General features: G+C 65.0%; 203 protein-coding genes and 2 tRNA genes (2 of these 205 only partly in view). 87 read left to right on the top strand and 118 right to left on the bottom strand.

The features are described from left to right. The 4 genes from HPT29_RS03175 to yddG all read left to right on the top strand — a co-directional run. A protein-coding gene (locus HPT29_RS03175; protein WP_173949950.1) for an acetyl-CoA C-acetyltransferase crosses the window boundary here: on the top strand, positions 1-507 show its 3' portion. Its footprint begins 672 nt before the window's first position; 507 of the gene's 1,179 nt are visible here — the last part of the coding sequence; its start codon lies off the left edge, out of view; the stop codon is at positions 505-507. A 171-nt stretch (positions 508-678) separates the two neighbouring features. After that, on the top strand, positions 679-1,404 hold the full coding sequence (phbB, locus tag HPT29_RS03170; RefSeq protein WP_173949949.1) for an acetoacetyl-CoA reductase: 726 nt from the start codon (positions 679-681) through the stop codon (positions 1,402-1,404). Positions 1,405-1,493: 89 nt separating this feature from the next. Continuing rightward, positions 1,494-2,240 carry an SDR family NAD(P)-dependent oxidoreductase gene (locus tag HPT29_RS03165; protein WP_173949948.1) on the top strand — a complete coding sequence of 249 codons (747 nt, stop codon included), beginning with the start codon at positions 1,494-1,496 and terminating at the stop codon, positions 2,238-2,240. Positions 2,241-2,306: 66 nt separating this feature from the next. Continuing rightward, positions 2,307-3,182, top strand: coding sequence for an aromatic amino acid exporter YddG (yddG, locus tag HPT29_RS03160; protein WP_173949947.1), 876 nt, complete (start codon positions 2,307-2,309; stop codon positions 3,180-3,182). Here yddG and HPT29_RS03155 read toward each other — a convergent pair. Both HPT29_RS03155 and gloB read right to left on the bottom strand, forming a co-directional pair. Further along, positions 3,154-3,918 (bottom strand): GNAT family N-acetyltransferase, encoded by a 765-nt coding sequence (locus HPT29_RS03155; protein ID WP_173949946.1) that lies wholly within the window; start codon positions 3,916-3,918, stop codon positions 3,154-3,156. The two genes, yddG and HPT29_RS03155, sit on opposite strands and share 29 nt — an antisense overlap. A gap of 33 nt (positions 3,919-3,951) precedes the next feature. After that, positions 3,952-4,719 (bottom strand): hydroxyacylglutathione hydrolase, encoded by a 768-nt coding sequence (gloB, locus tag HPT29_RS03150; RefSeq protein WP_173949945.1) that lies wholly within the window; start codon positions 4,717-4,719, stop codon positions 3,952-3,954. Between the two features lie 117 nt (positions 4,720-4,836). Between gloB and HPT29_RS03145 the strand changes: the two genes are divergently transcribed. From HPT29_RS03145 to HPT29_RS03130, 4 genes are all read left to right on the top strand, one after another. Then, a complete protein-coding gene (locus HPT29_RS03145) occupies positions 4,837-5,631 on the top strand; it encodes a class I SAM-dependent methyltransferase (RefSeq protein WP_173949944.1) in 795 nt (264 codons plus the stop codon). 191 nt (positions 5,632-5,822) lie between these two features. After that, positions 5,823-6,776 (top strand): acetyl-CoA carboxylase carboxyltransferase subunit alpha, encoded by a 954-nt coding sequence (locus HPT29_RS03140; protein ID WP_173949943.1) that lies wholly within the window; start codon positions 5,823-5,825, stop codon positions 6,774-6,776. A 261-nt stretch (positions 6,777-7,037) separates the two neighbouring features. Further along, positions 7,038-8,303, top strand: a complete 1,266-nt coding sequence (locus tag HPT29_RS03135; protein ID WP_173949942.1) for a L,D-transpeptidase family protein — start codon at positions 7,038-7,040, stop codon at positions 8,301-8,303. Between the two features lie 322 nt (positions 8,304-8,625). Further along, positions 8,626-9,147 carry a hypothetical protein gene (locus HPT29_RS03130; protein WP_173949941.1) on the top strand — a complete coding sequence of 174 codons (522 nt, stop codon included), beginning with the start codon at positions 8,626-8,628 and terminating at the stop codon, positions 9,145-9,147. A gap of 59 nt (positions 9,148-9,206) precedes the next feature. On the opposite strand, the gene HPT29_RS03125 is transcribed toward HPT29_RS03130, so the two are convergent. From HPT29_RS03125 to abc-f, 3 genes are all read right to left on the bottom strand, one after another. Next, the gene (locus HPT29_RS03125; protein ID WP_173949940.1) at positions 9,207-9,914 is read right to left on the bottom strand and encodes a protein phosphatase CheZ; all 708 of its coding nucleotides are present in this window, start codon (positions 9,912-9,914) and stop codon (positions 9,207-9,209) included. 5 nt (positions 9,915-9,919) lie between these two features. Next, positions 9,920-10,303, bottom strand: coding sequence for a response regulator (locus tag HPT29_RS03120; RefSeq protein ID WP_173949939.1), 384 nt, complete (start codon positions 10,301-10,303; stop codon positions 9,920-9,922). 211 nt (positions 10,304-10,514) lie between these two features. Further along, a complete protein-coding gene (gene abc-f, locus HPT29_RS03115) occupies positions 10,515-12,137 on the bottom strand; it encodes a ribosomal protection-like ABC-F family protein (protein ID WP_173949938.1) in 1,623 nt (540 codons plus the stop codon). Positions 12,138-12,334: 197 nt separating this feature from the next. Here abc-f and HPT29_RS03110 point away from each other — a divergent pair, with 197 nt between their 5' ends. Both HPT29_RS03110 and HPT29_RS03105 read left to right on the top strand, forming a co-directional pair. Then, positions 12,335-12,775 (top strand): c-type cytochrome, encoded by a 441-nt coding sequence (locus HPT29_RS03110; RefSeq protein WP_173949937.1) that lies wholly within the window; start codon positions 12,335-12,337, stop codon positions 12,773-12,775. A 51-nt stretch (positions 12,776-12,826) separates the two neighbouring features. Next, on the top strand, positions 12,827-13,669 hold the full coding sequence (locus tag HPT29_RS03105) for a DUF1194 domain-containing protein (RefSeq protein ID WP_173949936.1): 843 nt from the start codon (positions 12,827-12,829) through the stop codon (positions 13,667-13,669). An 82-nt stretch (positions 13,670-13,751) separates the two neighbouring features. On the opposite strand, the gene HPT29_RS03100 is transcribed toward HPT29_RS03105, so the two are convergent. Together HPT29_RS03100 and secA are read right to left on the bottom strand one after the other, a co-directional pair. Continuing rightward, positions 13,752-14,174, bottom strand: coding sequence for a GFA family protein (locus HPT29_RS03100; protein WP_173949935.1), 423 nt, complete (start codon positions 14,172-14,174; stop codon positions 13,752-13,754). Positions 14,175-14,389: 215 nt separating this feature from the next. Then, positions 14,390-17,203, bottom strand: coding sequence for a preprotein translocase subunit SecA (gene secA / locus HPT29_RS03095; protein WP_173949934.1), 2,814 nt, complete (start codon positions 17,201-17,203; stop codon positions 14,390-14,392). 262 nt (positions 17,204-17,465) lie between these two features. Between secA and HPT29_RS03090 the strand changes: the two genes are divergently transcribed. Continuing rightward, positions 17,466-18,359, top strand: a complete 894-nt coding sequence (locus tag HPT29_RS03090; protein WP_173949933.1) for a peptidylprolyl isomerase — start codon at positions 17,466-17,468, stop codon at positions 18,357-18,359. 66 nt (positions 18,360-18,425) lie between these two features. Here the strand turns inward: HPT29_RS03090 and HPT29_RS03085 are convergent, their stop codons facing one another. Beyond that, the gene (locus HPT29_RS03085; RefSeq protein ID WP_173949932.1) at positions 18,426-18,638 is read right to left on the bottom strand and encodes a hypothetical protein; all 213 of its coding nucleotides are present in this window, start codon (positions 18,636-18,638) and stop codon (positions 18,426-18,428) included. A 163-nt stretch (positions 18,639-18,801) separates the two neighbouring features. Here HPT29_RS03085 and argJ point away from each other — a divergent pair, with 163 nt between their 5' ends. Then, on the top strand, positions 18,802-20,043 hold the full coding sequence (gene argJ, locus HPT29_RS03080) for a bifunctional glutamate N-acetyltransferase/amino-acid acetyltransferase ArgJ (protein WP_173949931.1): 1,242 nt from the start codon (positions 18,802-18,804) through the stop codon (positions 20,041-20,043). Between the two features lie 10 nt (positions 20,044-20,053). On the opposite strand, the gene HPT29_RS03075 is transcribed toward argJ, so the two are convergent. Then, a complete protein-coding gene (locus tag HPT29_RS03075; protein WP_173949930.1) occupies positions 20,054-20,431 on the bottom strand; it encodes a hypothetical protein in 378 nt (125 codons plus the stop codon). Positions 20,432-20,700: 269 nt separating this feature from the next. Between HPT29_RS03075 and HPT29_RS03070 the strand changes: the two genes are divergently transcribed. Continuing rightward, a complete protein-coding gene (locus tag HPT29_RS03070) occupies positions 20,701-21,066 on the top strand; it encodes a (deoxy)nucleoside triphosphate pyrophosphohydrolase (protein WP_210272470.1) in 366 nt (121 codons plus the stop codon). A gap of 9 nt (positions 21,067-21,075) precedes the next feature. Then, entirely contained in the window at positions 21,076-22,005 is a 930-nt protein-coding gene (locus HPT29_RS03065) for a DMT family transporter (protein ID WP_173949928.1), read from the top strand. Here the strand turns inward: HPT29_RS03065 and HPT29_RS03060 are convergent. The 4 genes from HPT29_RS03060 to HPT29_RS03045 all read right to left on the bottom strand — a co-directional run bounded on the left by HPT29_RS03060 (position 21,989) and on the right by HPT29_RS03045 (position 25,000). Then, positions 21,989-22,423 (bottom strand): acyl-CoA thioesterase, encoded by a 435-nt coding sequence (locus HPT29_RS03060; protein WP_173949927.1) that lies wholly within the window; start codon positions 22,421-22,423, stop codon positions 21,989-21,991. The two genes, HPT29_RS03065 and HPT29_RS03060, sit on opposite strands and share 17 nt — an antisense overlap. A 7-nt stretch (positions 22,424-22,430) precedes the next feature. Next, complete coding sequence (locus HPT29_RS03055) at positions 22,431-23,579, bottom strand: iron-containing alcohol dehydrogenase (RefSeq protein WP_173949926.1); 1,149 nt, start codon at positions 23,577-23,579, stop codon at positions 22,431-22,433. 93 nt (positions 23,580-23,672) lie between these two features. Next, positions 23,673-24,038, bottom strand: a complete 366-nt coding sequence (locus HPT29_RS03050; RefSeq protein WP_173949925.1) for a DUF427 domain-containing protein — start codon at positions 24,036-24,038, stop codon at positions 23,673-23,675. Between the two features lie 77 nt (positions 24,039-24,115). After that, complete coding sequence (locus tag HPT29_RS03045; protein WP_173949924.1) at positions 24,116-25,000, bottom strand: methyltransferase domain-containing protein; 885 nt, start codon at positions 24,998-25,000, stop codon at positions 24,116-24,118. A 98-nt stretch (positions 25,001-25,098) separates the two neighbouring features. Here HPT29_RS03045 and HPT29_RS03040 point away from each other — a divergent pair, with 98 nt between their 5' ends. From HPT29_RS03040 to HPT29_RS03025, 4 genes are read left to right on the top strand one after another with little or no spacing between them, the layout of a single operon-like run. Beyond that, positions 25,099-25,881: a ComF family protein gene (locus HPT29_RS03040; protein ID WP_173949923.1), complete on the top strand. Its 783-nt coding sequence runs from the start codon at positions 25,099-25,101 to the stop codon at positions 25,879-25,881. Positions 25,882-25,932: 51 nt separating this feature from the next. Then, entirely contained in the window at positions 25,933-26,190 is a 258-nt protein-coding gene (grxC, locus tag HPT29_RS03035; protein WP_173949922.1) for a glutaredoxin 3, read from the top strand. Positions 26,191-26,205: 15 nt separating this feature from the next. Beyond that, the gene (locus HPT29_RS03030) at positions 26,206-27,069 is read left to right on the top strand and encodes a carbon-nitrogen hydrolase family protein (RefSeq protein ID WP_173949921.1); all 864 of its coding nucleotides are present in this window, start codon (positions 26,206-26,208) and stop codon (positions 27,067-27,069) included. 44 nt (positions 27,070-27,113) lie between these two features. Further along, on the top strand, positions 27,114-27,560 hold the full coding sequence (locus HPT29_RS03025; RefSeq protein ID WP_173949920.1) for a DUF1178 family protein: 447 nt from the start codon (positions 27,114-27,116) through the stop codon (positions 27,558-27,560). An 8-nt stretch (positions 27,561-27,568) separates the two neighbouring features. Here HPT29_RS03025 and HPT29_RS03020 read toward each other — a convergent pair whose 3' ends face one another. After that, a complete protein-coding gene (locus tag HPT29_RS03020; RefSeq protein WP_173949919.1) occupies positions 27,569-27,892 on the bottom strand; it encodes an ArsR/SmtB family transcription factor in 324 nt (107 codons plus the stop codon). A 46-nt stretch (positions 27,893-27,938) separates the two neighbouring features. Here HPT29_RS03020 and HPT29_RS03015 point away from each other — a divergent pair, with 46 nt between their 5' ends. Further along, positions 27,939-28,406, top strand: a complete 468-nt coding sequence (locus tag HPT29_RS03015; protein ID WP_173949918.1) for an SRPBCC family protein — start codon at positions 27,939-27,941, stop codon at positions 28,404-28,406. 72 nt (positions 28,407-28,478) lie between these two features. Then, positions 28,479-29,012 carry a metallophosphoesterase family protein gene (locus HPT29_RS03010; RefSeq protein WP_173949917.1) on the top strand — a complete coding sequence of 178 codons (534 nt, stop codon included), beginning with the start codon at positions 28,479-28,481 and terminating at the stop codon, positions 29,010-29,012. Positions 29,013-29,021: 9 nt separating this feature from the next. On the opposite strand, the gene HPT29_RS03005 is transcribed toward HPT29_RS03010, so the two are convergent. Continuing rightward, entirely contained in the window at positions 29,022-30,212 is a 1,191-nt protein-coding gene (locus HPT29_RS03005) for an MFS transporter (protein ID WP_173949916.1), read from the bottom strand. A gap of 115 nt (positions 30,213-30,327) precedes the next feature. On the opposite strand from HPT29_RS03005, the gene HPT29_RS03000 reads away from it, so the two are divergent. Both HPT29_RS03000 and nhaA read left to right on the top strand, forming a co-directional pair. Then, positions 30,328-31,233, top strand: coding sequence for a LysR family transcriptional regulator (locus HPT29_RS03000; protein WP_173949915.1), 906 nt, complete (start codon positions 30,328-30,330; stop codon positions 31,231-31,233). 98 nt (positions 31,234-31,331) lie between these two features. Then, positions 31,332-32,552, top strand: coding sequence for a Na+/H+ antiporter NhaA (gene nhaA, locus HPT29_RS02995; RefSeq protein ID WP_173949914.1), 1,221 nt, complete (start codon positions 31,332-31,334; stop codon positions 32,550-32,552). On the opposite strand, the gene ubiG is transcribed toward nhaA, so the two are convergent. Continuing rightward, positions 32,521-33,264, bottom strand: a complete 744-nt coding sequence (gene ubiG, locus HPT29_RS02990; protein ID WP_173949913.1) for a bifunctional 2-polyprenyl-6-hydroxyphenol methylase/3-demethylubiquinol 3-O-methyltransferase UbiG — start codon at positions 33,262-33,264, stop codon at positions 32,521-32,523. The two genes, nhaA and ubiG, sit on opposite strands and share 32 nt — an antisense overlap. 133 nt (positions 33,265-33,397) lie before the next feature. On the opposite strand from ubiG, the gene HPT29_RS02985 reads away from it, so the two are divergent. The 5 genes from HPT29_RS02985 (at position 33,398) to HPT29_RS02965 (ending at position 40,330) form a co-directional block, all read left to right on the top strand. Next, complete coding sequence (locus tag HPT29_RS02985) at positions 33,398-34,636, top strand: aspartate kinase (protein ID WP_173949912.1); 1,239 nt, start codon at positions 33,398-33,400, stop codon at positions 34,634-34,636. Between the two features lie 89 nt (positions 34,637-34,725). Further along, positions 34,726-36,993 (top strand): phosphoenolpyruvate--protein phosphotransferase, encoded by a 2,268-nt coding sequence (gene ptsP / locus HPT29_RS02980; protein WP_173949911.1) that lies wholly within the window; start codon positions 34,726-34,728, stop codon positions 36,991-36,993. Further along, on the top strand, positions 36,993-38,081 hold the full coding sequence (gene prfA / locus HPT29_RS02975; protein WP_173949910.1) for a peptide chain release factor 1: 1,089 nt from the start codon (positions 36,993-36,995) through the stop codon (positions 38,079-38,081). Before ptsP ends, prfA begins: the two co-directional genes overlap by 1 nt. Before the next feature lie 22 nt (positions 38,082-38,103). Then, complete coding sequence (gene prmC / locus HPT29_RS02970; RefSeq protein ID WP_173949909.1) at positions 38,104-38,952, top strand: peptide chain release factor N(5)-glutamine methyltransferase; 849 nt, start codon at positions 38,104-38,106, stop codon at positions 38,950-38,952. A 385-nt stretch (positions 38,953-39,337) separates the two neighbouring features. After that, positions 39,338-40,330 (top strand): DUF4167 domain-containing protein, encoded by a 993-nt coding sequence (locus HPT29_RS02965; protein WP_173949908.1) that lies wholly within the window; start codon positions 39,338-39,340, stop codon positions 40,328-40,330. A gap of 232 nt (positions 40,331-40,562) precedes the next feature. Here HPT29_RS02965 and HPT29_RS02960 read toward each other — a convergent pair whose 3' ends face one another. From HPT29_RS02960 to HPT29_RS02950, 3 genes are all read right to left on the bottom strand, one after another. Continuing rightward, positions 40,563-41,345 (bottom strand): MOSC domain-containing protein, encoded by a 783-nt coding sequence (locus tag HPT29_RS02960; protein ID WP_173949907.1) that lies wholly within the window; start codon positions 41,343-41,345, stop codon positions 40,563-40,565. A gap of 236 nt (positions 41,346-41,581) precedes the next feature. Continuing rightward, complete coding sequence (locus tag HPT29_RS02955; protein WP_173949906.1) at positions 41,582-41,860, bottom strand: hypothetical protein; 279 nt, start codon at positions 41,858-41,860, stop codon at positions 41,582-41,584. A gap of 6 nt (positions 41,861-41,866) precedes the next feature. Next, positions 41,867-42,193 (bottom strand): hypothetical protein, encoded by a 327-nt coding sequence (locus tag HPT29_RS02950; protein ID WP_173949905.1) that lies wholly within the window; start codon positions 42,191-42,193, stop codon positions 41,867-41,869. Positions 42,194-42,370: 177 nt separating this feature from the next. On the opposite strand from HPT29_RS02950, the gene clpB reads away from it, so the two are divergent. Continuing rightward, on the top strand, positions 42,371-44,989 hold the full coding sequence (gene clpB, locus HPT29_RS02945) for an ATP-dependent chaperone ClpB (protein ID WP_173949904.1): 2,619 nt from the start codon (positions 42,371-42,373) through the stop codon (positions 44,987-44,989). Between the two features lie 296 nt (positions 44,990-45,285). On the opposite strand, the gene hpf is transcribed toward clpB, so the two are convergent. Together hpf and HPT29_RS02935 are read right to left on the bottom strand one after the other, a co-directional pair. Next, the gene (gene hpf / locus HPT29_RS02940; protein ID WP_173949903.1) at positions 45,286-45,726 is read right to left on the bottom strand and encodes a ribosome hibernation-promoting factor, HPF/YfiA family; all 441 of its coding nucleotides are present in this window, start codon (positions 45,724-45,726) and stop codon (positions 45,286-45,288) included. A 100-nt stretch (positions 45,727-45,826) separates the two neighbouring features. Then, positions 45,827-46,930 (bottom strand): S1C family serine protease, encoded by a 1,104-nt coding sequence (locus HPT29_RS02935; RefSeq protein ID WP_173949902.1) that lies wholly within the window; start codon positions 46,928-46,930, stop codon positions 45,827-45,829. A gap of 177 nt (positions 46,931-47,107) precedes the next feature. On the opposite strand from HPT29_RS02935, the gene HPT29_RS02930 reads away from it, so the two are divergent. From HPT29_RS02930 to HPT29_RS02905, 6 genes are all read left to right on the top strand, one after another. Next, entirely contained in the window at positions 47,108-48,385 is a 1,278-nt protein-coding gene (locus HPT29_RS02930; protein WP_210272460.1) for a glycoside hydrolase family protein, read from the top strand. Between the two features lie 109 nt (positions 48,386-48,494). Then, a complete protein-coding gene (locus HPT29_RS02925) occupies positions 48,495-49,340 on the top strand; it encodes a DMT family transporter (protein ID WP_173949901.1) in 846 nt (281 codons plus the stop codon). Between the two features lie 80 nt (positions 49,341-49,420). Beyond that, on the top strand, positions 49,421-50,149 hold the full coding sequence (locus HPT29_RS02920; RefSeq protein WP_173949900.1) for a DUF4142 domain-containing protein: 729 nt from the start codon (positions 49,421-49,423) through the stop codon (positions 50,147-50,149). A 117-nt stretch (positions 50,150-50,266) separates the two neighbouring features. Beyond that, the gene (locus HPT29_RS02915; RefSeq protein ID WP_173949899.1) at positions 50,267-50,881 is read left to right on the top strand and encodes a hypothetical protein; all 615 of its coding nucleotides are present in this window, start codon (positions 50,267-50,269) and stop codon (positions 50,879-50,881) included. Between the two features lie 242 nt (positions 50,882-51,123). Next, complete coding sequence (locus tag HPT29_RS02910) at positions 51,124-52,215, top strand: TRAP transporter substrate-binding protein (protein WP_173949898.1); 1,092 nt, start codon at positions 51,124-51,126, stop codon at positions 52,213-52,215. 129 nt (positions 52,216-52,344) lie between these two features. Next, complete coding sequence (locus tag HPT29_RS02905) at positions 52,345-52,509, top strand: hypothetical protein (RefSeq protein ID WP_173949897.1); 165 nt, start codon at positions 52,345-52,347, stop codon at positions 52,507-52,509. 50 nt (positions 52,510-52,559) lie between these two features. Here HPT29_RS02905 and HPT29_RS02900 read toward each other — a convergent pair whose 3' ends face one another. Beyond that, on the bottom strand, positions 52,560-53,426 hold the full coding sequence (locus HPT29_RS02900; RefSeq protein ID WP_173949896.1) for a DMT family transporter: 867 nt from the start codon (positions 53,424-53,426) through the stop codon (positions 52,560-52,562). A gap of 216 nt (positions 53,427-53,642) precedes the next feature. On the opposite strand from HPT29_RS02900, the gene HPT29_RS02895 reads away from it, so the two are divergent. After that, positions 53,643-54,533, top strand: coding sequence for a YihY/virulence factor BrkB family protein (locus HPT29_RS02895; RefSeq protein WP_173949895.1), 891 nt, complete (start codon positions 53,643-53,645; stop codon positions 54,531-54,533). A gap of 23 nt (positions 54,534-54,556) precedes the next feature. Here HPT29_RS02895 and HPT29_RS02890 read toward each other — a convergent pair whose 3' ends face one another. The 6 genes from HPT29_RS02890 to HPT29_RS02865 form a co-directional block, all read right to left on the bottom strand. Next, the gene (locus HPT29_RS02890; RefSeq protein WP_173949894.1) at positions 54,557-54,712 is read right to left on the bottom strand and encodes a hypothetical protein; all 156 of its coding nucleotides are present in this window, start codon (positions 54,710-54,712) and stop codon (positions 54,557-54,559) included. A 143-nt stretch (positions 54,713-54,855) separates the two neighbouring features. Continuing rightward, a complete protein-coding gene (locus tag HPT29_RS02885; protein WP_173949893.1) occupies positions 54,856-55,077 on the bottom strand; it encodes a hypothetical protein in 222 nt (73 codons plus the stop codon). A gap of 188 nt (positions 55,078-55,265) precedes the next feature. After that, complete coding sequence (locus HPT29_RS02880) at positions 55,266-55,490, bottom strand: hypothetical protein (protein WP_173949892.1); 225 nt, start codon at positions 55,488-55,490, stop codon at positions 55,266-55,268. A gap of 209 nt (positions 55,491-55,699) precedes the next feature. Continuing rightward, positions 55,700-56,368, bottom strand: a complete 669-nt coding sequence (locus HPT29_RS02875) for a hypothetical protein (RefSeq protein WP_173949891.1) — start codon at positions 56,366-56,368, stop codon at positions 55,700-55,702. A gap of 396 nt (positions 56,369-56,764) precedes the next feature. Continuing rightward, positions 56,765-58,708: a bifunctional 2',3'-cyclic-nucleotide 2'-phosphodiesterase/3'-nucleotidase gene (locus HPT29_RS02870; RefSeq protein WP_173949890.1), complete on the bottom strand. Its 1,944-nt coding sequence runs from the start codon at positions 58,706-58,708 to the stop codon at positions 56,765-56,767. Between the two features lie 179 nt (positions 58,709-58,887). Beyond that, positions 58,888-60,039, bottom strand: coding sequence for a trans-sulfuration enzyme family protein (locus HPT29_RS02865; RefSeq protein WP_173949889.1), 1,152 nt, complete (start codon positions 60,037-60,039; stop codon positions 58,888-58,890). A 73-nt stretch (positions 60,040-60,112) separates the two neighbouring features. On the opposite strand from HPT29_RS02865, the gene HPT29_RS02860 reads away from it, so the two are divergent. Continuing rightward, on the top strand, positions 60,113-60,622 hold the full coding sequence (locus HPT29_RS02860) for a TspO/MBR family protein (RefSeq protein ID WP_173949888.1): 510 nt from the start codon (positions 60,113-60,115) through the stop codon (positions 60,620-60,622). Here HPT29_RS02860 and hpt read toward each other — a convergent pair whose 3' ends face one another. Then, positions 60,623-61,192: a hypoxanthine phosphoribosyltransferase gene (hpt, locus tag HPT29_RS02855; RefSeq protein ID WP_173949887.1), complete on the bottom strand. Its 570-nt coding sequence runs from the start codon at positions 61,190-61,192 to the stop codon at positions 60,623-60,625. Between the two features lie 373 nt (positions 61,193-61,565). Here hpt and ftsE point away from each other — a divergent pair, with 373 nt between their 5' ends. The 5 genes from ftsE (at position 61,566) to HPT29_RS02830 (ending at position 65,547) form a co-directional block, all read left to right on the top strand. Continuing rightward, complete coding sequence (gene ftsE / locus HPT29_RS02850; RefSeq protein WP_173950210.1) at positions 61,566-62,234, top strand: cell division ATP-binding protein FtsE; 669 nt, start codon at positions 61,566-61,568, stop codon at positions 62,232-62,234. 5 nt (positions 62,235-62,239) lie between these two features. After that, on the top strand, positions 62,240-63,214 hold the full coding sequence (locus HPT29_RS02845) for a cell division protein FtsX (RefSeq protein ID WP_173949886.1): 975 nt from the start codon (positions 62,240-62,242) through the stop codon (positions 63,212-63,214). A 144-nt stretch (positions 63,215-63,358) separates the two neighbouring features. Continuing rightward, positions 63,359-64,063 carry a YdcF family protein gene (locus HPT29_RS02840; RefSeq protein ID WP_247654531.1) on the top strand — a complete coding sequence of 235 codons (705 nt, stop codon included), beginning with the start codon at positions 63,359-63,361 and terminating at the stop codon, positions 64,061-64,063. Positions 64,064-64,137: 74 nt separating this feature from the next. Next, complete coding sequence (locus HPT29_RS02835; protein WP_173949884.1) at positions 64,138-64,905, top strand: lysophospholipid acyltransferase family protein; 768 nt, start codon at positions 64,138-64,140, stop codon at positions 64,903-64,905. A 243-nt stretch (positions 64,906-65,148) separates the two neighbouring features. Then, positions 65,149-65,547: a hypothetical protein gene (locus HPT29_RS02830; RefSeq protein WP_259060439.1), complete on the top strand. Its 399-nt coding sequence runs from the start codon at positions 65,149-65,151 to the stop codon at positions 65,545-65,547. On the opposite strand, the gene HPT29_RS02825 is transcribed toward HPT29_RS02830, so the two are convergent. Next, a complete protein-coding gene (locus HPT29_RS02825) occupies positions 65,535-66,071 on the bottom strand; it encodes a gamma-glutamylcyclotransferase (protein ID WP_247654529.1) in 537 nt (178 codons plus the stop codon). The two genes, HPT29_RS02830 and HPT29_RS02825, sit on opposite strands and share 13 nt — an antisense overlap. Before the next feature lie 72 nt (positions 66,072-66,143). Here HPT29_RS02825 and HPT29_RS02820 point away from each other — a divergent pair, with 72 nt between their 5' ends. Next, a complete protein-coding gene (locus HPT29_RS02820) occupies positions 66,144-67,196 on the top strand; it encodes a DUF2125 domain-containing protein (protein ID WP_173949881.1) in 1,053 nt (350 codons plus the stop codon). Between the two features lie 37 nt (positions 67,197-67,233). Here HPT29_RS02820 and HPT29_RS02815 read toward each other — a convergent pair whose 3' ends face one another. From HPT29_RS02815 to HPT29_RS02805, 3 genes are read right to left on the bottom strand one after another with little or no spacing between them, the layout of a single operon-like run. Continuing rightward, the gene (locus tag HPT29_RS02815; RefSeq protein ID WP_173949880.1) at positions 67,234-68,184 is read right to left on the bottom strand and encodes a prephenate/arogenate dehydrogenase family protein; all 951 of its coding nucleotides are present in this window, start codon (positions 68,182-68,184) and stop codon (positions 67,234-67,236) included. Then, the gene (hisC, locus tag HPT29_RS02810) at positions 68,177-69,277 is read right to left on the bottom strand and encodes a histidinol-phosphate transaminase (protein WP_173949879.1); all 1,101 of its coding nucleotides are present in this window, start codon (positions 69,275-69,277) and stop codon (positions 68,177-68,179) included. Before hisC ends, HPT29_RS02815 begins: the two co-directional genes overlap by 8 nt. A gap of 57 nt (positions 69,278-69,334) precedes the next feature. Further along, complete coding sequence (locus HPT29_RS02805; RefSeq protein ID WP_173949878.1) at positions 69,335-70,174, bottom strand: chorismate mutase; 840 nt, start codon at positions 70,172-70,174, stop codon at positions 69,335-69,337. 877 nt (positions 70,175-71,051) lie between these two features. On the opposite strand from HPT29_RS02805, the gene metX reads away from it, so the two are divergent. Both metX and metW read left to right on the top strand, forming a co-directional pair. After that, positions 71,052-72,224 carry a homoserine O-acetyltransferase MetX gene (gene metX, locus HPT29_RS02800; RefSeq protein WP_432807273.1) on the top strand — a complete coding sequence of 391 codons (1,173 nt, stop codon included), beginning with the start codon at positions 71,052-71,054 and terminating at the stop codon, positions 72,222-72,224. Beyond that, a complete protein-coding gene (metW, locus tag HPT29_RS02795; RefSeq protein WP_173948157.1) occupies positions 72,221-72,862 on the top strand; it encodes a methionine biosynthesis protein MetW in 642 nt (213 codons plus the stop codon). Before metX ends, metW begins: the two co-directional genes overlap by 4 nt. Positions 72,863-72,985: 123 nt before the next feature. Here the strand turns inward: metW and xerD are convergent, their stop codons facing one another. Together xerD and HPT29_RS02785 are read right to left on the bottom strand one after the other, a co-directional pair. Then, positions 72,986-73,918 (bottom strand): site-specific tyrosine recombinase XerD, encoded by a 933-nt coding sequence (gene xerD / locus HPT29_RS02790; RefSeq protein ID WP_173948156.1) that lies wholly within the window; start codon positions 73,916-73,918, stop codon positions 72,986-72,988. Next, positions 73,915-74,064, bottom strand: a complete 150-nt coding sequence (locus tag HPT29_RS02785) for a hypothetical protein (protein WP_036354334.1) — start codon at positions 74,062-74,064, stop codon at positions 73,915-73,917. The genes xerD and HPT29_RS02785 overlap by 4 nt, the downstream gene beginning before the upstream one ends. A 138-nt stretch (positions 74,065-74,202) precedes the next feature. On the opposite strand from HPT29_RS02785, the gene HPT29_RS02780 reads away from it, so the two are divergent. Genes HPT29_RS02780 through HPT29_RS02770 form a run of 3 tightly spaced genes read left to right on the top strand, consistent with a single transcriptional unit; the run spans position 74,203 to position 77,275 of the window. Continuing rightward, positions 74,203-74,835 carry a shikimate kinase gene (locus tag HPT29_RS02780; protein ID WP_173948155.1) on the top strand — a complete coding sequence of 211 codons (633 nt, stop codon included), beginning with the start codon at positions 74,203-74,205 and terminating at the stop codon, positions 74,833-74,835. Continuing rightward, positions 74,832-75,980 carry a 3-dehydroquinate synthase gene (gene aroB / locus HPT29_RS02775; protein WP_173948154.1) on the top strand — a complete coding sequence of 383 codons (1,149 nt, stop codon included), beginning with the start codon at positions 74,832-74,834 and terminating at the stop codon, positions 75,978-75,980. Before HPT29_RS02780 ends, aroB begins: the two co-directional genes overlap by 4 nt. Next, positions 75,977-77,275, top strand: coding sequence for an HlyC/CorC family transporter (locus HPT29_RS02770; RefSeq protein WP_173948153.1), 1,299 nt, complete (start codon positions 75,977-75,979; stop codon positions 77,273-77,275). The genes aroB and HPT29_RS02770 overlap by 4 nt, the downstream gene beginning before the upstream one ends. Positions 77,276-77,356: 81 nt before the next feature. Here the strand turns inward: HPT29_RS02770 and HPT29_RS02765 are convergent, their stop codons facing one another. The 6 genes from HPT29_RS02765 to HPT29_RS02740 form a co-directional block, all read right to left on the bottom strand. Further along, the gene (locus HPT29_RS02765; RefSeq protein ID WP_173948152.1) at positions 77,357-78,226 is read right to left on the bottom strand and encodes an alpha/beta fold hydrolase; all 870 of its coding nucleotides are present in this window, start codon (positions 78,224-78,226) and stop codon (positions 77,357-77,359) included. Next, on the bottom strand, positions 78,223-80,019 hold the full coding sequence (locus tag HPT29_RS02760; RefSeq protein WP_173948151.1) for a glucan ABC transporter ATP-binding protein/ permease: 1,797 nt from the start codon (positions 80,017-80,019) through the stop codon (positions 78,223-78,225). Before HPT29_RS02760 ends, HPT29_RS02765 begins: the two co-directional genes overlap by 4 nt. Positions 80,020-80,136: 117 nt before the next feature. Beyond that, positions 80,137-82,104, bottom strand: coding sequence for an ABC transporter ATP-binding protein/permease (locus HPT29_RS02755; RefSeq protein ID WP_173948150.1), 1,968 nt, complete (start codon positions 82,102-82,104; stop codon positions 80,137-80,139). A 98-nt stretch (positions 82,105-82,202) separates the two neighbouring features. Continuing rightward, complete coding sequence (locus HPT29_RS02750) at positions 82,203-82,700, bottom strand: CAP domain-containing protein (RefSeq protein WP_173948149.1); 498 nt, start codon at positions 82,698-82,700, stop codon at positions 82,203-82,205. Then, complete coding sequence (locus HPT29_RS02745) at positions 82,697-85,231, bottom strand: DUF3772 domain-containing protein (protein WP_259060437.1); 2,535 nt, start codon at positions 85,229-85,231, stop codon at positions 82,697-82,699. Before HPT29_RS02745 ends, HPT29_RS02750 begins: the two co-directional genes overlap by 4 nt. A 225-nt stretch (positions 85,232-85,456) precedes the next feature. Next, a complete protein-coding gene (locus HPT29_RS02740; protein WP_173948148.1) occupies positions 85,457-85,747 on the bottom strand; it encodes a hypothetical protein in 291 nt (96 codons plus the stop codon). A gap of 324 nt (positions 85,748-86,071) precedes the next feature. Between HPT29_RS02740 and HPT29_RS02735 the strand changes: the two genes are divergently transcribed. After that, on the top strand, positions 86,072-88,822 hold the full coding sequence (locus tag HPT29_RS02735) for a glycoside hydrolase family 2 protein (RefSeq protein WP_173948147.1): 2,751 nt from the start codon (positions 86,072-86,074) through the stop codon (positions 88,820-88,822). 89 nt (positions 88,823-88,911) lie between these two features. Here the strand turns inward: HPT29_RS02735 and HPT29_RS02730 are convergent, their stop codons facing one another. The 7 genes from HPT29_RS02730 to HPT29_RS02700 form a co-directional block, all read right to left on the bottom strand. Continuing rightward, on the bottom strand, positions 88,912-91,083 hold the full coding sequence (locus HPT29_RS02730; RefSeq protein WP_173948146.1) for a family 1 glycosylhydrolase: 2,172 nt from the start codon (positions 91,081-91,083) through the stop codon (positions 88,912-88,914). 74 nt (positions 91,084-91,157) lie between these two features. Continuing rightward, positions 91,158-92,309 (bottom strand): UDP-galactopyranose mutase, encoded by a 1,152-nt coding sequence (gene glf, locus HPT29_RS02725; RefSeq protein ID WP_173948145.1) that lies wholly within the window; start codon positions 92,307-92,309, stop codon positions 91,158-91,160. 6 nt (positions 92,310-92,315) lie between these two features. Continuing rightward, positions 92,316-93,518 (bottom strand): glycosyltransferase, encoded by a 1,203-nt coding sequence (locus HPT29_RS02720; protein WP_259060436.1) that lies wholly within the window; start codon positions 93,516-93,518, stop codon positions 92,316-92,318. A 208-nt stretch (positions 93,519-93,726) separates the two neighbouring features. Then, complete coding sequence (locus HPT29_RS02715; protein WP_173948143.1) at positions 93,727-94,038, bottom strand: polyhydroxyalkanoic acid system family protein; 312 nt, start codon at positions 94,036-94,038, stop codon at positions 93,727-93,729. Positions 94,039-94,125: 87 nt separating this feature from the next. Continuing rightward, on the bottom strand, positions 94,126-94,431 hold the full coding sequence (locus tag HPT29_RS02710) for a hypothetical protein (RefSeq protein WP_173948142.1): 306 nt from the start codon (positions 94,429-94,431) through the stop codon (positions 94,126-94,128). 77 nt (positions 94,432-94,508) lie between these two features. After that, positions 94,509-94,865 (bottom strand): hypothetical protein, encoded by a 357-nt coding sequence (locus HPT29_RS02705; protein ID WP_173948141.1) that lies wholly within the window; start codon positions 94,863-94,865, stop codon positions 94,509-94,511. A gap of 58 nt (positions 94,866-94,923) precedes the next feature. After that, positions 94,924-95,343: a septal ring lytic transglycosylase RlpA family protein gene (locus HPT29_RS02700; protein WP_173948140.1), complete on the bottom strand. Its 420-nt coding sequence runs from the start codon at positions 95,341-95,343 to the stop codon at positions 94,924-94,926. A gap of 294 nt (positions 95,344-95,637) precedes the next feature. Between HPT29_RS02700 and crtI the strand changes: the two genes are divergently transcribed. From crtI to ispH, 9 genes are all read left to right on the top strand, one after another. Beyond that, positions 95,638-97,188 (top strand): phytoene desaturase family protein, encoded by a 1,551-nt coding sequence (gene crtI, locus HPT29_RS02695; protein ID WP_173948139.1) that lies wholly within the window; start codon positions 95,638-95,640, stop codon positions 97,186-97,188. An 11-nt stretch (positions 97,189-97,199) separates the two neighbouring features. Then, positions 97,200-97,604, top strand: a complete 405-nt coding sequence (locus tag HPT29_RS02690) for a DUF2141 domain-containing protein (RefSeq protein WP_173948138.1) — start codon at positions 97,200-97,202, stop codon at positions 97,602-97,604. 7 nt (positions 97,605-97,611) lie between these two features. Next, on the top strand, positions 97,612-98,706 hold the full coding sequence (locus HPT29_RS02685; RefSeq protein ID WP_173948137.1) for an SAM-dependent methyltransferase: 1,095 nt from the start codon (positions 97,612-97,614) through the stop codon (positions 98,704-98,706). 81 nt (positions 98,707-98,787) lie between these two features. Continuing rightward, positions 98,788-100,323 carry a phytoene desaturase family protein gene (locus tag HPT29_RS02680; RefSeq protein ID WP_173948136.1) on the top strand — a complete coding sequence of 512 codons (1,536 nt, stop codon included), beginning with the start codon at positions 98,788-98,790 and terminating at the stop codon, positions 100,321-100,323. Positions 100,324-100,418: 95 nt separating this feature from the next. Continuing rightward, positions 100,419-101,159 carry a lysophospholipid acyltransferase family protein gene (locus tag HPT29_RS02675; RefSeq protein ID WP_173948162.1) on the top strand — a complete coding sequence of 247 codons (741 nt, stop codon included), beginning with the start codon at positions 100,419-100,421 and terminating at the stop codon, positions 101,157-101,159. Further along, the gene (locus tag HPT29_RS02670) at positions 101,156-102,268 is read left to right on the top strand and encodes a glycosyltransferase family 2 protein (RefSeq protein WP_173948135.1); all 1,113 of its coding nucleotides are present in this window, start codon (positions 101,156-101,158) and stop codon (positions 102,266-102,268) included. Before HPT29_RS02675 ends, HPT29_RS02670 begins: the two co-directional genes overlap by 4 nt. Next, on the top strand, positions 102,265-103,923 hold the full coding sequence (locus HPT29_RS02665; RefSeq protein ID WP_173948134.1) for a squalene/phytoene synthase family protein: 1,659 nt from the start codon (positions 102,265-102,267) through the stop codon (positions 103,921-103,923). Before HPT29_RS02670 ends, HPT29_RS02665 begins: the two co-directional genes overlap by 4 nt. Positions 103,924-103,936: 13 nt before the next feature. Then, a complete protein-coding gene (locus tag HPT29_RS02660; RefSeq protein WP_173948133.1) occupies positions 103,937-105,220 on the top strand; it encodes a hydroxysqualene dehydroxylase in 1,284 nt (427 codons plus the stop codon). After that, positions 105,217-106,185 carry a 4-hydroxy-3-methylbut-2-enyl diphosphate reductase gene (gene ispH / locus HPT29_RS02655; RefSeq protein WP_173948132.1) on the top strand — a complete coding sequence of 323 codons (969 nt, stop codon included), beginning with the start codon at positions 105,217-105,219 and terminating at the stop codon, positions 106,183-106,185. Before HPT29_RS02660 ends, ispH begins: the two co-directional genes overlap by 4 nt. Here the strand turns inward: ispH and HPT29_RS02650 are convergent. Then, positions 106,164-107,585, bottom strand: a complete 1,422-nt coding sequence (locus tag HPT29_RS02650) for an MATE family efflux transporter (protein WP_173948131.1) — start codon at positions 107,583-107,585, stop codon at positions 106,164-106,166. The two genes, ispH and HPT29_RS02650, sit on opposite strands and share 22 nt — an antisense overlap. Positions 107,586-107,728: 143 nt before the next feature. Here HPT29_RS02650 and HPT29_RS02645 point away from each other — a divergent pair, with 143 nt between their 5' ends. Further along, positions 107,729-108,706 (top strand): amidoligase family protein, encoded by a 978-nt coding sequence (locus HPT29_RS02645; RefSeq protein WP_173948130.1) that lies wholly within the window; start codon positions 107,729-107,731, stop codon positions 108,704-108,706. Continuing rightward, entirely contained in the window at positions 108,703-109,404 is a 702-nt protein-coding gene (locus HPT29_RS02640; RefSeq protein WP_173948129.1) for a gamma-glutamyl-gamma-aminobutyrate hydrolase family protein, read from the top strand. Before HPT29_RS02645 ends, HPT29_RS02640 begins: the two co-directional genes overlap by 4 nt. A gap of 46 nt (positions 109,405-109,450) precedes the next feature. Here the strand turns inward: HPT29_RS02640 and HPT29_RS02635 are convergent, their stop codons facing one another. After that, the gene (locus HPT29_RS02635; RefSeq protein ID WP_173948128.1) at positions 109,451-110,965 is read right to left on the bottom strand and encodes a response regulator; all 1,515 of its coding nucleotides are present in this window, start codon (positions 110,963-110,965) and stop codon (positions 109,451-109,453) included. 134 nt (positions 110,966-111,099) lie between these two features. Between HPT29_RS02635 and HPT29_RS02630 the strand changes: the two genes are divergently transcribed. The 4 genes from HPT29_RS02630 to HPT29_RS02615 all read left to right on the top strand — a co-directional run bounded on the left by HPT29_RS02630 (position 111,100) and on the right by HPT29_RS02615 (position 116,407). After that, positions 111,100-113,355, top strand: a complete 2,256-nt coding sequence (locus tag HPT29_RS02630; protein ID WP_173948127.1) for a glycoside hydrolase family 3 N-terminal domain-containing protein — start codon at positions 111,100-111,102, stop codon at positions 113,353-113,355. 134 nt (positions 113,356-113,489) lie between these two features. Further along, on the top strand, positions 113,490-114,230 hold the full coding sequence (locus HPT29_RS02625) for a YoaK family protein (RefSeq protein WP_315974854.1): 741 nt from the start codon (positions 113,490-113,492) through the stop codon (positions 114,228-114,230). A gap of 176 nt (positions 114,231-114,406) precedes the next feature. Further along, a complete protein-coding gene (locus HPT29_RS02620; RefSeq protein ID WP_173948125.1) occupies positions 114,407-115,495 on the top strand; it encodes an AI-2E family transporter in 1,089 nt (362 codons plus the stop codon). Positions 115,496-115,567: 72 nt separating this feature from the next. Beyond that, positions 115,568-116,407, top strand: a complete 840-nt coding sequence (locus HPT29_RS02615) for a DUF1206 domain-containing protein (RefSeq protein ID WP_173948124.1) — start codon at positions 115,568-115,570, stop codon at positions 116,405-116,407. Positions 116,408-116,431: 24 nt separating this feature from the next. Here the strand turns inward: HPT29_RS02615 and HPT29_RS02610 are convergent. Then, positions 116,432-116,508 (bottom strand) — tRNA-Arg (locus HPT29_RS02610). Between the two features lie 517 nt (positions 116,509-117,025). Between HPT29_RS02610 and HPT29_RS02605 the strand changes: the two genes are divergently transcribed. The 5 genes from HPT29_RS02605 (at position 117,026) to HPT29_RS02585 (ending at position 120,083) form a co-directional block, all read left to right on the top strand. After that, positions 117,026-117,238 carry a sugar phosphorylase gene (locus HPT29_RS02605; protein ID WP_173948123.1) on the top strand — a complete coding sequence of 71 codons (213 nt, stop codon included), beginning with the start codon at positions 117,026-117,028 and terminating at the stop codon, positions 117,236-117,238. 183 nt (positions 117,239-117,421) lie between these two features. After that, the gene (locus tag HPT29_RS02600) at positions 117,422-117,568 is read left to right on the top strand and encodes a hypothetical protein (protein ID WP_173948122.1); all 147 of its coding nucleotides are present in this window, start codon (positions 117,422-117,424) and stop codon (positions 117,566-117,568) included. Then, the gene (locus HPT29_RS02595; protein ID WP_173948086.1) at positions 117,565-117,780 is read left to right on the top strand and encodes a hypothetical protein; all 216 of its coding nucleotides are present in this window, start codon (positions 117,565-117,567) and stop codon (positions 117,778-117,780) included. Before HPT29_RS02600 ends, HPT29_RS02595 begins: the two co-directional genes overlap by 4 nt. Before the next feature lie 53 nt (positions 117,781-117,833). After that, a complete protein-coding gene (locus HPT29_RS02590; protein ID WP_173948121.1) occupies positions 117,834-118,649 on the top strand; it encodes a thermonuclease family protein in 816 nt (271 codons plus the stop codon). A gap of 9 nt (positions 118,650-118,658) precedes the next feature. After that, positions 118,659-120,083 carry a M48 family metalloprotease gene (locus HPT29_RS02585; protein ID WP_173948120.1) on the top strand — a complete coding sequence of 475 codons (1,425 nt, stop codon included), beginning with the start codon at positions 118,659-118,661 and terminating at the stop codon, positions 120,081-120,083. Between the two features lie 76 nt (positions 120,084-120,159). On the opposite strand, the gene HPT29_RS02580 is transcribed toward HPT29_RS02585, so the two are convergent. The 6 genes from HPT29_RS02580 to HPT29_RS02555 all read right to left on the bottom strand — a co-directional run bounded on the left by HPT29_RS02580 (position 120,160) and on the right by HPT29_RS02555 (position 127,261). Further along, positions 120,160-121,032 carry an RNA polymerase factor sigma-32 gene (locus HPT29_RS02580; RefSeq protein WP_173948119.1) on the bottom strand — a complete coding sequence of 291 codons (873 nt, stop codon included), beginning with the start codon at positions 121,030-121,032 and terminating at the stop codon, positions 120,160-120,162. 165 nt (positions 121,033-121,197) lie between these two features. Continuing rightward, positions 121,198-121,782, bottom strand: a complete 585-nt coding sequence (locus HPT29_RS02575; protein ID WP_173948118.1) for a CarD family transcriptional regulator — start codon at positions 121,780-121,782, stop codon at positions 121,198-121,200. 467 nt (positions 121,783-122,249) lie between these two features. After that, on the bottom strand, positions 122,250-122,588 hold the full coding sequence (fdxA, locus tag HPT29_RS02570) for a ferredoxin FdxA (RefSeq protein WP_173948117.1): 339 nt from the start codon (positions 122,586-122,588) through the stop codon (positions 122,250-122,252). A 50-nt stretch (positions 122,589-122,638) separates the two neighbouring features. Then, on the bottom strand, positions 122,639-122,941 hold the full coding sequence (locus tag HPT29_RS02565; protein WP_173948161.1) for an RNA-binding S4 domain-containing protein: 303 nt from the start codon (positions 122,939-122,941) through the stop codon (positions 122,639-122,641). Positions 122,942-122,954: 13 nt separating this feature from the next. Continuing rightward, positions 122,955-126,143, bottom strand: a complete 3,189-nt coding sequence (locus tag HPT29_RS02560; RefSeq protein ID WP_173948116.1) for a helicase-related protein — start codon at positions 126,141-126,143, stop codon at positions 122,955-122,957. A gap of 242 nt (positions 126,144-126,385) precedes the next feature. Beyond that, on the bottom strand, positions 126,386-127,261 hold the full coding sequence (locus HPT29_RS02555) for a DUF3108 domain-containing protein (protein WP_173948115.1): 876 nt from the start codon (positions 127,259-127,261) through the stop codon (positions 126,386-126,388). Positions 127,262-127,496: 235 nt separating this feature from the next. Here HPT29_RS02555 and rpmB point away from each other — a divergent pair, with 235 nt between their 5' ends. Then, positions 127,497-127,787, top strand: a complete 291-nt coding sequence (gene rpmB, locus HPT29_RS02550) for a 50S ribosomal protein L28 (protein ID WP_173948114.1) — start codon at positions 127,497-127,499, stop codon at positions 127,785-127,787. 100 nt (positions 127,788-127,887) lie between these two features. Further along, positions 127,888-128,520, top strand: a complete 633-nt coding sequence (locus HPT29_RS02545) for a queuosine precursor transporter (RefSeq protein ID WP_173948113.1) — start codon at positions 127,888-127,890, stop codon at positions 128,518-128,520. A 94-nt stretch (positions 128,521-128,614) separates the two neighbouring features. Here HPT29_RS02545 and HPT29_RS02540 read toward each other — a convergent pair whose 3' ends face one another. The 8 genes from HPT29_RS02540 to HPT29_RS02505 form a co-directional block, all read right to left on the bottom strand. Beyond that, positions 128,615-129,364 (bottom strand): proteasome-type protease, encoded by a 750-nt coding sequence (locus tag HPT29_RS02540; protein ID WP_173948112.1) that lies wholly within the window; start codon positions 129,362-129,364, stop codon positions 128,615-128,617. A gap of 53 nt (positions 129,365-129,417) precedes the next feature. Next, positions 129,418-130,236 (bottom strand): transglutaminase family protein, encoded by an 819-nt coding sequence (locus HPT29_RS02535; RefSeq protein ID WP_173948111.1) that lies wholly within the window; start codon positions 130,234-130,236, stop codon positions 129,418-129,420. Positions 130,237-130,239: 3 nt separating this feature from the next. After that, positions 130,240-131,184 carry an alpha-E domain-containing protein gene (locus HPT29_RS02530; protein WP_173948110.1) on the bottom strand — a complete coding sequence of 315 codons (945 nt, stop codon included), beginning with the start codon at positions 131,182-131,184 and terminating at the stop codon, positions 130,240-130,242. A gap of 15 nt (positions 131,185-131,199) precedes the next feature. After that, positions 131,200-132,597 carry a circularly permuted type 2 ATP-grasp protein gene (locus HPT29_RS02525; protein ID WP_173948160.1) on the bottom strand — a complete coding sequence of 466 codons (1,398 nt, stop codon included), beginning with the start codon at positions 132,595-132,597 and terminating at the stop codon, positions 131,200-131,202. Positions 132,598-132,802: 205 nt separating this feature from the next. Then, positions 132,803-133,807, bottom strand: a complete 1,005-nt coding sequence (locus HPT29_RS02520) for an esterase-like activity of phytase family protein (protein WP_173948109.1) — start codon at positions 133,805-133,807, stop codon at positions 132,803-132,805. Next, on the bottom strand, positions 133,804-135,714 hold the full coding sequence (gene cobT, locus HPT29_RS02515) for a cobaltochelatase subunit CobT (RefSeq protein ID WP_173948108.1): 1,911 nt from the start codon (positions 135,712-135,714) through the stop codon (positions 133,804-133,806). The genes HPT29_RS02520 and cobT overlap by 4 nt, the downstream gene beginning before the upstream one ends. A 146-nt stretch (positions 135,715-135,860) precedes the next feature. Continuing rightward, positions 135,861-136,850, bottom strand: a complete 990-nt coding sequence (cobS, locus tag HPT29_RS02510; protein WP_173948107.1) for a cobaltochelatase subunit CobS — start codon at positions 136,848-136,850, stop codon at positions 135,861-135,863. 116 nt (positions 136,851-136,966) lie between these two features. Further along, the gene (locus tag HPT29_RS02505) at positions 136,967-137,596 is read right to left on the bottom strand and encodes a J domain-containing protein (protein ID WP_173948106.1); all 630 of its coding nucleotides are present in this window, start codon (positions 137,594-137,596) and stop codon (positions 136,967-136,969) included. A gap of 89 nt (positions 137,597-137,685) precedes the next feature. Between HPT29_RS02505 and HPT29_RS02500 the strand changes: the two genes are divergently transcribed. After that, the gene (locus HPT29_RS02500) at positions 137,686-137,952 is read left to right on the top strand and encodes a BolA family protein (RefSeq protein WP_173948159.1); all 267 of its coding nucleotides are present in this window, start codon (positions 137,686-137,688) and stop codon (positions 137,950-137,952) included. A gap of 123 nt (positions 137,953-138,075) precedes the next feature. Here the strand turns inward: HPT29_RS02500 and HPT29_RS02495 are convergent, their stop codons facing one another. Then, positions 138,076-139,242 (bottom strand): acetyl-CoA acetyltransferase, encoded by a 1,167-nt coding sequence (locus tag HPT29_RS02495; protein WP_173948105.1) that lies wholly within the window; start codon positions 139,240-139,242, stop codon positions 138,076-138,078. Positions 139,243-139,424: 182 nt separating this feature from the next. Here HPT29_RS02495 and HPT29_RS02490 point away from each other — a divergent pair, with 182 nt between their 5' ends. After that, positions 139,425-140,003 (top strand): LOG family protein, encoded by a 579-nt coding sequence (locus tag HPT29_RS02490; RefSeq protein ID WP_173948104.1) that lies wholly within the window; start codon positions 139,425-139,427, stop codon positions 140,001-140,003. Further along, on the top strand, positions 140,000-140,410 hold the full coding sequence (locus HPT29_RS02485) for an NUDIX hydrolase (RefSeq protein WP_259060434.1): 411 nt from the start codon (positions 140,000-140,002) through the stop codon (positions 140,408-140,410). The genes HPT29_RS02490 and HPT29_RS02485 overlap by 4 nt, the downstream gene beginning before the upstream one ends. Here HPT29_RS02485 and HPT29_RS02480 read toward each other — a convergent pair. Together HPT29_RS02480 and HPT29_RS02475 are read right to left on the bottom strand one after the other, a co-directional pair. After that, positions 140,398-141,546, bottom strand: a complete 1,149-nt coding sequence (locus tag HPT29_RS02480; RefSeq protein WP_173948102.1) for a redoxin domain-containing protein — start codon at positions 141,544-141,546, stop codon at positions 140,398-140,400. The two genes, HPT29_RS02485 and HPT29_RS02480, sit on opposite strands and share 13 nt — an antisense overlap. A gap of 71 nt (positions 141,547-141,617) precedes the next feature. After that, positions 141,618-142,520: a DMT family transporter gene (locus HPT29_RS02475; RefSeq protein WP_173948101.1), complete on the bottom strand. Its 903-nt coding sequence runs from the start codon at positions 142,518-142,520 to the stop codon at positions 141,618-141,620. A 190-nt stretch (positions 142,521-142,710) separates the two neighbouring features. Here HPT29_RS02475 and HPT29_RS02470 point away from each other — a divergent pair, with 190 nt between their 5' ends. The 3 genes from HPT29_RS02470 (at position 142,711) to HPT29_RS02460 (ending at position 146,292) form a co-directional block, all read left to right on the top strand. Further along, the gene (locus HPT29_RS02470) at positions 142,711-144,123 is read left to right on the top strand and encodes a D-alanyl-D-alanine carboxypeptidase family protein (RefSeq protein ID WP_173948100.1); all 1,413 of its coding nucleotides are present in this window, start codon (positions 142,711-142,713) and stop codon (positions 144,121-144,123) included. Between the two features lie 98 nt (positions 144,124-144,221). Further along, a complete protein-coding gene (locus HPT29_RS02465) occupies positions 144,222-145,151 on the top strand; it encodes a DMT family transporter (RefSeq protein WP_210272170.1) in 930 nt (309 codons plus the stop codon). Between the two features lie 4 nt (positions 145,152-145,155). Beyond that, the gene (locus HPT29_RS02460) at positions 145,156-146,292 is read left to right on the top strand and encodes a CobW family GTP-binding protein (RefSeq protein ID WP_173948098.1); all 1,137 of its coding nucleotides are present in this window, start codon (positions 145,156-145,158) and stop codon (positions 146,290-146,292) included. A gap of 31 nt (positions 146,293-146,323) precedes the next feature. Here the strand turns inward: HPT29_RS02460 and HPT29_RS02455 are convergent, their stop codons facing one another. From HPT29_RS02455 to HPT29_RS02445, 3 genes are read right to left on the bottom strand one after another with little or no spacing between them, the layout of a single operon-like run. Beyond that, complete coding sequence (locus HPT29_RS02455) at positions 146,324-147,091, bottom strand: ABC transporter permease (protein ID WP_173948097.1); 768 nt, start codon at positions 147,089-147,091, stop codon at positions 146,324-146,326. 7 nt (positions 147,092-147,098) lie between these two features. Further along, on the bottom strand, positions 147,099-147,890 hold the full coding sequence (locus tag HPT29_RS02450) for an ABC transporter ATP-binding protein (protein WP_173948096.1): 792 nt from the start codon (positions 147,888-147,890) through the stop codon (positions 147,099-147,101). A 60-nt stretch (positions 147,891-147,950) separates the two neighbouring features. Continuing rightward, positions 147,951-148,988, bottom strand: coding sequence for an ABC transporter substrate-binding protein (locus tag HPT29_RS02445; RefSeq protein ID WP_173948095.1), 1,038 nt, complete (start codon positions 148,986-148,988; stop codon positions 147,951-147,953). 303 nt (positions 148,989-149,291) lie between these two features. Between HPT29_RS02445 and HPT29_RS02440 the strand changes: the two genes are divergently transcribed. Then, complete coding sequence (locus HPT29_RS02440) at positions 149,292-150,299, top strand: TerC family protein (protein ID WP_173948094.1); 1,008 nt, start codon at positions 149,292-149,294, stop codon at positions 150,297-150,299. Positions 150,300-150,457: 158 nt separating this feature from the next. On the opposite strand, the gene HPT29_RS02435 is transcribed toward HPT29_RS02440, so the two are convergent. Then, complete coding sequence (locus tag HPT29_RS02435; RefSeq protein WP_173948093.1) at positions 150,458-150,919, bottom strand: Lrp/AsnC ligand binding domain-containing protein; 462 nt, start codon at positions 150,917-150,919, stop codon at positions 150,458-150,460. A gap of 114 nt (positions 150,920-151,033) precedes the next feature. On the opposite strand from HPT29_RS02435, the gene putA reads away from it, so the two are divergent. Then, the gene (putA, locus tag HPT29_RS02430; RefSeq protein WP_173948092.1) at positions 151,034-154,132 is read left to right on the top strand and encodes a bifunctional proline dehydrogenase/L-glutamate gamma-semialdehyde dehydrogenase PutA; all 3,099 of its coding nucleotides are present in this window, start codon (positions 151,034-151,036) and stop codon (positions 154,130-154,132) included. 141 nt (positions 154,133-154,273) lie between these two features. On the opposite strand, the gene HPT29_RS02425 is transcribed toward putA, so the two are convergent. The 9 genes from HPT29_RS02425 to HPT29_RS02385 all read right to left on the bottom strand — a co-directional run bounded on the left by HPT29_RS02425 (position 154,274) and on the right by HPT29_RS02385 (position 163,528). Continuing rightward, positions 154,274-154,789, bottom strand: a complete 516-nt coding sequence (locus HPT29_RS02425) for a 2'-5' RNA ligase family protein (RefSeq protein ID WP_173948091.1) — start codon at positions 154,787-154,789, stop codon at positions 154,274-154,276. Between the two features lie 39 nt (positions 154,790-154,828). Beyond that, positions 154,829-155,230: a F0F1 ATP synthase subunit epsilon gene (locus HPT29_RS02420; protein ID WP_173948090.1), complete on the bottom strand. Its 402-nt coding sequence runs from the start codon at positions 155,228-155,230 to the stop codon at positions 154,829-154,831. Positions 155,231-155,346: 116 nt separating this feature from the next. Next, positions 155,347-156,801, bottom strand: a complete 1,455-nt coding sequence (gene atpD, locus HPT29_RS02415; RefSeq protein WP_173948089.1) for a F0F1 ATP synthase subunit beta — start codon at positions 156,799-156,801, stop codon at positions 155,347-155,349. Between the two features lie 22 nt (positions 156,802-156,823). After that, positions 156,824-157,696 carry a F0F1 ATP synthase subunit gamma gene (locus HPT29_RS02410; RefSeq protein WP_173948088.1) on the bottom strand — a complete coding sequence of 291 codons (873 nt, stop codon included), beginning with the start codon at positions 157,694-157,696 and terminating at the stop codon, positions 156,824-156,826. A 55-nt stretch (positions 157,697-157,751) separates the two neighbouring features. Further along, on the bottom strand, positions 157,752-159,281 hold the full coding sequence (gene atpA / locus HPT29_RS02405; RefSeq protein WP_173948087.1) for a F0F1 ATP synthase subunit alpha: 1,530 nt from the start codon (positions 159,279-159,281) through the stop codon (positions 157,752-157,754). Beyond that, positions 159,281-159,853 carry a F0F1 ATP synthase subunit delta gene (locus tag HPT29_RS02400; protein WP_173947412.1) on the bottom strand — a complete coding sequence of 191 codons (573 nt, stop codon included), beginning with the start codon at positions 159,851-159,853 and terminating at the stop codon, positions 159,281-159,283. The genes atpA and HPT29_RS02400 overlap by 1 nt, the downstream gene beginning before the upstream one ends. A gap of 242 nt (positions 159,854-160,095) precedes the next feature. Beyond that, positions 160,096-160,656: a histidine phosphatase family protein gene (locus HPT29_RS02395; RefSeq protein ID WP_173947413.1), complete on the bottom strand. Its 561-nt coding sequence runs from the start codon at positions 160,654-160,656 to the stop codon at positions 160,096-160,098. A 49-nt stretch (positions 160,657-160,705) separates the two neighbouring features. After that, positions 160,706-162,868, bottom strand: a complete 2,163-nt coding sequence (locus HPT29_RS02390) for a primosomal protein N' (RefSeq protein WP_173947414.1) — start codon at positions 162,866-162,868, stop codon at positions 160,706-160,708. A gap of 39 nt (positions 162,869-162,907) precedes the next feature. Continuing rightward, positions 162,908-163,528 carry a class I SAM-dependent methyltransferase gene (locus HPT29_RS02385; protein ID WP_259060433.1) on the bottom strand — a complete coding sequence of 207 codons (621 nt, stop codon included), beginning with the start codon at positions 163,526-163,528 and terminating at the stop codon, positions 162,908-162,910. Between the two features lie 177 nt (positions 163,529-163,705). On the opposite strand from HPT29_RS02385, the gene HPT29_RS02380 reads away from it, so the two are divergent. After that, positions 163,706-164,614: a tyrosine recombinase XerC gene (locus tag HPT29_RS02380; protein ID WP_247654706.1), complete on the top strand. Its 909-nt coding sequence runs from the start codon at positions 163,706-163,708 to the stop codon at positions 164,612-164,614. A 5-nt stretch (positions 164,615-164,619) separates the two neighbouring features. Here HPT29_RS02380 and HPT29_RS02375 read toward each other — a convergent pair whose 3' ends face one another. The 15 genes from HPT29_RS02375 to sdhC form a co-directional block, all read right to left on the bottom strand. Beyond that, positions 164,620-165,243: a thymidine kinase gene (locus HPT29_RS02375; protein ID WP_173947416.1), complete on the bottom strand. Its 624-nt coding sequence runs from the start codon at positions 165,241-165,243 to the stop codon at positions 164,620-164,622. A gap of 9 nt (positions 165,244-165,252) precedes the next feature. Beyond that, positions 165,253-166,653 (bottom strand): dihydrolipoyl dehydrogenase, encoded by a 1,401-nt coding sequence (lpdA, locus tag HPT29_RS02370; protein WP_173947417.1) that lies wholly within the window; start codon positions 166,651-166,653, stop codon positions 165,253-165,255. Between the two features lie 120 nt (positions 166,654-166,773). Continuing rightward, a complete protein-coding gene (gene odhB, locus HPT29_RS02365; protein WP_173947418.1) occupies positions 166,774-168,012 on the bottom strand; it encodes a 2-oxoglutarate dehydrogenase complex dihydrolipoyllysine-residue succinyltransferase in 1,239 nt (412 codons plus the stop codon). Between the two features lie 24 nt (positions 168,013-168,036). Continuing rightward, entirely contained in the window at positions 168,037-168,357 is a 321-nt protein-coding gene (locus HPT29_RS02360) for a YciI family protein (protein WP_259060432.1), read from the bottom strand. 20 nt (positions 168,358-168,377) lie between these two features. Then, positions 168,378-171,338, bottom strand: coding sequence for a 2-oxoglutarate dehydrogenase E1 component (locus HPT29_RS02355; protein ID WP_173947419.1), 2,961 nt, complete (start codon positions 171,336-171,338; stop codon positions 168,378-168,380). Positions 171,339-171,398: 60 nt separating this feature from the next. Continuing rightward, positions 171,399-172,286 carry a succinate--CoA ligase subunit alpha gene (sucD, locus tag HPT29_RS02350; RefSeq protein ID WP_114768157.1) on the bottom strand — a complete coding sequence of 296 codons (888 nt, stop codon included), beginning with the start codon at positions 172,284-172,286 and terminating at the stop codon, positions 171,399-171,401. A 12-nt stretch (positions 172,287-172,298) separates the two neighbouring features. Next, positions 172,299-173,498, bottom strand: a complete 1,200-nt coding sequence (sucC, locus tag HPT29_RS02345) for an ADP-forming succinate--CoA ligase subunit beta (protein WP_173947420.1) — start codon at positions 173,496-173,498, stop codon at positions 172,299-172,301. 110 nt (positions 173,499-173,608) lie between these two features. Then, positions 173,609-174,571, bottom strand: a complete 963-nt coding sequence (gene mdh, locus HPT29_RS02340; RefSeq protein WP_173947421.1) for a malate dehydrogenase — start codon at positions 174,569-174,571, stop codon at positions 173,609-173,611. A 223-nt stretch (positions 174,572-174,794) separates the two neighbouring features. Beyond that, a complete protein-coding gene (locus HPT29_RS02335) occupies positions 174,795-175,424 on the bottom strand; it encodes a TetR/AcrR family transcriptional regulator (RefSeq protein WP_173947422.1) in 630 nt (209 codons plus the stop codon). Beyond that, positions 175,421-176,614: a cell division protein ZapE gene (gene zapE / locus HPT29_RS02330; RefSeq protein ID WP_259060431.1), complete on the bottom strand. Its 1,194-nt coding sequence runs from the start codon at positions 176,612-176,614 to the stop codon at positions 175,421-175,423. The genes HPT29_RS02335 and zapE overlap by 4 nt, the downstream gene beginning before the upstream one ends. Positions 176,615-176,851: 237 nt before the next feature. After that, positions 176,852-177,439 carry an AprI/Inh family metalloprotease inhibitor gene (locus HPT29_RS02325; RefSeq protein WP_173947423.1) on the bottom strand — a complete coding sequence of 196 codons (588 nt, stop codon included), beginning with the start codon at positions 177,437-177,439 and terminating at the stop codon, positions 176,852-176,854. A 167-nt stretch (positions 177,440-177,606) separates the two neighbouring features. Continuing rightward, positions 177,607-178,389 carry a succinate dehydrogenase iron-sulfur subunit gene (locus HPT29_RS02320; protein WP_173947424.1) on the bottom strand — a complete coding sequence of 261 codons (783 nt, stop codon included), beginning with the start codon at positions 178,387-178,389 and terminating at the stop codon, positions 177,607-177,609. A 14-nt stretch (positions 178,390-178,403) separates the two neighbouring features. After that, positions 178,404-180,227, bottom strand: coding sequence for a succinate dehydrogenase flavoprotein subunit (sdhA, locus tag HPT29_RS02315; protein WP_173947425.1), 1,824 nt, complete (start codon positions 180,225-180,227; stop codon positions 178,404-178,406). Between the two features lie 11 nt (positions 180,228-180,238). After that, the gene (gene sdhD, locus HPT29_RS02310; RefSeq protein ID WP_173947426.1) at positions 180,239-180,658 is read right to left on the bottom strand and encodes a succinate dehydrogenase, hydrophobic membrane anchor protein; all 420 of its coding nucleotides are present in this window, start codon (positions 180,656-180,658) and stop codon (positions 180,239-180,241) included. 12 nt (positions 180,659-180,670) lie between these two features. Next, entirely contained in the window at positions 180,671-181,066 is a 396-nt protein-coding gene (gene sdhC / locus HPT29_RS02305; RefSeq protein WP_173947427.1) for a succinate dehydrogenase, cytochrome b556 subunit, read from the bottom strand. 200 nt (positions 181,067-181,266) lie between these two features. On the opposite strand from sdhC, the gene HPT29_RS02300 reads away from it, so the two are divergent. Both HPT29_RS02300 and HPT29_RS02295 read left to right on the top strand, forming a co-directional pair. Then, positions 181,267-182,154: a LysR substrate-binding domain-containing protein gene (locus HPT29_RS02300; protein ID WP_173947428.1), complete on the top strand. Its 888-nt coding sequence runs from the start codon at positions 181,267-181,269 to the stop codon at positions 182,152-182,154. Positions 182,155-182,267: 113 nt separating this feature from the next. Beyond that, a complete protein-coding gene (locus HPT29_RS02295; protein ID WP_173947429.1) occupies positions 182,268-182,939 on the top strand; it encodes a hypothetical protein in 672 nt (223 codons plus the stop codon). A 45-nt stretch (positions 182,940-182,984) separates the two neighbouring features. Here the strand turns inward: HPT29_RS02295 and folD are convergent, their stop codons facing one another. From folD to HPT29_RS02280, 3 genes are read right to left on the bottom strand one after another with little or no spacing between them, the layout of a single operon-like run. After that, a complete protein-coding gene (folD, locus tag HPT29_RS02290) occupies positions 182,985-183,887 on the bottom strand; it encodes a bifunctional methylenetetrahydrofolate dehydrogenase/methenyltetrahydrofolate cyclohydrolase FolD (RefSeq protein WP_173947430.1) in 903 nt (300 codons plus the stop codon). After that, complete coding sequence (locus HPT29_RS02285; protein WP_173947431.1) at positions 183,884-184,201, bottom strand: DUF167 family protein; 318 nt, start codon at positions 184,199-184,201, stop codon at positions 183,884-183,886. Before HPT29_RS02285 ends, folD begins: the two co-directional genes overlap by 4 nt. A 12-nt stretch (positions 184,202-184,213) precedes the next feature. Further along, positions 184,214-184,504, bottom strand: a complete 291-nt coding sequence (locus tag HPT29_RS02280) for a YggT family protein (protein ID WP_173947432.1) — start codon at positions 184,502-184,504, stop codon at positions 184,214-184,216. A 181-nt stretch (positions 184,505-184,685) separates the two neighbouring features. Here HPT29_RS02280 and HPT29_RS02275 point away from each other — a divergent pair. From HPT29_RS02275 to HPT29_RS02265, 3 genes are all read left to right on the top strand, one after another. Next, positions 184,686-184,761, top strand: a tRNA-Ala gene (locus HPT29_RS02275). Between the two features lie 105 nt (positions 184,762-184,866). Continuing rightward, positions 184,867-186,576: a site-specific integrase gene (locus HPT29_RS02270; RefSeq protein WP_173947433.1), complete on the top strand. Its 1,710-nt coding sequence runs from the start codon at positions 184,867-184,869 to the stop codon at positions 186,574-186,576. Between the two features lie 196 nt (positions 186,577-186,772). After that, positions 186,773-188,206 carry a hypothetical protein gene (locus HPT29_RS02265; RefSeq protein ID WP_259060430.1) on the top strand — a complete coding sequence of 478 codons (1,434 nt, stop codon included), beginning with the start codon at positions 186,773-186,775 and terminating at the stop codon, positions 188,204-188,206. 215 nt (positions 188,207-188,421) lie between these two features. Here the strand turns inward: HPT29_RS02265 and HPT29_RS02260 are convergent, their stop codons facing one another. Beyond that, positions 188,422-189,054, bottom strand: a complete 633-nt coding sequence (locus HPT29_RS02260; RefSeq protein ID WP_173947435.1) for a Cap15 family cyclic dinucleotide receptor domain-containing protein — start codon at positions 189,052-189,054, stop codon at positions 188,422-188,424. A 2-nt stretch (positions 189,055-189,056) separates the two neighbouring features. Further along, complete coding sequence (locus tag HPT29_RS02255) at positions 189,057-190,037, bottom strand: nucleotidyltransferase-like protein (protein ID WP_173947436.1); 981 nt, start codon at positions 190,035-190,037, stop codon at positions 189,057-189,059. A 355-nt stretch (positions 190,038-190,392) separates the two neighbouring features. Between HPT29_RS02255 and HPT29_RS02250 the strand changes: the two genes are divergently transcribed. Continuing rightward, positions 190,393-190,947 (top strand): recombinase family protein, encoded by a 555-nt coding sequence (locus HPT29_RS02250; protein ID WP_173947437.1) that lies wholly within the window; start codon positions 190,393-190,395, stop codon positions 190,945-190,947. 91 nt (positions 190,948-191,038) lie between these two features. On the opposite strand, the gene HPT29_RS02245 is transcribed toward HPT29_RS02250, so the two are convergent. The 7 genes from HPT29_RS02245 to HPT29_RS02215 form a co-directional block, all read right to left on the bottom strand. Further along, complete coding sequence (locus HPT29_RS02245; protein ID WP_173947438.1) at positions 191,039-193,000, bottom strand: DUF262 domain-containing protein; 1,962 nt, start codon at positions 192,998-193,000, stop codon at positions 191,039-191,041. Positions 193,001-193,359: 359 nt separating this feature from the next. Then, positions 193,360-193,578 (bottom strand): hypothetical protein, encoded by a 219-nt coding sequence (locus HPT29_RS02240; RefSeq protein ID WP_173947439.1) that lies wholly within the window; start codon positions 193,576-193,578, stop codon positions 193,360-193,362. Positions 193,579-194,048: 470 nt separating this feature from the next. Continuing rightward, positions 194,049-194,969 carry a hypothetical protein gene (locus HPT29_RS02235; protein WP_173947440.1) on the bottom strand — a complete coding sequence of 307 codons (921 nt, stop codon included), beginning with the start codon at positions 194,967-194,969 and terminating at the stop codon, positions 194,049-194,051. Between the two features lie 252 nt (positions 194,970-195,221). After that, positions 195,222-195,860: a phospholipase D-like domain-containing protein gene (locus HPT29_RS02230; protein WP_259060429.1), complete on the bottom strand. Its 639-nt coding sequence runs from the start codon at positions 195,858-195,860 to the stop codon at positions 195,222-195,224. Between the two features lie 166 nt (positions 195,861-196,026). Then, positions 196,027-198,273: a DUF8724 domain-containing protein gene (locus HPT29_RS02225; RefSeq protein WP_173947442.1), complete on the bottom strand. Its 2,247-nt coding sequence runs from the start codon at positions 198,271-198,273 to the stop codon at positions 196,027-196,029. A 10-nt stretch (positions 198,274-198,283) separates the two neighbouring features. Beyond that, a complete protein-coding gene (locus HPT29_RS02220; protein WP_173947443.1) occupies positions 198,284-202,471 on the bottom strand; it encodes a DEAD/DEAH box helicase family protein in 4,188 nt (1,395 codons plus the stop codon). Between the two features lie 38 nt (positions 202,472-202,509). Then, positions 202,510-204,087, bottom strand: a complete 1,578-nt coding sequence (locus HPT29_RS02215; protein WP_173947444.1) for a hypothetical protein — start codon at positions 204,085-204,087, stop codon at positions 202,510-202,512. 1,445 nt (positions 204,088-205,532) lie between these two features. Between HPT29_RS02215 and HPT29_RS02210 the strand changes: the two genes are divergently transcribed. Next, positions 205,533-207,113 carry an Eco57I restriction-modification methylase domain-containing protein gene (locus HPT29_RS02210; RefSeq protein WP_173947445.1) on the top strand — a complete coding sequence of 527 codons (1,581 nt, stop codon included), beginning with the start codon at positions 205,533-205,535 and terminating at the stop codon, positions 207,111-207,113. Here the strand turns inward: HPT29_RS02210 and HPT29_RS02205 are convergent. The 7 genes from HPT29_RS02205 to HPT29_RS02175 form a co-directional block, all read right to left on the bottom strand. Further along, the gene (locus HPT29_RS02205) at positions 207,110-208,120 is read right to left on the bottom strand and encodes a BsuBI/PstI family type II restriction endonuclease (protein WP_173947446.1); all 1,011 of its coding nucleotides are present in this window, start codon (positions 208,118-208,120) and stop codon (positions 207,110-207,112) included. The genes HPT29_RS02210 and HPT29_RS02205 overlap by 4 nt on opposite strands. Positions 208,121-208,746: 626 nt before the next feature. Next, entirely contained in the window at positions 208,747-217,758 is a 9,012-nt protein-coding gene (locus tag HPT29_RS02200; RefSeq protein ID WP_173947447.1) for a hemagglutinin repeat-containing protein, read from the bottom strand. A gap of 89 nt (positions 217,759-217,847) precedes the next feature. Beyond that, the gene (locus HPT29_RS02195) at positions 217,848-218,717 is read right to left on the bottom strand and encodes a tetratricopeptide repeat protein (protein WP_173947448.1); all 870 of its coding nucleotides are present in this window, start codon (positions 218,715-218,717) and stop codon (positions 217,848-217,850) included. Between the two features lie 14 nt (positions 218,718-218,731). Continuing rightward, positions 218,732-220,522, bottom strand: a complete 1,791-nt coding sequence (locus HPT29_RS02190; RefSeq protein WP_173947449.1) for a ShlB/FhaC/HecB family hemolysin secretion/activation protein — start codon at positions 220,520-220,522, stop codon at positions 218,732-218,734. A 92-nt stretch (positions 220,523-220,614) separates the two neighbouring features. Further along, the gene (locus HPT29_RS02185; protein ID WP_173947450.1) at positions 220,615-222,576 is read right to left on the bottom strand and encodes a filamentous hemagglutinin N-terminal domain-containing protein; all 1,962 of its coding nucleotides are present in this window, start codon (positions 222,574-222,576) and stop codon (positions 220,615-220,617) included. Beyond that, complete coding sequence (locus HPT29_RS02180) at positions 222,573-223,094, bottom strand: invasion associated locus B family protein (protein WP_259060428.1); 522 nt, start codon at positions 223,092-223,094, stop codon at positions 222,573-222,575. Before HPT29_RS02180 ends, HPT29_RS02185 begins: the two co-directional genes overlap by 4 nt. Before the next feature lie 478 nt (positions 223,095-223,572). Beyond that, the gene (locus HPT29_RS02175; protein WP_173947452.1) at positions 223,573-223,809 is read right to left on the bottom strand and encodes a hypothetical protein; all 237 of its coding nucleotides are present in this window, start codon (positions 223,807-223,809) and stop codon (positions 223,573-223,575) included. A gap of 299 nt (positions 223,810-224,108) precedes the next feature. Between HPT29_RS02175 and HPT29_RS02170 the strand changes: the two genes are divergently transcribed. After that, positions 224,109-224,336, top strand: coding sequence for a DUF6894 family protein (locus HPT29_RS02170; protein WP_173947453.1), 228 nt, complete (start codon positions 224,109-224,111; stop codon positions 224,334-224,336). 83 nt (positions 224,337-224,419) lie between these two features. Here the strand turns inward: HPT29_RS02170 and HPT29_RS02165 are convergent, their stop codons facing one another. The 3 genes from HPT29_RS02165 to HPT29_RS02150 form a co-directional block, all read right to left on the bottom strand. Then, positions 224,420-224,578 (bottom strand): hypothetical protein, encoded by a 159-nt coding sequence (locus HPT29_RS02165; protein ID WP_173947454.1) that lies wholly within the window; start codon positions 224,576-224,578, stop codon positions 224,420-224,422. A gap of 70 nt (positions 224,579-224,648) precedes the next feature. Beyond that, entirely contained in the window at positions 224,649-225,845 is a 1,197-nt protein-coding gene (locus HPT29_RS28600) for a calcium-binding protein (protein WP_285892602.1), read from the bottom strand. A 722-nt stretch (positions 225,846-226,567) separates the two neighbouring features. After that, positions 226,568-227,081, bottom strand: the 3' portion of a protein-coding gene (locus tag HPT29_RS02150; protein ID WP_259060427.1) for a CDP-diacylglycerol diphosphatase. The gene runs 299 nt beyond the window's last position; only the last 514 of its 813 coding nucleotides appear in the window; its start codon lies beyond the right edge, outside the window; it ends in the stop codon at positions 226,568-226,570.

Below are 227,081 nucleotides of genomic sequence, written 5' to 3'. Positions count from 1 at the left end.
ACCGTCGAGGCCCTCGCCAAGCTGCGCCCCGCCTTCTCCAAGGAAGGCACGGTCACGGCCGGCAACGCCTCGGGCATCAATGACGGCGCCGCCGCCGTGGTGCTGATGACGGAGGCCGAGGCCGAGAAGCGCGGCCTGACCCCGCTCGCCCGCATCGCCTCCTGGGCGACCGCCGGCGTCGATCCGGCCATCATGGGCACGGGCCCGATCCCGTCCTCCCGCAAGGCTCTGGAAAAGGCCGGCTGGAAAGTGTCCGATCTCGACCTCGTGGAGGCCAACGAGGCCTTCGCCGCCCAGGCGCTCGCGGTCAACAAGGACATGGGCTGGGATCCGTCCATCGTGAACGTGAACGGCGGCGCCATCGCCATCGGCCACCCCATCGGGGCCTCGGGCGCCCGCGTGCTGGTCACCCTGCTGCACGAGATGGGCCGGCGCAACGCCAAGAAGGGTCTCGCGACCCTGTGCATCGGCGGCGGCATGGGCGTCGCCATGTGCCTCGAGCGCTAAAGGTCGCCTCGAGGGCTAAAAACGTCGCGAGGCTCGGTGAAATTCCGGAGCCTCGCCCTTCCCCGTTCCGTCAAATAGCCTAAGCTATGTTGTGAGGCGGTCCGTTCCGACCGCCTCACAATGAATGGATCCTTGAGAGATCCGCACGAACGGTCTTGGGAAGGAAACAGCATGGCGCGTGTCGTATTGGTCACCGGTGGCACCCGCGGGATCGGTGCCGCAATTTCAAAAGCCTTGAAGGATGCGGGCTACAAGGTTGCCGCCAACTATGGCGGCAACGACGAGGCCGCCAACCAGTTCAAGAGTGAAACCGGGATTCCGGTGTTCAAATTCGACGTGTCCGATGCGCCATCCTGCGAAAGCGGCATCCGGGCGGTCGAGGCCGAGCTCGGCCCGGTCGACATTCTGGTGAACAATGCGGGCATCACCCGCGACGGCATGTTCCACAAGATGACCTACGACCAGTGGTCGGCCGTCATCCGCACCAACCTCGATTCCATGTTCACCTGCACGCGCCCCGTGATCGAGGGCATGCGCGAACGCGGGTTCGGGCGCATCATCATCATCTCGTCCATCAACGGCCAGAAGGGCCAGATGGGTCAGGCGAACTATTCCGCCGCGAAGGCGGGCGTGATCGGCTTCGCCAAGGCGCTCGCGCAGGAGAATGCCAACAAGGGCGTTACCGTCAACGTGATCGCGCCGGGCTATATCGCCACCGAGATGGTGAAGGCGGTCCCCGAAGAGGTGCTCAAGGCCAAGATCCTGCCGCTCATTCCGGTCGGACGCCTCGGCGAGGCGGAGGAGATCGCCCGCAGCGTGCTCTTCCTGGCCGCCGACGAGGCCGGTTTCGTGACCGGCTCGACCCTGTCCGTCAACGGCGGGCAGTACATGGCCTAATCGGCACGACATCGTCCCGGGCGCGGTCCGACGCTGCGCTCCGGGCTCGATGCGGCGCATCCTTTTTTACAACACGGAGAACTTGAGGCATGAACCGCATCGACATGGCGGGCAAGACCGTCGTGATCACGGGGGGCGCCCGCGGCATCGGCTATGCGATCGGCGAGCGCCTGGTGCAATCGGGCGCTAGGGTCGCTATCTGGGATCTCCGCCTCGAGGAGACCGAGGCGAGTGCCGCAGCCCTGTCCAAGGATTGCATCGGCCTGAGCGTCGACGTCGCCGACAGCGTGTCGGTGGAGCATGCGGCGCAGCAGACCCGCGGGGCCTTCGGGCGCATCGACGGCCTTGTGAACGGCGCCGGGATCACCGGGCCGGTCAAGCCGCTCGCCGATTATTCCGTCGAGGAATGGCGCAGCGTGGTCGACGTCAACCTGACCGGCACCTTCAATTGCTGCCGGTCCATCGTGCCGATCATGCTGGAGAACGATTACGGCCGGATCGTCAATATCGCGTCGGTCGCGGGCAAGGAAGGCAATCCGAACCTCGCCGCCTACAGCGCCGCCAAGGCGGGCATCATCGGGCTCACCAAGTCCCTGGGCAAGGAGCTGGCCAAGACCGGCATCGCGGTCAACTGCATCACGCCCACCACGGCCAAGACGAAGATCCTCGATTCCCTGACGCCGGAATTCATCGAGTACATGCGCGTGCGCATCCCCCGCGACCGCTTCGCCGAACTGCACGAGATCGCCGCCATGGTGGCCTGGATGCTGTCCGAGGAAAACTCCTTCACCACGGCGGCCACCTTCGATCTGAGCGGCGGGCGCACCACCTACTAGAATTTCCGGCAGGACCCGCCGCGGAGCTTCGCTTCCTGGCGAAAGTCGTGATAGGTGGCGGCCACCATGACGACTCGCACCGCCACCACCATCGGCCTCGCGGCCATCCTGCTCTGGTCCATGCTCGCCCTGCTCACGGCGGCGACGGGCACGATTCCTCCCTTCCAACTTGCCGCCATGACCTTCCTGGTCGGCGGGCTGGTCGGCGTGGCGAGCTGGATCGTGCGGCCTCAGGGGCTTAAAGCGCTGCGCCAGAAGCCGGTCGTCTGGGCGCTCGGGATCGGCGGCCTCTTCGGCTATCACGCGCTCTACTTCGCGGCCCTGCGCTGGGCGCCGCCGGCGGAGTCGGGCCTGATCAACTATCTCTGGCCCCTGCTGATCGTGCTGTTCTCCTCGCTGCTGCCGGGCGAGCATCTGCAGCGGTCACATATCGTGGGGGCGCTGCTCGGCTTCGCCGGCGTCGTGGTGCTGATCGCCGGGCGCGGTGCCTTGGACGCGCGCGCCGAATACATGCCGGGCTATCTCTGCGCCTTCGTGGCGGCCTTCGTCTGGGCTGGCTATTCGGTTCTCTCCCGCCGCTTCGGCCAGGTGCCGACCGATGCTGTGGCCGGGTTCTGCCTCATGACGTCGCTCCTGAGCCTCGTCTGCCATCTGGCCTTCGAGACCACCGTCTGGCCCGAGACGACGACGCAATGGCTCGCCCTTCTGGGGCTCGGCCTCGGACCCGTAGGCGCGGCCTTCTATGTGTGGGACATCGGCATGAAGCGCGGCGACATCCGCTTCCTCGGGGTCGCCTCGTATGCAACGCCGGTGCTGTCGACCCTGCTCCTGGTGGTGGCCGGCTATGCGGAACCGACCCTGACGCTGGCGCTCGCCTGCGGGCTCATCGTGGCCGGCGCGCTGGTCGCCACTCTCACGTCGAAGAAGACCGTCCCGGCATGACCCGGTGGGTGTAGCGGTAGGCCGTCTCGAAACCGAGCGTGCCATAGAGCGAGCGGGCGATCTCGTTCTCCTCACGCACCTGGAGGTAGGCGGTGTGTGCCCCCTGCCCGCAGCCCCAGGCCATGAGGCTTGCGACCACGCGGCGGCCGAGGCCGATGCCGCGCAGGTCCGGCGCGACCACGATGTCGTAGAGGCCGACATAGCCGCGCTCCACCACCCCCAGGCCCCAGGCCACCGGCCTGTCGTCGAGGCTCAGCGTGGCGAAGGCCGTCTTCTGACGGATGCGGGAGACGATCCTCATCAGGGTCTCGTCATCGGCCTTGTCGCCGCCGTAGGATTCCGCCGCCGCCCTCACCCAGCGCTTGGAGACCTGGGGGTCGAGATTGACCTCGGGGTCGATCTCGCAATCGCCGCTCGTGATGGGAGCCGCGAGGACATGCGTCGGCTCGACCTCCTTGAAGCCGCGCTGCTTCAGCAGCTCGTCGACACCGCCTGCCTGCACCCCGTTGAGACGGAACGTGGGGCGCACGCTGGCCTCCACGAAGCGCGCGATCATGTAATCGAGCAACTCATCGTCGAGACCGATGTCCGGGCGGAAGGGCGTCGCGGAATTAGCGCGTTTCGAGTAGCCGTTCGCAAGGCGGAGAACCCAGCCGTCATAGAGCTGATAATCGAACGAGGGCCAGGCGTTCAGGAGACGGCTCTCGAGTCCGATGATGAGGCTGTGGTCGTTCATGAGGCTGTCCGCTCCCGCAAGGTCATGCCCCCATCAGAACCTGTTCTTCCATTCACGCAAGGCCTGAAACACCTCCACGGGCGCCGCTCCTTCCTTATGAACGGATTTCGCCAGGGCCGGCTCCCCGGAGCGCAGGAATGGATTGGCGGCCTTTTCCTGTCCGATGGTCGTCGGCACGAGGAAGCGACCCTCGGCCCTGGCTGTCTCGGCCTCCGCGGCCCGTGCCCGCAGCGCCTCGTTGTCCGGATCGGCCGCCAGCGCGAAGCGCGCATTGGAGAGGGTGTAGTCATGCCCGCAATAGACCCGGGCCTCGTCCGGCAGGGCGGCCAGTCGCTGGAGCGAGGCCCAGAATTCGGCGTAGGTTCCTTCGAACATCCGCCCGCAGCCGAGGGTGAAGAGGGTGTCGCCGGCGAACAGCGCCCGGTCTGCGGCGAACCAGTAGGACACGTGATCCAGGCAATGTCCGGGCGTCTCCCAAACATGCGCCTGAAGGCCGCCCACATGCACCGTGTCGCCCTCCCGCACGTAGGCGTCGGCATGCGGCACTGCCTCGCGGGCTTTGACCGGTGCCACCACGCGGCATCCGGTGCGGCGCTTCAGGGGCTCGGCGGCCTGTACGTGATCACCATGCCGGTGCGTGATGAGGATGTCGGTCAGCTGCCAGCCGGTCTGGGCGAGAGCCGCCAGGATTGCACCCTCGTCCGGCGCGTCGACAGCCGCGCAGGCGCCCGTATTGGGATCGTGGATCAGAACACCGATATTGTCCTGAAGGCAGAGAAAGGCGTGGATCTGGGCGGACATCGGGGCACCTTGTCTTGATGTGCTCTGAGCTATCATGGAACAGTCGGCGCGTGAAACCAGACCCGGAGCGCCGCAATGCGCATGCCGGGCCGGAGCAAGAGGCATCCCGTTGAGGCCATGAGCATCGACATCACCGATCTGCGCGGCTTCTACGCCAGTCCGCTCGGGGCTGTGACGCGCCGCTTCGTCGGGCGTGCCATCGACAGGTTCTGGGGGCCGCTGACGGGCCTGCGCGTGCTGGGCCTCGGCTATGCGCCTCCCTATCTGTCGGCCGTCAAGGACGAGAGCGAGCGGACCCTGGCCTTCATGCCGGCGAACCAGGGCGTCGTGAACTGGCCCAGCACCGGGGCCTCGGCCTCGGCTCTCGTCGACCCGCTGATGATGCCCCTGCCCGATGCCTCCATCGACCGGGTTCTCGTGGTCCATGCTCTGGAGACCGTGGAGAGCCCGAGCGAGCTCCTCCACGAGATCTGGCGCATTCTCACACCGGGCGGGCGGATCATTCTGGTGGCGCCCAACCGGCGCGGCCTGTGGGCGCGCATGGACACCACGCCGTTCGGCTACGGCCAGCCCTACAGCCGCTCCCAGCTCAAGAGCCTGATGCGCCAGACCTGGTTCTCGCCGGAAGGCTGGGCGGAGACCCTCTACGTGCCACCCTTGCGCAACCGCCTCCTTCTCCAGAGCGCCCAGGCCTGGGAGCGGGTCGGGGCCGGATTCTCGCTGCCCTTCGCGGGCCTCCACATCGTGGAAGCGACGAAGCAGCTCTACCGGCCGGGCGCCGTCCATGCGGTGCGCCGCTCCCGCCGCCTGTCCCCGGTGTTCGCTCCAGTGCCTGCGGCGCCGGCATCGCGAATGACGCGCTCCTCCTTGATTCTGCCGGGTTTTGAGCGAGTAAGGCAGCGCTTAACTTGACTTGGCCCCTGCGAAACGCCAGTGTCCGGCCGCTTCGGCAGGGCTATACGGTCACGCCGGCCTTCATTTTTCCACCAGAGCATCGTGCGGAAAAGAGGATCCGGTTTCTGCCTGAACGATGTTCTCATAAAGGAGGAAGCATCGGGCCCAAAAGTGCCAATCCACTTTTGGGCCCGATGCTGTAGAGTCTGATGCGCAGTTATCTCGATTTCGAAAAGCCCGTCGCCGAGCTGGAAGCCAAGGTCGAGGAGCTTCGGGCGCTCGGTGAGAACCGCGATGCCGTCTCCATCACGGACGACATCTCCCGCCTGGAGGTCAAGGCCGCCGACGCCCTCAAGGAACTCTATGCCAAGCTCACGCCCTGGCAGAAGACCCTGGTCGCGCGCCACCCCCAGCGTCCGCACTTCATCGATTACTGCGCCGGGCTCATCACCGAGTTCACCCCGCTCGCCGGCGACCGCAAGTTCGCCGAGGACGAGGCGATCGTCGGCGGCTTCGGCCGGTTCCGCGGCCAGCCCGTCTGCGTGATGGGCCAGGAGAAGGGCCACAACACCGAGACCCGCATCCGGCACAATTTCGGCATGGCCCGTCCTGAGGGCTACCGCAAGGCCGTTCGCCTCATGGAGATGGCCGACCGGTTCGGTCTGCCGGTCATTTCCTTCGTCGACACCGCGGGCGCCTATCCGGGCATCGAGGCGGAGGAGCGCGGGCAGGCCGAGGCCATCGCCCGCTCGACCGAGATGCAGCTTTCGCTCGGCGTGCCCAACGTGTCGGTCGTGATCGGCGAAGGCGGCTCGGGCGGCGCCATCGCGATCGCCACCGCCAACAAGGTGCTGATGCTGGAACACGCGATCTACAGCGTGATCTCCCCGGAAGGCGCGGCCTCGATCCTCTGGCGCGATTCCGCCCGCGCCCAGGATGCGGCCACGAACATGAAGATCACCGCCCAGGACCTCCTGCGCCTCGGCATCATCGACGGCATCGTGACGGAGCCCGTGGGCGGCGCCCACCGGGAGCCTGAGGCGGCCATCCAGGCCACCGGCAACGCCATCGAGGAAGCCCTGCACGATCTCGGCAACATGGGTCCGGCCGAGATCCGCGACCACCGTGCCGACAAGTTCCTCAATATCGGCCGCAAACTCTAGGATCTGCCCGAGCGGCTCCGGGACCCGCCTGCAACCGGGCGGGTCTTCGCCCATCCACAGGGCCTCCTTACCTCGGAAGAGATACGCCCGCCCCCGATGAGCGCCGCCCCGGCCCTTTGCAGACGGATTTTTTACCTTCCGTTCATTATAACTCGATTACGGCTCCGCTTGCAGTAAGGGCCAGTTAAGGCTAACGATTTAGGGGTTAAAGGGGAACTGACCGGCACAGAGGCCGGCAGATCAAGAATTGCGGGGTCCCCCATGATGAAGCGTTTCGCATTGGCCGCGAGCCTGGTGCTCGCGCTTGCTGCCTGCCAGGACGACCAGCTTTCCCGTGGCTCCACCCGACACCTCGTGCCGATTCCGTCCGCCACGATGGCCCTGATGTCGACCAAGGGCATGTCCAAGGACGACCCGATCCTGGTCCGGGCCTACAAGAAGGAATCGGAGCTCGAGGTCTGGAAGCGTGGCTCAAACGGCAAATACGCGCTCCTCAAGACCTATCCGATCTGCCGCTGGTCGGGCCAGCTCGGCCCCAAGACCCGCGAAGGCGACCGTCAGGTGCCGGAGGGCTTCTACACGGTCACCCCATCGCAGATGAACCCGAATTCGGCCTATTACCTGTCGTTCGACACCGGCTATCCGAACGCCTACGACCGGTCCTTCGGCCGGAACGGCGGCGACATCATGGTGCATGGCGCTTGCTCGTCGCGCGGCTGCTTCGCCATGACGGACCAGAACATCGCCGAGATCTATGCGATCGCCCGCGAGGCGCTCAGCGCCGGTCAGCGCGGCTTCCAGTTCCAGTCCTATCCGTTCCGGATGACGGCCGAGAATCTGGCCAAGCATCGCCTCGACCCGAACATCGGCTTCTGGAAGAACCTGAAGGAAGGCTCTGACACCTTCGATATCTCCAAGGAGGAGCTGCGCGTGGCGGTCGCCAACCGGCGCTACCTCTTCAACGCCGATGAGAGCACCGTCGCGGCCGTGACGCAGAAACAGCGCCACGACGAGCAGGAGGTGGCCGATCTGATCGCCAAGGGCGAGAAGCCGATCAGGCTCGTCTACAATGACGGCGACACGCACGAATCCTTCCGCGAGGCCCTCGCCAATGCGTCAGGCGTGTCCGACACCAAGCTCGGATTCGTGAGCCGCACGGAAGGCATCTCGTCCGGCCCGCGGCAGATCGCCCTCGACGACAGCGGCCGCGAGAAGATCGACGCCCCGTCGACTGCGCTCGCCTTCGCGTCCCTGAAGGAGGTTCCCGCCTCGCAGCCGGAAACCCGTCAGGCCGTCACCCAGCAGACCGCTCCGGTGGCCGTGGCGGCGGCCTCCTCGCAGGAGACGCCCTTCTACAAGAAGATGCTCGGCGGCGTGGCCGACCTGTTCGGCACGTCGGCGTCGCAGCCCGTGGCCGAGACGGTCCAGGTTGCACCTGCTCCCGCCAAGGCGGCTCCGGCCACGAAGGCCATGCCCCAGAAGCGGGCTCAAGGCTCCGAAAAGGTCAACCTAGCCGCTGCGAACTGAGCGCTCCAGGCACCAAGAATCGCAAGGCCCGCCTCACTGGCGGGTCTTTTTGTTGGGCGATCTCACGGACCGGAAACTTTTCCGCATCTGCCGGGCTTTCCGAGGAGAGGTCCTGCCATGCTCCCGCACCCCGTCGGCATCGCCACACCGAACCTCTCTCAGCACCAAGGTGACGGCTCGGCCTGGACGCCGCTCCCGGGTCGGGCTCGTCATGGCCGCGCAAGCCACTCGGCGGCTTTGCGGGCCCGCCCCATATCTCCCCCATCCTGTCGGATCGGCACCGTGGTGCGGACCCGGCCTCGTGGCCTCAAAGGAGACATTCATGCACCGCCTCGCGCAAGAGCTCTCTCGTGGCGCAGTTCTCTCGCTTTGGGTCGCAGCCGGCAGCGCAGGCGCCGCCCCGGCGGTCGCCGAGCGCTACGCAGGCTCCTTCTGGGGCACAGGAACCATCCTGGAGGGGCCTGATGCCTCCTCCCATCAGGTTAGCTGCAGCTTTGCGATCCAGCAGCAGGGCGCCACGAGCCTTGCGCTCCAGGGCACGTGCCGGGCCTACCTGCTGATCGCGCGATCGGTCAGCGCCCGCCTGTCCTGGGACCCCCGGTCCGGCCAGGTCACCGGCACCTATACGGGGTCGCGGGTCGGAACCGCCCAACTCAGGGGCCGGCAGGTGGGTACGGACTTCGATCTAGCGATCGAATGGCCGAGGCCCCTCTACGGCGACACGACGGCCCAGATGCGGGTCGCCAGCCTCGACCCTGGTCGCTTCAGGATCGTCGTCACGGACCGGATCGGCGAGAATGGACCCGTCCGGGCGACGACCGATCTCACCCTCGTGCGGCAATGACGGGCAGCAAAAAGCCCGGCGAAGGGCCGGGCTCTTGAGCTGTTCGCCGCGCAGGGCGATCACCCGAACAGGGCGTCGATCGCGTCCTGGGACGTGCGTGTCGGATCGCCCTCGAGGGCAGGCCCGTTCAGCAGAGCCTCGTCCCCTTCGCGGTCCGGCATCTTGAAGGCTTCCACGTCGTTGAAGCTCTCCAGGCCGCCCCAGATATGCGCCATCTGGGTCACGCGCTCCTCGATGAACTTCATCGAGCCGACGACCTTGCTGATGCGCTGTCCGGTAATGTCCTGGAAATTGCAGGCCTCGAAGATCGTGATGACCCTGTCGGAGATCCGCTGGGCCATGGCGGCGTCCTCACCGGACAGGCGCGCGGACAGCGTTCCGTTGATTTCGTCGATCTCCTCGGCGGCCGCCAGGATGCTGTTGGTGGCCGCTTCCGTGCCGGACACGACCGCTCCCAGTTCGTCGGTGACGCTGGTCACCTGGCCGCCCGGGCTGCGGGAATGCAAGGTTGCGATCTCCCGTTTCGTGCGCTGGATCGACTCGGTGATGGCGTCGAGTTCATCCTTGAGCCTGAGCGCTTCGCGCAGGTCGGTCCGGATCTGGTCCAGGAGAGCCTTCGACGCTCCGCTGTTCGGCTCGAGCGCCGCATGAATGGCCGCCATGCCCCGCATGAGTTCCGCATGCCGCCGGGCAGCGATGCTCTCGCGGGACTGAGCCAGAAGATCCAGGCTCAATGGGTCGAAAGAGACAGGTGGCGGAAGACGCATGGCGGCTACTCGCCCAGCACGGCGGCGATCTTCGAGCGCAGGGTTTCCGCGTTGAAGGGCTTCACGATGTAGTTGTTGACGCCGGCCTGCTTGGCCGCCACGACGTTCTCGGTCTTGGCCTCGGCGGTGATCATGATGAAGGGAAGTGCGTTCAGATCCGCGTCGGCGCGGACCTTCTGGAGCAGCTCGAAGCCGGTCATCGGCGCCATGTTCCAGTCGGAGATCACGAGCCCGTATTTCTTCTCCTTGAGCTTGCCCAAGGCCTCCGAGCCGTCCTTGGCTTCATCGACGTCGTTGAAGCCGATCTGCTTCAGGAGGTTGCGGATGATGCGCAGCATCGTCTGGTAATCGTCGACGATGAGCACCGGAAGGGACGTATTCAATGCCATGATGTTTCGGCCCGAAATGAGAAAGGGTTGCGAAGAAGGTCCTTTGACAGACCTTTCTTCAAAAATCGTTGTTGTGGTCCCTGCCTTATCGGCCATGATGCTTGCCTCAAGCTGACGTCGCGCTCCCGCTTTCGGAAGGCGGTGTCCCGAGCAGCGAAAAGCCCGGCGCGGTGGCCGGGCTTCCGTCTCGATGACTTCGGGGATCGACCGCTCAATGCCGCAGGCCCGGAGCCTCCTGGCCGGTGCGCGCCACGTATTCGGTATAGCCGCCACCATACTGGTGGATGCCCTCCGGGGTCAGCTCGAGAACCCGGTTGGACAGGGCGGCCAGGAAGTGGCGGTCGTGCGAGACGAACAGCATGGTGCCCTCATATTTGGACAGGGCGTCGATCAGCATCTCCTTCGTGGCCATGTCGAGATGGTTGGTCGGCTCGTCGAGCACCAGGAAGTTCGGCGGATCGTAGAGCATCTTGGCCATGACCAGCCTGGCCTTCTCCCCGCCCGAGAGGACGCGGCACTTCTTCTCCGCATCGTCGCCGGAGAAGCCGAAGCAGCCGGCCAGCGTGCGCAGCGAGCCCTGCCCGGCCTGCGGGAACGAATCCTCCAGGAACTCGAACACTGTGCGGTCGCCCTCGAGCACCTCCATGGCGTGCTGGGCGAAATAGCCCATCTTCACGCTCGCCCCGACGGTGACCGACCCGTCGTCGGGGGCGGCGGAGCCTGCCACCAGCTTCAACAGGGTCGACTTGCCGGCGCCGTTCACGCCCATCACGCACCAGCGCTCCTTGCGGCGCACCGCGAAGTCCAGCCCCTCGTAGATGCTGCGGCTACCATAGCGCTTGTGCACGCCCTTCAGGCTGACCACGTCGTCGCCTGAACGCGGCGCTGGCAGGAAGTCGAACGCCACCGCCTGGCGGCGCTTGGGCGGCTCCACCCGGTCGATCTTCTCGAGCTTCTTGACCCGGCTCTGCACCTGGGCAGCGTGCGAGGCACGCGCCTTGAAGCGCTCGATGAACTTGATCTCCTTGGCGAGCATGGCCTGCTGACGCTCGAACTGCGCCTGCTGCTGCTTCTCGTTCATCGCCCGCTGCTGCTCGTAGAACTCGTAGTCTCCGGAATAGGTCGTCAGCGAACCGCCGTCTATTTCCATGATCTTGTTGACGATGCGGTTCATGAAGGCGCGGTCGTGCGAGGTCATGAGCAGCGCGCCCTCGTAGCCCTTCAGGAATTCCTCCAGCCAGATCAGGCTCTCGAGATCCAGGTGGTTGCTGGGCTCGTCGAGGAGCATGACGTCCGGGCGCATCAGCAAAATGCGCCCGAGTGCAACGCGCATTTTCCAGCCGCCCGACAGGGCGCCCACGTCGCCGTCCATCATCTCCTGGCTGAAGCCCAGTCCGGCCAGAACCTCGCGCGCCCGGCCCTCGAGGGAATAGCCGTCCAGTTCTTCGTAGCGCGCCTGCACCTCGCCGTAACGCTCGATGACCGCCTCGAGGTCGTCCGCCCTGTCCGGGTCCACCATGGCGGCTTCGAGTTCCCGCAGTTCGGCCGCTACGGCGCTCACCGGACCGGCGCCCTCCATGACCTCGGCCACGGCACTGCGGCCGGCCATCTCGCCGACATCCTGGCTGAAATACCCGATGGTGATGCCGCGATCGACCGAGACCTGGCCCTCATCGGGCTGCTCTTCCCTGTTGATCATCCGGAAGAGCGTCGTCTTGCCCGCGCCGTTGGGCCCCACCAGGCCGATCTTTTCCCCTTTCTGAAGGGTTCCGGAGGCCTCGATGAAGAGGATCCTGTGGCTGTTCTGCTTGCTGACATTCTCGACGCGAATCATGGGTCCCAAAAGCCTGGAGGAGTTGCGGCGGCCTTATGGCACGGCGCGCGCCGGCCTGCGAGGGTTCGCGATCGGGCAAAATGTCAGGGGCCCACTCGCGCAAATCTCCGCTGAAAAGCCGGCTCTAATCCTCATTTCCCTATGGTTCCTTCGGGCGGAAGAGGACATCCTGCCCAGGGGGAGAAAGGATGATTGTCATGCGAAAGACCGTCATCGCCGCACTCTGCATGGTGGTCCCGGGTGGGATCGGGGTGCTGGCCCAGTCAGGCGATCCGATCACCCAGCGCCAGAACCTGATGAAGAACAACCAGGAGCAGGTGCGCGCGCTCACCGGCATGGCCCGGGGGCAGACTCCGTTCAACGCCGCCACCGCCCAGACCGCCCTTCAGCGGATTGCCCAGAACGCTCAGCAGATTCCGGCCCTGTTCCCTCCGGGCTCGCATCAGGGCAAGACCGCGGCGCTTCCCGCCATCTGGGAGCGCAAGGCGGATTTCGACGCCCATGCGGCCAAGCTGCAGCAGGACGCCACAGCGGCTCAGGGTTCGATCACCGACCAGGCCAGCCTGCAGGCGGCGATCCAGCGGGTCGGCCAGAACTGCGGCGGCTGCCACGAGACCTATCGCCGCAAGGAAAGCTGACGTAACATCGGGAGATCTGAGGAGACCGAAGATCTTCTGAGGGAGATCGCGATGCGGTATCCCGAGGCTCCATGGCTTCTTTCCGCCCTCGCGGCGGGACTCCTGACCCTCGCTCCGGCCTGGCAGCGGCCGCCCGACGAGGTCGATCTCGCTCTCGTGCTGGCCGTCGACGTCTCCACCTCCATGGATCCGGACGAGCAGGACCTGCAGCGGCAGGGCTATGTGGAAGCCTTCCGCTCGGCCTCGGTGCATCAGGCCATCCATGGGGGCGTGCTGGGGCGCATTGCGGTCACGTACGTCGAATGGGCCGGAGCCCATCCGCATGTTCAGCATGTGGTCGTGCCCTGGACCGTTCTGGACGACGCGAAGGACAGCCTCTCCTTCGCCGACCGGCTGGCTCGCGCGCCGATCCGCCGGGGGGCCGGGACCTCCATTGCGGAAGCCATCGATTTCAGCCTGGGTCTCCTCTCCTCGGCGTCCTTCCGGTCGTCGCGGCGTGTCATCGACATCTCGGGCGACGGCGCAAACAATCAGGGCCCCCTGGTCACCGAAGCGCGCGACAGGGCGGTGGCCCGCGGCGTGACGATCAACGGCCTTCCCATCATGCTGAGGCATCCCGACCGTCGGGACGACGTAACCCTGGATGCCTATTACCGCGACTGCGTGGTCGGCGGCCCGAATGCCTTCATGATCCCGATCCGGGAACGCAGGCAGTTCCTGACCGAGACCCGAACCAAGATCATCACCGAGATCGCCGCCCCGTCCGACACCGCCGCATCGATCGAGCCTGCGGGCGTTGTTCCGAGGGCCGACTGCGATACCAGCGAAAGCCTCTGGGACGACATCGCCCCTGAACCGCATGCGCCGACGGCCGTGACCGGTCAGGAGCTCTAGAGAAGTGCCGCACGCCGGCGCCAGCCTTTGACCTGGAGAGGCGATCATTCCCGAGGGCCCACGACGACGCGCACCCCAAGGGTCACTCGGCCATCATCTCGCCGGAGCCTCCCGCCTCGGCCGGGAAATCCTTCAGCTTCGGCAAGCCGTCCCGCATGGGCAGCACCGTCTCCGCATAGTTGAAGTGGACGGCCGGAATGAAATTGAGGGTGGGAATGGTCGCCGCGAACACGTCGACGAGGCCGAGCGTCGGGTGGTTGTTCATCAGGTGCCCGCCGCATTTCGAGCAATATTGCCGCTGGCTGAACTTAGTCTTCTGATAAGCCGCGAGGTGCTCGGCGCCGGACGTGACCCGCACGGCCTCGGGCTTCCAGAGGCTGAACGCGTTCACCGGCCCGCCGGACCAAGAACGGCAGGACTGGCAATGACAATAACCCATGGCCTCCGGGGATCCGCTCACCTCAAGTTGGATAGCGCCGCAGAAACAGCTTCCGATATGGGACATGGCCCTCTCCCTTGGTTCTCTCGTGGGCCGTCATGCCGCAATCCGGCCGGACGCCGCCCAGAGCTGCGAAACCTTGGCTGACCGCATCTTACCCCTTACGGCTCCGGAGATCCTCTGGCGCAACGGAGGTATTGCGGCGACCGCGCTCTAAACCGTCGGCGCAGCAAAAAGCCCGGCGCGACGGCCGGGCTTTCGATGATGGGAGTTCTGCGGTCCTAGGCCACGAACTGGCCGTGGCAATGCTTGAACTTCTTGCCCGAACCGCAGGGGCAGGGCTCGTTGCGGCTGACCCGGCCCCAGGTGGAGGGGTCGTTAGGGTCGCGGGACGAAGCAGGCTCCGTTCCAGCGGCCGCAGCCGCGAAGCCGAGGGCCGGGGCGGCTCCGAGAGCGTTGCCCTGGGCGAGATCGAACTCGTTCTCCTCGGTGGCCGGATCGAGATGCTGAGCGAACATGGGCGGGAGTTCCTGCGGCTCCGGCTGCTGGAACACCACCTGGATGCGCATGAGCTGGCCCGTCACCTGCTCGCGCAGGTGGCCGATCAGGGCGTTGAACAGCTCGAAGGCCTCGGACTTGTATTCGTTCAGCGGATCGCGCTGGGCTAGGCCGCGCCAACCGATGACCTGACGCAGGTGATCGAGGGTCACGAGGTGCTCGCGCCAGAGATGGTCCAGGCTCTGAAGCAGAACCTGCTTCTCCACGTAGTTCATCACCTCGGACGTATTGGCCTCGATGCGCTGGGCATAGGCCTCGTCGGCCGCCTTGGTGATACGCTCGCGGATCTCGTCGTCGGCGATGCCCTCCTCCTTCGCCCATTCCTCGACCGGCAGATCGAGGTTGAGGAAGTTGGCGACGTTCTGCTTCAGCCCCTCGACGTCCCATTGCTCGGCATAGGCGTTTTCCGGGATGGCCCGGGAGACGATGTCCTCGATGACGCCGTGGCGCATGTCGTCGATGGTTTCGCGCACGCTCTCTTCCGCCATGAACTCCTTGCGCTGCTCGAAGACGACCTTGCGCTGGTCGTTCATGACGTTGTCGTATTTCAGGATGTTCTTGCGGATGTCGAAGTTGCGCGCCTCGACCTTCGCCTGAGCGCGCTCGATGGCCTTGTTGATCCACGGATGGATGATGGCCTCGCCCTCCTTCAGACCGAGCTTCTGCAGCATGCCATCCATGCGGTCGGAGCCGAAGATGCGCATCAGATCGTCCTGGAGTGACAGGTAGAACTTGGAGCGCCCCGGATCGCCCTGACGGCCGGAACGGCCGCGCAGCTGGTTATCGATGCGGCGGGACTCGTGACGCTCGGTGCCGAGCACGTAGAGGCCGCCGGCCGCGAGGGCCTTCTCCTTGAAGGCCGCCACCTCGTTCAGGATCTCCTTCTCGCGGCGGGCGCGGTCCTCGCCCTCGACGCCGGCGAGCTCGCGCTCGATGCGCATCTTGGCATTGCCGCCGAGCTGGATGTCGGTGCCGCGGCCGGCCATGTTGGTGGCGATCGTGATCGCACCCGGCACGCCGGCCTGGGCGACGATGAAGGCCTCCTGCTCGTGGAAGCGGGCGTTCAGGACGGCGAAGTGCTTGGTGCCGCGACCTGCCCGCGCGTCGCGATAGAGCGGCTCGAGGGCCTGCGGGTTCTCGAAGTCGATGAGGGTATAGCCGTCCTTGATCAGCATCTCGGCCAGATGCTCGGACTTTTCGATCGACGTGGTGCCGACCAGGATCGGCTGGCCCTTGGCGGAGGATTCCTCGATGTCGCGGATGACCGCCTGGTAACGCTCCTCCATGGTCCGGTAGACCTCGTCGTCGTCGTCCACGCGGGAGACGGGACGGTTGGTCGGGATCTCGACCACCTCGAGGTTGTAGATCTCCAGGAACTCATCGGCTTCCGTGGCAGCCGTGCCGGTCATGCCGCCGAGTTTGTCGTAGAGGCGGAAGTAGTTCTGGAACGTGATGGAGGCCAGGGTCTGGTTCTCGGGCTGGACCTGGACCTTCTCCTTGGCCTCGAGCGCCTGGTGCAGGCCTTCCGAGTAGCGCCGGCCCTGCATCATGCGGCCAGTGAACTCGTCGATGATCACCACCTCGCCGTTGCGGACGATGTAATCCTTGTCGCGCTGGAACAAGGTGTGGGCGCGCAGCGCCTGGTTCATGTGGTGAACGAGGGTCGCGTTCTGGGCGTCGTAGAGGTCGCCCTCCTTGAGCAGGCCGATCTCCCGCAGCAGCGCTTCGATCTTCTCGGTGCCCGCTTCGGTGAGCGCTACGGAACGCTGCTTCTCGTCGAGCTCGTAATCGCTCTTGGTAAGGCGTGGGATCACCACGTCGATCGCATTGTAGAGCTCGGACCTGTCGTCGAGGGGACCGGAGATGATGAGCGGCGTCCGCGCCTCGTCGACCAGGATCGAGTCCACCTCGTCCACGATGGCGAAGTTGTGGCCCCGCTGGACCATCTGCGCCATCTCGTACTTCATGTTGTCGCGCAGGTAGTCGAAGCCGTATTCGTTGTTGGTGCCGTAGGTGATGTCGGCCGCATAGGCCTCGGCGCGCTCCGAATCGTCGAGCCCGTGAACGATCACGCCGACGGACAGCCCTAGGAACCGGTAGATCTGGCCCATCCACTCGGAGTCGCGACGGGCGAGATAGTCGTTGACCGTCACCACGTGGACGCCCTTGCCGGCGAGCGCGTTGAGATAGACCGGCAGGGTCGCCACCAGGGTCTTGCCCTCGCCGGTGCGCATTTCGGCGATCGAGCCCTCGTGGAGCACCATGCCGCCGATGAGCTGAACGTCGAAGTGGCGCTGCCCCAGGGTGCGCTTGGCGGCCTCGCGGACCGTCGCGAAGGCCGGGACCAGGATGTCGTCCAGGGTCTTGCCGGCGGCGAGCTGGGCCTTGAAGTCCTCGGTGCGGGCACGGAGCTGCTCGTCGGACAGGGCCTCCAGCTCGGCCTCCATCGCGTTGATGGCCGCTACCTTCGGCCGGTAGGACTTCAGACGGCGATCATTGACCGAGCCGAAGATTTTCTTCGCGAGAGAACCGAACATCGAGAGCCTTCGAAATTCCAGAATGCAGGAGAAAGGGGCGTTTGCGCCGCCTTATAGACCTAATTACGCCGGAGCGCATCTTAAAGACTGCGCCTTTAGTGGCGCAGCCCCAGGGCAGCTCCAAGCCGGCCCGGAGGACCCGTTCAAGACCCCGCGAGCGGCGATGCTGTGACATAAATATGCCATCTCTTGCAAACGTAAACACATTCAGCCATCTGATCGTCGCTGTCCGTGGGCGATCACGCTCACCAGAGGAAACCACATGTCTCGCTCACTCAACGTTCGGAAGAGCCTCCTGACCCTCGGGGTCGCCCTGCCGTTCCTGGCCGGGGCCGCCCTCGCCCAGACCCCTCCCGCGCCCGCTACCTCCCCGGCCGCCGTGCCGGCCGTGGAGCCGTCCAAGGTCATCGCCCGCGTCAACGGCGTCGAGATCACGGAAGGGGACCTTGCCCTGGCGGCCGAGGATCCGGCCCTGCAGATGCCGAACGTTCCGGAAGCCCAGAAGCGTGATCTCCTGACCGGCTACATGATCGACCTGAAGCTCGGTGCCAAGGCGGCCGAGGCCGCCAAGGTCGGCAGCGGCGCCGAATTTGCCCGCAAGCTCGCCTATAGTCGCGACAAGACCCTGCTCGACGAGTATCTCGACCAGGAGGCCAAGAAGGCTGTCACCCCGGAAGCCGCGCGCAAGCTCTACGACGAGACGGTCAAGAGCGTCCCGGCCGAACAGGAGGTCCGCGCCCGCCACATCCTTGTCGAGAACGAGGACGAGGCCAAGAAGATCGCGGTCCGTGTGAAGGGCGGCGAGGACTTCGCCAAGGTGGCCGGCGAGGTCTCGAAGGACCCCGGATCCAAGACCGACGGCGGCGATCTCGGCTTCTTCACCAAGGATCGCATGGTCGAGCCCTTCGCCGAGGCCGCCTTCAAGCTCGAGCCCGGCCAGATCTCCGATCCGGTGAAGAGCCAGTTCGGCTGGCACGTGATCAAGGTCGAGGAGAAGCGCACCAAGCCGGCCCCGACCTTCGAGGAGACCAAGGACCAGGTCGAGACCTACCTGGCCCGCAAGGCGCAGCAGGATCTGATCATGGGCCTGCGCAAGAGCGCCAAGATCGAGCGCCTGGACGACAAGGGCAACCTCGTCGAGCAGAAGCAGCAGTAAGCTCGATTCCTCTCGTTCAAAGGGGCGGCCTTCACGGCCGCCCTTTTCATTTCCTGTGCCTGACGACTACTTGTTCGTCCGGCCCATCCGGTTCGGATCGACGCCGCCTTCACGGGTGGTCTGGTTCTCCACGTCGCCCTGGAAGGTCGAGCCGCCATCGAGATCGCGCGGATTCTCGCCCGACATGGTGGTGCCCTTGGAGCGTCCGATGCCGGGATCGACATCCAGATCGCTGCGCGGGCGCTCCTGAGGTTTGGTCTTGGGGTGTTTGCCCGTCATGAAAGCCTCCATCGCTTGCAGACCGGGTCAACGGGGACACACCGGCTGCGTTCCGTGGACCTGACGGTTGCGTCCCAGCACCTTTGACTTGACAAAAAGCCTTAAAAAACCGCAGGTCGCCTTTCCTAAACGGTATTCCATCCGCTCACCCGAGACCCATTGCATGTCCAAGTCCGTGTCTCCGCTCGCCCCCAAATCGTTTCCGACGCTTCCCGCCATCGACGGCGTCCGGATCGCAACGGCGGAGGCCGGGATCCGATACAAGAACCGTACCGACGTTCTTTATGTGACGCTGCCCAAGGACACGAGCGTGGCGGGCGTCTTCACACGCTCCAAATGCCCCTCGGCCCCGGTCGATTGGTGCCGCAAGAACCTTGGCAAGGGCACGGCCCGGGCACTGGTGGTCAATTCCGGCAATGCCAATGCCTTCACGGGCAAGAAGGGTGCGGAAGCGGTCAAGCTCACGGCTGACATCGCCGCCGAGGCCGCTGGCTGCCGGGCTTCTCAGGTCTTCATCGCCTCCACGGGCGTGATCGGCGAACCCCTCGACGCGACGAAATTCGAGAGCGTGCTCACGACCTGCGAGAAGAAGGCGAAGCCCACCGCCTGGCTCGATGCCGCCAAGGCCATCATGACCACGGACACCTTCCCGAAGGTGGCGACCCGCACGGCCACCATCGGCGGCGTCGAGGTGACGATCAACGGCATCGCCAAGGGTGCCGGCATGATCGCCCCCGACATGGCCACCATGCTGTCCTTCATCTTCACGGACGCGCCCATCGCCGCCCCGGTGCTGCAGACGCTCCTGAAGAAGGGCGCCGATAAGAGCTTCAACTGCGTGACGGTGGACAGCGATACCTCCACGTCCGACACGCTGCTCTTCTTCGCCACGGGAACGGCCGCCGCCAAGGGAGCCCCCGCGATCTCCCTGCCGAGCGACCGGCGTCTCAAGGAGTTCCGCAGCGCGCTCGAAGGCCTGCTGTGCGACCTCGCCCAGCAGGTCGCCCGCGACGGCGAGGGCGCGCGCAAGTTCGTGACCGTGAAGGTGACCGGCGCCACGGGCGCCACCTCGGCCAAGCGGATCGCCATGGCGATCGCCAACTCGCCGCTGGTGAAGACGGCCGTCGCCGGCGAGGACGCCAATTGGGGACGCGTGGTCATGGCCGTCGGCAAGGCGGGCGAACCGGCCGAGCGCGACAAGCTCGCGATCTGGTTCGGCGACATCCGGGTTGCCGTCAAAGGTGCCCGCGATCCGGAGTACGACGAGGCCAGAACCACCGCCTACATGACGGGCGACGAGATCACGATCCGGGTCGATCTGGGTCTCGGACGCGGCGAGGCTACGGCCTGGACCTGCGACCTGACCAAAGCCTACGTGGAGATCAACGGCGACTACCGGAGCTAACCCGGGCCTGTCACGGCACGACGACGACTTTCCGCCTCACGGTCACGCGCATCGGGCCACCGTACTGATTCATCCCCACGAAGGTGTAGGCGAACTCGTCCGGCCCCTGGTAACCCGGCTTGGACAGGTAGTAGGGTTTCAGATTGGTGACGCCCGCCTTGCCAACTTTGGGCTTCAGGGAGATCACCGTCTCCGAAATGGCACCCCGGATCCCGTTGAGATTGAAGGTGCAGCCTTTGCCCGACCGGACCGTCATATCGCCTTCGGTCTCGACAATGTCACCGTTGAAGTAGACAGCCTGAGCCGAGCAGTCCTGTGCCCGAACGGCACCGGACCAGAGCCCGCAGGCAAAAACGCACAGTCCTGAGACGATGATCTTTCTTGGCATTGGAGCCCCCGTTCCGCGCCATTTCGGCTGTCGTTGTATGATCCTCTCAGGAGTGCTGATCCTGAAGAGATCGTAACCGATCTCGGAAAATAATCCGGTTCTTCAAAATCCATACGTAATTACGTTTGTCAAGAATACCGAAATCAGTTCGCATCGATCCCAAAGCGCGATAAGAGAGCGATCACCATCCCAATGCTCACCCAACACCCGGCCAAGACCCTGTGCCCCCTCTCAAGCTCACCCTCGTCGTTGCCGTCGCCCTGATCGACATGGACAACCGCATCCTTCTGGCGCAGCGGCCCGAGGGCAAGCAGCTCGCCGGCCTGTGGGAGTTTCCCGGCGGCAAGGTGGAACCCGGCGAGCGCCCGGAGGAGACCCTGATTCGCGAGCTGCGCGAGGAGCTCGGCATCACGGTCAAGGAGCCCTGCCTCGCGCCGTTGACCTTTGCGAGCCATCCTTATGAGACCTTCCACCTTCTCATGCCGCTCTATGTCTGCCGGCGCTGGGAAGGCTTCGTTCAGCCGCTGGAGGGACAGGGGCTGAAATGGGTCAGGGCGCAGGAGCTGCGCTCCTATCCCATGCCGCCGGCCGACGAACCGCTGATCCCGTTCCTCGTCGACCTCCTGGGGCCCTGAAGAACGCCCATGTCGTCCCAGCAAGCAGCCGAAGCGGTTCCAGCCGTGCCTGCTCCCACGGCCGCCTTCGTCATCTCCAACCTGCTGATCTGCTCGTTTCTGTGGGGCAGCGCGCTCGTGCTCGTGAAACTGAGCGGGAACCTGAATCCCTTCGTGCTCGCCGCCATGCGCGGCCTGATCGGGGCCGCGACCCTGGCCCTGTGGTTCATCCTTCAGGGCAAGAGCATCCTGCCGCAGCGCCATGAATGGCGCATCTGGGCCGTGCTCGGGACCCTGAACGGCTGGCTGCCGAACGTGCTGGTGGCCTTTGCCCTGACGCGGATTCCCACCGCTCCCGCCGCCATGATCCAGGCCTCGTCGCCGCTGATCGTCGCTCTGATGTCCCATTGGCTGTTCGCCGACGAGCGGCTGACGCGGCAGCGCCTCGTCGGCGTACTCGTCGGCTTCCTCGGAATGGGCATCCTGATCGGACCCGCCGCCCTGCCGGACAGCGGCATCGACGCCATGGGCGTGCTGGTCATGGTGGCCGTCGCCTGCAGCTATGCGACGGCGAATATCTATGTGCGCAGCGTCCGGCAGGCGGAGCCGGCCAGGATGGCGCTCGGCCAGCAGATCTGCTCCGGCTTCGCCGCGACGGTTCTCGCCCTCGCGTTCGTCGGCCCCTCGGCCTTCGCGGCCGTCCCGGCGCATTGGGAGCCTCTCATCGCGCTCGGCGCCCTGTCCACGGCCCTGCCGATCCTGCTCTTCATGCACCTGATCCGTCGAACGGGTCCGACCCGGGCTTCGATGGTAGGCTATCTCGGGCCGTTCTGGACCACCGTCATGGCCGTGCTGTTCCTCAACGAGAGCATCGGCCTGCGCGAACTCACCGGAGGCGCCGTCGTGCTGGCGGGCGTCGCGCTGGTCTCCTTCACCGGACGGCTCAGGCGAGCTCGCTGAGCGCCGTGCGGGTCCCGTGCGGGATCTCCACCGGCCGCCGGGTGGCCCGGTCCACATAGACATGAACGAAATGGCCCTGGGCGGCGGCCTCATCGGCGCCTGTCTTGAAGATCCCGATCCGGTAGCGCACCGAGGAACGCCCGAGATGCGCGACCGCGATACCGGCCTCCAGCTGGTCGGGAAAGGCGACGCTCTCGAAATAGGTGCAGCCCGATTCCACCACGAGGCCGATGACCGGGCTCTCGGCAATGGCGAGCAGGCCCCTCTCGATGAGCCACGCGTTCACGGCGCTGTCGAAGTACGAGTAGTAGTGGACGTTGTTCACATGCCCGTAGGCATCGTTGTCCATCCAGCGTGTCGCGATGGGACGAAACAGCCGGAAGGCGGAGCGGTCGGGGCGCGTCGGACGATCTGACATGGATCCGTCACCAGGCCGCTTCGTAGATCGCGCGGGCATCCTCGAGGGCGAGCGACCGGGGATTGTTCACGAGAAGCCGCGTCTGCTTCATGGCATCCTCGGCCATCATCGGCACGGCCTCGCGGGGAATGCCCACATCGCGCAGGCGTGGCGGCAGCCCCACCCTCGCGCACAGGGCGGCGAGCGCCTCGACGAAGGTCGATCCGGTGGCCCGTCCCTCGAGGTCCGGAAATGCATGAGGCCCTAGTTCCGCATAGGCGGCCTCGCAGGCGGCCGCGTTGAAGCGCAGCACATGCGGCAGCACGAGAGCGTTGGACAGACCGTGCGGCACGCCGAAATGCCCGCCGATGGGATAGGCGAGCGCATGGACGGCCGCGACGGGCGAGTTGGCGAAAGCCTGACCGGCGAGCATGGAGCCGAGCAGCATGGCCGAGCGCGCCTCGATGTCCTGGCCATGATGCACCGCGCGTTCGATGTTGCGCCCGAGCAGCACCAAGGCTTCCTTCGCAAGCGCCCGGGAGAGTGGATTGTTGTTGGGACTTGTCGACGTATAGGCCTCGATGGCGTGCACCATCGCGTCGATGCCGGTCGCCGCCGTCACGGCCGGCGGGAGGTTTACGGTGAGATCCGGATCGAGCAGCGCGATATCGGGAATGAGGAGGGCCGAGACCACACCCTTCTTTTCGTGCGCCCCGGTGGTGACGATGGAGATCGGCGTGACTTCCGACCCGGTGCCCGCCGTGGTGGGAACGGCGAGCAGCGGCAGCCGCGGGCCCTTCGCGAGGCCGACCCCGTAGATCTCGGGAAGGTTTTCGTCGCTCGCAGCGAGAAGGGCGACGAGCTTCGCCACATCGATGGAGGAGCCGCCTCCGAAGCCGATCACGGCCCGCGCCTCGAACTCCTTCGCCCGGGCGGCGGCCGCCAGCACCACGTCCTCGGGCGGATCGGCAACGACCGCATCGAAGATGTCGACCACGATGCCGGCCTCCTCCAGCACCTGGAGAACGGGCGCGATCAACCCGGCCTTCACCAGTCCCGCGTCGGTTACCAGGAAGACGCGAGGACCGAGACGCTGGGCCGTGATCTCGCCCAGCCGGGTGATGCTGCCGGAGCCGACGATGAGGGACGGAGCGGTGCTGAAGGTGAAGGGCGACATGGATCTTCCCGGGATCGGGTCCTCTGCGCGGGAGATTGCCCCGGCCTCGGCGGGCCAGCAACCCGCCTGCGCTTCAGCCATTAGGACAAGACCCTAATCCTCGAATTCCTCGATGGCGTCCATCTTCTCAGGGTAGAAGGCGAGATGGCCCTTGATGGCCGCAACCGAGGGGGACGGCTCTTCATAGCTCCAGGCGGCGTTTTCCCGCACGAGTCCGCCGCCGTTGACGGTGAAATAGGACGCGTCGCCCTTGTAAGGGCAATGGGTCCTGTGCTCGGTGGGATCGAGGAGATCCATGTGGACGTCCTGACGAGGGATGTACTGGACCGGCGGCAGGGTCGCTTCCTGCAGGGTCAGAGCCTGCGTGGTTTCAGCCACGATGAAGCCGCCGAGCATGACCCGGATTCGGTGGGGGTTCTTCGTGATGGTGATCGGATGATCCGGTCCGGGCTCTTTCATGGGTCCATGGCTTTCCAGAGAGGTCTTCTCAAGAATGAAGATAGGGCAACCGGGTTGCAGCCCAAGGCGAATGAGAATCACTTCTTGTCGACCGGAGGCGCGGGCGCTCCTTCCTTCACGCCTAAGGCATCGGCCAGCCGGGTCTTGGCGGAGCCGGGGCGCAGGGGCTTCTGCTGGCTTCCATGGGGCGCCCAGCCGGAGAGCCAGACGATCTCGAAGGTCGCCGGAATGCGGCCGTCCGCATCCCCGAACCGTTCCGCATAGATCTCCGCCGTCCGCAGCAGCGTCGCGCGCCGCACGGGGGTTCTGCGCCGGTCATGCAGGGCGTTGGTCAGCCCCATCCGGCGCAGATCCTGCATGAGCGCGAAGGCATTGGCATAGCGCACCCGAACCAAGTCGGAATCGGTCACAGGCAGGGCAAAACCCGCCCGCTGCAGCAGACCGCCGATGTCGCGCAGGTCGGCGAAGGGCGCCACCCGCGGACTCACACCACCCTCGATCTCGGCTTCGGCCTGGGTCAGGGACTGGCGCAGTTCGGACAGGGTGGAGCCGCCGAGGAGCGCGCCGATGAACAGGCCGTCGGGTTTCAGCGCCCGGCGGATCTGGATGAGCGTCCCGGGCAGATCGTTGACGCCCTGCAGGGCCAGAAGCGACACCGCGAGGTCGAAGCGCTCGCCCGAGAACGGCAGGCGCTCCTCGTCGCCGAGAATGCTGCCTGCCTCCGGCACCGGCGCCAGACGGACCACCGTCTCGGCGCGTCCGCTCCGGCGCAGGATCTCGGCGGCAGCAGGCGTCGGCGTGCCCACGTCGAGTGCGAGGGAGAATGTCCGCAGCACCGTGGAAAGGCGCTCCTCCAGATCCTCGACGGCGCGGACCAGAAGGAAATCGGCGTAACCCTGATGCAGCGCACGCGCCAGACGGCGGCGGACAAGGGAGCGATCGAAAACGAGAGGCGTGCTCATGAGGCGCTGGATATGGCGTGTGCGAGGCCGGGAACCAAGGATTATTTTGTCTGCCCGCAACGGATGCCAGGAGCCGGTCCATCGGCTAAGCTTGTCCCATGAGCGAGCCAGCCGACCTCCAGCCGATTCCGCTGAGCGCCCGCTTCCGGGCGGGCGCGAAGGAGGCATGGCATTCGGCCCTCGGCCTCTTCTATCCGCCGACCTGTATCGCGTGCCAGGCCGCCACGGGCGAGCCTCACGCCCTTTGCGCCGGCTGCTGGTCGCAGATCCGCTTCATCGAGCGGCCCTTCTGCGAGCGGCTCGGGACGCCGTTCGCGGTGGATTTGGGTCAGCCGCTGATCTCGCCGGCCGCCATGGCCGATCCGCCGGTGTTCGGGCGCGCCCGCGCGGTGGCGGAATACGACGGTGCGGCGAGCCTGCTCGTGCACCGACTCAAATACAACGACCGTCTGGAACTCGCCCGCGCCCTGGGCGGGATGATGGTCCGGGCCGGCGCCGAGCTGCTGGACGAGGCCGACGTGATCGTCCCCGTGCCGCTCCATCGCTGGCGGCTATGGCGACGGCGCTTCAATCAGGCGATGGCTCTGGCTCAGGCTGTTTCGGCACAATGCAGCGTCCCTTGCGACCCGTTCCTGCTCACTCGCGTCAAGCATACCCGCCGCCAGGTCGGGCTCACCAAGGCGCAGCGTCAGGAGAACCTCCAGGGCGCCTTCCGCGTGAGTCCTGAGGCGAAGGCCCGGCTGAAGGGCAGGCGCGTGCTCCTCGTCGACGATGTGTTGACCACCGGCGCCACGGCCAATGCGGCGTCACGGGCGCTCCTGCGCGGGGGCGCGGTCTGCGTGGATATTCTGGCCTTCGCCCGAGTTGTCCAGGAGTTGTGATCCGAGCGCCAGGCTCCCTATATCCTCGCCATCAAAGGAGATCTCTCTGTCATGCCATCCATTACGATCTACACGAAGAGCTGGTGCCCCTATTGCTCGGCGGCCAAGAAGCTTCTCGGCGAGAAGGGCGTCGCCTTTACCGAGATCGACATCGAGAAGAAGCCGGAAGCCAGGGCCGAGATGATCCAGCGGGCCAACGGGCGCTCCACGGTCCCGCAGGTTTTCATCGGCGAAAAGCATGTCGGCGGCTGCGATGACCTGTATGCTCTTGATGACAGGGGCCAGCTTGAGCCTTTATTGCAGGCCTGACGGAGACCAGAATTCATGACCTCGACCCGCTTCACCGCCGCCTGCGTCCAGATGCGCTCCGGACGCGACGTCCTCAAGAACCGCGACGATGCGGTCGCGCTGGTGCGCGAAGCGGCCTCCCAAGGTGCGCATTTCGCCCAGACGCCGGAGATGACCTCCCTGGTCTGCCGGGACCGGGCGGAGCTGTTCGACAAGGTCGGGCCCGAGGCGCAGGATCCGGTGCTTGCCGCCCTGCGCGAGGTGGCGCGGGAGCGGAACATCGTGGTCCAGATCGGCTCCATCGCGGTCAAGGAGGGCGACAAGGTCGCCAACCGGGCGTTCCTCATCGGCCAGGATGGCGAGGTGATCGCCTCCTATGACAAGATCCACCTCTACGACGTGGATCTGCCCAACGGTGAGAGCTGGCGCGAATCGGCCACCTATACGGGCGGCGCCTCGGCCGTGGCCGCCGAGACGCCCTGGGGCTATCTCGGCATGACCATCTGCTACGATGTGCGCTTCGCCGCCCTCTACAAGGCACTGGCCGATAACGGCGCCTCGTTCCTCTCGGCGCCGGCCGCGTTCACCCGGCAGACCGGAGAGGCCCATTGGCATGTGCTGCACCGGGCGAGAGCCATCGAGACAGGGTCCTTCATGATTTCCGCCGCTCAGGGCGGCCTTCACGAGGACGGGCGCGAGACGTTCGGCCATTCGGTCATCATCGACCCCTGGGGGCGGGTGCTGGCGGAAGGCGGCACGGCGCCCGGCGTGTTCCTGGCCGAGATCGACACCGCCCTCGTGGCGGACGTGCGCGGCCGGATCCCGACCCTCAAGAACGCGCGGCCGTTCAGGGTCGAGGTCGTTCCCACCATCGAGACGGATCGGGCGGCCATCGCCTGATCCCCTTCTCATTCCCGGTCTGAATCCTTAAGTCTCACCGAGAGATGATCAAGTATGCCCTGGCCTGCGAGCAGGCCCATGAGTTCGAGAGCTGGTTTCCGTCGAGCGACGCGTTCGAGACGCAGCGCAAGCGCGGCTTCGTGACTTGTCCGTTCTGCAACTCGGCCAAGGTCGAGAAGCAGATCATGGCACCCGCCATAGCGCGCACGGACAAGCCCCCGAAGGTACCGGCGCCCGAAGCCCAGCCCGTTGCGGTTCTCTCCGAGCGGGAACGGGAGCTGCGCGCGGCCCTGCGGGCCCTGCGCGAGCACGTCATGAAGAACGCCGAGGATGTCGGGAAGGGCTTCGTCGAGGAAGCGCGGAAGATGCATTACGGCGAGACGGAAGAGCGCTCGATCTACGGCGAGGCGGATCTCGCCGAAGCCAAGGCGCTGTTGGAGGAAGGCATCCACGTCCTGCCTCTGCCGGTTGTTCCGGACGATCGGAACTAGGCCGCGCCCTACCCCTCCAGATCTGTCTTCAACCGGTCGAGCATCTCTACGGCCCGCCCGGCATAGGCACCGATCCAGCGGTCGTAGATTTGCTTGATCGGCAGCGGATTGAGGTGGTTCCAGCGCTCGCGTCCTTCGCGCTTCGCAATCACGAGATCCGCGCCTTCCAGAACCTTCAGGTGCTGCATCACCGTGCAGCGGTCGAGCGCGGGGAATCGGGCGCACAATGCCCCCGTCGTCTGCGGCCTGTCCTTCAAAGCGTCGAGGATGTCACGACGGATCGCGGCCGATAAGGCTTTGAATACGCGATCATTCTGATCATCGCTTGACATGTTATATTTCTATAACATGATGACAGGACGCGCAAGGAGGCCCGTGATGGATCTGACGTTCAAAGTATCCGCCAGGATTGCCAAGCCGGTCGCTGAGGTGTTCGAGGCCGTGGTCGATCCCGCCGAGCTGTCGCGCTATTTCACCACCGGGGGCGCCAAGGGCCGCCTCCAGACCGGAGCGACCGTCACCTGGGATTTCCATGACTTTCCGGGGGCCTTTCCGGTCTGGGTGGTCGAGGTGGTGCAGGACAAGCGGATCGTCCTGCAATGGGAGGCCGGCGACGAGCCATCCGGCGACGCGCCCGGCCGCTACCGGACGACGGTCACGATGACATTTGAGCCGCTCGATGACGGACAGCGGACCCTGGTCTCGATTTCGGAGGAAGGCTGGCGCGACACGGAGGCCGGCCTGAAATCATCCTACGGCAACTGCCAGGGCTGGACGCAGATGCTCTGCGCTCTCAAGGCCTACAAGGAATATGGCGTCAACCTGCGGGACGGCATGTTCAAGTAGGCACCTGGCGGAACAGGGGTCGGCCTTTTCAGCTTATGCCTCATCTGGAACCACGATGAGGATCAGCTTCCCTTGACGGTTTTCTTCACCAGCGACACCCATTTCGGTGATCCCCGGGTGCTGCGGATCGACAAGCGGCCGTTCAGGACGATCCCCGAGCATGATGCCGCCCTCGTGGCCAACTGGAACGATGTCGTCTCGCCAGAGGACGAGGTCTGGCACCTGGGTGATTTCGCCCTGCATGTGCGCCCGGAACGGGTCGAGGAACTGCTCGGGCTCCTCAACGGCCGCAAGCATCTGATCACTGGCAACAACGACGGACCGGCGACCCTTGCGGCGAAGGGCTGGGAGAGCGTTCAGGCCTATGCGGAACTGATGCTCGACGGCCATGCGCTCGTCATGTGCCACTACGCATTCCGCACCTGGAAGAACATGGGCCGCGGCTGGATCGACCTGCACGGCCACTCGCACGCCAAGCTGAAGCCCCAGACGCGCCAGTTCGACGTGGGTGTGGATGCCTTCGACTACCGCCCCGTCAGCCTGGAGACGATCCTGGCCTCCCGGACGCGACGCCGGAAGGCCAGTGCTGAAATGGTAGACGACTGAACGATGCTGTCAGAGAGGAGCTTTCACAGGCTCCAGCACTGGGGCCGCCTCGGCGCGGTCGAGCCTGCGGCTCCACAGGGCCAGGGCGAGGCCGGAGGCGGGCAGCAGCGCCGCCACCCATGGGATCGAACCGAGGCCCAGCCCGTGATCGATCACGAAGCCGCCGAGCCAAGCGCCAAGGGCGTTGCCGAGATTGAAGGCCGCGATGTTGAGGCTCGAGGCCAAGCTCTGGCCGGCGCCGTCGGCCTTCTCCAGAACCCACATCTGCAGCGGCGGCACGGTCGCAAAGGCGGCGGCGCCGAGCAGGCCCACGAAGGCGACCGCCAGGACCTTGTCGTGAACGCCGAGCGTCATGGCGGCCAGCACTACGGCCAGCAGGCCGAGGGACCCGAGCAGGGTCGCCATCAGGCGCCGGTCGGCGAGCCTGCCGCCAAGGAGGTTGCCGAGCACGAGGCCGCCGCCGAAGACGAGCAGGATCGGCGACACCACCTCCTCCGAGAAGCCGGTGATCTGGGTCAGGATCGGCGCGATATAGGTGAAGACCGCGAACACGCCCGCATAGCCGAGCACCGTGGTAAGCAGCCCGAGCAGCACCGGCCGGCGCGCCAGCACCGTGAGTTCGTCCGCGAGGCTGCCGCCCTCGGCCGTGTCCTGGCGATCCTTGGGCACGAAGAGCGCGATCACGGCGAGCGCCGCGACGCCCACGAGGGTCACGGCCCAGAAGGTAGCGCGCCAGCCGTAGGCCTGGCCGAGCCAGGTGCCGAACGGGACGCCCAGGATGTTGGCCACCGTGAGGCCGGTGAACATCACCGCGATGGCCGAGGCCTTCTTGTCGACCGGCACGAGGCTCGTGGCGACGACCGAGCCGACACCGAAGAAGGTGCCGTGGGCGAAGGCCGTCAGCACCCGGGCCGCCATGAGGGTCGCGTAGTCCGGCGCGACCGCGCAGGCGAGATTGCCCAAGGTGAACACGACCATGGGGGCGAGGAGCACGGTCTTGCGCGACCAGCGGCCGGTCACGGTGGTGAGGAGCGGCGCCCCGACCACGACGCCGAGAGCATAGCCGGAAATGAGCAGGCCCGCGGCCGAGATCGAGACGCCGAGATCGGCGCTCACCTGCAGCAGCAGCCCCATGATGACGAATTCCGTGACCCCGATGCCGAAGGCACCGGCCGTCAGGGCGTAAAGAGCGAGAGGCATGAGAAGCACGTCCTTGAGAGGAGCGGCAAGAGCCGCATGGTGGGCGCAAGATGGACGCCGATCCGCTTATGAACTAGCCTGCCGCCTGGAATAGAATTTGTGAGTTGAAGTCACAATGGCGCGCATGGAGGTCAACCGGTCGGGCGAGATGGAGGTCTTCGTGCGGGCGGTCGATCTCGGCGGCTTCTCGGCCGCCGCGCGCGCCCTGCGCCTCACGCCCTCGGCGGTGAGCAAGCTCGTCGCCCGGCTGGAGAGCCGCCTCGGCGCGCGGCTCGTCAACCGCTCGACCCGCAAGCTCCAGCTGACGCCGGAAGGAGCGGCCTTCTACGACCGCGCCGTGAGGGTCTTGGCCGATCTCGACGAGGCCGAGCGCGGCGCCGCCTCGGGGGCTGTCCCGCGCGGCCGCCTGCGGGTGAACACGAGCGTCCCGTTCGGCACCCACCGCCTGATCCCCCTCCTGCCCGGCTTTCTCGCCCGGCATCCCGAGGTGACCGTGGAGGTGACGCTGACCGACGCAGTGGTCGACCTGCTGGAGGACCGGGCCGACGTGGCCATCCGGGTCGGGCCCTTGAAGTCCTCTCAGCTCGTGGCGCGCAAGCTCGCCGAGAGCCGGATGGTGCTGGTGGCCGCGCCCGCCTATCTGGACCGCCACGGCACGCCGCGGAGCCCGGAGGATCTCGCCCGGCACAACCTGCTCGGCTTCAGCTTCGCCCGCCAGAGCAACGGCTGGCCATTCCGGGACAGGGAGGGCAACGTGACCGTGGTCGTACCGACCGGCAACGCCCAGGTCAGCGACGGGGAGTCGATGCGGCTCCTCGTGCTCACCGGCCTCGGCATCAGCCGCCTGTCCAGGATTCATGTCGGGCCCGACATGGAGGCGGGCCGGCTCGTTCCGGTGCTGGAGGCCTACAATCCCGGCGATATGGAAAGCATCCACGCGGTCTATGTGGGCGGCGGCCACCTGCCCGCCCGGGTCCGGGCCTTCCTGGATTATCTCGTCGAGATCCTGCGCCCGGACTGAGCAGAGTTGCTCCTGGTTTTGTCATTGGACGCTTGCCAGGCGGGGCGCTTTACCCGAACCATTCGCCTCACGCCCGGTTGAGGTTGCAGGAGACGTCCATGGACCAGCCGAAAGCCGACCTGAAGCCTCAACGCCGCGTCTCCCTGATGCGCCGGTTCTTCGACAGCGAGGCCTCCGGCGGCATGATCCTCATGGGCGTCACGGTGATTGCGCTGGCGGTCGCCAACTCGCCCCTGGCTGGGGCCTATTTCGGCGTTCTGAAGACCTACGTGCTGGGCCTGAGCGTCCTTCACTGGATCAACGACGCGCTCATGGCGCTGTTCTTCCTGCTGGTGGGGCTCGAGATCAAGCGCGAGATGCTGGACGGGCAGCTCTCCACCTGGCCGCGCCGGATCCTGCCCGGGGTCGCGGCCTTGGGCGGCATGGTCGTGCCGGCGCTCGTCTATCTCGCGGTCACCCGCAACGAGCCGCAGCTCCACCACGGCTGGGCGATCCCGACCGCCACCGACATCGCCTTCGCGCTGGGCGTGCTGGCCATCCTCGGGTCACGGGTGCCGAAATCCCTCACCATCTTCCTGACGGCGCTCGCCATTCTGGACGATCTCGGGGCGATCATCGTCATCGCGGTCTTCTACACGAGCGATCTCTCGCTTCCGATGCTCGCCGGGGCGGCCCTGTGCCTGCTCGTGCTCGTCGCCCTCAACCGCTTCGACGTCACGTTCCTCCTGCCCTATCTCGTCATCGGCGCGGTGCTGTGGGTCTTCGTGCTGAAGTCCGGTATCCATGCGACCCTTGCGGGCGTGGCGCTGGCCCTCACGATCCCTCTCCATGCGAACCCGAAGAAGACCAGGGCGGAGGATTCGCCCCTGCACAGGCTCGAGCACACCCTGCAGCCCTGGGTCGCCTATGCGGTCATTCCGATCTTCGGCTTCGCCAATGCGGGCGTGTCGCTCTCCGGCCTGTCCCTCGACGGCCTTCTGAACCCGCTGCCGCTCGGCATCGCGCTCGGCCTCTTCATCGGCAAGCAGGTGGGCGTCTATGCCTTCTCCTATGCGGCCGTCCATCTGGGCTTCGCCGACATGCCGGCCGGCGCGACGCGCGCCCAATGCTACGGGGTCGCGCTGCTCTGCGGCATCGGCTTCACCATGAGCCTGTTCATCGGCGCCCTCGCCTTCCCGGACCAGCCGGAACTGGGAGACGCCACCAAGATCGGGGTGCTCATGGGCTCCGCCCTCTCGGGACTGGCGGGCTATCTCGTGCTCCGCGTCGCCCCGCGGGAGCAGCCGCTCAGGCCTTCGCGGCCAGCAGCATATAATTGACCCCCGTGTCGCGGGACAGGGACCAGCTGTCCCGCAGCGGGCTGTACGCGACGCCCGTGAGGTCATGGACGGAAAAGCCCGCCGCGCGGATCGCATCCGTCAGCTCGTCGGGCGTGACGAACTTGTCCCATTCATGGGTGCCCTTCGGCAGCCAGCCGAGGATGTATTCGGCCCCCACGATGGCCGATGCGAAGGAGCGCAGGGTCCGGTTGATCGTCGCCATGGCGAGGCAGCCGCCGGGCTTCACCGCCCGGACGCAGGCCTCCACGAAGGCCTGCCGGTCGGCCACGTGCTCCACCACCTCCATGGCGAGCACCAGGTCGAAGGCCTCCCCCCGGGCCACCACGGCCTCCACCATCTCGTCGCGGTAATCGACCGGAACGCCTGCCCGCTCGGCATGGAGCCGGGCGACCGAGATGTTGGTGGGCGCCGGATCGAGCCCGGTCACCCGGGCGCCCAGGCGCGCCAGGGGCTCGGACAGCACGCCGCCGCCGCAGCCCACGTCGAGAATCGTGATCCCCTCGAGCGAACGGGCCGAGCGCGGGTCGCGCCCGAAGCGGCGGCAGGCCTCGTCCCGGATATAGGCCAGGCGCACCGGATTGAACTTGTGCAGGACCTTCATGGGGCCCTTCGGATCCCACCATGTCTCGGCGATCTTCTCGAATCGAGCGACCTCGGCCGGGTCGATGGTCGTGGATGCGCCGTGGGTCATCGGAACCTATTTCCTCAAGGCAAAGAAATGCTTTCCGCGCGTTGACAGGGCGCGGACCTGCCGTCATGTATACGCGCCTTTTCGCGGCGCGAAGGGGCAAAATTTCAATTTCACATCACGGCCTTCTTCGCCCATGCCCCGTCTTGTCATGAAGTTCGGCGGAACCTCCGTCGCCACCGTAGAGCGCATCCGCAACGTGGCGCGGCATGTCAAACGCGAGGTCGAGGCCGGCTACGACGTGGCCGTCGTCGTGTCCGCAATGGCGGGCAAGACCAACGAGCTCGTCGGCTGGGTCAAGGACGCCTCCGCCCTCTACGATTCGAAGGAATACGACGTGGTCGTCGCCTCCGGCGAGCAGGTCACGTCCGGCCTTCTCGCCATCGCGTTGCAGGAAATGGGCCTCAAGGCGCGTTCCTGGCAGGGCTGGCAGATCCCGATCATGACCTCCGAAGCCCATGGCTCGGCGCGGATCGCCGCCATCGACGGCACGGGGATCCTGAAAGGTTTCACGGACAGCCGGGAGGTCGCCGTCGTGTCCGGCTTCCAGGGCGTCCACCAGCCCACCGGGCGCGTCACGACCCTGGGCCGGGGCGGCTCGGACACGAGCGCCGTGGCGCTCGCCGCCGCCGTCCAGGCCGAGCGCTGCGACATCTACACGGATGTGGACGGCGTCTACACCACTGATCCGCGCATCGTGCCCAAGGCCCGGCGCCTGGACAAGGTTTCCTACGAGGAAATGCTGGAAATGGCCTCGCTGGGGGCCAAGGTGCTTCAGGTGCGCTCGGTCGAGCTCGCCATGATGCATCGCGTGCCGACCTATGTGCGCTCCAGCTTCGACGATCCCGCCGACCCCAAGCTCGGCACCCTCATCTGCGACGAGGAAGACATCATGGAACAGCAGGTTGTCACGGGCATCGCCTATTCGCGCGACGAAGCCCAGATCACGCTGCGGGACATTGCCGACAAGCCGGGCATCGCGGCCTCGATCTTCGTGCCCCTGGCGGACGCCAACATCAACGTGGACATGATCATCCAGGTGGTGTCCGACAACGCCGCCACCACGGACCTGACCTTCACGGTGCCCACGGCCGATTACGAGCGGGCCTGCGCGATCCTCAACACCCATCGGGACGAGATCGCCTTCAAGGAGCTCCAGGGCGCGACCGACGTGGTGAAGGTCTCGGCCATCGGGGTGGGCATGCGCAGCCATGCGGGCGTCGCGGCGCGCGCCTTCAAAGCATTGGCCGACAAAGGCATCAACATCCGGGCGATCACCACCTCGGAGATCAAATTCTCGGTTCTGATCGAATCGGCCTACACGGAGCTTGCCGTGCGCACGCTCCACTCGCTATACGGCCTTGATCAAGCCTGATTGACGAGGGAACTGTCGGGCTGCGACATTCATCATAGGTAGCCGCCGGTTCGCCCTGCCGGCTCGTGAAGGACGGGAACAGTAAGCTCATGCCAAGCGCTCCCGGCGGTCCGCGCCTTCTGCTGCGCCGCCTCCGCGAGATCATGGCGGAGCCGGTCGGGGCGCAGGACCGTCTCGACAAGATCGTCACCCAGATCGCCGCCAACATGGTCGCGGAGGTGTGCTCCGTCTACGTGATGCGCGGCGACGGCGTGCTCGAGCTGTTCGCCACGGAAGGCCTGAACCGGGAGGCCGTCCACCTCACCATCATGCGCTCCGGCGAGGGCCTCGTCGGCCTCATCGCGTCGACCGCCGAGCCCCTGGCCCTGTCCGACGCCCAGAGCCACCCGGCCTTCTCCTACAAGCCCGAGACGGGCGAGGAGATCTACCACGCCTTCCTGGGCGTGCCGCTGCTGCGGGCCGGCAACACGCTCGGCGTCCTGGTCGTCCAGAACCGCACCTACCGGGTCTATGCCGAGGAGGAGGTCGAGGCGCTCCAGACCACCGCCATGGTGGTGGCCGAGATGCTGGCCACGGGCGAGCTGCAGGCCCTGGCGCCCGTCGACACGGGCATTGCGCTCCGCCGCCCCGTCTACCAGAAGGGCGTCGCGCTCGCCGACGGGGTGGGCCTCGGCCATGTGGTGCTCCACGAGCCCCGCGTGGTGGTCAAGAACCTCATCGCCGAGAACAGCGAGGCCGAGCTCAGGCGCCTGGACTCGGCCATCGCCGAGGTGCGGCTGTCCATCGACGAGCTGATCGAGCGCGGCGACGTGGCTCATCACGGGGAGCACCGGGAGGTCCTGGAGACCTTCCGCATGTTCGCCCACGACCAGGGCTGGCTCCGGCGCATGCGCGAGGCCGTGGCCTCGGGCCTGACGGCGGAAGCCGCCGTCGAGCGCGTCCAGTCCGACAACCGCGCCCGCATGCTGCGCCAGACCGACCCCTACCTGCGCGAGCGCCTGCACGACCTCGACGACCTCGCCAACCGCCTGCTGCACCGCCTGGTCGGGCGCGACCTGGTGGCCGAACGGGAGCAGCTGCCGGAAAATGCCATCCTGGTGGCCCGCTCCATGGGCCCGGCGGCGCTCCTCGACTACGACCGCTCGCGCCTGCGCGGCGTCGTGCTCGAGGAGGGCGGACCGACGAGCCACATCGCCATCGTGGCCCGGGCGCTCGGCATCCCGGCCGTGGGCGAGGTGTCGAACGCCACCTCCCTGACCGAGCCGGGGGACGCCATCATCGTGGACGGCGCGGCCGGCGAGGTGCAGATCAGGCCCAATCCCGACGTGGAGGCGGCCTATGCCGAGAAGGCGCGCCTCCGGGCCCGCCGGCAGGAGCAGTATCTCAAGCTTCGCGACGTGCCGGCGGTCACCCGGGACGGGGTCGAGGTCACCCTGCAGATCAATGCCGGGCTGGTGGTCGACCTGCCGCATCTCGCCGAGACCGGAGCGGCCGGCGTGGGCCTGTTCCGCACCGAGCTGCAGTTCATGATCGCCGAGCGCATGCCCTCGGCGACCGAGCAGCAGGCGCTCTACAGCACGGTCTTCGCGGAGGCCGGCGACCGGCCCGTGACCTTCCGCACCCTCGACATCGGGGGCGACAAGATCCTGCCCTACATGCAGTCCGTCGAGGAGGAGAACCCGGCCCTCGGCTGGCGGGCCATCCGGATCGGCCTCGACCGGCCGGGCCTGCTGCGCGCCCAGGTCCGCGCCCTGCTCAAGGCGGCGGCCGGACGGCCGCTGAAGATCATGTTCCCCATGGTGGCAACCTGCGACGAGTTCGAGCGCGCCAAGCAGATCGTCGAGCGGGAGAAGGCGCATCTGGCCAACCACAGCCACCCCCTGCCGTCGGACCTGAAGCTCGGCGTCATGCTGGAGGTGCCCTCGCTCCTGTTCCAGCTCAAGGAGATCTGCGAGAGCGCCGATTTCATCTCGCTGGGCACCAACGACCTGATGCAGTTCTTCTTCGCCATCGACCGCGAGAACCGGCGCGTGGCGGACCGGTTCGACCCGTTGAGCGCCCCCATGCTGCGGGCCCTGAACATGGTGGCCGAGCAGGCGCAGGCGGCCGGCTGCCTGGCGACCGTGTGCGGCGAGATCGGCGGGCGCCCCCTCGAGGCCATGGCCCTGATCGGCCTCGGCTTCCGCTCGCTCTCCATGTCGCCGGCCGCGATCGGGCCCGTGAAGGCCATGCTGCTGGAAATGAACGTCGCGGAACTCAGCGCCCTGATCCGCGAGGAGCTGAAGAACGCCGGGGGCGGCGAAACGCTGCGTCCCAAGCTCGCCCATTTTGCGGGAACCCATGGTATTCCGGTCTGATGTCGATTGCCCCTCCCTCTGATCGCCTGAACGCCATCCTGGCCCGCCATGACATCATCACGGCGACGCTCAATGCCGGCCCGGATCCCGAGACCTTCGTGGCCCTCTCTCGCGAATTGTCCGAACTCGATGGCGTGGCGGACGCCATCCGGGCCTATCGCGCCATGGAGGACAACCTGAACGGCCTCCAGGCCCTGATCGACGATTCCGGGACCGATGCCGAGATGCGCTCCCTCGCCGAGGACGAGCTGCCCCAGGCCCGCGCGGACCTGGAGAAGGCCGCCCAGGACCTGCGCATCATGCTGCTGCCCCGGGACGAGGCCGACGAGAAGAGCGCCATTCTGGAAATCCGCGCCGGCACCGGCGGCGACGAGGCGGCCCTCTTCGCAGGCGACCTGCTGCGCATGTACACCCGCTATGCGGACCTGAAGGGCTGGAAGGTCGAGATCGTGTCCGAGAGTGAGGGCACGGCCGGCGGCTACAAGGAAGTCGTGGCCGAGATCAAGGGACGCGGGGTGTTCGCCCGGCTGAAGTTCGAGAGCGGCGTCCATCGGGTGCAGCGCGTGCCGGACACGGAAACCCAGGGCCGCATCCACACCTCCGCGGCCACCGTGGCGGTGCTGCCCGAAGCCGAGGACGTGGACGTCGTGATCAACGACGCCGACCTGAAGATCGACACCATGCGGGCGCAGGGCGCGGGCGGCCAGCACGTGAACAAGACCGAATCGGCGATCCGCATCACCCATCTGCCGACCGGCATGGTGGTATTCGTCCAGGACGAGCGCTCCCAGCACAAGAACCGTGCCCGCGCCATGGCGCTCCTGCGCGCCCGCCTCTACGACGCCGAGCGCACCGCCAAGGACGCCGCCCGGGCCGCCGACCGCAAGGCCCAGGTCGGCTCCGGCGACCGCTCCGAGCGCATCCGCACCTACAACTTCCCCCAGGGGCGCGTGACCGACCACCGGATCAACCTGACCCTCTACAGGCTGGAGGAGGTAATCGGCGGCCAGGCCCTGGACGAGCTGATCGACGCGCTGGTCACCGAGCATCAGGCGGCCCAGCTCGCCGCCCAGGATCAGGCGGCGTGAGCGCGCGGCCGGGCCCCAGGTCGTGACCACCCGGTCCGAGGCCCTGAGGGAGCTCCGCCGGACCCTCCAGGAGGCCGGATTCGAGACTGCGGCGCTCGATGCCCGGGTCCTGCTTCTGACGGCTCTCGGCATTCCGGCCACGGATCTGATCACCCGTCCGGACGTCCCGCTGTCGCCCGAAGAGGCCGGGACGCTGTCCGGTCTCGCGCGCCGGCGCCTCGCCCATGAGCCGGTCGCCCGGATCGTCGGCACCCGGGAGTTCTGGGGCCTGCCCTTCCGCCTCTCCCCCGAGACCCTGGTGCCCCGGCCCGACACGGAAACGGTGGTCGAGACCGCCCTCGCGTTGCTGCCGGATCGGCAGGCGCCCCTCAGGCTGGTCGACTTCGGCACCGGATCGGGCATCATCCTGGTGGCGCTCCTTCACGAGCTGCCGAACGCCAGGGGGCTGGGAATCGACCTGTCCTTCGGGGCCCTCGTGACGGCCCGGGCCAACGCTGCGGAGAACGGCGTCGGCGGCCGCTGCCATTTCGCCCTCTCGCGCTGGGCCGATGCGGTTTCGGGCCCGTTCGACCTCATCGTGTCCAACCCGCCCTACATCGCCTCGGGGGTCATTCCAACCCTCGATGCGGAGGTGCGCGACCACGATCCGCGGCTCGCCCTCGACGGGGGCCCGGACGGCCTCGATCCCTACCGGGTCCTCCTGGGCGAGGCGGGGCGGCTGCTGGCGTCCGGCGGCCTGCTCGTGGTCGAGATCGGCTACGATCAGGCGGACGATTTAGTCAGCTTGGCAAGGACTTGCGGCCTTGAAATCCTGCGGATCGCCCACGATCTGTCAGGTCATCCCCGCTGCGTCGCCATGAGGCGATCGTGATGAACAGGATGCGGCTTTTGTGTCCAAGAGCGGGATAAAATCGGAATTAGCCCTTGTTGGACCGAGAGGAACCCGCTAGATTCGGGTCTAGAGATCGTCCTCGGTCTAAACAAATCGGCAGCCCCTGAGGGGCATGCCGGAAGACCAAACGATATCAGTCGCGCAGGCAGGGGCTTTTGAAACAGAAACAGCCTGGCGCGATCATCTGAACCCGACACTGAAGGATGGCTTGAGCCTTTGATGGGCTATGGCCGAATGTCAGACGGTTGCCACGCGAACGGTGGGCGTTGAGCCCGTTCGGTGAATATTGGCTTGCATATCGCGTGGGCGTGAAGAACCAGCGAGGCTCGTAGAGCGAACGATGAGACCAGGACAAAACAGGCGTATGCGCGGTCGTAACAACAACAACCGCAACAACAACAAGGGGCCCAATCCCCTGACGAAGAGCTACGAGTCGAACGGCCCGGACGTGAAGATCCGCGGCACGGCTCAGCATATTGCCGAGAAGTACAGCCAGCTCGCCCGCGACGCGCAGTCGAGCGGCGACCCGGTGGCGGCCGAGAACTACTTCCAGCACGCCGAGCACTATTTCCGCATCATCGCGGCCGCCCAGGAGCAGCTGCGTGAGCAGTACGGCTACCAGCAGCAGCGCTCCTTCGACGAGGAGGGCGGCGAGGACGAGGGCTTCGGCCAGGGCGAGCGCCCCGGCTTCGAGCGCGCCGGCGGCCAGGATTTCGGCAATGGCGACGACCAGGATTTCGGCTCCCAGCCGCAGCCCTACGAGAACCGGGGCGAGCGCAACGAGCGTCAGCCGCGCTTCGACCGCAACGATCGTCAGGATCGGGGCGACCGCCAGGATCGCGGCGACCGGAACGACCGCCAAGATCGGGGCGACCGTCGCGAGCGCTTCCAGCGCGACCGCCAGCCGCGCCAGGACTTCCAACGTCAGGATCAGCAGCGCGACGAGCAGCCCTACGAGGCCCGTTCCGAGGGCGGCGAGCGTCCTGCCCGGTTCGAACGTCAGGATCGGCAGGACCGCCAGGAGCGGACCGACCGTCCCGAGCGCAATGACCGCTTCGAGCGTGGGGACCGCCCTGAGCGCCGCGAGCGCTTCCAGCGCGACCGCCGCCGGGACGACGCCGAGGCGCCCGAGCAGGGTACGCTTCCGGCCTTCCTGACGAACCCGGTCCGCACGCCGGCGCCGGCCACCGTCGAGGAGGCTCCCCCGGCTCCGCCCGTGGTGCAGGAAGCGGCCAACGACGAGGAGGCTCCCCGTCCGCGCCGCCGCCGCCGCACCCGCCAGGAGATGATCGAGGCGGCCAATGCCGAGAATGCCGGCTTCACGCCGGATCCGGCCGAGACCCCGGCCGCCGAGTAAGCCTTCACCTCACAAGATGCGAAAAGGGAGAGCCAGGCTCTCCCTTTTTTTTGGCCCGAGAACGGCGGCCGCGATCCTGCGGGGGGAACGGATTCCCGCCCCGTCATGGCCGGGCTTGTCCCGGCCATCCCGATCCGGTGAGGCACCGAGCCCTTACGATCGGGATCAACGGCACAAGGCCGGTGATGACGTGAGGATGTCGTTCCCGGCCGGACCACGGAAGGGAAAGAGATTACAGCGCCAGGGTCGCCTGCTCGGCCTCCAGATCCCCGCCGACCTCGAGCGTTCCGCCGCTCAGCACCTCGGCATAGATGCCGCAATCGAAGTGCCCATACGCCTTCATGAGGCTTTTCGGGATCTCCAGGTCGCGAATGCCCGTGTCCGGGTCCACGTTGGTGGCGGCACAGCGCTCGATCCGTTTGGTGACTTTCAGGCGTGCTCCCGAGGCCGTGGTCAGCACCTGGCCGACGAGACCGAACTCGGCCCAGGGCTCCAGCCCCTCCAGGTGGACGTTGCCGCGAAAGCGCAGGGGATCGACCGGTGCCCCCACCACATTCTCCAGCTCGCGCACGCTCGCCAGGTTGATGAGCGAGACGAAGCCGCGCCGGGAATCGGTGAACCGGAAGCCTTGCGGAGCGGCGAGCACCTTCGGCGGGCCGCGCAGGTCCCTGGGCATGAAGCGGCGGAAGAAGGCCTCGACGGCAAGCTGCCCCTCCCGGGTGGAGAGATCGCCGCGGGCCACCTCGCGCCCGCCCTCCTCGATGAACAGCGTCGTGATCGAATCGAGATAGCGGGTCTTGAGCCGCGCCAGGCTTTCGTTGCGCATCAGCATCAGGAACTTGATCTTGGGCTGATGCTGCGGGTTCTCCGGGTCGAAGCCGGCCGGGCCGTTCTCGATGGCGAACAGCCGGTCGCCGGGAAAGTAATCGCCCTTCGTGAGGGACACGGAGGACAGGGGCTCGGGCGACAGGCCCTTGACCGGATAGCGCTGGAGGGAGGCGATGCGGATGCTCATGGCCTATCGATAGAAGGCGAGCGAGGCAGGAGCAAGGGATCCGCTCACGTCATCGCCGGCCTTGTGCCGGTGATCCCGTTCCTCCGAAACGCTGCGCCCTTCCACTTGGGATGGCCGGGACTGATCCCCGGATCAAGTCCGGGGACGGCTATGACGGCAGGGTGTGTCGTTTCGGGCGGCAAACAGAAAAAGCCCCGCCGAAACGGCGGGGCTTTTCACGAGCGCAGGCGCAAGCCTTACGATGCGTCGCCCGAACGGGCCACCTTGGAGCGCTTGAGCTGGGGCGTGAAGCCGGCCTCGCGGCCGCTCGAACGGTCGAACTCCACCATGTGCGGGTCCTTCTGCATGCCCTCATGGGAGGTCTGGTGCTCGGGGATATGGGTCTGCGGGCCGGCCTCCTGCTTCATGCGCAGGGCCTTCTCGGCATTGGCCTTCAGCTCGTCGCGCGCCTTCTCGGCCTTTTCGGCGCGGCGGCGGCTCGGGCTCAAACGGGCGATCAGATCGGAAAGGGCCATGTCTTGTCACTCCTTGGCGCGGGTGAGCACGCCGTCTTCTTTGTCGCTGCGATGAGTCGGAGGGGCTTTCACGTTCCTGGGGTCGACCGGAATGTCCCGGGACGTGGCGATGGTCCCGGTCGAATCGCCGATGTCGCGGTCCGCCTCGGCCTGCGCCAGGGTCTGGCCGGGCCTTGGGGGCACCTGCCCGTTCTCGGTGGTGTCGCCGAAGGTCTCCGGCGTCACCGAAGGCCCTTCCTCGAGCGGGCTTTCCGGAACCGCCAGGCCGAGCTCCGCATTGCGGGCCAGGTCGGCGCGGGCTTTTTCGGCGTCCGAGCGCGGATCGCGTGACATGGGGGTCTCCTCAAGACTGTTGCAGTGTCAATGCCAGCATCGCGAGCGGGTTCCTCCCCCTTGTTGTGACGAATTGGACACACCACCTAAGGTTCGCGGATGCTCCAGGAGGAGGTCCGACATCGCAGGATCGGCCCGTGCCTCGAGGAGGGCGGGCGGATCTGAGGAGGGATGAGAATGAATTTCGAAAAGTATACCGAGCGTGCCCGGGGATTCGTGCAGGCGGCGCAGAATCTCGCCGTGCGCGAGGGCCATCCGCAGCTGGCCCCCGGCCATGTGCTGAAGGTTCTGCTCGACGATCCGGAAGGCCTGTGCGCCGGCCTGATAGACCGCGCCGGCGGCCGCTCCCGCGACGCCCATGCGGCGGTGGAGCAATGGCTCGCCAAGCAGCCGAAGGTGTCCGGCTCCGCCTCGCAGCCGCAGGCCACCCGCGAGCTCATGCGCTTCTTCGACACGGTCGAGAAGGCCGCCGAGAAGGCGGGCGATTCCTTCGTCACCGTCGAGCGGATGCTGCTGGCGCTTGCGGTCGAGAAGGACACGGAAGCCGGCAAGATCCTGGCCCAGGCCGGAGTGACGGCCCAGGGGCTCAACACCGCCATCAATGCCCTGCGCAAGGGCCGCACCGCCGACAACGCGACGGCGGAGAACGCCTACGATGCGCTCAAGAAATACGCGCGCGACCTCACCGAAGCGGCCCGCGACGGCAAGCTCGATCCGGTGATCGGCCGCGACGAGGAGATCCGCCGCACGATCCAGGTGCTCTCGCGCCGCACCAAGAACAACCCGGTGCTGATCGGCGAGCCCGGCGTCGGCAAGACCGCCATCGTCGAAGGCCTCGCCCTGCGCATCGTCAACGGCGACGTGCCGGAATCCTTGAAGGACAAGCAGCTGCTCGCCCTCGACATGGGCGCGCTGATCGCCGGCGCGAAATACCGCGGCGAGTTCGAGGAGCGCCTGAAGAGCGTGCTGCAGGAAGTGACGTCCGCCGAAGGCGGCATCATCCTGTTCATCGACGAGATGCACACGCTCGTCGGCGCCGGCAAGGCCGACGGGGCTATGGACGCCTCGAACCTCCTGAAGCCCGCGCTCGCCCGCGGCGAGCTGCACTGCGTCGGGGCGACGACCCTCGACGAGTACCGCAAGCACGTGGAGAAGGACGCGGCGCTCGCCCGCCGGTTCCAGCCGGTTTTCGTCAGCGAGCCCACGGTGGAGGACACCGTGTCGATCCTGCGCGGCCTGAAGGAGAAGTACGAGCAGCATCACGGGGTGCGCATCACCGACTCGGCGCTTGTCGCCGCCGCGACGCTCTCGAACCGCTACATCACCGACCGCTTCCTGCCCGACAAGGCCATCGATCTCGTCGACGAGGCGTCGTCGCGCCTGCGCATGCAGGTCGATTCGAAGCCCGAGGAGCTCGACAACATCGACCGCGAGATCGTCCGCCTGAAGATCGAGCAGGAAGCGCTCAAGAAGGAGACTGACACCGCCTCCAAGGACCGCCTCGAGCGCCTCACCAAGGAGCTCGCCGATCTCGAGGAGCAGTCGGACGCCATCACGGCGCGCTGGAAGGCCGAGAAGGACAAGCTCGGCACCGCGGCCGACCTCAAGAAGAAGCTCGAGGAGGCCCGCAACCAGCTGGCGTCCGCGCAACGCAACGGCGACTGGGCGAAGGCCGGCGAGCTCTCCTACGGGGTCATCCCCGGGCTCGAGAAGCAGCTCTCCGATGTCGAGGCGAAAGCCGACGGCGGCGGACTGATGGAAGAGGCGGTCACGCCCGATCACGTGGCGGGCGTCGTCTCGCGCTGGACCGGCGTGCCCGTCGACAAGATGCTCGAAGGCGAGCGCGAGAAGCTGCTGCACATGGAGCAGGATCTTGGGCGTCGCGTCGTCGGCCAAGCCGAGGCCGTCTCGGCGGTGTCGACCGCCGTGCGCCGCGCCCGCGCGGGCCTGCAGGATCCGAACCGGCCCATCGGGTCGTTCATGTTCCTCGGCCCCACGGGCGTCGGCAAGACCGAGCTGACGAAGGCGCTTGCGAGCTTCCTGTTCGACGACGAGACGGCGCTGATCCGCCTCGACATGTCGGAATACATGGAGAAGCACTCGGTCGCCCGGCTCATCGGTGCGCCTCCTGGCTATGTGGGCTACGAGGAGGGCGGCGCGTTGACGGAAGCCGTGCGCCGCAGGCCGTATCAGGTGGTGCTGTTCGACGAGATCGAGAAGGCGCATCCGGACGTGTTCAACGTGCTGCTGCAGGTGCTCGACGACGGACGCCTCACGGACGGCCAGGGCCGCACCGTGGACTTCCGCAACACGCTCATCATCATGACGTCGAATCTCGGCGCCGAATATCTGGTGAACCAGCCGGAGGGCCAGGACACCGATGCGGTGCGCGACGAGGTGATGACGGTGGTGCGTTCGCACTTCAGGCCCGAGTTCCTCAACCGTGTGGACGAGATCATCCTGTTCCACCGGCTGAAGCGCTCGGAGATGGGAGCGATCGTCGATATCCAGATGCGCCGCCTGCAGAAGCTGCTGGAGGATCGCAAGATCGTGCTGCAGCTCGACGAGGAGGCGCGCAACTGGCTCGCCGACAAAGGCTACGACCCGGCCTACGGCGCACGTCCGTTGAAGCGCGTGATCCAGAAGCACGTGCAGGATCCGCTGGCGGAGCTCATCCTGTCCGGTGAGATCCGCGACGGCGAAACCGTGCCGGTGCATGCGGGCCCCATGGGCCTCATGATCGGCGATGTCACGGTCGGCTCGGAGCGTCCGCCGGAAGGCGTGCGGCTGAACTGAGCGGCTTGTCCATAACGATGGACGAAGATGGCCGGGCACGAAGCCCGGCCATTTTTGTTTTCACGACATCGTTCCTGTCATTCAGGCTTGCGGCCGTGGGGAACAACACTCCGACGTCATGGCCGGCCATGTGCCGGCCATCTCGATCGGAAAAGCGCGGCGTTCCGAACCATCGGGATCACCGGCACAAGGCCGGTGATGACGTGGCAGGGACTCCATCGCAGGGACACATGCGGGTGAAACGCCCCTTCGGTGCGACGGGGAGCCAAGGGTGGCGGAAGCCTCAACCTGTCGGATTATTCGGCGGCGGCGCGGTAGTCGCCCTCGTCGTTGGCCGCCGGGACGACGTCTTCGCTGCGCCGTTCCGTGCGGCGCGGCGTCGTGCCTTCACGCAGGAGCATGTCCTTGTCGATGCGCTCGGCCTTGTCCTCGCGCAGCTCGCGCTTGGACCGGCGAAGCTGCTTTCCGGTCTTCTGCAGGGCCGCCCGGAAGGCCGCGTAGAGGTCCTTGTTCTTGGCCTCCCCACTCATCATCTTGAGCGCGCCCATCTGCATGTTCACCGTGCAGCGATAGGTGATGCCTTCGCGCGTCACGTGAACGGAGGCCGAGCTCAGGTGACCGAAGTATTTTCCGGCGACCTGAAGGACGTTGGTCTTCGCATATTCGGGAAACATGTCGCCCAGATCGACTGCCGAGCTTTGCACCAGGATGTTGGGTTCGGTGCTGTCAGGTTTCATTCGCTCCTCCGTTGGTGAAGGTTCGATGGCTAACGGCGGGACTGGATGAAAGTTTCGGTCATCAGGAAACAAATCGGACCCGGCCGAGGTTCTGTTCTCTTTATGGTCTGCGTGCGCGGGGAGTCTGTTCTCCCACGTCGACGACGGTCACCTCGACATTCTGCTGCCGGTTGTCGCGAAGGATCGTCAGCGACACCGTGTTGCCCACGCCGGTGCTCTCGAGCTTGTCCGTCAGGTCCGACAGGTGTCGCACGGGCGCATCCGCGACACCCACGATCACGTCCCCGATGATACCGGCCCGCGTGTCGACGCCGCGAAGCCCGGCGCGGTCCGCCGGCGAGCCCGGCACGACGCCCGCCACGATCACGCCGTTCACTCCGAGCTGGGCCGCAAGGGTCTCGTCACCCGCCAGGATGCCGATGCCGGGCGTCGGCACGCGGCCGCTGCGGATGAGTTCCGGCACGACCCGGTTGACCACGTCGACCGGGATGGCGAAGCCGATGCCCGCGTTTGTGCCGGACGGCGAGAAGATCGCCGTGTTGACCCCGATGAGGCGACCGGCGGAATCGAGCAGCGGGCCGCCGGAATTGCCCGGATTGATCGCCGCGTCCGTCTGGATCACATCGGCGACCTCGCGGCCGCCGCTGGTGGGCAGGCGGCGCTTGAGGGCGCTGATGATGCCGGTGGTGAGCGACTGGTCGAGGCCGAACGGATTGCCGATGGCGTAGGCCGTCTGGCCCACCTTGAGATCGGCCGAGCGTCCCACCGGAACCGGCGCCGGCAGCCCGCCCCGGCGCTCGACCCGCAGCACCGCGAGATCGTAGTTCGGCGCACGGCCCACCACCTCGGCCGGCAGAACCTCTCCGGAGGCCAGGCGCACCACGAAGGAGGAGCCGTTCTCGACCACGTGGTTGTTCGTCACGACGTTGCCGGCCGCGTCCCAGATGAACCCGGTGCCGGATCCCGCCGGCTCCCCGCCCGAAGGCCCGCGGCCCTGCAGGGCCACCACCTGAACCACCGAGGGCGCCACGGTCTCGAACACGCGGATCGTCGACTGCTCGTAGTCCGACAGGTCTCCGCGCGCCGCGACGGGCCGCGGCTCACGGGCCGAGAAGAGATAGCCGGTCACGTAAGGCTGAAGCACGACGAGCGCGAGCAGCACCGCAATCGCCAGCACGATGATCCGTTTCGTCCGTTCCGGCATGGGTCCTCCCGTGTGTGATCCCGCCTTGTCACAACGGACCCGCTTGGCCGAAGTTCATCCCGAAGCCTGGGATCCGCGCGAGGAACCGCGTGTCGTTCATGTGCTTGTCCTGACGGTGGATGGTCGAGCTTGCCGCGCACGCGGCAGGCCGGATCCATGTTTGGAGGAGAATCTGCCGTGCACGAACCGTCGCCGGGAAACGCCGATGCCTCCGCCGTGCAGGCGGGCATCTTCCCGACCTTCTTCCTGTCGGGCTTCGAATGCTCCACCTTCATCTGGAAGGACCAGGGCCGGCGGGATCTCGTCGCGGAGACGCAGCACCGGGAGCACGTGGACGAGGATTACGCCTTCCTGCGTTCGCTCGGCATCGCGGTCGCCCGCCAGGGGATCCCCTGGCCCTTCGTGGACAAGGGCGGCGTGTACGACTTCTCCGGCCTCGACCCTTTCATCGCGGCCATGAACCGACACCAGATCCTGCCGATCTGGGACCTGTGCCATTACGGCTATCCCGACGACCTCGATCCCTTCTCGCCCGAGTTCACGGACCGGTTCGCCGCCTATGCCCGGGCCGCGGCCGAATACGTGACGCCGCGCATCCGCGGCCCGCATTTCTTCACCCCCATCAACGAGATCACCTTCTTCGCCTTCATGGGCGGCGAGTGGGGCTGGACGGCTCCTTTCGGCAAGTCGGACGGCTTGCGGCACCGGCTGCGCCTGTCCCTGTGCCGGGCCGACATCGCGGCGGTCAACGCCATCCGGGCCGTCGATCCCAAGGCCCGCATGGTGCATATCGACCCGCTCATCCTGGTCGTCGCGCCCCGCGACCGGCCCGACCTGAAGGACGAGGCCGAGCGCGAGACCTACACGGACACGTTCTATGCCTGGGACGTGATCGCCGGACGCCGGCACCCGGAGCTCGGCGGGTCGCCGGAGGCGCTCGATATCGTGGGGGTCAACTGCTACTCGTTCGGCCAGATGGAATATCGCGAGAACGGGCCGCACGCGTCCCTGGAGCCGCACGACGAGCGCATTCGGCCGCTGGGGGATCTCTTGTCCTTTGCCTGGGAGCGCTACCGCCGCCCGATGATCGTGGGCGAAACGAGCGGCCTGCGCGAAGGCCGCCCGGACTGGCTCTGCGACATCGTCGAGGAATCGCTGGCGGCGGTGCGCAAGGGCATCGACCTGCACGGCGTGTGCCTGTTCCCGGCGGTCGACATGCCCGACTGGCATACGGGCGAATGGCTGCACAACGGCCTGTGCGATCTGGTCGAAGAGAATGGGCGCCTGAAGCGGGTGCCGTATCAGCCCTATATTGACGAGCTGCGGCGCTGGCAGAAGCGCCTGAACCGGGTGACGGTGCTCGACGAAGATCCGTTCAGCGATCCGGTCGATCTCGCCGATATCAAGCGCGCCGCCGACGAGATGCAGGTGACGTCCGACAAGGATTGGTGCTGACCATCGGGCAGGGAGCCGAACGTCGGTGCGACGCGGCGTTCGACCTTTCCTGGGCGGCCGCCATGATGTAGCAAGTGACGGCCTGTCGCCTCCAAGTGCCCGACCCGAGATGTCCCCTGATGTCTTCGCCTTCGTTCTGGTTGCTGCGTTCCTGCACGCAAGTTGGAACGCCATGGCCAAGTCCGGCAAGGGCGACCCGCTGATCCAGGCCGGCCGGATCGCCGTCGGGTCGGCTGTCGCGGCGGTTCCGGCTCTGCTGGTTTCGGGCCTGCCCGACGCGGCCAGTTCCGTCCACTTGGTGGGATCGGCGCTGATCCACGTGGCGTATTTCGTCCTGATCGGCCTTGCCTACCGGTACGCGGATTATTCCGCCATCTATCCCCTGGTCAGAGGCAGCGCGCCCCTGTTCACCACGCTCCTGGCGATGCTGCTCCTGGGCGAAACGCTCAAGCCCGTGACGTGGCTGGGGATCGGCATCTTGTGCGGTGGCATTCTCGGCCTGGGCATCGATGCCGTGCGGCGCGGCGGATTGAATGTCCGAAGCCTCACGATCGCCGCACTGACCGCCGCCACGGTGGTCGGCTACACCCTGGTCGACGGTGTGGGCGCGCGCCTGTCGGGCAATTCCACCGGGTACCTGCTCGCCATGATGGCGCTCACGGGGGCGTTCATGATCTTCGGGATGATCCGCTTCCAGGGAGCGGCCTTGTTCAGCGCGCCGGCCTCCGTGTGGGGCAAGAGCGTTGCCGCGGGGGCCATCGCCAACATCTCCTACGGGACGGCCCTGTGGGCCATGACGAAGGCCCCGATCGGACTGGTCGGCGCCGTCCGTGAGACGTCAGTTCTGTTCGCCGCTCTGATCGCCGCCGTGGTCCTGAAGGAGCGGTTCGGCATCGCCCGGTGGGCGTCAGCCCTCATGATCGTGACCGGCCTCGCGCTTGCGAAGGCCGGATAGGACAGTCCGCCCGCGCCCGCTGCCCGAACCAAACCCTCCCGCAAACGTTCGCTCTCACGATCCGTTTGCAGGAGCCCTTCATGTCGTCACGCCGTCTTGTCATTGCCGGCCTCATGGCCGCCGCCAGCCTTCCCGCTCTCGCCCAGCAGCAGAACCAGGCCATTCCCCAGTCCACGACGCCGCAGCCCGCGGAAACGCAGGTCAATCCCGCTCTCGGCCAGAACGCGCAGGAGCGCCAGCAGCGCACCCAGCAGGGCGGCGCCCCGCAGGACACGCAGACCCCCGCCCGGCAGGGCCAGGCCAACAGCGCACCAGCCGCCATGGGCCAGCAGCAATCGCAGGCCGACCGCCAATACGTTCAGCAGGTCCTGGCTCTCGGCACCGTGTCGCTGCAGCAGTCGAACTTCGCGCACAGCAAGGCGCAGAACCCGCGCGTGAAGCAGTTCGCCGATTTCGAGATCGGCGAGCAGAACCTCCTCGCGGACATCATGCATTCCTTCGCCGATCCGAATGCGACCGCCTCCACCACGCAGGGCGCGCAGCAATCCGCCGCGACGGCTCCGGAGCTGCCGCAGAAGGACTCGCAGGCCATGGAGCGTCTCTCGAAGGCGCAGCCGGGAGCCGCCTTCGACAAGGATTACGTCGCCCTGCAGATCCAGGGCCACCAGGACCTGCTGAAGCTTCAGGAGAGCTATCTCAAGCAGGGCTCCGGCAACCGTGAGATGGCCAATGTGGCGCGCCTCGCTGGCGGACAGATCAAGGAGCATCTGACGCTCCTGCAGGACATCCAGAAAGAGCTTGGCAAATAAGGAAATCCGGCTCCGTTTTCACGGATCCGGGGCCGGAACACCCTGCTTCGACAGGACGTTGCCTTTGCAAGCCGCAGACATGAGGTCTGCTCGAAACCCCGAGAAGAGGAATACCCCATGGCGCAAGACAAACGTGGCCGCCCCCCGGAGCCGCCGGTCGACGAGGTGCTGAACGAAGTCACCCAGGAAGAGACCGGCGATGACTTCATCGCTGGCCCGACCCAGCGCAACGACGTCGGCAACACCAAGCGCGCCGCCGCGAAAGCCACCGGCATCATGGGCGCCTCGAAGAAGCTCGATCCGGATCTCGACATTGACCACGTGGACGACAACCGCCCGACGAGCGGCTCGAAGGCCGGCATCCACTCCTTCAAGGAAGTGCCGGAAGAGGAAGACGACGAGGCCGGCTTCCAGATGTCGAACGAGGAGATCGCCGAGAGCGTGAACACCACCGCGGCCAAGAGTCCGGCGCCCCGCGGCGCGCAGACCGAAGGCACCACGGGGCCGACCGGGATGAGCGGCGGAGCCACGTCCCGAGCCCGGGTGCCGGCCCCCGGCAATGCGGTGGACGTACCCAAGGGCACCCTGGTGCGCGGCCATCCTACGGCGAGCCAGTCCGGCGGGCGCTCGACCTCCTCGACCGGGGACGAGAAGCCGCCGAAGCGCTCCGCCCGCGCCCATAGCGGCCAGCAGCAGCGTCCGCTCTCCAAGGGCGGCAGCGAAGAGCGGTAATCGTCCCGCGGCCGTTTCGGCCGAAGCGGCGAAGAGCTTCACACGTCATCACCGGGCTTGTCCCGGTGATGACGTCGAGAGCGGTTGCCGGACAGCGGCATCAATGACGCCAACGCATAGCTTGGCCTTTCCCACTGCATATCTGTCCCAACGGAAGGCGGAGTGACAGCGGCCCTCCTCCGGCTTTATGGATTGTTCAGCCAAACCGGCAGTGACGACATAAATCGGTCGAGGAAATGCTCATGGACAGAAGAAAAGTTCTCAAAGGCGCGGGCCTTGCGGCAGCCGCAGGCGCCGTCGCCTCCCCGGCGGTCGCGCAGGCGCAGCCGGAGATCCGCTGGCGCATGAGCTCGGCCTATCCGAAAAGCCTCGACACCCTCTTCGGCGCGGGCGAGATGATCGCCAAGCGCGTGGCGGCCGCGACCGACAACAAGTTTCAAATCCAGGTCTTCGCCGCGGGCGAGATCGTCGGCGCGCTCCAGACCCTCGACGCCACCCAGAACGGCACCGTCGAATGCTCCTACACCCTGTCGAGCTTCTTCATCGGCAAGGACCCGACCTTCATGTTCGAGACCTCCGTGCCCTGGGGCATGAACGTGCGCCAGCACAATGCCTGGATGCATTACGGCGGCGGCCTCGATCTCGTGCGCGAGTTCACGAAGGACTACAACATCTATCCGATCCCGGCCGGTCAGACGGGCGCCCAGATGGGTGGCTGGTTCCGCAAGGAAATCAAGAGCATCGCGGACCTGCAGGGCCTCAAGATGCGCATCGCCGGCATGGGCGGTCAGATCATGCAGAAGCTCGGCGTCGTGCCCCAGGTGCTCGCCGCAGGCGACATCTACCCGGCGCTCGAGCGCGGCACCCTCGATGCTGTGGAGTTCTCGGGGCCGCACGACGACGAGAAGCTCGGCTTCGTGAAGGTCGCCCAGTACTACTACTACCCGGGCTTCTGGGAGGGCGGCGCGCAGCCTTCGCTCTACGTGAACATGAACAAGTGGAATGAGCTGCCGGCCAACTACAAAGCCATCCTCGAAGCTGCCTGCGCGGAAGCCAACGCCATGTGCGTGGCCAAGTACGATGCCCAGAACGCCGATGCGATCCGCCGCCTCGTGGGTCAGGGCGTGCAGCTGCGTCCCTTCCCGCGGGACGTGATGGAGCAGAGCTACAAGGAAGCCTACAAGCTCTACAACGAGCTCGCCGCCTCCAATCCCAAGTTCAAGAAGGTGTACGATTCCTGGAACGCCTTCCGCGAGAAGGAGCTGACCTGGTTCCGCATCGCCGAGCTGCCCTTCGACTATTTCGTCAACCAGCAGCAGGGGCAGCCGCGCTGAAGGCTCTCGACCTGATGAAAACGGCGCCTCGCGGCGCCGTTTTTGTTTGCGGCCGGGAAGAAGGATCGAAGCTTGGCCTGTTGCGTTGTCGTCTCAGCAGGAGCGCCATCCTTCCACAGGAGACACACCATGGCGGACGACAACCGCAAGCAGGACACCCCGAAGGACAAGCCGGAGCGCAAGGACGACAAGGCATCCGAGAACCGGAAGAAGCACCAGGACGAGCTCCTCGACGAAGGCGTGGAGGAGACGTTTCCGGCGAGCGATCCGGTCTCCGTGAAGATCACGAAATAAGACAACCGCGCCATGAAGCCCCGGAGCGTGCGCTCCGGGGCTTTTGCGTTTCAGCTCCGGCTCGCCACAGCGACGCCGAGGGCTGCGAGCCCCATGCCGGCGAGCTGGATCAGGCTCAGGGTCTCGCCGAAAAGCGCGAAGGCCATGAGCGCCGCGACCGGCGGCACCAGATAAAGCAGCGTCGCGACGCCGACCACCGCGCCCTGGCGGATGAGGAAGAGCAGAAGGCCGATGGCCCCGATCGACAGCCCGAGCACGGCCCAGGCCAGGGCGCCCAGAAGCGGCAGGCTCAGCTCCATGTGGCCCTCCTCCGTCAGCAGCACGAGGGGCAGGGTGACGGCAGCGGCGCCGATATACTGGATGGCCGCATTGACCCGCAGATCGAGGCTGCTGCCGGTGCGCTTCTGCCAGATCGTCCCGAAGGTGATCGAGAGCATCCCGAGCACGCAGACCCCGAGCGCCAGCGGCGGCACGCCACCATCCCCGAGCTTGGGGGCGACCACGAGCGCCGCCCCCATGAAGCCGATGCCGATCCCGACCCACCGGCGCGGGGACACCCGCTCGCCCAGCAGGGGCCCGGCCAGCAGCCCGGTCGCCAGCGGCTGGAGGCCGGCCACCAGGGCGGAGATCCCGGCCGGCAGCCCGTGCTTCACCGACCAGAAGACGCCGCCGAGATAGAGCCCGTGCAGGAGGATGCCGGCGATCAGGCTGTTGCGCCAATCATGCCAGGCGCGGGGCCACGACACGCGTGCCGCGGTGACGATGCCGGCCAGCACGAGAGTGGCCAGAACGTACCGGACGAGCAGGAAGGTCAGCGGTTCGGCATAGGGCGCCACGAACCGGGCGACGATGAAGCCTGTCGCCCAGATGAGCACGAAGAGCGGGGGCGCGAGGCGGGCGAAGACGGTGGGGTTCATGGCCGTGGAGGAGCAAGGATCGTCTCCCGGCTTGTAGGCCCGAACCTCGGCCTTTGTCGATCCACGCGGCCTCGTCTAAAAGTCGACCTGCAGGAGCCGGGAGTCAGGAACAGGGACAATGCACTTCGGATTGCACGGCTCTCAGATCCTTGCGGGGGCGGCTTCCTTGCCCTCGGCCCCCGCCGCACCATCTCCAGCAGCCTGGAGACCCGTCTTTTGAACCGCCTTCGCCTCTGGCTCGAACTCGTCGCCATCGCGTCCACCCGCTTCGTGCTGCACGATTCCTGGGCGATCGCGAGCCATATCGCCCTCTCGGTGCTGACGTCGCTGTTCCCGTTCCTGATCCTGGTCACCGCCCTGGCGAGCCTGTTCGGGACCGGGACCCTGGCCGACGAGGTGGCGGACATCATCCTCGAGGCCTGGCCGAAGGAGGTGGCGGGGCCGATCGCCGGCGAGGTGCACAACATCCTGTCGGTCCGGCGCAGCGACGTGGTGACCCTGGGCCTCGTGCTCGCGCTCTATTTCGCATCGAGCGGCGTGGAGAGTCTCCGGGTCGGCCTCAACCGCGCCTATGGGGTGCGGGAAACCCGCGCCTGGTGGCTGACGCGGCTCGAATCGATCGCGTTCGTCATCGCGGGCGCCATGATGCTGCTCGCCCTGGCGCTCCTCGTCGTGCTCGGCCCCTTCGTCTGGCGCGGCGTGCTCTCTTGGGTTCCGGCCCTGAAACCTCTCGATGGTCTGATCGGGTTCCTGCGGGTCGGGGTGGCGACCGTCGTCATCGTGGCGGGGCTGCTTTTCGCCCACAAGCTTGTCCCTGCGGGACGCCGACGGTTTCGCGCCGTGCTGCCCGGCGTGGGCGTGACGCTGGCCCTGTGGCTTCTCGGCGGCTTCGCCTTCAGCTGGTACCTCGAATTCTATCCGGGCGCCTACGCGTCGACCTATGGGGGTCTCGCCACCGCCATGGTGGCCCTGATCTTTCTCTACACCCTCGGGGCCATTTTCCTCTTCGGCGGCGAGCTGAACGGCACCCTCATCCTGGCCAAGCGCCGACGCCTCGGCAAGGAACCGAAACCGGAGACCATGAGCGATCTGATTCCGCTGCCGTGATGCGTCACATCGGCGTGCGATGCCTAGATCAGCGGCATCAGACCCAGTTCATAGGCCCACAGCAGCAGGGCAATCACCACAACCACCGCAAGCCAGTTCAAGGACCGGTCCAGCAGCAGGCTGAACGTGGCCTCGGCGGAGAGAGGGGGCTTCTTGTTCGGCGGCAGATCGACTGGCATGCGTCATTCTCCAAAGCCCGGACAGCTCCGAGACGCCTCATGCGCCCAAAAGGGCAGCGGCCGACTAGGGAACCGCTGATCCATCAAACATATAGCGACAACACGTCATTTGTAAGAACACGCCGCACCCCAGGGCCGACGCCTCAACCGAGGCGCACCGTCCTGCGGCTCACCATGGGAGGGAAGGACCCGACGAGCTGAGCATCATGCCAGAGCTCCACCCGGCACGATTGAGCCAGGCAACGGGCCCACTCATTGGCAAGATCGTGATCATCGCTGTGCAGATGATGCGTTGCGAAGTTCCCTGTCGACCGGTCGACGACGAGCGCTCGATAGCCGCGGATCGGCTGCAGTTGCGTCTTCATGATACACCTCGAAATGACATGGGCTTCGAGGGCAGGATTGCGCCTGAAAGAACAGCAGCCGAACGATGAGCTGCCGATTCTCCTCATCTAGAGCGACAATGCGGCTTTTGAGAGGTCCCCGGCCGGGTTCGGAGAGCATCCTGGCCATACGCCTCGCATGGACGCGGGATCAAGGGTGACCATGAGATCTAGATGATGGTCGATCCGTCCGATCTGACGCGGGCATCCCCGATCTGGCGGCCGAGCTTTTCGGCCTCCTTGTCGCTCACATGGATTCGGACCAGGGTCCATTCCTTCTCCGACTTCCACAGGCGAAACGAGATCATGAACCCATCGCCGTCCTTTTGCGCATCGGCATGGGTTGCGTCGGGCAGGTCGTAGGGCCCGAGGCCGTCGAAGGTCAGCTGTCCCACAATTCTCTCCGATCACGCGCCTTGATCAACGGGCCGGAGCCCGGGCGCTGCTGGCAGTCCCGGTTCTATTTCTTCCCTTCGAGGGCTTTTTCAAGCCATCCGAGGACGGCGTCCTGCTCCTCGGCGGTAAAGATATGCGCCAGAGGTCAGGTTCGGGTCTCGGGGTTCTGCGGTGGAAGGAGCCGGGATCCCCGCGGCGGCTGCCGGCGTCAGAGGTTGGGCGCGATCCGCAGCTCGAGCGTCGCTGACGCGACGGGCCGGGTGTTGGGCGCGACCCCATAGCCGACCCGGACATGGAGGTCCGACCGGAAGCGGTCGGCCGGCGAGGTCAGCCGGGTTCGACCGACGAGTTCCGACACAAGGCCTGTGCTGATGTCTCCGCTGACGCCGTCCAGGTTCATGCTGGGAGCGAGCCGCAGCTCGGTGCTCCATGCCTGGAAGGAGAGATCGAGCGGAATGTCCATGATGCCACTCAGCGATTGCGAATAGGCACTCTGCCCGCTGTCGAGGAAGCCCGCCGTCGTCACGCCGACCGTGACGCCGAGGCGCTCCCAGTCCCGCCTCACGAAGGCCTCCCAGCTCGCCTTCGACGACAGGAGGCTCGTCTCGCCGCCACCACGGACCAGTTCCGTCCCGACCAGAAAATTATACCCCTGGAACGGCTGCATCTTGGCCCCGACCGCGCGATCGACATCCGTCGGCAGGAAGGCCTGCATGTCGGTGCGGGCGATGCCGCTGGCCCAGACCTGCGTGCGGTTCAACCGGGCCGGCGCGCGCGGCCGGGTCGCACGCTTGACCGCCAGATGATCGTCGAGCCAGGACGAGGTGAGGGTCCCGCTCCAGATCTCGACCTCGTTGGCCACGGCGACCGTCGTCATCGCGGGCGATGCCAGGAGAGGAGAAGCCAGAAGGAGCAAAGACGGAAGAAGCGAAACCGAGCGGCGAAGCAGCAAAATCATCAAAACAATCGGTGCAGCAATGGGGATCGAACAGGAGCGATACAGGCATTCGCGACGACGCTGGTTAACGCTGCGTTAAAGTTCTCTCAACCGCTGGATGTGTTGAATTTTACGCCAGAGGATCCTCACTATCAGCCGGGAGAATTGCGATTTGCGTTCAGTGACATGACGCGCGACGATGCCTCTATTCCCGGCCATCCCTGCAATGACGCACGACCGGTCACATCCACGTGATGGGTTTACTGTCCGCAGGATCCTGAAAGCAGAACGGCCGGGCTCGCGCCCGGCCGCCTCCCTATCCTGCTTGCGTGAGGATCAGCTCACGATGCGGTACTTCACGAAACCCTCCGGGGCGTCGCCCATCTTCTCGACCTTGATGCCGGCCGGCTGGTAGTTGGCGGCATTCGGACCGGTGGTAAAGGTCACGGTGACGCCCGCGGGCGCCGCGAGCGACCAGGAGCCGTCGGCTTTCGGGGCCACTTCCTTCTTCTCGACGATGTAGCGCATGATCGCGTCGCGGGTGAGGTCCGGCGCCTCGAACACGATGGTGGTGCCGTCCGCTCCGGGGAAGTTGCCGCCGCCGCCGGCGCGATAGTTGTTGGTCACCACGAGGAACTGCTGATCGTCCGTCACGGGCTTGCCGTTATAGGTCAGGTCCTTGATGCGGTGCGCATCGGCATTCACGACCTTGCCGTTGTCGTCGTAGCGCGATCCTTGAGTCGGATCGATCTTGTACTGCACGCCCGCGATCACGTCGAAATTGTAGGCCGGGAACTTTTGGTTGATGAGCTCCTGTTCGCCGCCCTTGGCCGGATCGATCTGGTTGTAGATGCCGGCCGAGCGCTCCAGCCATTCGCGCACCTGCGCGCCCGTGACCTTCACCACGCGGATCGTGTTCGGGTAGATGTAGATGTCCGCCATGTCCTTGATGGCGAGCGGGCCGGGCTTGATCTCGGTGAAGTAGTTGGGACCGCCGCGGCCGCCGGCCTTGAAGGGCGCCGCCGCCGAGAGGATCGGCAGGTCCTTGAAGGGCGAGGCCTTGAGCTGATCGGCCACGTACCAGGCTTGCGCCTCGGCAACGAGCTTCACGGAGGCGTCGTCCGACACGAGCGAGTAGTAGGAGTGGATCGGAACCGCCGTGGTGCCGACGGGCTCGCGCACGTATTTCAGGGTCGCGTCGTGGCCGGCCTGGGCGGCCGCCATGATGGCCGCGTCCGAATCGACCTTCGCGACGATCTTGCGGTCGACACGGTCGTAGATGGGACGCGCCTCGGTGCGGAAATTCGCCACCTTCCAGGCGTCGCCCTCCTTGGTGAGCTCGAGATCGACAAGGCCGAGATGGCTGCCCCAGAAGCCGGCCATGACGGCCGGCTTGCCGTGGAGCGTGCCGGCCTTCACGTCGACGCCGGGAATGTTGTTGAATTCCTTGCCGCCCGGGAACGTGAAATGCTGATGACCCGTGAGGATCACGTCGATGCCCTCGACCTTGGCGAGGTGCAGCGCGGCATTCTCCTCGCCGCCCTTGCGCTCGCCGCCGGCGATGCCCGAATGGCAGAGCGCCACGACGATGTCGGCGCCAGCCTTCTTGAGTTCCGGCACATACTTGGTGGCCGCATCGACGATGTCGATGGTGGTGGCCTCGCCGTCGAGATTGGCCTTGTCCCACTGCACGATCTGCGGCGGAACGAAGCCGATCACGCCGACCTTGAGCGTCTGCTTGGCGCCGGCTTCATCGACGAATTCGCGATCGAGGACGAGCCAGGGCTTGAGCAGGGTCTCGCCGTTCGCCTTGATGACGTTGGCGCAGACCAGCGGGAATTTTGCGGCGCCGAGCGAATTCTGAAGGAAGTCCAGGCCGTAATTGAACTCGTGGTTGCCCAGGGTGCCGCAATCGTAGTTGAGCTCGTTCATGGCGGCCACCATGGGATGCACGTCGCCCGGCTTCATGCCGCGGCGATAGGCGACGAAGTCGCCCAGCGGCGAGCCCTGGATCAGGTCGCCGTTGTCGAACAGCAGGCTGTTCTTGGCCTCGGCCCGGGCCCCTTTCACGAGCGTCGCGGTGCGCACCAGGCCCACCGTATCGTCGGCGGCATCGCGATAATAGTCGTATGGGAAGATGTTCACGTGGAGGTCGGTGGTCTCCATGACGCGGAGCTTCACGACCGGGCCGGCCGCGAAGGCGAACCGGGGCATGCCGGTAACGGCGGCGGCGGCGACGCCGGTCTGGAGGACGCGGCGGCGGGTGATGGATTGTGTCATGGTCTTCCCTTGGCGTGTCTTTTGGCGAATTGCATTCGCGTCTAGCCGAGAGAAGCACAGGTTTTATGACAGGATCAAGATAGCTGGCTAACGGGGCCGAAGAACGGGGACAAGGCAGCCCGACGCTGGCCCCGTGGCCCCGGCCTCGTGCTAGTGCCGGCCATGACGCGGGAGGACCGTCAGCCCCGCAGAGCCGTATCGAGATCCCGATACAGATCCTCCACGTCCTCGATGCCGGTGGAGAGGCGCAGGAGGTCCGGCGGGCACGGGGTGCCGGGACCTTCGATGGAGGCGCGGTGCTCGATCAGGCTCTCGACGCCGCCCAGCGACGTCGCGCGCTTCCACAGGCCCACGCGGGCGGCCGTGCGGATCGCCGCGGCCTCCCCGTCCGAGACCTGGATCGACAGCATGTAGCCGAAGCCGTTCTCCATCTGCCGGGCCGCGATGTCGTGGCCCGGATGCTGCGGCAGGCCGGGATAGAGCACGCGGGCAACCTTCGGGTGGCCTGAGAACCGCTGCGCCAGGTCGAGCGCGCTCCGCGCCTGGGCGGCCGCCCGGACGTGGAGCGTGCGCATGCCGCGCATCAGGAGGTAGGCCTCGAACGGCCCGAGGATAGCGCCCTGCATCTTGCGGACCGACGCGACCCGCGCCCAGAAAGCGTCGGCCTTGGCGCCCGCGAGCACGCCGGCCACCACGTCGGAATGGCCGTTCAGCACCTTGGTGGCCGCATGCATGACGATGTCGGCGCCGAGCGTCAGCGGCCTGGTATGATACGGCGAGGCCGTAGTCGAATCGACCGCGAGTCGGGCCCCGGCCGCATGGGCGATCGCGGCGGCGGCCGCGATGTCGGTGATGGTCCAGAGCGGGTTCGAGGGCGTCTCGATCCAGACCAGCTTGGTCTCGCCGGGCTTCACGGCTTGCTGCAGGGCATCGAGGTTGTCCGTCTCGACGAAATCGACCTTGAGGCCCCAGCGCACGGCCTCCGTCGTCAGCCAGCTGCGCAGCGCCCAGTACATGACCTTGGAGGCCACGATGTGATCGCCGGGATCGAGCGCCTGGAACACGGCGGTGGCGGCCGCCATGCCGGAGGAGAACAGCAGGGCGCCGGCCTCGGCCTCTTCCAGCATGGCCAGAACCTCTTCCGCCTCCCGGACCGTGGCATTGTCCGGCCGGCCGTAGACGAACCCGGAGGAGTAGGCGTTGTCCTCGTCGCGGATATAGGTGGTCGTCACGTGGATCGGCGGCACGATCGCTTTCGTGATCGGATCCACATGGCCCATGGCCTGAGCGGTCAGGCTGCGCTTCGACCATGGGGAACGCGATGGCGACATGAGGGAACCTCCGCAAGCGTGACAGGTTGCGTCACAGGGACAATGATGCGCACCTCATAGAGGGAATTCGAGCATGCATACAGACCAAACTGCGCCGGGCAGCCATGCAATGCCGCGGCTGCCGCGCTTCCTGGTGAGCGTGCTGCCGGTGGTCGCCGTGGCGGTCTCGGCAAGCCTCATCACGCAGCCGAACATCCCGGGCTGGTATGCGGCCCTGCAGAAGCCCGGCTTCACGCCGCCGAACTGGGCCTTCCCGGTCGCCTGGACCCTGCTCTACGCCCTGATGGCCTATGCGCTCTGGCGCATCCTCAGCCTTCCGGAGAACCGGCCCGGCCGCGGGGCGGCCATCGTGGCGTTCTTCGTGCAGCTGACCTTGAACGGGCTTTGGTCCTTCGCGTTCTTCGGCAGCAAGAGCCCGCTCGCGGGCCTCGTGGTCATCGCGGCCCTGATCGTGGCGATCCTGGCGACGATCCGCGCTTTCTGGAGGCTCGACCGCACGGCCGGCCTCCTCCTCCTGCCCTATCTCGCCTGGGTGGCCTATGCGACCCTGCTCAACGGGACGATCTGGCGGCTCAACGGCTGATCATTCCGGCTTGTCGAACAGGTCGGGGCTCTTGTCGAGGTGGTCGACCACGCCCACGAAGGGGAGCTGGCGGTAGGAATGGGCCACGTCCATGCCGTAGCCGACGACGAACACGTCCGGGCAGGTGAAGCCCACGTAATCCGGGTGGATCTGCACGGCGCGTTTGCCGGGCTTCTCCAGGAGCACCGCGGTCTTCACGCTCTTGGCGCCGCGGGCCATCAGCAGGTCCTTGGCGAAGGTCACCGTCCGGCCCGACTCGAGGATGTCGTCCACGAGCAGCACGTCGCGGCCGCGCACGTCGCTCTCCACGTCCCGCAGGATCGTCACGTTGCCGGTTGAGACGGTGCCGTCGAGATAGCTCGACAGGTGCACGAACTCGACCTGCGGGGCGAGACCGGAGCGGTGCAGGGCACGGATCAGGTCGGCGGCGAACATGAAGCTGCCCTTGAGCACGGCAACGACGAGCAGGTTCTGCGGCTTGGCGGCCGCGATCTCCTGGGCCAGCGCCTCGTTGCGCTTGGCGATCGTGTCTTCGTCGAAGAGAACCCGGATGCGGGGGGCAGTGCTCATCGTCATCAATCCAGCAAAGAATGGGAGGCCCTAGTGCTTTCCCCTTCACGACCATGCTTGGCCCGGGATGTCAAACGGACTCCATGGTTTTCGCGGGTGACGGGCGGGTTTTGCTGTCCTGTCCGGGATCGCCGGCACAGGGCAGGTGGTGACGCGGGAGGGGCTTCTTGAAGCACGATCCCCCTTCCCTCCTGCGGCAATGTCCCGCGAAACCCTCGCTTTGCGTCCAGGGCCCGCAAGTTTATGGCTTGCTAACCATACAGGGGCGATAAGAAGGCGAATCGCGGCCTTCGTCCGCCACAAGAACCGGCAACCTCCAAGGATGGCTAGAGCACGCGTGAGGGCGTTTCACCACGAGGACGACGATGAGAGCATGGTGGCGGCCGTGCATTTCGAGAATGTGGGCGTGCGCTACGGCATGGGGCCCGAGGTCCTGCGCGACCTGACCTTCTCCATCGAGCCGAACTCCTTCCAGTTCCTCACCGGCCCGTCGGGCGCCGGCAAGACGACCCTGCTTCGGCTCATCCTGATGTCGGTGAAGCCGACCCGCGGTCTGATCTCCCTGTTCGGCGAGGACGTCTCGCGGATCTCCAAGGACGAACTGACGTCGTTGCGTCGCCGGATGGGCGTGGTGTTCCAGGATTTCCGCCTCCTCGACCACCTGACCACCTACGAGAACGTGGCGCTGCCGCTGCGGGTGCAGGGCAAGGAGGAATCGAGCTACCGGGCGGAGGTCGTGGAACTCCTGCGCTGGGTGGGCCTGGGCGACCGGATGCACATGCTGCCGCCGGTGCTGTCGGGCGGCGAGAAGCAGCGCGCCGCCATCGCCCGCGCGCTGATCGTGCGCCCCGACCTGCTGCTCGCCGACGAGCCGACCGGCAACGTGGATCCGTCGCTCGCCCGACGCCTGCTGCGCCTGTTCATCGAGCTCAACCGGCTCGGAACCTCGGTGGTTATCGCGACCCACGACTTCAGCCTCATGGATCAGCTCGACGTGCGCCGCCTCGTGCTCGGCGACGGCCAGCTGCATATCGACGAGTGAAGCGGATGAGCGCCGCGTCCCAACCCCGCCCGAGGAAGGCAGCCGCGCCCGACGGGCAGAAGCGGTCTCTGCCCGCATCCTTGAGCCGGAACGCCCCACTCGTCCCAGTGGACTCGGCCGGCGGGCAGGCGCTCGCCGCCGTCATCGCCATCCTGACCTTTCTCGCCGCGCTCTGCGCCGGCGGCGCCGAACTGGTCTCGGCCTCCTCCGCCCAATGGCGCTCGGAGATCGCCCGGGAGGTCACGATCCAGATCCGCCCGAATCCGCAACGCGCGATCGACCAGGACGTGGACCGCGCCGTGGCGCTCGCCCGCCAGGCGCCGGGCGTGGAGCAGGCCCAGGCCTTCTCGAAGGAGGAATCGGAGCGCCTTCTCGAGCCGTGGCTCGGAACCGGCCTCGACTTCAAGGATCTGCCGGTTCCGCGCCTGATCGTGATCAAGATCAAGCAGGACGCGAAGCCCGATTTCGGACCCTTGCGGCAATCCCTGCAGCGGGAGGTGCCCGGCGCGTCCCTGGACGATCATGCCCTCTGGGTGTCCCGGCTCTCGACCATGGCCAACACGATCATCGGCGTCGGGGTCTTTCTCGTCGCCCTGGTGCTGGTGGCCGCGGGCCTTGCCGTGATCTTCGCCACGAGGGGCGCCATGGCGGGCAACCGGGAGGTCGTGGAGGTGCTCCATTTCGTGGGCGCGAACGACGACTTCATCGCCAGGGAGTTCCAGCGCCGCTTCTTCCGCCTGGGGTTGCGGGGCAGCGCCATCGGGGCGGCGGCGGCCCTGGTCCTCACCCTGACCCTGGGCTTCGTGACCCGCTCGTGGCGGGCCAGCCCCACGGGCGACCAGCTCGAAGCGCTCTTCGGCGCCTTTACCATCAGCTGGAGCGGCTACGCGGTGGTGGTCCTCATCGCGCTGCTCGTCGCCCTCATCACGGGCATCGTCTCGCGCTTGACGGTGAGACGTTTTCTTAATGAAAATGGTTGATGGTGACAGTTGACCCAAACCGAAGGGGTTGCCTCTCCATTGCCGCAATCTCCGTTAATGTCGTCCAGGATGACCTCGCGAACGCAGAGTTGGAGTGCGCCGGGCGCCATGGAGTCCACAGATGCCTTGGGCTGGGGCTGGACCATGTCGCCAACGGCTAAGCATCCTGTCCGACGCTCACCGGTGAACCGCCTGCTCGCCTTCGGGTTCTGGAGCTGCATCGCGGTCCTGGTCGCCGGCTTCCTCGGGTTCCTCGGATTCGTCTATCACCTCGACCGGTTCGAGCAGCCCCCCGAGACGCGGGCCGACGGGATCGTCGCCATGACGGGCGGCGCGCAGCGGATCGGCGATGCCATCGACCTGCTCGCCAAGGGCTATGCCAAGCGGCTCCTGATCTCCGGCGTCAACGAGAACACCAGCCGCGACCAGATCGCCCGCCTCAACCCGGGCCAGCGGCGGCTGTTCGACTGCTGCGTGGACCTCGACTACCGGGCCCGGAACACCATCGGCAACGCCATCGAGACCCGGCGCTGGGCCGAAGCGAACGGGTTCGACGCCATCATCGTGGTAACGTCGAACTACCATATGCCGCGCACCCTCGTGGAGCTCGACCACGCCCTGCCGAACCGCCAGAAGATCCCCTATCCGGTCGCGGCCACCATCGATCCGCACGAGTGGTGGCACAATCCGTCCGTGGCCCGGGTGATCTTCACCGAATACCTGAAGTTCCTGGCCGTCTGGGTCCGGACCCGGTTCGAGGGCGATCCGGAGCGCTCCTCGGTGGCGAGAATCATCAGCGGCGGAGCCCCCATCAAGGCGCAGATGCTCGCTGAGCCGCTCTGGCGCTAGAGCCCCGACGAAAAACCCTCTATGGTGCGCGGCCCGCGGAGCACCATGCTCCGCTTTTCGTTTTCCAAGAAGCCATGCTGATCGTCCGCTCCCTGCTGTTCAACGTCGCCTTCTACGCCAACCTGGTCCTGTGGCTGATCATCCTGATCCCGGGCGTCCTGGTGCCCCGCCGCATGTTCATGGAACTGGTCAAGATGTGGGGGCGGACCTCGATCTGGCTTCTGCGCGTGATCGCCGGAACCCGGGTCGTGATCACGGGCCGCGAGAAGATCCCGCCGGGCGGCGCCCTGGTGGCGGCCAAGCACCAGTCGTTCCTCGAGACCTTCGCCCTGGTGACGATCCTCGACGACCCGACCTACATCCTCAAGCGCGAGCTGATGTGGATCCCCTTCTTCGGCTGGTATCTGGCAAAGGCGCGCTGCGTGCCGGTCAACCGCAAGGCCGGCTCGCTCGCCCTGGTCCAGATGACCGCGCGCGCCAAGGACGAGGCCCAGCACGGCCGCCAGATCATCATCTTTCCCGAGGGCACCCGCCGCCCGCCGGGCGCTCCTCCGGCCTACAAGTACGGCGTGGCCCATCTCTACCAGAATCTCGGCTTTCCCTGCGTTCCGATCGGCATGAACTCGGGCCTCTATTGGCCGCGCCGCCAGTTCATCCGCCGCCCCGGGACGGTGCGGATCGAGGTTCAGGATCCGATCGCCCCCGGGCTGCCCCGGGAGGAGTTCTTCAGGCTCGTGCAGGAGCGGATCGAGACGTCGTCGAACCGGCTCCTGGAAGAAGGCCGCAAGGAACTCGGCCTCGGTCCCGCATCCGCCTCCGAGGCATCGCTGTCGAAGGTCTGACGAGGCCGCTGCGGAGCAGCCTTTTGCGAGTTCGGGACCAGGCCCTTGCGCCCTTCGATTCATGGCATTGTTCGTCTCTGAGATCCCCGGCACGGGACCGCTGCCGACAGAGGGGTGCGAAAGCGCACAAAATCGCGCAAACCCAAGCTCAGCCAAGCTTTCAGCAATCTTGACGACTCACGCGTCCGTTCTTACATATAAGAACATATGGCGAACAAACGAACCATATCCTGGAATGCGGCCATGCGGGATCTCCGCAACGACCGAATGCGGAGGGCTGGCGTGCGCGAGGAACGGCTACGGGCGACCGCAGGGCTTCGCTCCTCTTCCACTCTGAGTTCCTGGCGCGGCCGTTCGGGACGCCGCTACATCGTCGGCGTGCATCCGCTGAACGAGACGGAGCTTCTCGACGTCACCGACGCGGTGATCCTTGCCGTGAAGCGGGACTCCGCGGGCATTGGCATCGTGGTCGATGCCGCGATGGCCGCGTCCGATCCGAGCGAGCAGCCCCGGATACGATGGCTCGCCAAGGTCCGCGAGCGGGGCGCCACCGAACTCCACATCCATCGCCTCGCAGCCACCGAGGACGACCGCCGCGCGATCTTCGAGGACCTGCGCGAGAACGAGACTCAGGACTGCTGATCGAGCGCGTCCACGATTCGGTGCAGCAGCGGGTCGACCACGTGCATGCCGATCAGGTGGTCATAGGTGGAGCGGACGTAATCGGGATTGCGTCCGGAAATGCCCTGTCCCTGGCGCACGAGCCGCAAGACCTCCTCATCGGACAGCCGGCCCGCATATTGGCCGTGATTGCGGTCGACCACGTAGGCTAGCGCGCGAACCCGGCGCGCATCGGCCAGCCTGACGGGCAGATGCCTTTCGCGATAGACCGAGGTCACCTGCTCGCGCTCGCGCAGGTACCGGATCGTGGCCTCGGCCTCCTCCGGCGCGACGCGGAACGCCACCCCGTGGCAGCGCCCGCCCCGGTCGAGCCCCAGGACGAGGCCCGGATGCTCCGGCGTGCCGCGGTGAACATGGGAGAAGACGCAGAGCGACCGATGGTAGCCGTAGAGATGGGCGTGGACCCGCTCGAGATGAGGGAAGCCCGGCCGCCACATGAGCGAGCCGTAGCCGAAAACCCATAAATCCTCCGTGAGCTCCTTCATGTCACCCCGCCCGACGCTTGCCTGCATCCGGCGCTACCAGTAACCACACACCAGCACAACAGGAGATGACGCATGGATCAGGCCGCCCCGACGGGGAATGTTCGCCGCAGCCGGTTCTGGCTCTACACGCCCTTCGTTCTGCTGCTGCTCGTCGCCATCGCCTGGAGCGTCGCCTGGTTCGTGATCCGCGGACGCACCGCGGACGCGCTCGACGGCTGGATCGCCGCCGAGGCGCGCAGCGGGCGGCAATGGACCTGCGGCGACCGCACCATCGCCGGCTACCCATTCCGCATCGAAATCATCTGCGATACCCTCGATCTGAAGCGGGGCGCCGTCTCGGCCTCGTTCGGGCGCACCGAGGCGGTCGCGCAGGTCTACCAGCCCCGCCGGATCATCCTGGAGGTCGCCGGCCCGCTGCGGGTGACGGACGGCACGGTGACGGTCAACGGCCGCTGGGATCTGCTGCAGGCCAGCATCAACGCGTCCCAGACGGGCCTGCAGCGCCTGTCGCTCGCCGCCAACGCCCCTCAGGTGACGGTCACGGGCCTCGGCGCCGGCGAGATCGCCGGATCGGGCAAGCACCTGGAGCTTCACGTGCGCCCGAATCCCTCCCGGCGCGCGGAGCTCGCGGGCGATGTCGCGGCCTCGGTCACGGAGGCGCGGATCCCGATCCTCGATGCTCTCGTGGGCGGCCCCGAGGCCACCAACCTGAACGCGGACGTCACCGTGACCCAGGCGGACGGCTTCAAGGGCGGCACCATCGCCGAGGAGCTGGAGCTCTGGCGCAACGCCGGCGGAAAGCTCGACATCCTGATGCTCTCGGCCGCCAAGGGCCCGCGCCAGATCGAGACCAAGGGCGAGCTGCGCCTGGACGAGCAGCACCGGCCGGCCGGCCAGCTCACGGTCGCGGCGGCGGGCCTCGACGGGCTTCTCGGCAACCTGACCGGCGGGCGCGTCGGCGGCAACCTTCTCGGCATGCTGCTGGGCCAGGGGCCCCGGGCCAACGCCGCGCAGCCCAATGCCAAGCCCCAGCTCGCCTCCCTGCCGCCCCTGCGGCTCGAGAACGGCTTCCTGGCCATGGGCCCCTTCGTGATCCCGAACGTCAGGCTGCAGCCGCTGTATTGATGCGCTCCCGCCCCGTCACGGCCGGGCGGAGAACGAACTAACTCTTGTCCTCGCGCCGGCGGCCAAAATCCGGCTCCGGCGTTTCCTGGCCGGACGAGATGATGCCGCGGCGGATGGCGCGGGTGCGGGTGAAGAGGTCGAAGAGCTTGTCGCCCTCGCCCCACCGGATGGCGCGGGCGAGCAGCGCGATATCCTCGTTGAGGCGGCCCAGCATCTCCAGCACGGCTTCCCGGTTGTGCAGGAAGACGTCGCGCCACATGGTCGGGTCTGACGCCGCGATGCGCGTGAAGTCGCGGAAGCCGCCGGCCGAGAACTTGATCACCTCGCCCTGCGTGACGGTCTCGAGATCCGCCGCCGTGCCGACGATGTTGTAGGCGATCAGGTGCGGCACGTGGCTGGTGATGGCGAGAACCAAATCATGGTGCTGCGCCGTCATGACTTCCACGTTGGACCCCATGGCCTCCCAGAAGGCGCGCACGCGCCCAACGGCCGTCTCGTCGGTCCCCTCCGGGGGCGTGAGAATGCACCAGCGGTTGTGGAAGAGCGTGGCAAAGCCGGCATCGGGGCCGGAATGCTCCGTGCCGGCCACCGGATGCGCCGGAACGAAGGACACGCCGCCCGGCAGATGCGGCTGCACCTGCGCGATCACGGAGCCCTTCACGGAGCCCACGTCCGACACGATGCTGCCGGGCTTCAGGCCCGGCTTCATGACCTCGGCAACCTGGCCGCAGACCCCGACCGGCACGCACAGGATCACGAGATCCGCATCGCGCACGCCCGCCGCCGCATCGGCGGTCGCCTCGTCGGCGATCCCGAGCTCCCGGACGCGCTCGACCACGGCCTCGCTCGCATCGACCGCGACGATCGTGCGCGCCAGATTGAGATGCCGGGCCGCGCGGGCGATCGACGAGCCGATCAGCCCGAGGCCCACGAGGGCGACGCGCTCGAAGAGGGGCGTTTGACGGGGCGGGCCGAGTCGCTCAGGCATGGTGGCCACCCAGAAAATCGCGCAGCGCCGCCACCACGAGACCGTTCGCCTCCTCGCTGCCCACGGTCAGGCGCAGGGCATGGGGCAGGCCATAGGCGTCGATCCGGCGCAGGATCAGGCCGCGACCGGAGAGAAAAGCGTCGGCATCCTTCGCGGTCCGGCCCTCCTCCTGCGGAAAATGGATCAGCAGGAAGTTGCCGACGCTCGGCGTGACCTTCAGGCCCAGGGCCTCGATCTCCCGGGTAAGCCAGGCGAGCCAGCGCTCGTTGTGCTCGACGGCCGTCGCGACATGCGCCTCGTCCTGGATCGCCGCGATGCCGGCCGCCATGGCGGGGCCGCTGACGTTGAAGGGGCCGCGGATGCGGTTGACCGCGTCGGCGATATGGGCGGGCGCCACCATCCAGCCGAGGCGCAGGTTGGCGAGGCCGTAAATCTTCGAGAAGGTGCGCGTCATCACCACGTTGTCGGACGTGGCGACGAGCTCGAGGCCGGATTCGTAATCGTTGCGCCGGACATATTCCGCATAGGCCGCGTCGAGCACCAGCACCACGTGCGGCGGCAGTCCCGCGTGCAGGCGCTTGACCTCGTCGAACGGGATGTAGGTGCCGGTCGGGTTGTTGGGATTGGCCAGGAAGACGATCTTGGTCTTCTCCGTCACCCTTGCGAGGATCGCGTCCACGTCCGTGCGCAGATTCGTCTCCGGCGCCACCACGGGCGTGCCGCCGGCGGCCAGGATGGCGATCCGGTAGACCAGGAAGCCGTGCTCCGTGAAGATGCCCTCGTCGCCGGGCCCCACATAGGCATGGGTGATGAGCGCGAGCAGCTCGTCCGAGCCCGCCCCGCAGATGATCCGGTTCGGATCGAGCCCGTACCGGGCGGCGATCGCCTCCCGCAGCCGGGTCGACGCCCCGTCCGGATAGAGCTCGAGGTGTTCGAAGGTCCGGATCGCCTCCATGGCCTTGGGCGACGGGCCGAGCGGGGTCTCGTTCGAGGAGAGCTTATGGACCTTGGCAACCCCTGCGGCCTTGCTCTTGCCGGGCACGTAGGCGTCGATCTGCATGACGCCGGGGCGGGGTTGGGGACGGACGGGCATCGTGACTTCACTTCCTCGCGGTCGGTGGGTGAGACAGGCTCTAGCGCAGGTCGAATTTCATTTCACGTGGAAACGTTCGGCATGGCTGCCGATCTCGGCGAGCTGGGCGAGGCTCGCGCCGGCCTTGGTCAGGGCCTGGCGCAGCTGCGCGGGTTCGACGGCACCGGGCACCGCGATGAGCTCCGACAAGCCGTTGGTGTCGGCCGCGCTCGCCACCACCTCGCCGCCGAGCGCGATCAGGGCCTCGTTGGCGCCCCTGTGCCAGCGCTCGAACTGGGCCGCGTAGAGCACCACGTCGCGCACGGCCGCATCGGTCAGGGGCTTCGAGATGACGAAGACCGGGGTGCCGGCCGGATGGTCGGGCCGCTCGATGAAGGGCAGGCGCGCAATGATTTTCGGACGGCGCCGGTCGGCGAGCGTGCGCCACCAGGCGCCGCTCGTCGCCCCCTGGTCGAGCCGGAAGATGCCGAGATCGCCGCCGGATGCCGCAACCGCCTCGATCACCGCGGCGGCGCTCGGATGGGTCGCGTAGGGCACCGTGAAGCCGAAATGGAACCGTGCGGAATCGCGCATGGGGGCGTCCCCGCCCGAGATGTCCGCATGGACCGTGTAGCTGGACTGGACATAGGTGAAGGTGCCGATGATCACCCGCCAGATGCTCTCCACCGTGTCGAGCGGCAGCAGCCCCTGGTGGCGTTCGGCCAGGGCCTTCATCATCGAGGCCTCTCGGCCGGGACGGAAGGCCGACGCAAGGCCCGTCGCCGAGGCCTTCTTGGACGCGATCAGCCGGTCGATGATGGTGCCGCGCTCCATGAGCAGCCGGTGCATCGCCTCGTCGATGCGGTCGATCTCCTGGCGCAGCTCGGCGAGGGACGGGGCGGGCATCTCGGTCGGCATGGTCGGGATCCTTAAGGGTCGCCGCCCTTCTTTGACGGCTTTGTGCCCCCTTGTCATCACCGGACTTGTGCCGCTGCTTCCGCCGCTGTGGGGCATTGCGCCTATCAGATTAAGATGGCGGGTCTTGGCCTCCCTGCCACCCTCGGTCGTCATCACCGGGCTTGTCCCGGTGATCCCGCTTGTTTGAGGTGCGGCGCTCTTCCGGATCGGGATGGCCGGCACAGGGCCGGCCATGACGGGGCAGGGTCGGATAGACGGGTTTGTGATCTGTGGTGATGTCAAAGAGCAGCACCTGTGGGCCCGCAGCTTGCGCTGCGAGCCTTCAGGATGATCGAGGGTGGCGCGAGTGGCAGCCCGGCTCGATGTCTGAGGTGATAAGCGAGAGCCAAGCTGCTCGTCGCGCACGGTTCTTTTCAGGCGGACCAGCTGGGCAGAGCCCAAGGTCGGCCTCCTGCGCGCCCAGGGGTGCGAAGCCTGTCGCAGGACCGTGCCGGCTCCCACACTTGCGACGCCTCGCGAGCGCGCCCCTCGTCGGAACCGATCTGCCCAACGATATAGCTTAGCTTGCCCCGCCTGTCAAGAACAAAGATGGAACATCATCGCACCTACACCTGTCCACCACTCCCACGTCATCACCGGCCTTGTGCCGGTGATCCCGATCAGAAAGGCACGGCGGGGATGGCCGGGACAAGCCCGGCCATGACGTCGAGGATGTCAGGACAGGCGGAGGGTGCCAGCACGGGCGGAGGGTGGTCGGGACGGGCAGCGGCCTCAGAGCCCAGGGCATCGTCTGCGCGGGCGGACGAGGCGTCAAGTTCGTTGACGCGGCAGCCGCTCCGCAGTACCGATTGTTCGAAAGAACGAACCCTTCCGTTTTATGATGTCATTTGCTCCCCTGTCCTCCGAACCGCGAAGCCAGGTCGACGACCCGTCGAGCCTGGTCATGCGGTTTGGCGCACACGAGCCCCTGATGATGGATGCAGGGATAGCGCTCGCGCCGTGGCAGATCGCCTATCAGACCTACGGCACCCTCAACGCGGACAAATCGAACGCCGTGCTGATCTGCCATGCGCTGACCGGCGATCAGCACGTGGCGAACGACAATCCGGTGACGGGCAAGCCCGGCTGGTGGCTCACCATGGTCGGGCCCGGCAAGCCCGTGGACACGAACCGCTTCTTCGTGATCTGCGCCAACGTGATCGGCGGCTGCATGGGCACCACGGGCCCCGCCTCGACCGACCCGGCGGCGGGCCGGCCCTACGCGCTCGACTTTCCGGTCGTGACCATCCGGGACATGGTGCGCGCCCAGGCGGCGCTGATCGACAAGCTCGGCATCGAGAGCCTGTTCTGCGTCGTCGGCGGCTCCATGGGCGGCATGCAGGTGCTGCAATGGGCCGCGAGCTATTCCACCCGGGTCTTCGCCGCCCTTCCCATCGCGACGGCGGCCCGCCATTCCGCCCAGAACATCGCCTTCCACGAGGTCGGCCGCCAAGCCGTGATGGCTGATCCGGAATGGCGCGGCGGGCGCTACCTGATCGAAGGCACGCGGCCCTCGAAGGGCCTCGCCGTGGCCCGGATGGGCGCGCACATCACCTATCTGTCCGAGATGGCCCTGCACCGGAAGTTCGGCCGCAACTTCCAGGACCGCGCCGCCCCGACCTTCTCCTTCGACGCGGATTTCCAGATCGAGAGCTACCTGCGCTACCAGGGCATCTCCTTCGTCGAGCGCTTCGACGCCAATTCCTATCTCTACGTCACCCGGGCGATGGATTACTTCGACATCGCGGCGGAGCATGGCGGCTCCCTGGCCAAGGCCTTCAAGGGCTCGGCCACGCGCTTCTGCCTGATCTCCTTCACGTCCGACTGGCTGTTCCCCACCTCCGACTCGCGGGCCATCGTCCACGCCCTGAACGCCGCGGCGGCCTCCGTCGGCTTCGTCGAGGTGGAGAGCGACAAGGGCCACGATGCCTTCCTGCTCGAGGAGCCCGAGATGTTCGCCGCGGTCCGCGGCTTCATCGACGCGGCCGCCCGGGTGCGGGGGATCGCATGACCGTCTCGAGCCTTCCGGCGACCGACCTCGAGACCGGCCACCGGCTCGACTTCCTTCTGGTGGCCGACATGGTCGAGCCGGGCTCGCGCGTGCTCGACATCGGCTGCGGCGACGGCTCGCTCCTGGGGATCCTGCGCGACCGCCGGGGGGTCGACGGGCGCGGCATCGAGATCTCCCGCGAGGGCGTGAATGCGTGCCTGGCCAAGGGCCTGCCGGTGATCCAGGGCGATGCCGACACCGACCTCGCCGATTACCCGGACGATGCCTTCGACTACGTGATCCTCTCGCAGACCATCCAGGCCACGCGGCAGCCCCGGGTGGTGCTGGAGCATCTCCTGCGCATCGGCCGCCGGGCCATCGTGTCCTTCCCGAATTTCGGCCATTGGCGCGTGCGCTTCGATCTGGGATTCCGCGGCCGGATGCCCATGACCGAGAACCTGCCCTATTCCTGGTACGACACCCCCAACATCCATTTCTGCACCATCCGGGACTTCGTGGAACTGTGCCGGGAGGTCGGTGCCCAGATGGAGAAGGCCGTGGCCCTCAACGCGGGCGGCCAGCCGATCCGGGTGACCCTGCCCTGGTGGGCGTGGAACCTGCTCGGCGACCAGGGCGTGTTCCTGCTGAAGAGGCGGTGAAGCTCCAACGACGACACCCCACGTCATGGCCGGCCTCGTGCCGGCCATCCCGAAGAGAAGACCGGGGCGCTTCAGTCAATCGACATCATCGGCACAAGTCCGGTGATGACGAGGGGGAGAATGCTATCCCTCCCCGTCCGCCAGCGGGTGCAGATCGCGCACCATGCTCTTCAGGCGCTCGTCGAGCACGTGGGTGTAGATCTGCGTGGTCGAGATGTCGGAATGGCCCAGAAGCTCCTGCACAACGCGCAAATCGGCCCCGTTCTGAAGCAGGTGGCTGGCGAAGGCGTGGCGGAGCACGTGCGGGCTGACCCTGTCGGCCCTGAGGCCCGCCGCCCCGGCCAGGGCCTTCAGGTCACGGGCGAAGGCCTGGCGGGTGAGATGGCCGCTCTCGCTGTCGGCCGGGAACAGCCAGGGGCCAGCGGCCTTCGTCCGCTCCTCCAGCAGAGCGAGATAGGCGCGCGCCGCATCCCGGGCTGCCTCGGTCAGCGGAACGAGCCGTTCCTTGGCGCCCTTGCCGCGCACCACGAGGAAGCGGTCCCGGGTCCTGGCGGCGCTGCGCGGCAGCGCGACGAGTTCGGAGACGCGCAGACCCGTGGCGTAGAGCAGTTCCAGCAGGCAGGCCATGCGGGCCGCGCGAAGGCACTCGGCCGGCGTGGCCTCCGGGTGCTGGATGCCCTCATAGGCGACCTGCAGCAGGCGATCGACCTCGGTGACCGAGAGAACCTTCGGGAGCACCCGGCCGCGCTTGGGTGCCGAAACGGCGGCGGTCGGGTCGGCCGGGGCATAGCCTTCCACGTAGAGGAACTTGTGGAACTGGCGCACCGCCGAGAGCCTGCGGGCGGCCGACGAGGCCTTCAGGCCGCGCTCCTCCAGGCTGGCCATGAAGCCCCGGACGGTGGAGGCGCTCGCGGTATCGGGCTGGCCGCCGGTCTCCTTCAGATAGGCGAGGTAGTCGTCGAGATCGCGCCGGTAGGCCTCGAGCGTGTTCTTGGAGGCGCCCCGCTCGGCGGCCAGCATATCGAGGAAGAGGCTCGCGTGGCGCGCGCCGCTCATGAGGACGAGGGCGTGCGGCTGGTGGGCACCGGGACCGTGATTTCGCGCGGATCGGGGTCGACGAAGGTCGCGAGCGCAAACATGGCCGCGAAGCCAAGGCCTGCGAGAATGGCGACAACGAGGAGGAACCGGAACAGGGTGGGCACGTGAGCCTCTTGATACGTTGAACCGCTAGAACCATGCCAGGGCCGCGAAGGCAAGTCCCTCACTTCGGTTAAGTTTGCCAGGGAAAGGGGAATAACGCCCTTGTGACAGGCCGCCGCGCCCGTGCTAGGACTGGAGCCATGAACAATATCAGCCGCTTCAATTCGCTCGATGAAGTCGGCGGGCAAGACCAGTCAAGCCGGCGCGGCCATCCGATCAGCCGCCAGCTCGGCACGCGATCGCTCGTGCTCGTCGGGCTCATGGGCGCCGGAAAGAGCACGGTGGGCCGCAGGCTCGCACAGACGCTCAAGCTGCCGTTCCGCGACGCCGATCACGAGATCGAGGCCGCGGCCGGCATGACGATTCCCGAGATCTTCGCCATCCACGGCGAAGCCCATTTCCGCGACGGCGAGCGCCGCGTCATCGCCCGCCTCCTGCAGGAGGGGCCGATCGTGCTCGCCACGGGCGGAGGCGCCTTCATGAACGAGGAGACCCGCCACCGCATCGCCGAGCACGGGATCTCGCTCTGGCTCAAGGCCGATCTCGACATCCTCATGCGCCGGGTCCGCAAGCGGGCGACCCGCCCGCTCCTGCAGAACCCGGACCCGGAGGGCACCATGCGCCGCCTGATGGAGCTGCGCTACCCGGTCTATGCCACGGCGAACGTGACCATCGACTCCCACGAGGCCCCGCACGACCGGGTCGTCGCCGACGTCATCAAGGCGCTGAGCGAGTGGTTCGCCCGTGAAAAGCAGGGAAACATCGAACCATGACGCGTCCCGCCTCCCGGAGGGACGATCCGTCCTTCATCACGGTGCCGGTCCCGCTCGGCGACCGGGCCTATGACATCCTGGTCGGGCGCGGGGTGGTCGAGACGGCCGGATCGCGCATCGCGTCCCTCGGCGCCCGCGCGGCCGCCATCGTGACGGACGAGCATGTGGGACCGCTCTATGCCGCGCCTCTGGCCGGAGCCCTGGAAGCCCAGGGATTGCGTGCGTCCGTGATCACCCTTCCGCCCGGCGAGGCCACCAAGTCCTATGCCAACCTGGAACAGGTCTGCGACGCGGTGCTGGCCGCCAGGATCGAGCGCGGCGATCTCGTGGTGGCGCTCGGCGGCGGCGTGATCGGGGATCTCGCGGGCTTCGCGGCCGCGGTGGTGCGCCGGGGCGTGCGCTTCGTCCAGGTGCCGACCACCCTGCTCTCCCAGGTCGATTCCTCGGTCGGCGGCAAGACCGGCATCAATTCCCGCCACGGCAAGAACCTCGTCGGCGCCTTCCACCAGCCGAGCCTGGTCCTGGCCGACACGGCGCTGCTCGACACGCTGCCCCTGCGCGAGATGCGCGCGGGCTACGCGGAGGTGGCCAAGTACGGCCTCATCGACGACGAGCGCTTCTTCGCCTGGTGCGAGGCGAACTGGCAGAGCATCTTCGCCGGCGGGCCCGAGCGGGACGAGGCCGTGGCGCAGAGCTGCCGCGCCAAGGCCGCCGTGGTGGTGCGCGACGAGCACGAGAACGGCGACCGCGCGCTGCTCAATCTCGGCCACACCTTCGGCCATGCGCTCGAGCGGATCACCCGGTACGATTCGGCCCGTCTCGTCCATGGGGAGGGCGTCGCCATCGGCCTGTGTCTGGCGTTCCGCTTCTCGGCCGCGCTCGGCCTGTGCCCCGAGAAGGATGCCGAGCGCGTCGAAGCGCATCTGTCGGCCGCTGGACTTCCCACCCGCCTCTCCCATGTTCCCGGGGGCTGCGGCACGGTCGACGCGCTTCTCGACGCCATGGCCCAGGACAAGAAGGTGAAGGGCGGCGCCCTGACCTTCATCCTGGCCCGGGGCATCGGGCAGAGCTTCATCGCTCCCGGCATCGGGGCCGACAAGGTCCGCAGCTTTCTGGACAGCGAACTCGAACCGTCACGGTCATGATCGAAGACTCCTCCGGCGATCTCTGGTTTGCGGCCCTGGTCGTCGTCTTCTGCCTTCTGCTCTCGGCCTTCTTCTCGGCCGGTGAGACGGCGTTTACCGGCGCATCGCGCTCGCGCATGCTGGTCCTGGAGAAGGGCGGCGACCGGCGCGCCAAGCTGGTGAACCGCCTGCTCGAGATGCGAGAGCGCTTCATCGGCACGGTGCTGATCGGCAACAACATCGTCAATATCGGCGTTTCGGCCTTCGCCACCAGCGTGCTCGTGGCGATCTTCGGCCAGGAGGGCGCGATCTACGCCACGGTCATCATGTCGGTCCTGGTGATCGTCTTCGCCGAGGTGCTGCCGAAGACCGTCGCGATCTCCTCACCCGAGACCGTGTCGCTCGCCCTCTCGCGGCCCATGACCTGGGCGGTGGCGTTTCTGGGGCCGCTCGCAATCGCCATCGAGGGGATCGTGCGGCTCATGCTGCGCCCCTTCGGCATCCGGATCGGGGCGAACACGCCGATCCTCTCGGCCAGCGAGGAGATCCGCGGACAGGTCGCCCTGCTGCACAAGGAGGGCGGCGTCGCCAAGGTGGAGCGCGACATGCTGGGCGGCCTCCTCGACCTCGAGGACCTGACGGTCTCGGAGGTGATGGTCCACCGCACCAAGATGCGCACCATCAATGCGGATCTCTCGTCCGAGGAGATCGTGCGCGAGGTGCTGTCCTCGCCCTATACCCGCATGCCGCTCTGGCGCGAGAGCCAGGAGAACATCGTCGGCGTGCTCCATGCCAAGGACCTGCTGCGGGCCCTCGATGCGGTGGGCGGCGATGCGGGCAGGCTCAAGGTCGAGGCGATCGCGCTGGAAACCTGGTTCGTGCCCGACACCACGTCGCTGCGCGACCAACTGAAGGCTTTCCTCGCCAAGAAGACCCACTTCGCCCTCGTGGTCGACGAATACGGCGAGGTGATGGGCCTCGTGACCCTTGAAGACATCCTCGAGGAGATCGTCGGCGACATCAAGGACGAGCACGATCTCTCGGTCCAGGGCGTGCGCCCCCAGCCGAACGGCTCGGTCAATGTCGACGGATCCGTGCCGATCCGCGACCTCAACCGAGCCATGGACTGGAACCTGCCGGACCAGGAGGCCACCACCATCGCGGGCCTCGTCATCCACGAGGCGCAGACCATTCCCGACACGGGCCAGATCTTCACCTTCCACGGCTGCCGCTTCCAGGTGCTGCGCAAGTCGCGCAACCGGATCATGGCGCTCAGGATCACGCCGCTCACGACGGTCCGCGCCAGGGCGGAGTAGAATTGACCCGGTGAAACCTTCCCGTCATGACCGGGCTCGTGCCGGTGACGACGGGAGCGGATCGGAGAAGCGTTCGATCGACTAACCCGTCAGAAATTCCACCAGCGCCGCGTTGACGGCTTCCGGTTCCTCGTGCTGGACCCAGTGGGTGGCGGTCTCGATCCAGCGAATGTCGCCCGACCGGCACAGGGCGAGGCTCGCCTCCGCCAATCCTCTTTCGAGAAACCGATCGCGTGCGCCCCAGATGACGAGCGTCGGTGAACGGACCGTGGGATCCTTCATGTCCGGCCGGAACGGGAGCGCCCGGTACCAGTTCAGCATGGTGGTGAGCGCCCCGGGCCGGGACCAGGCTTTCACGTAATGCGCCATGTCCTCCTCCGAGAACGTGCCGGGACGGCTCGTGCGCAGGAGGGCATCCTTAAGGCTGCGATGGCCATTGGCCGAGAGCATGGCCTCGGGCAAACGCGGGATCTGGAAGAACCCCACATAGAGGCTTCTCAGCATCTGGCTCGGATGCGAGCGGATGTAGGATCCGGCGACGCTCGGATGGGGCGCGTTGAGAACCGCGAGCTTCGCGATGCGGTCCGGATACCGCGAGGCCGTCCACCAGGCGACGAGCCCGCCCCAGTCGTGGCCGACCACGGAAAACGTCCTGCGCCCGAGCGCATCGGCCAGCCCGACCACATCCTTCGCCAGGACGTCGAGATCGTAAGCGCGCCGTCCGTCGGGCTTGTCGCTGAGATTGTACCCGCGCTGATCCGGCGCGAGCACGCGGAACCCGGCCTCCGCGAGCGAGGCGATCTGATAGCTCCACCCCCACCAGAACTCGGGAAAGCCGTGGAGCAGGATCACGAGCGGCCCGTCCTCGGGCCCTGCCTCCACGGCATGGAGCGTCACGCCCTCGACCCGATGGCGGATGCCCGTCGTCTCGGGATCGAAGCTCCGGGTCATGCGTGCGCCGATACCTTCACGCGCTTCGGCGGCGGCTCCTCGGAGGCCATGAACTGCGCCCGGGCGAGTTCGGCGAACCGGCCGCCCTTCGCCACGAGGTCGTCGAAGGTGCCGGTCTCGATGACGCGGCCCTGATCGAACACGAGGATGCGGTTGGCGTTGCGGATGGTGGCGAGGCGATGGGCGATCACGAAGGTGGTGCGTCCCTTCATCACCTCGTCGAGGGCGAGCTGCAGCTTGCGTTCGGTGGCGGCATCGAGCGCGCTCGTCGCCTCGTCGAGGATGAGGATCGGCGGGTTCTTCAGGAGCGCGCGGGCGATCGACAGGCGCTGGCGCTCGCCGCCGGACAGCGAGCGTCCGCGCTCGCCGATGACGGTGTCGAGCCCCTCCGCCTGGCGTGAGATGAACTCGATGGCCTGCGCGCGCTCCAGGGCCTCGATCATCTCCTGGTCGGTCGCGTCGGGCCGCCCGACCTGCAGGTTCTCGCGGATTGTGCGGGCGAACAGCATCGGCTCCTGGAACACCACGCCGATGTTGCGGCGCAGGGACGAGAGCGTGACGTCGCGGATGTCGAGCTCGTCGATGCGGATCGAGCCTGATTGCGGATCGAAGGCCCGGTGCAGCAGCCCGAGCGTCGTCGACTTGCCCGATCCGGTGGCGCCGACCAGTGCCACGTTCTCGCCGGCGCTCACCGTGAACGACACGTCCTGCACGGCGGAGCGCTTGCCGTCGTAGGAGAAGCTGACATTGTCGAAGACCACGTCGCCCCGATAGCGCTCCACGTGCCTGGCGTTGACGCGATCGTGCACGACCGGGGCGGTGTCCAGGATCTCGAAGAATTCCTGCAGCTTGGGCGCCTGCATGAAGAGCTGGTTGATGAAGCTCACCGCCTGCTCGAGCCGGCCGATCAGCATGGTGGCCATGCTCATGAACATGACGACCTCGCCGATAGTCGCCAAGCCGTTCAGATGCAGCCAGGTGCCCAGAAGAAAGATCGCCGTGACGGTGATCGTCGCGGAGGCCCGGGATGCCACGGAGGCGAGCGCCCACCAGGACAGCACCGGATTCTGCGCCTGGAGCAGTTGCTGGATGATGGTCCGCAGGGAACGGCTCTCGGCCTCGACGCGGGTGAAGGACTGGATCACCGGCACGTTGCCGAGCGCGTCCGAGGCATGCTCGGCGAGGCTCGAATGATAGCGTTCCACGGAGCCCTGCAGGGTCTCCGTCTTGCGGAGCACGATGGCGGTGAGAAACGTGAAAACCGCCACGAGCCCGACGAGAAGCAGGCCCAGGCGCCAGTTCAGGAACACGGTGAGCGGCAGAAGGACCACGAGGGCGATGAGAGCCGACAGATGCTCGCGGAAGAAGCCGAGCCAGAGCCACGACATGGCGCCCGAGCCTTCCAGCATGACCTTCAGCACGCGGCCCGAATGGGTCGAGGTGTGGAAGGCGAGCGGCAGTTCGAGCACGTGCTCGAAGTAATTCGCCACGACGGCGAGCCGCCGCCGATGCGCCAGCCGGTCCGCATGCAGCGCCACCAGGGCGCCGGCCCCGATGGAGAACAACCCGAACGCCACCCAGGCGAGGATGAGGGGCATCAAGGCCCCGAAGGTCACCGGGGTTCCGTTCGCCGCCTGGGCCCGGGTGAGCACGTCGATGATGCGCCCGAACAGGATGGGCTCCGCGAAAGCCGAGATCGCAAGGGCGATGTTGGCCAAGGCCAGCAGGGCGCCGATCCTGATATCGGACCCGAGCTCGCCCAGAACACGGATATAAAGCCTGATCAGCCGCATGGAGATTTACCCGCGAACATGACGAAGGGCACTCCGCCTCCCATCAAGATTTGATCCCGTCCAGATTTGCGCACTTCACACCGCTTGGAAAGTCGAGACCTTCCCGTCTGTTCCACATCATGCCCTGCTCCTCGCCGGCTTCAGGCTCCGGCGGAAGCGCCCGATCCATTTCGGCCCGCTCTTCGAGTGAGAGCCTTCATTCTGCCGTGACCGCGGCCGGGCCAGGAGAATGGCGCCTTCCTTGGTCTTGCGGATATGGAGGGTGCGGGTGTGGAACTCCTCGAGACCGGGCCGGTGTCCGATCGACAGGACGCTCGCGCCGTTCAGTTCGTTCTCGAACAGGGCCAGCATCGACGCCTGGTTCTCCTCGTCGAGGGCCGAGGTCGCCTCGTCCATGAACACCCACCGGGGTTTGTGCAGCAGCACCCGGGCGAAGGCCACCCGCTGCTGCTGGCCCAGCGACAGGCTCCGGTCCCAGCGCTCGTGCCTGTCCAGCATCGTGACGAACTCGCCCAGGCCGCAGCGCTCGAGGGCCTTGCGCACCTCCTCATCCTCGAACGTCTCCGGCGAGGCCGGATAGCTGATGGCGGCCCTGAGCGATCCCAGAGGCAGATAGGGCCGCTGCGGCAGGAACATCATCTCCTCCGGCTTGGGGATGCGGATGCGGCCCGAGCCCCAGGGCCAGAGGCCCGAGATGGCGCGGAACAGCGTGCTCTTGCCGGCGCCCGATTCACCCATGATCAGCACTCGCTCGCCGGGCTGGATCTCGGCCGTCGCATCCTCGATCAGGATGCTGCCGTCGTTGAGCGCGATCGAGACGGCCTCGAAGCTCAGCCAGCCCTTGGGATGGGGACCGATTTCGATCTTGCGGCTCTCGGCCGTGACCTCGTCGAGATCCACGGCGGCCTGCCTGAACGTCGCGACGCGCAGGACGGCGGAGCGCCAATCGGCGATCTTCGGGAAGTTGTCGACGAAATAGCGCAGGGCCGACTGCACCTGATTGAAGGCGCCGACCACCATCATCATCTCGCCGAAGGACAGGCGACCCGCGAAATAGTCCGGCGCGGCCGCGAGAATCGGCACCACGATGGCGAGCCAGCCGTAGCCCGAGGTGATCCAGGTCAGGCGCGCGAGGCCGCCGGAGAGGCGCCGCGACGCCTTGAGGACCGCCTCGACGAACTCGTCGAGGTTGCGGCGCTCGTCCGGCTCGCCATTGTAGAGGGCGACGCTCTCGGCGCTCTCGTTCACGCGCACGAGCGCGAAGCGCAGCTCGGCCTCGCGGGCGTAGCGCAAGGTGTTGAGGCGGATCATCGGACGTCCGACGAGCCAGGTCAGCCCAGACCCGATCCCGGCATAGCCGACCGCGACCCAGACCATGTAGCCGGGAATCGTGATCTCGCGGCCGCTGAGCGTGAAGCTCACCGGACCCGACAGCGCCCAGAGAACGCCGATGAAGCTGACCAGCAGCAGGAAGGCCTGCAGCATGCCGACCCCGAGCTCGGTCGAGAGTTCGGAGAAGAGGCGGCAATCCTCCTGCATCCGCTGGTCCGGCTGGGCGCTGTTCTCGCCCATGAAACCCATCTGGTAGGCGCGGTTCGGCAGGAGCCAGATGTCGAGCAGCACCTGCGTCAGCCGCTGGCGAAGCCGGATCTTGAGTCGCTCCTGCAGCCAGGTCTGCGCCACCACGAGGGCCAGAAGGACCGCCACGATGACGAGGAAGACCAGGAGCTGATGGAAGAAGGTAGCCGAATCGCGTTTCTCGACGGCGTCGAAGAAGGCGCCGTTCCACTCGTTGAGCCGCACCTGGCCGAACATGTTGCCGACCAGGATGACGAGAATGGCCGCGCCCAGCCGCAGCATGGGCCAGCCCTTGCCGCTCCGGAGCATGTCGCGAAACAAAAGAAACAGCTCTCGGATGATGCTCGGGGCGATTTCGTGCGCATGGGGCGGCTCGGGAGGATGCGCCGCCGCGGTGGCGGCCTCCTTCGCCAGGGTGACGCCTTGGCCGGGACCGACCTCCTGATCGCTCCCCACCGCTGGCGGCGGAGGCAGCTGCTTGCCCAGTTTAGGGTCGAAATCCGGCATCGTGATACGCGCACTTGGTGAGCTTGAGAGTTCCTCAAGCTAAAGCGCGCTCACATAGGTTAAGTTCCGACCAGGGCCTTCCGGGTCGCCGCCGGCGGTCAGCGGCGGTCGGCCGCGACCGCCAGGGCCCAGTAGACCTTGTACTTGGAATTCGGCGTGTAGGCCGTGGCGATTCCGATCCGGGTCGCCCTGGAATCGAGGAGAACCCGGTTGTGCTGCGGGCTCTCGCGCCAGCCCGAGAAGGCCTCGGCCAGGGTGTGGTAGCCGGCGGACAGGTTGGCGGCCGGAGCCGTGAAGCCCGAGGAGGCAAGACGGGCCTTGAAGGCCTCCGCGGAGCTCGGCTTGTCGGCCCGTGCCATGGCGTCGGCCTCGGCCTGGGCGGCCGCCTGCAGGTCGGGATCGAGCGTGAGCGGCCGCAGGCCGTTGTTGCCGCGATAGGCCCCGATCATGTCGCGGGCCATGGCGGCATCCACGACCGCATCGGCCCGGGCCATGGAGACGTAGAAGCTCGGGGTCTGGCTGCGTTGGACGGGCTTCTCGCTCTGGCAGGCGGCAAGAGCGAGGGCGGGAAGGATCAGGAGGATGAGACGCTTCATGCAGGCGTCTTATCCTTGAGAAGGGTTAAGGTTTCGTCCTCTTTCTCATCCGCCTTTGGGGCTTTGTCCTGCGGCTCTTCGGCTGGTTCGGGCGCGGGCGCCGGCGCGGGAACCCCGACGCCGGCCTTCCGCAGGCCGCGGAAGATCTCGAAATAGATGTCGCTCGAGACCCGGCCGGCCGCATCGATGTCGTCCACGAAGCAGATGAGATCGAAGTCGATGGTGTTTTCCGTGACCTTCTTGAACAGGACCCGGGGCGCGGGCTCGCTCATTACCTCCCGGTGGGCGAGAGCCGCCTTGCGCATGATCTCCGCCACCTGATCGGGATCCGAGGCCCGGGGGACGGGGATCGACACCAGCACGCGCCCGACGCGGTCGTTGCGCACCCGGTTGCGCACGATGCCGGAGATCAGGTTCGAATTCGGCACGATGATCGTCGAGCGGTCGAAGGCCTGGATCTCCGTGGACCGCACGTTGATCCGGCGCACGTAACCCTCCCCGTCGCCGACGACCACGAGGTCGCCGACCCGGATGGGGCGTTCCCACAGGAGGATGAGGCCGGAGATGAAGTTGTTGACGATGGATTGCAGGCCGAAACCGATACCGACCGACAGGGCGCCGGCCACGATGGTCACCCGCTCCAGGCTGAGGCCCAGATAGGTGAAGGCGATCATGCCCGCGATGATGATGCCCACATAGCCCGCCGCCGTGCTGATCGAGTTGCGCAGACCCGCATCGAGCTCGGTCGCCGGCAGGAAGGTGTTGTTGAGCCAGCGCTGGATCACCCGCGTGACGGCGAAGCCCGCCGCGAACAGCACGGCCGCGATGAGGATCGACGACAGGGAGATCGTGACCTCGCCGACGTTGAAGCCGAAGAACAGGGCCCGGAGCGATCCCGTCACGTCCGCCGACTCGATGCCCCAGGGCAGCAGCACGAGCAGGATCGCGATGACGATCAGGGCCAGTCGCATGATGCCGCTGGCCAGGATGCCGATCTGCTCCAGGGAGCGGCGGCGCAGGCCCGTATTGGCCTGGAGTGCCGTGGCGAGCCGGGTCTGGCCGCGCAGGGAGCCGCCGATGAACTCGTCGGCGAACGCGATGCCGAGGACCAGTAGGGCGATCACGATGGAAATGCCCACCGCCTGATCGACCACGAAGGACGCCAGGGCCACATAGCCGCCCACCACGCTGCCGACGATGAGCGCGACCACGAACCAGCCGAAGCTGCGCATGGGTCCGCCGATATCGACCTCCTGCGCGACGTACGGCCCCAGGCACGCCTCGTCCTGGGACTCGCGCGCCGCGAAGCGCCGCAGGAGCTCGGCGAAGACCAGCCCGGCGGCCAGGGCGAAGACCGCTCGGGTCATGACCGTGACGGGCAAGGCGGCCGCGATCGCCGTGTTGAACGACTCGATCACCTTGCCGGCCACCATGACGGTCGCCAGGGTCACGGCAAAGCTCATGATGCGTGCCGCCGAGGCGTCTCGGACCGGGATCAGCCGCCAGGAGGTATGATCCGGCGCCAGGATCGCATCGATCAGGGCGCGCACGAAGGCGATGAAGGCGAGGCCGCTCAGAAAGGCCCTGCCGACCTGCTCGAGCCGCGGCGGCACGATATCGACCGAGTCGAACGCCACCCAGACGATCCAGCTGCCGGCGATTGCCGGGCCCGCCCCCAGGATCAGCACGCCGAGCGCGGCCAGAAGGCGGCTGCGACGGGCCGGGTCGGTGACGGCGGGATCCCGCCTGACGAGGCGCGGCGCGAGGGAGCGGCGCCCGGCATAGAGGGCGATCGCCACGCCGATGGCCAATCCGAGAAGCAGCAGCACGCCGATCGAGGTGCTGCGCTCAAGCTGCTCCAGGGCATCGCCCAGGACGATCCCGAGCGCCCGAAGCTCGCGCGGAACGGCCTGCACCACGTTCATCCAGAGGCTGGGGCTGAGGAGGCCGTCGCTCTGCTCGAACAGCGCCCGGGTGAACCCCGCCCGGCGCAGGTCGCCGATCTGGGTGTTGAGCTGCTCGGCCTGGACGAGCAGTGCGCGCCCGAGCCGCTGGGTCTCGTCCAGTTCCGCTACGGCAGCCTCGCGCTCGGCGCGGTCGCGGGCCACGTCGGCGCTCTCCTCGGGCTGGCCCTTGTCCGGCTTCGGTCCGAGTTGGCTCAGTCGCTGCTTGCTGGCCTCGAGCTTCGGGGCCTGTTCGTCGACGACGGTGCGGATTTCGGCGATGATCGGCTCGATCTGCACGCGGATGTTCTGCAGGTCCGCATCCGGCATGGTCCGGCCCTGGATGGCCGCTTCCTTCTGATCGAGGTCGGCCTTGAAGCCGTCGAGCTTGGCGCGGGCGGCCTTGGTCTCGGCCGAGATGGGAGCAGGCGCCGGCACGGCGGCCTGAGGCTGGGTTGCGGCGGGGCTCTGAGCCGGCGGGGTGGTCGGAGAGGTCTGAGCCTGCTGCGCATGGGATGCGCCGCCTGCTGCAATGCCCGCCACGATCACGGCAGCCCGGAAGAGCCGCTTCATCCCCATGCTGATCATTCAGTCGTCCTATCGCATTCCCTGGAGCACCGGATCGCTCCGGTGCCCGTCTTTTCAAAGAGCGTCCCGTTCGCGCCGAGAACCGGCCCGCTTGTGCAGGTCGCCGCATCGGCGGGGCGGTTCTTTGCGAATCATTACGGCGAAAAGTCGCCGTCCGGTCGGCCAAGCGCAACAAAAAAGCCGGGAGAGGCGGCTGCCTCTCCCGGCTTCCTGAAGGGAAGATTCTTACTGCTTCGGAGCTTCGTTGGCCGAAGGCTGTGCGCCGGGGGCCGGATAGGCCGGGTTGGCGGGCGAGATCCGGTTGGTCGGGTTGGCATTCGAGGAGCCGGTCGTGGAGCCCGTCACATTGGCGCGGGCCGCATCGGTGCCCGGATCGTCCGGAGACGTCGAGCCCGCCCAGATCATGTATCCGGACACGGCCACCGCCAGGAGCAGGAGCGAGCCGATCAGAACACCCAGGACCGGGCGGCCGGACGCCCCCTGTCGGGCACGATCATCAGGAATCTGTTGAGCCATCTGGAGCCTCTTCGAGAAATGCGGGTTGTCGGGCGAGCAGCAAGGCTCGGCATTATCAGGGCAACGCGAGATGGAAGAGCCGGTTCCTGCCGACCCGTCCGTTCGACCCGGCCTCGGGATCGATCCGTCCCGGGATCCAATGGAGCGTTTCTCCGTTGTTCGAGACGGGCCACCAACAATGGTCAGAGACGAGGGGCCGATGGTTCGAGCAGGCTTCGACGACACGCTATGTCGCAGGCTGGGCGCCTTCCCGCATCGCCGGCATTCGGCCATGTTCTCGCCGCTTTCGAAACCATTGGGTAATCTCTGATTCAAGGAGATGTCATGCAGGACAATCGCATCAGTCTGGACGGGACTTGGGAATTTTTGCATGTGGCCGACGACCGTCTGTCGGGCCCGGCCGAGGTTCGCCAGATCACGGTGCCAAGTCCCTGGCAGGCCCAGTTTGCGGACCTGCGGATGCGCGCCGGCATCGGGATCTATCGCCGGACCATCGAGATCGACGAATCTTGGCTGCACGACAGCGTCTGGATCCGCTTCGGCGCCGTGTTCCACAACACCAAGGTCTTCATCAACGGAGAGGCCGTGGGCCACAACGAGGGCGGGTTCCTGCCGTTCTCGTTCGACGTGACCTCCCACCTCAAGCCGGGGGCGAACGAGATCAAGGTCCGCGTCGACAGCCCGACCGACAACCCGGCCGAGTTCCCGGATTCGCCCTTCGCCGAAATTCCGTTCGGCAAGCAGAGCTGGTACGGCCCCCTGTCGGGCATCTGGCAGCCCGTCTACCTCGAGCGCCGCATCTCCGACCACATGAACCGGGTGCGCCTCGTGCCCAACCTGACCACCGGACGGGTGACCTCCGGGGTGTTCTTCGCGCGCCCGCTCACGGACGCGACCCAGATCCGCATCGCGGTCACGGACCCGTCGGGCGATGTGGTGCTCGACGAGATGCACGAGACGCAGGTGGGCGTCACCTCCATGCCGTTCGAGTTCACGCTCGACGACGTCCGCGCCTGGTCGCCTGACCATCCCAATCTCTACCGCGTCCGCCTCGAACTCATCCGCAACGGCGAGGTGAAGGACGAGATCGCTGACCATTTCGGCTTCCGCTCGATCGAGACGCGCAACGGCAAGTTCTATCTCAACGGCGAGCCGCTCTACCTGCGCTCCGCGCTCGACCAGGACTACTATCCGGACACGATCTGCACCGTGCCGTCGGTGGAGTTCCTGGAAGATCAATTCCGCAAGGCCAAGGAACTCGGCCTCAATTGTCTGCGCTGCCACATCAAGGCGGCCGATCCGCGCTACTACGAGGTGGCGGACCGGATGGGGATGCTGATCTGGACCGAGCTACCGAACGGCGGCATGGCCACGGACCGCTCGCGGGGACGCAAGGAAAAGCTGCTGAAGGGCATCGTCGACCGCGACGCCAACCATCCGTCCATCGTCATCTGGACGATCATCAACGAGAACTGGGGCGTCGATCTGGTCAACGATGCGGATCACCGCGACTGGCTCAAGCGCACCTTCGCCTGGCTGAAGGCCTACGATCCGACGCGCCTCGTGGTCGACAACTCGCCGCTCGCGCCGAGCTTCCACGTGGAATCCGACATCGCGGATTACCATTTCTATGCCGCCTATCCCGACCATCGGGCGCAATGGGACCAGTTCGTGGACGAGCTGTCGAGCCGGGCCTCGTGGCTCTACTCGCCCCATGGCGATGCGGTGATCACCGGCCGCGAGCCGCTGATGTGCTCCGAGTTCGGCAACTGGGGCCTGCCCTATCCGAAGGACCTGCGCGACGCCAAGGGCGAGGAGCCCTGGTGGTTCGAGACCGGACACGACTGGGGCGAGGGCGTGATGTATGCCCACGGCGTCGAGAACCGTTTCTCGGACTGGAGCCTGGACCGGGTCTTCGGGGATCTGCGCCGCTTCGTCATCGCGGCGCAATGGCAGCAGTTCCGCGCGCTCAAATACGAGATCGAGGCCATGCGCCGGAAGCCGAACCTCGCCGGCTATGTGATCACCGAACTGCACGACTGCCATTGGGAATCGAACGGTCTGCTCGACATGCGCCGCAACCCGCGCGTGTTCCATGAGCTCTTCCATATCGTCAACTCGGACACGGTGATCGTGCCGAAATGGGAGCGGGCCTCCTACTGGTCCGGCGAGACGGCGGTCCTCGGCCTGGCGATCGCCCACGGGGCCGGACCGGTGCTGGAGGACTGCACGCTGGAGATCTCCCTCTGCGGCGAAAGCCAGACCCTCTCCCTGCCCCGCCTCGAGGCGCCGGCTGTGCTCGATCTCGGCCGCATCGAGATTCCCGTGCCGGGGATGGACGAGCCCTCCCTGCGGCGCATCAGCCTCGATCTGCGCACCGCGGATGGCCGCTTGGTCGCGCATAACCATCATGACATCGCGATCCATCCCAAGCGCACGAGGCCGGTTCATGCGCGCGAGCTGGTCTGGTCGCCGGACGAGGACATCCGGGAACGGTTCCGGGCGCTGGGCTACAGTATTGCCCGCGCTTTCGAGGAATCGACCCTGATCGTCTCCCGCACGCACAACAAGGCCATTGCGGATCACGTGCGGGCGGGCGCCAAGCTCCTGCTTCTGCCGGAAGAGGATATGGCCCTTTACCCGTTCTTCCCGCACTGGCAGGCCGTGAGGGTGCAGGCGCGTGCCGGCACCCTCTGGTCCGGAGACTGGGCCTCGTCCTTCGGGTGGCTGCGGCGCTCGGGTCATTTCGCCCGCTTCCCGTCCGGTCCTCTCCTCGACGAAACCATGGACCGGGTGCTGCCGGATTACGTGATCGCGAACTGCAACCTGCTTGACTTCCAGGCGCGCGTTTTCTCCGGTCTCGTAGTCGGCTGGATCCACAAGCCTGTGGCGCTCGGCGTCGAGCGCTCCTATGGCCGCGGGCGGCTGGTGGCCTCGACCCTGCGTCTGTTCCGCGACGAACCGCTGGCGGATCCGACCGCCACGATGCTGACGGACGCGCTCGTGGAGCTGGCCGTGGAGTCCAGAGCGGCGCGCCTCGAGGAAGCCGTTCGAGCCGCGGAGGCGGCCGCGTAAGCCTCGCCCGCACAATCAAAAGGCGGCCAGGGAAACCTGGCCGCCTTTTCTTTTGCCTTGCGCCGGAAGGGTGCGCGTGCAGGAGCTCCCTATTCGGCCGCCACCTTCATGGCTTCGTCCGACCATTCCACTTCGCTGTCCGCGAAGAACCGGTCGAGGGCGCTCTCCAGCCGCGGCATGAGAAGACCGCGCTCGGTGGAGAGAGCCGTGTTGAGAGCCGGATCATCGCCGGCCCCGATCACGCGCTCAGGATCGAAGCCCGCACGCTCGGCCGCCATGGCGGCGAGATCGCGCCAGGAGGTCTCTCCGGTATTGGCCATATGCCAAATGCCGGTGCCCCCATCGATCAGGAGGTCGAGGGACGTGTTGACCAGATCGGGCACGTAGGTCGGCGACACCACGTCCAGGCTGGCTTCCACGTCCTCGCCCTTGCTGAGGGTGTTCAGGATCGACCAGATGAAGTTGTAACGATCCCAGGGACCGAAGAATGCGCTCGTGCGCAGGACGAGAGCCTTGTCATAGGCCTCCAGGATTCTGCGCTCGGCCTCGGCCTTGCTCTCGCCATAGACCGTCGTCGGGTTGACCGCGTCGCTTTCGACGTAAGGCCGTTCGAGCGTTCCGTCGAAGACGAGATCGGACGAGAAGGTGACGAGGGGAATGTCCAGGTCCGCGCAAACTCTGGCCAGCGTCTCTGCGCCTGACGTGTTCTCCCGGAAGCATGCCTGTCGGTCGTTCTCGGCTTCCATCACGCGCACATACCCGGCGGCGTTGATCACCGCCCAGGGCCGATGGCACTCGAGCGCCTTCGCGACGCTCCTAGGATCGGCGATGTCCATGTCCCGACGGGAGAGCAGCACGTGATTGAGGCCCCGGAAATCGCACAGGCGCGAATAGGCGCGGCCGAGGGTTCCCGTGGCGCCCGTGATCAGGAGCTGGCGCGGCTCGTCGGCGAGCCAGCAGGACCTCGATTGTCTCGCCGGCGGCCTGTAGAAGCGGATGTCGCGCTTCCACCAGCCGGCGCGGTCGAGCACCGGATGGTCGAAGGTGCCCGTCTTGGCGAGCGCCTCCGCCGCATGGGCGAGCGCCGTGCGCCGCGGCTCGGGAGCCCGCACGTCGAAGGGCCCAGGCTCGTAGAAGCCGTTGCGGCGCGTCAGCAGGCTGTTCCAGTCGACGGCCCCGTAGAGGGACCAGACGGTGACGGCCCGGATGTCGGCTCCCTCGTCGCGCAGCGTGTTGGCGCCGTTCCAGACCTCCATGAGCCAGCGCAGCTGGTCGTCGCGGGTGCTGCCGTGGTGCGCCTCCGTGACCGCTATGGGCCGCTTGTAGCGCTCCCAGACCTCCCGAAGCCGCGCGGCAGGCCCAAGGTCAGTGGACGGCAGAGGCATGCGGACCGCTTCCGCATCCGCGTATCGGTGCCGGCCGTTGCCGCCCCAATGATGCTCCGGATAACGGTTCATGCGCTCGTCGAGATAGCGCTCGCTGGTGAGGTAATGGTTGATGCCGATAATGTCGGGCGCCGCATCGGCCTCGAGCAGGAGCTCGAGATCGGCCTGCGGGACGCCGTTGTCCAGCAGGATGCTCCACCAGGGATGATCCCGATCGACCATGCCGCAAAGGAGATCGAATCCCAGGAAGCGCCGCTGATTCTCATGCTCGGCCTGATAGGCGAGCGTGGACGTCGCGAAGGTCTTGCCCATGTCGTCGGTCTGAACCAGCTGCGCATCCGGCCGGACCTTGCGGATGGCGCGCATGGACAGGACGGTCGCCTTGCACTCGTTCACGAGGATCTTGAGGAAAGCCTCATAGGTCGTTCCGTGCGGATACCAATGACCGTAGAGCCCCGAGAACCGGGCGGTCGTGAGCGGCTCGTTGACGGGGGTGTAGAGATCGAGGTGGGGATAGCGCTCCGCCACATGCGCCGCATGACGGGCCAGGAGATCGGGCCAGGCGGGATCGAGCATGTGGGTGTAGCGAGGGCCGCTCCCGTGATGGCACAGGCCCGCGATGGCGCGGATGCCGAGGGTCTGGAGATGCTCCAGGCGCGCATCGTGCCAGGAGAAGTCCGTGCGGTCCGGGCTCTCGGGAGAGATCCTCTCCCAGAGCACCGGATGACGCAGCGTGCGGATCCCGAGCTCGGCGATGCGGTCGAGATCCTCGATTCGCTCATGATGACCGGTCTCCAGGCTTTGGTCGCGGTAGTCGTCGCCAACTCTTGCGACGGTACATTCCAGTCCGCCCCAAAGCTCTAGTGGTCGTTTCATCATGCAACTCCGAGCTATTACAACAGTACTTCCACAACTATTCCTAGTGCGGAATGTTCAATGCTCTTTGTCGATTACGAAACCAAGGCTGCCGAGCCCGATACGACTTTCACCGCGGAGGTGTCGGCCCCGACTGGCAGAGACTCGTTGATGCGCCGGAAGGTGGCGAGCGCCTGACCGACGATCTGGTCCATGTTGTAGTAGCGATAGGTTGCCAGCCGTCCGACGAACCACACGTCGGGCGTGGCCAGGGCAAGCTTCTCGTACTTCTTGAACAGTTCCTGGTTCTCGGCCTTCGGAATCGGGTAGTAGGGATCGCCTTCGGCCGACGGATACTCGTAGGTGAGCGCCGTCTTGGCGTGTTCCTGGCCGGTCAGGTGCTTGTATTCCGTGACGCGGGTGTAGTCGTTCGTCTGGGGGTAGTTCACGACACCGACGGCCTGATGCCAGGTCTGGTCGAGGGTCACGTGCTCGAAGCGGAGCGACCGGTAGGGCAGCTTGCCGAACTGGAAGTTGAAGTACTCGTCGATCGGCCCGGTATAGATGACGCGGCGATGGGGAACGACGTTCTTCACGTCGTCATAATCCGTCTGCGTCATGACGTGGATGTTCGGATGGCTGACCATCTTCTCGAACATCCGCGTGTAGCCGTGCTTGGGCATGAACTGGAATTCGTCCGTAAAATAGCGGTCGTCCCGGTTGGTGCGCGTCGGCACGCGCGAGGTCACCGACTTGTCGAGTTCGGAGGGATCGAGCCCCCATTGCTTGCGCGTGTAGCCGCGGAAGAACTTCTCGTAGAGCTCGCGTCCCACGACCGACACCACCACGTCCTCGGACGTCTTGATCTCGCCGATCGTCTCGGCACGCTCGGCAAACCAGTCCTGCAGCTGCTCGGACGTGAGATTCAGGCCGTAGAGCTTGTTGACCGTGTCGAGGTTGATGGGAATCGGCACGAGCATGCCATCCACTTCGGCCAGGACCCGGTGCTCGTAGAAGCGCCATTCCGTGAAGCGGGAAAGATGATCGAAGATCTGCTTGGAATTGGTATGGAAGATATGCGGACCATACTGATGGATCAGAAGGCCGTCGTCGTACCGATCATAGGCGTTGCCGCCGATATGCGGACGGCGGTCGATGAGGAGGACGCGCTCGTTGCGCTCGGTCGCCAGACGTTCCGCCAGAACGCTGCCTGCAAAGCCGGCGCCGACAATCAACCAATCATACATTCCAGATCACTCCGCAGGCGTGGTGGCATAAACGGGAAGGGAAGAAGCTGGACGATCGGCCGTCGCGTCACCGGTCGCATCCAGCATGAGCTTGTGCATGGACGCCCAGGTCTTGTCCCAGGAGCCGGCCGCGAGATGGCGGTCGACCTTGGCAAGCCACGACTCCTTCGGCCGAGCCAGGATGGTTTCGACCTTGGCGACCACCTCATGGGCATCCTTGGCGATCTCGACGAGTCCCTTCTCACCGTAGGGCCGTACCACATCGGTGATCGGCGTCGAGACGACCGGCACGCCGGCCGCCAGGAATTCCGGCGTCTTCGTCGGACTGATGAACTTCGTGGCCTCGTTGAGGGCGAAATTCATGAAGCCCACATCCCAGCCGGACAGGTAGTGCGGCAGTTCATTGTAGGACTTTCCGCCGAGCCAATGGATATTGGGCCGCTGCGGGAGGGTCGCAGGATCGATCTTCACCACCGGGCCGATCATCACGAACTGCCAGTCGGGACGCAGGTCGGCGACCTCGGCCAAAAGATCGATATCCATGCGCTCGTCGACGACGCCGAAGAAGCCGAGGCGCACATGCGGGATCTGCGCCTGGTCGTCCGGATCCTTGTCGATGGAGCGGGCCTGCGAGAAGTGCTGGAAGTCGATGGAGGACGGGAAGCCGTGAACGCTGCGGTGGCGGTGGCGCTTGGCCTCGAAGAGGCTCATGCCGCCCGTGAAGACCAGATCGCAGCGGGAGAAGAGGGCGTTCTCAAGATCGAGGAGCTCCTGCGATGCGCCGCGGAAGAGCGAGAGCTCGTCCATGTTGTCGTAGACGCACAGGTCGCATTCAAGATCGCTGGTGAATGCCATGGCCATCGGCGTGTAGTACCAGAACACGCGCGGGCTCTTGGCCTCGCGGCCGATCAGTTCTTCGATCAGGTCGTGCTGCTCGGCGATGACGTCCTCATGCGACAGAACTTCGGGAAGAACCGGCACCGCGATGGTCACGCCCTGAGGCCGGTCGCTCACGTCCATATGAGGCTTCGCACCGGCTTTGAACATGGGCTCTTCGATGATCAGGACGTCGTAATGCTTGACCGCCCGGCTGAGGAGATGCTGAGGCCGCTGCCAGACGAAATCCCAGCGCAGATGTGAGAAGCAGACGAGAAGAGGTTTTTCTGAACCGACCTTGACAGGCGAACGAAGGGCATAGGACTGCGTCATCAAACGCTCATGCATAGCGCCATCCTCAAATACAGGTGTGTTGTCGCGATCGGACGGAAGAACACGGCCCGGGGTGAATAAAGCGATGTCTTAAGTGAAGCGCACCAACGAAGGGTCGTGGTCGCAATCGATGACACAACGCAGACAGGCCTGTTTAGTTCCATCTGCGTTCATATTCCTGAACGGATATTCATCGCTATAGCCACCGTCATTTCTTCTCGAGCATCAGTGTTCCTTGCTTTTGGATGAAGGTCTTCGCCTTCTCTGCAACCATCGCAAGGATCCACGGCAACTGCACTTCGACGCGAACCTGATCCTGCATCACTTCGAGGTGGCCGCTGACGTTCTGGCCCATCGCCCCGACATGGAAATCCATGCGGTTGCCGTTCCAGGTCTCGTTGATGGACGCGACCTTGTCCCCGAACTGGGATTTCAGGCCCGTCATGCCGCCGTGAAGCCGGCGCATGGCTTCGGCCTGGCCGAGGTTGTGGGGAATGGAAACGATTAGTGGCTTGGCCATGGGAGTGCTCCGCTTTTCCAACGACAAGCGAAGCAGTGCGGGTCGGGTTCCCTCCACGCGGTGAGGAGCCCCGCGGGATGGAACCCGCTACAGCATCTCGACCTTGATGGCGCGCATCACGATGGTTTCCTGCTCGAACCGGCGCTCCAGTTCGGCGCGGTACCGCTCCCACCAGGAATGGTCGAGTTCCCGGGCCATGACTTCGAACACCACGATATCGTCGTGGGCGGTATGGCCGCCCTCCTTCCAGACGCCGTGGGCCGGCGCGCGCGTGAAGCTCGTGATGCCGCCGAACCGCTCGGACAGTTCCGTGCGAACCCGCCCATAGGCGCCGCCGTCGAAGCGGCGGCCGGCATTGTCGGCAAGCGGCAGAAGAATCTGGACCAGGTGCATGGACATCCCCTGAGGCGCCACAGGCTGGCGCAGGAAAATAGTTCAGGAGACGGAAAAGGCGAGGTCCCTATCGCAGGTCAGGCCTGCAGGGCGGCGAACAAGGCGCGATCGGTTTCCGGCCAATCCTCATCCATCCGGTAGCGGCCCGACGGTTTCGAGACGCGCCAGGGGCAGGCCGTGGACGCATGGATCGCCTCGGAGGCACGCAGGCGTCGCGCACTCCCATCCGCCTGCACTTCGTCGATCACGACGAAGCCGAAGATGGTGAGCCGCGTTGCCATGGCCTTGGTGGTGCGATCACCCGCGTCGATCGACAAGGAGCCCGCGGCATAAACCGCATCCATGAGGCTCCGCTGATCGCGCCTTGGATTGGACGTCGAGCGCGCGCCCGGAAAGCGGATGACGTTCGTCGCCTGAGACGATTTCGATTCCATGTAAGCAACCCTTGGTCCCGAATCGTGCCAAGGATCGCCGCAAGGGATTAAGAAGCGCCTAATCGAGCCTGTGCAGGGATACGTAGCCCGTGCCGGTGGAAGTCAGCCCCAGGGCCAGCGCGGGCCCCTTGGCGAGGTCGATGATGCGGCGGTGGGCAAACGGACCGCGATCGTTCACCCGGACGACCACGGAGCGGCCATTGGTTTCGTTCACGACCTTGAGTCGCGTGCCGAACGGCAGGGAGCGGTGGGCGGCCGTCATGTCGTTGGAGTTGAAGCGCTCGCCGCTGGCCGTTTTGCGGCCGTGAAACCCCGGTCCGTACCAGGAGGCGGTGCCGCGCTGAAAGGCATTGCCGGTCTCGATATTGGCCTGTGAGATGGATCCCGTGATGCTCGGGTCGTTGGAGGCGGTCGTATTGCAGGCTGCTACAAGAAGAAGAGGCATCATCGCAGATGCCCGGGTGAGGATGTTCTTCAAAGACAGTCTCCCCTTCCGTTGTGGTTGGAAGTGAAACTGAGCCTTAAAAAGGCAAGAATAAGGCGCTGAGAAATTTTTCTACGTTCACTCATCCTTCAGGATTACAAGACTATTCGCGGAACTAGCCTGGAAGAGTCACGAGAGCAACTATTATAGCCTGAATAACGTTACTTTTCCGAGCGGATTAAGCTTCACCTTTCCGTGATCGTGGAGGGCGGCTACTGGTCGAGACGCCGGACTGGTCTAGTTCAGACATCCGTTGTTCCATCACAGCCACAGCCGAGGCAGCCGCTCATGGTCACATCCTCCCCGTCGCAGCCTGTTGCGATTGTCGGGGCCGGCCCGGGAGGTCTTGCTTCCGCCATGCTGCTGGCACGGGAGGGCATTCCCGTCACCGTGTTCGAGCGCGAGCCAGCCGTCGGTGGCCGCACCCGGACGATTCATGCTCCCGGCGGCTACAAGTTCGACATCGGCCCGACCTTCTTCCTGTATCCGCGTGTGCTGAAGGATATTTTCGAGGCATGCGGCGAGCGGCTGGAGGATCACGTCGAACTCAAGCGCCTCGATCCGCAATATCATCTTGTCTTCGAAGGCGGCGGGTCCATTCGCGCCACCTACGATCTCGACCGGCTCGAGCAGGAGATCGCGCGGCTTGCGCCTGCCGATGCGCGCAACGTGCGCCGGTTTCTCGACGACAACCGGGACAAGCTCGAAGCCTTCCGGCCGGTGCTGGAACAGGCCTTCTCGAGTCCGGCCGATCTCTTCTCGCCAGCGATGCTGGCGGCCCTGCCGAAGCTGCGGCCGTTCTCCAGCGTCGACAGTGATCTCAAGCGCTACTTCGCCGATCCGCGCGTGCGTCTCGCCTTTTCGTTCCAGACGAAATACCTCGGCATGTCGCCGTTCCAGTGCCCGAGTCTGTTCACGATCCTGTCCTTTCTCGAATACGAGCACGGGGTGTTCCACCCCATGGGCGGCTGCGGCGCGGTCTCGGACGCGATGGCCCGTGTGGCGCGCAAGATGGGCGTCGACATCCGCCTGAACACGCCGGTGGATCGCATTCTCTACGAAGGCGGCGAGGCCGTCGGCCTCGAGGCTGGCGGTGAAAAATTCGCCGCCGGATCGATTGTGGTAAATGGCGACTTCGGCCATGCCATGCAGCGGCTCGTGCCCGAATCCATGCGCCCGCGCTGGAAGAACAAGAAGCTCGATCGTGCAAAGATCTCGTGCTCGACCTTCATGCTCTATCTCGGCATCGAGGGCGACGTGGGCGATCTCGCCCATCATACGATCCTGTTGTCGCGCGAATACGAGCGCAACATCCGCGAGATCACCAGCGGCATTCTGCCCGAAGAGCCGTCGATCTACGTGCATCACGCCGGCGTGACGGACCCGACCCTGGCCCCCAAGGGCCACACGAGCCTCTACGTGCTGGTCCCGGTGCCGAACCTGCGCTGCGGGGTCGATTGGGCCCGCGAGGCGCCCCGCTATCGCAGGCTCGCCCTCGAGCGGCTGAAGCTGCTCGGGCTCCACGACATCGAAGACCGAATCCGCTTCGAACGCGTCGTGACGCCGCGGGGCTGGCAGGACGACTTTGCCGTGTTCGAGGGTGCCACCTTCAACCTCGCGCACAATCTCACGCAGATGCTGTACTTCCGGCCCCACAACCGCTTCGGGCGCAACGTCTATCTGGTCGGCGGAGGCACGCATCCGGGCAGCGGCCTGCCGGTGATCTATGAGGGCGCGCGCATCACCACGCGCCTGCTGCTGGAGGATCGGGAGCGCCGACGAGCAGGCCACCGGGAATCGGAACCTGCCGTCGCACCGCTCGGCCAAGCGGCTCTCTAGAGGAACACCGGATGGGACGCATTCGACTGACGATCGCTCTTCTGCTTTCCGCCTCGTCCGCTCACGCAGCGACGCTGACGATCCGCGCACAGGGCGTTCAGCCGGATCAGAACATGGTCTATGCTGGAATCTGCGACACGAGCTTCGAGGAAGCCACCTGCCCCTACAAGGATCGCGGCAAGGCCTCCTCGGGAACGGTGGAACTGCAGATCAGGAACGTGAAGCCCGGCACCTATGCCATCGCGGTCTTCCATGATGTGAACGGCAACGGCAAGCTCGACCGCAGCTTCATCGGCCTGCCCAACGAGCCCTACGGCTTCTCGAACGATGTGGGCCGCCGCGGCCCTCCGAACTTCGAGGCGGCCCGGATCGTCGTCAGGGAACCCGCGACGACGGTCGTGATCCCGATCCGATAGGGCTGCCATGCTGTGGCGCGCCTATGCTCTCCTGTCCCACGGAGGAGACCGCGTGGGCTTCGGATCCATTGGTCTTCCCTCCTGGCATCGCACGGCTGCTCCGCCGTTCCGGCGATCGGGCGACGTGCTGAAAGTCCTCGAAGAGGCCGATCATGCGATCTGGTCGGCCAGCGCCCTTTCAGCCTGTGCCGACAGCGGCCTTCTCGCCCAGCTCGGCAAGCCGACGGCGATTGACGAACTGGCACGAGCTGCATCGCTGCCGCTCCCGCTCGTGCAGGTCCTGATCGACGTTCTCGCCAGCTACGGATTCCTCGTGTGGGAGCACGGCCGCGTCCGTGCGGCCCCGTCCCTCATGCCCTTCACCACGCCCGAGGGGGTGGCGACTTTTCAGGCCTCCCTTCGGGCCCCACTTCTGCAGGCGCAGAGCTTCCGGCACCGATCGGCCGAGGGCGCCCTGACGCTTGACGGCTGGACCCACACCGACGAGGCGATCATCGAAGCACAGGGGACCCTGACCCAGCTCTGGACCACGCGGGCTCTGCCGAAATTGAAGTTTCTGCCGGGCCTCGTGCCGCGTCTCGAGAGACCCGGCGCGGGCCTTCTCGACGTGGGCGCAGGAGCCGCGGGCCTTTCGATCACGCTCTGCCGGCATTTCCCGCACCTGAACGCGGTGGCGCTCGAGCCCGCGCCGCACCCGGCCGCCGTCGGGACCCGCCATGTGCAGGAGGCCGGCCTTGCGGGTCGCATCGACGTTCGGCAGGAGCGCGTGGAAGATCTGAGGGACAAAGAGGCCTTCGACCTCGCCTTCCTGCCTCAGATGTTCCTGCCCGAGGCCATCATCCACGAGGCGATCGAGCGAGTCTTTCGGGCCCTGAGGCCGGGCGGGTGGCTTCTCGTCGCCGTTCTGGCGTCCGAAGGTCATGGCCGAGTCCCTGCGATCAACCGTCTGAAGAATCTGCTCTGGGGCGGAGGCATCCGCAATGTGAACCATCTGAGGCCACGCTTGGCCGCGGCCGGGTTCGACCCGGTGATCCGCGCACCGGGCGGGGCTTCACTTCGCATGATCTGCGCCCGTCGGCCAAACCTTCGTGATCCGCCTTGAACTGGCCCCTGGCCTTCCTAGAACCATGACGATTGGACGCAGACCCACGGCGCGTGGGCTCGTGCCCGGCAGGAGGAATGCGTGAGCGCTCGAGAGACTTCGGTTGCCGTCATCGGCGGAGGATTGGGCGGGCTGGCGGCGGCCTGTGTCGTGGCGGCTCGCGGGCACAAGGTCACCCTGTACGACAAGAATGCCTGGATCGGCGGCAAGGCGGCGGTTTTGCACGAGGACGGCTTCCGCTTCGACATGGGACCCACGATCCTCACCGTCCCGCGTGTTCTCGAACGCATCTTCGCGGAAGCCGGCCGCAACCTTTCCGACTATCTCGACCTCGTCCGCCTCGACCCGCAATGGCGGTGCTTCTTCGACGACGGCACGCAGATCGACCTCCAGGAGAACATCGCCGCCATGGCCGAGGCCATGGATCGCTTCGCGCCCGGCAAGAATGCCGGCGACGGGTACAAGCGCTTCCAGGAGATCTCCGCCCACCTTCACGACATCTCGAACCGGTTCTTCTTCTGGAAGCCCGTCGAGGATCTCTTCGACACCATCAACATCCGGGCCAACATGAACCCCGCGACCTTGCGGGATGTTCTGTCCCTGCGCATGGGCTCCTCCGTGGCCGGCACCATCCGGTCCAAGGTGAAGGACGAGCGCCTGGCGCAGATGCTGGACCACTTCACGCAATATGTCGGCTCGTCCCCGTACGGCTCGCCCGCGGTGCTCTGCGCGATCGCCCACATGCAGGCGGCCGATGGGGTGTGGTATCCCATGGGCGGCACCCGCGCCGTGGCGGAGGCCCTGGCGAAACTCGCCACGGAACTGGGCGCCACGATCAGGACCGACAGCGATGTCGCCTCGCTCAGGATCGTGAACGGCGCGGTCGAAGGCGTCGTCCTCGCGAGCGGTGAGACGGTCGCCTACGACAACGTCATCTCCAACATGGATTCCATCCGCACCTACCGGGAGCTCGTGGGCGGCGAGGTCGGCGAGCATTATGCGCGCAAGGATTTCGAGCCGGCCTGTTCCGGCGTGGTGCTCTATCTGGGCCTGAACAAACGCTACGATCATGTCCTCCACCATGACTTCGTGTTCTCCCGGGACCCGGAGGAGGAGTTCGACTTCATCTACCGGCGCGGCGAGCCGGCACCCGATCCCACCTGCTATCTCGCGGCGCCGGCCGCTACCGATCCGAGCGTCGCGCCGGATGGCGGCGAAGCGCTCTATGTGCTCGTCCATACGCCTTATCTGCGCCCGCACCACGACTGGTCGCAGATGTTCCCCGCCTACCGTCAGGTGATCATCGACAAGCTGAAACGGACGGCCGGCATGGACGACATCGAAGAGCGCATCGTCGTCGAGCGCCATCTCACGCCGCAGGACATCCATGACCGCTACAAAGTCCTCAACGGCGCCATCTACGGGTTGGCGAGCCACGGCAAGTTCATGGGCGCCTTCAAGCCGGGCAACCGCAGCCGGCAGGTGCGGGGCCTCTACCTTGCGGGCGGCGCCGCCCATCCGGGCCCCGGCATGCCGATGGTGATGATGTCGGGCTGGATCGCCGCCGACGCCCTCGATGCGGATTGCAAGGTCGAGAATCTACGGAACGTGTCTTGAGGCAGAACCCGAGCAAGGCAGAGACGGCGGGCGCCTTTCCCCACGGCCTGGGAGGCTCTCCCGTCGCGCGCCGCTCCGCCCTGCTCCACCGCTTCATGGTCTCGACCTTCCGACGCTACTTCACCCGCCACATGAATGCCCTGCGGATCGCCCCATGGGGCCTGCCGGATGCGCCGGAGCGGGGCCCGGTCATCGTCTATTCCAATCATCCGGCCTGGTGGGATGCCGCGGTCTACGTCCTGGCGGCCGACAGCCTCTTTCCCGCCTATGAGAGCTACGCGCCCATCGATGCCGCGATGCTCAAGCAATACGGCATCTTCGGCCGCATCGGCGCCTTCGGGGTCGATCTCGACAGCCCGCGCGGCGCAGCCGACTTCCTGAAGGCCGGCGGGGAGATTCTTGCCGCGCCCAACCGGGCGCTCTGGATCACCGCGCAGGGACGCTTCGGCGACGTGCGCGAGCGCCCGCTCGGCCTCAAGCCCGGCGTGGCGCGCCTCGTCGAGCGTGCGCCCGATTGCACGGTCCTGCCCCTGGCCATCGAGTACAGCTTCTGGCTGGAGCGCGGCGCAGAGGCCTTCATGGCGTTCGGCCCGGCGATGCGCGGGCAGGATCTCGTGAACCTCGCACGCCCTGCCCGCCTGGCGCGGCTCGAGGGCGAACTCGCCGCGACCCTCGACCGCCTGAGCGCCGACGTGCAGAGTCGCGATCCCGCCCGCTTCCGGGCCGTGCTCGAAGGGCGCGCCGGCGTCGGCGGGCTCTATGACGGATGGCGGCGAATGGCGGCGGCCCTGCGTGGACGCGCCTTCGACCCGTCCCACGAGGGACGCGCCTCATGATGGTGCTCGGCTTCCTCCTGCTCGCCCTGGCCGCCATCCCGTTCGTGCTCACGCTCATGAACCTGAGCACCCTCAGGGCGACGCCCCGCCACGCGCCGACGGGCGATGTTCTCGTGTCGATCCTCATCCCGGCCCGCAACGAGGCGACGAACATAGAACCGGCCCTCGAGGCGGCGCTCGGCAGCATGGGCGTGCCCGTCGAGATCCTGGTGATGGACGACGGATCGACCGATGGGACGGGCGACATCGTCCGCGCCGTCATGGCCCGCGATCCCCGGGTGCGCCTCCTCACTGCGCCACCGCTGGCGGAGGGCTGGACCGGCAAGATCCATGCCTGCCATCATCTCTCCGAGGCCGCACACGGCACGCATCTCCTGTTCGTGGACGCGGATGTGCGCCTGGGCCCCCATGCGGCGGCTCTGCTGGCGGGCCACGCGCAGGCCACCGATGCGGGTCTCGTCAGCGCCGTGCCGCGCCAGATCATGGTCACGCTGGGCGAGTTGCTGACGGTGCCGACGATCAATCTTCTGCTTCTCGGCTATCTGCCCATGGGCTTCATGCGCCTCTCGCGCGATCCCGGCCTCGGGGCGGCCTGCGGCCAGCTCATGCTGATGGAGCGCGGGGCCTACCGGGCCAGCGGCGGCCACGCGGCGGTCCGGTCGCGCATCCATGACGGCATCCAGCTGGCGCGCCTCTTTCGCCGCAAGGGCATCATGACGGATCTGATGCCCGGCGAGCGCCTCGCCACCTGCCGCATGTATGCCGGCCTCGACGAGGCCTGGAGCGGGTTTGCCAAGAACGCCCATGAAGGCATGGCGACGCCGGTCGCCCTGCCGATCTGGACCGTGCTGCTGCTCGGCGGCCATGTCCTGCCCTTCGCGCTTCTCCCCTTCCTGCCAAGCCTTCCGATTGCCGGTGCGGCTCTCCTGTCGCTCGTCACCCGCATGCTCGTGACCTTCGCCACGCAGGAGAACCCCTGGTCCATTCCCCTGCATCCCGTTACGACCTTTGTGGGCCTCGCCATCCAGTGGAGCGTGCTCCTGCGGATCGGAGATGCTTGCCGTGCCGGATGGAAGGGCAGGCTTTATCCCGTGGAGGAGAAGCCATGAGCATCGACGCCGGGCAACCCTCGAAGCGGCCGCGTGACGAGAACTTTCCGGTCGCCTCCCTGGTGCTCTCGCGCGAGCACCGGGACGCGGTTCTCGCCTTTTACGGGTTCGCGCGCACTGCCGACGACATTGCCGACGCACCCGAACTCGGCGCGGCCGAGAAGCTGACGCGTCTCGATGCTCTCGAACAGGCTCTCGTGGCCGGCGATACGGACATTCCCGAGGCCGCGCGCCTGCATGCCGTCGAGACGCGGCACGAGGCCGGCCTGAGCCAGGCCCGCGACCTGCTCCGCGCCTTCCGCCAGGACGTGGTCAAGGCGCGCTATCACGACTGGGCGGAGCTGATCGATTATTGCCGCCTGTCGGCCAATCCGGTCGGCCGGTTCCTGCTGGCCGTTCACGGCGAGCGCGGTTCGGCTCATGGGCCGGCGGATGCCCTGTGCACGGCGCTTCAGATCCTCAATCATCTTCAGGATTGCCGCAAGGATCGCGAGCACCTGGGCCGGATCTATATCCCGATCCGATGGATGCTGGGGGCGGGCTCGGAGAAGGCCTTCTTCGAACCGTCGCACACGGGAATGCGCCGCGATGTCTTCGACGCCATGCTCGACCGGGTCGACGCGCTGATCGATCAGGCGCAATCGCTGCCGGAGCACCTGCAGAGCAGGCGCCTGCGGGCGCAGAGCATCGCGACCATTGCCCTCGCCCGACGCCTGAGCGGGCGTCTGCGACAGGCCGATCCGGTTCTGGAGCGCATTCAGGTGAGCAAAGCCGACATCGGCATGGCATTCCTGCAGGGCGTTCGCGGCACCGTTCGGGCTCCCTCATCCAGCGACCGTCACGTCACGGCAGCCGTGGTGCGGCGCTCGGGCTCGTCCTTCCGCCTCGGCATGCAGAGTCTCGGTCCGGAGCGCCGTCGCGCCATTCATGCGGTCTATGCGTTCTGCCGCGCGGTGGACGACATCGCCGACGGCGCGGCGCCTGCGTCCGAGAAACGCGCCTTCCTGCGCGAATGGCGGCGCGAGCTCGACCGGCTTCATCGGGCACCGGAAACGCCCATCGGGCGGGAGCTTGCCCGGGCGTCGACTCTCTTCAAGCTGCCCGTCGAGGAGTGCCATGCCCTGCTCGACGGCATGGAGACGGACAGCGCCGACCGGGTGCGCTTGGCCGGCGATTATGAACTGGGCCTCTACGGCCGCCGGGTCGCCGGCTCGGTCGGCGCCCTGTCGATCCGCATCTTCGGCGTACCCTCGGCGCACGACTTCGCGCTCAATCTCGGACGTACCCTGCAGCTCGTGAACATCCTGCGCGACGTGGACGAGGATGCGGCCTGCGAACGGGTGTACATCCCCCTGTCCCGGCTCGCACAGCTCGGATTGCAGGACGCCCCGGCGGTCACGCTCGTGGCGGATCCGCGTTTCGCCCGCGTCTGCGAAACCCTCGCGGGGGAGGCGCGTGCCGGTTTCGCGGATGCGGATGCGGCCCTGGCGCGTCTCGACCGCCGGGCTCTGAAACCGGCGATCCTGATGATGGAGAACTACCGCCGCGTCCTCGACCGACTGCAGGCCCGCGGCTGGGGCGTCCGTCAAGGCAGGCTGCGCCTGAGCGCCGCCGACCGGCTGCATCTCATCACCCGCGCCATGAGGCCCGCATGACGACGAGGCCCGCATGACAAGGCGCACCCACATCGTCGGAGCCGGCATCGCGGGCCTGAGCGCGGCGCTTGCCGTCACGGGGCAAGACGGCGAGGCCGTGGTCTACGAGGCCGCCCCGCAACCAGGCGGGCGATGCCGGACGCTCCAGTCCTCCGATGGCTTCATCCACGACAACGGCACCCATGTGCTGTTCACGGCGAACGGACGGACGCTCGATCTCCTCAAGGCGGTCGGCGCCCGCAACCGGTGGATCGAGCCCGAGCCCAAGGGGCTTCCGCTCTACGACGGACGGACGGATGCGTTTCAGCGCGTCGGGCTTTCCCCCTGGTCCTGGCTTCTTCCCTCGCGCCGCCCGCCCGGCCTGACCCTGCCGGATCTCGCGCGCATCCTGCGCCTCGTCTTCCCCGCGAAGGACTGCCCGGTCGCATCCATCATCGGCGATCGGCCGATCATGGACAGCCTGATCGAGCCCTTGACGGTGGCGGTGCTCAACACCCCGGCCGCGCAGGCGTCCGCGCAACGGCTTGCCTGCGCTCTGCGACGGCTCCTCCGGCCCGGCTCCGGACGGCTGCTGGTGGCGAGGAACGGACTGAGCGCGGACCTGATCGAGCCTGCTCTCGCCACGCTCGCGACGAGAGGCACGTCCGTTGTCACGGGGCAGCGCCTGCACAGGCTCCTGATCAGCAACGGGCGTGCCATCGGCATGGCCCTGTCCGACCGCACCGTGATGCTCGGTCCCGACGACCAGGTCGTTCTGGCGCTTCCACCCTACGAGGTGGCGCGGCTGCTCCCGGGCCTCCCGGTGCCCGCCTCCTTCGAGCCGATCCTCAACGTCCACTTCCGCATGGCCGGCCCGGCCGCTCCGCGCTTCGTCGGCTTTACCGGCACGCTGGCGCAATGGGCGCTGATCCGGCCGGCCCATGTGAGCGTCACCGTCTCGGCCGCCGACGCGGTGATCGACCAGAATTCCGCCGATGTAGCGGCCAGGATCTGGCGCGAGATCGTGCCGGCGCTGCGCCGTCTCGGCCTCGATGCTGCCGGCGACCGCCAGCCCGAAACCAGGGTGGTGAAGGAGAAGCGCGCGACGATCCGCCAGGCCGCCGAGTTTCTCCCGCAACCACCCCTGCTGCCCCTCGCCAATCTCGCTCTGGCCGGGGACTGGCTCGGATCCCTTCCCGCCACCATCGAGAGCGCCGTCATGGCCGGGGAGCATGCCGCTGCCCTCCTGCGCAATGCACGCTGCACCCGCGCTTCCATTCTGCGCGACCGCCCCTTGAAGACGGAGGATGCGGCATGATCCAGGACCATCTCCCGCTCACCGTGCTGCTCGCGGCGCCCCGCAGTTTCTGCGCCGGAGTCGAACGGGCCATCCGCGCCGTCGAGGATGCTCTCGAGCGGACCGGAGGGCCCGTCTACGTGCGTCACGAAATCGTGCATAACGGCCGCGTGGTGGAGGACCTCAGGCGCAAGGGCGCGATCTTCGTCGAGGACATTGCCGAGATCCCGGACGGAGCCGTGGCGATCTTCAGCGCCCATGGCGTATCCCGTGCGGTGGAGCGCGAGGCGGCGGGGCGTCAGCTCTCGGTGCTCGACGCCACCTGCCCACTCGTCCGCCGCGTCCATCTCGAGGGGCAGCGTCATGCCAGGGCCGGACGCGAGGTCATCGTCATCGGCCACCGCGGCCATGTGGAAATCGAGGGAACGACGGGGCAGATCGACGGCATCGTCCACGTGATCGAGAGCGTCGCCGAAGCCCTGACGGTTCCCGTCACCAACCCCGAGCGCATCGCCTACATCACCCAGACGACCCTCTCCGTCGACGATACGCGCGAGATCATCGCGGCCCTGAAGAAGCGCTTCCCGTCGATCCAGGGGCCCGACGTCAAGACGATCTGCTACGCGACGCAGAACCGCCAGATGGCCGTGCGCGTGATCGCCAAGCGGGCGGAGCGGATCATCGTGTGCGGGGCGCGCAATTCCTCGAACACGAACCGTCTGTGCGAGGTGGCGGTCAGCGAGGGCCGCCAGGCCCTGCTCATGCAAGATCCGAAGGATCTGTCCCTCTCCTTCATCGACGGTGCGGCGGTCATCGGCCTGACCGCCGGCGCTTCCGCCCCCGAGGATCTGGTGCAGGAGGCGCTGGAGCGCCTTGCGCGGTGGCGCAGGCTGACTGTCGAAGAGGTGCGCGTGACCCATGAGGACGCGCAGTTCGCGCCCGTCGATCTCTCGCGCCTCGTCAATCAGCTCGCGAATGCTTCCTGAACGTCCTGCGGCGCCGCCGTGACCAGTCCCAGCCGGTCGCGGTGCAGCCAGCGCCACAGCATCAGGCAGGCCACCACGGCGAGCCCGCTCGCAAGGCCGATCCAGATGCCGACGCCGCGCAGCGAGGTGCCGAAGGCCAGGAGCGTCCCGAGCGGGAGGCCCACGCCCCAATAGCCGAACGCCGCATAGAGCATGGGCACCCGGGTATCCTGCAGGCCGCGCAGCATTCCGGCCCCTACCGCCTGCGCGCCATCGACCAGCTGGAAGATGGCGGCCACCACCAGGAAGGTCCGCGCCAGATCGATGACGAGCGCGTTCTTCGGGTCGCCCACGTCGAGGAAGACACCGAGCAGGAGATGGGGCGCGAACAGCATGAGGGAGGCCGTGACGACCATGAAGCCGGTGCCGAGCGCAAAGGACGTCCAACCGGCGCGGGTGACGCCCTCCGCGTCCTGCGCCCCGTAGGCCCGGCCCACGCGCACCGTCACGGCCTGACCGATGCCGAGAGGCACGGAGAAGCAGAAGGACGCGATCTGCAGCGCCACCGCATGGGCGGCCAGTTCGCTCGCGCCGATCCGGCCCATGAGCATGGCAGCGGCGTTGAAGATCGTCACCTCGAACATGAGCGTCAGGCCGATGGGAACGCCGATCCGCCACAGGGTGCGGTAGCGCGGCCAGTCGGCCCGCCAGAAGCGCCCGAAGACATGGTAGCGCCTGAACTTCGGATGGAGGACGATCACGAGGGCGAGCCCGAGGAACATGAAGATGCTCGAGATGATCGTGCCGATGCCGACGCCGATCAGCCCCAGGGCCGGCAGGCCGAACGAGCCGACCATCAGCACATAGGCGGCGCCGAAATTCACCGGAATGGCCAGGAGGCCGATGAACAGAGCCCAGCCGGGGCGCTCCAGGGCCGCCAGGAAGGAGCGCAGGACCAGGAAAAACAGAAACGGCAGAAGACTCCATTGCAGGGCACGGATGTACTGACCCGCATCGCGAGCAAGGCCCGCCTCCTGCCCGATGGCGAGAAGGATCGCCTCCCCGTTCCAGGCCACGATCCAGATCGGGACCGCGACGGTGACGCAGGCCCACAGACCCTGACGGACCGTGCGGCGCACCTCGCGCACGGAATGGCGCTTGCGGCCGAGTTCCTCGGCGATCATCGGCGAGGTCGCGTTGACGAGGCCGATGCCGAAGATCAGGAAGGCGAAGTAGAGATTCGTTCCCAGGGCGCCCGCGGCCAGAGCCCCAGACCCCATCCAGCCCATCAGGATGACGTCGGACGTGATCAGGGCGTTCTGCGCCACGGTGGCGAGAACCAGAGGCCAACCAAGGGACAGGGTCGCGCGCAGCTCCGCCATCCAGGCGGCGCGCTCGATCGGAGAGGTGCGGTGAATCATGGTAGCGGGCTTGTAACCGGCCCACGACCGGAAGGCCACACCTCACGGCTTTGAGGGGAACTCTTGCTGGACAAGGAACCCGAGCGGAAGCGCATCCGTTCATTCCCGTGCTCACGTTTTCGTGTTGTTTTCCGGAGTTCTCGATGGCGCAGCCGGCGCTCTCAACCGATATCGACTTCGCTCTCCCGCCCTGCCTGTACAACGAGCGGGGCGAACGGCGCACGGTCGGGGTCGAGATCGAGTTCGTGGGCCCGTCCGCGGAGCGGACCGTGCAGGCCCTGCAGCAGGCCCTCGGCGGCAGGCTGATCGAGGAGGATCCGCATGCCTTCGCCCTGAAGGAATCGGCCATCGGCGACCTTACGGTCGAGCTCGACAGCCGCATCCTGCACCCGGGCAAGCAGGCCGGAACGCAGAAGGGCGTGCTGCCCAAGATCGCGGCCCTGTTCGGATTCGCGGCCCGTTATCTCGTTCCGTGCGAATTGGTCACGGCCCCGTTTCCGATCGACCAGCTCCAGGAGCTCAACCGCATCCTGACGGTCCTGCGCGGGCTCGGCGCCAAAGGCACGCAGGATGCGCCCTTCTATGCCTTCGGTCTGCATTTCAACCCGGAGATCCCGCGCCAGGATGCGGCGACCCTCACGGCCTTCATGAAGAGCTTCGCCCTGCTCAACCCCTGGCTCCGACGGGAGGCCTCGCCGGACGCCACGCGCAATCTCCTCGGCTTTGCCGACCCGTTTCCGGCCGAGTACGTCCGCAGGATCGCAGAGCCGGATTACTGGCCGGACATCCCGGCCTTCATCGACGATTATCTCAGCCACAACGCGACCCGGAACCGGGATCTCGACCTGCTGCCGCTTCTGCATCATTTCGACTCGAAGCGCGTCCGAGCCATTCTGCCGAACGAGAAGATCAACGGCCGCCCCACGTTCCATTACCGCCTGCCCGATGCACGGGTCAGCGACCCGGGCTGGAGCATTGCGCCGGACTGGAACCGCTGGGTCTGCGTCGAGCGCCTGGCGGGCGACCGTGACACGCTGGACGCCGTTGCCTCCGCGTATCTGTCGTTCGACGGCGAGGACAAGAGCTGGGCCAACGTGGTGGAGCAGATCGTACGGTCATGACGAGCCCCTTGATCGGCGTCACCACGTCCCGGCGCGGTGGATGGCGCAGCTATCTCATGCACCGGCTGGCGCTCTACCGCGCCGGCGCGCGCTCCGTCCGCCTCGTGCCGGGACATCCGCTGCCGACGGAGCCGCTGCAGGGCCTCGTGATCGGCGGCGGCGACGATATCGGGGCCGAGATCTATGGCGGACATGTCCTGCCCGACGTGCGCATCGATCCCGAGCGGGACAAGCTGGAGCTCGGGCTCCTGAAGGCAGCCCTGCCGGCAGGGCTGCCGATCCTCGGCATCTGCCGCGGATCGCAGATGATCAACGTGGCGCTCGGCGGCACGCTGCATACGGACATCTACGAAGTGTATGTTCAGGCGCCGAAGATGCGCACGGTCCTGCCGCGCAAGACGGTCACCATCACGCGCAGCTCCCGGCTGGACCGGATCCTGAGCTGCAATCCCTGCCAGGTGAATGCCCTCCATCACCAATCCGTCGACCGGCTCGGACAGGGACTGACGATCGCCGCCCATGACGAGAGCGGCATCGTGCAGGCCATCGAGAGCGAGAGCGGTCCGTTCCTGCTCGGCGTTCAGTGGCATCCGGAGCTTCTGGTCTGGAAGAAGCCGCAGCAGCGATTGTTCGCGGCTCTGACCGATGCGGCGCGCGAGGCGGAGGCGCCCCTGTCGGCGGCAGCGCTCGCCGGCTAGATCGTCGAACCCGAACCGAACCTGCGTTCGGGTCCGATGCGCTTGTTCAGCGAGCGCGCCGCGACGTGCGCGGGAACAGCGAAATCACCTTGTTGTCGCTGCGCGCATTGAGGTGCCGCTGGATCGCCACATGCAGGTCGCGGCTGACGACGGGCTTTTGCAGCAGCGGGAACTCGCTGTCCTCGCCCGCGATGCTGGGACTGCCGGTGATCAGCAGCACGGGCAGGTCTGGGAAAACCTGCCGCACCTCGCGCGCCAGTCCGACTCCGTTCATCGTTCCGTGCATGGCCACATCGGCGAGCACGAGAGCGGGCCTGCGCGTGTTCAGGGCCTTCACGGCCTGGGCCGCGTCTGTCGCGATGCTGGTGACGTAGCCGAATTCCTCCAAGGTCGATTGCAGCGCCAGCGCGACTTCGAGTTCGTCGTCCACCACCAGAACCTCCGTATGGCCCTGCACGCTCTCGTCCGGTGCATCGTCCTCGCGCAGAGGAGCCATGGGGAGCAGGGTCGCATCGGACCGGGGAATGTAGAGGATGATGGACGTCACAGGACCGTCCCGGCGGACTTCCGAGGTTCCGCCGAGCTCCTGCAGGAAGTGGAGGCTCTGACGAAGGGACAACCAGGATGAGAGGTCGAGATCCCGCAGGGCGAAGGCCTGCTCCGCGTCCGTCTCCACGGTATGGCGTCCCTCATCGGGGCCGGCGCTGTGGATGGTGAGCTGCACGAAGTCGCCCTCGCGGGTCAGATCGGGCAGCGCGCCTCTGTCGACCTGCACGTTCCGGGCCTCGATCGTGATGGCCCCCCCTTGAGGCAGGGCGTCGCGAACGTGGCCGCTCAGGGACACGATGGCCGTCTGGATGTCGTCGGGATCCGCCTCGATGGTCCAGAGGTCCTCCGCCAGGGACACGTGCAAGTCGACCGTGTCGCGCAGCAGAGAGCGGCTCATCAGGTCGGCGACCGCACTCACCTGTTCGGCAATGTTCACGTATTGCCGCTTCCCCTCGCCCGGCTTGGCGAAGGCCGTCGATTGCGCGATGAGCTTGGCAGCCTGATCCGAGGCCACCAGCGCCGAGAGCAGCTTGCGCTGGAGGATCGGCTGGTCCTTCAGCTGGCGGGCTGCCGCATCGATATTGGCACTGATCACCATGAGCCGGTTGTTGAGGTCGTGCGCGATCCCGTCCCGCAGCCGATCGACCGCCTCGGCCTTCTGCATGCGGCGCAGCACATCGTCTTCGTCGGATGCCGGCGGCTCCTCGAACGCAGTGAATTCGGCAAAGGTGAGGGCTGGGTCCTCAGGCAGTTCGAAGGCCGCCGCGGTGACGTCCTCGAACACGGAGAATTCGTCGGATTCTCCATCCTCCCTGTCTCGCAGAGACTGCCTGATCTGGCGGCCGATCACCAGGGGGGATCCGGCGGCGAGCAGCAGAAACAGTCCTGCCGAAGCGGCGACGAGAGCCGAGTTCCGGAGATAGGCGGCCGCCGCCAAGGCTGCTCCCGACATGATCAGGGCGCCGGACAGGCTCAGCAGGGACAGCTTCAACGAGACGGGCAGCAGATGCATGAGGCTTTCTAAAATATGATTTGACCTGACGGCCCCCAGACGCCACTTGCACAACCAATCTTGTGCGGCACGACCGGGCGGCAAGCGAGGGCGGTCTCGCGATAAAGTGGTATTGTTCCATAAAGGAGATAATTGTGCGGCTTTCTGATGTCCCGGGCTTGACGCAACTGGCGCTTGCATTCGCCCTGACGGCTTCCTCTCCTGCCACAGCGGCCGCTCAGGAAACCGGAGACCAGGCGGTCGAGCGCCGCGTGAACGAGCTTCTCGGGCAGATGACCCTGGAGGAGAAGGTTGGGCAGCTAAACCTCGTCTCCCACGGCCCGCCGCTGCGCTGGGAGGACATTTCGGAAGGTAAGGCCGGGGCTCTCCTGAATTTCAACAGCGCCCAGGACGTCGCCCGGGCTCAGGGGCTGGCCCGCCAGAGCCGCCTCAAGATCCCGCCCCTGTTCGGCCTCGACGTCCTGCACGGCTTCCGCACCCAGTTTCCCCTGCCCCTGGGCGAGGCTGCGGCCTTCAGCCCGCGCGTCTCGCGTCTCGCGTCCGAATGGGCCGCCAAGGAGGCCGCCTATGTGGGCGTGAACTGGACCTTCGCACCCATGGCCGACCTGTCGCGCGACAGCCGCTGGGGCCGCATCGTCGAGGGCTTCGGCGAGGATCCCACCCTGGGCGCCGCCCTCACGGCGGCTCGCGTGGAAGGCTTCCGCAAGGGGGGCCTCGCGGCAGCGGCCAAGCATTTCGCCGGCTACGGGGCTCCTCAGGGCGGGCGCGATTACGACACGACCTATATCCCGCGAGCCGAGATGTACGACACCTACCTGCCGCCGTTCCGGGCCGCCGTGGAGGCCGGCACGGCGAGCTTCATGGCGGCCTTCAACGCCCTGAATGGCGAGCCTTCGACGGCCAATCCATGGTTGCTGACGGATGTGCTGCGTACCCAGTGGGGCTTCGACGGCTTCGTCACCTCGGATTGGGTCGGCATTGGAGAACTCATCAACCACGGCGTCGCGGCCGACGGCGCGGAGGCCGCCCGCAAGGCGATCCTCGCCGGGGTCGACATGGACATGATGGGCCAGCTCTACATCAGGCACCTGCCCGACGAGGTGCGCGCCGGCCGCGTGCCGGAGAGCGTGGTCGACGAATCCGTGCGGCGCGTGTTGCGCGCCAAGTTCCGCATGGGCCTGTTCGACCGTCCGGACATCGACCCGACCCGCGTGGATTCGACCTTCCCGACGCCGGAATCGCGCCAAATGGCCCGGGAGGTCGCGCGCGAAACCTTCGTGCTGCTGCAGAACCGGGACAACGTGCTGCCGGTGCCGTCGACCGCGCGTTCCATCGCCGTCATCGGGCCGCTCGCCGATGCGCCGCACGACCAGCTCGGGCCTCATGCCGCCCGCGGCCATAAGGAGGACAGCGTCTCGATCCTCGAAGGAATCCGCCGACGCGCCGAGAGTGCCGGGATTTCGGTGCGCCATGCCCCGGCCTGCGACCTGTTCTGCCGCAACACGGACGGACTGCCCGCCGCGCTCGATGCGGCCCGGCAGTCGGACTTCGTGATCGCGGTCTTCGGCGAACCGCAGGAACTGTCCGGCGAGGCCGCCTCCCGGGCCCATCTGGAGCTCAACGGCCGGCAGATCGAGGTGCTGGAGGAGCTCGCCAAGACCGGCAAGCCCGTTGCCCTCGTGATCATGGGCGGCCGGCCGCAGGTGCTGGGTCCGGCGGCCGAGCGCATCCCGTCGATTCTGATGGTCTGGTATCCGGGCACGGAAGCCGGTCCGGCGGTGGCCGATGTGCTGTTCGGCGACGTGAGCCCGAGCGGCAAGCTGCCGGTCACCTGGCCGCGCGCCACGGGACAGCTGCCCTTCTACTACAACCGGCTCCCCAGCAGCCGTCCCACCCTGCCCAACAACCGCTTCACCCTGAACTACATCGACGAGGCGATCACGCCGCTCTACCCCTTCGGCTGGGGCCTGAGCTACACGCAATTCGCCTATTCCGACGCAAAGCTGGCGAGCCGGCGGCTCGACGAGGGCCAAACCCTGGAAGTGTCCGTCAGCGTGAAGAACACCGGCGCGCGGGACGGCCAGGAGGTGGTGCAGCTCTATACCCGCGATCCGGTGGCGAGCCGCAGCCGTCCCCTGCGCGAGCTGAAGGCATTCGAGAAGATCGCGCTGAAAGCCGGCGAGACGAAGCAGGTGACGCTGCGGGTGCCCGTCGAGTCCCTCGGCTTCCACCTCGACGACGGCACCTATCTCGTCGAGGCCGGGGCCATCCAGGTCTTCGTCGGCGGCTCTTCGCTGGCCGAGCCCGCGGGCGAGGCCGAGGTCCTCAAGACCGTCCGCATCCCGCCCATGGAGCGGCGCGCCTCGGCCTCGACGAGCGTCGCGCAATAAGCGCAACGACGGCCGGAGACCGGTCTCCGGCCGTCGTTGCGGCCTCTTGGATTCAGCAGGGGATCGGCGATAGGCTCATCTCCATGAGAGTCCAATCGACAAAGCCGGGGCATCGGGATTTCACGATCCGATCGGTGAGGACCATCGCGGCGTCCGAACGGACGGGCATGGCCGATACGCTCCTGGGCATGGCCCTCACCTTCGTGGCGGGGGCCGTCAACGCCGGCGGCCTTCTGGCGGTCGGCCAATACACCTCGCACATGTCGGGAATCGTCTCCGCGACGGCCGACAATATCGCCCTGGGCTCGCTGGGCCTCGCAGGGTTGGGCCTCGGGGCCTTTCTACCCTTCGTCTTCGGGGCGGCGTGTTCAGCCATGCTGATCAACTGGGGCAGGCGCCATCATCTGGGCAGCCGCTATGCCATGCCGCTGATGCTCGAGGCCTTCCTTCTTCTGGCCTTCGGCCTCCTGGGCTGGCTCACCCATCCGTCGCCGGGCTTCGCGGTCGTCGCGGTGCCCCTCCTCTGCTTCATGATGGGCCTCCAGAATGCCACGGTGACGAAGATCTCGGGCGCCCGCATGCGCACCACCCATGTGACCGGCATCGTGACCGATATCGGGATCGAGCTCGGCAAGCTGTTCTACTGGAACCGCAATGCGCACAATCCGGACCGGGTCCTGGCGGACCGGGGCAAGCTGCGCCTGCTTGTCCTGCTGTTCGCATCCTTCTTCGCCGGCGGCATCATCGGGGCCATCGGATTCAGCAGGATCGGGTTCCTGTTCGCGCTGCCCTTCGCCCTGCTCCTGCTTCTGCTTGCCGGACCGCCCCTCGCCGAGGATGCGGCCGCCCTGACCCGACGCGCGACAAAGCGCTGACCCGGCATTGGCCAGCGTGAGGCGGGTCCTAGAGCATCGGACCCAAAAGCGGGTCCACTTTTGGAATCTCATCCGATGCACCGCTCCTTGAAGAGCGCATCGTTCGGGGCGGACCCAAAGGGCCGCGTCAGCGAAAATCGGATCCACTTTTCCGCACGATGCACTAGATCCCCTCCATGCAAGAGAGAGCCGCCGGCACCCTTCCGACACCGCCTGACGCGCGCACGCGCCGGACGACCCGCTTCATCGGCGCGGCGCTTCTCCTCGCGCTGACGCTCTGGATGATCCAGTCCTATCTCGTCACGCTCGGCTGGGCGGTGATCATCGCCATCAGCGTTTGGCCGCTCTACCGGCGGATCCGCGCCCGCCTCGAGGGCTCCCGCATCGCCGCGCCACTGCTCGTGACGATCGGGCTTGCGGCCCTTCTCCTGGTCCCGGTTGCCCTTGTCCTCACCGAAATCGGCCGCGAAGGGCAGTTCGCGGTGCAATGGGTCACGAACATTCAGCAGAACGGTCTTCCCGTGCCTGAATGGGTTCACCGGGTGCCGCTGATCGGCGGCCATCTGGCCCCCTGGTGGCAGGCGCATCTGGCTCAGCCCCATGCCGCCGAGCAGTTCCTGAACGGCATCGACAACCGGACCTTGACCGGCTGGTCGAAGAGCCTGGGCGGTGCGCTGGCCTCGCATGTGCTCCATGCCTTCCTGACCTTCCTCACCCTGTTCATCCTGCTGCGCAACGGCGACGAGGCCGCCCGGCACGTCCTCAACGCCATCGACCGCTGGTTCGGACGGCCGGGCGAGCGTCTGGCCGAGACCATGGCGACGGCCGTGCGGGGGACGGTGAACGGAACGATCCTGGTGGCCGTGGGCGAAGGGATCCTGATCGGCATCGGCTTCATGGTGGCCGGCGTGCCGAATGCCATCCTGTTCGCCGTTCTCACCGCGGCTTTCGCGATGCTGCCGCTGGGCGCGTGGTTCGCCTTCGGGGCCGCAGCCATCGCGCTGGTGCTAGCGGGCGGGTCCGTCCTGGCGGCCGCCGGCGTGGTCGGTTGGGGCGCGGTCATCATGCTGATCGGCGACAATGTGGTTCAGCCGGCCCTGATCAGCGGAGCGGCGGAACTGCCCTTCCTCTGGACCCTTCTCGGCATCCTCGGCGGCCTGGAAACCTTCGGGCTGATCGGCCTTTTCCTCGGCCCGGTCCTGATGGCGGCGCTCCTGACGATCTGGCGCCAGCAGAGCAGGCCCGTTCCCGACCAGCCGCGATGAGCGATGTCGTGGCCGCAAGGAACATCCTCGCAGGCTTGACGGTTCATCTGTACCAGACCGGAGCCACCCACCATGCCCACGATCAGCCGTAACCCCGTCGAGACCCTGGCCCGTCTCGGCTATGGCGCGCGCGGCGTGGTCTACGGCCTCGTCGGGGGACTGGCCCTTCTCGCGGCCATGGGATCCGGCGGCCAGACGGGGGGCAGCCGCCGAGCGCTGCAATCCCTGCTCTCGCAGCCTTTCGGCAAGCTCTGGCTGACTTTGATCGCGCTCGGCCTGTTCGGCTTCTGCGCGTGGCGCGTCCTGGAGGCCCTGACCGATGCCGACCATCGCGGCTCCGACCTGAAGGGCTGGGGCGTGAGGGGGGCGCATCTGATCAGCGGCGTCATCTATGCCGGCCTGGCGATCTCGGCCTTGAAGCTTGCCCTCGGCCGTGCCTCGGGCGGCGGCGAGGATCAGGCCGCTCAGGACTGGACGGCCTGGCTCATGAGCCAGCCCTTCGGTCAGTGGCTCGTCGGCCTCGTCGGCCTAGCCATCGCCGGGACGGGTCTGGCCTTCGTGGCGAAGGCCTGGCGCGGCAATGTCACGGAGCGTCTGGCGCTGCCTGCCGACAAGCGGAACTGGATCGTCATCCTCGGCCGGATGGGCTTCGCGGCCCGCGGCGTGGTCTTTCTCATGATCGGCGGCTTTCTGATCCTCGCCGCCCTTCACGCTTCGTCCTCGGACGTCCACGGCCTCGGGGGCGCCCTCCAGGCCCTGCAGCAGCAGCCCTATGGCTGGGTGCTCCTGGCGCTCACGGCGCTGGGCCTCTTCGCCTTCGGCCTCTTCGGCCTCGTCCAGGCCCGCTACCGCCACATCGACGCGCCCGACCTCGACGACGCCAAGGCGGCCGTCGCCCGGGTAGGACGGTGAGTCGTAACAGGGGAGCTGAAATATTGGCGATCCCGGGAAGACTCGAACTTCCGACCTTCGGTTTAGGAAACCGCTGCTCTGTCCTGCTGAGCTACGGGACCGCGTGAGGACAGGGGATTTAGCACGGTCGGCAGGGTCATTCCAGAGGTTTGCCGTTCTTCGCCAGCGGAGAAAGCGTCATCGGTGACCCTGTGTCCCCGTTCGACCGGCCTCACGGCCATCGTGTCGCCGGTCACGGGCACGGCGGCCGGAGCGGCAATGCGGCCGGGTCGGCTACCGGGTCATGGGCTGGGCGGCACGAACCGGCAGCATGAGGCGTTCATAGGACGTGCCGGCCCTCGGGGTCTCGGACAGCCCTCCATCATGCCCTTGGCTCCAACCGCCCAACATGTTGGCCGGTCTCGATCAGTCGTTGCCAGGTGCCGGTTGCCAGGCCTAGGGATCGGTTTCATGGCTCACCCCCTGTTGCTGGCGACCGGCGCGCTCGATTCGACTCCCATCGCGCCGCCAGGAGGAGGTGGGTCGCCCGACGGAATGCCGCCGGAATCCGGACGATTCGCACCGCGAAGGAACCCGCCACGTCCCGGCCGGTTTGTTGAGGGCAACCGGAGGCATATCATGGCGCAGACGCTTCGAGACTTCCTGAAACAGGTCGAGAACCTTCCTCCCGATACCCTGCTCTGCGTGGCCGAGGTGGACGAGGCGTTTGCCGCTCACGTCGAGGAGATCGAGATCGTCGAGGACGCGAGGACGCAGAACCGGAAGGTGGAAGGCACCGAGGCAGTCGAGCTGGGTAACGGCCATCAGAGGGTCGTGGTGATCCGCTGGTAGTTCCGGGAAATCCGTACTCGACCGTGAGAAACCCGCAGATCTTGGCCGCAACAATTCGTGCCCTTTGCCATTGATGTCCCGGGAAAACGGTTCCTGCCGGCCTGCGGCCCGCTCCTGAGAAGTGGGAGGTCCCGCGCCCGGCCGTTGCCCCGTCCCGGCACGACAACCAGTCAGGATTTCATCATGACGAAAAACATCCCAGGCTCGCGCACGAATCCCGAGGGCATTCCCCAGGAAGGCCATGGCGGCTCGAACGGGCGCGGAACGCAGCACCAGCAGGGCAAGGACGGCAACGGCGCCCAGAAGCGGCAACAAGAGAAGAAATCATGAGCAGCACCGGCAATCGCAGCAACCCGAACGAGACCCGCATCGGGGGCCGTCCGGAGACCAACGAGGCTCGCGGCGATGCGGGCGCCAAGCCCGATATCGGCCGACAGGGCGGCGCGACGCATCAGGAAAGCCGCGACCACAACAAGCACAACAAGGCCGGGCAGAGCGGTCACGCACCGCAGAAGCACAGCCCGGCGCAGGAAAAGCACTGAGCGGCCCGTTTCAAGCGTAGCCGTTCTCTGCCGAACGGGTATGATCCCGTCTGATGACGGGATCGACCCTGAAAGCTTTCTGGGGCGCAGGCCTCGGGATCGTCCTGACGATCCCGGCCGGCTGGGCGCAGCCCCTTTCGCCGGCACGACAGAAGCCGGGCTGCGTGGCCGAAGCGCGACCCGATCGGCTGCAGGCCCTCTCCCCAGAGGGCGACCTCGTTCTGGCCTCGGGCTTCCTGGCCCGGCTTGCCGGCATCCGGCTTCCCGACGAGGCGCCGCACCGCGCGATGGCCGTGGCCTGGCTGCAGGACCGGGCGGAGCAGCCCGTTCTCATCCAGGCCGCCGCCGGCCCGGATCGCTGGGGGCGAATTCCCGCCCGCATCCGGTCCTCCGGTCAGACCCCTCCGGTCGATTGGAGCCATGTCCTCGTGGAGGCCGGGCTCGCGATGGTGGATGCGGGCCTGGACGATCCCTTCTGCCAGCCCGAACTGCTCGCTTTCGAGGCCACCGCCCGCGAACGACGCCTTGGTCTTTGGGCCGATGACCGCTATAAGCCCGTGGACGTCAATGAGTCCGAGCGCCTGCGGGACCGAATCGGGAGCTTCGTGCTGGTCGAGGGTCGCGTAAGGAGCATCGGGGAGCGCAAGCAACGCACCTACTTGAATTTCGGGGGGCACTGGGCAGAAGACTTCACGATCATCATTCCGAGGAAGACCTGGAAGCAGATGTCGGATCGCGGCATGGGCGCCGAGGCGCTCAAGAATCGGCAGATCCGGGCCCGAGGCATTTTGCAGTCTTGGCAAGGGGCGGCCTTCTCCATTGTCATACCGGATATGATCGAGCGTCTCGAAGACGGTCGCCTGCCATGATGAACGAGCATGAGCATCACACGTCCGACAGGTAGCTTCAGAGGTCTCGCGACCATCATGCTCGGCGCCATGCTTGCAGGCTGCACCGGCTTCGGCGGGGACGTTTCGCTGCCCGCCAACGCACCCCGGGTGATCGGCCCGGACAGGGACCGGGACCATATCAGGCTCGTGAGGGCGTTCGGGGGCGAAGGACGGGCGCCCCAGCTCCAGCAGATGCTCACCGACGTGACGAACCGGCTCGTCATGGCCACCGACAGGCCCGATGAGGCCTTCCAGGTGACGATCCTGAACTCGCCCGTGGTCAATGCCTTCGCCCTGCCCAACGGGCGCCTCTACGTGACCCGCGGGCTTCTGGCGCTCGCCAACGACACGTCCGAGGTGGCGGCCGTGCTGTCCCATGAGATCGCCCACGTGACCCTACGCCACGCGTCCCAGCGGAGCGAACTGCAGGCTCGCTCCGAGTTGATCGAGCGCGTGGCCGAGAACGTGCTGAACGACGCCGAGGAGGCCGCCGTGGCGCAGAGCCAGGCCCGTTCGACCCTGGCAAGCTTCTCCCGCGCCCAGGAGCTCGAGGCGGACCAGACCGGCGTTAAGGTGCTGGCCCGGGCCGGATTCGATCCCTACGGAGCCTCTCGCTTCCTGACCGCCCTGGGACGCTCGGGCACGAGTTCCGACAGTTCGACCGCGGAGCGGAACGCCTCGCACCCGCGCACGGACGACCGGGTGGCCCGGTCGCTTCAGGCGGCGCGGCGCACGGGCATGCAGGGCACCGGCGAGACCGGACGCCTCGCCTATCTGGGGGCCCTCGATGGGCTCGCCTATGGGGACGACCCGGCCGACGGCGTCGTGAAGGGCCGCCGCTTCATCCATTCGCGGCTCGGCGTCGCCTTCGAGGCGCCGGAGGGCTTCACCCTGGAGAACACCTCCCAGGCCGTGCTAGGCGCCTCGGGCGACAGCGAGCGCCGTCTCCTGTTCGATGCGGCCGACACGCCGGAGGGGCAGAGCCTCGAGGATGTGCTGCGCTCCACCTGGACGGACACACTCGAACCCGGCACCCTGACCACCGGGATGGTGAACGGCCTGCCGGTGGTCACCGCCCTGTCGAACGGCAAGGAATGGACCTTCCGCCTCTCGGCCATCCGGATCGGCAGCACCACCTACCGGCTCATCATGGCGACCCGCGGCAACAGGGGAGACCTGGAGGCCATCTTCCAGCAGACCCTGAACAGCGTCCGGCAGGTGCAGCCTGACGAGGCTCGCCGGATCAGGCCGCTGAAGCTCCAGATCATCACGGCCCAGCGCGGCGACACGGCCCAGTCCCTGGCCGCCCGGATGCCGGTCGACCGGGCGCTCGAGAAATTCCAGCTCCTCAACGGGCTCGACAGGAACGACGCCCTGAAGGTGGGCGAGCGCTACAAGGTCGTCGTGGAGTAGACTTTCCGGGTCCTAAAAGGAAAGCGGCGAGGCGGTGACCACCTCGCCGCGTGCATTGTGTGCGAACCCGGAGCCGTCAGACGAAGGCCCCGGAGGCCTGGGGGTACTTTTCCACCAGGGCGCGCTTGAGCTTTTCCAGAGCCCGGTTCTCGATCTGACGGACTCGCTCCTTGGAGATCCCGAGCCTGTCGCCCAGAAATTCCAGGGTTACCTGCTCATCGTCGAGACGGCGGGCCCGCAGGATCCGCAATTCGCGCTCGTTGAGAACCTCGAGCGCCTGCTGCAGCCAGCGCACGCGGCGCTCGGTGTCGATCACGTCGCTGACGCTCTCGTCCGGCAGCGGGCTGTTGTCGACGAGGAACTCGACGCGCTCGGCGGAGTTGCCCGGATCCGCGTCCAGGACCGGCGCATTGAGGGACGTGTCGGGTGCGGACAGGCGGGCATCCATGAGAGCGACGTCCGCTTTGGAAACACCGATCGCCTCGGCGATCTTCGCGTGCACGTCGGACGAGATGCGCTCCTCGCCGCCACGGGTCAGGCGGGCACGCAGGCGGCGCAGATTGAAGAAAAGTGCCTTCTGGGCGGAACTCGTTCCGCCGCGAACGATTGACCAATTGCGAAGGATGTAATCTTGCACGGAGGCACGGATCCACCAAGTCGCATAGGTCGAGAAGCGGACTTCCCGTTCGGGCTCGAACCGGGCGGCGGCTTCGAGAAGACCCACATGGCCTTCCTGAACGAGATCGGCCATGGGCAGGCCATAGTGCCGGAAACGGGCTGCCAGCGCGATGACGAGGCGCATATGGGCAGCAGTCAGTTGATGAAGTGCTGCTTCATCGCGGTTCTCTTTCCAGCGCACGGCAAGAAGATGCTCCTCTTCCCTTTCGAGAAAAGGTGCATTCATGGCTGCGCGGACGAACCGGCGGCGAACCCCTGAGATTTCTCCCATTGTGTGCTCTCCCTTGGCAGAGACACAACGAGCGAGGCCGCGAAAAGTTCACTTCCAACAGCCAAGTTTTGCGAAATAGATTCCTGCTGATGAAAAACAAGGCATCCGGACACAAAAAAGCCCGGCAAAGGCCGGGCTTTTTCGAACACTAGGGGGAGCCTCCGATCAGGCGGCTTCTTCCTGAAGATCGTCACCCTCGCCCTCGCCGTCGGCCTCGGCGCCCTTGGCACGGCGCGGCGACTTGGCAAGGCTCTGCTCGATCAGCTTGAGGGCTTCCGTGTCGGTGATCTTGTTCACGGCGGCGATTTCGCGCACGACACGATCCAGAGCGGATTCATAGAGCTGGCGCTCGCTGTAGGACTGCTCGGGCTGGGCCTCGGAGCGGTAGAGATCGCGCACGACCTCGGTCACGGCGATCAGATCGCCGGAATTGATCTTGGCCTCGTATTCCTGAGCGCGACGCGACCACATGGTGCGCTTCACGCGGGCACGACCCGTCAGAACGTCCAGGGCCTTTTGGACCAGGGCCGGCTCGGCAAGCTTGCGCATGCCGACACTGGAGGCTTTACCGGTCGGAACCCGAAGGACCATCTTGTCCTTGTCGAAGGAGACCACGTACAGCTCCAGTTTGAAACCAGCGATCTCCTGCTCTTCGATGGCCGTGATGCGGCCGACACCGTGAGCGGGATAGACGATCGCTTCACCGGACTTGAACCCAAGGCGCGGGGCGGACTTCTTGGCGGTTGTCATGCGAGAGAGGCCTCCTTGCATGGTCCTCGCTTGGCAGCGAGGAAGCTTTGGTTCCACCGGGCAGGGTCCCAGGGGAACGAGGATAGGATTCGAGTGTCGCGGAACTTGACTATTCCGCTCGTCTCCCTGATGTAAGCCAGCGGCTACAAACGCTCATACCCTTGACCAAGGCAGCAACGCTCCCTTAAGTCAAAGGACGCGAATCTTTGCTTCATTATGTGAACCGCCGGTCTGCGGAGACGGTGCACGGCTTGAGCGCAAGCGACGGCATTTGCGGACCCTATCACAGTCCGGCCGAAAAAGCAAAAATATTCCAACAGATAGCGTAAAGAGCGCCCGTTTCGGGCCGCGCCGGAACACTGACGCAGCGTCCGGCAAAGCGGTTCCGGTTTCCCACTTCGAACGATTCGTTCTCAGAAAAGAGCGGCCGGGGCCCCCCCGAGGCCCCGCTAATCCGGGTCGAGCCCCTAGTCGCCGTCACCCGGATTGGCCGAGAAATACGTCTCGAACTTGCCCGCCACCCCGTCGAATTCCTTCGCGTCGCCGGGCGGATCCTTCTTGATGGTGATGTTGGGCCAGTTCTTGGCCATGTCGGCGTTGAGCTTCAGCCATTGCTCGAGGCCGGGCTCCGCATCCGGCTTGATGGCCTCAGCCGGGCATTCCGGCTCGCAGACGCCGCAGTCGATGCACTCGTCGGGGTGGATGACGAGCATGTTCTCGCCCTCGTAGAAGCAATCGACCGGACAAACCTCGACGCAGTCCATGTATTTGCACTTGATGCAATTTTCAGTGACGACGTAGGTCATGAACGGTCCTTCGAAGGTCTTCTGGAAGATGAGAACAACGCGCCGCCGCTCTAGCGGTTGTCGGGGTTGCTGACAAGCGCTGCGTTGTCCTGGTTGAGATCTATGTAGAGCTGCCTTGCTTCCGTTGCAGGACCCCGGCGGTCGCCCAGGCTCTCGACCCGGACCACGACGGTGGTCCGGGGCAGCGCAACGGTTACCACGTCACCGACGGCCACGGCCTTGGCGGCATTGTCCGTGCGCTGGCCGTTGAGCCGGACGAAGCCGCTCGTCACCAGCTTGGCGGCAAGCGTCCGGGTCTTCGCGAAGCGCGCGAACCACAGCCACTTGTCGAGCCGCTGCCGGTCCTCACGCATGCGCGTCATGCCCTCACTTCTTGCTGTCCTCGAGCTGAGCCTTGAGGGCCATCAGCTTGGCGAAGGGCGAGTTCGGGTCCGGCTGCTTCTCGCGGCGCTCGTGACCGCCTTCGCGGCGGTTGTCGGGGCGCTTGTCGGGACGCGGCCCGCGGCGCTCCTCCCCGCGGCCCGGGCCGCGCGGCGGACGGTTCTGCGGCCGGCCGCCCTCCCCTTGCGCCTCGCGGCGTTCGGGACGGGGACGGCGCTCGCCGGCCTGGTCGCCCTGGGCATCGCCATGGCGTGGACGCCGGTCGCCGCGATCCTGACGGTCGCCGCGCTCGTGCCGTCCGCCGCGGGCGTCGCGGCCGTGACGGGCGTGGCCGCCCTCGTGGTGGCGCCGGCCTTGGCGCCAGACCTCGATCATCTCGGGTTCGGCGGGGGTCTCAGCCGGAACTTCGGAAGAGACCTCGGCAGAGACCTCGGCGGGGATTTCGGCAGACGCAGCCTCGTCGGGCGCCAGAGCCTGACCCTCGGGCGAGGCCATGGCCTCGGCGGCGCTCGTCGCTAGTTCCTGCGCCGAGACGCTCGCGTCGGGTTCTGCTACGGCGACAGCGCCGATCTCCTCCGTTCCGACGGCTGCTTCGGACGCCTCGGCGGGCGCCTCTTCGGCGGGCGTCTGCTCGGCCGGAGCGGCAGTCTCGCTCGTGGCAGGTGCCTGCGGCTCGACGGCCTTCGGGGCCTCGACCAACGGCACCGTGATGGCCGGGCCGGGACGACGCTCCATCACATAGCCGAGGGACTTGAGGATTGTGGCGAAGTCCTCGCCCGCGCAGCCCACGAGCGACGTCATGGACACGGTCGGGACGAAGCTTTCCCCATCGGCGGTGCCGGCCGGCGGCTCGCCGGGCGTGATCCCGGGCCGATAGGCCATGGCCGGACGGATCAGGTCGGCCAGGCGCTCCAGGATGTCGACGCGCACGGCGCGGCCGCCCAGCACGCGGAAGCCTGCGGCCCGGTAGAGGCCGTGGGCGATCTCGGCGTCGACCGGGATCGAGGTGCGGCCGGACTGGGCGAGATGGGCGATCTCGTCGATGCCCTTCTGCTCGAGGCCGCCGTTCTGCAGCGCCCAGAGCTGGGTCGCCAGGACGCGGGGCGCAGGCTTCAGAAGGGCCGGCAGGTAGAGATGATAGGCACCGAACCGGACCCCCGCTTTGCGCAGGGCGCCGCGGGCCTCCTGGTCGAGGCTGCGCACGTCGTTGAGAACCTTCGCGCGCTCGAGCACGCCTAGGGCCTCGCCGATCTGGAACCCGATGCCGCGGGCCAGGCCCGTGAGCTCCGTGCTGTCCTCGAGCTGCTGCAGCGGCCCGAGCAGGCGGACCACATAGGCCTTCAGCCAGGCGCGCAGGCGGGTGTCGACCTTGTCCCGGGCCGGACCCGTGAGGTGCTCGTCCGAGAGGATACGCACCCTGGGCTCGAACAGCTTGTCGCCGGCCTCCAGCTTGGCCACCGGGTCGCCCATCCACCGGATGGTACCGTCGTTCGACAGCACGAGCATGGCGTCCGGCGTCTCGGCGAACCGGTCCGCCCGTGCCTCGATCTCGCCGGCCAGGGCCTTGCTGGCTGCGTTGCGCAGGGTCTTGGCCTCCGTCGTGTCAGCCTGGGGATCGGGCACGAAATGGAAGCCGTGCAGGTGACCGATGTGCTGACCCTCGACATTGACGTCGCCGGTGGTCGTGATTTCCGCTTCGAGCATCGTTTTCTCTCTCAAGCGCCGCATGAGAACGCTCGTCCTCCGGTCGATGAACCTTTGGGCGAGGCGTTCATGGAGCGCATCCGATAGCTTGTCCTCTACCTGACGCGCAACATCCTGCCAATGCTCTGGATCCTTCAACCAGTCGGGACGGTTAGCGACGAAGGACCAGGTCCTGACCTGGGCGATGCGGTTGGAGAGGGTGTCGATATCCCCATCGGTCCGGTCCATGGCGGACAGATGGCGGGCAAACCAGTCGGCCGGGATGGCCCCGTCCTTCATGAGGAAACGATAGAGCTGGCCGACGAGATCCGCATGGGTCTGCGGAGAAACCTTCCGGTAATCCGGCACCTGGCAGATCTGCCAAAGACGCTCCACGGCATGTTGGGAGCGGGACATGGCCTTGATGTCGTCTTCCCGCGACAGGACCTCGAGGGCCGTCGCGTCCTCGCCCGTGGGCGCCCGCACAAGGCCGTGCTCCCGCGGCTGCACCCCGAGCGAATCGCGCAGACGGACGAGGGACGAGAAATCCAGGTCGGGGTTGCGCCATTGCAGGATGCGGATCGGATCGAAGGTGTGGTTTTCGAGCGCCTCGACGGTTTCGGCATCGAAGGGCGGGCAGCGGCCCGTGGACCCGAAGGTTCCGTCGCGCATGTAGCGGCCGGCTCGGCCGGCGATCTGGGCGAGTTCGGGGTTGTTAAGCTTGCGGAACTGGAACCCGTCGAACTTCTTGTCGGACGCGAACGCCACATGGTCCACGTCGAGATTGAGCCCCATGCCGATGGCATCGGTGGCGATCAGGTAGTCCACGTCCCCGTTCTGGTAGAGTTCGACCTGGGCGTTGCGCGTCCGGGGCGAGAGCGCCCCCAGCACCACGGCCGCGCCCCCGCTCTGGCGGCGGATCAGCTCGGCGATGCCGTAGACCTCCTCGGCCGAGAAGGCCACGATGGCCGAGCGGCGGGGCAGGCGCGAGACCTTCTTCTCGCCCGCGAAGGAGAGCTTCGACAGGCGCGGCCGCGTAACCACGTGGACGCCCGGGATCAGAGCCTCGATGAGCGGCCGCATGGTGGCCGAGCCGATGAGAAGCGTCTCCTCGCGCCCGCGCTGGTTGAGGAGCCGGTCCGTGAAGACGTGCCCCCGGTCGAGATCGCTGGCGAGCTGGATCTCGTCCACGGCCACGAAGGCTAAGTCGAGATCCCGCGGCATGGCCTCGACGGTGGAGATCCAGTAGCGCGGCCGGTCCGGCTTGATCTTCTCCTCGCCCGTGATCAGCGCCACGTTGTGGTGGCCCGCCTTCTCCACCACGCGGTTATAGACTTCCCGGGCGAGCAGACGCAGGGGCAGGCCGATCATGCCGCTGTCGTGACCGAGCATCCGCTCGATGGCCAGGTGGGTCTTGCCGGTGTTGGTGGGGCCGAGCACGGCGGTCACGCCGCGCGAGCGCGCCTGCGGGGGAAGGGAACGACGGGCCATGCCTTGATGACGGGTAATCGGAAAGGTCCCGGAGTGAGAGCCGAGAGGCTTTAGGACCGGAGACCGGCGCCGGGAGCCTTCTCTACAAAGCAGCCTCGGTCCCAAGCGGCGGGCTGCGGTTAACCCCTTATATGGGGCAAGAGGCTGCTTTCGCTACCCGGACCGGCGCGAATGTCCAGGGGATTTTCAGGAAATGTCCATGGGATTTTCAGGACTTGAGCAGGATCTGGATCTGCCCCGGCTTACGGCACGGCCTCGGCCTTGACGGTCTCCCCGGATGTCTCGGCCTTTCGGTCGGGCGCGGAAGATTTGCCGTCGTCCAGCGACCAGAGAGAGGCCTGCAGTTCGCCCATGCCGATCATGGTGCGGACCGAGATCTTGAGCGGAAAGAGCAGGCGCGGCCCCTCGACGGGCGCCAGCCAAACGGACATGTCCTTGTTTTCCTGCATGAATTTCGTGGCCGGCCGTTCGCTCCGGTGACCGGAAATCGGCACATAGCGGGCATTGCAGACGAGGACGGGCCCGGAATAGCCCGCCATCTCGACCTTCTTCGTTTCCGCATAGGACAGGACCACGTTCATCCGGGAAGCCCCATCGAAGACCGGGAGGGTCCGGTCGCAATTGGCCGGGTCGGTGAGGCTCTTGGAGGCCACGGCCGGCATGAGCAGCGCGCTCATGGGGTCGACCACGTCGCGCTTGTCGGCCGCCTTGACCGGGACCCGGTCGGGCTTGGGCTCGAGGGGCGGATCGATCTCGACCTTGGCCACCCGGCCGCTCTTCAGCCCCATGCGGACGCTGCGCTGATTGTCGGAGGTCCTGGAGATCACCGCGAAGCTGGTCGAGCGGGGCGGCGCGTCTCCGGCCAGGGTGCCGGACGCATTGGCCTCGCCCTTGCCGCCGGTCAGGATCATGGCGAGCCCCGTCAGCTTCGCCCGCCCTTCCATCGCGTATTTCGCCCCGTTGAAGGACGAGGACAGGTCGGCCTTGCCCAAGGGAAGGCCCGCCAGGGTGATGTCATAGCTCACCTTCAGGGTCTGACCCTGCGGGCTCTGGGCTTGCGCGAGCGAGGCCGATCCGGCCAAGGTCAGGGTCACGAGAGCTGAGGCGATGAGGCGCATAAGGCTTTTCCGACAGTCTATTCCGTTGCATCGCACGAGATACGGAATAGATAATGACCATGGTGCTCTAAAAAAACGAGATGCGGCGTCGCACTATTCTTGACGTCCGCCCCGTTTTTGGCCTATAGGCTCGCACCTTCCAAGGACTTCTGGTGTCCGGCCGCGTGGGATCTGCGATCAGGCAAACCCGCGAATTCAGGGTCGCGACCCTTCATAGACGAATAGGATTGAACCCATGTCGCGCCGTTGCGAACTGACCGGCAAGGCCGTGCTGAGTGGCCACCTGGTGAGCCACTCGAACCGCAAGACGAAGCGGAAGTTCCTGCCGAACCTCTGCAACGTCACGCTCCAGTCTGACACCCTGCAGCGCTCCGTGCGCCTGCGCGTCTCCGCCAATGCGCTCCGCTCGGTCGAGCACCGCGGCGGCCTCGACGCCTTCCTGGCCAAGGCCAAGGCTGACGAGCTCTCCACCACCGCCCTGGCGGTGAAGCGCGAGATCGAGAAGAAGCTCGCCGCCGCGAGCTAATCTTTCGGTCCGCCGATCAGATCTGCGTTGCGGGCGGCCTTGAGGCCGCCCGTTTTGCATTGCTTCAATGGCTTAGCTGCCGTCCCGGGAAGATCCTGCCATGACCAAGCTCGACCGCCGCGACTTCCTCATCGCCCTGACGGCGATGACCCTGATCGTTCTCTCGTCGAACATCCTGGTCCAGTATCCCTTCCAGCATCTGGGCCTGGGCGATTACCTGACCTGGGGCGCCTTCAGCTACCCGTTCTCGTTCTTGGTCACCGACCTGTCGAACCGGCGCTTCGGCCCCAAGGGCGCCCGCCGGGTGGTCTATGCCGGGTTCGTCCTGGCCGTGCTGCTCTCGGTCGTTCTCGCGTCGCCGCGCATCGCCATCGCGTCGGGGGCGGCCTTCCTGGTGGCCCAGCTTCTCGACATCCAGATCTTCTTCCGCCTGCGCGGCCATGCCTGGTGGATGCCGCCCTTCGTATCCTCGGTGATCTCGTCGGGCCTCGACACGGCGATCTTCTTCTCGTTCGCCTTCTATTGCGGCGTGGTGCCCGGCCTCGGCCTCACCATCAGCGACGCGCTCGGCCAGGTTGGCATCGCGGATCAATGCATCGCCCTGCCCTGGGCAAATCTGGCCGTGGCCGACTATCTGGTGAAGCTCTCGCTCGCTGCAATCGCGATCGCCCCCTACGGAGCGGTCCTGCGGCTCATGCGCTCCGAGGCGAAGCACCACCATCAGACGGCCTGAGACATCACCGGGCCTGGAGGAGCCGAGCCCTCGTCGCGGGAGCGACCTTCCGCCCTCGGACAGCCGGGCCGGCGGCCCCGACGATGACCTGCGATCAGAGGACCTCTTCCGCATAGGGCGGATGCGGGATGGCCTGATGGGCCGCGCGCAAGGCGGCCGACCAGCGCTCGCGCAGATCCCGGAAATAGGGCTCGTCCTCCTGGATCCGGTAGGTGATCTGGGTTTTCAGGGCATCGCGCTTGGCCACCACGATGTCGATCGGCAGGCCGACGCCGAGATTCGACTTCAGGGTCGAATCCATCGAGATGAGGCCGAGCTTCAAGGCCTCCACGAGGCTGGTGCCGTGGGAGATCGCGCGGTCCAGGATCGGCTTGCCGTATTTGGGCTCGCCGATCTGCAGGAAGGGCGTGTCGATGGTCGCCTCGATGGCGTTGCCGGCGGAATAGATCTGGTAGAGCCGCATGGGCGCGGCGCCGATCTGCCCGCCGAGCAGCATGGTGACGTCGAAGGTCATCTGGCGCTTCTCGATCTCGACCCCGTCGACCTCGTAGACCTGGCGGATGGCGCGGCCGACGAGCTGGGCGGCCTTGAACATGCTGGGCACCGTCAGAAGCGTCTCGACCGCGCCGGTTTCGGGATTTTCGAGTCCGTCGCTCAACAGGGACAGGACCGACTGGCTCGCCGACAGATTGCCGGCCGTCGCCAGGGTGATGATGCGCTCGCCGGGCCTCTCGAACAGGTGCAGCTTGCGGAAGGTCGCGATGTTGTCGACGCCCGCATTCGTGCGCGTATCGGCGATCACGACGAGACCATCCCGCACCAGGATGCCGACACAGTACGTCATGGGGGTTCCTCCAGGGGCCTTCTGGTCGAGTTGCTGCGCTGTCGAGGCCATTCTCACGCCTGTGCTTGACGGGCGCTTTCGATCCTCAGACGAACGTCGAGCGCTTCACGGGTGATTCCGTAATAGCTTCCTCGAACCGGGGCCGCATCAAGATAATCGAGCCCGATGGCCAATCTGACGTAGTGTTCCGTTGCGGAAACGGCGTTTGCCGGGTCGAAGCTCACCCAGCCGAGATCCGGGAGATGGGCCTCGGCCCAGGCATGCCCCGCCTCCTGCTCGGTCTCGCCGGGCTTGTGCAGGTAGCCGGACACGTAGCGGGCCGGGATCCGCAAGAGGCGGGCGGCGCTCAGGAACACGTGGGTGAAGTCCTGGCAGACCCCGTGGCCGGCCGCAAAGGCATCCGCGCCTGCGGTCGCGGCGCTCGTCGCCTGCGTGTCGAAGCGCAGGCGCTCGGGGATGGCGTTCATGAGCGCGTGGGCCTGGTCGAGCGGATTGGTGAAGCGGCCGGCCGTGAGCCCGGCGAATTCGCGCAAGGCGGCGTCCGGCCGGGTCAGCGGCGTCTCCCGCAGATAGAAGAGCTCCGGGAAGCGCTCGACCCCTCCCCGGACGAGGCCGGCCGTGTCCGTGGTCTCGACCTCGCCGGCCACGCGCAGGGTGATCTGGCTCACGGGACCCGAGACCGACAGGCTGTGGACGATGTTGCCGTACCAGTCCTCCCGGCGCATCAGCCGTCCGTCGCCGTCCATGTCGATGGTCCAGGACAGGACCGTCTGGTTGTCGGAACCCCGCGGGGTCAGACGCAGGAGCTGGATCGCCGACTTGGCGGGCTCGCTGTAGTGATAGACCGTCTCGTGGGTGATTCGGATGCGCATGGGTCAGCACAGATACTGGTTCGTGATGGCGTGTCCGAGGCGGTTGTTCTCGGCAAGGAATTCCTGCAGGAACTCGTGCAGCCCGTGCTGGAAGATGTCCTCGATGTTCTGGTTCGCCAGCCGGGCATGAGTGGCCCGCGCCTGACGCTGCGCCGATCCCGACGTGCCGTAACGGTGGGAGATGTCGTCGAGATGGCGTGAGAGCGCGGCATAGCAGGCGGCCAGCGACCGCGGCATCTCCTCGCGCAGGATCAGGAGATCCGCCACCAGCCAGGGCCTCAGGTTCTGGTGATAGACCCATTGATAGCTCACCAGCGCCGAGACCGAGCGCAGAATGGCCGCCCACTGGTAGTAATCGATGCCCCCGCCCACTGCCGCATCCTGCGGCAGGAGCACGTGATACTTCACGTCCAGCACCCGCGCGGTGTTATCGGCGCGCTCGATGTAGAGGCCAAGGCGCGAGAACCAGTACGCGTCGTTGCGCAGCATGGTGCGCATGGCGGAGCCGTCATAGCGCAGGGACGCCTCCTTCACCAGGTTCAGGAAGCGGGGGAGGTCCTCCACGTTGATCGACCGGGCCTTGTAGCGGCGCAGATCGAGCCAGGCGGAATTGATCGCCTCCCACATCTCGGAGGTGAGCGCCGAGCGCACGGAGCGGGCATTCTGCCGGGCCGTGTCGAAGCAGCACTGGATGCTCGACGGATTGGCCTCGGAGAAGGCCAGGAACTCGATCACGTTCTCGGGCGTCGCCTCTCCGTGGACGGCGCGGAACTGGTCGATCCCGCCGGCAGTGATCAGGGCGGATTCCCATTCGTTGGTCTCGACGCCGTTGTAGGAGATCGGCATCGACGCCATGCGGTAGGCGACATCGAGGATGCGGGCCGTGTTCTCGGCCCGCTCCACGTAGCGGGAGAGCCAAAAGAGGCTGTCGGCATCACGGCTCAGCACGAGAAACGCTCCGGCTCATTCACTCAACACCCAGGTATCCTTGGTCCCGCCGCCCTGGCTCGAATTGACCACGAGCGAGCCCTCCGTCAGGGCCACCCGGGTCAGACCGCCCGGCACCAGCCTGACGCCGTCGCGCCCGGTCAGGACGAAGGGGCGCAGATCCACGTGCCGGGGCGCCAGCCCCTTCTCGGTGAAGATCGGGCTCGTCGACAGGGCGAGCGTCGGCTGGGCGATGTAGTTGTCGGGGCTGGCCAGGATCCGACCCTTGAAATGCTCGCGCGCTTCCGCGGTTGCATGCGGGCCCACCAGCATGCCGTAGCCGCCCGAACCGTTGACCTCCTTCACGACGAGCTCGTGCAGGTTGTCGAGCACGTAGGAGAGCGAGTCCTGCTCGCGGCAGCGCCAGGTCGGCACGTTCTTCAGGATCGGCTCCTCGCCCATGTAGAAGCGCACGATGTCGGGCACGTAGGAGTACATGGCCTTGTCGTCGGCCACTCCCGTTCCGGGCGCATTGGCGATGGCCACGTTGCCGGCCCGGTAGGCAGCGATCAGGCCCGGCACGCCGAGGGCGGAATCGGGCCGGAACACCAGCGGGTCGAGGAAGTCGTCGTCGATGCGGCTATAGATCACGTCGACGCGCTTGGGCCCTTCGGTCGTGCGCATGTAGACCATCTCGTCGCGCACGAAGAGGTCGCGTCCCTCGACCAGTTCCACGCCCATGCGGTCGGCCAGGAAGCTGTGCTCGTAATAGGCGGAGTTGAGGGATCCCGGTGTGAGGAGAACGACGGTCGGGTCCCAGGGGGAGCTCGCCGGCGCGACGGATTTGAGGGTGCCCAGGAGCTCGTCGACGTAGTTCTCGATCGGCCGGATGCGCTGCATGCCCACGAGTTCGGGGAAGAGGCGCATCATCACCTCCCGGTTCTCCAGCATGTAGGAGACCCCGGAGGGCGTGCGCAGGTTGTCCTCAAGCACGTAGAAGTCCTGGTCGTCGACCCGGACGATATCGATTCCCGCCACCTGCACGTAGATGTCGCTGTTCAGGGACAATCCATGCATCTGCGGGCGGTAGTACGGATTGAGATAGACGAGTTCCGGCGGCACGATCCCGGCGCGCAGGATCTCGCGCGCGCCATAGATGTCCTTGAGGAACATGTTGAGCGCCTTGACCCGCTGCTCGAGGCCACGGGCGAGGCGGGTCCATTCCTGGCCCGACAGGATGCGCGGGATGATGTCGAAGGGGATCAGCCGCTCTTCGGCCTCCGTATTGCCGTAGACCGCAAAGGTGATGCCGACCCGGCGGAAGAAGAGCTCCGCCTCCTCGCGGCGGTGTTCCAGCAGTTGCGGCGGCGCCGATTTCAGCCAGTCCTGAAGAATGCGATAGGCATCCCGGCTGCGGCCGTCATGGCCGCTCATTTCGTCGAAGATCGCCTGTGCCGCCACCGGATCTCCTCAAGCCTTTCGAGGCGGACACCCGGCGCAACAATTGGCGCCGGGCCCGCAGAAAGGAAGCTTAGTTGCCTAAAACCTAGGGCTTCAAGCGAGACGAAGGGATAGAGGCAGGCAAAGATTGGTGAGAAAAATGGCAATTGCCCTTGCGGAAGGCAGGGTCGCCGACAGCTCAGACCGCAAGCGCGAATTCGAGCAGCACGGTTCTCTGCAGGGAGCTGAAATTGTCGTCGGAAATCAGGGACAGGACGATGTCGCCGCTGTCCCGATGGACGGCGAGCCCCTCCATGTTGTCGATCTGATGCGAGGCTTCGCTCTCGTAGAGGATGTCGCCGTCCACGCTGGCGCCGGCCTTGAATGCACCTGCCTCAATGCGGCGGAGACGGCAGCCGAAGCCGCCGAAGAGCGAGAAGCGGCGCTCCAGGATCACCGCATCGCCATCGGGCAGGAACGCGAGATCGGTGACGTTGTAGCCGTCCGAAAGGGCAATCTGAAAGGCGCCCTGCCGCGGCCCCGTGAGGATGAAGCCGCTGCCGCCCTCCGCGATCCCCACGAGGGCCCCGTTCAGGGGCGAGCGCTGGGGCGCGACGCCGAGGGCTTCCAGGCCGCCGTTGCTCGGCAGGTCCCGCAGTTCCTTCGGCACGGGAATGGGCACGCCACGGATGATGCTTCCCGTCGCCGTCCGCTCGAACCGGATGACCGCATGGTTGCGCTCGACGCCCACATAGGCGGCATTGCCGGCAAGCGCGAGGCTCTCCGTGTCGTAGTAGCGCGAGCGCCTCAAGGGAACGCCGTTGCCCAGGATCAGAGGCGAGAGCACCGGGCCGGACAGGCCCGACAGCCGTCCGTCCGACGTCTCGATCCGGGCTTTGAGAACCTGCGCATTGTCGGCCAGCGCGACGATGTCCTGGCCGCTCGCCGAGCGCCACAGGCCGGAGAAGCCGCCGAAGGCCGTCACCGGCGAGCGCAGAGCGACCCCGGAGCGGAACATCAGGGCCCCGAAGCGGCTGCGATCCGGATCGGTGGTGGAGAGCCTGCCGATCGGCCTCGCCTCCACGTCGATGGGCGTGGCGCCCCGGAAGGCCTGCGGGCGCTGCGCCAGGGCGACGCCCGTGCAGGCGAGCGTCGCCGCGGCAGCGCCCGCACCGGTCAGGAAGCCGCGACGGGTGAGCCTCAAGCGACGGCTCTACGGCGGGGCGCGCCCCTGGAAGCACCTCTGGCCGGCGGGCCGGCATTCTCCTCGAACAGCTCGGCGAGCTTCTCGGTCATGACGCCGCCGAGCTCCTCCGCGTCCACGATGGTCACGGCGCGGCGGTAGTAGCGCGTCACGTCGTGGCCGATGCCGATGGCGATGAGCTCCACGGGTGAGCGGGTCTCGATCTCCTCGATGATGAAACGCAGATGCCGCTCGAGGTAGTTGCCGGGATTGACCGAGAGGGTCGAGTCGTCCACCGGGGCGCCGTCCGAGATCACCATCAGGATGCGCCGCTGCTCGGGCCGTCCGAGCAGACGCTTGTGCGCCCAGTCGAGGGCCTCGCCGTCGATGTTCTCCTTCAACAGGCCCTCGCGCATCATCAGGCCGAGATTCTTGCGCGCACGGCGCCAGGGCGCGTCCGCCGACTTGTAGATGATGTGGCGCAGGTCGTTCAGGCGGCCGGGATTGGCCGGCTTGCCGTTCTGCAGCCAAGTCTCGCGGGCCTGCCCGCCCTTCCAGGCCCGAGTGGTGAAGCCGAGGATCTCGACCTTCACGCCGCAGCGCTCCAGGGTGCGGGCGAGAATGTCCGCACAGGTGGCCGCGACGGTGATCGGGCGCCCGCGCATGGAGCCGGAATTGTCGAGGAGGAGCGTCACCACCGTGTCGCGGAAGTTGGTGTCCTGTTCCTGCTTGAAGCTCAGGGGCTGGAACGGGTCCATGACGATGCGCGGCAGGCGCGCCGGATCGAGGGCGCCCTCTTCGAGGTCGAACTCCCAGGACCGGTTCTGCTGCGCCATCAGGCGGCGCTGCAGGCGGTTGGCCAGGCGCCCCACCACCCCCTGGAGATGAGCGAGCTGCTTGTCGAGATAGGCGCGCAGGCGCGTCAGCTCGTCCGCGTCGCAGAGGTCTTCCGCGTGGATGATCTCGTCGAATTTTGGGGTATAGGCCTTGTAGTCGGGCCCCCGCGCCTCGTTGGAACGGGAGGGCGGACGCCAGGATTCGCCGGCATCCTCCGAATCCGCCTCCTCGGATTCCTCGGGCAGCTCGCCGGAAGGACCGTCGGCCTCCTCCGTGGCACCATCCTCCATTTCGTCGCTCGAATCCTCGCTGATTTCCACCTCGGCGCGATCGCCCTGGCTCTCCTGCTCGGATTCACCCTCACCCTGCTGTTCCTGCTCCTCGGACTCGCTATCGTCCTCGTTCTCCTCATCCTCGGAGTCGAGCGCCGACTCGTCGGCCATGTCGAGGGAGGAGAGCAGGTCGCGGATCGAGCGGGCGAAGCTGCGCTGGTTCTCGATGTTCTTCAGCAGGCCATCGAGGTCGCGTCCGGCGCGATCCTCGATGAAGGCGCGCCAGAGATCGACGATCTTGGCCGCGGAGGCCGGCGGCTTCGCGCCGGTCAGGCGCTCGCGCACCAGGAGAGCGAGGGCGTCCTCCAGGGGTGCGTCGGCCCGATCGGTGATCTCCTCGTATTTGCCGCCGCGGTGGTAGCGGTCCTCCAGCATGGCCGAGATGTTGGACGAGATGCCGGCCATGCGCCGGGAGCCGATGGATTCCACGCGCGCCTGCTCGACCGCGTCGAACACGGCCCGGGCGGCCTGGCCCTCGGGGGCGAGCTTCCGGTGCAAGGTGGTGTCGTGGCAGGCGAGGCGGAGCGCCATGGCGTCGGCATTGCCGCGCAGAACCGCCACGTCCTGCGCGGTCAGCCGCCGGGGCGGCTCCGGCAGGCGCGCCTTGTCCTGACCCATGAGCACCGGACGGTCGGACGCGAAGGCGACCTCGAGATCGGGCTTGCGGGCGATCGCCTTCATGGTGCCGGCGATGGAGCGCTTCAGCGGCTCCGCCGGCGCTTCCTTCTTCTCACCCGGCTTGCGGTTCGAGATGGACATCTTTGCCTGTCGCTTCCGATAAGCCCTTGTCCTGAGGAGGCCGAGGGCCGTCTCGACGGACGCGAGCGCTTCCAGAAATCCCCCGACCCGGCATCCTCGTCCTTCGAGAGGCTCTGCTCCTCACGATGAGGATGCCCGATCGTCGATTAGCTCAGCACCATGTTCACGGCGCTCTCCGGCAGTTCCTTGCCGAAGGAGCGCTGGTAGAACTCCGCCACGAGGGCGCGCTCGAGCTCGTCGCACTTGTTGAGGAAGGTGACCCGGAAGGCGAAGCCCGTGTCGCCGAAGATCTCGGCGTTCTCCGCCCAGGTGATCACCGTGCGCGGGCTCATGACCGTCGAGAGATCGCCGTTCATGAAGGCCGAGCGGGTGAGGTCGGCCACGCGCACCATCTTGTTGACGATGTCCCGGCCGGACGCATCCTCCTGGTAGTGCTTCGCCTTGGAGAGGACGATGTCCACCTCCTTGTCGTGCGGCAGGTAGTTGAGCGTCGTGACGATGGACCAGCGGTCCATCTGGCCCTGGTTGATCTGCTGCGTGCCGTGATAGAGGCCCGAGGTGTCGCCGAGACCCACGGTGTTGGCCGTGGCGAAGAGGCGGAAGGCCGGGTGAGGCCGGATCACGCGCTTCTGGTCGAGGAGCGTGAGCTTGCCCGACTGCTCGAGCACGCGCTGGATCACGAACATCACGTCCGGGCGGCCGGCGTCGTATTCGTCGAACACGAGGGCCACGTTGTTCTGCAGCGCCCAGGGCAGGATGCCGTCCTGGAAGGCCGTGACCTGCTTGCCCTCCTGCAGCACGATCGCGTCCTTGCCGACGAGATCGATGCGCGACACGTGGCTGTCCAGGTTCACGCGCACGCAGGGCCAGTTGAGGCGGGCGGCCACCTGCTCGATATGGGTCGACTTGCCGGTGCCGTGATAGCCCGTGATCATGACGCGGCGGTTGCGCGCGAAGCCCGCCAGGATCGCCAGCGTCGTGTCCCGGTCGAACAGGTAGTCGGGATCGAGATCGGGCACGTGCCCCTCGGCCTGCGAGAAAGCGGGAACTTCCAGATCCGAGTCGATGCCGAAGACCTGTCGCACGGACACCTTCATGTCAGGCAGAAGGGTCGCTGTCTCGGTATGTGCCGTCATAGGGGCCTCTCGGTCTTTGAAGGGTGTCTCTCAAATGTCATGGGCTTCTTAACCTCCATGACGGAATGGCGCAATTTCCTAATGCGCCTAGCAGCTTTGCCTGAAGCGGTATCGGTTCAGCACAGGCCGGCGGTCTTGAGGGCGTCGTGCGCCTTGATGATGTCGCGCAGGCGCTCCTCGAAGGAACGGTCGCCCCCGTTCGCGTCGGGGTGAAAGCGCTTCACCAGGGCCTTGTACTGGGCCTTAATGGTGGGGCCGTCGGCGGTCTCGTCGAGGCCCAGGATGTCGAGGGCCCGGCGCACCGCTCCCGTATGGCGCGGCCGCTTCGGCTCGGGCCGCGCCCGGCTGGTCCTGGCCTGGGTGAAATCCTCGCCCTTGAGAATGCCGAGGGGATCGAAATAGCCCCAGTCCCGCGGCTCCGCCTTGGCGCCCTGCTCCTCGCTCTGGCCGGAGGCGTTCATGCCCATGGTCCAAGTCGGGCGATGGCCGATGATGGAATCCTTCTGGAAGGCGGCCACGGCCGAGTCGGACATGCCGGCGAAGTAATTGTAGGAGGCGTTGTATTCGCGCACGTGCTGGAGGCAGAAGCGCCAGTACTGGCCCTCCCGGTCACGCCCCTTGGGCGCGCGGAATTCCCCTGCCGCCTTGCAGGAGGGGTGCTCGCACACGGGTCCCTTGGCCTCCTGCGGTTCCTCGCAGGAAGGCTTGATCCGGATACGGTCGAAAAGAGGCGAGTTGAGATCCATGATTCAGCGATTATGAGTGGCTTGGGGCCTTGAGCCAAGGCCTGAACGCTTTTCGCCGCAGACCCGTTCAAAAAGGTTTACAAATCAGCATGACCCTTCAGCACTGGATCACACGGACTTTGCAGGACAGCCTGCAGCCGGCCGAACTGACCGTCACGGACGAATCAGAAAAGCACCACGGCCACGCCGGCTGGCGAGAGGGCGGAGAAACTCATTTCCAGGTTTATATCGTGTCGGAGGCCTTTTCCGGCAAGAGCCGGGTCGAGCGTCACCGGCTCGTCAACGACACCTTGAAAGGCGCCTTCGACCGGGGCCTGCACGCCCTGGCCATCCAGGCCAAGGCGCCGGGAGAATAAGCGAAAGCCGCTGGCTTGTCATGGCCGGCCCTGACCCGGCCATCCCGATCCGGTGAAGCGCAATGCCTCAAGCAGACGGGATCAGCGGGTCAAGCCCGATGATGACGAAGCCGTGCGGCTTCGTCATTTGATCCGCTCGAGCACGCTCACGTAGTTCGCCACCGCGGCCCCGCCCATGTTGAAGACGCCGCCGAGCACCGGGTTCTTCACCTGGATGCCGCCGGCCTCCTCGCAGAGCTGCATGGCCGAGAGCGCATGCATGGAGACGCCGGTGGCGCCGATGGGATGGCCCTTGGCCTTGAGGCCGCCGGAGGGATTCACCGGCAGCCTGCCGTCGCGGTTCGTCCAGCCTTCCTTGACGGCCGTCGCGCCCTGGCCGCGCGGGGTCAGGCCCATGGCCTCGTATTCGATGAGCTCCGCGATGGTGAAGCAGTCGTGGGTCTCGACAAAGGACAGATCCGTGAGCTGGATACCCGCTTGAGACAACGCGCGCCGCCAGGCTTCCGCGCAGCCCTCGAACTCGATGATGTCGCGCTTCGACATGGGCAGGAAATCCTGCGCGTGGGCCGTCGCCCGGAAGGCCACCGCGCGCTTCATCCGCAACGCCGTCTCGGTATCGGCCAGCACCAGGGCGGCGGCGCCGTCGGACACGAGCGAGCAGTCGGTGCGCTTGAGGGGACCGGCCACGTACGGATTCTTCTCGCTCTCGGCGCGGCAGAAATCGAAGCCCAGATCCTTGCGCATCTGCGCATAGGGATTGTCGACGCCATTCCTGTGGTTCTTGGCCGCGATCAGCGCCAGGGCGTCGGACTGGTCGCCGTAACGCTGGAAGTAGGTGCCGGCGATCTTGCCGAACACGCCGGCGAACCCGCCCGGCGTGCCGCCGTCCTCGGGCAGATAGGAGGCCTTGAGCAGGATGTTGCCGATCTCGGGGCCGGGCGTCGTCGTCATCTGCTCCACGCCGACCACCAGCACGGTCCGGGCGCGCCGCGCCTCGATGGTCTTGATCGCCTGATGCACGGCCGCCGAGCCGGTCGCGCAGGCATTCTCGACCCGGGTCGCCGGCTTGAAGCGGAACTTGTCGCTGGCCTGGAACACCAGGGAGGCGGTGAAGTCCTGGGCCGAGAAGCCGCCGTTGAAGTGGCCGAGCACCACTTCGTCCACGTCCTCGGGCTGAAGCCCCGCATGGTCCAGCGCCTCGTTGGCGACGCGGACGATCAGGCTCTCGACGGTCTCGGTGTCGAGCTTGCCGAACGGGGTATGAGCCCAGCCGACGATGCAGGCGGTCATGGATGTCTCCTCGGGGATTGTCTTGTTGGACGACAAGGTGGCCCTCTTTGCGGCTTTCAGCAAGTCGGGCAGGCGATGGCAGGTCTGCGCCGAGCTCAAGGCCTCAACCTGCTTCCAGGCCTTGAGCTCGGCGCAGACCTGTCGTTCATCGATCCGTGACGCGAATCAGGAAGGACGATCCCATGCGACTGTGTGTCTTCTGCGGCTCCAGCAGCGGCCACGACCCGGTCTATCTCGAGGCAGCCCGGTCCCTCGGCGAGACTATGGCCGCCCAAGGCATCGAACTGGTCTATGGCGGCGCCTCCGTGGGGCTCATGGGGACGGTGGCGGACGCCGTCCTGGGACGGGGCGGCCACGTGACCGGCGTGATGCCGCAGGCGCTGGTGGACAAGGAGATCGCCCATGGCGGATTGAGCGATCTGCGGGTGGTGGGCTCCATGCACGAGCGCAAGGCCCTGATGGCGGAGCTCGCCGACGGCTTCGTCGCCCTGCCCGGCGGGCTCGGCACCTTCGAGGAGTTGTTCGAGGTCTGGACCTGGGCGCAGCTCGGCTATCACCGCAAGCCCTGCGCGCTCCTGAACGCGGGCGGCTTCTACGACAAGCTGACCGACTTCCTGGACGACGTGGTCGATCGTGGCTTCGTGAAGCCGGTCCACCGGGCGATGCTGATCGTCGAGAACGAGCCCGCCGCCCTGATCGAGGCCGTGCGCGCCTATGAACCGCCCAAGGTCGACAAATGGATCAAGGCGGGCGAGCGGTGATCGAGATCGTCGCCGCCCTGGTACGCGACGGGCGCGGCCATGTCCTGCTCGTGCGCAAGCGCGGCACGGAGAGCTTCATGCAGCCCGGCGGCAAGCGCGAGCCGGGCGAGGCCGACCTGCATGCCCTCGCCCGCGAACTGCGCGAGGAGCTCGGCTGCGGCCTCGTTCCGGGCTCCGCGACGAGCCTCGGCCTCTTCGAGGCGCCGGCGGCGAACGAGCCAGGGCGGCAGGTGCGGGCCGCCCTCTACGCGGTGAGGCTTGCCGGCGCGATCGTCTGCCAGGCCGAGATCGAGGAATACGCCTGGATCGACCCGCGCGATCCGGGCGACGTTCCGCTCGCCCCTCTCACGCGGGACGCCATCCTGCCGCTCGCCCTGTCCCTGGAGGAGACCTGTCAGGCCTTGTAGGCCCCCACGCCCTCGCCGAGATGGGCGTTGTTCGCCTCGCGGATCCTGGCCGCCTCCTCGTCGTAAAGGAAGGGCAGGAAGGCGAAGCGGCGGCCCAGCGTGACGCGCGACACCGCATGGAGCAGCGGGCACGAGAACACCACGGCCCCGCCGGGCGGAGCCTTGTAGCTGCGTGGTCCGAATTCCGGGAAGCTGACTTCGCCGCCTTCGAAATCGCCGTTGAGATTGATGGAAACGGCGAAGCGGCGATGGGCCGTGCCGCTCGTCGTGTTGTCCCGGTGCGCCCGGAAATGCCCGCCGTCCTCCGCCGCGTAGCAGGAGACGATGTAGCGCTCCATGCGGGTGGGCTTGAAGAAATGCACCCGCTCGATTTCCGGATTGATGCGACGGAGGATGCGGTGCTGCACCTGCCGGATCAGGTTCGCATCCTCGATCGTGTAATCCTTGCGCCGCTTGTGGTTCGGATCATGGACCGCGACGGTCTTGCCGCCGACTTCCCGCATGAAGCCCGATTCCTGCCCGCCATGCCGCTCGTAGAGACCGATCAGGTGTTGGCAGAATTCGGGCTCGAACACGTCCGGGATGACGAGCACCGGCGCCGGCATCTCAAAGCCGGCGAACCGCTCGACCGGCGGCAGGGCCCGCAAGTAGGCCATCACCTTGTGGCGGTCGCTCCCGTCCGGCTCGAAGGGGAAGACGGCGCGCACGCGCAGGGTCGGATTGAGCACCATCCAGAAGCGTCGGATCGGGATCTGCGACGGACCCTCCGGGCTGTTGCGCGGAAGCGCCCCGTAGAGGCGCCCGACGGCGCCGTCGAAATCCCAGAAATGACGGATGCCCGGGACGATCTGCTTGGCCCGCGCTTCCGCCTCGTCCGACGGGTCGACGCTGACGCCGAAGATCGCGATCCTGTCGTCGTCGAACAGATCCCGATTCTCCTCCTGAAAGGACGCGAGGGTCGCGCGCCCGACCTTGTCCGAGCCCGTGCCGTAGAAGCACAGGACGACATAACGCCCGGCCACGGAATCGAAGCTGTAGTTCGGATTGCTGGACGAGTTCTGTTTGAACCAGGGTACCGGATCGCCGACCTGGAGGACGCGGTAGGCGGGTTGGGCGATCTCAGCGGCATCGGTCATGGGGAACAGGTCCGGACACGGTCACAGGAACGAAACAATGTTCATTAACACGCGTCTGCCGCAGCGACAAGCTAACGTTGCGCCCACAGGAGCAGCCCGACCCCCGCCAGGATCAGCAGCATGCCGGCCAGTTCCCGCCGGCTGGTCGTCTGCGCCAGGAAGCGGTGGGACACCGCCTGCGCCATGAGGAGTTCGACGAGGGCGAGGGTGCGCACGTTCGCGGCCGTGGTGAGCGCGAAGCCGATGAACCAGAACTGGGACGCGAGCGCGCCGAGGAAGCCTGCTCCAAGGGAAGGTCGCCAGGCCGCGAAGCTCGCCACCAAGGCCTTGCGGTCGAAGAGCCCGAGCCAGATCAGGAGGATGACCGTCTGCAACCCTAAGCCCCAGACAAGGGTCGTGGACGCCCGGATCAGGGCGGAGCCCCCGTCGAGCGACAGGATGGCGCCGCGAAAGCCAATCGCCGCCAGGGCGAAGAAGGCTCCCGAGGCGAGGCCGAAGAGAACGGGCTTCGGGCCGGACGAGGCGAGATTCGTGCCCGGCTTCACGGACATGAGCAGAACCCCGCCTGTCGCCACCAGGATCGCCAGCGCCATGGCGGGCGTCAGGTGATCCCCCAGCAGCACCAGGCCAAACAGGGCCACCTGTACCGGTTCCGTCTTCGTATAGGCGGTCACCACCGAGAAGGCGCGCTCCCGCATGGCCGCGAGCATGAGGGCCGTGGCCAGAATCTGCGTGACGGCGCCGGTGAGAGCATAGGCCAAAAAGCTTGCGTTCGGTCCCGGAACAACCTCTCCCGTCACGAGGTTCATCACGACCAGGGCCAGAAGCGCGAAAGGCAGGCCGTAGAGGAAACGGACCTGCGTGGCACCCACGGTTCCGATCGTCTCGGTCAGACGGCGCTGGGTGGCGTTGCGTCCGGTCTGAGCAGCCGCGGCGGCCAGGGTCACCGGAATCCAGAGAAGGGATGTTGTCATATCGATCTTCAAACCGCGCCGCTCTTGCCACTCTCTTGCCACGGATTTCGTTAAGAAGGGCGTACAAACAAGCAAAAATCGACCCAGCCTAGCCAAGGTCTAGGTTTGGGACTAAAAATGGCCCAGCTGACAGGCGGGGCTTGATCGAGATCCTCTCCTATCGTTGGACGAAGCCAAGGAGTCGTTCCGCATGAACGTTAGCCGAGCCCTCCGCGTGACAGCCTTTGCCCTTGCCGCCCTGATGGGTGGTTCGGCTCTGGCCGCCGGCGGCCCTGCTCTTGTCGTTGAACTCGAATCCGGCCGCGTGCTGCACGCGGAGCGGGCAACCGATCCCTGGTACCCGGCCTCGATCACCAAGCTGATGACCGCCTATGTGGCGCTCGACAAGGTGCGCTCCGGCCAGATGAGCATGGAGACGCTTCTGACCGTCACCGACGGTGCGGCGGCCCTGCCCCCGTCCAAGATGGGCTTCAAGCCCGGCACGGAGATCCGCCTCGACAACGCCCTCAAGATCATGATGGTGAAGTCGGCCAACGATATCGCGGCGACCATCGCGGAAAACATCGGCGGCTCGATCGACGGCTTCGCCGAGCTGATGAACGCCCATGCCCAGCGTCTCGGCATGATGAGCAGCCATTTCGCCAACCCGCACGGCCTGCCCGACGACCGCAACCAGACCTCGGCCCGGGACATGGCGGTTCTGGCCCGGGCGCTGCTGCTGGAATTTCCCCAGTACCGGGATCTGTTCGACATCGGGGCGGTACAGTTCGGCCGGCGCATCATGCGCAACACCAACGGGCTCATCGGCCGCTATCCGGGGGCCGACGGGATGAAGACCGGGTTCATCTGCTCGGCCGGCTTCAACGTGGTGGCCAGCGCCACCCGCAACGGCCGCCACCTCATCACGGTCGTGCTCGGCGCCCCCTCGGCCAACGAGCGCACCATCAAGGCGGCCGAGCTGTTCGACCGCGGCTTCAGCAGCAAGGTGAACTTCACCAATCCGGAACTCGCGGCCCTGCCCGCTTCGGCCAATGCCACGCCGCCGGACATGCGTCCGGTCATCTGCGACCGGCGCGGACCGATGCCGCAGGAAGAGGATGCACCGGCGGTCGCCGAGACCGACAGCAACATTCCGAACCTGTTCTCCTCCGAGGTGATGGCCTTTGCCGGAGCGACGACGGAAAAGCCCGTACGCACCGTGCTGGGGCCCCGCACGGCCGTCGAGCCCGAGCGCGTGTGGATCGGGCTCAATCCTCCCTCGGAATCCGAACTGGCCGCTCAGGCGGCCGCGGAAGACGCCGCCGAGCAGGCCCGTAAGGCGAAGACCAAGAAGGCAACCGCCTCCAAGAAGGCGCCAGCCAAGGGATCTGCTCCGAAGGACGCGGCCGACAAGGCGTCGGACGACCAGGCCGACGACAAGGAGCCCGTGAAGACGACGGCGAAAGGCAAGGATCAGCCGCGCGCCAGCGTCGCGGTCAAGCCGGTGACCGGCTCCTCGAAGCCGGCCGCCAAGACGCCTGCGGACAAGACGCCTGCCGACACGAAGGCGAAGGCGCCTCAGAAGGCGGACGCCGCCGCAAAGCCCAAATCCGTCGCGAACTGATCCGCGACGCCCTCATGTCCTGCGACGCCCGGTCATCGACCGGGCGTTTTGCCTGATCCCTTGCTTTTGCGGGCGATCCGCGCGAACGGTGCGGAGACTTGAACCTCAAGGTCGCGATGACCCGCTCCTCTTCTCCAGCCAACGGCCTGCTCTTCGCCCTCACGTCGGCCGGCCTCTACGGCTTCAACATCGTCTATGCGCGCATCGCATCCTTCACAGGGGCGAGCGGGTCGGCCATCGTGGTCTACCGGGTTCTTTTGATGCTCGTCCTGGTGGGCCTCGTCGCCGCGATCCTGCGAAGCTCGCTCGCGATGGAGCGGGAGGAACGAGGCAAGCTGCTCCTCGTCGGCGTTTCCAGCGCCCTCCAGGGCATCGGCTACCTCTCGTCCGTCGCCTTCATTCCCGTGACGGTCGCGGCTGTGGTCTTCTACACCTATCCCATCATCATCGTCCTCGTGAGCCCCTTCGTGGAGAAGACGCCGCTGACGCAGGCCCTCGTCGCAATCGTCGCCGTCGCGACCCTCGGGGTCTGCCTTGTTGTCGGACCGGCCTTCTCCGACCTCGACTGGCGCGGCCTCGCGCTCGCGTTCGGGGCCAGCATCGCGACGGCCGTCCAGTTCTTCGCGGCCGCGCGCTGCACCAGGACCGGCGTTGTGGCGAAGGTGTTCTGGATCCAGTTGATCATCCTGCCCACCGCCATCCTCGTCAGCCTCGCGACCGGCCAATTGGCACCCCCGTCGATCCTGGCCCTCGCGCCCTTCGCCGTCACGATGACGATCGCCGGCTACGTGGGCGGGTTCGTCCTGCAGTTCCTGGCGCTCGGGCGCATCTCGGCCGTGGCGGCCGGAATCCTCTATTGCGCCGAGCCGGTCGTGGCCGCCGTGTCCTCGGCCCTGATCCTCAACGAGACCCTGGCTCCCCTGCAGATCGCCGGCGGGGCTCTTGTGCTGGCCGCTATCGTGGCCAACGTTCTCCTGGAACAGCGCCGCCGCCTGAAGGACGCCGCCCTGGTGCCGATTGCCGATTGACAGGATGACCGCCATGACCCCTCCCGCCCTGATCCCGCTTACCATCCTCACCGGCTTCCTGGGCTCGGGTAAAACCACTCTGCTCAACCGCCTCCTGAAGGATCCGGCCCTGCAGGACACGGTGGTCATCATGAACGAGTTCGGCGAGATCGGGCTCGACCATCTCCTGGTGGAGACCGTCGACGAGGGCATGGTGCTGCTCTCCGCCGGCTGTCTCTGCTGCACCGTGCGCGGCGACCTCATCGCGACCCTCGAGGACCTCCTGCGCAAGCGCGACAACGACCGCATCCTGCCGTTCAAGCGCGTGATCATCGAGACCACGGGCCTGGCCGATCCGGCGCCGATACTGCACGCGGTGCTCTACCATCCCTATCTCTCGCTGCGTTACGCCGTAGAAGGCGTGGTGACGGCGGTCGATGCGGTCAACGGCGCCGCAACCCTGGATGCGCATCGGGAAGCCGTGAAGCAGGCGGCCGTCGCCGAGCGCATCGTGATCACCAAGACCGATCTCGTTCAGGACCCGGACGGCCTCGTCCGCCTGCACGAACGGTTACGCCAGCTCAACCCGGGCGCTGCCCTTCTGGCCGCGGATGCTCCGGCCGAGGCGGTCGTCTCGGGTGGTCTCTTTGGCCTCGACGGCAAAATCGGCGACGTGGCCGAATGGCTGAAGACGGAAGCCGTGGAGGCGGCGGAGCACGCGAGCCATGCGCACCAGCACGGACATCACCATCATCCCGGGCAGGACCATCACCATCATCACGACGTGAACCGGCACGATGACAGGATCCGGGCCTTCTGCCTCACCAGCGATCAGCCGGTCCGCCAGGGCACCCTCGACATGTTCCTCGACCTTCTGCGCTCGTCCCAGGGCGCAAAGCTGTTGCGGGTGAAAGGTCTCGTGGCGCTCGCGGAGGATCCGGATCATCCGGTGGTCATCCACGGCGTCCAGCACGTAATCCACGTTCCGGCCGTTCTGCCGCGCTGGCCGAGCGCCGACCGGCGCAGCCGCCTCGTCTTCATCGTGGACGATCTGGAGCGGGACACCGTGGAGAGGCTTTGGAACGCCTTTCTCGGGCGCCCCGCCGTCGACCAGCCCGACGCGGCGGCGCTCTCCGACAATCCTCTGTCGTTGCGGAGGTGAACCCTGGTTCGCTCCCTCCGAAAGAAGGAGACTAGGCCGCCATCTGTGAGCGCTGGGCCCAGCCGGTCATCGAGCGCTCCACGGCGGCCGTGATCGCGTACATGATGACGCCGAGAACCGCCAGGACCACGAGGGCGGCCCAGACGAAGGGCACCTCGAAGGCGGCGGATGCGCGGGTGAGCAGGTTGCCGATGCCGACATTGGACGCGTTCTGCTCGCCGATGACGGAACCAACATAGGCGAGCGTGATCGCCACCTTGAGCGAGCCGAAGAAATACGGCATGGCCCGGGGCACGCCGACCTTGAATACGATGTCGCGCTTCGAGGCCCCGAGCGCCCGCAGCACGTCCTCCATTTCGGGCTCCACCGTCGAAATGCCCGTTGCGACGTTCACCACGATGGGAAAGAACGAGATCAGGAAGGCGGTCATCACCGGCGGCACCCAGCCGACGCCGAACCAGAACACCAGGATGGGCACCACGGCGACCTTGGGGATCGAGTTGAAGCCCACGAGCAGCGGGTACGAGCCGGCATTGATGAGTCGCGAGGAGCCCAGCACCATGCCGAGCAGCAGGCCGAATCCCACCGCGAGGCCGAAGCCCGCCAGCGTCATCCAGAGGGTGTGCATGGCGTGATAGGCGAGCTGGGTCCGATACTCCCATACGGCGAGCAGAATCGTGGAGGGCGCGGGCAGGATGAAGCTCGAGATCCTCAGGGCGTGGCAGAGAACCTCCCAGAGCACGAAGAAGCCGATGGTGAAGACCCAAGGGGCGAGAGCGAGCTGGTTCTTGGTTTTCATGGATCTTTCACGCCGCCTGACGCGCCTTCGCAATGTGGCCACGCAGTTCATGGACAAGTTCGGAGAATTCCGGCGTATAGGTGATTTCGAGATCGCGCGGCCGTGGAAACGGCACCTCCTTCTCGGCGACGATCCGGCCCGGCCGGGCGCTCATGCAGAAGATCCGGTCCGCTAGGAACGCGGCCTCGCGCAGGTCGTGGGTGACGAGAATGATCGTGACCTTCTGGGCCGCGTGGAGATCGCGCATCACGCACCACAACTCCTCGCGGGTGAAGCTGTCGAGGGCGCCGAAGGGCTCGTCGAGCATCAGGAGCTTCGGCTCGTGGATCAGGGCGCGGCACAGAGAGGCCCGCTGCTGCATGCCGCCCGAGAGCTGCCAGGGAAATTTGTGCCCCTGCCCAGTCAGGCCTACCTGGGCGAGCAGGCTTTCGGCCTTCCCCACGTACTCCGCCTTGTGGCGGCGCAGCCGCGAGCGGTGTGGCTCGACGATCTCGAGCGGCAGGAGGATGTTGTCGAGCGTCGTCCGCCAGGGCAGCATGGTAGGGTTCTGGAAGGCCATGCCGGCAAGCTTGACGGGAGCTCCCACCTGCTTGCCATCGACGATCACCGTTCCCTCGCGGGGAAACTGCAGCCCGGTGGCGAGCTTCATGAGGGTGGACTTGCCGCAGCCCGAGGGGCCGACGATGGCGGCGAACTCGCCCTCGCCGACCTTGAGATTCAGGTTCCGGACCGCGGGCAGGCCGTCCTCGGCCCGGGCATAGACGTGGGTGACGTCATGGATATCGACGAAGGGTTTCATGAAGCCGTGCCGGTGAGCCAAAGAAAAAGCCCGGCTGTTGTAACGGCCGGGCTCAGCTGATCAGTTCACTTTGCGCTGGTCAGCGGCGGGCAAGAACTCCTCCGTGAACACGGCGCCGACTTCAGGTTTGTTCTTGTAGGTGAAGGTCAGGCCGATCTGGTCGAGGGCCTTGGCGAAGCGCTCCTTGTCGATGCCGCCGAAGCCGTTCTCCTTGACCCAAGGGGTGATCATGTTCTGCTCGAGCACCATCTTGAGGCGTTCGAGTTCCACGTCCTTCTTGGCCACGTCGTTGCGCTTGATGACCGAATCGACCGCGCTCGAGGGATCCTTCACCGTGTCCTGCACGCCCTTCATGATCGCGCGCAGGAGGCCCTTGACGGCCTCCGGCTTCTCCTGGGCGAATTTCTGCGACACGATGATGGTGTTGCCGTAGAGATCGACGCCGTAATCGCTCATGAGCATCACGACGATGTCGTCCGCCGGGACACCGCGCGATTTCAGGTTGATGTAGGACGACATGGAGAAGCCGAACACCGCGTCGACCTCTCCTTGCGCCAGCATCGGCTCGCGGACCGGGAAGCCCACGTTCTCGAACTTCATGGTGGAATCGTCGATCTTGTTGACCGCCTTGAAGATCGGCCATTGCGCATAGGCGCCGTCCGCCGCCGGGGCGCCCAACTTCTTGCCCTGCAGGCTCGACACCTCCTTGGTGATGCCGCGGCTCTTGCGCCCGATGAGCGCGAAGGGGGGACGATCGTAGATCACCATCACGGCCTTGATGTCGGCACCCGGATTCTCGTCGCGAAAGCGCACGAGGGAATTCACGTCGCCGAAGCCCGCGTCATACGTGCCGGACGCCACGCGCGAGATCGGCTCGCGCGAGCCTGCCGCCGGATCGATGGTCACGTCGAGCCCCTCGGCCTTGAAGTAGCCCTTGTCGATCGCAACTGCGAAGGGGGCCGCCGGCCCCTCCCAGCGCCAGTCCAGCGAAAACCTCACCGGCGTCTGGGCCTGGGCGGACGCGGATCCGAGGAGCACGGCCGCGCCGGCCAGCATCCCCGTGATCCACCTCGCCTTGGTCGAACGATCCGCAAACATCACCGTCACCTCTGATTGTTATGGCCCGGAGCCTCGTGGCGCTCTTTAGGGCCGCCTGCCCGGTTCCTGACCATGCAATCAGATCGGCTCTCCGGGTCAAGTCTCTTGGCCGGGCACCCCTGCCCTCAGGACGGGCATCTGACGGAAAATTGAGCAAAAAAAGTCGGGTTCCGCGCTCTTGACGGCCGGACGGGCTCTCCCCACGTTGGATCCCATCGGTGACCGGGCCCCTCTGGCAGGACGTGAGCACACGACTGCGATGTCGGAGCCGATGCTTGAACAGAAGCAATCAAAGGTCCGGTTATGCCAGAATTCCTGCTCATGGAATGGCTGGGGAAGCCCGTCTGGATGTGGACGGCTTTCCTGAGCCTTGTCGTTTTTCTCCTCGCTTTCGATCTCGGTGTCCTGAACAGGAAGGACCGGGAGCTCGGCGTGAAGGAGAGCCTTCTCCTGTCCGCCTTCTACATCGGCATCGCGACCGCCTTCGGCGCTTATATCTGGTGGTCGTTCGAGACCGGCCTGCTGGTGACCGAGGACGGCACGCATGCGGGCATTTCCTACTTCACGGGCTTCTTCATCGAGAAGTCCCTGTCGATCGACAACGTCTTCGTGATCTCGCTGATCTTCAGCTATTTCGCGATCCCCCGGAAATACCAGTATCGCGCCCTCGTCTGGGGTATCGTTGGCGTCATCATCCTGCGCGGCATCATGATCGCCGTGGGCGCGGCCCTGGTGCAGGAATACGCTTGGATGCTCTATCTCTTCGGCGCCTTCCTCATCGCAACGGGGATCAAGATGCTGATCGTCCCCGAGAGCGATCCCGACATCGAGAAGAACCCCCTTGTCCGTTTCCTGCGCAAGCACATGCGGGTGACGAACCGGCTTCACGACCAGCACTTCTTCGTGCTCGAGCCGGATCCGAAATCGGGCCGGATCGTCACCTGGGCGACGCCGCTCTTCCTGGCCCTCGTGGTGATCAACGTGGCCGACCTGATCTTCGCGGTGGACTCGGTGCCGGCGATCTTCGCGATCACCACGGACACCTTCGTGGTCTACACGGCCAACATCATGGCGATCCTGGGCCTGCGGGCACTCTATTTCGCCCTGGCCGCCATGGTGCACCGGTTCCACTACCTGAAATACGCCCTCGCCCTGGTGCTCGTCTTCATCGGCGGCAAGATCTTCTGGAACCAGCTTGTGGGCAAGCTCGATCCCACCATCTCGCTCGGCGTCACCCTCACGCTGATCGCCGGCGGCGTCCTCTACTCCCTGTGGAAGACGAAGGACGAGGAAAAGACGGTGGCCGGCTAAGGCACCTCCTGCGCGATCACCGGCCTTTCGCCGGTGAGGACGCCCACCACGTCATGGCCGGCCATGTGCCGGCCATCCCGACTGTCGGAAGCGCTCAGCCTCTCGCATCGGGACCACCGGCCCCAGGCCGGTGATGGCGGAAAGGCACGCCACGGTCATCACACGGGCAGCATCCCGTCGCTCTTCACCTCCTCCATGACCGCATAGGTGCGGGTTTCCTTCACGCCCGGCAGGGCCAGCAGGATCTCGCCGAGGAAGTGGCGGTAGGCGCCCATGTCGGCCACGCGGGTCTTGACCAAGTAATCGAAGCCGCCCGCCACCATGTGGCACTCGAGAACCTCGGGGGCCCGCTTCACGGCGGCGGCGAATTTCTCGAAGACGTCCGGCGTGGTCTTGTCGAGAGAGACCTCCACGAAGACCAGGAGCTCGAGGCCGAGCCGGTGCGGATCGAGCCTGGCGCCGTAGCCGGCGATGACGCCCTCCCGCTGCAGGCGCTTCACCCGTTCGCCCGTGGACGTGGGCGACAATCCCACCTTCTCGGCCAACTCCACGGTGGCGATGCGGCCATCGGCCTGGAGAGCTTTGAGGATCTTGCGATCGATCCGGTCCAAATCCGCCATTCGCACGGTCTTTCCAGCTTTTCTCCGCTCTTTCTAAGGCAAGACCCCAAATTTTGCCATCGAAGCGCGGTCTCAGGCCACCTATATTTCTGGAAACATCCAGAGGACATTCCGATGAGCCCCGCCCCCAACGCCGCCCTGCCCTTCAACCCACCTTTCGCGGAAGACGATAAGGCCCTCGCCGCCCGCCTTCTCGCGAGCGCGCGCCTCTCGCCGGAGCGGGAAAAGCGGGTGGACGAGCAGGCGACCCGCCTGATCGAGGCGATCCGCGCCAAGGGCGGCGGACTCGGCGGCGTCGAGGAGATGCTGCGGGAATACGCGCTCTCCACCAAGGAGGGTCTCGCGCTCATGGTGCTGGCCGAAGCGCTGCTGCGGGTGCCAGATGCCGCCACGGCCGATCGGCTGATCGAGGACAAGCTGGGCCAGGCCGACTTCGCCGGCCACGAGGCGAAGTCCGACGCATTCCTCGTCTCGGCCTCGGCCTGGGCGCTCGGCATCACGGCGCGGATCATCCAGCCCGGCGAGACCCCGGAGAGCATCCTGGGCCAGCTCACCAAGCGCCTGGGCCTGCCCGCCGTGCGCACCGCCACTCGCCAGGCCATGCGGGTCATGGGCAACCACTTCGTGCTGGGCCAGACCATCGACGAGGCTCTGAAGCGCGCCACCTCGTCCAAGGGCCGCCTCTACCGCTATTCGTTCGACATGCTGGGCGAAGGCGCCCGCACGGCCGATGACGCCCGCCGCTACTTCGATTCGTACGCCTCCGCCATCGACGCTATCGGCCGCTCGGCCGGCAACGAGCCGCTGCCGAACCGGCCCGGCATCTCGGTGAAGCTCTCGGCCCTGCACCCGCGCTACGAGGCCACGAGCCGCGAGCGGGTCATGCGCGAGCTGGTGCCGCTCGTGATCGAATTGGCGCAAAGGGCGAAATCCTACGATCTCAACTTCACCGTCGACGCGGAGGAGGCCGACCGGCTGGAGTTGTCGCTCGAGGTGATCGAGGCCGTGCTCGCCGATCCATCGCTCGCCGACTGGAAGGGTTTCGGGCTCGCCATCCAATCCTACCAGAAGCGGGCTGGATCGGTGATCGACGCGATCGCCGCCATGGCGGAGCGCTACGACCGCCAGCTCATGGTGCGCCTGGTGAAGGGCGCTTATTGGGACACGGAGGTGAAGCGCGCTCAGGAGCGCGGCCTCGACGACTACCCGGTCTTCACCCGCAAGGCGATGACGGATCTTCACTACATGGCCTGCGCCGAGAAGATGCTGTCCCTGCGGCCACGCATCTATCCGCAATTCGCCACCCACAACGCGCTCACCGTCGCGTCGATCATCGAGCGGGCCGGCGGCACGGAGGGCTACGAGTTCCAGCGCCTGCACGGCATGGGCGAGGCGCTCTATGCCCGCCTTCTCGAGGACAGGCCGGGCCTTGCCTGCCGGGCTTACGCGCCGGTGGGCGGCCATCGCGATCTTCTCGCCTATTTGGTGCGCCGTCTCCTGGAGAACGGGGCGAATTCCTCCTTCGTGTCGGTCGCGGCCGATACCGACGTGCCGGTGCAGTCCCTCCTGAAGCGTCCGGCGGACATCATCGTGTCGGCCGACAGGGCGCGTCACCCGAAGCTCCCGCTGCCGCGCGACCTCTATGGCCCTGAACGTGCCAACTCGCGGGGCGTGGAATTCGGTCACCAGGCTTCGCTCGATGCCCTCCTCGCGGAGATCAGGGCAGGCGGGCAGCAGAACTTCAAGGCGGTGCCGCTGATCGACGGCAAGGCCGCGTCCGGGGTCGCCCGGCCGGTGGTCAGCCCGGTCGACGGCAGCACCGTGGCCGGCCAGGTGACGGACGCCGCGCCGGAAACGGCCGACCGGGCGATGGCGGCCGCGCAGGCGGGCTTCGCCGGCTGGAGCCGCACGGACGCGAACACGCGTGCGAAAGCCCTCCAGCGGGCCGCCGATCTTCTGGAGGAGCGGCGCGGGGCGCTGCTGCACCTGTTGCAGGTCGAGGCCGGCAAGACCCTGGACGATGCGCTCTCGGAGGTGCGCGAGGCCGTCGATTTCCTGCGCTACTATGCCGTTCAGGGCCGCACCCTCTTCGGCGCCGGCGAGGCGATGCCTGGTCCCACCGGCGAGAGCAACGTGCTGCGGCTGCGCGGGCGCGGCGTGTTCGTGGCGATTTCGCCCTGGAACTTCCCGCTCGCGATCTTCCTCGGCCAGGTCAGCGCCGCGCTGATGGCCGGCAACGCCGTTGTGGCGAAGCCTGCCGAGCAGACGCCCCTGATCGCGGACCTCGCCGTGCGCATCCTGCACGAGGCGGGCGTCCCGAAAACGGCGCTTCACCTGGTGCCCGGTGACGGGCGTGTCGGCGCGCGTCTCGTGGAGCACAAGGATGTGGCCGGTGTGGTCTTCACCGGCTCGACAGAGGTCGCCCGCATCATCAACCGCACGCTCGCCGGCAAGGACGCCGCCATCGTTCCGCTGATCGCCGAGACCGGCGGTATCAATGCGATGATCGTCGACGCAACCGCGTTGCCGGAGCAGGTCGCGGACGACGTTGTCATGTCGGCCTTCCGGTCGGCCGGTCAGCGCTGCTCGGCCCTGCGGCTGCTCTGCGTCCAGGACGACGTGGCCGACCGCATGATCGAAATGATCGCCGGCAATGCCCGCGAGCTGAAGATCGCGGACCCGCGCGAGATCTCGACCCATGTCGGTCCTGTGATCGACCGCGAGGCGAAGGACAAGCTCGATGCCCATATCGCGGCGATGAAGACATCGGCGAAGGTGCGTTATGCCGGTGAAGCGCCTGCGGCGGGCACCTATGTGGCGCCGCATATCTTCGAGCTGAACAAGCCGCACGATCTCGCCCAGGAGGTGTTCGGCCCGGTGCTGCACGTGGTGCGCTACAGGGCGGACCGGCTGGAGGAGGTGCTGCGCGCGATCGAGGGCAGCGGCTACGGCCTGACGCTCGGCGTCCACTCGCGCATCGACGCGACGGTCGCGCGTGTCGTCCAGGCGCTGTCGGTGGGCAATGTCTACGTCAACCGCAACATGATCGGGGCGGTCGTGGGCGTGCAGCCCTTCGGCGGGCACGGCCTGTCCGGCACGGGACCGAAGGCCGGGGGCCCGCACTATCTCCTGCGCTTCGCCACCGAGCAGACGGTGACGATCAATACGGCCGCGGCGGGCGGCAACGCCAACCTGATCGCCATGGGGGAATAGGGCACGCGCTGGGTCGATCGCCCGGGTTACGCCTCTTCCTCGTCGTCGCCGGCCTTGTGCCGGTGATCCCGCTTGGTTGTAGGGCATCGCTCGTCGGGTCGGGATGGCCGGGACAAGCCCGGCCATGACGTGGTGTATCGGTCAGGCGGTGAAGTCGAAGAGGCCGACCATCTCCCACGGCCCGCCGCGATACCACCACAGGTCAAGCCCGAGCGCCTCGGCTTGAAAGGGCTGGAAGCTCTCCGTGAGATGTTCCAGGAGAGCCCTTGCCCGGGTGGGATCGACCTTGTTCTGCACGGTCACGTGCGGTTGGTGGTTCTGCCGGTCCTGGGGCTTGAGCCAGTCGTTCCACGTCAGCGCCAGGGCGCGACGCAGGTCGGCGAGGTCCGCGGAGTGGAGCGTATAGGCGACTCCGCGTCCGAGGGACCGAAGGCCTGTGACGGCGAGGGAGAAGGGCGCCCGACCGGTGATCGTCCGCTCGATGTCGCTCTGGATGGCGGGACGATGCTCGCCCGGCAGCGCATGGAACAGGGTGAGATGGGCCGGGATGAAGTTGCGGCCGGGCGGAAAGTAGCGCTGTCGCTGCGCGTCAAAGAAGGCGAATGAGCCTTCGTCGAGCCGGAGCGTGAGGATGAGCGGAGCGCTGACGGGGACCATGACATAAAAAACCCGGCTCGTGGCCGGGTTGTTTCAGTCTCAGAAGTTCAGCGCCGCCTTGGCTTCGCGCAGCTGGGCGATCGCCGATTCCGCCGCGTGCTTCGCGGCCGGCTCGTTGGAGGCGTCGTAGTGCATCTCGGCGGTCAGGATTTCCTGGTCGAGGATGTCCTGGGTCAGCTCTTCCTCGGGAAGGGCGCGCTCCGCCAGAACCGTGAGGCCGTTCTGGTTGATGTCGGCGAAGCCGCCGCGCACGAGAACCCGTCGTCCGTTGCCGGGCGTGCTGGTGATGACGAGGAACCCGGTCTTGAGGGTGGTCATCACCGGCGAGTGGCCGGCCAGAACCGTCATGTCGCCCTCGGTCGCCGGCAGCACGACGGCGTCCACGTCGCCGGAGAACAGGACGCGCTCAGGGGACACGAGTTCGAAGTTGAAGGTAGCCATCTGTGCTCCTCGTCATCCCGCGGCCACCGGGCGGTCGGGAATCGTTTGGGAGATACGCTTGGACACGAGCATCCCGGAGCGTGGGCGCACTGCTCCGGGATGACGTCTGGTTTGACTTAGGCCGCTTCGGCCGCCAGGCGCTGGGCCTTCTCGACGGCTTCCTCGATGGTGCCGACCATGTAGAAGGCAGCCTCCGGGAGGTGATCGTACTGGCCTTCGACGAGACCCTTGAAGCCCTTGATGGTGTCTTCGAGCGACACGAGCTTGCCGGGCGAGCCGGTGAACACTTCGGCCACATGGAAGGGCTGCGACAGGAAGCGCTCGATTTTTCGGGCGCGGGCGACGGTGAGCTTGTCCTCTTCGGAGAGTTCGTCCATGCCCAGGATCGCGATGATGTCCTGGAGCGCCTTGTAGCGCTGCAGCACCTGCTGGACCTGACGGGCGGTGTTGTAGTGCTCGTCACCGACGATGGCGGCCGAGAGCATGCGCGAGGTCGAGTCGAGCGGGTCCACGGCCGGGTAGATGCCCTTCTCGGCGATCGAGCGCGACAGCACGGTCGTGGCGTCGAGGTGGGCGAACGAGGTGGCCGGCGCCGGGTCGGTCAGGTCGTCGGCCGGCACGTAGATGGCCTGCACCGAGGTGATCGAGCCCTTGGTCGTGGTGGTGATGCGCTCCTGCAGGGCGCCCATGTCCGTGGACAGGGTCGGCTGGTAGCCCACCGCCGAGGGAATACGGCCGAGAAGCGCCGAAACCTCGGAGCCTGCCTGGGTGAAGCGGAAGATGTTGTCCACGAAGAACAGCACGTCCTGACCCTGATCGCGGAAGTTCTCGGCGACGGTCAGGCCGGTGAGTGCGACACGGGCGCGGGCGCCCGGGGGCTCGTTCATCTGGCCGTACACGAGGGCGCACTTGGATCCGGCGGCCGAGCCGTTCTCGCGGGGGTCGACGTTCACCTTCGACTCGATCATCTCGTGATAGAGATCGTTGCCCTCGCGGGTACGCTCGCCGACGCCGGCGAACACGGAGTAGCCGCCGTGCGCCTTCGCGACGTTGTTGATAAGCTCCATGATGAGCACGGTCTTGCCGACGCCGGCGCCGCCGAAGAGGCCGATCTTACCGCCCTTGGCGTAGGGGGCGAGAAGGTCGACTACCTTGATGCCCGTCACGAGGATCTGACCCTCGGTGGACTGCTCGGCGTAGGAGGGAGCCGGCTGGTGGATGGCGCGGGTGCCTTCGCCGACGATCGGGCCAGCTTCGTCCACGGGCTCGCCGATGACGTTCATGATGCGGCCGAGGGTGGCGGCGCCGACGGGCACCGAGATCGGCGCGCCGGTATCGGTGACTTCCTGACCGCGGACGAGGCCCTCGGAGGTGTCCATGGCGATGCAGCGCACGGTGCTCTCGCCCAGCTGCTGCGAAACTTCGAGTACGAGGCGGTTGCCGCCGTTCGTGGTCTCGAGAGCGTTCAGGATCTCTGGCAGGTGGCCGGCGAACTGCACGTCGACAACGGCGCCGATGACCTGGGTGATGCGACCGGTCGCTTTGCCGGCAGTGGTAGCGGTGTTGGCCATGATTGGCTCCTCTCGGATGTCGTCAGAGCGCCTCGGCGCCCGAGATGATTTCGATCAGTTCCTTGGTGATCATCGCCTGACGGGACCGGTTGTAGGTCATCGTCTGCTTCTTGATCATTTCGCCGGCGTTGCGGGTCGCGTTGTCCATGGCGCTCATGCGGGCGCCCTGTTCGGAGGCGGCGTTCTCGAGCAGCGCACGGAAGATCTGCACGGTGAGGTTCCGCGGCAGGAGCGTGGTGAGGATCTCGCCTTCCTCGGGCTCGTAGTCGTAGACCGCGTCGGTGGCACCGGCGCTGGCCTCGATCTGGGCCGGGATGATCTGCTGCGCCGTCGGAATCTGGGCGATCACCGAGCGGAAGCGCGAGTAGAACAGGGTCGCCACGTCGAACTCGCCCGCGTCGAAGCGGCCGAGGATCTTCTGGGCGATCTGGTCCGCCTGCTCGAAGCCGATCTGGCGCACCGCCCGCAGGTCGACGGACTCGATGATCTGCTCGGCGAACTGGCGACGCAGGATGTCGTAGCCCTTCTTGCCGACGCAGATGATCTTGACCGTCTTGCCTTCGGCGAGGAGCCGGTTGGCATGGTCGCGGGCGAGGCGTGCGATCGAGGAGTTGAACGCCCCGCACAGGCCGCGCTCGGCCGTGCAGACGACCAGCAGGTGAACGCGCTCGGAACCGGTGCCGGCTAGGAGGCGCGGCGTCTCGGGCCCGACCGTGATGCCGGACGCGAGGTTGCCGAGCACCACGGCCATGCGCTCCGCGTAAGGACGCGCGGCTTCCGCTGCGGTCTGCGCACGGCGCAGCTTCGCGGCGGCCACCATCTGCATGGCCTTGGTGATCTTCTGCGTCGCCTTGACCGAGGCGATGCGGTTACGAAGGTCTTTCAAGCTCGGCATCGAGCGGCCCTACCCTCTCCGGAAATCCGGCTGGATCTTACGAGAACGGATGTCTTTACGAGAAAGACTTGGCGAAGGTCTGGACCACGTCCTTGAGCTTCGCTTCCGAGTCGCTCGACAGGTCCTTCGAAGCCCGGATGGCGTCGAGGATATCGGCGTGCTTGCCGCGCAGGAGCGAGAGCAGCCCGTCCTCGAACGCCCGCACCCGGTTGAGGGGCAGGCTGTCGAGGTAGCCGTTCACGCCGGCGTAGATCACGGCGACCTGCTCTTCCATCTTCAGCGGCGAGAACTGCGGCTGCTTCAGGAGTTCGGTCAGACGCGAACCCCGGTTCAGGAGGCGCTGCGTCGTGGCGTCGAGGTCGGAGCCGAACTGGGCGAAGGCCGCCATCTCGCGGTACTGGGCCAGCTCACCCTTGATCTTGCCCGCGACCTTCTTCATTGCCTTCGTCTGGGCCGAGGAGCCCACGCGCGACACCGAGAGGCCGACGTTCACGGCCGGACGGATGCCCTGGTAGAACAGGTCCGTCTCGAGGAAGATCTGGCCGTCGGTGATCGAGATCACGTTGGTCGGGATATAGGCCGACACGTCGTTGGCCTGCGTCTCGATGACCGGCAGAGCGGTGAGCGAGCCGGCGCCCTGGCTGTCGTTGAGCTTCGCGGCGCGCTCGAGCAGGCGGGAATGGAGGTAGAACACGTCGCCCGGATAAGCCTCGCGGCCGGGAGGACGACGGAGCAGGAGGGACATCTGACGGTAGGCCACGGCCTGCTTGGACAGGTCGTCGTACACGATCACGGCGTGCATTCCGTTGTCGCGGAAGAACTCGCCCATGGCGCAGCCCGAGAAGGGTGCCAGGAACTGCATCGGAGCTGGGTCCGAGGCGGTGGCCGCGATGATGATGGAATATTCCAGCGCGCCTTGCTCTTCGAGAACCTTGACGAACTGGGCCACGGTGGAGCGCTTCTGGCCGACCGCGACGTACACGCAGTACAGCTTCTGCGATTCGTCGTTGCCCTGGTTGAGCGGCTTCTGGTTGAGGATCGTGTCGAGCACGACGGCGGTCTTGCCGGTCTGGCGGTCGCCGATGATCAGCTCGCGCTGGCCGCGGCCGACCGGGATCAGGGCGTCGATGGCCTTGAGGCCCGTCGCCATCGGCTCGTGCACCGACTTGCGCGGAATGATGCCGGGAGCCTTCACGTCCACGCGGCGGCGCTCGGTGGCCTGGATCGGGCCCTTGCCGTCGATGGGATTGCCGAGCGCGTCGACGACGCGGCCGAGGAGACCCTTGCCGACCGGCACGTCCACGATGGCGCCCGTGCGCTTCACGGTCTGGCCTTCGGCGATCTCACGGTCGGAGCCGAACACCACGACGCCGACGTTGTCGGTCTCGAGGTTGAGGGCCATGCCGCGCACGCCGCTCTCGAATTCGACCATCTCGCCGGCCTGAACCTTGTCGAGGCCGTAGCAACGGGCAATGCCGTCACCGACGGACAGGACCTGCCCGACTTCGGTGACTTCAGCCTCGGTACCGAAGTTCTTGATCTGCTCTTTGAGGATCGCGGAGATCTCAGCGGCTCGAATGTCCATCAGCGGACCTCTTTCATCGCTAGACGAATGGAATTGAGTTTGGTGCGCACCGAGGCATCCACCATGCGGGACCCCATCTTTACGATGAGACCGCCGATGAGGCTCGGGTCGATTTTGACGTCGACGGAGACGTCAGCCTTGGCGACGTCGCGCAGCGCCGCCTTGATTTCGTTCAGGACCGTGTCGGACGGCGCTTCCGCCAGGATGACCTGCGCCCGGACGATACCCTTGGCATCGGATTCCAGATTCTGGAAGGCGCGGATCATGTCGGGCAGCGCGAAGAGCCGGCGCTTGGACGCGACCAGGCGGATGAAATTGCCCGCAAGACCCGAAATGCCGGCCTTGTCGAGAATGGCCCCGATCGCGTTGGACTGCTCTTCGGCCGTGAAGATGGGATTCTGGATCAGGCGCTGCAAGTCTTCGCTGCCGCGGATCAGCTGATCGAAGCGGGCCAGGTCGCCGGAGACGGCATCCACGGCATTCGCTTCGCGAGCGAGTTCGAACAGCGCCGAAGCATAGCGCAATGCTACGCCCGACAGGAGGGGTCCTTCTTGCGAACCGCTTTGCGCCACGTAACCGTCTCTCTCGTGTCTTAACGGGCCTCGGACCGGGGCAGCCTGCAATTGAGGCCCTCGGGAAACCCGTCAGGTGTGGAAATGAGCCTGGGGCGGGAGCCTTCTCCGCCCGTCAGGCGAGGGTGCACTAGCATGGGTTTTCCCAGGGCGCAAGGCGAGCTGGGCCCTGTCTGGCCGGGAAAAAACCGAGCCGTCGGTTATGGTGAAGGCTCGCAGGAGCCGCGTCGGCGCAAAATGCTTCAAAGCTCCAGCGCGGCCACCTCGCAATTGGCCAGGAACCGCCCGGTGAGCCTGCTGAAGAAGGTGCCGTGCCCGACGACGGCGATCATCGCCTCCGGCCGCTCGGCGAGCCACTGCCGGAACCGCTCGACCCGCCCCTCGAAGACGTGAGGCGGTTCGGACACGAAGCCGCGCTCGTTCACCTCGCCCTCGCTGTGCCACCAAACCTCGTCCAGGTGACCGAAATGCAGGTGCGGAAAGTCCCGGGACAGCTGGGAGACCGCGCGGCCCACGTCGCAGCTGCTCTCCAGGTGCTCGCGGTGGAGGCACTCGACCAGGATCGGTGGGGCGGCCGGATGCGTCCCGAACAGGCCCATGGTGGTCTGGATCGCCCGGGTCAGGGGCGAGGTCACGACGAGTTCGTAGGGGTGCTGGCGCAGCTCCGGCGCCCGCTCGGCCACCTGCTGCTGGCCGAGTGCCGTGAGAGGCGCATCGAAATGGCCCGGATCCTCGCCGTGCTCGGCCCAATGGGCGTTGAAGGTGGATTGGCCGTGGCGGATGCAATGGACGATCTTGGTCATGGGCCCTGTCTTGGTGTTGGGAGTTCGCTTGATCACAAAAAGCTCTCGATTACAAAAAACTTTGGGGATCCACGTCGATGGACACGCGGGTATTGCCGCGGATCTTCGGGCAGCGGGCCATCCAACCCCGGAGATAGGCCTGAAGATCCACCTCGCGCTCGGTTTTCACCAGCAATCGGAAGCGGTAGCGGCCGCGGATGAGGGCGAGCGGCGCCTCGGCTGGTCCGAGCACCGTCACGCCGGGCGACGGCTCGGCCACGAGGGCCATGGCCCGGGCGTGCCCCTCCGCGGCCTCGCGGTCCTCGGCCGAGACGATCAGGGAGGCGAGCCGCCCGAAGGGGGGCAGGCCGGCCATCTCGCGCACCCGGGTCTCCTCCTCGTAGAACCGTTCCGCGTCTCCCGAGATCAGGGCCGCGATCACCGGGTGGTCGGGCTGCCAGGTCTGGACCAGCGCCCGGCCCGGCTTCTCGCCGCGCCCGGCGCGGCCGGTCACCTGCTGGAGCATCTGGAAGGTGCGCTCGGCGGCGCGCGGATCGCCCGAGGTGAGGCCGATATCGGCATCGAGCACGCCCACCAGGGTCATGAGCGGGAAATTGTGCCCCTTGGCCACAAGCTGGGTGCCGATGACGATGTCGAACTCGCCCGTGGCGATCGCCGCGAGTTCGGCCCGCAGCCGCTCGGTGCCGCCGGGAAAGTCGCTCGAGAGCACGATGCAGCGCTTGTCCGGGAACAGCTCCGCGGCCTCCTCGGCAATGCGCTCCACGCCGGGGCCGCACGGCACCAGCGAATCGACGCTGCCGCATTCGACGCAGGCGTGGGGCGTGCGCTCCACGTGGCCGCAATGGTGGCACACGAGGGCCCGTCGGAAGCGGTGCTCCACCAGCCAGGAGGAACAGTTGGGGCATTCGTAGCGGTGGGCGCAGGCCCGGCAGAGGGTGAGCGGGGCATAGCCGCGCCGGTTGAGGAAGAGGAGCGCCTGCTCGCCGCGCCCGACCGTATCCTCCACGGCACCCACCAGGGTCGGCGAGAGCCAGCGCCCCTTGGGAATGGCCTCCTTGCGCAGGTCCACGGCGCGGATCTGGGGCATGGAGCGGCCGCCGAATCGCTCGGGCAGGCGCACATGGCGGTAGCGCCCGCGCTCCACGTTGACCCGGCTCTCGATGGACGGCGTGGCTGAGGCGAGCACCACGGGGGCGTTCTCGATCCTGCCGCGGACCACCGCCATGTCGCGGGCATGATAATGCACCCCGTCGTCCTGCTTGTAGGCGGTCTCGTGCTCCTCGTCGACGATGATGAGGCCGAGATCCGCGTAAGGCAGGAACAGGGCCGAGCGGGCGCCCGCCACCACCTTCACGTCGCCCGCCGCGATGGCCGTGTAGAGCCGCTCGCGCCGGCGCCCCGTGACGCCCGAATGCCAGGTAGCGGGCTTGACCCCGAACCGGGCCGCGAAGCGGTCCAGGAACTGCGCCGTCAGGGCGATCTCGGGCATGAGGATCAGGGCCTGCCGGCCGGTGCGGACGGCCTCGGCCACGGCCTCGAAATACACCTCCGTCTTGCCGGATCCCGTGACGCCTTCGAGAAGAATCACGGGCGGATGCTCCTCGGCCATGGCGGCGACAATCTCCTCGGCCGCCGCCTTCTGCCCGTCGGACAGGGCCGTGTGGCCGAAACCCGGGTTGGGCGTCTCAGCGACGGGCTCGGCCAGCAGGGTGACCGTCTCGAGGGTTCCCTCGTCGATGAGCCCGTCGACGACGCCGTTGCTCACACCGGCCGCATGCGCGAGCTCGCTCTTGAGCCGCACCGCTCCGTCCTTGGCAACCTCGATCACCTTCTGCCGGGCCGGCGTCAGGCGCTTCGGCAGGGCGCCGGCCAGCCTCACGCCGACGCGGGCCACCTCCTGCCGGTCGGGATCCGGGATCTTGAGCCCCATGGCGAGCGCCGAGCCCTTGGGCGCCAGGGTGTACCAGGCGATCCAGTCCAGGAACTTGCGCATCCTGGGCGACAGGTTCGGCGCCTCGATCACGCCCGTGACCTTCTTCAGGTTGCCGCCCTGCCCCTCGCGCAGACCCCAGACGACGCCGGCCACCTCGCGGTTGGCGAGTGGGACCTGCACCACGTCGCCCTCCTCGAGGGCAAGGCCGTCCGGCACGGCGTAGGAATAGGCCGTGTCCAGCGCCAGCGGGATGAGGACATCGGCGATCTTGGCGGCCATCAGCGGGAGAGCGCGAACGAGGAGAACATGAGCGACAGCTTAGACCCGATTTTGCCTCTCGAACGCAAGTATGGTCCAGCTCACGCCCTGGCGGCCGCGCATGTCGGGAAACGCGTGTCTCGCGAGAAGAGCGAGTCCCAGCGACCCGGCCTGGGATATCAGAGGGTCGATGGGCACCTCGAACATCCTTCGGCCCGCCGGAACCGGTCCTTTTCGGACGGTCATGACGATTCTGCCCCGCGGGGCGAGCAGCTCCGCAAGATGCGGCAAAGCCCGGCTTCGCTCGCCCTCGTCGAGATGCATCCACACGGCCGTCATCAGGATGAGATCGAAACGCTCGCCACCGGCCCGCACCTGCGCCAGATCCGGCAGCCCGTCGTCGATCCAAACGATGGTCGGTTCGGCATGGAGGCGTTGAGCGTGACGGCGCAGCTCGGGCGTGGGCTCGACCGCATGGACCCGGAAGCCGCGCCGCGCCAGGGCCGCGGCATCGCGGCCCGTGCCGGCTCCGATGTCGAGGGCCCTGCCCGGCTCGGGCAGCAAATCGAGCACGGGACGATAGAGATCCTCGAAAACGAGGCTCTCGTAGGTCTCCACGAGACCGTCGGCCTCTTCGCCATACCCTTGGGTCCCCGGAAGGCTCATTCTGTCCTGGCTCACGCGCGGTCTCCCTGTTGGACTGACCGGGATCTTATCCCATCCGGTCGCGATGGGGCGTCGGTGCTTCACGTTTTGGCAAGGCGGCGAAGCGATACTGGGACCGTGACGGACGCAACGAATTCATCCTCCGTGCTCGATCTCGTTCTCCCCGGGGCGGATGACACCCGCCGCGAGGCGATGGCTTGGCTCGCCTCGCTGGCCAAGGAGCGGCGGCTCTCGGCGAAGACAGTCGAGGCCTACGCCCGAGATCTGCGCCAGTTCCTGGCCTTTCTGACCAACCATCTCGGCGAGCCGCCGAGCGTGAAGGGCATCCTGGGCCTGAAGCCCCTCGACATCCGCGCCTTCCTGGCCGCCCGGCGCATGGATCAGGTCGGCAGCCGCTCGCTCATGCGCCAGCTCGCCGCCCTGCGCTCCTTCGCCCGCCATCTGGAGCGGGAGGGCTTTGGGACGGCCTCGGCCTTCGCGGCAATCCGAACGCCCAAAGTGGACAAGAACCTGCCCCGTCCCCTCTCCGCCTCCGCGGCCGTCGCCGTGACGGATGTCGAGACGCGGATCTCGGAGAGCCGCAAGGCCTGGATCCTGGCCCGGGACGCCGCCGTGCTGTCGCTGCTCTACGGCGCGGGCCTGCGCATTTCCGAGGCGCTCGGGCTGCAGCGCCGGGACGCCCCGGTCGCTGGAATCGACACCGTCACGGTGACCGGCAAGGGCGGCAAGATGCGCAGCGTGCCGGTCATCCCGCCGATCCAGAGGGCCGTGGAGACGTATCTGCAACTCTGCCCTTACGCGATTCCGCCAGAGGGTCCGCTCTTCGTCGGCGCTCGGGGCGGGCCACTCTCGCCGCGCATCATCCAGCTCGCCGTGGAGGAGCTGCGGGGCGCCCTCGGCCTGCCGGACAGCGCCACGCCCCATGCCCTGCGCCATTCCTTCGCGACGCATCTTCTCGCCAAGGGCGGCGACCTGCGCGGCATCCAGGAGCTCCTGGGCCATGCCTCGCTTTCGACCACCCAGCTCTACACGAAGGTCGACGCCGCCCGCCTCATGGACGCCTTCAACGCGGCCCATCCGCGGGCCAGGGTGAAGAGCTAGAGCTCTTACTCTGCCGCCACGGGCTGGGCCAGCAGCTGCCGGGCCGCGGGGCCGATGTCTCCGGCCGTCCAGTGGGGACGGCAGACGGACACGTAGCGACCTTCGCCGCCGATCTCGACCACCTCGCCCGAGCGCACGGCCTCGCCGTTGCGGTCGTATTTCAGGATCATCGTGGCCTTGCGGCCGCAATGGCAGAGCTGCTTGATCTCCTGAAAATCGTCCGCCAGGGCCATCAGGGCCACGATCGCGTCGCTGAACAGGGTGCCGTAGACGTTGTTCTTGAGCCCATAGGCCATGACGGGGATCCTCAGCTCGTCGACGATCCAGGCCAGCTGGCGGATCTGGTCCGCCGTCATGAACTGGACCTCGTCGATGAGCACCGCCGTCACCGGCCGCCTGGCATGCTCCGCCGCCACGAGGGCGTCGATGGCGTCTTCCTTCCGCAGGGGAGTCGCGTCGGCCTCGAGACCGAGGCGCGACTTGACCTTGCCGATGCCGAACCGGTCGTCGATCACGCTCGTGAACAGCAGCACATGGCCGCCGTTCTCGATGTAATTGTAGCGGACCTGCAGGAGATGGGTGGTCTTGCCTGCGTTCATCACCGAGTAGAGGAAGTGGAGCTTTGCCATCCGGCAATCCTACATGTGGATCGCGCGCTTTTCGACCGCGAGAGCTGCTTCCTTCACAGCTTCCGCCAGAGTCGGATGCGCATGGCAGGTGCGGGCCATGTCCTCGGACGATCCCCCGAACTCCATGGTGATCGCCGCCTCGTGGATGAGGTTGCCGGCTTCCGGGCCGATGATGTGGACGCCCAGCACCTTGTCGGTGGCGGCATCGGCCAAGATCTTCACGAATCCGTCCGTGGTGCGGTTGACCTTGGCGCGGCCATTGGCCGTGAACGGGAACTTGCCGGCGTTATAGGCGGTTCCGGCCGCCTTCAGTTCCTCCTCGGTCTTGCCGATGGAGGCGACCTCGGGGAACGTGTAGACCACGCTGGGGATCACGTCGTAGTTCACATGGCCCGCCTTGCCGGCGATGATTTCCGCAACGGCAACACCCTCGTCCTCGGCCTTGTGGGCAAGCATGGGGCCGGCGATCACGTCGCCGATGGCGTAGATGCCCGTGACGTTGGTGGAGAAATGCGCATCCGTCTGGATGCGGCCGCGATTGTCGAGCTGAACGCCCACGCGATCGAGGCCGAGCCCCTGCGTGTAGGGCACGCGGCCGATGGCGACCAGCACCACGTCGGCCTCGATGGTCTCGGAGCTGCCGCCGGCGGCCGGCTCGAAGGTGAGCGTCACGCCGCTGCCGGTCTTCTCCACCTTGGTGACCTTGGAGCCGAGCTTGAACTGGAAGCCCTGCTTGGTGAGGATGCGCTGGAAGTTCTTGGCGACCTCGCCGTCCATGCCGGGCAGGATGCGGTCGAGATATTCAACCACCGTCACCTCGGAGCCGAGGCGGCGCCAAACGGAGCCGAGCTCGAGGCCGATCACGCCGGCGCCGATGACCACGAGACGCTTCGGAACGCTCTCGAGCTCCAGCGCACCCGTGGACGAGACCACGACCTTCTCGTCGATCTCGATGCCCGGCAGGCGCGTCACGTCGGAGCCCGTTGCGATGATGATGTTCTTCGTCTCGAGCATCTGGTTCGAGCCGTCCTCCGACGTCACCTCGATCTGGCCCGGAGCCGCGATGCGCGCGGTGCCGATGAAGGCGTCGATCTTGTTCTTCTTGAGCAGGAACTCGACGCCCTTGGTGTTGCCGTCGACGCCCTCCTGCTTGAAGGACTGCATGGTCTTGAGGTCGAGGGTCGGGGCGGACACGCCGATGCCGAGCCCGGCGAAGTGATCGCGCGCCTCCTCGAACATGTGAGAGGCGTGCAGCAGGGCCTTGGACGGAATGCAGCCCACGTTAAGGCAGGTGCCGCCATGGGTCTTGCGCTTCTCGACGACGGCGGTCTTCAGGCCGAGCTGCGCGGCCCGGATGGCGGCCACGTAGCCGCCGGGGCCGGTGCCGATGACGATGACATCGTAGGACATGGATTTACCCTCGCTGCGTCATCACCGGGTCCGTCCCGGCGATCCCGATGCGGTGAAGCGCGGAGCCTCTCCGATCGAGATGGCCGGGACACGCCCGGCCATGACGGATATGATGAAAACTTAGAGATCGAGGACGAGGCGGGCCGGATCTTCCAGCGCATCCTTGACCCGCACGAGGAAGGTGACCGCTTCCTTGCCGTCGACGATGCGGTGATCGTAGGAGAGCGCGAGATACATCATCGGGCGCACGACGATCTGGCCATTGCGGACGACCGGGCGATCCTCGATGCGGTGCATGCCGAGAATGCCCGATTGCGGCGCGTTGAGGATCGGCGTCGACATGAGCGAGCCGTAGATGCCGCCGTTGGTGATCGTGAAGGTGCCACCCTGCATCTCGTCGATGGACAGCTTGCCGTCACGGGCGCGGCGGCCGAAATCGGCGATCTTCTTCTCGATGCCGGCGACAGACAGGTCGTCCGCATCGCGCACGACCGGGACCACGAGGCCCTTCTCGGTGCCGACCGCGATGCCGATGTGGTAGTAGTTCTTGTAGACGAGGTCCTGCCCGTCGATCTCGGCATTGACGGCCGGAACGTCCTTGAGGGCCTGGATCACCGCCTTGGTGAAGAAGCCCATGAAGCCGAGCTTGGTGCCGTGCTTCTTCTCGAACACGTCCTTATACTGGCTGCGCAGGTTCATCACCGCGCTCATGTCCACGTCATTGAACGTGGTCAGCATGGCGGCGGTGTTCTGAGCGTCCTTGAGGCGGCGCGCGATGGTCTGGCGCAGCTTCGTCATCTTCACGCGCTCTTCCCGCTCGGCATCGACCGGAGCCGAGGGGGCGCGGACCTGGACCGGGGCGGCCTGCGCGGGCGCCGCAGCGCCGCCCGTGGCGATGGCCGCGAGCATGTCGCCCTTGGTCACGCGGCCGTCCTTGCCGGTGCCGGGAACGCCCGCCGGACTGACGCCGCTTTCGGCCGCGAGACGGGCCACGGCCGGTCCGTTGTCCCTGGACGCGCCGGCAGGAGCGGCCGCCGGAGCCGGGGCCGGCGCCGGAGCGGAAGCAGCCTTGGGCGCCTCCGCCTTCGGGGCAGCCGCAGGAGCCGCGGCGGCTGCCGCGCCGCCCTCCACGATGGAGCCGAGCACCGCGCCGGGGCTCACCGTCTCGCCGTCCTTGGCCACGATGTCGCCGAGGGTCCCGCTCGCGGGAGCGTTCACCTCGAGCGTCACCTTGTCGGTCTCGAGCTCCAGCACGGGCTCGTCGGCCTTCACGGGATCGCCGGGCTTCTTGAACCAGCGGCCGATGGTGGCCTCTGACACGGATTCGCCAAGGGTGGGTACGCGGATTTCGGTTGCCATGGATTACGCCTTAGGGACGGCCCTTCACAGAGGGTTCGGTTGATGGGTCGTCCGCAGGATGGCCTGCGGGACCAGGTGAATGTCATATCGGAAGCCGCCGCCGCCGGCGATCACGGGGTCGTCGCTCGTGAGGGCGGCCGCCGCGTCGGCGTCCTTCGCATCGATGATGGCGATGCCCCATATCCCGGCCGGATCGAGCACGGGCCCGACGACCAGGGCGATGCCCCGGTCGGCGAGATCCTGCCAGTACGCCGTATGCTTCTGCATCAGCTCCGCCTCGGACGGCGTCATGTCGCCCGGAAAGGTCGGCCGCGGAGGCAGAAGCTTGCAGAGATGGATCGGCACGGGTCGGGTCTCCGGTCGCGTCAGGCCGCGTAGGCCTCGTCGAGGAAGGCCTGCAGCTGGGCGGTGTGCTTGGACATGAGGCCCGTCGCCGTGGCCGCGGAGGCGGGACGTCCCACGTAGCGGGGGCGGTCCACCTTCGAGCCGGCCGTCTTGAGCACCCATTCGAGATAGGGCTCGACGAAGGTCCAGGAGCCCATGTTCTTGGGCTCTTCCTGGCACCACACCACGTCGGCCTTCTTGAAGCGGGAGAGCTCGGCCGCCACGGACTTGGCCGGGAACGGATAGAGCTGCTCGACGCGCAGCAGGTAGACGTCGTCGATGCCCCGCTTCTCGCGCTCCTCGAGCAGGTCGTAATAGACCTTGCCCGTGCAGATCACCACGCGCCGGATCTTGTCGTCCTTCACCAGCTTGATGCCCTCGCGCCCGAGCTGCGCGTCGTCCCGCAGCACGCGGTGGAAGGAGGTCCCCTCCGCGATGTCGGCGAGGCTCGACGTGCAGCGCTTGTGGCGCAGCAGCGACTTCGGCGTCATCAGGATCAGCGGCTTGCGGAAGTCGCGCTTCAGCTGACGACGCAGGATGTGGAAGTAGTTCGACGGAGTCGAGCAGTATCCGACCTGCATGTTGTCCTCGGCGCACATCTGCAACCAGCGCTCGAGACGGGCGGAGGAATGCTCCGGACCCTGGCCCTCGTAGCCGTGCGGCAGCAGGCACACGAGACCCGACATGCGCAGCCACTTGCGCTCGCCGCTAGAGATGAACTGGTCGAACACCACCTGCGCGCCGTTGGCGAAGTCGCCGAACTGGGCTTCCCACAGGGTCAGCGCGTTGGGCTCAGAGAGCGTATAGCCGTACTCGAAGCCCAGCACCGCCTCTTCCGAGAGCATCGAGTTGATGACCTCGTAGCGGGCCTGGTTCTCGCTGATGTGGTTGAGGTTGGTGTAGCGCTCCTCGTTCTCCTGGTCGGTGAGAACCGTGTGGCGCTGCGAGAAGGTGCCGCGCTCCACGTCCTGGCCGGAGAGGCGCACGCGATGGCCTTCGAGCAGGAGCGAACCGAAGGCGAGCGCCTCGGCCATGGCCCAGTCGAGTCCCTCGCCGGTCTCCAGCATCTTCTTCCGGTTGTCGAGGAAGCGCTGGATCGTGCGATGGAGATGGAAGCCCTCCGGGATCGTCGTGAGCGCCTTGCCGATCTGCTGCAGGGTCTCGACCGACACGCCGGTCTGGCCGCGGCGCGGATCGTCCTGATCCTCGCGCACGGCCTTCAGGCCGGACCAGCGGCCATCGAGCCAGTCGGCCTTGTTGGGCTTGTAATTGGACGCGATGTCGAACTCGGCGTCGAGCTTCGAGCGCCAGCTAGACTTCATCTCCTCGACCTCGGCCTCGGTGACGACCCCCTCCGTAACGAGCTTCTTGGAGTAGAGCTCGACGATCGCCGGATGCGACCGGATCTTGCGGTACATGAGCGGCTGGGTGAAGGCCGGCTCGTCGCCCTCGTTGTGGCCGAAGCGGCGGTAGCAGAACATGTCGATGACGACGGGCTTCTGGAAGCGCTGGCGGTACTCCGCCGCCACCTTGGCGGCGAACACCACGGCCTCCGGGTCGTCGCCGTTCACGTGGAAGATCGGCGCCTCGACCATCTTGGCCACGTCCGACGGATAGGGCGAGGAGCGCGAGAAGCGCGGATCGGTGGTGAAGCCGATCTGGTTGTTGATGATGAAGTGGATCGAGCCACCCGTGCGGTGCCCGCGCAGGCCGGACAGTCCCAGGCACTCCGCCACCACGCCCTGGCCGGCGAAGGCCGCGTCGCCATGGATCAGGAGCGGCATCACCGCGCCGCGGTTCTCCGGCGTGCAGCCGTGCTGGTCCTGCTTGGCCCGGACCTTGCCGAGCACCACGGGATCGACGATCTCGAGGTGGGACGGGTTGGCGGTCAGCGACAGGTGGACGTTGTTGCCGTCGAACGTACGGTCGGAGGAGGCGCCGAGATGGTACTTCACGTCGCCCGAGCCTTCCACGTCGTCGGGCGCGAAGGAACCGCCCTTGAACTCGTGGAACAAGGCCCGGTGCGGCTTGCCCATCACCTGGGTGAGCACGTTGAGGCGGCCGCGATGGGCCATGCCGAGCACGATCTCCTGCACGCCGAGATTGCCGCCGCGCTTGATGATCTGCTCGAGCGCCGGGATCAGCGACTCGCCGCCGTCCAGACCGAAGCGTTTGGTGCCGGTATAGCGGACATCCAGGAACTTCTCGAAGCCTTCCGCCTCGACGAGCTTGTTGAGGATGGCGCGCTTGCCTTCCTTGGTGAAGGTGATCTCCTTGTCGGGACCTTCGATGCGCTCCTGGATCCAGGCCTTCTCGACCGGATCGGAGATGTGCATGAACTCGACGCCGAGCGTCTGGCAATAGGTGCGTTCCAGAATGGCCACGATCTCGCGGATCGTGCCGAACTCGAGGCCGAGCACGTTGTCGAGGAAGATCTTGCGGTCCCAGTCGGCTTCCGTGAAGCCGTAATGGGACGGATGCAGCTCCTGATCGTTCGGACGGGGATTGATGTCGAGCGGATCGAGCTTCGCATGCAGGTGGCCGCGCACCCGATAGGCGCGGATCAGCATGATGGCGCGGATGGAATCGCGGGTCGCCTGCTGCACGTCGATCTGGCTGATCTCGACGCCCTTGGCCTGCGCCTTCGCCTTGATCTTGTCGCCGACCGCCTTCTCGACCTGGGCCCAGTTGCCGTCGAGGGCGGAGACGAGTTCGCCATTGGCGTGGATCGGCCAGTTGGGCTTCTCCCAGGACGGGCCGTTGGCCGCCTTCTCGACAGCCTGCTTGTCGTCCTTCAGGGCGCCGAAGAATGCCTGCCACTCGGCATCGACCGAGGAGGGATCCTTCTCGTAGCGGGCCTGCAGATCCTCGATGTAGGAGGCGTTCGCCCCGTAGAGGAAAGCGGTGTTCAGGAAGTTTTCGTTGGCGTCTTGGCGTGCCATGGCAATTGTCGATCCAAATGAGGGACGGCCGCCCCGGCGCCGGGGCGGCCCTGTGCTGGGTTATTGGCCCTTGAGAACCTCGACCAGGGTCTTGCCGAGGCGAGCCGGCGACGGGGACACGCGGATGCCCGCGGCCTCCATGGCGGCGATCTTGTCCTCGGCGCCGCCCTTGCCGCCCGAGATGATGGCGCCCGCATGGCCCATGCGGCGTCCGGGAGGAGCCGTGCGGCCCGCGATGAAGCCGACCATCGGCTTCTTGCGGCCCTTCTTGGCCTCGCGGGCGATGAACTCGGCCGCCTCTTCCTCGGCCGAGCCGCCGATCTCGCCGATCATGACGATCGACTCGGTCTTGGGATCGGACAGGAACATGTCGAGCATCTCGATGAACTCGGTGCCCTTCACCGGGTCGCCGCCGATGCCGACCGCGGTGGTCTGGCCGAGGCCTTCATTGGTGGTCTGGAACACCGCCTCGTAGGTGAGGGTGCCGGAGCGCGACACGATGCCGACGGAGCCGGGCTTGAAGATGTTGGCCGGCATGATGCCGATCTTCGACTCGCCGGCCGTCACGATGCCGGGGCAGTTCGGCCCGATGAGGCGCGACTTGGAGCCTTCCAGCGCCCGCTTCACGCGCACCATGTCGAGCACCGGGATGCCTTCGGTGATGCAGACGATGAGCGGGATCTCGGCCTGGATGGCCTCGCAGATGGCGTCTGCGGCGCCCGGCGGCGGAACGTAGACGACCGAGGCGTCGGCGCCGGTCTTCTCGCGCGCTTCCATGACCGTGTCGAACACGGGCAGGTTCAGGTGCGTCGAGCCGCCTTTGCCCGGCGAGGTGCCGCCGACCATCTTGGTCCCATAGGCGATGGCCTGCTCGGAGTGGAAGGTCCCGTTCTTGCCGGTGAAGCCCTGGCAGATGACCTTGGTGTTCTTGTCGATGAGGATGGACATCAGCTCGAAACCTTACTTTCCGCCGCGCACGGCGTTCACGATCTTCTGGGCGGCGTCGTCGAGGTCGTCCGCCGGGATCACGTTGAGGCCGGATTCGCGGATGATCTGCTTGCCCTCTTCGACGTTCGTGCCCTCGAGGCGCACCACCAGGGGAACCTGCAGGCCGACGGTCTTCACGGCGGCGATCACGCCGCGGGCGATGACGTCGCACTTCATGATGCCGCCGAAGATGTTGACCAGGATGCCCTTCACGTTCGGGTCGGCCGTGATGATCTTGAACGCTGCCGTCACCTTCTCCTCGGACGCGCCGCCGCCGACATCGAGGAAGTTCGCCGGCTCCTCGCCGTAGAGCTTGATGATGTCGAGCGTCGCCATGGCGAGGCCGGCGCCGTTGACCATGCACCCGATGGTGCCGTCGAGCGCGATATAGGCGAGGTCGAACTTCGAGGCCTCGATCTCCTTCTCGTCCTCTTCCGTGAGGTCGCGCAGCTCCATCACCTCGGGGTGACGGTAGAGGGCGTTCGAGTCGAACGAGATCTTGGCGTCCAGGCACTTGAGGTGCTGGTCCTTGGTGACGATGAGCGGGTTGATCTCCAGCATCTCCATGTCCTTCGCGATGAAGGCCTTGTAGAGCTTGGTCACCAAGTCCTCGGCTTCCTTGGCGAGCGACCCTTTGAGACCGAGCGCCTTGGCGACCGTGCGGCCATGGTGAGGCATCACGCCGGTCGCCGGATCGACCGAAAAGGTCAGAATCTTCTCGGGGGTGTCGTGGGCCACCTGCTCGATGTCCATGCCGCCTTCCGTCGAGACGACGAAAGCGACCTGGCCGGTGGCACGGTCGACGAGCATCGACAGGTAGAGCTCGGTGTCGATATCGGAGCCATCCTCGATGTAGAGGCGGTTGACCTGCTTTCCGGCCTCGCCGGTCTGGATCGTCACAAGGGTGTTGCCGAGCATCTGCTTGGCGAATTCCTTGACCTCTTCGACGGACTTGGCGAGGCGCACACCGCCCTTCTCGCCGGCGGCGGCTTCCTTGAACTTGCCCTTGCCGCGGCCGCCCGCATGGATTTGGGACTTCACGACCCAGAGCGGTCCGCCGAGTTCCTTGGCGGCGGCCTCTGCCTCGTCGGCCGAGAAGATGGCCTTGCCGCGGGAGACGGGCAGGCCGAATTCCTTCAGGACTGCCTTGCCTTGATATTCATGGATGTTCATCTGTTTTCCTCTTCGTCATGCCTGGGCTTGGCCCGGGCATCCACGCCTTTTGCAGCGTGGCGAGTGAAGACGTGGATGGCCGGCACAGGGCTGGCCATGACGCGAATGGGTTAGGCGAGGGCCGAGTTGATCTGCTTGCAGGCGTCGACGAGACCCTGCACCGAGGCGACGGACTTCTCGAACATGGCCTTCTCGTCGGCCGAGAACTCGACCTCGACGATGCGCTCGACGCCGTTCTCGCCGATCACGATCGGCACGCCCACGAACATATTCTTCACGCCGTACTGGCCGTTGAGATAGGCCGCGCAGGGCAGGACGCGCTTCTTGTCCTTGAGGTAGCTTTCGGCCATCGCGATCGCCGAGGCGGCGGGCGCGTAAAAGGCGGATCCGGTCTTGAGCAGGTTGACGATCTCGCCGCCGCCCTTGCGGGTGCGCTCGACCATGGCGTCGAGCTTACCTTGAGAGGTCCAGCCCATCTTCACCAGGTCGGGCAGCGGGACGCCGGCGACCGTGGAATAGCGCACCAGCGGCACCATGTCGTCGCCGTGACCGCCGAGCACGAAGGCGGTCACGTCCTCGACCGACACGTTGAACTCTTCGGCCAGGAAGTGGCGGAAGCGGGCCGAGTCCAGCACGCCGGCCATGCCGACAATCTTGTTTTGCGGCAGGCCGGAGAACTTCTGGAGCGCCCACACCATGGCGTCGAGCGGGTTGGTGATGCAGATGACGAAGGCGTTCGGGGCGTATTGCTTGATGCCGTTGCCGACCGCTTCCATGACCTTCAGGTTGATGCCGATCAGGTCGTCGCGGCTCATGCCGGGCTTGCGCGGCACGCCGGCCGTCACGATGATCACGTCGGCGCCTTCGATGGCCGCGTAGTCGTTGGCGCCCTTGTACTTGGCGTCGAACCCGTCGACCGGCGCGGATTCGGCGATGTCGAGACCTTTGCCCTGGGGAATGCCTTCCGCGATATCGAAGAGAACGACGTCGCCGAGTTCCTTCAAGCCGACGAGATGGGCAAGCGTTCCGCCGATCTGGCCTGCACCGATGAGCGCGATCTTTTTCCGGGCCATGGTCTGTCCTTGGTTTTTGGCATGAGCCTTTTTGAGGTGGCGCTGTTTGCCATGAGAGATGGGCCGTCATCAAGCGACCAAAAGGTTAACGGGTCCGGCTTTGACCCGTCGGAAAAGTCTCGACAAGCTTAACGGTTCGAAAAGTCTTCAGGATTACAGGATCTTGACTGCTCGAGAAGGGTCGGAATTTTTCTGTTACATTTTTTGCAAATTGTAACTGGCGTTATACGCTACCGTTCGCCAGGGCCCTCAGGACGACCCGGATCATGGTGGCGAGACGCTGGTCGAGGATGGTCTGAGGGACCTCCGCATCGAGACGGACCGTAAGCGGATTGATGAAGCGGTAGACGGAATCGGTCACGAAGGAATGAGCCTTCTCGCGGTCCCGGGGGTCGAACTTGCCCGTCGTGATCCCCTCGTCGAGCACCCGGTCGATCAGCACACGCATCCGGGACCGGTGCTTGCGGATCAGAGGACGGGCGGTCTCGGTGGCCGTGCAATAGACGTCGAAGAGATGCCGGTCTTCCTTCAGGAGATCCCGGTGAATCCGGGCCCAGGCCTGGATCAGGCGCTCCAGCTTGTCGTCGGCGGGATCCGGGGAATCCGCGATGTCCGCGATGGTCGCCTCCATCCGCCGCAGCCATTGCCCGGCCACCGCGTCGATGAGAGCCGCCTTGCTGGCGAAGTAGCGGTAGACGTTGGCATGGGTCATGCCCGCTGCATCGGCGATGCCGACGACAGTGACGTGCCTGGGGCCATGTTCCTTGAGCTGGTGCGCCGCGATGGCGAGAAGGCGGGTGTCGGCGGGGGCGGTCTCGGTCGACCGCACGGCTGCGCCGGAGGGCCGCTTCATGTCTCGGCGAGCCCCGTGGTGCTGCCTGAGGCTTCCGAATCCGAGCGGCCATGCGGCAGGGACAGGTATTCCTCCGAGCGCATCTCGATGAGCCGGGACACCGTGCGGTCGAACTCGAACGCCTCGCGCCCGGTATCGGCGTGATAGAGCTCATGCACCTCTGCCTCGGCCGAGGCCAGGAGCTTCACGTGGGCATCGTAGAGGGCGTCGATGAGCAGGATGAAGCGCTTCGCTTCGTTGCGGCGCTCGAGGGACATCGTCGGGATGTTCTCGAGAATGACCGTGTGGAACGCCTCCGCCAGCGCGACGTAATCGGCGGCGCCGAGCGGCTTGGAGCAGAGATCCCCGAAGGCGAAGCGCGCCACGCCGCCGGCGGCCTGCGGCACCTCTACGGGATGTCCCTTGACGGTCATCACCAGGGACTTGCCCTGCTCGCGTCCCGTCAGGCTCTTGAACGCCCGGGTCAGGGCCGCATGGGCGTGCTCGTCGGCCGGCGTGTAGAAGACCGGGCTGCCGGCGAGCTTTTCGAGCCGGAAATCGGTGCGGGATTCGAGCTTCACCACGGCCATCCGCTCCTGCAGCAGCCCGATGAAAGGCAGGAAGAGCGAGCGGTTCAGGCCACCCTCGTAGAGCCGGTCCGGCTCCACGTTGGAGGTGGCCACCACCACGACGCCCCGGGCGAACAGGGCCGTGAACAGACGCCCAAGGATCATGGCGTCGGCAATATCCGTGACGGTGAACTCGTCGAAGCACAGCACCCAGGCCTCGTCGGCGAGCGCCTCGGCCACCGGGCCAATGGGATCGTCGCCCGAGACCTGGCCGGTTTTCAGCTTCTGCCGGTAGTCGTGGATGCGCCCGTGCACGTCGGCCATGAAGGCGTGAAAGTGGACCCGGCGCTTGCGCCGGACCGGGAGCGCCTCGAAGAACAGGTCCATCAGCATGGTCTTGCCGCGCCCGACGGAGCCCCAGACATAGAGCCCCTTCGGCGGCGCGCTGCTCTTCTGGCCGAAGAGCCAGCCGAGGGCGCTGGGCTTGCGGGCCAGCCGATGGTTGGCGAGGCTCTCGGCCAGCGCCTGGAGCCGCTTGAGCAGGGACACCTGGGCCGAATCGCGTTCGATGGCGCCGGACGCGACCAGGGCGTTGTAGCGGGCGGTGATGGATTGGGGCGAGGAGAAGGAGGTGTCGTTCACGGGATGATCGATACCCCTCCGGGCCCTGCAGCGCAAACCTCTTCGGGCCGGGCGCTTCGAAAAGTCGGCCCGTTCCGGCGCCGGACCGGCCGAGCGCTACTGCCGTCGTCACCGGCCTCGTGCCGGTGATCCCAACCAAGAGAAGCTCGGCGCCTGACCGGACCGGGATGGCCGGGACAAGCCCGGCCATGACGTCGGATGATCATTCACCAGGAGCGGGTCGGTTTTGCCGGCCGATCAGCGCGTGAGGGAGAGCGGCGCGCCGGACTTGGCGAGAACGCCGCTGAGGGACGAGGACGAGCCGCGCAGGCGCGCCGTCACGGCACCGCCGGTCTGGTAGAGATACACTTCTCCGTCCCGGTAGTCCCAGGCATTGACCTTGGACAGGTCCTGGTTCGAGCAGCCGGAAGCCGAGGCCCGGTAGAGATCGAGGGCGGGCGAGCTCGACAACTGGACCCGGCAGGAGCCCCCGGACGTCTGGACGCTCCAGTTGCCGACCATCGCGGTGCGGCTCGTGGGAGCCGCCGCAGTTGCGGGAGCCGGCGCCCCGATGGTCGGTGGCGGAGGCGCGGGCGGAAGGCCGGCGATGTCGGTTCCGCCGGCCGGGGGAGTCGTCATGTCGGGTGCGACGGGTGCGCCGGCGAGCGGGGGCAGCGGCGCCGCCTCGACGGGTCCCGACGGCACGGCCTCGACGGGTGGAACCTCGGTGATCGGCGCCGCCGCTGCGCTGCGGGTCGGGGGCCCGCCGAGCCGCGTGGAGGAGCACGCCCCGAGCGCCAGGGCGGAGCAGATTACAGCAGTCGTCAGCCAGACAGGCTTCGTCATCGTGGTCCTCGCGGGCATGGCCGTCCCTTCGGACGGGTTATGACGGCCCAGGCTATGGGAAGGAATATGAACCCAGGCCAACATGGTTCCGGCTTCGACATATGGGATCGGCGGAGACAAAAAAAGGCGCCTGAGGCGCCTTTTTGTGGGATTGTTGCATGGAAGCGTCACACGACTCGCGCGATCATCATCTTCTTGACCTCGGCGATCGCCTTGGCCGGGTTGAGGCCCTTGGGGCAGGTATTGGCGCAGTTCATGATCGTGTGGCAGCGGTAGAGCCGGAAAGGATCGTGCAGATTGTCGAGCCGGTCGCCGGTGTTCTCGTCGCGGCTATCGATCAGCCAGCGATAGGCCTGGAGCAGGGCCGCCGGTCCCAGGAAGCGGTCGCCGTTCCACCAGTAGCTCGGGCAGGAGGTGGTGCAGCAGGCGCAGAGAATGCACTCGTAGAGCCCGTCGAGCTTGGAGCGCTCCTCCGGAGTCTGGCGCCATTCGGTCTCGGGCGCGGGCGTCTCCGTCTGGAGCCAGGGCTCGACCGAGGCGTGCTGAGCGAAGAAGCTCGTCAGGTCGGGCACCAGATCCTTGAGCACCGGCATGTGCGGCAGCGGATAGATCTTGATCGAGTCCGACGCGCAATCGTCGATGCCCAGCGTGCAGGCCAGCGTGTTGCCGCCCATGATGTTCATGGCGCAGGAGCCGCAGATCCCCTCACGGCAGGAGCGACGGAAGACCAGCGTCGAATCGACGTTGTTCTTGATCCACAGGAGCGCGTCGAGAACCATCGGGCCGCAATCGTCCCGGTCGACGTAATAGGTGTCGATGCGCGGGTTCTGCCCGTCGTCCGGGTTCCAGCGGTAGATGCGGAATTCCTGGACGTTCGAAGCCCCTTCCGGCTTCGGCCAGGTCTGGCCTTCGGTGTACTTGGAGTTTTTGGGAAGCGTGAACTGAGCCATCGTTTTCGTCTTCCTTAGTACACGCGAGCCTTGGGCTCGATGTACTGGATGTCGTTCGACATGGTGTAGGTGTGCACCGGGCGGTAATCGAGGGTCACCTTGTGCGAGGTGTCGTCGAGCCAGGCGAGCGTGTGCTTCATCCAGTTCTTGTCGTCGCGCTCGGTGAAGTCCTCGCGGGCATGGGCGCCGCGAGATTCCTCACGGTTCGCCGCGCCCTCCATGGTGACGACCGCCTGGCCGATCAGGTTGTCGAACTCCAGCGTCTCGAGGAGATCGGTGTTCCAGATCAGGGAACGGTCCGTGACCTTGATGTCTGCGGCCGCGTTCCACACGTCGTGGATGAGCTTCCTGCCCTCTTCCAGAACCTCGCCCGTGCGGAACACCGCGCAATTGTTCTGCATGGTCTTCTGCATCTGCAGGCGCAGATCCGCCGTCGAGGTCGAGCCGTTGGCGTAGCGGAACTTGTCGAGGCGCGAGAGCGAGAGCTCGTCGGCGTTCTTGGGCAGGTCCGCGTGACGGGCGTTGGGCTCCAGGATCTCGGCGCAGCGCAGGCCCGCCGCGCGGCCGAACACCACGAGGTCGATCAGCGAGTTCGACCCGAGGCGGTTCGCCCCGTGCACGGACACGCAGGCCGCTTCGCCGAGCGCCATCAGGCCCGGCACCACCGTGTCCGGGTTGCCGTTCTTCAGGGTCAGCACCTCGCCGTGATAGTTCGTCGGGATGCCGCCCATGTTGTAGTGGACAGTCGGCAGGACCGGGATCGGCTCCTTCGTCACGTCGACGCCGGCGAAGATCTTGGCGCTCTCCGAGATGCCCGGCAGGCGCTCGTGCAGGATCTTGGGATCGAGGTGGTCGAGATGGAGATAGATGTGGTCCTTGTTCTTGCCGACGCCGCGGCCGGCGCGGATCTCCATGGTCATGGCGCGCGAGACCACGTCACGGGAGGCGAGGTCCTTGGCGGACGGCGCATAGCGCTCCATGAAGCGCTCGCCTTCCGAGTTGGTGAGATACCCGCCCTCGCCGCGCGCGCCCTCGGTGATGAGGCAGCCCGAGCCGTAGATGCCGGTCGGATGGAACTGCACGAACTCCATGTCCTGCAGCGGCAGGCCGGCGCGCAGCACCATGGCGTTTCCGTCGCCCGTGCAGGTATGGGCCGAGGTGGCGGAGAAATAGGCGCGTCCATAGCCGCCCGTGGCCAGGATCGTCATGTGGGCGCGGAAGCGGTGGATCTCGCCGGTGGACTGGTTGAGGGCCACGACGCCGACGCAGCGGCCGTCGGAATCCATCATCAGGTCGAGGGCGAAATACTCGATGAAGAAGTTGGTCTGGTTCTTCACCGCCTGGCCGTAGAGGGTGTGCAGGATCGCATGGCCCGTACGGTCGGCGGCCGCGCAGGTGCGCTGCGCCGTGCCCTTGCCGAAATCGGTCGTCATGCCGCCGAAGGGGCGCTGGTAGATCTTGCCCTCGGCCGTGCGGGAGAAGGGAACGCCCCAGTGCTCGAGTTCGTAGACCGCCGCAGGCGCGTTGCGCACGAGGTACTCGATGGCATCCTGGTCGCCGAGCCAGTCCGAGCCCTTGACGGTGTCGTACATGTGCCAGCGCCAGTCGTCCGGCCCCATATTGCCCAGCGACGCCGAGATGCCGCCCTGGGCGGCCACCGTATGCGAGCGGGTCGGGAACACCTTGGTGATGCAGGCGGTGCGGAGGCCGGCCTGCGAGCAGCCGACGGTGGCGCGAAGACCCGCGCCGCCCGCACCCACGATCACCACGTCGAAAGTGTGGTCGATAATGGTATAGGCCTTGCCGTTGACGGCGGCGCCGTTCGTTGCTTGAGCCATGTGAGAATTCCTTAAGCGAGGATGCGGCCGAGGCTGACCTTGAGGATGGCGTAGAGGCACGCCACCGCGATGATCACGGCATAAAAATTGTTGGCCATGGTGGCGGCGATCTTCTGGCCCTTGTGATGGACGTAGTCTTCGATGACGATCTGCATGCCGAGGCGCATGTGGTTCGTGACCGAGAGCACCGCGAGGATCAGGATGATCGCGACCAGCGGATGCGAGATGACGGCGATCGCGTCCTGGTAGGAGGGCGAGGCGGCAAGCGCCGCCACGATGATCACGAAGGAAATGATCAGGGGGACGTTCGACACCGCCGTGACGCGGTGGATCCACCAATGCTCGACCCCGTGCCCGGAGGCCCCGAGGCCCTTCACGCGGGCGAGCGGGGTGCGCATGGAAACGCGGGTATCAGCCCTGTTGTCGGCCATGTGTCCTTCTCCTTAGAACGCGATGAAGGCGACGATCCAGATCGCCAGAGTAAGGGCGACCGAGCCGACGAGGGTGAAGCGGGCCATGTTGATGCGCTGGGCCGGCTCCATGCCATGGCCGAAATCCCACACCAGGTGGCGCACGCCGCCCAGCATGTGGTGCATGAGGATCCAGGTGTAGACGAACAGGATCAGATACCCGAGAGGCGAGCCGAAGAACCACTGCACCGCATCGAAAGCGGAGGGCCCGGAGGCGAGCGCCACGAGCCAGATGGCGAACAGCGCGATGCCGCCGTAGAGGGCGACGCCCGTGATGCGGTGGGCGACGGACATCGCCATCGTCCAGCTCCACCGGTAGATCTGAAGATGCGGGGACAGGGGCCGCGGGGCCACTTTCGCCTCAGCCATGGTGTTCACTCCTGATCGGCGACGTCGGCCGCCCGTAGTTTGGAATGGTTCGTAACGGAAGCGCGGCAACACCGCAATGCACCTTCTGCCGAACGCGCGGCAACCGGCACACTTCGTCAGCCGCGAAGTTTGCTCTAGGCTCGCTTATCGCACAATTTTTAATTATTCTTATCTCCCTTCGCGGTTGACGAAGGAAACCTATGCAATTCGATTTGACGGACCTGAGCCTCTTCCGCCACGTCGTCGAGGCCGGCAGTATCACCCACGGGGCCGAACGGGCCCATCTGGCGCTGGCGGCGGCAAGCACCCGCATCCGCAACATGGAAAAGTCCCTCGGCGCTCCCCTCCTTCTGCGAACCCGCGCCGGCGTGACTCCGACGCCAGCCGGCCGGACCCTGCTCCAACATGCCCGCACCCTCCTCGCCCAGGCGGAGCGCCTGCGGGAGGATTTGGGCTCCTACACGGGCGGATTGACCGGACAGATCCGGATCCTCTCCAACACCAATGCCCTCACGGAGTTCCTGCCCGAGGCCCTCGGCGCCTTCCTGGCCGAGCACCCGCAGGTCTCCATCGACCTGGAGGAGCGCCTCAGCGACGAGATCGTCGGCCTGATCGCGGAGGGCGTCGGGGATCTCGGCATCGTGGCCGGCACCGTCGATACGGGCCGGCTGGAGACCTACCCGTTCCGCAGCGACCGATTCGTGCTCGTGGTGCCGAAAAGCCATTCTCTGGCCGTCCGCGCCAGCATTCCCTTCGCCGAGGTGCTGGAGCACGATTTCGTCGGCCTCGACCGGGCAAGCGCCCTCCAGCGCTTCCTCGCCGGCAAGGCGACGCGCATCGGCAAGCCGATCCGCCTGCGGGTGCAGCTGAGGAGCTTCGACGCCGTCTGCCGCATGGTGGAGGCGGGCGTGGGCCTCGGCATCGTGCCCGAGACCACCGCCCGCCGCGCCGCCCGCACCACAGACATCATTCCGGTCGAACTGGAGGACGCCTGGGCGGCCCGCGACCTCACCCTGTGCATTCGCGCCCTGAAAGACCTGCCGCCTTCGGCGCGGCAATTGGTGGAGCATTTGCGCAAGGAGGCTTGATCCATGTCCCGGCCATCCTCACAACGCCGTGAACAGGGAATAATTCTCCGGCTGAAGCGTCTCTACGACCGTTCGCCCGCACAGCGCGGCAGGACACCAGCAAGGAGGACGCAATGCAGGGATTGGACCGCCTATCGCTTATCGCCATCGGCCTCGTGGCCGTCGCCCCCCTGGGCGGCGCGCAAGCCCAGAGCGCCCAGGGCACCACGTTCTTCGTGACCAGCACCGGCTCCGGCAAGGGCGCGGATCTCGGCGGGCTGGACGGCGCGGACCGGCATTGCCAGACTCTGGCGGAGGCCGCGGGCATTCGCGGCAAGATGTGGCGGGCCTATCTCTCCACGCAGGCGACGGGCGGCGCGACGGCCACCAATGCGAAGGACCGCATCGGCCGGGGTCCCTGGCAGAACGCCAAGGGCGTGGTGATCGCCAAGGACGTGGCGGATCTGCACGGCGCCGGCAACAATCTCACCAAGCAGACGGCGCTGACCGAGAAGGGCGAGCCGGTGAAAGGCCGCGGCGACCAGCCCAACGAGCACGACATGCTCACCGGTTCGCAGCCCGACGGCACCGCCTTCGCGGGCAGCCAGGACATGACCTGCGGCAACTGGACGAAGAGCGGCACGGAGGGAGCGGCCATGCTCGGACACCACGACCGCACGGGCCTCGACGAGTCGCCTCCGGCCAAGTCCTGGAACTCGTCCCACGCGTCCCGCGGCGGCTGCAGCCAGGACGCCCTGAAGGGCACCGGCGGCGCGGGCCTGTTCTACTGCTTCGCGGCGAACTGATCCGCCCCGGATCCGGAAGCGGCATCCGCTGCCGGATCCGATGTTTTAGGCAGCGAAATCCACCGCCGGCATGGCGAGGCCGCGCCGCAGGCAGGCGGCCTCGAGCGTGTTGCGCAGCAGGCACGCGATGGTCATGGGGCCGACGCCGCCGGGCACCGGCGTGATGGCGGACGCGACCCCGGCGGCCTCCGCATAAGCCACGTCGCCGACCACCTTGGTCTTGCCCTCGCCGGCGGCCGGGTTCGGCACTCGGTTGATGCCCACGTCGATCACGATGGCGCCGGGCTTGATCCAGTCGCCGCGCACCATCTCGGGCCGCCCCACGGCCGCCACGAGGAGATCCGCGCCGCGGCACACATCGGCCAGGTCGCGGGTCTTCGAATGGGCCACCGTCACCGTGCAGCTCTGGGTGATGAGCAGCTGCGCCATGGGCTTGCCGACGATGTTGGAGCGCCCGACCACCACGGCATCGAGCCCCGACAGATCCCGCCGCACCGACTGCGCCAGCAGCAGGCACCCGAGCGGCGTGCAGGAGACCAGGCCCGGCACGCCGGTCATCAGCCGGCCAGCATTGATCGGATGGAAGCCATCCACGTCCTTGGCCGGATCGATGGCTTCGATCACCTTCTGGGCGTCGATTTGCCGGGGCAGCGGCAACTGCACCAGAATGCCGTCCACGGCCGGATCGGCATTGAGCCGGGCGACGAGGTCGAGAAGCTCCGCCTCGCCGGTGGAAGCCGGCAGCCTGTGCTCGAAGGAGCGCATGCCCACCTCGACGGTCTGGCGCGCCTTGTTCTTCACGTAGAGCTGGCTCGCCGGATCCTCGCCGACGATCACCACGGCGAGCCCGGGGGTGAAGCCCTGGTCGGCCAGATCACTGACGGCCCCGGCGATGCGGCCGCGCAATCCCTCGGCATAGGCTTTTCCGTCGATGATCGTGGCGCTCATGGGATGTCCCATCCTGTCAATGCGGCGAGCGCGGCGGAAAGCTTCTCCCCCTCGCCCGCAATGTGAAACGTCTTCAGCCGCGCGGTGGCGCCCGCTTCCAGGCTCACCGCCGAGGCGGGAACCCTGACCGCCTTGGCGAGGAGGCGCCGGACACCCTCATTCGCGGCCCCGTCCTCAGGCACCGCCCTGACCCGGACCTTCAGCACCGTCCGGCCGTCCGCCAAGCTCTCGAGCCCGTCGAGCACATCCCGCCCGCCCCGGGGCGTCACGCGGACCCGGACCTCCAGGCCGCCAGGGCGGAGGCTCCAGGCCAAGGCCTTCCCCCCTTAGAAGGCGATCGGCATCAGGTAGTCGACGATCAGGTTCTGGATGAAGATGATCAGCAGGATCAGGATGATGGGCGAGATGTCGACCCCGCCCAGATTGGGCAGGATGCTCCGGATCGGGCGCAGGACCGGCTCGGTCACCGCATCCAGGAAGTTCCCGATCGAGCGGACGAAATCGTTGCGGGTATTGACCACGTTGAAGGCGACCAGCCAGCTCAGGATCGCCGAGGCGACGATGAGATAGGTATAGAGCTGCAGGGCCAGCAGAATGACGTTGAGAAGGGCGCGCATGGGAAACCTGTCGGGGATCGGCGATGCTCATGTAGCGACTGAAGCGGGGCTGAACAACCCATAAACCCCGGCTGGCCGGATCCTCCCGTCCGGAGATGGTCTCGAACGTCTCACCCGGCCGATTGACAGACCAAAGCCGGCAGGCCTAAAACCACCGCTACTTGGCTCGATTCAATCGACCGGGGCTGTAGCTCAGATGGGAGAGCGCTGCAATCGCACTGCAGAGGTCAGGGGTTCGAATCCCCTCAGCTCCACCAAGCCTCTCTTAGGCTGTTGATTTCCTTAGAAAACGTTTGATTTCAAAGGGTTCAGCGTGCTCTTTGGTACACATCCTTGGTACACAAGAGCCCTATGAACCCTGAATGCCCCGACGCCCCGAGCACCTGCAATTGCGCGGCAAGACCTACTGGCTGCGCGTCCGTGTCCCTGACGAACTCCGCCCCATCCTTGGCAAGTTAGAGGTTCGCCGCTCCCTCAGCACATCGGATGCTGCCGAAGCCAAGCGCCGCGTTCGCATAGAGCGGGTCAAGGTTGAGGCGGAGTTCGATGACGCGCGCCACAAGCTGGCGACCTCTCGCGCTGCCCAGCAGCCTGGGGCCGGACAAGTCTTCGAGTTAACGGAGGAGCAGGTCTGGACCCTGGCCACCCGCTGGTTCGTGCAGCAGGAGAAGCGGAGTGCCGAGCGTGTTTTCGACGGCCGCGACGAGGAAGAGGAGAACAGATCTGCGGCACTCGACTTCGTAGAGACGTGGGATAATGTTTCGAGCAGTGTTCTCGAGGAAAGCCGAAAGCTGCTTGCCGAAATAGGCATCCCGGAGACTCAACCGTGGCCGGAATGGCGGGCGAAGCTTTGCCGCGCCATCCATGCGGCAATGATCGAGCACGAGCGGCGGCTGATCAATCGAATGACCGGCCGTAACGGCATGGCTCTGAACCCGGTCTTCCATAGCGTTTCCGCCGCGACCGAGCTGAAACCGGTTTCAATCTCGGCCGTAACCCTTGCGGACCTCATTAAGCGCTACGAACGCGACCCAACGCGAGCACGGCCTTCGCCGAAAACGGTGCTCAAGCAAGAGGCACAGCACCGGTTGTTCCGGGAGGTGATTGGCGCGAGAACGCTGGTCGCTGCAATCGACCGTGAGAAGGCGCGCAAGCTCCTCGACACGGTGAAAGCGCTCCCGTCGAACGCGACCAAACGGTTTCCGAGACGAGGAACCGAGGAGGTGCTGCGGCTTGCTGAAGCGCGCAGTCTCAAGCCGATGTCAGTGACGACGGCCAACAGCTACATGAGTGCGTTCGTTTCGCTGATGGATTTCGCCGTAAAGGAGCACCTGATCGAGAAGAACCCGGCCACCGGCTTGCGACTGGCTAGTGACGGCGTGCGCCGGAAAGACCGACGGCTGCCTTTCACCTCTTCGGATTTGGCTCGTATCTTCGCAGCGCCGCTCTATACGGGGTGTCTCGATGACGAGCGGGGGTATGCCCGCCCCGGACCAAACCGCCCGCGACGGGGCCGGTTCTGGGTCCCCCTGATCTCGCTCTACTCCGGCATGCGCCTGAACGAGGTATGCCAGTTGAGCGAGGATGATATCATCGTCGAGGACGGAACCGACATCATATTGATCCGCTCCGATGAGGACGGGATCAAGCGAGTTAAGACAGAGGCCGGGCACCGCTTCGTGCCGATCCATCCTGAATTGAAGCGCCTCGGCTTCATGGACTATGTAGCCGCAGTCAGGGGCGAGCACCAGCCAAAGGCACGCCTCTTTCCAGAACTGACAGTCGCTAGCACTGGCTACATCTCCGATAACTTCAGCAAATGGTTCGCCAACTTCCTCGACAAGGTTGGGATCAGGGACAGCCGCAAGAACTTCCACTCCTTCCGCCACACTTTCCGCGATGCGCTGCGCGAGGCTGAGATCCCGCAGGACCGAGTGCGAGAGCTTGGTGGCTGGTCAAGTGGGAGCACCGAAGATCACTATGGCTCCGGAACGCGGGCAAGCACGCTAGCGAGGGAGATCGCTAAGATCGAATACGACGGTCTGGATCTCGGGCACCTCGCATACAGCTGAGGTAGGCTTGTGGGCTCTCATCAGGGCGCCTGGGTGCTGTCACCCTCAGATGAAAGCAGCGAGTACTGCATCCCGCGTGCGCCGTCTTCGAGCAAAGTTTAGCCTTGTGCTTGGCGAGTAGATCGGGCACAGCGCTTCCGCCACAACGGTGCACAGCGCCGTTTCCCCCATGGACGGCCGTCCGTCCGGACCTCACTTGCTGCCATCCATCTCATCCATGAAACACCGGATTTCGCCGTCCAACACCACTGGCTCCATGGGGGACACCACAGACCCCGAAAACAGCCTACTTCGCCCGAGCTATCGGCGACGGGTACGCTCTGGGCTCCATCAACTCCACGAGGGGACTCAGGTTACTTCCGCTTCCGGGCGTCATGACAAGCTGGAGATTACGCTCCAGGGGACAGTCACCTTCGCGCGGGAGGAAGACCTCGTTCAGCTCATCACTACCCAACACCTGCAGACACTGGATTGGCCGAACGTCCTCAACGCGCCGCGCGGCAGCGGTGGTCGTCTTCATTTGCACCCGGTTTCAAAGAAGGAATGGCTATTCTCGGGAAAGTTACGCTACGGGCGCGCTCCCCAGGCCAACCAGAGGCAGGTGCGCCTCGAGTTGAGCGTCAACCCGACCCGGTTCGCCGCCTATGCCTGCCGTTTCAACCCTGAACGGGTAGTGGATTTGGGGGAAATCCCACCACACGAGCTGTTACGCCGAGACCCGGAATGGCGGAAGCGGTTGAAGAGCAATGCGCCTGCCGATTGGGACAACTACCTCAGCGGCCTTGGCCAGTGGATCACGGTTGTCACGCGGGAGTGGCAGGATCTGGTTGACCTTTATCTTAGGACCATCATCCGTCTTGTCGTAGTGGACTTCGCCCAGCGCGCGGCGGTCCTCTGCTCGTCCGATCCTCCCGTGTTGAGCTTCCAGGATCCTGCGGCGGCCGCTCCCCTCTTCCACCATGGCGAGGTATACTGGGAGTTTGGTGTCGACGACGCTCGCCTCTCCTACGCAGCTCTCGAAGAGAAACTGCGAGTAGCGGCCCCAAAGTTTGCGGTGAAGGAGCGCTACGACCTGCGAGAAGGACGAGATGCCGCGGCCCGCTGGATCTCTGTCGACCTGCGCAACGGCGTCGCCCTCACAGCTTATACGAAGCTATCTGGACGGATCCGGTTAGAGGTGGCCTACACAGCGAGACAGGCGGACCGCACTATCGGTCAGCTGCTGCACCCGGACCTTCATTTCACGAGCGGCATGTCCTTCCACGCGCGGCTTGAACGTCTTCGGGAAGATGGCGCGCGACGCCTCAACGAAGTTCTCGCTGGCCTCCCTGATCTCACCATGACGCAGGTGGCCGATGACATCAGTGAGCTATCGGGTGTCTTGGCAGAGATCGCGAAACTGGCGAAGGGCAACCGCGACTTAATCAGGAATGCCTTGTCCCAGCTCGTGTCAGAAGGCGCCATCGATGCGCCGCCCCGAACCTTACTCTGCAAGATCGCAGAGGGTCTTGAGAAAAAAGGCGCCATGGAGCGGATCGCGCTGGTCGAGCGGAACCGAACCCGGCGTTATGCCCTCAAAGGCTCACTAGCCCATACCTTCAGGCGGCTCAGCGACGCCGGCGCCGATTGAGGCTCAGGCCTCTCCGCCATCCAGCTCACGACAAAACAACCTGTTTCTCTAGCTGAAGTGATGGATGTGATAGGGTTTGCAGAAGCTCGAAAAGCCTTTGTGCGTTTGAAACCGGGTGCAAAATGGTGGACCTGGGGAGACGGCCCACTCACAACTATGCCAACATCTACCCGCGTCATGCGAGAGTGCCCACTGAGATCAACTCGTCGAAATCCCTATCGTTGAAGCACTGGTATGGCGCTCGACACTCGACGCAGTTCGATGTCGCCCGTCGTACGCCTGTCCGTATAGTACTGTCCGGTCAGCCGATCGGGGTTATCGTCGAGACTTACCTCTAGCCATGCTGCTCCCTCATGTCGGCAGGAGCGGTGTGAGACTTCCGCCCGAGGCTTGTTGTTGTAAGAGTACCAGAGCCGGTACTGATCGGCCGCCGGATCCGCCTCTGAGATTACCCGGGTCGCCCATGACTCTGACTCCCCCGTTCGCATGCGGACGTGCGTTGTGAACAGGGTCTGGCGGATCGTGACCGTCGCGTCGATGGGACCCGGCACTTGTCCGGTTTCGGGATCCCGCCAGGTCGTTTGCAGCGTTCCCTTCCACTCGCCGTTCAGGTCCGGAAAGAACCATCGGTTCAATTGCGGGATCCGGCGCCAGATCCAGCGCCACACGAGGTTGGCGCCGGCGACTATTCCACCGCTGATGATAGTCGCCGCGATAGAAGCCCATTTCAGCAGTGAGGTCGGCTGCCCAGTCCACCACTCATTCAGGCCTTCGAGACTGAGAAGGACAATGGTCGTCAGTACGACCATGATCAGAACCTGCTTGGGGCGGGAGATGAGAGCCCACATTGTCAGTTCGTCCTCAAGCGCTGGATCGCAGCGAGGATGAAGCCCCGCACTTGCTGGATCGTCCAGGGTTGTCCGTTAGCGAAGAGCAGCTTGATCTCGTTAATCTCCGTCGCGCTGGCGGCCCAGGCATCATCTATGACTAACTCAGAGGTCCGCAGTAGTATCCGCCGGAGCCGGTCGTAGTGGTCCTCCTGGTAGAGGAAGTGCTGGTCCTCGATAGCGTAGACTAGGCACTCGATCAGGAACGACGGCAGCTTTTGGGGGATGAGCCTCAGTTCCGCGATCTCATAGTTCAGCCGCTTCAACTGGCGAACAACCTTCTTGAAGCGGTGCCGTGTCCGCTCGCGTTTCGCCTTGCCATTCGCATGGTGCTGGGCTGGGAAGTTGTACGTCCAGCGTCCGTCAGTGCTGAGGATGGCGACGCCTTCGATGTGATAGTAGTCGCCGAAGAGGTCGCCTACGGAGCGCCGCACCCAGTGCAACTTGAAGGCAGGCACCACGTCGACGTCTGCGCGGCTACCAGACAAGCCGGAGACGGTGATCGCCTTGTTGCCGATCTCAACATTCTCGGCACCAAACCGCATGATGAGGTCGCCTCCAAGCTGGCGCCGGACGTCGCCAACGATGTCGCTCAGGTTGCGTCCGATATCGTAGTAGCCGAGTGCCCGGTCCGCCTCGACCGGGGCAATGCCAACAGCATACTCGGTCTTGATGGCCGGGTGTTGCGCGCGCAGGTCCATGTCGCTATCGAGGCGGACGTTGGTGTTGTTGAAATAGCTGCCCTGCGGTTCGGCGGTAACGCCCTCACTCTGCAGCCACGCGTTTCGCGCGATGATGTCCCGCGCCATATTCGCCGCCCGCTGGATCTTCGTCTCCTCGTGGTCGCTGGCCGGGCGCTCCCAATGCGCCAGCCTGTCGTTCCAGGAGGAGCGCGTGCGGGCCTCCCCCAGCGCCTCAAGCAGGTAGTTGTGCCCTCCAGCCATTGTCAGCCAGCCCCTATCTCGTTCTTGATTAGTCTCTCTATTCCTATTTAAGCGACGCCCTTGTCATCAGCAACGATCGTCAGTTCTTCCCTTGGATGGCGATCTATACCGGATCCACGCGCGTGCTTGAACTGGCTGACGCTCTCTGTGCCGGAGCGCTCCTACTTAGCCACCGCTCCGGTTCGAACGGGGCTTCTGACACTCCGCCCCATCGAGCTCTCCACTCCGTTCCATTAGACCCCTGCTCAAGCGGAACGGGATCGCCCCGCTTCTTGAGCGTTCCATTGACATATATCTTGACTTTTGGAACAGATCGTTCCAATGTTCTTAGAGTTCAACGGAACAGGAGCGGTTGATGCTGGTGGGTTACGCGAGGACGAGTACGTTGGATCAAGAGGCTGGTCTAGAGGCGCAGCTTCGGGAACTGAAAACCCTCGGTTGCGAGAAGGTGTTCCAAGAGCAGGCAAGCTCGGTCGGCCCGCGCAAGGTCCTAGAGCAAGCTCTGGAATTCACTCGCGAAGGTGACACCCTAATAGTGACAAAGCTCGACCGCCTTGCGCGTTCTGTCCCACATATGTGGGAGATCATTCGAACGCTCCAGACCAAGGGCGTTGGCATCCGCATCGTCAATATGGGGATCGACACGAGCACCCCGACTGGCAAGCTCATGCTTAACGTCCTCGGCGGGGTGGCTGAGTTCGAGCGCGAGATGATGCTTGAGCGCCAATGCGAGGGGATCGCGAAAGCTAAAGCCGGAGGGAAATACAAAGGAAGGAAGCCAACCGCGCGGGCCAAAGCCGATCAGATCAAGGTGCTACACGCCGAAGGTGTGAGCCTTTCTGAGATCGCCCGGCGGTTAGAGATCGGTAAGGCATCAGTCCACCGCGTGCTGAAGCCGGAGCGTGCCTGATCTTCAGCATTTGAAACCCGTTGCACACCGATGATCTGAACAAATGGCCAGCTCAGCTCATCGGCAGGGCAACCCTGTGATGATACGTGCCTTATCCTACCGGCAGCTTCCATATTTCCTTAGCTAGGCTGAACAGGTGCCTGCCGCGTGCGACTATGGCATCTTCGTCCCAGGCGCCGTGTGCAGTGATCTCTCGATTCATAACCAGCAAAGAGTGTTCGTTGAGTGCTGCGCACTTTCCAAGAAATGGTCCATTACTTACGGAGCTATTAAGTGGCTTGGTAAGGAGAGTTAGATTCCCAAACGTCTCCTTGAGGCGATTGCGTCGTACGATCGAGCCAATTACGGCTCCATCCTCAGAACTGGTGAATTGGGCTGCCATAACCTGATCTGACGTAGGTTTGCTTCCATCCGGCATGGGCCAATGTGCATACCATCCCCGCGGCATAATGTGTTCCACGGAAAGGGATGGCGCCAAAACTGCTGTCTCATGGAACTTTGTACGCTTGGCTATCTCTATCTCCTCCAGCACTGCGCGGGCGCGTAACGGCTGCAGGGCCGTATACGCAGGGTTATTAATCCATTTCTGCTCGAATTCCTCATCTCTTGGGAAGCGCCCGCTTTCAGACTTCTGCGCCAGCAGGTACGTAATAAGTCTCCCCATAGACCACTCGGTCTCATCAAGGTGGGCAATTACCATCAAGAAGAATTTGTTGTAGTTCTTAGTTGTCAGGCCGCAGACGGCACGTCTGACAATAAAAGATATAAGGATTTCGAGACAGTCCGATTTCTCGCCATCGTCCATTTCACTCAGCCAAAGGCGCATAGCAAAGGGGAAAACGGTCGTGACATCCCAGGGGAGTAGACGGCGCGAGAATAGCCCTAAAGCGGTGGTTGACGAGCGCTCGATCAACTCCCGATAGACAGCTCCAAAACGTGCGAGGTCCTGGAGTTCCGATGCTATAGTCGGATAGCGCACTTCCTTCGCTTTACGGGGTCGTAAGAAGGCTTTGTACTCGCTAAAAAGCTTCGAAACGTTGACCTCTCCAGCAATCTTTCCTGCGATGAAGTTTGCAAGAAAGAACTCAATTCGTGGCTTCTTGTAGCGCCCCTGCTTCTCCTCAACACTCCAGAAGGTGTCTTCAAACGGCTTCCAATGAGTTGCGAAAAGCTGTTCCGGCTTTTCTCCCGCAGCGTCAGCTCGGTGAAAAATGTTATTTCTGACCAGATCAGACGCCAAGAGCGGCTCGCCGCGCTCATTTAGCGTCTCAAAAATAACCTGAGCGTCGTCTCCCTCCTCTAGAACGATTTCGACGACCTTGAACTCCTCGACAAGGGCCTGCCAGAGCGCGTCCAGTTTTACCTCGTCTGGCGTTCCCGTGTCCGAAGCGGCTGCTTCATCAGTATCGTCGCTGGGCCCTTCTGGCGAGGGCGACAACTCGTCTTCGAGATCATCACTCTCGACTGAGTGCTTGATTCTGTCATAGAAGTACCCATAAGCCGAAAGCAGCCTAGGAACAGTGTTGTAGTCATAGATTTTGTCACGCTTGGCATAGAAGTGCTTGCCATACTTCTTGCGCAGACCCTTTCGATCACCGCCTACTATGTCGATAAATAGAGACCGGTCGTATTGAGTTGGCCAAACCTTATAGATTTCGACTTCGCGGTCTTCCATTAGGTGCGGCTTGTCGTTAAGAAGGTAATCGCCGATCTTCTCAGCTGTTTTAGAAAAGCCTACGGATAGTGCGTAGTCGCGTGCGGCGGCGAGAAATATTTGAAACGTCGTCAATCGCTGCTGACCGTCAACAACTTGAAACGAGGGAACGCGGCCCGCCGAGAAACCGCCGCGAGCTTCAAGGACGACAGCACCCATGAAGTGTGAAAACCTCCGTTCACGACCACCTAAGCACTCGATAGCCTTGGTTCTAACGTCGTTCCAGAATGGCTCCCATTGCTTCTGACGGTTCCAAACGTAATGTCGCTGGTAAATTGGTACGCAAAAGCGCTGCCGGTTTTGCAACAATCGCCCTATCTCAATCGGACCAGCCTTCACAGAAGTGCCTCCAGAACCTTGATCGTGTCCTTTTGGACGATGTCAGCAGCCATCGCCGAAGTCTCGCCTAACCTTGTATGCATAGGGCGCCAGCCTCTCATATCGTTTGTCGTCTGAATATCGGCAAAACGTCAACCTATGGTGTGCCAAAGCACCCGCGGAGCAATCTTGCACCCGGTTGCAAACGTGTGATCAAACTGGGTGGATATGACCACTCAATGCATCCTCCTGCCTGGACCTCCTCAAAAGCGCCCGAGAATCGATAGTTTATCTGTCGAAAAAGATGCACTTAGGCTTCTTCTCGTGCGCCATTTGAGGACCCGATCGGATTTTACTTCTCGGATTTCAAACTGCTCTCTCTATGCCATCCAGTTCGGAACAGTCTGGCCAAAAATCCCACCAGGAGCCAACATGATTTGGTAGAACTGCTGTGCGGCGTCAGCAGCACTCATGGCGTAAGGAATACGTTCGCTTACCTCGATGGCCTTAGCCAGCTCGGTGATAGCTTCCTGTTCATCGGTCGTCCCAACTAGGATTGCGGTCTGCACGAGCAATAAAAACTGTTCCTGCTTCGTCATAGGTCCTCCACTGGCTTGCCGAGGACTACTACAACGCACCTCCACTAGGCGATAGGTTTTCTTTAGTCGAAGCTAAGTGCGGTCAATGCGAGCATCATCTCTTGCGATCCAGTTTATGGACGGAATATCGAGAAAGATTTGGCGCAATACTGGGTCTTAAATCGGACCCACCCGCGCCTGTCTGTATGGTGCCCGGCACTTGAACTGTGTTCCGGAAAGGGTGTCGCCGGTCGAGAGATTCTTCAGCTGGTGCTACGTCTTAGTAGAGCCCTAGCTTCCACGTTCCGCGGCTTCCGTGATCTCCTCATCAATAGATCAGCAGATTGATGTTTGAGATAGGAGTTTAGGAAAGGTGACTCCTTCTAAAATTTGTAACTGAACTTCTCTGGAAACGGGAAAATTGAACCGGGTTTCAAACTGGCAGAGTCTGTCTCAACTGGGTACAGGGACAACAACTAGCTCCGTCGAAATCAGAAAAGGGCATTACCGACAAGACTGCGCACTCGTTGCAGCATCTTCTCGTCAGGCCTATCTTGATCCCACGTCATGAAATTGTCGAACATGTGGTCGTACCCGAGGGAAAGTGGAAGGAGATCGCAACCCATTGTTATAAGCTCCGATTGTGCTTGCATATCAGCTTCGTCCAGCAGGCGGAGCCCACGTGGCTGATGCTCCTTTCCGTTGATCTTGAAGAAAGCGTCGCGGAATGCTGCTTGCTCACTGACACTCACGGCTGCTGAGCATTTTCCAATCCTTTCTGCGACCTTTCTGATCATATGGGAGTGCAGATTCGCCAGTTGTATGCTCTGCTTCACGAACCCACCAAGACGCGAATACGATAGAGATAAGCTTGGACTTGCTGCGAATGGCGAATTCAAAGGCATCCGGTAAGAGTAATACTCACGAAGAAATCTCAAGTCCTCTGCTAGCTCTTTTTCATTTTCTACGATGACCGGGTTCGTGCCGCTCGCAAACTCCGAATGAAAAACGTTCGCGATTTTCGAATGCGTGATGGCGGTGACGTGATCTAGGGACTGCTCAGGATGAAGATATATCACTGCCCACATAGCATGTAGCATGCTATAGTACGCTAGATAGTACTCCGCTGACTTAATTGTTGTTGTACTACCCACCTTGTCGGCACTCAACGCGAAGAAAGTGGCACTGAAACTCAGCTTAAGTGACTGGCGACAACGGACACTCCAGATCGCAGCCTCGTAGCTCGACCACTTGGTCATCGCCGAATTGTATCTACGCATCCAATTATCGTGATAAGCTTTGCAGCCTTCGGGCCCACCAAGATTTATGTTCAAATGAAGAAAATTCGACACGTAATCGAAGTATGGTTCAAACCCGTTCCTTGGCCATTTCTTTTCTACAGATTGTGGCATGGTCTCTCTCGGAAGCTTGCGGCCACTCCGACCGAAATATTGGATTTATACGAACGTTGAGATTGTCTAATTTCAACTGTCAGGGATGAGGTAGAATGTCGGCTTTTGAAGTGAAGAACAACAGTCTCCTCCCACCCTCACCGCACTTTGCGCAGCATCTCTCAGAAAAGAGTGCTATTGGAGACAGCAAACTCCCTCTATTCTTTCGCGCACTTCGTACCAGACTGTCGTTTTGACAGCAATTCGGCATATTCAGTAGGCGATTGGCTGAGCTATGCCTAATATGGCGGAGACCACAAAGTGGACCGTTTTTGCGGCCTCGCCCTTGACCACAACACCCATTTCGACGCTGTGCCTGCGGTACCTCAGGAAGTTCGCTGATCCGAGATAGGCTAACCTGTCATCAGCGAGCACCACCTTTGCGTGAAAGGTCTCATACTCCCTTACCTCTACAGGGAGGTAATAATCAAAGACCTGAACACTCCTCGCGCAAATCTCCGAAAGGATTGGGCGTACCTCGGGCCGGATCTTGGAACGGTTGCGGATTACTAAAATTTTCGTCGCGGCCTTGGACGATGACAGAATATCCAGTGCCCATCGCGCTCCTTCCTCGTTCAAGAATGGCGTCATCACCACGAGTGAAAGGCTCGCCGACGCAGCTAGTTCCTGGAACGCAGTATCGGTATGTTGCACGAGCACGTGGCGCAAGCCGGCGCTGGGTAACCTGTCGCCTAGGATGCTTGGCTTTGTCGGCATTGTGATCGTGACCTCGGGCGCGAATTCTCGTATGGCCGCCCGTCTCCCTGAGTCTGCGCCGCGGAGGGTAGCTGCGAGTTCGAGGTTGCAGGCTGTCGGGTTTGGCTTCCATCGTTCGGGACCTCCATCGAGCACGCGCGCAGTGCAAAGGACAGCGGCGGCTGCGGCGAAGCCTGGTGCGCGGCTACGGCTACGGCCACTGGTCACCATTCGCTCGACGCTTCCCACGTCCCAACCGACAGAGGCTGTGACCACCTCGGCGGCGTCAGCCAGGCGATCACCCAATTGGGTAACGAGGGCATCAACGAACCGGGAATCGATCATCGGTGGCCGACCGCATACGGATGACATCCCGAACTACAGGATAGTAACCTTTCACAGACGCCTGCTTGGGAAGCGTCACATCCCAGTGCGGCTTTGCCATGCCCCGTAGCACAGAACGCGACAAGAGGTTGTTACGCGTTAGACAAGATATCTCGGGAATGAGGACGCAATCAGGGCAGGCACCGCCGCGCTCATCGCAAATTGCGCCCGAACCGCAGCGTAAACTGTCCGGGTCGAGCATTGTGGAGAGGATTGAATTGCCGACACCAGGACTAGTGGCCGTTCGCCAGGCTGAGGCGATGTAGCCAAGGTCCATGGTCGTTCCGCGGCGATAGACTGCAAAGGCGAGGTCCGGCACGAATAGATGCTCCGACAGGCTCCCAATATCAAGGCCGGACACTCCGGCTACTGAGTGGATCAGCTGGTGCGCTATGGTGTGGAGCAATGTGTAGACGTAGGCGTATACGTTTCGACTAAGCGCCCCTGGTCTGTTCCGGTACTCGTCCAGCCACGGCGAGAACCCGTGCCGGTCGGGACCGCCGATTGCTGAGTACGCATCGATAAGGGCCGCTCCGAGACGACTATTCGGCGAAGGAAGCTTGAAGGGTATGCTGTTCGCCTCCAGCCATGCCTTCACCATGTCCTCATCGAGGCGGACGTAAAGTGCCTCGTTATCTTGCCGAATGGTGTAAATTGGCTGAACCATTTCCCGATCCATTCGAGCAAGCGGGAATAGATTAAGCCGCACTGGCATATCCCACCGCTCCTGCGTCTTCTTCCGGCTAACCCGCGGTCCTGACTCCACCCGCGTATACCCAAAGGTGAACTCGCAGACCGGGAACTTGGTGACGAGACGCATGTCCGCGATGCCAAGCAGCGACAGTTGCCCAGCAATCCGCCGCTTCACTTCTTCGAGGTCAGCGGTGGATAGGTCAGGGATGATTGGATCTTTCGGCTCCCGGACGTTGGCGAACTTGGTCGAGTCTCGAAGGACGTCAGCGTCGAGCGTCTTGTGCTCGACTGCCTGCCGGAGTGGTTCGAACTTGCGCTCCGCGCGCTGGATTCCGTTTACGGCTTGGAGCAGCTCCGGAGTAGCCTGAAACGCGTCTGGCAGGATCTTCTCGTCCCGTAGCCGGTCAAGCGCCCTGCGGTTTTCTTCTCGGGCGTTGTCGGCAAGCGCAGGCTCTCCTTGCCGGTCCAAAAATTCAATAGTTTTCTTGCGAAGATTGTAGCTTTCCCACTCTCGCTCAAGGTTCTTCTCCTTCAGGATGCGCTCGATGTCGGGATCAGTTAAGACTTGAACCGGGTATCGATACTCTTGCGCAGCGAAAGCCGCCAAGTCGCCACCCCGATTGTGGCGCAGCATCTCGTACCAGCGGTTTTCCTCAAACGCGAGCACCCGGTCTCCTTGGGCGTAATAGGCGCTGTTGGCTCGATAGGAGACGGGCTCCATGTTGACCTCGACGCGCTGGTTCGCCCCAGCGCGAATACCTTCGCCGAGGAGGCGGAAGCTATCGTCGTCCGCAACCACTGGAAGTTGTTGCGCTGTACCACACGCGGAGCACTCCAGGCGCCACTTCGCGAAGACTGGGGCCGAGCGGTTAAGGAGGAAGTGTTCGTTGCCGCAGGTGCAAGACATGCGGCTCCATTTCACCTCCCCATTGTCGTAGCGGTTCACGCGCACCCCAATAGGCCGCCACGATCCCGACCAGTGCACGAGAACAACATCAAGCTGCTCCCAGCTCGCTTTGCAGCCCCCTTTGTCCTTCTTCGGACAGCCGTCGCAGATCCGGTCTTTCCCTGCTTCGAACTGCCCAATGTCAGCGTAGTCCTTGATGAGCCGACATTCCCGGCACACGAAGGTAAGTGGCGCCGGCTCGTAGTGCATCTCCTCTGGCGAGACAAAGCGGACGCGGTCGGGCTGAAGTCCAGGTGAATGTGGATCCCGCAGAAGTTCCTTGTCCAGTGCAAGGCGTGGTTCCACTGGTGGGAATCCCTGCGGGCGCGGGCGGGTCGCTTGCTCGTACCAAGATCTCACACGTGCGTTGATTGCCTCCAGGATTTGCTCGCGGAGGATCAAAGAAAGCTTTGGGACTTCATGCCCGGCAGCGGAACGTGCGATGCAGGCACCCAATCCTCCTTCGAACGTGAAGAATGATTCCGGCGCATAGACGGTTGCGATCTGCGTCCGCGAGCGCGTCATGGTGAAAACGTCGTTGGTCATCCTACCCTCTTCAGCGCGTCCGGCCGCCACTGCGAATGAACCGCATGACGTCTTTGAAGCTCTCAGCGGATTTATCCCCGCGCTTACCACGGTAATACGGTTCAATTAGCCCTGGCACGTCGACATCCCGCAACGATGTCATAGGAGAGTCGATGCCCATCGATTTCCAGAAATGCTCCAGCTTGCCCGCAGCGAGCGGATGCTCAACCATTCGGACGAAGTCACGGACCGCCCTAAGGACGAGTTGCTCGAAGTGCCCTTTCTGCGTGTCTGCGCCACCGTGGGGCTGGTCGGCGCCAATGCAGTCCAGACAGTACTGGACCAAGTTTGCAATGAAGCGATCTTCGCCCATTGCTGACTTGAGCCTCCGCACAGTCGCGATGTCTTTGGGAATTTGAGCGCCCTGTTTGCGGGCATCGTCTTTGATGTAATGAGCTTGATAAACGACGCCTACAAGCCAGTTCTGGATGAGTGAAGGAATCGCGCGCTCCACGGCCTTGTCCGTCCACCGCTCCACTGCCGGAGGCGCGATCATCCGCTCCAGAAAACGGTGAAAAGTCCCGTGAACCTCCATGACGAAGCGGTCGCGGCGGTTCTGAGGCGTCGGTATGAGCATTGAGAAACCGACGTGCGTGCGGCCAACACGCGAACTCGCCTGGATGTACTCGTCGATGGCCGTCGGCATACCCGCAAAGAACATTGAGTTGAAGTTTTCGACGTCAACACCGTGCGACACGGCCGAAGTTGCAACGATCATGCGGAGCACTTCGCCCACATTCTCGGGCGTCGCAGGGTCGAGCCGCTTCTCCGCCTCTGCGACAATCCCCTCAATGAGCCCGGCTTCGACGCCGCCGCTGATAAGGCTGGTCCGGACATTTTCAATCACTGCATGCCTTCCAAAGTCGCGGTGCTGACGATCGGCGATGCCGGGGAGCGCGGATAGAATCTGATCACCGCCCTTCTTGTTAGTGACGTAGGTAAGCGCGACTCGGTGCAGGTCGACGATCGAGGCGAGCACGTTGGGCGCCATCCGAGCGAGCGCTGCATCGTGTCTCGAACGGAGCGGGCCGTCTGAGAGGTGATCGCGGAGGAGCGCCGCAGCCTCGGCCTCCCTTGCCGGATCACGCGAAAGGAGCCCACGAAGGAGGTGGGTGATTCCGGCCGTGAATGCCCCGAGCACCGTCACTGACCCAGTTGTGTGGGGGCATCCGTTTGTGAGGAGGCTCACGTAGATCCGGGCCCATGGAGCGTACGTTTCGATGTCTTTTTGGTTCGGTGAGGTGTCGGCCGCGTCGTTGCGGTCACTGGCTGTTTTCTTGAACCGGAGTGGGTCAGCGTAAAAGGAGCGGTATAGGCGCGGTCCCTTGTAAGGGAACTGACGAACCCTCTTCTGGTACAGCACTTGGATCTGCCGGGCGGGATCAGATATTGTTGCCGTTGCCGCCACCACCTTGGGCAATCGGATACGCGTCGGGGCGCTTGGGATACGGGTCATCTCATCGCCCGCAAAATCGGCCAGCGACTGGAACCAGTGGTATAATGTTGTCTCGAAAAGTCCCGCAAATGTCCCAAGGCTTTCCTCTAGGAGATGGGCCTCGTCCTGGATAATGAGGGATGGGACAGGATCGAAGAAGGAGTGCACACCGGATTTGAACGCCGGATAAACCTGCTTCAGCCCGGGCTGAAGCTTAGAATGGTCGCCGTACGGCATCGTGACCAAGCCATTAGGATCTGTGAACCTAGCCAGGCCGAACATTCCTGCGATCTTGTTGATAGTGCTCCAGTGCTGGCCAATGAGCGCGAGCTTGTCGACAGTCCCAAGTAGGATGGGCGGTGCGACCCTGTAGATGTCCTCGTCTACGAGAACGAACGGCAGCGGCCGCACGTGCGGCGCCGTCACTCTGTTCCAGCGACACTTGACCTCAAGGCAGACGATTCCAAGGCGTTCTTGCTCCTTTGGGAAACGGCGCATGCCTGTTGGCTTGTCGCAGAATGGGCATTTCGGGAGCTTGTTGTAGTCGGCTAGAACCGCGCAGTAGCCGCCGTTCTGGAGGTTGCTTGCTTCATCGCGGTGTTCGGCTGTCCCAACTGCGGGGACGCACTCGAACTCCTCCATAAGCTTACTACCATCCATGATCCTGTTCGGGGTCGAACTGCCGCCTACCCAGAAGCCAATCTCCATCGCGTCGCCGCCGATCTCTTCGTCCCTTCGGATCAACTCCGCTTCGGCAAGCACACGGGCGAGACGGCGTGCCTGCTGTGCCGTTAGTAGACGAAGCGGGTATCGGATCAGCGCCGATACACCGCGGTGCTTGCCGCGCAATCGGTCAAGAAATAGCGTGAATACTAGGAGGCCGTAGAACGCCTCCGACTTGCCTCCGCCCGTCGCGAAGTAGAGAAGCGCTGCTGCCTCGATTGAATCAGTGTTCGGGCCGTAGAAATGCTCGAACTCCTTGATCCTAGTCGATGGTGAGACGAGGTTCGCGAGGACAAAAGCGACTTGGAAGAGACGCCATCCGGCCTTCGATGTATCCCAACCCCGGCGCTCCGCGGCCTTCAGGAAAGTCTGGTTGGTGAGAACCCACGCTCGGAATGGAACCGCGCGTTTGCTTGCTGGATCAACCAGCCAAGCCTTGCGGCTCTCCTCCAGGATCGAGATGCCTGCTTCTAGCTCTGAGATCTCTTTCAGGTACTCGGAAACGTCGTGCTCGTATTTCTCGGTCTCGCGACGTCGCGTGGTAACATCGGCGGCAGGAACCCCGGCGGTCGGGTCCACCTTGGCTTTGACGAAGTCCCTGATCCATTCCGAATACGCTTTCGGTATCCATCTAAGGGCAGACAAATCTTGCGCGGGATCCGCAAGCGTGCGGAAGGTGACATCGACCGAAGGGATCACCTTGGCTACGATCCTCGGCAGGGTGTAGCGCGGAACCCATGTCGTGCAGATTCGGGTTGTGCCGTCGGATGACGCTCCCGTAACGCCCGAATTCCATCCCGTGGCCAGCACGTCGTGAAAGCCGTGGATGTCGTAAGATGGCTTCACACGCTCCAGTACGTAAGGAACCAGTGCCGCTGTTGGCAGGGAGAGTTGGAGGCCGACCTGATATAGCCCGCTGTCGAGTGCCTTGTCGTCCGACGAAGCTGATCGATGTAGCAAGCCAATCGCGGCGTGGACGAGCTCGGGGTCGACCGGGTCTGCCGCCCATTCTACCGTGATCTCGGGCTTCTGCTTGGGCCAGAGGCGGTCCATCTGTGGCGCTTTCTGGCGCACTCGTGTCAAGGCTGCCTCCCACGCTGCCTTGGTTGCGAAACTGCTGGGCGGCAGTGCCATGTTCCGCCAGGCGTTGAGCTGCCCCTCGTCGGATGCGATGAACGCACGGTAAGCAGCCTCGATAGCTCTCTCCATTGCTTCGGCATGAGCCGTGACGGCAGCCTCGCGCCTCGTTATGTCTGCCTCGATTGGGAGCTCGAGCAGGGGCATCGTGACATGAAGGCGCTTGAACTTCGGCGGGATCTCCTCGGACGTGCAGAGTGCGTCGGGGAACACCGCATACTGGATAGTATCTACCACGGTCAAAGCAGGGGTGGTCGCTTCGTCGCCACCTCCGTCCTCGCCTGGTTGGGTCACCACAGACAGTACCTGGGGTGTGTCAGCCATGAACGTGACACCGCGTCCAGCTAGGATCTCGCGGTAAACGTCATTTAGTATCACCCGTCGAGTCCGGCTGTCACCTTGCTCCTTCCGCCTCGTCGCGATGGCCCGGGCTTCTTCGTTGATGTCACGACGAACATCAGGCCGCAGCCGCGCAGGAGGACGGATTGGCCGGACTGGATCGACGAGTTCGTCCCATGTCGGGAGGACGCGTACGTAGACAGCCAAAGACGGTTGCACCTGGATACTACCCCCAACGGCGAGGCGCAGGCGTACGGAGGCACCGTGAACGGCAATTCGGATATCGCTTGTCTCGTCCTCACCATTCGCGTCAATTTGATTAAGCAGGAAGCCTGAGACGAACTGTTCGGATGGCTTTTGTCCGATCACAATTTCACCGAACCGCCCAATGCCGCTCACCTTCGCGGACGTGAGATTGATGAGGGCGTCGCAAACCGCTTCCTTACTCTCCTGGGCCGCGTCCTCATCAGAGATCACGTTATTGATGTCCGGCAGCGTCAGAATAGTAGGGTCGACGGTATTCATCAATGGGACTCCATATGGACCGGACTGGCTAGAACTAATTAGGTTTTCGACTGCACCACTGTGACCGCTGAAACAACTGAGAAGCGTCTACTCAATTCCTCACGTAGTTCGCGCAATTCCTGCTCGAGCGCTGGGTACTGCCGATAGAACGGTTCCGGATGCACGACGAACTCGAGCGATCGGTTGCTTTCCTGCAACCCAGCCTGGATCGCTTGGACGCGGGCATTGACGACACCGAAGCGCCAGAAAATATCTACCATGTCCATCGGTAGCTCGATGGCCTTGGTCCAGCACTTGAAAGTCAAGCCCGAGCGCGGGGCGTCAGGCCGGCCCGATACGCGGCCGCACTTCATCCAACGCATCACATTTTGGCGTTCGTTCAGACCGAATGAATGATTCGGGTAGCCCATCTGGTGTGCCGCAACGCGCATCCGTTCAAGGATGCGATTGGCCTTGGTGTGGGCGTCACCTGGGATTGCTGCAAGCGCGGAACGGACCGTTTCGTGGTAAATCTTGAGAAAATCGCCCGTCTTCCCATCGATTGGAACTGGACCGAGGATGGCGTCAAGGCGCTCGTAGAGATCCGCTGTCACGACCAGGATCTCGTTCCCGGGACTGATGGTGCGTGCCTCTGTCCGTTTGAATGGGGTAATAGCGTTGTCCTGGCGTACAAGGCAGTCAGACGACTGGAAGAGCCTGAGGCGGTATCCATCCTCGGTCGCGATCTCGGTGACAGGCCCTCGTGTACCGGTTCCGCCTCCGACGGTCAGGTCGATCAGCAGTCCTCCTTTGAATTCCGGTGCCACCACCTGATCGAAGTCGAAGCCAGTCAGGTCGCCCTCGCACTCGTTGAGAGCCTCGATGATCGTCGACACCCGCTTGCCGGGTGGGCCTTGGAACAGTCCCTCAGCCTCCTTGAAGGCTGACCGTAGGGATCCGAGCGCGCCTCCGTCGCCGACAATTTCCATGTGGTCAGGAAGTGACGGCCACATGACGATGCGGCGTACAGCCCGAGCTGTCGGGTGGATAACGAGCATCGTATCTACGGGTGCTCCGGGTCCAGCGTCGGCGAGGCGCGCAGCAAATGTGTCGGGTGTAGCGAGGATGACCTTCTCTCCGATCCGCTCTGGGTCGAATGGAAAGCGGGATGACGCGATCCAGTCTTCGATCGCCGCGAGCACAACAGGATCACGAAACACTGCTAGAATGCGGTTGGACTTCCTAGCCGCCCGGGCAAATACATCACGTACAAGGATCGCAATGTCGGTGACCTCAAGATAACCGTTAGCCATCTTGTTCAACGCATCGCGGAAACGATGGAGGTCCTGTGAGAAGCTGCCAGCCCCTGAAGCCGCGGCCATTAGCCGAGCGTGGAACGAAGAGTATGTGTAATCCACCAGCGTTGCAGCCTCGACGCCCTCCTTCTGTAAGCGGTCGTGCGTATCCCGAAACTGGCTAAGGCCGATAGGAAGGCAGGCAATGTTCCTTAGGAAAGTGATGCCCGCGATGATCGCATCGGCGGCTTCAGACAGTCCCTGTTTCCGCAAGAAAGTGGCTTGCTCGACCCACTGCTTGCGGAACGCTGCGATACCAGCGTCGCGGACGTGGATCCTCATGGCGCTATCAGTCCATTCGGGCTCTCGACCGTCCGACGTGAAATCGACGGGCCTCTGCTTGGTGATGGCAGTAACCTGCACAGTGTCCGCCCTAGGGAGACCTGTTGATAGGATCTCGGCAGCCCGTCGGGCGAACCAGGGGTCTGATGCCAGTACGACGAGGGCTGGCTTCCGGCCCCGCCGTGTTGATAAGAACTGCCGCATGCTCTTGAGGCGATTTACCCAATCCTTTGTCTCGCCAAATGGGATCGATGTCCCATCGAAAACAATTACCTCGCAGTTATCACGGAGACGAGTGTTCGCTTTATAGTCTCTGGTCCACTTGTGCTCCTCTTGGCGGAGACCAAAAATGGCCATTGGCACACGGTCGACGCACCTGACCTCGGCGAGCATCGGCCCAACTCCGATCAATGTGCGCTTCGAGCCAATATCGGCGAGGAAGCTCGCATCTGCGGCAGCGTATGGGTCACCTCGTGTGGTCTCGAGTGACGGTGTGAACAATCCGACCATCTCGCGGAGATTCGGATGTGAAATCGGCTGACGACCTCTTTGGACGCGGTCGACTGGGGCAGATGCGAGTGCCTTAAGGAGATAGGCGTGCTTGTACGGGGCAGAGCCATGCTGCTCCCTGGGCATGGACAGGAGGAAGCGCTTGTAAGTCTGCGAGATGTCGTGTTCGTCCAAGAAGAGAGATTTCAGCCCAATAACGGAGGATGGTTGGTAGGGGTACCAACCAACCGTAGAGCACCCTTCAGGCCTGGCAGCCTGTGCCGCAATCAAACCTGCAATGGCACAGGCCATTGGGCGCCCAATCTTCTCGGGCCAAGATAGGACGACCCCATCACGGCCGTGCAGGATCGCGAGCGCTACGGCGTTGGCGGTGGCCTGCGCGGCCGGCGCCATGCGAACCACGATATCTGGTTCAGAATGATGATAGAGTCTGATTTCCAGTGCGGGCAATGGAGGCGGCGCTTCGCAAATGGCTCGCCCACCACTGGAAAGCTCCCCGGGAGAAGGCTGCACCGCTAATTTGGGCGCATTGCGCTTCTCCGCCAGGAGCTTTATGCGCTCAGCTCTCTTCCGCTTTGCCTCTTCGACGTCCGCCAGGGTCGCCCCACCCGGCCATCGACGGCTCTCAGGCGCCCCCATCCCTGACCCCGCAAAGTAGTTGGGCCGATAAATGTTAACATTCAGCCGGCTTAGATTTTAATCCTTTGCACCGCTGCTGTGTCAACGCCCTTCATTGGGCAGGTTGAGATTTTTTGTACTGCCCCTTGTGGGGCGGCTTGTCTTCTTCCTGTAGACCGAACCTACCCGAAATTGCTATGTAGAGCTGGCTACCTTTGCACCCGGTTTCAAAAATTTCTAACTCGTCGCACGTGATCCCTTGTGGAAGTTGCATTGAGCGGGTCGATCTCAGCCGCTTGGGCGGCTAATGTTGACCTATGAATGTTCTATCGCCCCGCTCTTTCGCCGAACCATCTACTGATCCAGTCGAGCTCGCTGACCTTGTCGGCTCCGCGTATGCAGAGCAGGTCACGGCCGATCATCGTAAGGATCACGGTCTCTATCTAACACCACCGGCAGTCGCCCGCTTCATGGGCGAGCTTGTTGGCACGCACCTCGGGACGGCACGGATCCTTGATCCGGCTGCCGGTGGCGGCATATTAGTGTGCGGCGCCGTTGAGGCCATGCTGTCCAAGGACAGCCGCCCTGATCGGATCGAGGTGACGGCTTACGAGGTCGACCCCGCGCTGGCGCGAGAGTTGCAGCAGGTTCTAACGAGTCTCGCCGAATGGGCCGGCAAACGCGGAGTAGAACTCACCTTCGAGGTGCGCAACAAGGATTTCGTACTTGCCAATGCTGACGCACTCGAAGGTCTTGGAGGGCTGTTCGCGCCCGGCCCTCTGCGTTCTTATGATGTCATCATCTCGAACCCGCCATACTTCAAGCTGAATAAGCAGGACCCGCGCGCCCAGGCTGCACTCAGCATCGTGCACGGCCAGCCAAACATCTATGGCCTGTTCATGGCCATCGGCGCGTCGCTGCTCCGGCCAGCTGGAGACTTCATCTTTATTACGCCTCGCAGTTTTGCGTCTGGACCCTACTTCCGAGCTTTCCGTGAGCGCTTCTTCTCGGTGATTCGCCCGGAGTTCATGCACGTCTTCGGTTCGCGCCGTGATGCATTTGCCCGCGACGCGGTCCTCCAGGAAAACGTGATCCTCCACGGTGTGCGCGATAACAACTGGTCCGACGGCCAAGTTAGAATTAGTACAAGTGCTGGGGTCAGCGATTTGGAGGAGCGTCAAGTCCGTACCGTCACTATACCCGATGTCCTTGACCTTACGTCGCGAGAGCGGGTTCTACGCATGCCTGCGACGCAGTCCGACGACGACATCATGCGGCTGGTCGACGGGTGGCCGGGATCGCTTGCCGCTTACAAGTGGAAGATCTCGACTGGCCCAGTGGTGCCGTTCAGGGCCCGCGAGTTCCAGAGCAAGGAGGGCGGGCCCGAATACGTGCCGCTGCTGTGGATGAACCATGTGCGGCCAATGCAAGTGACGTGGCCTCTCGCACGCCACAAGCCAGAGCACATCCAAAACGTGCCTGCATCTCAGTACATCTTGCTCCCTAATTTAAATTACGTTCTGCTGCGTCGGTTCTCAGCCAAGGAAGAGAAGCGGCGATTGGTTGCGGCTCCTTACCTTGCCCAGAACTTCGACGTGCCGATGATCGGGCTGGAAAATCATCTCAACTACATTCATAAACCAGGCGGGTCGCTGTCCGAGGATGAGGTCTTCGGGATCACAGCACTGCTCAATTCCAGCCACCTCGACACGTGGTTCCGCGCTGTAAATGGCAACACCCAAGTCTCGGCGACTGAAATTCGGTCTATGCCCTTACCTCCTCACGATGTCATCGTCGCGCTGGGGCGCATGGCCCGAGGTGTAGTGGACTTGGCAGGTATCGACGAACTGGTGGAGCAAGTGTTGCGGACTACCCCTGAAGCACTCTGCCCCTCTTAGTTGAACGATTGCACAAGCAGGTGCTTCGCTGGATCACCCTGGATCCATATGAACGTGCCAACAGCAACGTTCCCGTGCTTTCCCTGCCTAGCAGCAGCTTCCTTCCATGTCTGATAGGTCGTCGTGAAATCGATCCCGACCTTTCCGCATCGCTTTGCCAAGGCACTAAGTTGCGCGACCTTGTGGAGGTCTACCTCTCCATCGCTAGTAACCGCCTCAATGACCCAGAGCCGATCTGTCTGCCTGTTCCAGAGAAGTACATCCGGCATTGCATCGGCCAAGGTCAGCTCAATGCCAGCCTTCGCGAGCTTCGCCCGATCTTCGTCGGTGATCCGGTCTCCGTCGCCGTCATCCACATAGACCACCTCGTAGCCCTTGAGGAACCGAGCTGCATACTGGTCAATGCTTGCCTGAATGAGCGCGCTGTGGCCGGTACCAACGAGGAGCTTGGCTGCTTCTGCGGCTAGCGCCTGAAACTCCCGCCGCGCCCGGACAGCGTCTTCCGCTGACCATTTGCTGAGCAAGGCCTCCCACTGGTCGTCCGGCGCCCTCAGTACCGCCTTCAGATCCTCACTCAGCCGATATGCGGAGTTCGGCGACTTGGCGACGGGATGACCTGATATGAACTCACCTTCGTGCAGCAAGATAGCCTCGATCCCCCCGAGGTCGCGCAGTGGCTTGATCCAGTAGTCCCGGCCTTCTCGATCGAGCTTGAACTCATTCCGCTGAAGAATTCCAATATGACAGGCGAGATGCGCCGTCGTCGCGCCATCCGAGAACGTAGCGCCCTCTGGGGCCTTCGCGAACCAGCTTGGGGTTTCGTTGTCCATGAGAGCAAATACCCCATCCACTAGGTCGACATTGCTCCCGAGGTGAAGCTGCGTCAGCACCTTGCGGATTTTCACCTTCGAAACGCCCTGAAAGGTGTCGGGAACGGCCGCGCCTAACTCTTTCAACCGCGCTGCGCGCAGCTCCATGATCTTTACATTAAGCCCGCCCTTCGCCACCGGTTCGCCTCCGTCAAAGCGGAGCCGTTCTACACGCAACCGCGACAGTATTGGAGTCCAAATTTGTCGACTACCCCAGAGTGCCTAGGAGATCGCGTGTACCTGTTGGTACACATAGCTGGCCCACAGACGATCATTGCCTCACGGTAAACCATTGAAAATGTTGAGTTTATCAATATTTGGTTCTCCTCCCCTCAGCTCCACCAAGTAGTCATGTTTCCCCTATATATGAGTAAAGCTCAGCCCTGTATGTGCCGCAAATTAGGACTTTATAGGCTTCACCAATTAATCAGAGACAGTTTGCGCCATCTTTACAGGCGAAGTACATAGACTCTACACGCCGCCGTCTCAGGCCCCTTCCATATATTTTCCAAGCTGGCGTCTATACAATTTAGAGACTAATTTGTACGTAGCAGATACTGTATCCCAGATTTTGAATGTTAAGATATTTGATCTTCGAAGCGCCATTTGAGCTTATGAAGCGCGATTCACCTTGGCCACAGCTGCAGGATGTGTGTGCAAATACAGGTTCAAGCACCTACCGGTCCTAGCGATGAATACGCTTTCGTGAAGCTGCCGAACCCTGACACAAGCCGCCTCATGACGGCACCGCGAGATCGACGACTTCATGACCGTCCCACGCTCGCGCCTAGGCTGATGAGGAGCTCGTCCAGTTGCTCGAACTGCTCGGGCATCCCACTTTCCATCCCGGCGAGGGCGTCATCGAGAGCCTCCTTCGAGGAAGTAGGGTGGCGTCGGTCCGATTCCAGGGATATTGGCCTTGTCGGGACTATTGACTGCATCTCCCTGTCCTGAAAAAGCAGAATATGTAACTTTTGTCCCCCAGGGCCACAGTCAAGACAAACGAGTTCAGTCGTCGCCTTCGAGTTCAACTTATACTCAAGCGACTTACCGACAATCTCTACATAAGAGTCAATGCAGCGCTCCTTGTCCTTCGGCGAGAACGAGATATACCGACCATCTGACGTTTTAACACCGCAGGTTTCCGCCGCGTGCGCTGTCGATATAAAGAAGTTGAATAGATTAAATGCGTGACTCTGACAGTTCGAGAGCTGCGTGATGATTTCTTCGTCAGTCAGCTTCCCCTGCTCCTTTGCCTCTGCCAGATCCTGGAATGTCTTGTTGCCGCCCTTGCCGAGTTCAGAAAACACTCCAGTCGAGATCTGGCTTAATGTCTTACCAACAGTTTCGACTACACTGACTGCTGCTCTCAAAGACGAGTCAGACACGTAGACCTGCACGCCCGCCCGTTCATTCTTAGTGATGACCTGTGCCAGGTCGACGTTATGGTTGATTGCGGTCTCATCCTGCTCTTGCTTGTCCGTGTCGCGGACGATGATCGTGCCTGCGCCGACCGTGGCTTTCGTCACCTGCTCGATGTCATGGCTGGCATAGGAGCCCTGCACGCTCACCCCGGGCAGCTGGCCGGGAGCGCCAGGGGTCGTCACGCCCACCTGCGCGCTCACCGACGTGCCCGTGTCGTGGTCGAGGATGTCGCTGAACCCGAGCGTGCCGGTGTCGAGCGTCAGCTGGCCCGTGTCGGAGTTCATCACCGCGCCATTCAGCTGCGTGTGCTTCTCCACATAGACGTCGAGCTTGTTCGTGGCGAACAGGCCCGTCTGCTCGCTCACCCACGCCCGGTCCGACGTGCTCCTGCTCCCGCCCGCCGATACCGAGACCGAGGACGGGCCGATGATCCCGATCGTCGCCGAGCCCGAGCCGTTCGCCGCCGACGCGCTGCCATGCGCCGTGTCCTGGCGCGAGGCCATCGTCAGATTGCCGCCGATGTCGGCGTCGATGTTCGCGGACTTCACCACCGCGCCGGCAAAGGTGGCATCGCCGCCGGTCTTGAGCGTCGCCTTGCCGCCCGCGCTCAGATGCGCGTTGAGCTGCGTCTCCTGCCAGCTCGACGCCTTGTCCTTGGAGAACCCGCCCTCCACCGTCAGCCCGAGCGTGACCCCCGACGCCCCAAGGCTGCCCGAGAGCCCCACCCCGGCATTCCAGCTCTCGGCCTTGCTCGACGTCTCGGCATAGCTCTGCGCGCTCTCCACCGTCAGCTTGCCCGTCACGTCGATCAAAAGATCCTTGTCGACTGTGATCTGCGTGCCGACGAGATGCGCATCGCCCCCCGCCGTCAGGCTGAACGTGCCGCCCTTGATCGTGGTCGGCACCGCGTTGTAGGCCACCGCCCGGCTCGACGAGGATGAGCCCGAGGCGCCCAGCATCAGGCTTGCGCTCACCGTCGGATTGGTCAGGCTTTTGAGCGCATCGGTCGCCTGCAGCACGCCCGAGACCTGGCCCAGGATCCTGTAGCCCACCCCGCCATAACCCGACGTGAAGGTGCCCACCGATTGCTGCAGCTGCTGCGCCGCTCCCGTCACGTTCTGACTCACCTTCAGCGTAATGCCGGCAAACATCTCCTTCGACGATTGATACGAGCTCTCCCGGTTCAACCCGGCCAGCAGCTTGATGTCGTCCTTGGCGTCCAGGCTCACATGGCCCTGCGAGAGCACGCTCGCCGCCGTCATGACGATGTCGTCGCCCGCCGTCACCGACACGCCCTTGTCGCCCTTGATGAGCGAGCGCGCCACTGTCACCTTGTCGTCGGCCGAGGACTGGCTCGAGGCATGATAGCCCGCGCCAACGCTGAAGCCGCCGTTCCCGCCCGACCATGTCAGGCCGATGCCCTTCTCCTTCTTCGAAGACGTCGAGCCGGCGGCATCGAACCCCGTGCCGACGATCACGTCGCGCTTGGCATCGAGCGTCACGTAATCCTTGGCCACCACCACCGAGCCGATGATCTTGATGTCCCGGGTCGCCTTGACCGTCACGTCGCCGTCCGCGCTCAACGAGGAGGCGACGTTGCGCGCCTCGTAGCTGGTGTTCGCCGTCTTCGTCGAGCGGTAAATGTCGACGCCGCTGCCTGTGAAGAACAGTCCGACGCCGCTCTTCTTCTGCGAGAAGGCGGTCTCCTTCACGTCCTGCTCGGAGAGCACGTGAACGGAGGCCTTGGAGCCCGCGATCGCATGTCCGTTCGCGTCATAGCCGGCCAGAACCGCAAGGTCGTTCTTGGCCATGAGGTGGCTCGCCGCCACCTCGATGTTCCCTGTCTCCGAGCGCACGGTGAGGTTCTTGCCCGCCGACACCACCGAACTCAGGTTCGTGAGGCTATGCTCCGACGCGCTGAAGCTCGACTTGGAGAGAAGGCCGTTCTTCTTGCCGCCCGCCTGCATGTCATGTTCGTCGAACACGGACGCGATGGAGACACCCTCCTTGCCGACGAGCAGCGCATCGCCCTTGGCAGTGACGGTCGAGCCGAGAATGTCGAGCTTCTTCTCGGCCTTCATGACCAGATCGCCGCCGGACGAGACAAGGCCACCCACATGGGTCACGTCGGTGGTCAAGCTCCAGTTCTTGGTCTTGCCCGAGAAAACGCTATTGGTGATCGTCTGCGCCTCTATGCGGATGCTGCCGCCTGCGGTCAAGGAAAGCCCCTGGCTCGCGATGATGGAGCCGCCGCGGTTGATCAGGTCGCCCTTGGTGGCGATCATCATCGTCTTGGCGCTGAGCATGCCGCCGGCCTGGGCCTCGAACAGGGCCGTCAGCTCGCCGCTTCGGGCGACCCGTTTTTCGTTCAGGAATTCCTTGGCGTCGATGCTCAGAGAGTTGACCGCCAGGATCGTGCCTGTGTTGGTGACCTTGTCGGCCTGGATCGAGATGTCGTTGGCGAACATGGCGCCACCCGTGACGGCGGCGTACTTGGCGAGGTCCTTTTCCGGCAGGATGACCTGGGGCGCCAGTACCTTCTTGCCGTTGACGACCTGATATTCGTACCAGAGGATCGGCTTGGTGATCTTGGCGCGCTGCGCTTTCGTCAGCGTGTCGCCGATCTTAATGTCCTGATTCTCCCGCAGGAAATCGACCGTCGCCTCATACAGCGCCTCCTGCTGCTCCTTGGGATTGCGATACTTCGGATCGAGGATGGCGCGGCCGGTCTGCTCGAGCAGCGCCTGCTGGATCAGCCGCCGTTCAGTGGCGGGATCCGCAAAGAAGGCGAGATCTTTTGCGCTCGCGTTAACCTGCGCGAAGATCCAGCTCGGATTGCGCTCGTTCTGCCCAGACGCGATCGGCGTCGCATAAAGGAAGGACACGCGGCCATTGACCTTCACGTCCTTGTCGGCGGGTCGTTTGATCGGCTTTCCATTCGCATCGACCGATGCTTCGAGTGTGTCCCCTGATTTTCCACTGACATGACCGCTGCTAGCGCTCGGATCCTCGACATAGGCCGGGCCGCTGCCAGGCACGAGGCCCGCGCCCAGCAGCTGAAGGGCATCCGCGAGATCGATGACGGGATCGGGAATATGGGACGGCGCCGTACCGATGTTAGGGTTCGTGATGCCGACCGTGACCGTATGGCTCTTGATGATGATCTGATCGGCCTGGACAGTGCCGTGCTGCGCGTAGATGTTAGAATTATGAGCGTAAGTGCCGCCTGCATAGAAGAGCGCCGGAGTCTTGTCGTAGGAGTGATCGATCTCGTCAAAGATCTGACCGACGTTGGTATCGCCACCCGTCTTGATGATGGTCTCATGGCGTATCAATGTGCGAGCCAGATGCTCGATCTTATTGGCAGTTATAGTTAGGTTTAAACCCGCAGCGACAGTCGAGGCCTCGTTCAGAACCGTACCGGCATTGATATTGATCGATCCATCCGCCTGAATGGTCGACGGCCCCGATGTTTCAAGCTGCTTGGTGAAGAAGCTGGTGTACTTCCAGTCATAAGGGTATCCGGTGGCCGCCGAACCATCGGCAACCGTTTTTATGGCCGTGCGGACATTGCGAAGGTCGTCGCCCACATTGATGGTAAGGTTGCCGCCCGATTGGATGACCGACGCGAAATTGTTCAGATCATTGTGGGCTTGTAGGACCATATTGCCACCGGAATAAATCACGCCTCCGCCGGGCGCCGAGGGGTTATTAGCGCCATTGGTGATCGATCCACCGGTCGACACGAGGGTGAGGGTTCCGCCCGCGGCGACGACAGCATGATTGAAAATGTTGCCGGCAACCGTGAAGCTCAGGTCTCCCTTGACCTTGAAATCCTCGTCGAAGGTCCATCCCCCCTGCGTCAGGGTGAAATTGAGATTCTCGCCGAAGTTGAACCATCCTTCGGCAATCGTATCCTTCTTGAAGAAACCGGCACTGACCGTCTGAGCATTGACGACGGCCTTCTCCGTTCCTTGCAGCAGGGAGTTCGTCCCGATGGTCAGGGCTCCGGATACATCGACGCTGAGCAGCTTGCTTGAGATCGAGGCATAGTTCGTTCGACTGACGCCTTGGTTCTTCAGGCTGCTGGCCCTGATGAGGATCTTATCCTCGCCGCTGATGACGCCGGCATTGACCATGTCGCCCGTCGAGGTGAGCGAGACTTCCTTGCCTTGGATCGTTCCATCCTGCCGATTGGTGATCGGACCTGCGGTGACCTCAAGTTTCTCGGCCGCCTGAATCACGTTGCTGTTGTCGACTGCGCCGACCACCGTGACCTTTATGCTCTTCAGGGCCTGGAGATTACCCGTGTTCGTCAGCTTTCCTTTGATATCCAGGACACCATTGTACTCACTCTTGACGGTCCCGGCATTCGTGAGATCCCCCATCGCCGTCAAGGTGATCCCGCCCGCGCCGATAACCCCGCCGGCGACGTTCGTGATTTCGTGGGCGGTCAAGGTCAGGAGCCCACGCGCGTCGATCCTACCTGCATTCGCAAACGCGCCCGGAAGGTTGACCGTGAGATCGAACGCGTTCAGCGACGAGGAGGTGGTTCCGTAATAACTGGGTGCCTTAAGGATCAGCGTGGCACCGGCGATCTTGCTCTGGTTGATAATCGAGTCTGCGACATCGACCGAGAGAGTTTGATTGGCCGCCAGCGTTCCGGAATTGGTCAGTCCTCCTCCGCCGGTGATCGTGAGAGAAGTGTCTGCTTCGACAGAACCTTGGTTGGTGATGTCTCCGCTCGCCTCCAATTTCACAATCGCGCCAGCCATGCGGCCGGCGCTGTCCCCGACGACGGGACCATTGGAGATGTCGCGTGACTTGATGAAGAGATCCGCTCCGCCGTTCACGAGGCCATTGTTCGTAAAGTCGCCGGTCAGATGCAGGGCCACAGTGCCGCCACCGAGCTTTGCCGACTGCGACGCGCTCGAGAAGGACGACGCCGTCACATCGAGCGCACCAGCCGCAGCCATGACACCTGTCGACACGATGTCCCCGGACGCGGCGTTCAGCGTGAGTTTACCGCTCTCCGCCATGATGCTGCCTGCATTGGCAATAGATCCTTCGGCAGTCAGAACGAGGTCCTTCACCGCCGCGATCGTGCCCTCATTCGACAGAGGGCCCACAGCCTTGATCGTCGCTCCCCCTCCGCCGATCGAGGAAGCAATACCTCGGTTCATCAGTGAGGCCGACTCGACCGTAAGGCCAACCGAGCCGTAGATCGTCCCGGAATTGTCGAGAGCATCGGAGGTGATTTTGAGTTCCTTTGAGGAGAGCTCGGCACCTGCAGTGGCCGTGTAGGAGCCTGCCGTCAGTTCCAGGCTGGAGCCGGAACCAATCTTGCCACTGTTGACTGCATGACCCGAGGCGGAGACGAGGGCATCGACATTGGCAATCAGGGAGCCGCTGTTGACGAGAGTTCCCGTATGGAACGAGATTTTCTGAGCGGATTCGATGGCACCGCTATTTGTCAAACTGCCGAGAGCCTTCTCTGCGCTACCTAATTTGATTGTCTGGGCGAGGATCTGTCCCGCGCGTGTGTCTATAATCGTTGGCCCATTCGAGACCGAAGCCGCCTGAATGTCGATCAGGTCGGAGCCGGAGATGAATCCAAGATTGTCCAGATTTCCGGACAGGCGGAGTGTGACCGTCTTACCGCCGAGTTGAGCCTGCGCTGTGGAGCGATAAGCGCCTGCCGTCAGCATCAACTCCCCGTCCGTTGCAAGAGTGCCGCCGTTGATGACTGTTCCAGCCGCGGAGGCGGTCAGGCCATCGGTGCCACTGACGATCCCCTGGTTGTCGGTATTACCGACCTTGGCGGTGAGCTTGACGGATTTCGCGGTCAGAACACCTGCCGTTCCATCCACATTCGAGGGGCCGAGAAGAATGGAACCGGCAGCGACATCGACACTGGTCTGACCGCTGATCAATCCGAGACTGGAAAAGGCACCGCTTACATCCACCGTGATGGTCGTGCCGCCCAGGCGGGCGGCAGTCGTACCGGACTCGAACGCTGTAGCCGTGATCGCCATCGCCCCTTTCGCGATGAGGTCAGATCCGGAGATTATCTTTCCGCCTGCAGTCAGCGTCAGATCTCCATCGCTGGACAAGAGCGCCCCGGTGGATGTCACATGACCGCCAGCCTTGACGATGAGCCCCGACACGCCTCCGACCGTACCGTCATTCGTCACGCTGCCCTTGATGTCGAGGTCTGCATCGGCGGCCGTGATTGCGCTTCCCACGCCAAGGTTGGACAGAGAGCCAGCCTTCAGGGCAAGATGGTCCGAGGCCGTCGCCTTTCCTTTGTTCTCGAACAGGTTAGTGACGGTGAGAGCTGCTGTTGCTCCGGATAAAACAGCTGAATCGCTACCAGCACGGTAACTCAGGCTGTGAAGGCTCAAGGCACCGTCTGTCTGAATGCTGTTCCTGTTGGAAATATCGCCGGCTTCCAACGTCAAACGCTCGACACCAAGCACCTGTCCACTGTTCTCAAGCGCACCGGAGAGGATCAAATCAGTCGTTTTCGCGGCCAGCTCAGCAGCTGACGAGTTGGTACGATAACTCGTGGCTTTCACATTCAGGGAACCGTCGGTCTGAACGGTTCCATCGTTCAGAATGTCACCCGCAATGATCTTGAGTGCCCGCTCGGATACAATTTGCCCCAGATTCTTGAAACTCCCCGCAACGTTGAGGGACATTTCGGGACCGTAGATGACACCTGTATCGGTGTTGGAGAGCAGGCCGGCCTCGATGACTGTCTTTTGACGGCCATAGATTGTGCCTGCATTGTCGAGATGGTCGCGGAGCGTCAGCAGCACGCTATCTTGCACCAGCTGGCCGGTCTTCGCGTTGATGAAGCTGTTACGGATCGCGAGATCGAGGTTACCGTAATCGAGGATCGTTTCATTTGTGAGCCGATCCTTAGCGTCGATCAGGAGCTGATTCTTGGCCTGAAAGATGGTTCCTTCTCCAAGTTTGAGTTCCTGCCCAGCAACCTTGACACTGTCGTGGGTGGCAATAATCGCCGTGCCTTCCAGGGCGGCGCTCTCAAGGCCGGCAATGGAAACGTCGCTGCCGCTGATTTCAAGATTCTTCCCGCGAATCGCCTTGCCCTCGAAGGCGATTTTACCATTGGATGCGACCACGCCCTCTGCAATCAAGCGATCGCCAGATACGAGACTGACTGCATTGCCCGCCTTGAGCACACCGCGGGCGGCCAGCGACTGAACCGCCTCCATGACGATGGCGTCGCCTGCCGCTAGTTGTCCCTCAACGGACACCGTAATCCGCTTGCCCGCGGCTGTGATGCGGCCGAGGGCTTGATTGTTACCCGCGAGCGTGATCTGTCCATCCGCTTCAATCTGAAGGTCGCCATTGGTTTTTGCGGAAGCAAGGGCCGCGTCGCCAAAGGACTTGATCACAATCGAGGCCGCAGAGGCCGACAGGTCTCCCTTCAGGTCAATCCCAACATCGACATCTCGCGATAAGATCGACAGAGTGCCAGCTGTAATCTTGCCCGTAGCACTCGACTGAATTGCAGAACCTTCAATGATCGGCAGTTTGGAGAGATCGTTCGGAACGATCTGGTCGCCCCTCTGGTCATAGACCATGGCTCCGGCGCGAAGCCGTACACTGTCTTTGGCCTGGATAGGGCCATTGATCTTGAGCTGACGGGCGATGAGGTCCACATCGTCGATAGGCGAGTCCATGCCCAGCAGGCCCTTGCCTGCGACCGAAGCCGTTCCACGGCTGACATCGAATTTAACCGTGCCGCGTTTTTGATCGGGGAGCGGCGTGCCGGTGGAGAGCGTGACGCGGTCGCTGTTGATGAACGAGCACCCGACGCAGCCCACGCCATTGGGATTAGCGATGATGACGTCTGCTTTGCGACCGAACACCTCCGTCGGACCGTTCAGAGTCGATGTGGCGCTGCTGGTCACCTCGTTGAGAATGACACGTGCCGGACGCTGGTTAGCCAAATTCGGGTTCGCGACGACCTTCCCGCCGAGGATCGACGTTCCAGTCAGCTTCGAATTGTTCAGGATGACGCCTCGGGTATCGACGTCATAGCGCTGGAATTTGTTGTGAGAGATGCCGCCGAACGACGGCTTGGCGATGTCGATGACCGGCGTGCCGTTGGCCGAGGCACCGACTTTCGGCTTGAACTGAATGGGCGCTCGAGGATCGGAGATCACTTGGCCCATGGCAGCGGGCGCATAAAGGGACATTACAAGCGATATGATGGCTAAGCCCAGGCCGGCTTTGTGCCCAAGCCCCTGCCGCACGCTCTTGCTGAACGCACGCACCGACGTCTCACGAACAAGTCGGCCAAACACAAGCTTCGACATATCGCTTCCCCCGCCGGCATGGCCAGCATCAGCCCTATTCCTGGTGCAGGATCGGCCTTGGTCGCTCCTGCGTCTTGAACAAGGACGATTTATTCAGCTGCTTTCCAGCTGCGTGCCGCAGCCTGAGCCTTCTCGACATCTTCCGGCGACAGCGCTTCGGAGACGCGCTGCAGCGCGATGCTGGCTTGCGGGTGCTGCCGAGCGGAGGCGAGGTTGTAGTAGAGGTGCGCCTTACCGAGATCTTTCGGTATCGGATTGCCGGCCTCAAGCATGATGCCGATCTCGTATAAGCCAACAGGGTTGCCCTTGAGTGCAGCCTTCTCAAAATAGGCACGGGCCTTCTCAAGATCTTTCGCGCCGTTAGAGCCATCACGATAGGCAAACCCCAGCGCATTCATGGCGCCGATATGACCATGGTCTGCCGCCTTGGCGTAATAGGTCATCGCCTTGGCAATATCCTTGGAACCACCCTGACCCTGCGCCAGCAGACCGGCGCAGTTGAACTCCGCATCCGCATCGCCGAGATCCGCACTCTTGCAAATCATCTCGCGTGCCGTCTTGTAATCCTGGAGCATACCCTCGCCACGAAAGGACATGAGGCCAACACGGTTCATGGCCTTCGCGCTGCCTTTGTCAGCGGCCGCAAGATAAAGAAGACGCGCCTTCTCCGGATCGCCTTCCAAACCGACACCCAGCTCAAGCATGCGTCCAAGATAGAAGGCGCCGTCTGCCTGTCCGGCATTGTAGGCTTCATTGAAAGCTTTGAGCGCCGCCTCGTAATTTTTGGCTTCGAGGCTTGCAAGCCCGTCCTTGATCAAGTCGCCCGTTGCGGCAGGTTGCGCCGGCTGCGCAGTCTGAGGCTTGTCGGCGGGCTTTGCTGCCGGCGGCTTAGACTGCGCCAGTGCGGCGGAGCTTATAAGAGCCAGCAAGCTGGCGCCAAGAATCAAACGTATAGACATAGGCGTTTCCTGGATCATAAGAGTTTGACGGATAGGGTGAGATAGGCTTCCGGCGCCCGCCAATTGCTGGTCTTCGGACCGCCGATGCGGTGGACAGGCTCACCGATGCTGGCGTCGAGATTGACCCGGCCATGTCGATAGCGCAGCCCAACGCCAATGCCAGCCCGTTCAAGAACTTCGCGATTTGCGATGTCGTAGCCGGCACCATAATCTGCGAAAACATACGGCTGAAGACCTTGCAGAGTTTCGTATGCGAACACCCAATCGTCCTTCTGCTCTTCGACCAGATTGGCGATTGAAAAAGCTGGGGCGAATTCCGTGCGAACGATTGCACCCCGGTCGGCACGTACTGCACCATTGGTGAAGCCGCGCACGCTGGAAACCGAGCCGAGCACCAGTTGGTCGTCGGAATAAAGGGGATGGTCTGTCCACTGTGCATTGAGATCGATGCGCAACATGCCAATCGTCTCGAAGACTTTCGAGGTGGAGGCTTTCCCATCGATCTTGACAAACCGCGCTCGAGGCGCAGACGGCGCAATATCCGCCGGATCCTCGGTAGCGCTCGCGATCGCGAGTCCCCGATCGAAGCCGATGCCATAACTCAGCTGAAGCGTCTCAAACGTCCGGGTCTCGGTGATACCGATGCGCCCATGAGGAAGAGTTTGCGGCGTCAGTGAGACACCATTCAGGAAGCGTTCGTTGTTTCGCCAAGCCAGGGAGTTATCCAGGGTGATCTGCCGCGCCCGGCTGCGGTAGAGAAGATAACCCAAGGCCGCCGTGACCGTCCCGTCCTGGGTGAACATCTCGACCCCTGGTGTCACCTCGCTCAAGGATTCGGAATACACGGCATCCAACGAGAGCGTAAAGCGCCGGAATGGCACCGAAAATGCGCCACGGATCTCGTTGGAGTCGAGACCACCCGCATAGGACAGACGCCAGGCGTCATTGATTCCGATGAAGTTATCTTTGGCAACATCCAGCTTGAAGCGGCTCGGAATGGTGTTGCCCGACCCGTTGATGTCGGCGCCGTTGAGCTCATAGCCGGCATTTACCCGAAATGAATCCTCGCCGTTGTTCTCGACAACAACGGTTGAGGTGGCTGGCGCACTTCCGGGTTCCAGCTTGACCTGCGCCTTGCTGGAGGCGACCCGATTGATCTGGTCCACGCCCTGCTGAATGGCATTGATCTGAACGACGTCTCCGGAATCCGTGATGAAGCTGTTCCAGAGCTTCGCCTTCGCACTGAGGTCGCCGGGCAGGAGCTGAAAATTATCGAGGGGATCGTCGATCTTGTCGACCAATTGCGATAGGCTCGTGACGAAGCTCCAAGGTCCCTTGGCCTCTTTGATCTTTGTCCAGCCCTTACTGAAACGCTCCCCGACTTCAAGAGCTTCGTCCCCGCGATTTTCGCGGTACAGCACCTTGTCGATCCGCCCCGCGATGATGTTGATGACAAGGATCTTGCTGGCACGCAGATCCTGCTCCGGCAGATAGCCTTGCGTCGCCACATAGCCTTGATCGGCATAGGTCTCGTTGATCGCGGACAGGATCGCTTTGACCTCGTTGTTGCCGATACAGGCCACAGCCAAGGGTTCGAGCTTCTCTCGCAGATCGTTCCCATCGATATCCACGACACCGCGCACCTCGACCTTCCTCACCTCGGAGCAACCTGCGGACCCAGCTTTCGAGATCTTCCGGGTGAGAAATGAAAGGGTGTTGCCTGCGGGATCTGGGCTCGGTGTCGCCGTCACATCGTCCGACCTGGGAGAAGCGCTTGGGGCTGCAATGACGGAATTGGTCAACATGCATGCTCCAGCAGCTGCCAGAATGACGCCAGCCTGAAATCGAGATGTTTGGGGCCACGTGGAATGAGCAGTCTGACGGGACATGGTGTCACTTAATCCAACCAGAGTCGCAACAGGCCGATATGATTCAGCCCGCGCGGGAACTCAGCCTGGGTCGCCTTCCTCTCCTCAATGCCGGTCTGGATCTTAGTTGCGACGTGGCCGTTGATGGTTCCACCATAGGATAGGACAGGGCTGTTGGAGCTGATCGTCACACGACCTACGGGAGCCAGAAAAGATCCGCCGATCGGTGACAGGGAGACAAGGGCTTCAGTGCCGGAGAAGAAGTTGTAGAGGCCAGCCGGACGGTTTACAAAATCCGGAATGAAGGTGGCACGAGCCGCCACCTTTGGTGCAATGACTGAAAGGTTGCCGTAGGCGACGATGTCGCCGCCATTGTCGATCCGCTGACTTGCCTTGATCTCGGCACTGCCAGCAGCATTGATCTTTCCGCCCGATGGTGTGATCGTGCTGGTACCATGGCTTGAGCATCGCCAGTCGCACGTCTTGGTGAATTCCAGAAGGCCGGTATAGACTCCTGTATTGATCAGGGTGCCGGTATCAATGGTCAGGGAGCCGTCAAGCGCGTCGAGCTCACCGAAGTTAAAGACGTGGCCGGCTTTGACGTCCAGGGTCTCGCCGGCAATGAAGGCTAGTTGTCCCGGTACTCGCGGGACACTCCAATCGACGACATGCGTCTGGACTCGTTGCTTCCTGCCGAACAGCCGACCGAAGAACCCGGGCGAGCGCTTGTAAGTCACATAGTTCGTCTCTCCGCCTGCCCCGATCGTTGCCATGCGGTTGAATAAGGTGCCGCCAATCCGCAAAACCGTGTTGGCGTTGGAGAGAATCCGTCCTGTGTTGTTGTCGAGATTGCCACCCGCCTCAACATAGAGGTCATCTTTGGACGCAAAAGCGACGGCGAGCCTCTTGGCGTCCTCCGTGATGAGTTTGATGTTGCCCTTGGCCTTGAGAGTGACCCCGCCCAATGCATCCGGATCCTCATCACTGCGCTCAGAACCTGTGACAGCTCCCAGAAGCGTGATGTCGCCGGCATTCGCGAGCATCGTCACGCTTTTGGACACGGAGCTGAGCGTACTTTGACGCTTCGGATCATTGAGCACCTCGATGCCCTGTCCTGCCAGTTTCAAGCTCTTCTCCGCTTTGATCGTTGCTCCCTTCGTCGTGATCTTGCCGTTCGACGAGATCATGAAATCGCCGATCGTGGCATGTCCCCGACCGGCATAGCTCACACCAGCCCCGCGCGAATTAACGGAGATGTTGACGCGGCTTGCCGAGAGCGAACCGCTCGGCGTGATATCGATCAGAATCGCGTTGGCCGCATCATCGAGATCACGGCGTGTTGCCAGAGGGCGCAGAGTGGACAGAGGAGAGACCGTCGAATCGAGGGTAATTTCGGATCGTCCAGCTACCAGCGCAATGTCAGCACTCGGACTGACGCTGGTATTCTTGACCGGGCCGTCGATTTTCAGCCGCCCGGCAATCAACTGAAGGGTGGTCATCGCGCCGGATAGACCACCGCCCGTGATCGTTATGTCTCCTTTGCCCGTTTCCAGAACCGTGTTGACTCGCCCCGCGCCGGCATCAACGAATCGTATCGGCCCGGCAGACAACGCCACGCCGCCCGTGTTGATGAAGCTGCCGCCATCGACCGTGATGCCGTTCGGATTGGCGATGACGACATGGGCGCGGGACCCGAGAACCTCGACCGGACCGTGCAGGACACTCCGCCGGCTCGACGTGACCTCATTGACGATGGTCGAAGCATCGACGCCGCGATTGTTGAGCCCGAGGCCGGGCTTCGGGGCCGAGAAGTCTTTGTAAGTGTTGTGGCTGATTCCACTTGAATTCGCCGGAGCAATGTTGACCGTGACCCGGCCCGTGTCCGCAGTCGTCGCGCTCGTGCGCGTCGCGCCGTCCGGTACGGCCTGAGCCCAGGCTTGGCTTGCTCCGTAGAGGCCGACGAGCGCAAAAAGAGAGCGGCGCAGCTTCATGAAGTCCGCTCCAGGCGAACCAGAGCGTCGGCCAAGCCTTTGAGCGAAACGGTCACGTCGGCAGACTTGTCCTTCGCCGTCCAGAGCCGGAAGCTGGCCAGCTTGCCGGAACGAAACTCCTTGGGGATAGGACCGGACAGCGGAAAGCCGGCATGGCATCCGGCGGCGTTGCAGGTCTCGACCAGCAGCTTATAGGGATTCCTGCCATCCACTCTCAGCTCGATCCCACGGGCGATGTAGCCGCCGAGCGGGATCGACACGATGGCGACCGGTGCTTGTTGGTCGCTGCGAACGATGGTGACCGCGAAGACAGTCTCATCGCTGCCTTGCACCGTGAGCCGCTGAACGGCACGACAATCGACCTTCCGTGACTGGGAGACAGGTGCAGAGGAGCCCTGGGCAGAGGAGCAGACAACCTCCCAATCGGCGAAGCGCTCTGCTCGAGGCGCTTCCTGTGCCGAGGCCGCGATCTCCATCCATAGTACGAGCGGCACCCATGCCGCTTTCCGCACTTTCATCGGACCCCCAGACGGTGCTAAACGGGTTCAATTTCTTCGGAACCGCACCTAGCGTGTCCGCAATTCAGGATTGCGATATTATAACGTTTGTAAGTTGTAAAGGGGAATCTGTCCTCCCCCCGGAAGGGAGGTCCGGAGCGGATCCGACAGCAAAGGCTTCGAACTCACTTTTATGTAATCATACGCTTGCAATGTCCCAATGCTGATATGGCTTTTCCCGATTATGCGCGAGTCGGTCCCTGTTTCCCATTTTAGGGAAATCATCATCGGGCATCGGTCATCTTTGGTGTTTTAGACTCCAAAGATGCTCCAATCCGGCGCGGCAGCACCTCGGAGGGTGACCCGCCCAGGCGCAGCTATCCCTGTCTCAAGATCGTGACGCGAACCGAAAGGCGTCTCGGCATCCTGCCGCCGGATGAAACGGCATAGCCTGGCCCCGACGCTCGGTATCCTCATCCGCAGCGTCCCGCCTGGCCTCTCAATCGCCACACCGGACATTGGCATCTCGGCGCAGGGCCATCACGGCAAATGGCGCCAGCCGATTGTGAAAGATGGCGGTGAGGGCGAACAGAAACGTGCAGGCCGTGACGGTGGCCGCCAAGTGGGGCAGGAAATGCGCAACGAGAGCGTCGGGAGGATACCCTGGGTGGCCGTGGCTGAAATGCCGGAAAACGGCAAGTCCAATGCCTGCCAGGAAGCCCAGGACGGCCGCCATAGGAACACTCCACGGCTCTGTTGGAGCCAGCCCCCTGGCGATTCTGACCTTCATCGTGATATGCGCCCCAAAAATCCCTGTCTTTGGATACCACTTCCATACCATCCGGGCAAAGCACGTCGTCCAAGTTACGTTAACGGATAGGCCGCCGCATTTATTCCCGGCCTTGGGATCATCCGGTAGCGGTATTGGCAGACGGCTCTCCGGCCTATAGATACCAGAGCAAGACCTTTGCAGGAACGACACCGTCAAGGTCATCACTGCGCAGCCTCTGGCTGCCTTGGCTCCAGAGACGTCCGATGCGCTGCTACTTTCATCTGGTGAACGAGGACGAGACCGTTCCGGATGAAGTCGGCGTTGAGGTCGCAGATCTGGCCAAGGCAGAGGAGATGGCTCGGCGAGCCATCGAGGATATCAGGAACGCGGCACTGGACCTGGGTGCGTCCTGGCAGGGCTGGCGGCTCGACATTGTCGCCCCATCCGGCCAGATCCTCGCGTCCATTCCTCTTGATCCCGTCGTCCACTGACAACGGACGACGGGACAGACGCATCAGGCAGGTCACGGCTTGTCCATAGGAGCCGCTTGCACACCTATCAGACGTCGAGCGACCTAGCCGCGATCCTCGTCCGCTGCCAACTCCTCCAGCTGCTCGGCCGCCTCAAACAGATGAAACTTGGCCTCAAGCAGCGAGACCTGCTCGGCAAAGGCGCGGATCCTCTCGGCCTGCTGACGATACTCGGCCGCCTTGCTAGGGCGGAACGCATCCATAACGCGTGCCTCCGATGACGCTTCTCGCCTACCAACGTCCGTGGGAGGTCGTTCAGTTCCGGCCCGCGCTTCAAATCACGAAGAAATCCTTGTGAGTGAGCTTGAGGTTTTTGCCGAGCTTTGCGAACTCGACGGCGGCCTTGCTGCCCGATCCGTCGGCGTCGTAGGAGAGAATGCCGGTCTTCTTGTCGTAGAGCAGGTAGTCGTTCCGGTCGTCGGCCTTGCCGATCTCGAAATAGGCCTTGTTCAGCCGGCCGGGGCTGAGCTCCGAGCCCTTGCCCAGCTTCCTGAACACCGCGTTGTCGAGCCAGATCGTGTCGTCCTTCACGTTGAAGTCGGCAATCGTGTCGAACGCCACCTTGCGGTCCGTCCTGGACGTGCCGAGCCGCGTGTCGAACACGAAGATGTCGCCGCCGCCGCCGCCGTGCAGCCAGTCGTTGCCGGCCCCGCCAGAGAGCCAATCCTGCCCGCCCTCGCCCGAGAGCCGGTCGCGCCCGGCCTCGCCGGAGAGCCGGTCGTTGCCCTCGCCGCCGAACAGCCAGTCGTCGCCGCCCGCCGTCAGGATGGTGTCGTGGCCGCCCAGGCCCGACACCAGGTCGTTGCCCTGGCCGGTATGCGCATTGGAGCCGCGGCCCAGGGCGATGGTCTCGCTGCGCTCGTCGCCCGTGAGGGTGAGCCCGCCCGACCAGGGCAGGGCGGCACGCTCGTCGGACAGGACGACCTTGACCGTGTCGGCATACTGGCCGCGGCTGCCGTAATCGGCGAAGTACAGGTAGTGCTGGGCAGGGCTGCCGGCGCCGGTCGGCACGGGGCTGTTGAGCAGGAGGCTCACCTGCCCGGCCTCGCCCAGCGACAGGGTTCCCTTGCTGCCGTTGGCGTCCCCATCGGCCAGGCCGAGGGTGGCGATGGCCGGGTCGTAGACGTTGCCGGGCACGGTGCCGAACAGGTGCGAGCTGTCCCACGGCCCCAGATCACCCAGAACCCACTGCGCGAGGTAGCCGGCATGAAACACGACATCGGCACCCAGGACTTTGCTGTCGGCGAGGACGGATTGAAAGTCATGGGTCGAGGGAGGGACGAGATCCGAGATCGCCACGAAGTCGATGTCGGCCCCCGATGATCCGCCGGTGCCGCCGGACCGGACGCCGTCATCGACCAGCGAGATGGCCTGAAGGGTGCTGAAGGGAAGCTGGCTCAGATCGACCCGGTAGATGCTTCGGCTGCCGTCAAAGCCGATTAACTCCGCTGACGCGACAATACTTGTCATTGAGAATGATCCTCCCGTTGGTTTGATAAGCAAACGCTCTCACGGGTCGGAAATTCCGCACCTATAAAGTCGTACTTCATCAACTGTTCAAAGAGAGGTATTGAAGTCACGTTATTCATGATTATTCAGGCCTGCTGAAGTAAATCAGCATCTGAATCGATAATAACATATGTTAATTCTAGGCGAATGCCTGAAAACTTCATCTCAATGAAGTGGCGGGAGGATATGGTTGGCGCTGCCGATCATCCCCGTGGCTTGTAAAGAGCACATGGCCCGTCACACATCGCTTCGCCTCGAAGGGGGAGCGAATTCCCGTCGCGACTATGACCATCGGGGCAGAAGCGCGAGCTCCTCGGTAAGATTCGCCCGTGGCTGATGCAGCCCTGGAGACCGAATGTCGATTGAGCCCGGACCGCGGGAGAGCCGGCGGCTCTGCACTCGCGATCATCCGGAGCATTACGGGAGACCCGTCGCTGTGGTCGAACAGATGAGGTGGAAAAATGGAGCGGGGGAACGGTGCTGCCCCGTCGCCGCGCGAGGTGGACCCTCGCCGCTGCCTGCTTCACCCGCAATGGAAGAAGTTTAGCCTGAAACCACTGCAAGGCTAGCCGATCTTTCGAGGTATCGCTCTTGGGGAAGTGCGTCCTCTCATTCCCGAAGAAGCGGATGCAGGCTGTGTTGCCCCGCGCAGTAAAGCTAGTTTCCTCGGCAGGGATCCGTCATCAGCGCTGAACGTTCGCTGGTGAATCGTCGGCCGCAACACCTCGCGCCAGCACACAGCTATGATCCAGGAGATCCTCCGCCTGGCTGTCACGCCCGGGCGCGGCAACGACATAAAAATCCTGCCGTGATCCATTCGGTGGAGCGCTGAAGACCGCGACACCAACTCTGGACAAATCCCTTCGAGAGCCTGGAAGGTCCGTCAGGCGCTCGAAGATGTTCGACGTGCCGATCTCGTCCGCGGCGATCTTGATGCCGAAGAAGCGCTGGTTGTCGTGCGGAAAGCCAAGAGACTCCAGGAACTCGAGCGGCTTCCAGGCGCTCCCGAGCTCCGCATCGTGCAGGCGAAGCGCCGCGAGAACCTCCGGCCGTGCACAATCGGCATGAATATGAAGTTGATCTTGCGTGCGACTGCCCCTGGAGTTGACAGCCAGCGCGACATCCTCGACGTGGACGCGCCCTTTGGCAGCCTCGACGACGAAGCGTCGCGCTGCGAGAGCCGCCTGCCAGTAGGCC

The organism is Microvirga terrae (assembly GCF_013307435.2).
Lineage (GTDB): Bacteria > Pseudomonadota > Alphaproteobacteria > Rhizobiales > Beijerinckiaceae > Microvirga > Microvirga terrae.
The sequence above is the reverse complement of the archived record's forward strand: the minus strand, read 5'-3'. Positions and strand labels throughout refer to the sequence as shown.

Excerpts from the sequence above, each read along its gene's own strand:
- phbB (WP_173949949.1), top strand. The coding sequence starts at position 679 with ATGGCGCGTGTCGTATTGGTCACCGGTGGCACCCGCGGGATCGGTGCC.
- HPT29_RS03165 (WP_173949948.1), top strand. The coding sequence starts at position 1,494 with ATGAACCGCATCGACATGGCGGGCAAGACCGTCGTGATCACGGGGGGC.
- yddG (WP_173949947.1), top strand. The coding sequence starts at position 2,307 with ATGACGACTCGCACCGCCACCACCATCGGCCTCGCGGCCATCCTGCTC.
- HPT29_RS03155 (WP_173949946.1), bottom strand. The coding sequence starts at position 3,918 with ATGAACGACCACAGCCTCATCATCGGACTCGAGAGCCGTCTCCTGAAC.
- gloB (WP_173949945.1), bottom strand. The coding sequence starts at position 4,719 with ATGTCCGCCCAGATCCACGCCTTTCTCTGCCTTCAGGACAATATCGGT.
- HPT29_RS03145 (WP_173949944.1), top strand. The coding sequence starts at position 4,837 with ATGAGCATCGACATCACCGATCTGCGCGGCTTCTACGCCAGTCCGCTC.
- HPT29_RS03140 (WP_173949943.1), top strand. The coding sequence starts at position 5,823 with ATGCGCAGTTATCTCGATTTCGAAAAGCCCGTCGCCGAGCTGGAAGCC.
- HPT29_RS03135 (WP_173949942.1), top strand. The coding sequence starts at position 7,038 with ATGATGAAGCGTTTCGCATTGGCCGCGAGCCTGGTGCTCGCGCTTGCT.
- HPT29_RS03130 (WP_173949941.1), top strand. The coding sequence starts at position 8,626 with ATGCACCGCCTCGCGCAAGAGCTCTCTCGTGGCGCAGTTCTCTCGCTT.
- HPT29_RS03125 (WP_173949940.1), bottom strand. The coding sequence starts at position 9,914 with ATGCGTCTTCCGCCACCTGTCTCTTTCGACCCATTGAGCCTGGATCTT.
- HPT29_RS03120 (WP_173949939.1), bottom strand. The coding sequence starts at position 10,303 with ATGGCATTGAATACGTCCCTTCCGGTGCTCATCGTCGACGATTACCAG.
- abc-f (WP_173949938.1), bottom strand. The coding sequence starts at position 12,137 with ATGATTCGCGTCGAGAATGTCAGCAAGCAGAACAGCCACAGGATCCTC.
- HPT29_RS03110 (WP_173949937.1), top strand. The coding sequence starts at position 12,335 with ATGCGAAAGACCGTCATCGCCGCACTCTGCATGGTGGTCCCGGGTGGG.
- HPT29_RS03105 (WP_173949936.1), top strand. The coding sequence starts at position 12,827 with ATGCGGTATCCCGAGGCTCCATGGCTTCTTTCCGCCCTCGCGGCGGGA.
- HPT29_RS03100 (WP_173949935.1), bottom strand. The coding sequence starts at position 14,174 with ATGTCCCATATCGGAAGCTGTTTCTGCGGCGCTATCCAACTTGAGGTG.
- secA (WP_173949934.1), bottom strand. The coding sequence starts at position 17,203 with ATGTTCGGTTCTCTCGCGAAGAAAATCTTCGGCTCGGTCAATGATCGC.
- HPT29_RS03090 (WP_173949933.1), top strand. The coding sequence starts at position 17,466 with ATGTCTCGCTCACTCAACGTTCGGAAGAGCCTCCTGACCCTCGGGGTC.
- HPT29_RS03085 (WP_173949932.1), bottom strand. The coding sequence starts at position 18,638 with ATGACGGGCAAACACCCCAAGACCAAACCTCAGGAGCGCCCGCGCAGC.
- argJ (WP_173949931.1), top strand. The coding sequence starts at position 18,802 with ATGTCCAAGTCCGTGTCTCCGCTCGCCCCCAAATCGTTTCCGACGCTT.
- HPT29_RS03075 (WP_173949930.1), bottom strand. The coding sequence starts at position 20,431 with ATGCCAAGAAAGATCATCGTCTCAGGACTGTGCGTTTTTGCCTGCGGG.
- HPT29_RS03070 (WP_210272470.1), top strand. The coding sequence starts at position 20,701 with ATGGACAACCGCATCCTTCTGGCGCAGCGGCCCGAGGGCAAGCAGCTC.
- HPT29_RS03065 (WP_173949928.1), top strand. The coding sequence starts at position 21,076 with ATGTCGTCCCAGCAAGCAGCCGAAGCGGTTCCAGCCGTGCCTGCTCCC.
- HPT29_RS03060 (WP_173949927.1), bottom strand. The coding sequence starts at position 22,423 with ATGTCAGATCGTCCGACGCGCCCCGACCGCTCCGCCTTCCGGCTGTTT.
- HPT29_RS03055 (WP_173949926.1), bottom strand. The coding sequence starts at position 23,579 with ATGTCGCCCTTCACCTTCAGCACCGCTCCGTCCCTCATCGTCGGCTCC.
- HPT29_RS03050 (WP_173949925.1), bottom strand. The coding sequence starts at position 24,038 with ATGAAAGAGCCCGGACCGGATCATCCGATCACCATCACGAAGAACCCC.
- HPT29_RS03045 (WP_173949924.1), bottom strand. The coding sequence starts at position 25,000 with ATGAGCACGCCTCTCGTTTTCGATCGCTCCCTTGTCCGCCGCCGTCTG.
- HPT29_RS03040 (WP_173949923.1), top strand. The coding sequence starts at position 25,099 with ATGAGCGAGCCAGCCGACCTCCAGCCGATTCCGCTGAGCGCCCGCTTC.
- grxC (WP_173949922.1), top strand. The coding sequence starts at position 25,933 with ATGCCATCCATTACGATCTACACGAAGAGCTGGTGCCCCTATTGCTCG.
- HPT29_RS03030 (WP_173949921.1), top strand. The coding sequence starts at position 26,206 with ATGACCTCGACCCGCTTCACCGCCGCCTGCGTCCAGATGCGCTCCGGA.
- HPT29_RS03025 (WP_173949920.1), top strand. The coding sequence starts at position 27,114 with ATGATCAAGTATGCCCTGGCCTGCGAGCAGGCCCATGAGTTCGAGAGC.
- HPT29_RS03020 (WP_173949919.1), bottom strand. The coding sequence starts at position 27,892 with ATGTCAAGCGATGATCAGAATGATCGCGTATTCAAAGCCTTATCGGCC.
- HPT29_RS03015 (WP_173949918.1), top strand. The coding sequence starts at position 27,939 with ATGGATCTGACGTTCAAAGTATCCGCCAGGATTGCCAAGCCGGTCGCT.
- HPT29_RS03005 (WP_173949916.1), bottom strand. The coding sequence starts at position 30,212 with ATGCCTCTCGCTCTTTACGCCCTGACGGCCGGTGCCTTCGGCATCGGG.
- HPT29_RS03000 (WP_173949915.1), top strand. The coding sequence starts at position 30,328 with ATGGCGCGCATGGAGGTCAACCGGTCGGGCGAGATGGAGGTCTTCGTG.
- nhaA (WP_173949914.1), top strand. The coding sequence starts at position 31,332 with ATGGACCAGCCGAAAGCCGACCTGAAGCCTCAACGCCGCGTCTCCCTG.
- ubiG (WP_173949913.1), bottom strand. The coding sequence starts at position 33,264 with ATGACCCACGGCGCATCCACGACCATCGACCCGGCCGAGGTCGCTCGA.
- HPT29_RS02985 (WP_173949912.1), top strand. The coding sequence starts at position 33,398 with ATGCCCCGTCTTGTCATGAAGTTCGGCGGAACCTCCGTCGCCACCGTA.
- ptsP (WP_173949911.1), top strand. The coding sequence starts at position 34,726 with ATGCCAAGCGCTCCCGGCGGTCCGCGCCTTCTGCTGCGCCGCCTCCGC.
- prfA (WP_173949910.1), top strand. The coding sequence starts at position 36,993 with ATGTCGATTGCCCCTCCCTCTGATCGCCTGAACGCCATCCTGGCCCGC.
- HPT29_RS02965 (WP_173949908.1), top strand. The coding sequence starts at position 39,338 with ATGCGCGGTCGTAACAACAACAACCGCAACAACAACAAGGGGCCCAAT.
- HPT29_RS02960 (WP_173949907.1), bottom strand. The coding sequence starts at position 41,345 with ATGAGCATCCGCATCGCCTCCCTCCAGCGCTATCCGGTCAAGGGCCTG.
- HPT29_RS02955 (WP_173949906.1), bottom strand. The coding sequence starts at position 41,860 with ATGGCCCTTTCCGATCTGATCGCCCGTTTGAGCCCGAGCCGCCGCCGC.
- HPT29_RS02950 (WP_173949905.1), bottom strand. The coding sequence starts at position 42,193 with ATGTCACGCGATCCGCGCTCGGACGCCGAAAAAGCCCGCGCCGACCTG.
- clpB (WP_173949904.1), top strand. The coding sequence starts at position 42,371 with ATGAATTTCGAAAAGTATACCGAGCGTGCCCGGGGATTCGTGCAGGCG.
- hpf (WP_173949903.1), bottom strand. The coding sequence starts at position 45,726 with ATGAAACCTGACAGCACCGAACCCAACATCCTGGTGCAAAGCTCGGCA.
- HPT29_RS02935 (WP_173949902.1), bottom strand. The coding sequence starts at position 46,930 with ATGCCGGAACGGACGAAACGGATCATCGTGCTGGCGATTGCGGTGCTG.
- HPT29_RS02925 (WP_173949901.1), top strand. The coding sequence starts at position 48,495 with ATGTCCCCTGATGTCTTCGCCTTCGTTCTGGTTGCTGCGTTCCTGCAC.
- HPT29_RS02920 (WP_173949900.1), top strand. The coding sequence starts at position 49,421 with ATGTCGTCACGCCGTCTTGTCATTGCCGGCCTCATGGCCGCCGCCAGC.
- HPT29_RS02915 (WP_173949899.1), top strand. The coding sequence starts at position 50,267 with ATGGCGCAAGACAAACGTGGCCGCCCCCCGGAGCCGCCGGTCGACGAG.
- HPT29_RS02910 (WP_173949898.1), top strand. The coding sequence starts at position 51,124 with ATGGACAGAAGAAAAGTTCTCAAAGGCGCGGGCCTTGCGGCAGCCGCA.
- HPT29_RS02905 (WP_173949897.1), top strand. The coding sequence starts at position 52,345 with ATGGCGGACGACAACCGCAAGCAGGACACCCCGAAGGACAAGCCGGAG.
- HPT29_RS02900 (WP_173949896.1), bottom strand. The coding sequence starts at position 53,426 with ATGAACCCCACCGTCTTCGCCCGCCTCGCGCCCCCGCTCTTCGTGCTC.
- HPT29_RS02890 (WP_173949894.1), bottom strand. The coding sequence starts at position 54,712 with ATGCCAGTCGATCTGCCGCCGAACAAGAAGCCCCCTCTCTCCGCCGAG.
- HPT29_RS02885 (WP_173949893.1), bottom strand. The coding sequence starts at position 55,077 with ATGAAGACGCAACTGCAGCCGATCCGCGGCTATCGAGCGCTCGTCGTC.
- HPT29_RS02875 (WP_173949891.1), bottom strand. The coding sequence starts at position 56,368 with ATGACGACGGTCGCCGTGGCCAACGAGGTCGAGATCTGGAGCGGGACC.
- HPT29_RS02870 (WP_173949890.1), bottom strand. The coding sequence starts at position 58,708 with ATGACACAATCCATCACCCGCCGCCGCGTCCTCCAGACCGGCGTCGCC.
- HPT29_RS02865 (WP_173949889.1), bottom strand. The coding sequence starts at position 60,039 with ATGTCGCCATCGCGTTCCCCATGGTCGAAGCGCAGCCTGACCGCTCAG.
- HPT29_RS02860 (WP_173949888.1), top strand. The coding sequence starts at position 60,113 with ATGCATACAGACCAAACTGCGCCGGGCAGCCATGCAATGCCGCGGCTG.
- hpt (WP_173949887.1), bottom strand. The coding sequence starts at position 61,192 with ATGAGCACTGCCCCCCGCATCCGGGTTCTCTTCGACGAAGACACGATC.
- ftsE (WP_173950210.1), top strand. The coding sequence starts at position 61,566 with ATGGTGGCGGCCGTGCATTTCGAGAATGTGGGCGTGCGCTACGGCATG.
- HPT29_RS02845 (WP_173949886.1), top strand. The coding sequence starts at position 62,240 with ATGAGCGCCGCGTCCCAACCCCGCCCGAGGAAGGCAGCCGCGCCCGAC.
- HPT29_RS02840 (WP_247654531.1), top strand. The coding sequence starts at position 63,359 with ATGTCGCCAACGGCTAAGCATCCTGTCCGACGCTCACCGGTGAACCGC.
- HPT29_RS02835 (WP_173949884.1), top strand. The coding sequence starts at position 64,138 with ATGCTGATCGTCCGCTCCCTGCTGTTCAACGTCGCCTTCTACGCCAAC.
- HPT29_RS02830 (WP_259060439.1), top strand. The coding sequence starts at position 65,149 with ATGCGGGATCTCCGCAACGACCGAATGCGGAGGGCTGGCGTGCGCGAG.
- HPT29_RS02825 (WP_247654529.1), bottom strand. The coding sequence starts at position 66,071 with ATGAAGGAGCTCACGGAGGATTTATGGGTTTTCGGCTACGGCTCGCTC.
- HPT29_RS02820 (WP_173949881.1), top strand. The coding sequence starts at position 66,144 with ATGGATCAGGCCGCCCCGACGGGGAATGTTCGCCGCAGCCGGTTCTGG.
- HPT29_RS02815 (WP_173949880.1), bottom strand. The coding sequence starts at position 68,184 with ATGCCTGAGCGACTCGGCCCGCCCCGTCAAACGCCCCTCTTCGAGCGC.
- hisC (WP_173949879.1), bottom strand. The coding sequence starts at position 69,277 with ATGCCCGTCCGTCCCCAACCCCGCCCCGGCGTCATGCAGATCGACGCC.
- HPT29_RS02805 (WP_173949878.1), bottom strand. The coding sequence starts at position 70,174 with ATGCCGACCGAGATGCCCGCCCCGTCCCTCGCCGAGCTGCGCCAGGAG.
- metX (WP_432807273.1), top strand. The coding sequence starts at position 71,052 with ATGATGTCATTTGCTCCCCTGTCCTCCGAACCGCGAAGCCAGGTCGAC.
- metW (WP_173948157.1), top strand. The coding sequence starts at position 72,221 with ATGACCGTCTCGAGCCTTCCGGCGACCGACCTCGAGACCGGCCACCGG.
- xerD (WP_173948156.1), bottom strand. The coding sequence starts at position 73,918 with ATGAGCGGCGCGCGCCACGCGAGCCTCTTCCTCGATATGCTGGCCGCC.
- HPT29_RS02780 (WP_173948155.1), top strand. The coding sequence starts at position 74,203 with ATGAACAATATCAGCCGCTTCAATTCGCTCGATGAAGTCGGCGGGCAA.
- aroB (WP_173948154.1), top strand. The coding sequence starts at position 74,832 with ATGACGCGTCCCGCCTCCCGGAGGGACGATCCGTCCTTCATCACGGTG.
- HPT29_RS02770 (WP_173948153.1), top strand. The coding sequence starts at position 75,977 with ATGATCGAAGACTCCTCCGGCGATCTCTGGTTTGCGGCCCTGGTCGTC.
- HPT29_RS02765 (WP_173948152.1), bottom strand. The coding sequence starts at position 78,226 with ATGACCCGGAGCTTCGATCCCGAGACGACGGGCATCCGCCATCGGGTC.
- HPT29_RS02760 (WP_173948151.1), bottom strand. The coding sequence starts at position 80,019 with ATGCGGCTGATCAGGCTTTATATCCGTGTTCTGGGCGAGCTCGGGTCC.
- HPT29_RS02755 (WP_173948150.1), bottom strand. The coding sequence starts at position 82,104 with ATGCCGGATTTCGACCCTAAACTGGGCAAGCAGCTGCCTCCGCCGCCA.
- HPT29_RS02750 (WP_173948149.1), bottom strand. The coding sequence starts at position 82,700 with ATGAAGCGTCTCATCCTCCTGATCCTTCCCGCCCTCGCTCTTGCCGCC.
- HPT29_RS02745 (WP_259060437.1), bottom strand. The coding sequence starts at position 85,231 with ATGATCAGCATGGGGATGAAGCGGCTCTTCCGGGCTGCCGTGATCGTG.
- HPT29_RS02740 (WP_173948148.1), bottom strand. The coding sequence starts at position 85,747 with ATGGCTCAACAGATTCCTGATGATCGTGCCCGACAGGGGGCGTCCGGC.
- HPT29_RS02735 (WP_173948147.1), top strand. The coding sequence starts at position 86,072 with ATGCAGGACAATCGCATCAGTCTGGACGGGACTTGGGAATTTTTGCAT.
- HPT29_RS02730 (WP_173948146.1), bottom strand. The coding sequence starts at position 91,083 with ATGAAACGACCACTAGAGCTTTGGGGCGGACTGGAATGTACCGTCGCA.
- glf (WP_173948145.1), bottom strand. The coding sequence starts at position 92,309 with ATGTATGATTGGTTGATTGTCGGCGCCGGCTTTGCAGGCAGCGTTCTG.
- HPT29_RS02720 (WP_259060436.1), bottom strand. The coding sequence starts at position 93,518 with ATGACGCAGTCCTATGCCCTTCGTTCGCCTGTCAAGGTCGGTTCAGAA.
- HPT29_RS02715 (WP_173948143.1), bottom strand. The coding sequence starts at position 94,038 with ATGGCCAAGCCACTAATCGTTTCCATTCCCCACAACCTCGGCCAGGCC.
- HPT29_RS02710 (WP_173948142.1), bottom strand. The coding sequence starts at position 94,431 with ATGCACCTGGTCCAGATTCTTCTGCCGCTTGCCGACAATGCCGGCCGC.
- HPT29_RS02705 (WP_173948141.1), bottom strand. The coding sequence starts at position 94,865 with ATGGAATCGAAATCGTCTCAGGCGACGAACGTCATCCGCTTTCCGGGC.
- crtI (WP_173948139.1), top strand. The coding sequence starts at position 95,638 with ATGGTCACATCCTCCCCGTCGCAGCCTGTTGCGATTGTCGGGGCCGGC.
- HPT29_RS02690 (WP_173948138.1), top strand. The coding sequence starts at position 97,200 with ATGGGACGCATTCGACTGACGATCGCTCTTCTGCTTTCCGCCTCGTCC.
- HPT29_RS02685 (WP_173948137.1), top strand. The coding sequence starts at position 97,612 with ATGCTGTGGCGCGCCTATGCTCTCCTGTCCCACGGAGGAGACCGCGTG.
- HPT29_RS02675 (WP_173948162.1), top strand. The coding sequence starts at position 100,419 with ATGGTCTCGACCTTCCGACGCTACTTCACCCGCCACATGAATGCCCTG.
- HPT29_RS02670 (WP_173948135.1), top strand. The coding sequence starts at position 101,156 with ATGATGGTGCTCGGCTTCCTCCTGCTCGCCCTGGCCGCCATCCCGTTC.
- HPT29_RS02665 (WP_173948134.1), top strand. The coding sequence starts at position 102,265 with ATGAGCATCGACGCCGGGCAACCCTCGAAGCGGCCGCGTGACGAGAAC.
- HPT29_RS02660 (WP_173948133.1), top strand. The coding sequence starts at position 103,937 with ATGACAAGGCGCACCCACATCGTCGGAGCCGGCATCGCGGGCCTGAGC.
- ispH (WP_173948132.1), top strand. The coding sequence starts at position 105,217 with ATGATCCAGGACCATCTCCCGCTCACCGTGCTGCTCGCGGCGCCCCGC.
- HPT29_RS02650 (WP_173948131.1), bottom strand. The coding sequence starts at position 107,585 with ATGATTCACCGCACCTCTCCGATCGAGCGCGCCGCCTGGATGGCGGAG.
- HPT29_RS02645 (WP_173948130.1), top strand. The coding sequence starts at position 107,729 with ATGGCGCAGCCGGCGCTCTCAACCGATATCGACTTCGCTCTCCCGCCC.
- HPT29_RS02640 (WP_173948129.1), top strand. The coding sequence starts at position 108,703 with ATGACGAGCCCCTTGATCGGCGTCACCACGTCCCGGCGCGGTGGATGG.
- HPT29_RS02635 (WP_173948128.1), bottom strand. The coding sequence starts at position 110,965 with ATGCATCTGCTGCCCGTCTCGTTGAAGCTGTCCCTGCTGAGCCTGTCC.
- HPT29_RS02620 (WP_173948125.1), top strand. The coding sequence starts at position 114,407 with ATGCAAGAGAGAGCCGCCGGCACCCTTCCGACACCGCCTGACGCGCGC.
- HPT29_RS02615 (WP_173948124.1), top strand. The coding sequence starts at position 115,568 with ATGCCCACGATCAGCCGTAACCCCGTCGAGACCCTGGCCCGTCTCGGC.
- HPT29_RS02605 (WP_173948123.1), top strand. The coding sequence starts at position 117,026 with ATGGCGCAGACGCTTCGAGACTTCCTGAAACAGGTCGAGAACCTTCCT.
- HPT29_RS02600 (WP_173948122.1), top strand. The coding sequence starts at position 117,422 with ATGACGAAAAACATCCCAGGCTCGCGCACGAATCCCGAGGGCATTCCC.
- HPT29_RS02595 (WP_173948086.1), top strand. The coding sequence starts at position 117,565 with ATGAGCAGCACCGGCAATCGCAGCAACCCGAACGAGACCCGCATCGGG.
- HPT29_RS02590 (WP_173948121.1), top strand. The coding sequence starts at position 117,834 with ATGACGGGATCGACCCTGAAAGCTTTCTGGGGCGCAGGCCTCGGGATC.
- HPT29_RS02585 (WP_173948120.1), top strand. The coding sequence starts at position 118,659 with ATGAGCATCACACGTCCGACAGGTAGCTTCAGAGGTCTCGCGACCATC.
- HPT29_RS02580 (WP_173948119.1), bottom strand. The coding sequence starts at position 121,032 with ATGGGAGAAATCTCAGGGGTTCGCCGCCGGTTCGTCCGCGCAGCCATG.
- HPT29_RS02575 (WP_173948118.1), bottom strand. The coding sequence starts at position 121,782 with ATGACAACCGCCAAGAAGTCCGCCCCGCGCCTTGGGTTCAAGTCCGGT.
- fdxA (WP_173948117.1), bottom strand. The coding sequence starts at position 122,588 with ATGACCTACGTCGTCACTGAAAATTGCATCAAGTGCAAATACATGGAC.
- HPT29_RS02565 (WP_173948161.1), bottom strand. The coding sequence starts at position 122,941 with ATGCGTGAGGACCGGCAGCGGCTCGACAAGTGGCTGTGGTTCGCGCGC.
- HPT29_RS02560 (WP_173948116.1), bottom strand. The coding sequence starts at position 126,143 with ATGGCCCGTCGTTCCCTTCCCCCGCAGGCGCGCTCGCGCGGCGTGACC.
- HPT29_RS02555 (WP_173948115.1), bottom strand. The coding sequence starts at position 127,261 with ATGCGCCTCATCGCCTCAGCTCTCGTGACCCTGACCTTGGCCGGATCG.
- rpmB (WP_173948114.1), top strand. The coding sequence starts at position 127,497 with ATGTCGCGCCGTTGCGAACTGACCGGCAAGGCCGTGCTGAGTGGCCAC.
- HPT29_RS02545 (WP_173948113.1), top strand. The coding sequence starts at position 127,888 with ATGACCAAGCTCGACCGCCGCGACTTCCTCATCGCCCTGACGGCGATG.
- HPT29_RS02540 (WP_173948112.1), bottom strand. The coding sequence starts at position 129,364 with ATGACGTACTGTGTCGGCATCCTGGTGCGGGATGGTCTCGTCGTGATC.
- HPT29_RS02535 (WP_173948111.1), bottom strand. The coding sequence starts at position 130,236 with ATGCGCATCCGAATCACCCACGAGACGGTCTATCACTACAGCGAGCCC.
- HPT29_RS02525 (WP_173948160.1), bottom strand. The coding sequence starts at position 132,597 with ATGAGCGGCCATGACGGCCGCAGCCGGGATGCCTATCGCATTCTTCAG.
- cobT (WP_173948108.1), bottom strand. The coding sequence starts at position 135,714 with ATGTCCATCTCGAACCGCAAGCCGGGTGAGAAGAAGGAAGCGCCGGCG.
- cobS (WP_173948107.1), bottom strand. The coding sequence starts at position 136,850 with ATGACGGCACATACCGAGACAGCGACCCTTCTGCCTGACATGAAGGTG.
- HPT29_RS02505 (WP_173948106.1), bottom strand. The coding sequence starts at position 137,596 with ATGGATCTCAACTCGCCTCTTTTCGACCGTATCCGGATCAAGCCTTCC.
- HPT29_RS02500 (WP_173948159.1), top strand. The coding sequence starts at position 137,686 with ATGACCCTTCAGCACTGGATCACACGGACTTTGCAGGACAGCCTGCAG.
- HPT29_RS02495 (WP_173948105.1), bottom strand. The coding sequence starts at position 139,242 with ATGACCGCCTGCATCGTCGGCTGGGCTCATACCCCGTTCGGCAAGCTC.
- HPT29_RS02490 (WP_173948104.1), top strand. The coding sequence starts at position 139,425 with ATGCGACTGTGTGTCTTCTGCGGCTCCAGCAGCGGCCACGACCCGGTC.
- HPT29_RS02480 (WP_173948102.1), bottom strand. The coding sequence starts at position 141,546 with ATGACCGATGCCGCTGAGATCGCCCAACCCGCCTACCGCGTCCTCCAG.
- HPT29_RS02475 (WP_173948101.1), bottom strand. The coding sequence starts at position 142,520 with ATGACAACATCCCTTCTCTGGATTCCGGTGACCCTGGCCGCCGCGGCT.
- HPT29_RS02470 (WP_173948100.1), top strand. The coding sequence starts at position 142,711 with ATGAACGTTAGCCGAGCCCTCCGCGTGACAGCCTTTGCCCTTGCCGCC.
- HPT29_RS02460 (WP_173948098.1), top strand. The coding sequence starts at position 145,156 with ATGACCGCCATGACCCCTCCCGCCCTGATCCCGCTTACCATCCTCACC.
- HPT29_RS02455 (WP_173948097.1), bottom strand. The coding sequence starts at position 147,091 with ATGAAAACCAAGAACCAGCTCGCTCTCGCCCCTTGGGTCTTCACCATC.
- HPT29_RS02450 (WP_173948096.1), bottom strand. The coding sequence starts at position 147,890 with ATGAAACCCTTCGTCGATATCCATGACGTCACCCACGTCTATGCCCGG.
- HPT29_RS02445 (WP_173948095.1), bottom strand. The coding sequence starts at position 148,988 with ATGTTTGCGGATCGTTCGACCAAGGCGAGGTGGATCACGGGGATGCTG.
- HPT29_RS02440 (WP_173948094.1), top strand. The coding sequence starts at position 149,292 with ATGCCAGAATTCCTGCTCATGGAATGGCTGGGGAAGCCCGTCTGGATG.
- HPT29_RS02435 (WP_173948093.1), bottom strand. The coding sequence starts at position 150,919 with ATGGCGGATTTGGACCGGATCGATCGCAAGATCCTCAAAGCTCTCCAG.
- putA (WP_173948092.1), top strand. The coding sequence starts at position 151,034 with ATGAGCCCCGCCCCCAACGCCGCCCTGCCCTTCAACCCACCTTTCGCG.
- HPT29_RS02425 (WP_173948091.1), bottom strand. The coding sequence starts at position 154,789 with ATGGTCCCCGTCAGCGCTCCGCTCATCCTCACGCTCCGGCTCGACGAA.
- HPT29_RS02420 (WP_173948090.1), bottom strand. The coding sequence starts at position 155,230 with ATGGCTACCTTCAACTTCGAACTCGTGTCCCCTGAGCGCGTCCTGTTC.
- atpD (WP_173948089.1), bottom strand. The coding sequence starts at position 156,801 with ATGGCCAACACCGCTACCACTGCCGGCAAAGCGACCGGTCGCATCACC.
- HPT29_RS02410 (WP_173948088.1), bottom strand. The coding sequence starts at position 157,696 with ATGCCGAGCTTGAAAGACCTTCGTAACCGCATCGCCTCGGTCAAGGCG.
- atpA (WP_173948087.1), bottom strand. The coding sequence starts at position 159,281 with ATGGACATTCGAGCCGCTGAGATCTCCGCGATCCTCAAAGAGCAGATC.
- HPT29_RS02395 (WP_173947413.1), bottom strand. The coding sequence starts at position 160,656 with ATGACCAAGATCGTCCATTGCATCCGCCACGGCCAATCCACCTTCAAC.
- HPT29_RS02390 (WP_173947414.1), bottom strand. The coding sequence starts at position 162,868 with ATGGCCGCCAAGATCGCCGATGTCCTCATCCCGCTGGCGCTGGACACG.
- HPT29_RS02380 (WP_247654706.1), top strand. The coding sequence starts at position 163,706 with ATGGCTTGGCTCGCCTCGCTGGCCAAGGAGCGGCGGCTCTCGGCGAAG.
- HPT29_RS02375 (WP_173947416.1), bottom strand. The coding sequence starts at position 165,243 with ATGGCAAAGCTCCACTTCCTCTACTCGGTGATGAACGCAGGCAAGACC.
- lpdA (WP_173947417.1), bottom strand. The coding sequence starts at position 166,653 with ATGTCCTACGATGTCATCGTCATCGGCACCGGCCCCGGCGGCTACGTG.
- odhB (WP_173947418.1), bottom strand. The coding sequence starts at position 168,012 with ATGGCAACCGAAATCCGCGTACCCACCCTTGGCGAATCCGTGTCAGAG.
- HPT29_RS02355 (WP_173947419.1), bottom strand. The coding sequence starts at position 171,338 with ATGGCACGCCAAGACGCCAACGAAAACTTCCTGAACACCGCTTTCCTC.
- sucD (WP_114768157.1), bottom strand. The coding sequence starts at position 172,286 with ATGTCCATCCTCATCGACAAGAACACCAAGGTCATCTGCCAGGGCTTC.
- sucC (WP_173947420.1), bottom strand. The coding sequence starts at position 173,498 with ATGAACATCCATGAATATCAAGGCAAGGCAGTCCTGAAGGAATTCGGC.
- mdh (WP_173947421.1), bottom strand. The coding sequence starts at position 174,571 with ATGGCCCGGAAAAAGATCGCGCTCATCGGTGCAGGCCAGATCGGCGGA.
- HPT29_RS02335 (WP_173947422.1), bottom strand. The coding sequence starts at position 175,424 with ATGAAGCGGCCCTCCGGCGCAGCCGTGCGGTCGACCGAGACCGCCCCC.
- HPT29_RS02325 (WP_173947423.1), bottom strand. The coding sequence starts at position 177,439 with ATGACGAAGCCTGTCTGGCTGACGACTGCTGTAATCTGCTCCGCCCTG.
- HPT29_RS02320 (WP_173947424.1), bottom strand. The coding sequence starts at position 178,389 with ATGGCTCAGTTCACGCTTCCCAAAAACTCCAAGTACACCGAAGGCCAG.
- sdhA (WP_173947425.1), bottom strand. The coding sequence starts at position 180,227 with ATGGCTCAAGCAACGAACGGCGCCGCCGTCAACGGCAAGGCCTATACC.
- sdhD (WP_173947426.1), bottom strand. The coding sequence starts at position 180,658 with ATGGCCGACAACAGGGCTGATACCCGCGTTTCCATGCGCACCCCGCTC.
- sdhC (WP_173947427.1), bottom strand. The coding sequence starts at position 181,066 with ATGGCTGAGGCGAAAGTGGCCCCGCGGCCCCTGTCCCCGCATCTTCAG.
- HPT29_RS02300 (WP_173947428.1), top strand. The coding sequence starts at position 181,267 with ATGCAATTCGATTTGACGGACCTGAGCCTCTTCCGCCACGTCGTCGAG.
- HPT29_RS02295 (WP_173947429.1), top strand. The coding sequence starts at position 182,268 with ATGCAGGGATTGGACCGCCTATCGCTTATCGCCATCGGCCTCGTGGCC.
- folD (WP_173947430.1), bottom strand. The coding sequence starts at position 183,887 with ATGAGCGCCACGATCATCGACGGAAAAGCCTATGCCGAGGGATTGCGC.
- HPT29_RS02280 (WP_173947432.1), bottom strand. The coding sequence starts at position 184,504 with ATGCGCGCCCTTCTCAACGTCATTCTGCTGGCCCTGCAGCTCTATACC.
- HPT29_RS02270 (WP_173947433.1), top strand. The coding sequence starts at position 184,867 with ATGCCCCGACGCCCCGAGCACCTGCAATTGCGCGGCAAGACCTACTGG.
- HPT29_RS02260 (WP_173947435.1), bottom strand. The coding sequence starts at position 189,054 with ATGTGGGCTCTCATCTCCCGCCCCAAGCAGGTTCTGATCATGGTCGTA.
- HPT29_RS02255 (WP_173947436.1), bottom strand. The coding sequence starts at position 190,037 with ATGGCTGGAGGGCACAACTACCTGCTTGAGGCGCTGGGGGAGGCCCGC.
- HPT29_RS02250 (WP_173947437.1), top strand. The coding sequence starts at position 190,393 with ATGCTGGTGGGTTACGCGAGGACGAGTACGTTGGATCAAGAGGCTGGT.
- HPT29_RS02240 (WP_173947439.1), bottom strand. The coding sequence starts at position 193,578 with ATGACGAAGCAGGAACAGTTTTTATTGCTCGTGCAGACCGCAATCCTA.
- HPT29_RS02235 (WP_173947440.1), bottom strand. The coding sequence starts at position 194,969 with ATGCCACAATCTGTAGAAAAGAAATGGCCAAGGAACGGGTTTGAACCA.
- HPT29_RS02225 (WP_173947442.1), bottom strand. The coding sequence starts at position 198,273 with ATGACCAACGACGTTTTCACCATGACGCGCTCGCGGACGCAGATCGCA.
- HPT29_RS02220 (WP_173947443.1), bottom strand. The coding sequence starts at position 202,471 with ATGAATACCGTCGACCCTACTATTCTGACGCTGCCGGACATCAATAAC.
- HPT29_RS02215 (WP_173947444.1), bottom strand. The coding sequence starts at position 204,087 with ATGAGGATCCACGTCCGCGACGCTGGTATCGCAGCGTTCCGCAAGCAG.
- HPT29_RS02210 (WP_173947445.1), top strand. The coding sequence starts at position 205,533 with ATGAATGTTCTATCGCCCCGCTCTTTCGCCGAACCATCTACTGATCCA.
- HPT29_RS02200 (WP_173947447.1), bottom strand. The coding sequence starts at position 217,758 with ATGTCGAAGCTTGTGTTTGGCCGACTTGTTCGTGAGACGTCGGTGCGT.
- HPT29_RS02195 (WP_173947448.1), bottom strand. The coding sequence starts at position 218,717 with ATGTCTATACGTTTGATTCTTGGCGCCAGCTTGCTGGCTCTTATAAGC.
- HPT29_RS02190 (WP_173947449.1), bottom strand. The coding sequence starts at position 220,522 with ATGTTGACCAATTCCGTCATTGCAGCCCCAAGCGCTTCTCCCAGGTCG.
- HPT29_RS02185 (WP_173947450.1), bottom strand. The coding sequence starts at position 222,576 with ATGAAGCTGCGCCGCTCTCTTTTTGCGCTCGTCGGCCTCTACGGAGCA.
- HPT29_RS02180 (WP_259060428.1), bottom strand. The coding sequence starts at position 223,094 with ATGAAAGTGCGGAAAGCGGCATGGGTGCCGCTCGTACTATGGATGGAG.
- HPT29_RS02175 (WP_173947452.1), bottom strand. The coding sequence starts at position 223,809 with ATGGCGGCCGTCCTGGGCTTCCTGGCAGGCATTGGACTTGCCGTTTTC.
- HPT29_RS02170 (WP_173947453.1), top strand. The coding sequence starts at position 224,109 with ATGCGCTGCTACTTTCATCTGGTGAACGAGGACGAGACCGTTCCGGAT.
- HPT29_RS02165 (WP_173947454.1), bottom strand. The coding sequence starts at position 224,578 with ATGGATGCGTTCCGCCCTAGCAAGGCGGCCGAGTATCGTCAGCAGGCC.
- HPT29_RS28600 (WP_285892602.1), bottom strand. The coding sequence starts at position 225,845 with ATGACAAGTATTGTCGCGTCAGCGGAGTTAATCGGCTTTGACGGCAGC.